This window comes from Pseudomonas marginalis (assembly GCF_900105325.1).
GTDB lineage: Bacteria > Pseudomonadota > Gammaproteobacteria > Pseudomonadales > Pseudomonadaceae > Aquipseudomonas > Aquipseudomonas marginalis.
The window spans coordinates 1,128,559-1,354,369 of the sequence record NZ_FNSU01000001.1; the positions used below are offsets into that span (position 1 = coordinate 1,128,559).

At 59.5% G+C, this 225,811-nt stretch carries 207 protein-coding genes, 4 tRNA genes and 12 pseudogenes (2 of these 223 running past the window's edge); 141 read left to right on the forward strand and 82 right to left on the reverse strand.

The window, feature by feature from the left end; translation table 11 throughout:
• The 5 genes in view from BLW22_RS05495 to BLW22_RS05515 are tightly spaced (each overlapping or abutting the next) and all read left to right on the forward strand, a layout consistent with a single transcriptional unit that may run on beyond the window.
• On the forward strand, nt 1-795 hold the 3' portion of the coding sequence (locus BLW22_RS05495; protein WP_027604190.1) for an ABC transporter permease. The gene continues 153 nt to the left of window position 1, outside the view; the window shows 795 of its 948 coding nt (coding positions 154-948); the start codon falls outside the window, past its left edge; its stop codon occupies nt 793-795.
• Nucleotides 792-1,649 (forward strand): ABC transporter permease, encoded by an 858-nt coding sequence (locus tag BLW22_RS05500; RefSeq protein WP_065928124.1) that lies wholly within the window; start codon nt 792-794, stop codon nt 1,647-1,649. Before BLW22_RS05495 ends, BLW22_RS05500 begins: the two co-directional genes overlap by 4 nt.
• Entirely contained in the window at nt 1,646-2,602 is a 957-nt protein-coding gene (locus BLW22_RS05505) for an ABC transporter ATP-binding protein (RefSeq protein WP_074844537.1), read from the forward strand. The genes BLW22_RS05500 and BLW22_RS05505 overlap by 4 nt, the downstream gene beginning before the upstream one ends.
• On the forward strand, nt 2,599-3,618 hold the full coding sequence (locus BLW22_RS05510) for an ABC transporter ATP-binding protein (protein ID WP_074844540.1): 1,020 nt from the start codon (nt 2,599-2,601) through the stop codon (nt 3,616-3,618). Before BLW22_RS05505 ends, BLW22_RS05510 begins: the two co-directional genes overlap by 4 nt.
• Nucleotides 3,600-5,114, forward strand: a complete 1,515-nt coding sequence (locus BLW22_RS05515) for an ABC transporter substrate-binding protein (RefSeq protein ID WP_074844543.1) — start codon at nt 3,600-3,602, stop codon at nt 5,112-5,114. Before BLW22_RS05510 ends, BLW22_RS05515 begins: the two co-directional genes overlap by 19 nt.
• A gap of 199 nt (nt 5,115-5,313) precedes the next feature.
• Here the strand turns inward: BLW22_RS05515 and BLW22_RS05520 are convergent, their stop codons facing one another.
• The 4 genes from BLW22_RS05520 to BLW22_RS05535 form a co-directional block, all read right to left on the reverse strand.
• Nucleotides 5,314-6,054 (reverse strand): YciK family oxidoreductase, encoded by a 741-nt coding sequence (locus BLW22_RS05520; protein ID WP_074844546.1) that lies wholly within the window; start codon nt 6,052-6,054, stop codon nt 5,314-5,316.
• Between the two features lie 156 nt (nt 6,055-6,210).
• A complete protein-coding gene (gene mupP, locus BLW22_RS05525) occupies nt 6,211-6,882 on the reverse strand; it encodes an N-acetylmuramic acid 6-phosphate phosphatase MupP (protein WP_065928119.1) in 672 nt (223 codons plus the stop codon).
• A 4-nt stretch (nt 6,883-6,886) separates the two neighbouring features.
• Nucleotides 6,887-7,585 (reverse strand): bifunctional 2-polyprenyl-6-hydroxyphenol methylase/3-demethylubiquinol 3-O-methyltransferase UbiG, encoded by a 699-nt coding sequence (gene ubiG, locus BLW22_RS05530; protein ID WP_003172645.1) that lies wholly within the window; start codon nt 7,583-7,585, stop codon nt 6,887-6,889.
• Nucleotides 7,586-7,649: 64 nt separating this feature from the next.
• Nucleotides 7,650-8,981, reverse strand: a complete 1,332-nt coding sequence (locus BLW22_RS05535; protein WP_074844549.1) for a TRZ/ATZ family hydrolase — start codon at nt 8,979-8,981, stop codon at nt 7,650-7,652.
• 109 nt (nt 8,982-9,090) lie between these two features.
• On the opposite strand from BLW22_RS05535, the gene mtnA reads away from it, so the two are divergent.
• The 25 genes from mtnA to BLW22_RS05665 all read left to right on the forward strand — a co-directional run bounded on the left by mtnA (nt 9,091) and on the right by BLW22_RS05665 (nt 41,059).
• Nucleotides 9,091-10,161 (forward strand): S-methyl-5-thioribose-1-phosphate isomerase, encoded by a 1,071-nt coding sequence (gene mtnA, locus BLW22_RS05540; RefSeq protein ID WP_074844551.1) that lies wholly within the window; start codon nt 9,091-9,093, stop codon nt 10,159-10,161.
• Nucleotides 10,162-10,354: 193 nt separating this feature from the next.
• Nucleotides 10,355-11,560, forward strand: a complete 1,206-nt coding sequence (locus BLW22_RS05550; RefSeq protein ID WP_065924368.1) for an ISL3 family transposase — start codon at nt 10,355-10,357, stop codon at nt 11,558-11,560.
• Between the two features lie 295 nt (nt 11,561-11,855).
• Nucleotides 11,856-14,510 carry a DNA gyrase subunit A gene (gene gyrA, locus BLW22_RS05555; protein WP_065928116.1) on the forward strand — a complete coding sequence of 885 codons (2,655 nt, stop codon included), beginning with the start codon at nt 11,856-11,858 and terminating at the stop codon, nt 14,508-14,510.
• A 212-nt stretch (nt 14,511-14,722) separates the two neighbouring features.
• A complete protein-coding gene (gene serC, locus BLW22_RS05560) occupies nt 14,723-15,808 on the forward strand; it encodes a 3-phosphoserine/phosphohydroxythreonine transaminase (RefSeq protein ID WP_065928115.1) in 1,086 nt (361 codons plus the stop codon).
• On the forward strand, nt 15,808-16,902 hold the full coding sequence (gene pheA, locus BLW22_RS05565; RefSeq protein ID WP_003172650.1) for a prephenate dehydratase: 1,095 nt from the start codon (nt 15,808-15,810) through the stop codon (nt 16,900-16,902). Before serC ends, pheA begins: the two co-directional genes overlap by 1 nt.
• Nucleotides 16,903-16,911: 9 nt before the next feature.
• Nucleotides 16,912-18,024, forward strand: coding sequence for a histidinol-phosphate transaminase (gene hisC, locus BLW22_RS05570; protein WP_074844553.1), 1,113 nt, complete (start codon nt 16,912-16,914; stop codon nt 18,022-18,024).
• Between the two features lie 28 nt (nt 18,025-18,052).
• Nucleotides 18,053-20,263 carry a bifunctional prephenate dehydrogenase/3-phosphoshikimate 1-carboxyvinyltransferase gene (locus tag BLW22_RS05575; protein WP_065928289.1) on the forward strand — a complete coding sequence of 737 codons (2,211 nt, stop codon included), beginning with the start codon at nt 18,053-18,055 and terminating at the stop codon, nt 20,261-20,263.
• A complete protein-coding gene (gene cmk, locus BLW22_RS05580) occupies nt 20,260-20,949 on the forward strand; it encodes a (d)CMP kinase (RefSeq protein ID WP_003172653.1) in 690 nt (229 codons plus the stop codon). The genes BLW22_RS05575 and cmk overlap by 4 nt, the downstream gene beginning before the upstream one ends.
• A gap of 120 nt (nt 20,950-21,069) precedes the next feature.
• Complete coding sequence (rpsA, locus tag BLW22_RS05585) at nt 21,070-22,755, forward strand: 30S ribosomal protein S1 (RefSeq protein ID WP_027604177.1); 1,686 nt, start codon at nt 21,070-21,072, stop codon at nt 22,753-22,755.
• A 151-nt stretch (nt 22,756-22,906) separates the two neighbouring features.
• Nucleotides 22,907-23,191 (forward strand): hypothetical protein, encoded by a 285-nt coding sequence (locus tag BLW22_RS05590; RefSeq protein WP_027604176.1) that lies wholly within the window; start codon nt 22,907-22,909, stop codon nt 23,189-23,191.
• A 130-nt stretch (nt 23,192-23,321) separates the two neighbouring features.
• Nucleotides 23,322-23,609, forward strand: coding sequence for an integration host factor subunit beta (gene ihfB / locus BLW22_RS05595; protein WP_034102647.1), 288 nt, complete (start codon nt 23,322-23,324; stop codon nt 23,607-23,609).
• Nucleotides 23,610-23,987: 378 nt separating this feature from the next.
• A complete protein-coding gene (gene tviB, locus BLW22_RS05600) occupies nt 23,988-25,265 on the forward strand; it encodes a Vi polysaccharide biosynthesis UDP-N-acetylglucosamine C-6 dehydrogenase TviB (RefSeq protein WP_074844559.1) in 1,278 nt (425 codons plus the stop codon).
• A 37-nt stretch (nt 25,266-25,302) separates the two neighbouring features.
• A complete protein-coding gene (locus BLW22_RS05605; RefSeq protein WP_074844562.1) occupies nt 25,303-26,340 on the forward strand; it encodes an NAD-dependent epimerase/dehydratase family protein in 1,038 nt (345 codons plus the stop codon).
• A complete protein-coding gene (locus BLW22_RS05610) occupies nt 26,337-26,753 on the forward strand; it encodes a sugar 3,4-ketoisomerase (RefSeq protein ID WP_074844563.1) in 417 nt (138 codons plus the stop codon). The genes BLW22_RS05605 and BLW22_RS05610 overlap by 4 nt, the downstream gene beginning before the upstream one ends.
• Before the next feature lie 70 nt (nt 26,754-26,823).
• Entirely contained in the window at nt 26,824-27,951 is a 1,128-nt protein-coding gene (locus tag BLW22_RS05615) for a DegT/DnrJ/EryC1/StrS family aminotransferase (RefSeq protein WP_074845162.1), read from the forward strand.
• On the forward strand, nt 27,921-29,237 hold the full coding sequence (locus tag BLW22_RS05620; RefSeq protein WP_235865556.1) for an O-antigen translocase: 1,317 nt from the start codon (nt 27,921-27,923) through the stop codon (nt 29,235-29,237). The genes BLW22_RS05615 and BLW22_RS05620 overlap by 31 nt, the downstream gene beginning before the upstream one ends.
• A complete protein-coding gene (locus BLW22_RS05625) occupies nt 29,231-30,112 on the forward strand; it encodes a glycosyltransferase family 2 protein (protein WP_074844569.1) in 882 nt (293 codons plus the stop codon). Before BLW22_RS05620 ends, BLW22_RS05625 begins: the two co-directional genes overlap by 7 nt.
• Nucleotides 30,109-31,011, forward strand: a complete 903-nt coding sequence (locus tag BLW22_RS05630; RefSeq protein ID WP_074844573.1) for a glycosyltransferase — start codon at nt 30,109-30,111, stop codon at nt 31,009-31,011. Before BLW22_RS05625 ends, BLW22_RS05630 begins: the two co-directional genes overlap by 4 nt.
• Nucleotides 31,012-31,083: 72 nt before the next feature.
• A complete protein-coding gene (locus tag BLW22_RS05635) occupies nt 31,084-33,351 on the forward strand; it encodes an O-antigen ligase family protein (protein WP_074844577.1) in 2,268 nt (755 codons plus the stop codon).
• A gap of 21 nt (nt 33,352-33,372) precedes the next feature.
• Nucleotides 33,373-35,334 carry an asparagine synthase (glutamine-hydrolyzing) gene (gene asnB, locus BLW22_RS05640; RefSeq protein WP_074844581.1) on the forward strand — a complete coding sequence of 654 codons (1,962 nt, stop codon included), beginning with the start codon at nt 33,373-33,375 and terminating at the stop codon, nt 35,332-35,334.
• Complete coding sequence (locus BLW22_RS05645; protein WP_074844585.1) at nt 35,331-36,458, forward strand: glycosyltransferase family 4 protein; 1,128 nt, start codon at nt 35,331-35,333, stop codon at nt 36,456-36,458. The genes asnB and BLW22_RS05645 overlap by 4 nt, the downstream gene beginning before the upstream one ends.
• A gap of 63 nt (nt 36,459-36,521) precedes the next feature.
• Nucleotides 36,522-37,118 (forward strand): sugar transferase, encoded by a 597-nt coding sequence (locus BLW22_RS05650; RefSeq protein ID WP_074844588.1) that lies wholly within the window; start codon nt 36,522-36,524, stop codon nt 37,116-37,118.
• Nucleotides 37,118-37,735, forward strand: coding sequence for an acetyltransferase (locus BLW22_RS05655; RefSeq protein ID WP_413038049.1), 618 nt, complete (start codon nt 37,118-37,120; stop codon nt 37,733-37,735). The genes BLW22_RS05650 and BLW22_RS05655 overlap by 1 nt, the downstream gene beginning before the upstream one ends.
• Nucleotides 37,736-37,812: 77 nt before the next feature.
• A complete protein-coding gene (locus tag BLW22_RS05660; protein ID WP_074844593.1) occupies nt 37,813-39,000 on the forward strand; it encodes a DegT/DnrJ/EryC1/StrS family aminotransferase in 1,188 nt (395 codons plus the stop codon).
• Between the two features lie 61 nt (nt 39,001-39,061).
• Nucleotides 39,062-41,059 carry a polysaccharide biosynthesis protein gene (locus BLW22_RS05665; RefSeq protein WP_074845165.1) on the forward strand — a complete coding sequence of 666 codons (1,998 nt, stop codon included), beginning with the start codon at nt 39,062-39,064 and terminating at the stop codon, nt 41,057-41,059.
• Nucleotides 41,060-41,966: 907 nt separating this feature from the next.
• Here BLW22_RS05665 and BLW22_RS05670 read toward each other — a convergent pair.
• From BLW22_RS05670 to BLW22_RS05680, 3 genes are read right to left on the reverse strand one after another with little or no spacing between them, the layout of a single operon-like run.
• A complete protein-coding gene (locus BLW22_RS05670; RefSeq protein WP_074844596.1) occupies nt 41,967-42,614 on the reverse strand; it encodes an HAD family hydrolase in 648 nt (215 codons plus the stop codon).
• Complete coding sequence (locus tag BLW22_RS05675; RefSeq protein WP_074844598.1) at nt 42,611-43,507, reverse strand: NAD-dependent epimerase/dehydratase family protein; 897 nt, start codon at nt 43,505-43,507, stop codon at nt 42,611-42,613. The genes BLW22_RS05670 and BLW22_RS05675 overlap by 4 nt, the downstream gene beginning before the upstream one ends.
• Entirely contained in the window at nt 43,504-44,571 is a 1,068-nt protein-coding gene (locus tag BLW22_RS05680; RefSeq protein WP_074844601.1) for an ATP-grasp domain-containing protein, read from the reverse strand. Before BLW22_RS05680 ends, BLW22_RS05675 begins: the two co-directional genes overlap by 4 nt.
• A gap of 292 nt (nt 44,572-44,863) precedes the next feature.
• Between BLW22_RS05680 and BLW22_RS05685 the strand changes: the two are divergent.
• Nucleotides 44,864-45,187, forward strand: a pseudogene (locus BLW22_RS05685) (ComEA family DNA-binding protein).
• Nucleotides 45,188-45,235: 48 nt separating this feature from the next.
• Here the strand turns inward: BLW22_RS05685 and BLW22_RS05690 are convergent.
• A pseudogene (locus BLW22_RS05690) lies at nt 45,236-45,861 on the reverse strand (IS5 family transposase); the annotation flags it as partial.
• On the opposite strand from BLW22_RS05690, the pseudogene BLW22_RS34275 reads away from it, so the two are divergent.
• From BLW22_RS34275 to BLW22_RS05710, 4 genes and pseudogenes are all read left to right on the forward strand, one after another.
• A pseudogene (locus BLW22_RS34275) lies at nt 45,860-46,147 on the forward strand (IS3 family transposase); the annotation flags it as partial. The pseudogenes BLW22_RS05690 and BLW22_RS34275 overlap by 2 nt on opposite strands.
• A gap of 99 nt (nt 46,148-46,246) precedes the next feature.
• Complete coding sequence (locus BLW22_RS05700; RefSeq protein ID WP_074844607.1) at nt 46,247-47,272, forward strand: MraY family glycosyltransferase; 1,026 nt, start codon at nt 46,247-46,249, stop codon at nt 47,270-47,272.
• 241 nt (nt 47,273-47,513) lie between these two features.
• Nucleotides 47,514-47,864 (forward strand): annotated as a pseudogene (locus BLW22_RS05705) (polysaccharide biosynthesis protein); the annotation flags it as partial.
• 152 nt (nt 47,865-48,016) lie between these two features.
• The gene (locus tag BLW22_RS05710) at nt 48,017-48,349 is read left to right on the forward strand and encodes a ComEA family DNA-binding protein (RefSeq protein WP_027604151.1); all 333 of its coding nucleotides are present in this window, start codon (nt 48,017-48,019) and stop codon (nt 48,347-48,349) included.
• A gap of 17 nt (nt 48,350-48,366) precedes the next feature.
• Here the strand turns inward: BLW22_RS05710 and BLW22_RS05715 are convergent, their stop codons facing one another.
• Nucleotides 48,367-48,945 carry a TetR/AcrR family transcriptional regulator gene (locus BLW22_RS05715; RefSeq protein WP_074844611.1) on the reverse strand — a complete coding sequence of 193 codons (579 nt, stop codon included), beginning with the start codon at nt 48,943-48,945 and terminating at the stop codon, nt 48,367-48,369.
• A 131-nt stretch (nt 48,946-49,076) separates the two neighbouring features.
• Here BLW22_RS05715 and BLW22_RS05720 point away from each other — a divergent pair, with 131 nt between their 5' ends.
• Complete coding sequence (locus BLW22_RS05720) at nt 49,077-49,721, forward strand: GntR family transcriptional regulator (RefSeq protein WP_065947449.1); 645 nt, start codon at nt 49,077-49,079, stop codon at nt 49,719-49,721.
• A 15-nt stretch (nt 49,722-49,736) separates the two neighbouring features.
• On the forward strand, nt 49,737-50,585 hold the full coding sequence (locus tag BLW22_RS05725; protein ID WP_027604148.1) for an urea carboxylase-associated family protein: 849 nt from the start codon (nt 49,737-49,739) through the stop codon (nt 50,583-50,585).
• A 6-nt stretch (nt 50,586-50,591) separates the two neighbouring features.
• Here BLW22_RS05725 and BLW22_RS05730 read toward each other — a convergent pair whose 3' ends face one another.
• Nucleotides 50,592-50,759, reverse strand: coding sequence for a DUF2897 family protein (locus BLW22_RS05730; protein WP_003172675.1), 168 nt, complete (start codon nt 50,757-50,759; stop codon nt 50,592-50,594).
• A gap of 110 nt (nt 50,760-50,869) precedes the next feature.
• Nucleotides 50,870-52,234, reverse strand: a complete 1,365-nt coding sequence (eat, locus tag BLW22_RS05735) for an ethanolamine permease (protein WP_027604147.1) — start codon at nt 52,232-52,234, stop codon at nt 50,870-50,872.
• Nucleotides 52,235-52,646: 412 nt separating this feature from the next.
• On the opposite strand from eat, the gene kdpF reads away from it, so the two are divergent.
• The 6 genes from kdpF to BLW22_RS05765 all read left to right on the forward strand — a co-directional run bounded on the left by kdpF (nt 52,647) and on the right by BLW22_RS05765 (nt 60,532).
• Entirely contained in the window at nt 52,647-52,736 is a 90-nt protein-coding gene (gene kdpF, locus BLW22_RS05740; protein WP_003218754.1) for a K(+)-transporting ATPase subunit F, read from the forward strand.
• 9 nt (nt 52,737-52,745) lie between these two features.
• Nucleotides 52,746-54,440: a potassium-transporting ATPase subunit KdpA gene (kdpA, locus tag BLW22_RS05745; protein WP_065928096.1), complete on the forward strand. Its 1,695-nt coding sequence runs from the start codon at nt 52,746-52,748 to the stop codon at nt 54,438-54,440.
• 15 nt (nt 54,441-54,455) lie between these two features.
• Complete coding sequence (gene kdpB, locus BLW22_RS05750) at nt 54,456-56,513, forward strand: potassium-transporting ATPase subunit KdpB (RefSeq protein ID WP_371921653.1); 2,058 nt, start codon at nt 54,456-54,458, stop codon at nt 56,511-56,513.
• Between the two features lie 64 nt (nt 56,514-56,577).
• Nucleotides 56,578-57,123, forward strand: a complete 546-nt coding sequence (kdpC, locus tag BLW22_RS05755) for a potassium-transporting ATPase subunit KdpC (protein WP_065928287.1) — start codon at nt 56,578-56,580, stop codon at nt 57,121-57,123.
• Between the two features lie 30 nt (nt 57,124-57,153).
• A complete protein-coding gene (locus tag BLW22_RS05760; RefSeq protein WP_074844616.1) occupies nt 57,154-59,805 on the forward strand; it encodes a sensor histidine kinase in 2,652 nt (883 codons plus the stop codon).
• Nucleotides 59,806-59,842: 37 nt separating this feature from the next.
• Nucleotides 59,843-60,532, forward strand: a complete 690-nt coding sequence (locus tag BLW22_RS05765) for a response regulator (protein ID WP_027604142.1) — start codon at nt 59,843-59,845, stop codon at nt 60,530-60,532.
• Between the two features lie 284 nt (nt 60,533-60,816).
• Here the strand turns inward: BLW22_RS05765 and BLW22_RS05770 are convergent, their stop codons facing one another.
• Complete coding sequence (locus BLW22_RS05770) at nt 60,817-61,854, reverse strand: patatin-like phospholipase family protein (RefSeq protein WP_065947440.1); 1,038 nt, start codon at nt 61,852-61,854, stop codon at nt 60,817-60,819.
• Nucleotides 61,855-62,070: 216 nt separating this feature from the next.
• Here BLW22_RS05770 and BLW22_RS05775 point away from each other — a divergent pair, with 216 nt between their 5' ends.
• The 3 genes from BLW22_RS05775 to BLW22_RS05785 all read left to right on the forward strand — a co-directional run bounded on the left by BLW22_RS05775 (nt 62,071) and on the right by BLW22_RS05785 (nt 64,043).
• Nucleotides 62,071-62,349, forward strand: a complete 279-nt coding sequence (locus BLW22_RS05775; RefSeq protein WP_003172685.1) for a hypothetical protein — start codon at nt 62,071-62,073, stop codon at nt 62,347-62,349.
• 44 nt (nt 62,350-62,393) lie between these two features.
• A complete protein-coding gene (locus BLW22_RS05780) occupies nt 62,394-63,155 on the forward strand; it encodes a CHAD domain-containing protein (RefSeq protein ID WP_065947441.1) in 762 nt (253 codons plus the stop codon).
• A gap of 90 nt (nt 63,156-63,245) precedes the next feature.
• Complete coding sequence (locus BLW22_RS05785) at nt 63,246-64,043, forward strand: acyl-CoA thioesterase (RefSeq protein ID WP_074844619.1); 798 nt, start codon at nt 63,246-63,248, stop codon at nt 64,041-64,043.
• A gap of 3 nt (nt 64,044-64,046) precedes the next feature.
• Here the strand turns inward: BLW22_RS05785 and BLW22_RS05790 are convergent, their stop codons facing one another.
• The 5 genes from BLW22_RS05790 to BLW22_RS05810 all read right to left on the reverse strand — a co-directional run bounded on the left by BLW22_RS05790 (nt 64,047) and on the right by BLW22_RS05810 (nt 72,187).
• On the reverse strand, nt 64,047-64,409 hold the full coding sequence (locus tag BLW22_RS05790; protein ID WP_027604139.1) for an Mpo1-like protein: 363 nt from the start codon (nt 64,407-64,409) through the stop codon (nt 64,047-64,049).
• Between the two features lie 117 nt (nt 64,410-64,526).
• Complete coding sequence (locus BLW22_RS05795; RefSeq protein WP_074844622.1) at nt 64,527-64,916, reverse strand: hypothetical protein; 390 nt, start codon at nt 64,914-64,916, stop codon at nt 64,527-64,529.
• Nucleotides 64,916-69,604 carry an RHS repeat-associated core domain-containing protein gene (locus BLW22_RS05800; RefSeq protein WP_083381320.1) on the reverse strand — a complete coding sequence of 1,563 codons (4,689 nt, stop codon included), beginning with the start codon at nt 69,602-69,604 and terminating at the stop codon, nt 64,916-64,918. The genes BLW22_RS05795 and BLW22_RS05800 overlap by 1 nt, the downstream gene beginning before the upstream one ends.
• A gap of 198 nt (nt 69,605-69,802) precedes the next feature.
• Nucleotides 69,803-71,284 (reverse strand): methyl-accepting chemotaxis protein, encoded by a 1,482-nt coding sequence (locus tag BLW22_RS05805; RefSeq protein ID WP_074844625.1) that lies wholly within the window; start codon nt 71,282-71,284, stop codon nt 69,803-69,805.
• A gap of 96 nt (nt 71,285-71,380) precedes the next feature.
• Nucleotides 71,381-72,187 carry a TatD family hydrolase gene (locus BLW22_RS05810; protein WP_074844628.1) on the reverse strand — a complete coding sequence of 269 codons (807 nt, stop codon included), beginning with the start codon at nt 72,185-72,187 and terminating at the stop codon, nt 71,381-71,383.
• Between the two features lie 236 nt (nt 72,188-72,423).
• On the opposite strand from BLW22_RS05810, the gene BLW22_RS05815 reads away from it, so the two are divergent.
• The 3 genes from BLW22_RS05815 to BLW22_RS05825 all read left to right on the forward strand — a co-directional run bounded on the left by BLW22_RS05815 (nt 72,424) and on the right by BLW22_RS05825 (nt 74,954).
• Entirely contained in the window at nt 72,424-73,842 is a 1,419-nt protein-coding gene (locus BLW22_RS05815) for an MltF family protein (protein ID WP_065924422.1), read from the forward strand.
• Nucleotides 73,843-73,946: 104 nt separating this feature from the next.
• Nucleotides 73,947-74,381, forward strand: coding sequence for a DoxX family protein (locus BLW22_RS05820; RefSeq protein WP_027606966.1), 435 nt, complete (start codon nt 73,947-73,949; stop codon nt 74,379-74,381).
• A gap of 264 nt (nt 74,382-74,645) precedes the next feature.
• The gene (locus tag BLW22_RS05825; RefSeq protein ID WP_065924423.1) at nt 74,646-74,954 is read left to right on the forward strand and encodes a hypothetical protein; all 309 of its coding nucleotides are present in this window, start codon (nt 74,646-74,648) and stop codon (nt 74,952-74,954) included.
• A gap of 2 nt (nt 74,955-74,956) precedes the next feature.
• Here BLW22_RS05825 and BLW22_RS05830 read toward each other — a convergent pair whose 3' ends face one another.
• The 3 genes from BLW22_RS05830 to BLW22_RS05840 are packed head-to-tail and all read right to left on the reverse strand — an operon-like array spanning nt 74,957 to nt 78,366.
• A complete protein-coding gene (locus BLW22_RS05830) occupies nt 74,957-76,702 on the reverse strand; it encodes a Gldg family protein (protein WP_074844633.1) in 1,746 nt (581 codons plus the stop codon).
• A gap of 15 nt (nt 76,703-76,717) precedes the next feature.
• Complete coding sequence (locus tag BLW22_RS05835) at nt 76,718-77,443, reverse strand: ABC-2 transporter permease (protein ID WP_074844636.1); 726 nt, start codon at nt 77,441-77,443, stop codon at nt 76,718-76,720.
• The gene (locus tag BLW22_RS05840) at nt 77,440-78,366 is read right to left on the reverse strand and encodes an ABC transporter ATP-binding protein (RefSeq protein ID WP_074844639.1); all 927 of its coding nucleotides are present in this window, start codon (nt 78,364-78,366) and stop codon (nt 77,440-77,442) included. The genes BLW22_RS05835 and BLW22_RS05840 overlap by 4 nt, the downstream gene beginning before the upstream one ends.
• Nucleotides 78,367-78,576: 210 nt before the next feature.
• On the opposite strand from BLW22_RS05840, the gene BLW22_RS05845 reads away from it, so the two are divergent.
• Both BLW22_RS05845 and greB read left to right on the forward strand, forming a co-directional pair.
• A complete protein-coding gene (locus BLW22_RS05845) occupies nt 78,577-79,560 on the forward strand; it encodes a hypothetical protein (protein WP_074844642.1) in 984 nt (327 codons plus the stop codon).
• A 113-nt stretch (nt 79,561-79,673) separates the two neighbouring features.
• On the forward strand, nt 79,674-80,147 hold the full coding sequence (greB, locus tag BLW22_RS05850; protein WP_027606972.1) for a transcription elongation factor GreB: 474 nt from the start codon (nt 79,674-79,676) through the stop codon (nt 80,145-80,147).
• Nucleotides 80,148-80,192: 45 nt separating this feature from the next.
• Here the strand turns inward: greB and BLW22_RS05855 are convergent, their stop codons facing one another.
• Together BLW22_RS05855 and BLW22_RS05860 are read right to left on the reverse strand one after the other, a co-directional pair.
• Nucleotides 80,193-82,703, reverse strand: a complete 2,511-nt coding sequence (locus BLW22_RS05855; RefSeq protein ID WP_065924427.1) for an ABC transporter permease — start codon at nt 82,701-82,703, stop codon at nt 80,193-80,195.
• Nucleotides 82,703-83,386, reverse strand: a complete 684-nt coding sequence (locus BLW22_RS05860) for an ABC transporter ATP-binding protein (RefSeq protein ID WP_005786391.1) — start codon at nt 83,384-83,386, stop codon at nt 82,703-82,705. The genes BLW22_RS05855 and BLW22_RS05860 overlap by 1 nt, the downstream gene beginning before the upstream one ends.
• Nucleotides 83,387-83,396: 10 nt before the next feature.
• Between BLW22_RS05860 and BLW22_RS05865 the strand changes: the two genes are divergently transcribed.
• From BLW22_RS05865 to BLW22_RS05875, 3 genes are all read left to right on the forward strand, one after another.
• A complete protein-coding gene (locus BLW22_RS05865) occupies nt 83,397-84,002 on the forward strand; it encodes an arylesterase (protein ID WP_027606974.1) in 606 nt (201 codons plus the stop codon).
• A 58-nt stretch (nt 84,003-84,060) separates the two neighbouring features.
• The gene (locus BLW22_RS05870; protein WP_003172705.1) at nt 84,061-84,354 is read left to right on the forward strand and encodes a hypothetical protein; all 294 of its coding nucleotides are present in this window, start codon (nt 84,061-84,063) and stop codon (nt 84,352-84,354) included.
• A gap of 73 nt (nt 84,355-84,427) precedes the next feature.
• Entirely contained in the window at nt 84,428-85,396 is a 969-nt protein-coding gene (locus BLW22_RS05875; protein WP_065924428.1) for a L,D-transpeptidase family protein, read from the forward strand.
• Nucleotides 85,397-85,533: 137 nt separating this feature from the next.
• Here the strand turns inward: BLW22_RS05875 and oprI are convergent, their stop codons facing one another.
• Entirely contained in the window at nt 85,534-85,785 is a 252-nt protein-coding gene (gene oprI, locus BLW22_RS05880; protein WP_003172710.1) for an outer membrane lipoprotei OprI, read from the reverse strand.
• A 611-nt stretch (nt 85,786-86,396) separates the two neighbouring features.
• On the opposite strand from oprI, the gene BLW22_RS05885 reads away from it, so the two are divergent.
• A complete protein-coding gene (locus tag BLW22_RS05885) occupies nt 86,397-86,678 on the forward strand; it encodes a GNAT family N-acetyltransferase (protein ID WP_027606976.1) in 282 nt (93 codons plus the stop codon).
• Between the two features lie 77 nt (nt 86,679-86,755).
• Here BLW22_RS05885 and BLW22_RS05890 read toward each other — a convergent pair whose 3' ends face one another.
• On the reverse strand, nt 86,756-87,832 hold the full coding sequence (locus tag BLW22_RS05890) for a 3-deoxy-7-phosphoheptulonate synthase (protein ID WP_065947244.1): 1,077 nt from the start codon (nt 87,830-87,832) through the stop codon (nt 86,756-86,758).
• Between the two features lie 130 nt (nt 87,833-87,962).
• Nucleotides 87,963-88,397: a PilZ domain-containing protein gene (locus tag BLW22_RS05895; protein WP_065924429.1), complete on the reverse strand. Its 435-nt coding sequence runs from the start codon at nt 88,395-88,397 to the stop codon at nt 87,963-87,965.
• On the opposite strand from BLW22_RS05895, the gene BLW22_RS05900 reads away from it, so the two are divergent.
• From BLW22_RS05900 to cysB, 5 genes are all read left to right on the forward strand, one after another.
• The gene (locus tag BLW22_RS05900; RefSeq protein WP_074844645.1) at nt 88,396-88,782 is read left to right on the forward strand and encodes a thioredoxin family protein; all 387 of its coding nucleotides are present in this window, start codon (nt 88,396-88,398) and stop codon (nt 88,780-88,782) included. The genes BLW22_RS05895 and BLW22_RS05900 overlap by 2 nt on opposite strands.
• Complete coding sequence (locus BLW22_RS05905) at nt 88,779-89,732, forward strand: putative 2-dehydropantoate 2-reductase (protein WP_074844648.1); 954 nt, start codon at nt 88,779-88,781, stop codon at nt 89,730-89,732. The genes BLW22_RS05900 and BLW22_RS05905 overlap by 4 nt, the downstream gene beginning before the upstream one ends.
• Nucleotides 89,733-89,747: 15 nt before the next feature.
• On the forward strand, nt 89,748-90,665 hold the full coding sequence (locus tag BLW22_RS05910; RefSeq protein ID WP_027606981.1) for a 5'-nucleotidase: 918 nt from the start codon (nt 89,748-89,750) through the stop codon (nt 90,663-90,665).
• Nucleotides 90,666-90,718: 53 nt separating this feature from the next.
• Nucleotides 90,719-91,219: a universal stress protein gene (locus BLW22_RS05915; RefSeq protein ID WP_065924431.1), complete on the forward strand. Its 501-nt coding sequence runs from the start codon at nt 90,719-90,721 to the stop codon at nt 91,217-91,219.
• Between the two features lie 104 nt (nt 91,220-91,323).
• The gene (gene cysB, locus BLW22_RS05920; protein ID WP_074844651.1) at nt 91,324-92,298 is read left to right on the forward strand and encodes an HTH-type transcriptional regulator CysB; all 975 of its coding nucleotides are present in this window, start codon (nt 91,324-91,326) and stop codon (nt 92,296-92,298) included.
• A 5-nt stretch (nt 92,299-92,303) separates the two neighbouring features.
• Here the strand turns inward: cysB and BLW22_RS05925 are convergent, their stop codons facing one another.
• Nucleotides 92,304-92,786: a GreA/GreB family elongation factor gene (locus BLW22_RS05925; RefSeq protein ID WP_065947295.1), complete on the reverse strand. Its 483-nt coding sequence runs from the start codon at nt 92,784-92,786 to the stop codon at nt 92,304-92,306.
• Between the two features lie 5 nt (nt 92,787-92,791).
• Entirely contained in the window at nt 92,792-93,163 is a 372-nt protein-coding gene (locus BLW22_RS05930; RefSeq protein ID WP_074844654.1) for a hypothetical protein, read from the reverse strand.
• A 168-nt stretch (nt 93,164-93,331) separates the two neighbouring features.
• Between BLW22_RS05930 and earP the strand changes: the two genes are divergently transcribed.
• Nucleotides 93,332-94,465, forward strand: coding sequence for an elongation factor P maturation arginine rhamnosyltransferase EarP (gene earP / locus BLW22_RS05935; protein WP_065924433.1), 1,134 nt, complete (start codon nt 93,332-93,334; stop codon nt 94,463-94,465).
• Nucleotides 94,466-94,513: 48 nt separating this feature from the next.
• The gene (locus BLW22_RS05940; RefSeq protein ID WP_003172723.1) at nt 94,514-95,086 is read left to right on the forward strand and encodes an elongation factor P; all 573 of its coding nucleotides are present in this window, start codon (nt 94,514-94,516) and stop codon (nt 95,084-95,086) included.
• A gap of 65 nt (nt 95,087-95,151) precedes the next feature.
• Here the strand turns inward: BLW22_RS05940 and BLW22_RS05945 are convergent, their stop codons facing one another.
• The 4 genes from BLW22_RS05945 to BLW22_RS05960 form a co-directional block, all read right to left on the reverse strand.
• The gene (locus BLW22_RS05945; protein ID WP_074844657.1) at nt 95,152-96,168 is read right to left on the reverse strand and encodes an alpha/beta hydrolase; all 1,017 of its coding nucleotides are present in this window, start codon (nt 96,166-96,168) and stop codon (nt 95,152-95,154) included.
• A 27-nt stretch (nt 96,169-96,195) separates the two neighbouring features.
• Nucleotides 96,196-96,615 (reverse strand): organic hydroperoxide resistance protein, encoded by a 420-nt coding sequence (locus BLW22_RS05950; RefSeq protein ID WP_027606987.1) that lies wholly within the window; start codon nt 96,613-96,615, stop codon nt 96,196-96,198.
• A gap of 231 nt (nt 96,616-96,846) precedes the next feature.
• Nucleotides 96,847-97,299 (reverse strand): MarR family winged helix-turn-helix transcriptional regulator, encoded by a 453-nt coding sequence (locus BLW22_RS05955; protein ID WP_074844660.1) that lies wholly within the window; start codon nt 97,297-97,299, stop codon nt 96,847-96,849.
• A 79-nt stretch (nt 97,300-97,378) separates the two neighbouring features.
• Nucleotides 97,379-98,329 (reverse strand): LysR family transcriptional regulator, encoded by a 951-nt coding sequence (locus BLW22_RS05960; protein WP_065924436.1) that lies wholly within the window; start codon nt 98,327-98,329, stop codon nt 97,379-97,381.
• A 108-nt stretch (nt 98,330-98,437) separates the two neighbouring features.
• Between BLW22_RS05960 and BLW22_RS05965 the strand changes: the two genes are divergently transcribed.
• Complete coding sequence (locus BLW22_RS05965; RefSeq protein ID WP_074844663.1) at nt 98,438-99,187, forward strand: sulfite exporter TauE/SafE family protein; 750 nt, start codon at nt 98,438-98,440, stop codon at nt 99,185-99,187.
• Here the strand turns inward: BLW22_RS05965 and BLW22_RS05970 are convergent.
• The gene (locus BLW22_RS05970; protein ID WP_065924438.1) at nt 99,177-100,058 is read right to left on the reverse strand and encodes a LysR family transcriptional regulator; all 882 of its coding nucleotides are present in this window, start codon (nt 100,056-100,058) and stop codon (nt 99,177-99,179) included. The genes BLW22_RS05965 and BLW22_RS05970 overlap by 11 nt on opposite strands.
• 70 nt (nt 100,059-100,128) lie before the next feature.
• Here BLW22_RS05970 and BLW22_RS05975 point away from each other — a divergent pair, with 70 nt between their 5' ends.
• Both BLW22_RS05975 and BLW22_RS05980 read left to right on the forward strand, forming a co-directional pair.
• The gene (locus tag BLW22_RS05975; RefSeq protein ID WP_065924439.1) at nt 100,129-100,335 is read left to right on the forward strand and encodes a DUF1127 domain-containing protein; all 207 of its coding nucleotides are present in this window, start codon (nt 100,129-100,131) and stop codon (nt 100,333-100,335) included.
• Between the two features lie 45 nt (nt 100,336-100,380).
• Entirely contained in the window at nt 100,381-101,601 is a 1,221-nt protein-coding gene (locus tag BLW22_RS05980) for a winged helix-turn-helix domain-containing protein (RefSeq protein ID WP_074844666.1), read from the forward strand.
• Here BLW22_RS05980 and BLW22_RS05985 read toward each other — a convergent pair.
• Nucleotides 101,591-102,937, reverse strand: a complete 1,347-nt coding sequence (locus BLW22_RS05985; RefSeq protein ID WP_065947249.1) for a class II 3-deoxy-7-phosphoheptulonate synthase — start codon at nt 102,935-102,937, stop codon at nt 101,591-101,593. The two genes, BLW22_RS05980 and BLW22_RS05985, sit on opposite strands and share 11 nt — an antisense overlap.
• Before the next feature lie 124 nt (nt 102,938-103,061).
• Here BLW22_RS05985 and BLW22_RS05990 point away from each other — a divergent pair, with 124 nt between their 5' ends.
• A complete protein-coding gene (locus BLW22_RS05990; RefSeq protein WP_065939972.1) occupies nt 103,062-103,817 on the forward strand; it encodes a spermidine synthase in 756 nt (251 codons plus the stop codon).
• Between the two features lies 1 nt (nt 103,818).
• On the opposite strand, the gene BLW22_RS05995 is transcribed toward BLW22_RS05990, so the two are convergent.
• Nucleotides 103,819-104,610: a crotonase/enoyl-CoA hydratase family protein gene (locus tag BLW22_RS05995; RefSeq protein ID WP_065924442.1), complete on the reverse strand. Its 792-nt coding sequence runs from the start codon at nt 104,608-104,610 to the stop codon at nt 103,819-103,821.
• A 422-nt stretch (nt 104,611-105,032) separates the two neighbouring features.
• On the opposite strand from BLW22_RS05995, the gene BLW22_RS06000 reads away from it, so the two are divergent.
• Entirely contained in the window at nt 105,033-106,706 is a 1,674-nt protein-coding gene (locus BLW22_RS06000; protein ID WP_027606997.1) for a DEAD/DEAH box helicase, read from the forward strand.
• 69 nt (nt 106,707-106,775) lie between these two features.
• On the opposite strand, the gene BLW22_RS06005 is transcribed toward BLW22_RS06000, so the two are convergent.
• Nucleotides 106,776-107,543: a DODA-type extradiol aromatic ring-opening family dioxygenase gene (locus BLW22_RS06005; protein ID WP_065924443.1), complete on the reverse strand. Its 768-nt coding sequence runs from the start codon at nt 107,541-107,543 to the stop codon at nt 106,776-106,778.
• 105 nt (nt 107,544-107,648) lie between these two features.
• Here BLW22_RS06005 and BLW22_RS06010 point away from each other — a divergent pair, with 105 nt between their 5' ends.
• Complete coding sequence (locus tag BLW22_RS06010) at nt 107,649-108,305, forward strand: thiopurine S-methyltransferase (RefSeq protein ID WP_074844669.1); 657 nt, start codon at nt 107,649-107,651, stop codon at nt 108,303-108,305.
• Between the two features lie 53 nt (nt 108,306-108,358).
• Here the strand turns inward: BLW22_RS06010 and htpX are convergent, their stop codons facing one another.
• Both htpX and BLW22_RS06020 read right to left on the reverse strand, forming a co-directional pair.
• Nucleotides 108,359-109,246 (reverse strand): protease HtpX, encoded by an 888-nt coding sequence (htpX, locus tag BLW22_RS06015; protein ID WP_027607000.1) that lies wholly within the window; start codon nt 109,244-109,246, stop codon nt 108,359-108,361.
• A 303-nt stretch (nt 109,247-109,549) separates the two neighbouring features.
• Complete coding sequence (locus BLW22_RS06020; protein WP_065924445.1) at nt 109,550-110,761, reverse strand: pyridoxal phosphate-dependent aminotransferase; 1,212 nt, start codon at nt 110,759-110,761, stop codon at nt 109,550-109,552.
• Nucleotides 110,762-110,963: 202 nt separating this feature from the next.
• Between BLW22_RS06020 and msrB the strand changes: the two genes are divergently transcribed.
• The 3 genes from msrB to BLW22_RS06035 all read left to right on the forward strand — a co-directional run bounded on the left by msrB (nt 110,964) and on the right by BLW22_RS06035 (nt 112,548).
• Complete coding sequence (gene msrB / locus BLW22_RS06025) at nt 110,964-111,356, forward strand: peptide-methionine (R)-S-oxide reductase MsrB (RefSeq protein ID WP_065947251.1); 393 nt, start codon at nt 110,964-110,966, stop codon at nt 111,354-111,356.
• Between the two features lie 218 nt (nt 111,357-111,574).
• Nucleotides 111,575-112,060 carry a glutathione peroxidase gene (locus BLW22_RS06030; RefSeq protein WP_027607003.1) on the forward strand — a complete coding sequence of 162 codons (486 nt, stop codon included), beginning with the start codon at nt 111,575-111,577 and terminating at the stop codon, nt 112,058-112,060.
• Nucleotides 112,057-112,548 carry a MarR family winged helix-turn-helix transcriptional regulator gene (locus tag BLW22_RS06035; protein ID WP_065947252.1) on the forward strand — a complete coding sequence of 164 codons (492 nt, stop codon included), beginning with the start codon at nt 112,057-112,059 and terminating at the stop codon, nt 112,546-112,548. Before BLW22_RS06030 ends, BLW22_RS06035 begins: the two co-directional genes overlap by 4 nt.
• On the opposite strand, the gene BLW22_RS06040 is transcribed toward BLW22_RS06035, so the two are convergent.
• Entirely contained in the window at nt 112,502-114,811 is a 2,310-nt protein-coding gene (locus tag BLW22_RS06040) for a hybrid sensor histidine kinase/response regulator (RefSeq protein ID WP_065924448.1), read from the reverse strand. The genes BLW22_RS06035 and BLW22_RS06040 overlap by 47 nt on opposite strands.
• Nucleotides 114,812-114,973: 162 nt before the next feature.
• On the opposite strand from BLW22_RS06040, the gene BLW22_RS06045 reads away from it, so the two are divergent.
• Nucleotides 114,974-115,864 carry an ATP-binding protein gene (locus tag BLW22_RS06045; protein ID WP_027607006.1) on the forward strand — a complete coding sequence of 297 codons (891 nt, stop codon included), beginning with the start codon at nt 114,974-114,976 and terminating at the stop codon, nt 115,862-115,864.
• On the forward strand, nt 115,861-116,343 hold the full coding sequence (locus BLW22_RS06050) for a GAF domain-containing protein (RefSeq protein WP_065924449.1): 483 nt from the start codon (nt 115,861-115,863) through the stop codon (nt 116,341-116,343). Before BLW22_RS06045 ends, BLW22_RS06050 begins: the two co-directional genes overlap by 4 nt.
• A gap of 26 nt (nt 116,344-116,369) precedes the next feature.
• Here the strand turns inward: BLW22_RS06050 and BLW22_RS06055 are convergent, their stop codons facing one another.
• From BLW22_RS06055 to BLW22_RS06090, 8 genes are all read right to left on the reverse strand, one after another.
• Entirely contained in the window at nt 116,370-120,005 is a 3,636-nt protein-coding gene (locus tag BLW22_RS06055; protein WP_074844672.1) for a transporter substrate-binding domain-containing protein, read from the reverse strand.
• A gap of 8 nt (nt 120,006-120,013) precedes the next feature.
• Nucleotides 120,014-120,634 carry a response regulator transcription factor gene (locus BLW22_RS06060; RefSeq protein ID WP_065924451.1) on the reverse strand — a complete coding sequence of 207 codons (621 nt, stop codon included), beginning with the start codon at nt 120,632-120,634 and terminating at the stop codon, nt 120,014-120,016.
• Nucleotides 120,635-120,890: 256 nt separating this feature from the next.
• On the reverse strand, nt 120,891-121,286 hold the full coding sequence (locus BLW22_RS06065; RefSeq protein WP_065924452.1) for a response regulator: 396 nt from the start codon (nt 121,284-121,286) through the stop codon (nt 120,891-120,893).
• 171 nt (nt 121,287-121,457) lie between these two features.
• A complete protein-coding gene (locus BLW22_RS06070) occupies nt 121,458-122,789 on the reverse strand; it encodes a deoxyguanosinetriphosphate triphosphohydrolase (protein ID WP_065924453.1) in 1,332 nt (443 codons plus the stop codon).
• Between the two features lie 71 nt (nt 122,790-122,860).
• On the reverse strand, nt 122,861-124,024 hold the full coding sequence (locus BLW22_RS06075) for an EAL domain-containing protein (RefSeq protein WP_027607012.1): 1,164 nt from the start codon (nt 124,022-124,024) through the stop codon (nt 122,861-122,863).
• An 89-nt stretch (nt 124,025-124,113) separates the two neighbouring features.
• The gene (locus BLW22_RS06080) at nt 124,114-124,452 is read right to left on the reverse strand and encodes a hypothetical protein (protein ID WP_027607013.1); all 339 of its coding nucleotides are present in this window, start codon (nt 124,450-124,452) and stop codon (nt 124,114-124,116) included.
• A complete protein-coding gene (locus BLW22_RS06085) occupies nt 124,449-124,832 on the reverse strand; it encodes a phage holin family protein (RefSeq protein WP_012723020.1) in 384 nt (127 codons plus the stop codon). Before BLW22_RS06085 ends, BLW22_RS06080 begins: the two co-directional genes overlap by 4 nt.
• A gap of 2 nt (nt 124,833-124,834) precedes the next feature.
• The gene (locus BLW22_RS06090; RefSeq protein WP_012723021.1) at nt 124,835-125,149 is read right to left on the reverse strand and encodes an ElaB/YgaM/YqjD family protein; all 315 of its coding nucleotides are present in this window, start codon (nt 125,147-125,149) and stop codon (nt 124,835-124,837) included.
• A 345-nt stretch (nt 125,150-125,494) separates the two neighbouring features.
• Here BLW22_RS06090 and BLW22_RS06095 point away from each other — a divergent pair, with 345 nt between their 5' ends.
• Entirely contained in the window at nt 125,495-126,703 is a 1,209-nt protein-coding gene (locus BLW22_RS06095) for an ammonium transporter (RefSeq protein WP_074844674.1), read from the forward strand.
• On the opposite strand, the gene BLW22_RS06100 is transcribed toward BLW22_RS06095, so the two are convergent.
• Nucleotides 126,690-128,426 carry a cation:proton antiporter gene (locus BLW22_RS06100; protein ID WP_137212966.1) on the reverse strand — a complete coding sequence of 579 codons (1,737 nt, stop codon included), beginning with the start codon at nt 128,424-128,426 and terminating at the stop codon, nt 126,690-126,692. The genes BLW22_RS06095 and BLW22_RS06100 overlap by 14 nt on opposite strands.
• Before the next feature lie 324 nt (nt 128,427-128,750).
• Here BLW22_RS06100 and BLW22_RS06105 point away from each other — a divergent pair, with 324 nt between their 5' ends.
• The 3 genes from BLW22_RS06105 to BLW22_RS06115 all read left to right on the forward strand — a co-directional run bounded on the left by BLW22_RS06105 (nt 128,751) and on the right by BLW22_RS06115 (nt 130,355).
• A complete protein-coding gene (locus BLW22_RS06105; RefSeq protein WP_027607016.1) occupies nt 128,751-128,987 on the forward strand; it encodes a glutaredoxin family protein in 237 nt (78 codons plus the stop codon).
• Nucleotides 128,988-129,061: 74 nt separating this feature from the next.
• Entirely contained in the window at nt 129,062-129,397 is a 336-nt protein-coding gene (locus BLW22_RS06110; RefSeq protein WP_010565034.1) for a hypothetical protein, read from the forward strand.
• Between the two features lie 67 nt (nt 129,398-129,464).
• Nucleotides 129,465-130,355, forward strand: a complete 891-nt coding sequence (locus BLW22_RS06115; RefSeq protein ID WP_074845168.1) for a pseudouridine synthase — start codon at nt 129,465-129,467, stop codon at nt 130,353-130,355.
• A gap of 55 nt (nt 130,356-130,410) precedes the next feature.
• On the opposite strand, the gene BLW22_RS06120 is transcribed toward BLW22_RS06115, so the two are convergent.
• A complete protein-coding gene (locus BLW22_RS06120; RefSeq protein ID WP_010211805.1) occupies nt 130,411-130,632 on the reverse strand; it encodes a YgdI/YgdR family lipoprotein in 222 nt (73 codons plus the stop codon).
• Nucleotides 130,633-130,713: 81 nt separating this feature from the next.
• The gene (mobA, locus tag BLW22_RS06125) at nt 130,714-131,316 is read right to left on the reverse strand and encodes a molybdenum cofactor guanylyltransferase MobA (protein ID WP_065924550.1); all 603 of its coding nucleotides are present in this window, start codon (nt 131,314-131,316) and stop codon (nt 130,714-130,716) included.
• Between the two features lie 76 nt (nt 131,317-131,392).
• Here mobA and moaB point away from each other — a divergent pair, with 76 nt between their 5' ends.
• Nucleotides 131,393-131,932 carry a molybdenum cofactor biosynthesis protein B gene (moaB, locus tag BLW22_RS06130; protein WP_027607019.1) on the forward strand — a complete coding sequence of 180 codons (540 nt, stop codon included), beginning with the start codon at nt 131,393-131,395 and terminating at the stop codon, nt 131,930-131,932.
• Complete coding sequence (locus BLW22_RS06135) at nt 131,916-133,142, forward strand: molybdopterin molybdotransferase MoeA (protein WP_074844677.1); 1,227 nt, start codon at nt 131,916-131,918, stop codon at nt 133,140-133,142. The genes moaB and BLW22_RS06135 overlap by 17 nt, the downstream gene beginning before the upstream one ends.
• 220 nt (nt 133,143-133,362) lie before the next feature.
• Here BLW22_RS06135 and BLW22_RS06145 read toward each other — a convergent pair whose 3' ends face one another.
• Both BLW22_RS06145 and fliK read right to left on the reverse strand, forming a co-directional pair.
• Nucleotides 133,363-133,692, reverse strand: coding sequence for an EscU/YscU/HrcU family type III secretion system export apparatus switch protein (locus BLW22_RS06145; RefSeq protein WP_027607021.1), 330 nt, complete (start codon nt 133,690-133,692; stop codon nt 133,363-133,365).
• Nucleotides 133,689-135,266: a flagellar hook-length control protein FliK gene (gene fliK / locus BLW22_RS06150; protein ID WP_074845171.1), complete on the reverse strand. Its 1,578-nt coding sequence runs from the start codon at nt 135,264-135,266 to the stop codon at nt 133,689-133,691. The genes BLW22_RS06145 and fliK overlap by 4 nt, the downstream gene beginning before the upstream one ends.
• A gap of 200 nt (nt 135,267-135,466) precedes the next feature.
• On the opposite strand from fliK, the gene ccmA reads away from it, so the two are divergent.
• The 15 genes and pseudogenes from ccmA to BLW22_RS06225 all read left to right on the forward strand — a co-directional run bounded on the left by ccmA (nt 135,467) and on the right by BLW22_RS06225 (nt 146,694).
• On the forward strand, nt 135,467-136,102 hold the full coding sequence (gene ccmA, locus BLW22_RS06155) for a cytochrome c biogenesis heme-transporting ATPase CcmA (protein ID WP_065947258.1): 636 nt from the start codon (nt 135,467-135,469) through the stop codon (nt 136,100-136,102).
• On the forward strand, nt 136,099-136,767 hold the full coding sequence (ccmB, locus tag BLW22_RS06160; RefSeq protein WP_065924458.1) for a heme exporter protein CcmB: 669 nt from the start codon (nt 136,099-136,101) through the stop codon (nt 136,765-136,767). Before ccmA ends, ccmB begins: the two co-directional genes overlap by 4 nt.
• An 86-nt stretch (nt 136,768-136,853) precedes the next feature.
• Nucleotides 136,854-137,609 (forward strand): heme ABC transporter permease, encoded by a 756-nt coding sequence (locus BLW22_RS06165; RefSeq protein WP_027607025.1) that lies wholly within the window; start codon nt 136,854-136,856, stop codon nt 137,607-137,609.
• Nucleotides 137,606-137,782 carry a heme exporter protein CcmD gene (gene ccmD / locus BLW22_RS06170; protein WP_065924460.1) on the forward strand — a complete coding sequence of 59 codons (177 nt, stop codon included), beginning with the start codon at nt 137,606-137,608 and terminating at the stop codon, nt 137,780-137,782. The genes BLW22_RS06165 and ccmD overlap by 4 nt, the downstream gene beginning before the upstream one ends.
• Nucleotides 137,779-138,234, forward strand: a complete 456-nt coding sequence (ccmE, locus tag BLW22_RS06175; protein WP_027607026.1) for a cytochrome c maturation protein CcmE — start codon at nt 137,779-137,781, stop codon at nt 138,232-138,234. The genes ccmD and ccmE overlap by 4 nt, the downstream gene beginning before the upstream one ends.
• 3 nt (nt 138,235-138,237) lie before the next feature.
• Nucleotides 138,238-140,226, forward strand: coding sequence for a heme lyase CcmF/NrfE family subunit (locus tag BLW22_RS06180; protein ID WP_074844683.1), 1,989 nt, complete (start codon nt 138,238-138,240; stop codon nt 140,224-140,226).
• On the forward strand, nt 140,223-140,759 hold the full coding sequence (locus BLW22_RS06185) for a DsbE family thiol:disulfide interchange protein (protein ID WP_010211784.1): 537 nt from the start codon (nt 140,223-140,225) through the stop codon (nt 140,757-140,759). Before BLW22_RS06180 ends, BLW22_RS06185 begins: the two co-directional genes overlap by 4 nt.
• Nucleotides 140,756-141,229 carry a cytochrome c-type biogenesis protein gene (locus BLW22_RS06190; RefSeq protein ID WP_065924463.1) on the forward strand — a complete coding sequence of 158 codons (474 nt, stop codon included), beginning with the start codon at nt 140,756-140,758 and terminating at the stop codon, nt 141,227-141,229. The genes BLW22_RS06185 and BLW22_RS06190 overlap by 4 nt, the downstream gene beginning before the upstream one ends.
• Complete coding sequence (gene ccmI / locus BLW22_RS06195; protein ID WP_074844684.1) at nt 141,222-142,412, forward strand: c-type cytochrome biogenesis protein CcmI; 1,191 nt, start codon at nt 141,222-141,224, stop codon at nt 142,410-142,412. The genes BLW22_RS06190 and ccmI overlap by 8 nt, the downstream gene beginning before the upstream one ends.
• A gap of 16 nt (nt 142,413-142,428) precedes the next feature.
• Nucleotides 142,429-142,824 carry a hypothetical protein gene (locus tag BLW22_RS06200; RefSeq protein WP_074844687.1) on the forward strand — a complete coding sequence of 132 codons (396 nt, stop codon included), beginning with the start codon at nt 142,429-142,431 and terminating at the stop codon, nt 142,822-142,824.
• 434 nt (nt 142,825-143,258) lie between these two features.
• Nucleotides 143,259-143,426: pseudogene (locus BLW22_RS35210) on the forward strand (alpha-D-ribose 1-methylphosphonate 5-triphosphate diphosphatase); the annotation flags it as partial.
• Entirely contained in the window at nt 143,426-143,998 is a 573-nt protein-coding gene (phnN, locus tag BLW22_RS06210; protein ID WP_065924466.1) for a phosphonate metabolism protein/1,5-bisphosphokinase (PRPP-forming) PhnN, read from the forward strand. The pseudogene BLW22_RS35210 and the gene phnN, both read left to right, overlap by 1 nt.
• 364 nt (nt 143,999-144,362) lie before the next feature.
• Complete coding sequence (locus BLW22_RS06215; RefSeq protein WP_074844690.1) at nt 144,363-145,847, forward strand: M10 family metallopeptidase C-terminal domain-containing protein; 1,485 nt, start codon at nt 144,363-144,365, stop codon at nt 145,845-145,847.
• A gap of 242 nt (nt 145,848-146,089) precedes the next feature.
• Complete coding sequence (locus BLW22_RS06220; protein ID WP_065947262.1) at nt 146,090-146,278, forward strand: type II toxin-antitoxin system HicA family toxin; 189 nt, start codon at nt 146,090-146,092, stop codon at nt 146,276-146,278.
• A gap of 11 nt (nt 146,279-146,289) precedes the next feature.
• Nucleotides 146,290-146,694 carry a type II toxin-antitoxin system HicB family antitoxin gene (locus tag BLW22_RS06225; RefSeq protein ID WP_065924469.1) on the forward strand — a complete coding sequence of 135 codons (405 nt, stop codon included), beginning with the start codon at nt 146,290-146,292 and terminating at the stop codon, nt 146,692-146,694.
• Here the strand turns inward: BLW22_RS06225 and BLW22_RS06230 are convergent.
• Nucleotides 146,691-147,887, reverse strand: coding sequence for an MFS transporter (locus BLW22_RS06230; RefSeq protein ID WP_074844692.1), 1,197 nt, complete (start codon nt 147,885-147,887; stop codon nt 146,691-146,693). The two genes, BLW22_RS06225 and BLW22_RS06230, sit on opposite strands and share 4 nt — an antisense overlap.
• A 141-nt stretch (nt 147,888-148,028) precedes the next feature.
• On the opposite strand from BLW22_RS06230, the pseudogene BLW22_RS06235 reads away from it, so the two are divergent.
• Nucleotides 148,029-148,643 (forward strand): annotated as a pseudogene (locus BLW22_RS06235) (DUF5666 domain-containing protein).
• Nucleotides 148,644-148,698: 55 nt separating this feature from the next.
• On the opposite strand, the gene BLW22_RS06240 reads toward BLW22_RS06235, so the two are convergent.
• The 8 genes and pseudogenes from BLW22_RS06240 to gcl form a co-directional block, all read right to left on the reverse strand.
• Nucleotides 148,699-149,703: a sulfate ABC transporter substrate-binding protein gene (locus BLW22_RS06240; protein WP_065947265.1), complete on the reverse strand. Its 1,005-nt coding sequence runs from the start codon at nt 149,701-149,703 to the stop codon at nt 148,699-148,701.
• A 96-nt stretch (nt 149,704-149,799) separates the two neighbouring features.
• A complete protein-coding gene (locus BLW22_RS06245) occupies nt 149,800-150,624 on the reverse strand; it encodes an ion transporter (protein ID WP_065924473.1) in 825 nt (274 codons plus the stop codon).
• 31 nt (nt 150,625-150,655) lie between these two features.
• Nucleotides 150,656-151,531 carry an urea transporter gene (locus tag BLW22_RS06250; RefSeq protein ID WP_065924474.1) on the reverse strand — a complete coding sequence of 292 codons (876 nt, stop codon included), beginning with the start codon at nt 151,529-151,531 and terminating at the stop codon, nt 150,656-150,658.
• Between the two features lie 239 nt (nt 151,532-151,770).
• A pseudogene (locus tag BLW22_RS06255) lies at nt 151,771-151,941 on the reverse strand (pyruvate kinase); the annotation flags it as partial.
• Nucleotides 151,931-153,211 (reverse strand): glycerate kinase type-2 family protein, encoded by a 1,281-nt coding sequence (locus BLW22_RS06260; RefSeq protein ID WP_065947267.1) that lies wholly within the window; start codon nt 153,209-153,211, stop codon nt 151,931-151,933. The pseudogene BLW22_RS06255 and the gene BLW22_RS06260, both read right to left, overlap by 11 nt.
• A 55-nt stretch (nt 153,212-153,266) precedes the next feature.
• Complete coding sequence (locus BLW22_RS06265) at nt 153,267-154,157, reverse strand: 2-hydroxy-3-oxopropionate reductase (RefSeq protein WP_074844696.1); 891 nt, start codon at nt 154,155-154,157, stop codon at nt 153,267-153,269.
• 166 nt (nt 154,158-154,323) lie between these two features.
• Nucleotides 154,324-155,106 (reverse strand): hydroxypyruvate isomerase, encoded by a 783-nt coding sequence (gene hyi / locus BLW22_RS06270; RefSeq protein WP_074844700.1) that lies wholly within the window; start codon nt 155,104-155,106, stop codon nt 154,324-154,326.
• 10 nt (nt 155,107-155,116) lie between these two features.
• Nucleotides 155,117-156,892 carry a glyoxylate carboligase gene (gene gcl, locus BLW22_RS06275; protein ID WP_074844706.1) on the reverse strand — a complete coding sequence of 592 codons (1,776 nt, stop codon included), beginning with the start codon at nt 156,890-156,892 and terminating at the stop codon, nt 155,117-155,119.
• 256 nt (nt 156,893-157,148) lie between these two features.
• Here gcl and BLW22_RS06280 point away from each other — a divergent pair, with 256 nt between their 5' ends.
• Complete coding sequence (locus tag BLW22_RS06280; RefSeq protein WP_074844709.1) at nt 157,149-157,589, forward strand: GlcG/HbpS family heme-binding protein; 441 nt, start codon at nt 157,149-157,151, stop codon at nt 157,587-157,589.
• A gap of 213 nt (nt 157,590-157,802) precedes the next feature.
• Here BLW22_RS06280 and BLW22_RS06285 read toward each other — a convergent pair whose 3' ends face one another.
• Nucleotides 157,803-158,408: a TetR/AcrR family transcriptional regulator gene (locus BLW22_RS06285; RefSeq protein WP_065924481.1), complete on the reverse strand. Its 606-nt coding sequence runs from the start codon at nt 158,406-158,408 to the stop codon at nt 157,803-157,805.
• A 291-nt stretch (nt 158,409-158,699) separates the two neighbouring features.
• Here BLW22_RS06285 and BLW22_RS35215 point away from each other — a divergent pair.
• The 3 genes and pseudogenes from BLW22_RS35215 to BLW22_RS06300 all read left to right on the forward strand — a co-directional run.
• Nucleotides 158,700-158,789 (forward strand): annotated as a pseudogene (locus BLW22_RS35215) (hypothetical protein); the annotation flags it as partial.
• Between the two features lie 97 nt (nt 158,790-158,886).
• On the forward strand, nt 158,887-160,092 hold the full coding sequence (locus tag BLW22_RS06295; RefSeq protein WP_065924368.1) for an ISL3 family transposase: 1,206 nt from the start codon (nt 158,887-158,889) through the stop codon (nt 160,090-160,092).
• Nucleotides 160,093-160,099: 7 nt separating this feature from the next.
• Nucleotides 160,100-160,930 (forward strand): annotated as a pseudogene (locus BLW22_RS06300) (DUF808 domain-containing protein); the annotation flags it as partial.
• Between the two features lie 55 nt (nt 160,931-160,985).
• Here BLW22_RS06300 and BLW22_RS06305 read toward each other — a convergent pair.
• Nucleotides 160,986-161,774 (reverse strand): MlaA family lipoprotein, encoded by a 789-nt coding sequence (locus BLW22_RS06305; protein ID WP_065924483.1) that lies wholly within the window; start codon nt 161,772-161,774, stop codon nt 160,986-160,988.
• Nucleotides 161,767-163,065, reverse strand: coding sequence for a serine/threonine protein kinase (locus tag BLW22_RS06310; protein WP_027607050.1), 1,299 nt, complete (start codon nt 163,063-163,065; stop codon nt 161,767-161,769). Before BLW22_RS06310 ends, BLW22_RS06305 begins: the two co-directional genes overlap by 8 nt.
• A 236-nt stretch (nt 163,066-163,301) precedes the next feature.
• On the opposite strand from BLW22_RS06310, the gene BLW22_RS06315 reads away from it, so the two are divergent.
• On the forward strand, nt 163,302-163,670 hold the full coding sequence (locus tag BLW22_RS06315; protein ID WP_065924484.1) for a hypothetical protein: 369 nt from the start codon (nt 163,302-163,304) through the stop codon (nt 163,668-163,670).
• Between the two features lie 35 nt (nt 163,671-163,705).
• Here the strand turns inward: BLW22_RS06315 and BLW22_RS06320 are convergent, their stop codons facing one another.
• Nucleotides 163,706-165,259 carry a glycoside hydrolase family 17 protein gene (locus tag BLW22_RS06320; protein WP_074844716.1) on the reverse strand — a complete coding sequence of 518 codons (1,554 nt, stop codon included), beginning with the start codon at nt 165,257-165,259 and terminating at the stop codon, nt 163,706-163,708.
• A 332-nt stretch (nt 165,260-165,591) separates the two neighbouring features.
• On the opposite strand from BLW22_RS06320, the gene BLW22_RS06330 reads away from it, so the two are divergent.
• The 3 genes from BLW22_RS06330 to BLW22_RS06340 all read left to right on the forward strand — a co-directional run bounded on the left by BLW22_RS06330 (nt 165,592) and on the right by BLW22_RS06340 (nt 168,672).
• Nucleotides 165,592-166,443, forward strand: coding sequence for a glycine betaine ABC transporter substrate-binding protein (locus BLW22_RS06330; RefSeq protein WP_027607053.1), 852 nt, complete (start codon nt 165,592-165,594; stop codon nt 166,441-166,443).
• Nucleotides 166,444-166,705: 262 nt separating this feature from the next.
• Entirely contained in the window at nt 166,706-167,017 is a 312-nt protein-coding gene (locus BLW22_RS06335) for a DUF485 domain-containing protein (RefSeq protein WP_027607054.1), read from the forward strand.
• Nucleotides 167,014-168,672, forward strand: coding sequence for a cation acetate symporter (locus BLW22_RS06340; protein ID WP_057014104.1), 1,659 nt, complete (start codon nt 167,014-167,016; stop codon nt 168,670-168,672). The genes BLW22_RS06335 and BLW22_RS06340 overlap by 4 nt, the downstream gene beginning before the upstream one ends.
• 179 nt (nt 168,673-168,851) lie before the next feature.
• Here the strand turns inward: BLW22_RS06340 and gltA are convergent, their stop codons facing one another.
• Nucleotides 168,852-170,141: a citrate synthase gene (gene gltA, locus BLW22_RS06345; protein WP_003222994.1), complete on the reverse strand. Its 1,290-nt coding sequence runs from the start codon at nt 170,139-170,141 to the stop codon at nt 168,852-168,854.
• 365 nt (nt 170,142-170,506) lie between these two features.
• Here gltA and sdhC point away from each other — a divergent pair, with 365 nt between their 5' ends.
• From sdhC to BLW22_RS06400, 11 genes are all read left to right on the forward strand, one after another.
• Nucleotides 170,507-170,881 carry a succinate dehydrogenase, cytochrome b556 subunit gene (gene sdhC, locus BLW22_RS06350; protein WP_003172804.1) on the forward strand — a complete coding sequence of 125 codons (375 nt, stop codon included), beginning with the start codon at nt 170,507-170,509 and terminating at the stop codon, nt 170,879-170,881.
• Nucleotides 170,875-171,243 (forward strand): succinate dehydrogenase, hydrophobic membrane anchor protein, encoded by a 369-nt coding sequence (sdhD, locus tag BLW22_RS06355; protein WP_003172805.1) that lies wholly within the window; start codon nt 170,875-170,877, stop codon nt 171,241-171,243. Before sdhC ends, sdhD begins: the two co-directional genes overlap by 7 nt.
• A gap of 3 nt (nt 171,244-171,246) precedes the next feature.
• Nucleotides 171,247-173,019: a succinate dehydrogenase flavoprotein subunit gene (gene sdhA, locus BLW22_RS06360; protein WP_065924487.1), complete on the forward strand. Its 1,773-nt coding sequence runs from the start codon at nt 171,247-171,249 to the stop codon at nt 173,017-173,019.
• An 11-nt stretch (nt 173,020-173,030) separates the two neighbouring features.
• Complete coding sequence (locus BLW22_RS06365) at nt 173,031-173,735, forward strand: succinate dehydrogenase iron-sulfur subunit (protein ID WP_003172807.1); 705 nt, start codon at nt 173,031-173,033, stop codon at nt 173,733-173,735.
• 261 nt (nt 173,736-173,996) lie between these two features.
• On the forward strand, nt 173,997-176,828 hold the full coding sequence (locus BLW22_RS06370; protein WP_074844719.1) for a 2-oxoglutarate dehydrogenase E1 component: 2,832 nt from the start codon (nt 173,997-173,999) through the stop codon (nt 176,826-176,828).
• 44 nt (nt 176,829-176,872) lie between these two features.
• Nucleotides 176,873-178,096 (forward strand): 2-oxoglutarate dehydrogenase complex dihydrolipoyllysine-residue succinyltransferase, encoded by a 1,224-nt coding sequence (odhB, locus tag BLW22_RS06375; RefSeq protein WP_074844721.1) that lies wholly within the window; start codon nt 176,873-176,875, stop codon nt 178,094-178,096.
• Nucleotides 178,097-178,197: 101 nt separating this feature from the next.
• The gene (gene lpdA, locus BLW22_RS06380; RefSeq protein WP_065924490.1) at nt 178,198-179,634 is read left to right on the forward strand and encodes a dihydrolipoyl dehydrogenase; all 1,437 of its coding nucleotides are present in this window, start codon (nt 178,198-178,200) and stop codon (nt 179,632-179,634) included.
• Between the two features lie 204 nt (nt 179,635-179,838).
• A complete protein-coding gene (gene sucC / locus BLW22_RS06385; RefSeq protein WP_003233235.1) occupies nt 179,839-181,005 on the forward strand; it encodes an ADP-forming succinate--CoA ligase subunit beta in 1,167 nt (388 codons plus the stop codon).
• The gene (sucD, locus tag BLW22_RS06390) at nt 181,005-181,886 is read left to right on the forward strand and encodes a succinate--CoA ligase subunit alpha (protein WP_003172813.1); all 882 of its coding nucleotides are present in this window, start codon (nt 181,005-181,007) and stop codon (nt 181,884-181,886) included. Before sucC ends, sucD begins: the two co-directional genes overlap by 1 nt.
• Before the next feature lie 417 nt (nt 181,887-182,303).
• A complete protein-coding gene (gene brnQ, locus BLW22_RS06395; RefSeq protein ID WP_065924491.1) occupies nt 182,304-183,617 on the forward strand; it encodes a branched-chain amino acid transport system II carrier protein in 1,314 nt (437 codons plus the stop codon).
• A gap of 143 nt (nt 183,618-183,760) precedes the next feature.
• Nucleotides 183,761-184,498 (forward strand): DUF599 domain-containing protein, encoded by a 738-nt coding sequence (locus BLW22_RS06400; RefSeq protein ID WP_027607062.1) that lies wholly within the window; start codon nt 183,761-183,763, stop codon nt 184,496-184,498.
• Nucleotides 184,499-184,594: 96 nt separating this feature from the next.
• Here BLW22_RS06400 and BLW22_RS06405 read toward each other — a convergent pair whose 3' ends face one another.
• A complete protein-coding gene (locus tag BLW22_RS06405) occupies nt 184,595-184,846 on the reverse strand; it encodes a hypothetical protein (protein ID WP_010211724.1) in 252 nt (83 codons plus the stop codon).
• 158 nt (nt 184,847-185,004) lie between these two features.
• On the opposite strand from BLW22_RS06405, the gene BLW22_RS06410 reads away from it, so the two are divergent.
• The 4 genes from BLW22_RS06410 to BLW22_RS06425 all read left to right on the forward strand — a co-directional run bounded on the left by BLW22_RS06410 (nt 185,005) and on the right by BLW22_RS06425 (nt 188,832).
• Nucleotides 185,005-185,481, forward strand: coding sequence for a PaaI family thioesterase (locus tag BLW22_RS06410; RefSeq protein WP_065924492.1), 477 nt, complete (start codon nt 185,005-185,007; stop codon nt 185,479-185,481).
• The gene (locus BLW22_RS06415) at nt 185,478-185,930 is read left to right on the forward strand and encodes a PaaI family thioesterase (RefSeq protein WP_065924493.1); all 453 of its coding nucleotides are present in this window, start codon (nt 185,478-185,480) and stop codon (nt 185,928-185,930) included. The genes BLW22_RS06410 and BLW22_RS06415 overlap by 4 nt, the downstream gene beginning before the upstream one ends.
• 89 nt (nt 185,931-186,019) lie before the next feature.
• Complete coding sequence (htpG, locus tag BLW22_RS06420; protein WP_065947272.1) at nt 186,020-187,924, forward strand: molecular chaperone HtpG; 1,905 nt, start codon at nt 186,020-186,022, stop codon at nt 187,922-187,924.
• A 179-nt stretch (nt 187,925-188,103) separates the two neighbouring features.
• Nucleotides 188,104-188,832: a dienelactone hydrolase family protein gene (locus BLW22_RS06425; protein ID WP_065924495.1), complete on the forward strand. Its 729-nt coding sequence runs from the start codon at nt 188,104-188,106 to the stop codon at nt 188,830-188,832.
• A 46-nt stretch (nt 188,833-188,878) separates the two neighbouring features.
• Here BLW22_RS06425 and BLW22_RS06430 read toward each other — a convergent pair whose 3' ends face one another.
• Together BLW22_RS06430 and BLW22_RS06435 are read right to left on the reverse strand one after the other, a co-directional pair.
• A complete protein-coding gene (locus BLW22_RS06430; protein ID WP_065947273.1) occupies nt 188,879-189,745 on the reverse strand; it encodes a pirin family protein in 867 nt (288 codons plus the stop codon).
• A 64-nt stretch (nt 189,746-189,809) separates the two neighbouring features.
• Nucleotides 189,810-190,226: an OsmC family protein gene (locus BLW22_RS06435; protein WP_065924497.1), complete on the reverse strand. Its 417-nt coding sequence runs from the start codon at nt 190,224-190,226 to the stop codon at nt 189,810-189,812.
• A gap of 141 nt (nt 190,227-190,367) precedes the next feature.
• On the opposite strand from BLW22_RS06435, the gene BLW22_RS06440 reads away from it, so the two are divergent.
• Both BLW22_RS06440 and BLW22_RS06450 read left to right on the forward strand, forming a co-directional pair.
• Entirely contained in the window at nt 190,368-191,390 is a 1,023-nt protein-coding gene (locus BLW22_RS06440) for an amidohydrolase family protein (RefSeq protein ID WP_065924498.1), read from the forward strand.
• 157 nt (nt 191,391-191,547) lie between these two features.
• Nucleotides 191,548-192,753, forward strand: a complete 1,206-nt coding sequence (locus BLW22_RS06450) for an ISL3 family transposase (RefSeq protein ID WP_065924368.1) — start codon at nt 191,548-191,550, stop codon at nt 192,751-192,753.
• Nucleotides 192,754-192,811: 58 nt separating this feature from the next.
• Here BLW22_RS06450 and fabB read toward each other — a convergent pair whose 3' ends face one another.
• From fabB to BLW22_RS06475, 5 genes are all read right to left on the reverse strand, one after another.
• Nucleotides 192,812-194,032, reverse strand: a complete 1,221-nt coding sequence (gene fabB, locus BLW22_RS06455) for a beta-ketoacyl-ACP synthase I (protein ID WP_074844724.1) — start codon at nt 194,030-194,032, stop codon at nt 192,812-192,814.
• Nucleotides 194,033-194,043: 11 nt separating this feature from the next.
• Nucleotides 194,044-194,559: a 3-hydroxyacyl-[acyl-carrier-protein] dehydratase FabA gene (fabA, locus tag BLW22_RS06460; protein WP_003210552.1), complete on the reverse strand. Its 516-nt coding sequence runs from the start codon at nt 194,557-194,559 to the stop codon at nt 194,044-194,046.
• 249 nt (nt 194,560-194,808) lie between these two features.
• Nucleotides 194,809-196,710, reverse strand: coding sequence for an ATP-binding protein (locus tag BLW22_RS06465; protein WP_074844726.1), 1,902 nt, complete (start codon nt 196,708-196,710; stop codon nt 194,809-194,811).
• Nucleotides 196,707-197,636: an ABC transporter substrate-binding protein gene (locus BLW22_RS06470; protein WP_074844729.1), complete on the reverse strand. Its 930-nt coding sequence runs from the start codon at nt 197,634-197,636 to the stop codon at nt 196,707-196,709. The genes BLW22_RS06465 and BLW22_RS06470 overlap by 4 nt, the downstream gene beginning before the upstream one ends.
• 1 nt (nt 197,637) lies before the next feature.
• Nucleotides 197,638-199,758 (reverse strand): TonB-dependent receptor plug domain-containing protein, encoded by a 2,121-nt coding sequence (locus BLW22_RS06475; RefSeq protein ID WP_323146955.1) that lies wholly within the window; start codon nt 199,756-199,758, stop codon nt 197,638-197,640.
• A gap of 195 nt (nt 199,759-199,953) precedes the next feature.
• On the opposite strand from BLW22_RS06475, the gene BLW22_RS06480 reads away from it, so the two are divergent.
• From BLW22_RS06480 to BLW22_RS06515, 8 genes are all read left to right on the forward strand, one after another.
• The gene (locus BLW22_RS06480) at nt 199,954-200,979 is read left to right on the forward strand and encodes an NAD(P)H-dependent glycerol-3-phosphate dehydrogenase (protein ID WP_065924502.1); all 1,026 of its coding nucleotides are present in this window, start codon (nt 199,954-199,956) and stop codon (nt 200,977-200,979) included.
• 10 nt (nt 200,980-200,989) lie between these two features.
• On the forward strand, nt 200,990-201,337 hold the full coding sequence (locus tag BLW22_RS06485) for a DUF4389 domain-containing protein (RefSeq protein ID WP_074844731.1): 348 nt from the start codon (nt 200,990-200,992) through the stop codon (nt 201,335-201,337).
• Nucleotides 201,334-201,783, forward strand: a complete 450-nt coding sequence (sixA, locus tag BLW22_RS06490) for a phosphohistidine phosphatase SixA (RefSeq protein WP_065924504.1) — start codon at nt 201,334-201,336, stop codon at nt 201,781-201,783. Before BLW22_RS06485 ends, sixA begins: the two co-directional genes overlap by 4 nt.
• Nucleotides 201,784-201,901: 118 nt before the next feature.
• Nucleotides 201,902-202,345, forward strand: a complete 444-nt coding sequence (locus BLW22_RS06495; RefSeq protein WP_065924505.1) for a hotdog fold thioesterase — start codon at nt 201,902-201,904, stop codon at nt 202,343-202,345.
• 97 nt (nt 202,346-202,442) lie between these two features.
• Nucleotides 202,443-203,246 (forward strand): alpha/beta fold hydrolase, encoded by an 804-nt coding sequence (locus BLW22_RS06500; protein WP_027607078.1) that lies wholly within the window; start codon nt 202,443-202,445, stop codon nt 203,244-203,246.
• Complete coding sequence (locus BLW22_RS06505; RefSeq protein ID WP_065924506.1) at nt 203,243-204,097, forward strand: alpha/beta hydrolase; 855 nt, start codon at nt 203,243-203,245, stop codon at nt 204,095-204,097. Before BLW22_RS06500 ends, BLW22_RS06505 begins: the two co-directional genes overlap by 4 nt.
• A 102-nt stretch (nt 204,098-204,199) precedes the next feature.
• Nucleotides 204,200-205,018, forward strand: coding sequence for a DUF4892 domain-containing protein (locus BLW22_RS06510; RefSeq protein WP_065924507.1), 819 nt, complete (start codon nt 204,200-204,202; stop codon nt 205,016-205,018).
• A 71-nt stretch (nt 205,019-205,089) separates the two neighbouring features.
• Complete coding sequence (locus BLW22_RS06515; protein WP_065947278.1) at nt 205,090-206,151, forward strand: AI-2E family transporter; 1,062 nt, start codon at nt 205,090-205,092, stop codon at nt 206,149-206,151.
• Here BLW22_RS06515 and BLW22_RS06520 read toward each other — a convergent pair.
• Both BLW22_RS06520 and BLW22_RS06525 read right to left on the reverse strand, forming a co-directional pair.
• A pseudogene (locus BLW22_RS06520) lies at nt 206,148-207,184 on the reverse strand (sensor histidine kinase). The gene BLW22_RS06515 and the pseudogene BLW22_RS06520 sit on opposite strands and share 4 nt — an antisense overlap.
• The gene (locus BLW22_RS06525; RefSeq protein WP_065924552.1) at nt 207,184-207,948 is read right to left on the reverse strand and encodes a response regulator; all 765 of its coding nucleotides are present in this window, start codon (nt 207,946-207,948) and stop codon (nt 207,184-207,186) included. Before BLW22_RS06525 ends, BLW22_RS06520 begins: the two are co-directional and overlap by 1 nt.
• 259 nt (nt 207,949-208,207) lie before the next feature.
• On the opposite strand from BLW22_RS06525, the gene pyrF reads away from it, so the two are divergent.
• Nucleotides 208,208-208,906 (forward strand): orotidine-5'-phosphate decarboxylase, encoded by a 699-nt coding sequence (gene pyrF, locus BLW22_RS06530; protein WP_065947279.1) that lies wholly within the window; start codon nt 208,208-208,210, stop codon nt 208,904-208,906.
• Between the two features lie 49 nt (nt 208,907-208,955).
• On the opposite strand, the gene BLW22_RS06535 is transcribed toward pyrF, so the two are convergent.
• A complete protein-coding gene (locus BLW22_RS06535; RefSeq protein WP_074844734.1) occupies nt 208,956-209,963 on the reverse strand; it encodes an NADP-dependent oxidoreductase in 1,008 nt (335 codons plus the stop codon).
• A gap of 228 nt (nt 209,964-210,191) precedes the next feature.
• Between BLW22_RS06535 and BLW22_RS06540 the strand changes: the two genes are divergently transcribed.
• From BLW22_RS06540 to BLW22_RS35815, 4 genes and pseudogenes are all read left to right on the forward strand, one after another.
• The gene (locus BLW22_RS06540) at nt 210,192-210,953 is read left to right on the forward strand and encodes an SDR family oxidoreductase (protein WP_065924512.1); all 762 of its coding nucleotides are present in this window, start codon (nt 210,192-210,194) and stop codon (nt 210,951-210,953) included.
• A 202-nt stretch (nt 210,954-211,155) separates the two neighbouring features.
• Complete coding sequence (locus tag BLW22_RS06545) at nt 211,156-212,568, forward strand: aminotransferase-like domain-containing protein (protein WP_074844737.1); 1,413 nt, start codon at nt 211,156-211,158, stop codon at nt 212,566-212,568.
• A gap of 1,024 nt (nt 212,569-213,592) precedes the next feature.
• Nucleotides 213,593-213,790: pseudogene (locus BLW22_RS35810) on the forward strand (HAMP domain-containing protein); the annotation flags it as partial.
• 18 nt (nt 213,791-213,808) lie between these two features.
• Nucleotides 213,809-214,651, forward strand: a complete 843-nt coding sequence (locus BLW22_RS35815; RefSeq protein WP_370671245.1) for a methyl-accepting chemotaxis protein — start codon at nt 213,809-213,811, stop codon at nt 214,649-214,651.
• A gap of 36 nt (nt 214,652-214,687) precedes the next feature.
• Here BLW22_RS35815 and BLW22_RS06555 read toward each other — a convergent pair whose 3' ends face one another.
• On the reverse strand, nt 214,688-215,500 hold the full coding sequence (locus BLW22_RS06555) for an alpha/beta fold hydrolase (protein WP_065924515.1): 813 nt from the start codon (nt 215,498-215,500) through the stop codon (nt 214,688-214,690).
• Nucleotides 215,501-215,626: 126 nt separating this feature from the next.
• Nucleotides 215,627-216,397 (reverse strand): hypothetical protein, encoded by a 771-nt coding sequence (locus BLW22_RS06560; RefSeq protein ID WP_027607090.1) that lies wholly within the window; start codon nt 216,395-216,397, stop codon nt 215,627-215,629.
• 359 nt (nt 216,398-216,756) lie between these two features.
• Here BLW22_RS06560 and BLW22_RS06565 point away from each other — a divergent pair.
• From BLW22_RS06565 to BLW22_RS06585, 5 genes are all read left to right on the forward strand, one after another.
• A tRNA-Glu gene (locus BLW22_RS06565) sits at nt 216,757-216,832 on the forward strand.
• A gap of 3 nt (nt 216,833-216,835) precedes the next feature.
• A tRNA-Gly gene (locus BLW22_RS06570) sits at nt 216,836-216,911 on the forward strand.
• Between the two features lie 105 nt (nt 216,912-217,016).
• Nucleotides 217,017-217,092: transfer RNA gene (locus BLW22_RS06575), tRNA-Glu, on the forward strand.
• 3 nt (nt 217,093-217,095) lie between these two features.
• Nucleotides 217,096-217,171: transfer RNA gene (locus tag BLW22_RS06580), tRNA-Gly, on the forward strand.
• Nucleotides 217,172-217,315: 144 nt separating this feature from the next.
• Nucleotides 217,316-218,053, forward strand: a complete 738-nt coding sequence (locus BLW22_RS06585; RefSeq protein ID WP_065924516.1) for a hypothetical protein — start codon at nt 217,316-217,318, stop codon at nt 218,051-218,053.
• Nucleotides 218,054-218,117: 64 nt separating this feature from the next.
• Here the strand turns inward: BLW22_RS06585 and BLW22_RS06590 are convergent.
• Both BLW22_RS06590 and BLW22_RS06595 read right to left on the reverse strand, forming a co-directional pair.
• A pseudogene (locus tag BLW22_RS06590) lies at nt 218,118-219,858 on the reverse strand (dipeptidase).
• A gap of 145 nt (nt 219,859-220,003) precedes the next feature.
• Entirely contained in the window at nt 220,004-220,630 is a 627-nt protein-coding gene (locus tag BLW22_RS06595) for an alanyl-tRNA editing protein (RefSeq protein WP_065924517.1), read from the reverse strand.
• An 89-nt stretch (nt 220,631-220,719) separates the two neighbouring features.
• Here BLW22_RS06595 and BLW22_RS06600 point away from each other — a divergent pair, with 89 nt between their 5' ends.
• Nucleotides 220,720-221,652, forward strand: a complete 933-nt coding sequence (locus BLW22_RS06600; protein ID WP_074844743.1) for a LysR family transcriptional regulator — start codon at nt 220,720-220,722, stop codon at nt 221,650-221,652.
• Between the two features lie 69 nt (nt 221,653-221,721).
• Here BLW22_RS06600 and BLW22_RS06605 read toward each other — a convergent pair whose 3' ends face one another.
• Together BLW22_RS06605 and BLW22_RS06610 are read right to left on the reverse strand one after the other, a co-directional pair.
• Nucleotides 221,722-222,129 carry a PA2817 family protein gene (locus tag BLW22_RS06605; RefSeq protein ID WP_010567536.1) on the reverse strand — a complete coding sequence of 136 codons (408 nt, stop codon included), beginning with the start codon at nt 222,127-222,129 and terminating at the stop codon, nt 221,722-221,724.
• Nucleotides 222,130-222,204: 75 nt separating this feature from the next.
• Entirely contained in the window at nt 222,205-224,652 is a 2,448-nt protein-coding gene (locus BLW22_RS06610) for an acyl-CoA dehydrogenase (protein ID WP_074844746.1), read from the reverse strand.
• Between the two features lie 191 nt (nt 224,653-224,843).
• Here BLW22_RS06610 and BLW22_RS06615 point away from each other — a divergent pair, with 191 nt between their 5' ends.
• Nucleotides 224,844-225,503, forward strand: coding sequence for a transglutaminase-like domain-containing protein (locus BLW22_RS06615; protein WP_065924519.1), 660 nt, complete (start codon nt 224,844-224,846; stop codon nt 225,501-225,503).
• 56 nt (nt 225,504-225,559) lie between these two features.
• On the forward strand, nt 225,560-225,811 hold the beginning of the coding sequence (locus BLW22_RS06620; protein ID WP_074845180.1) for a glutathione S-transferase family protein. The gene runs 366 nt beyond the window's last position; 252 of the gene's 618 nt are visible here — the first part of the coding sequence; its start codon is at nt 225,560-225,562; its stop codon lies off the right edge, out of view.

A 225,811-nucleotide genomic window follows, 5' to 3' on the forward strand; every position in this document is an offset into this window, starting at 1 on the left:
TTGCTGAAAATCCGCGCCCAGTACGGCCTCGACCAGCCTTTGTGGCAGCAGTATTTCTATTTCCTGAAGAACCTGCTCAAGGGCGATCTCGGCCAATCACTGCTGTACAAAGTCGACGCCTTGAAATTGATCGTCACCCGCATCGAACCCACCCTGGTGCTGGTGCTTGGCAGTGTGGTGCTGGCACTGCTGATTGCGGTGCCGCTGGCGACGTGGGCGGCGCGCAATAAAGGCGGGTGGGCGGACAACCTGATCCGCGTGTTCACCACCGTGGGCCTGGGCATGCCGGCGTTCTGGCTGGGCCTGATGCTGATCCTGCTGCTCAGTGTGCAATGGGGCCTGTTCCCGGTGTCCGGCTACGGCCGTACCTGGCTGGACAAGGCGCACCATATGGTCTTGCCGTGCCTGACCATCGCCCTGGCGCTGTCGGCGGTGCTGGTCCGCAACCTGCGGGCGAGCATGTTGATGGAGCTGCAGGCCGACCACGTCACTGCCGCGCGGGCCCGTGGGCTGTCGGAAGCTGCGGTGTTCCGTCGCCATGTGTTGCCCAATTCCCTGGTGCCGGCGGTCAACCTGCTGGCGGTGAATATTGGTTGGCTGATCAGCGGCACCGTCGTGATCGAAAGCCTGTTCGCCATTCCCGGCATCGGCCAGTTGCTGGTGCGCGGCATTTTTACCCGCGACTACATGGTGGTGCAGGGCGTGGCGATGGTGCTGGCGTGCGCGACGGTGGTGGTCAACTTTATCGCCGACGTGGTCACGGTGGCCCTCGACCCTCGGGTGAAAATGCAATGAGCAGCCGTCCACTGATTGCCCCATGGCGCCTGCGTCTGCGGTTTGGCTTTCGCAATGGCCGCCTGACGGCCGCGTGGGGGCTGTTGATCCTGCTGGTATGGTTGGTCCTGGCGCTATGTGCGCCGTGGATCGCGCCCTATGACCCGATCGCGCAGAACACCGACATCAGCTTGCTGGGGCCGAGCCTGGCCCATCCATTCGGTACGGATAACTACGGTCGAGACATCCTTTCGAGGGTGATCTGGGGCGCGCGCGTCGATCTGCAACTGGCCATTATCGGGGTGATTTTCCCGTTCATGATCGGCACGTTTGTCGGCGCGGTTTCCGGCTATATCGGCGGGCGCTTCGACAGTTTCTGCATGCGCGTGATCGATGTGATCCTGGCGTTCCCGTTCCTGGTGTTGATGCTGGCGATCATGGCTATCCTCGGTCCGGGCCTGAAGAGTTTTTATATCGCCATGGCGCTGGTGGGCTGGGTGTCGTATGCGCGGCTGATCCGCTCACAGATCCTGGTGCTCAAGGAAAGCGACTTCGCCCTGGCGGCCAAGAGCCTGGGCTTTGGCCATGGGCGCATTCTGTTCCGACATTTGCTGCCGAATGCGATGTTTGGCTCGATTGTGTTTTCCATGTCTGACGCGGTGCTGGTACTGCTCAACGGTGCCGCCGTGAGCTACCTGGGCCTGGGCGTGCAACCGCCGACGGCAGAGTGGGGGACGATGATTGCCGAAGGGCAGGCGTTTATCACCACGGCCTGGTGGATCTGCACCTTTCCGGGGCTGGCCATCGTGACCCTGGCCATGGGCTTCAGCCTGCTGGCCGATGGTGTGGCGCAAGTGCTGGGGGATCGCTCATGAGCCTGCTGCAGGTGCAAGATCTCAGCGTGATCGCCAACAACGCCGGGCGCGATGTGACCTTGGTCGACCGCGTGTCCTTTGACCTGGCCGAAGGCGAGATCCTCGGCCTGGTGGGTGAAAGCGGCTCGGGCAAGACCATGGCCTGCCGTGGCTTGATGCGCCTGTTGCCGTCGCCCAACCTGCGCGTGCAGGGCGGTGCGGTACGCCTGGCGGGCCAGGACCTGCTGCAACTGGATGACGCCGGCATGCGGGCGGTGCGTGGCGGGCAGTTGGGCATGATCTTCCAGAACCCCAGCAGCCACCTCGACCCCTTGATGCGCATCGGCGATCAGATCGCCGAAGGCATCCGCCTGCATCAGGGTGCGTCGAAAAAAGACGCGCGCCGACAAGCCATCGAAGTGTTGCGCCAGGTGGGCATTCCCGATCCCCAGGCACGGGTCGACAACTATCCCCATGAATTTTCCGGTGGCATGCGCCAGCGCGCGATGATCGCCGTGGCCCTGGGCTGCAACCCGAACGTATTGATCGCCGACGAGCCGACCACGGCGCTGGACGTGACCGTGCAGGCGCAGATCCTGCGCCTGCTGCTGGACCTGCGTGACCAGCGCGGCCTGTCGCTCATCATGATCACCCACGACCTCGGCGTGGTTGCGCAAACCTGTGATTCCATCGCCGTGATGTACGCCGGGCGCCTGTGCGAGCACGGCAGCAAGTACGACGTGCTCGCCCATCCGCAACACCCCTACACAGCCGGCCTGATTGATTGCCAACCGACCCACGGCAGTGGTCCTGGGTTGCTGCGTACCATCCCCGGCCAGCCGCCCTTGCTCGATGAGTTACCCGACGGCTGCCGCTTCAACCCGCGTTGCCCGCAGGTCGGCGCGTTGTGCACCGAACGGTTGCCCGAAGGCGCGCGCGTGGCCTGTCACTACCCGTTGGGAGCACGCCCATGAGCCTGTTGCAGATCAAGAACCTCGAGGTGCGGTTCGCCGCGTCCGGCACGGGGGTGTTCGGCCTGAACAAGCAGTGGGTGAAGGCGGTGAACGGTGTGTCGCTGGACCTTGCAGCCGGCGAAACCCTGGGGTTGGTGGGGGAGTCCGGCAGCGGCAAAAGCACCCTGGGCCGCGCGATCCTGCACCTCAACCCGATCAGTGCCGGGCAGGTGCTGTTCGATGGCATCGACATGGCCCATGGCAGCGCGATCGACATCGTGCGCCTGCGCCAGGAAACGGCGATGATCTTCCAGGATCCCTACGCCGCGTTGAACCCGCGCCACACCATCGGCGAAACCATCGCCGAGGTGCTGCGGGTGCAGCGCAAAGTCCCGGCAGAGCGTATCCCGGCTCGCGTCAACGAACTGCTTGACCTGGTCGGCCTGCGCCCCGAACTGGCCAGTCGCAAACCCGGCGCCCTCAGTGGTGGCCAATGCCAGCGTGTCGGTATTGCCCGGGCGCTGGCGGTGGAGCCGCGCTTGATCATCGCCGATGAATGCGTGGCGGCCCTGGATGTATCGATCCAGGGCCAGATCATCAACCTGCTGTTGGAACTGCAACAGCGCATGAACCTGGCGATCCTGTTTATCGCCCACGATTTGGCCATCGTGCGGCGCCTGTGCGACCGCGTGGCGGTGATGTACTTGGGCAAGATCGTCGAGGAAGGGCCGGTGGAAGCGGTCTTCACCTCGCCGCGCCATCCGTATACGGCGGCGTTGATCGAGGCGATTCCGGAGATCGATCCGCACCGGCCCTTGCCGACGCAGCCGTTGCCTGGCGAGCCGCCGAGCCCGCTGAATTTGCCTACGGGCTGTGCCTTCCACCCGCGTTGCCGGTACGCCCGGACGATGTGTTCCGTGGTATTGCCGCCTACCCATTCCCTGCACGAGCATCGATACAGTTGCGTGCTTGAAGAACCGTTGACCCTACCTGCCCATCATGAACAAGGAGTTATGACATGCAATCGCGCCACTTGAAGTTGCTCGCCGCTGCTACGTTGACCGCGTGGTCCCTCACTGCCGGATTGGCGCAAGCCGCCGGCGTCCTGACCATCGGCTGCCGTGAAGACAGCACCACGTTCGACCCGATCAAAAGCGCGCAAAACCGCGATACCTGGGTATTTGCCAACGTCTACGACACCCTGGTACGCGTGGACAACCTGGGCACCAAGATGGAACCGGGCCTGGCTGAAAGCTGGGATATTTCCAAGGACGGCCTGACCTACACCTTCAAGCTGCGCGATGCGAAGTTCTCCGATGGCTCGGCGATCACCGCCGAGGATGCAGCGTTCAGCCTGTTGCGCATCCGCGATAACAAGGCTTCGTTGTGGGCTGATCCCTTCAACCTGATCGACACCGCCAAGGCGACGGACTCGAAAACCCTGGTTGTCACACTGAAGACTCCGGCGGTCGCCTTCCTGTCGCAACTGGCTTCGCCGACGGTGTCGATCCTGTCGGAAAAAGCCATGACCAAAATGGGTGAAGACGCCTACTCGGAAAATCCGGTGACCTCCGGCGCGTTTACCGTGGACGAATGGCGCAAGGGCGACCGGGTCATCCTGAAGAAGAACCCGAACTTCTGGCAGGCCAAGAAGGTCAGCCTGGATGGCGTGGAGTGGGTCTCCGTGACCGACGACAATACGCGGATGCGCATGGTGCAGAACAACGAGCTGGACACGGCGATCTTCGTACCGTTTTCCCGGGTTGAAGAGCTGAAGAAAGACAAGAACGTGGTGATCCACTCCGACCCGTCCACCCGTGAAGATCACCTGCTGATCAATCACGCCCACGGTCTGCTGGCCAAGCAGGAAGTACGCGAGGCGCTGGACATGGCCATCGACAAGCAGTCGCTGGTGAAAACCGCGACATACGGTCAGGGCACTGTGGCCTATTCCTACATTCCGAAAGGCTCGTTGTTCCACTACGCCAACAACCTGCAACGCCCGTATGACCCGACCGCCGCCAAGAAACTGTTGGAAAAGGCTGGCGCGAAGGACTTGAAGCTCAACTATGTGGTCAACGCCGGCAACGAAGCCGACGAGCAGATCGCGGTGATCATCAAGGACCAGTTGGCCAAGGTCGGCGTGACCGCCAACCTGCAGAAGGTCGACCCGACCCAAAGCTGGCAGATGCTGGTGGACGGTGAGTACGATATTTCGGTGATGTACTGGACCAACGACATCCTCGACCCGGACCAGAAGACCACCTTCGTGCTCGGCCACGACACCAACCAGAACTACATGACCCGCTACAAGAACGACAAGGTCAAGGACTTGGTCGCGGCGGCGCGCATTGAAGCCGACCCGGTCAAGCGTGAGCAGATGTATGTCGAGTTGCAGAAACTGGCGAAACAGGATGTGAACTGGATCGACCTGTACTACAGCCCGTACATCAACATCTCACGCAAGAATGTGAGCAACTTCCTGCAAAATCCGTTGGGGCGCTTCACCCTTGAGGAAGTGGTGAAGAACTAAATAAGTAAACCCAATGTGGGAAGAGACCTGTGGTGAGCGGGCTTGCCCCGCGCTGGGCTGCGAAGCAGCCCCACAGTTCAGCCAGCGCGATCTGACAGAGAGATTACGTTGGCAGGTTTTGGGGCCGCTTCGCAGCCCGGCGCGGGGCAAGCCCGCTCACCACAAAAGCCAACTCCCACAGCGGGTAGGGTGTCAGGGATTACTGCGCGTCAAACGCCTGCCCATTGATGCCGGTACTGTCCGGGCCCATCAGGTACAGGTACACCGGCATGATCTCTTCCGGTGCCGGCCTTTCCATCGGGTTCTCCCCTGGATATGCCTGGGCCCGCATGCTGGTGCGCGTGCCGCCCGGGTTGATGCTGTTGGCTCTTACTGCAGCCACGTCTTCGAGCTCATCCGCCAGGGTCTGCATCAAGCCTTCAGTGGCGAATTTCGACACCCCATAAGCGCCCCAATATGCCCGGCCCTTGCGCCCGACGCTGCTGGAGGTGAACACCACCGACGCATCCTGGGACAGCTTGAGCAGTGGCAACAACGTGCTGGTGAGCATGAACATCGCATTGACGTTGATGTGCATCACCCGCATGAAGTTCTCGCCGGACAACTGCTCGATCGGCGTGCGTGGGCCGATGATCGAGGCGTTGTGCAGCAGGCCATCGAGGTGGCCGAATTCTTTTTCGATCATCGCTGCCAGCTCATCGTATTGATGGGGCAGGGCGGTCTCCAGATTGAAGGGGATCACCACCGGCTGCGGGTGGCCGGCCGCTTCGATCTCGTCATACACCTGGGCCAGGTTGGCTTCGGTCTTGCCCAGCAACAGCACGGTCGCGCCATGGGCGGCGTAGGTTTTCGCCGCCGCCGCGCCAATCCCGCGACCGGCACCGGTTACCAGGATCACCCGGCCTTTGAGCAGTTCTGGACGTGCGGAGTAATCAAACATAAACAACCTCGACAGAATTCACAGAAAATCCAAGCACCCCTTGTAGGAGCGAGCTCGCTCGCGAAAAACGTCAACGATAACGCGGGGTATCTGGATCAACGCGGCGATCTCGGGTTCTTCGCGAGCAAGCTCGCTCCTACAGAGGGGAGCGAACCATCAGCAACTGCACAGTGCGTTATCCAGCACCTTGCGCAGTTCCAGTGGATGATCCACCACCACATCCGCGCCCCAGTGGCGTGGGTTGTCATCCGGGTGGATATAGCCATAGGTGACCGCCGCCGTGCGGGTGCCGGCGTCGCGGCCGGACTCGATGTCGCGCAGGTCATCGCCCACGAACAGCACGCTGGCCGGGTCCAGGCCGAGCATCTTGCACGCCAGGATCATCGGCTCCGGGTCCGGCTTGCTGTTTTTCACGTGGTCCGGGCAGATCAGCAGCGCCGAACGCTCGGCCAGGCCCAGTTGCTGCATGATCGGCTCGGCAAAGCGCAGTGGCTTGTTGGTGACCACGCCCCAGATCAGCTTGGATTTCTCGATGTCCTCCAGAAGCTCGGCCATGCCGTCGAACAGTGTGCTGTGGACCGCACAACCCTTCAGGTAACGCTCGAGGAATTCCAGGCGCAACTCTTCAAAGCCGGGGGATTCCGGGTCCATCGAGAAGGTCACGGCCACCATCGCCCGCGCACCGCCGGAGATTTCATCGCGGATATGCTGTGGGTTGATCGGTGGCAGGTCGCGGTCGGCGCGCATCGCCTGGCAGATGGCGATAAAGTCCGGCGCAGTGTCCAGCAGGGTACCGTCCATGTCGAAGAGAACCGCTCGCAACTTCACAGGCTTACTCCTCGCGCAGGGTCTGGATCATGTAGTTGACGTCAACGTCGCTGGCCAGTTTGTAGTGCTTGGTCAGCGGGTTGTAGGTCAGGCCGATGATGTCCTTGACGGTCAGCCCGGCCTGGCGGCTCCACGCACCCAGTTCGGACGGGCGGATGAATTTCTTGAAATCGTGGGTGCCGCGCGGCAGCAGCTTCATGATGTATTCGGCGCCGATGATCGCGAACAGGTAGGCCTTGGGGTTGCGGTTGATGGTGGAGAAGAACACCTGGCCGCCCGGCTTGACCATGCGGAAGCAGGCGCGGATCACCGACGATGGGTCTGGCACGTGCTCCAGCATTTCCAGGCAGGTGACCACGTCGAACTGCTCAGGCATTTCCTCGGCCAGGGCTTCGGCGGTGATCTGGCGATATTCCACGCTCACGCCGGATTCCAGCTGGTGCAACTGGGCCACGGCCAGCGGCGCTTCGCCCATGTCGATCCCCATCACGGTGGCGCCGCGCTGGGCCATGGCTTCGCTGAGGATGCCGCCGCCGCAACCGACGTCCAGCACTTTCTTGCCGGCCAGGTTGACGCGTTCGTCAATCCAGTTGACCCGCAGCGGGTTGATGTCGTGCAGGGGTTTGAACTCGCTTTCGCGGTCCCACCAGCGGTGGGCCAGGGCTTCAAACTTGGCGATTTCGGCGTGGTCGACGTTGCTCATGGTGAATCCTCTAAATCTGATAAATCGGTTTGTCGGTCCTGAACACGCAGGTTCAGAGCCAGCGTTATTCGGTGTGCCCGCTGATGCGTTTTCCCCAGGCGATGGCCGTGGCGGTCAACTGTTGTTCATCCATGCGGGTGAGTTGCCGGTCGTCGAGCAACTGCTTGCCGGCGACCCAAAGGTGTTTCACGCAATCGCGTCCGGTGGCATATATAAGCTGTGAGACCGGATCGTAGATCGGTTGTTGCGCCAGCCCGGTCAGATCGAAGGCGACCATATCCGCCGCCTTGCCCACTTCCAGGGAGCCGATTTCACTTTCCAGGCCCATGGCACGCGCACCGTTGAGCGTAGCCATACGCAGCGCACGGTGGGCGTCCAGGGCGGTGGCCGAACCCGCGACGGCCTTGGCCAGCATCGCGGCGGTACGGGTTTCACCCAGCAGGTCCAGGTCGTTGTTACTGGCGGCGCCGTCGGTGCCGATGGCCACATTGACGCCCGCCTGCCATAGACGCTCCACCGGGCAGAAGCCACTGGCCAGTTTCAGGTTCGATTCCGGGCAATGGATCACGCTGGTGTTGCTTTCTACCAGCAAAGCCAGGTCGTCCTCGCTGATTTGGGTCATATGAACGGCCTGGAAGCGCGGGCCCAGCAAGCCGAGGCGTCCCAGGCGCGCCAACGGCCGCTCGCCGGTCTGTTCGACGGCCTGTTGTACCTCGAAAGCGGTTTCATGCACATGCATATGGATCGCGGCGTCCAGCTCTTCGGCGATGACCCGGATCTTTTCCAGGTTGGCATCGCACACCGTGTAGGGCGCGTGGGGGCCGAAGGTGATCTTGATGCGCGGATGGTGCTTGAGGTCGCCGAACAGCTCGATGCCCTGGCGGATCGCCTCATCGGCGGTGCCGGCGCCGGGAATCGGGAAGTCGAGGATCGGAATCGCGATCTGTGCACGCATGCCGCTGTTGTGCACGCAATCGCTGGCGACCTTGGGGTAGAAGTACATGTCCGAGAAGCAGGTGATGCCGCCCTTGAGCTGCTCGGCAATGGCCAGGTCGGTGCCGTCACGCACGAAGGCCTCGTCGACCCACTTGGCTTCGGCGGGCCAGATGTGTTTTTCCAGCCAGGTCATCAAGGGCAGGTCATCGGCCAGGCCGCGAAACAGGCTCATCGCCGCATGCCCGTGGGCGTTGATCAGGCCGGGACTGAGCAGCATGCCCGGCAGTTCGCGCACTTCAGTGGCCGACAGCTTCAACGCCGCAGCCCGTGGACCGATAAAGGCGATACGCCCATTGCGGATGCCCACGCCATGGTCCTTGAGCACCACGCCGGCGGGTTCGACAGGTACCAGCCAGGTTGGCAGTAGCAATAAGTCGAGCGGGGCGGCAGTGGAGGTCATCGCAGGCTTCTTCCCGGGCAGCTATAAAAGAAGCGCGAAGTATACCCGAGCGTCCTGGCTGGCGGATCGCTATAATCGGCGGCTTTTGTTGATGAGTACGGGGTGACGGATGCGCGATCGACTGTTGGCAGCGGAGAAAGTGAAGGCCATCGATTGGCGTGATGGCACGCTGCACCTGCTCGATCAACGCGCCCTGCCGTCCCAGGAGCGCTGGGTGGCCTGCTCCACGGTCGATGCAGTGGCTGCGGCCATTCGCGCCATGGTGGTGCGTGGCGCATCGGCGATCGGCATCAGCGCGGCCTATGGCCTGGTGCTCGCCGCTCGCGAGCGTATCGCCGAGGGCGGTGACTGGCAGGCCGCCTGGGAAGAGGACTACGCACTACTGGCCGATACCCGTCTGACCGCCTCGAACCTGTTCTGGGCGCTCAAGCGCATGCGCGATCGCCTGGATCGCGTCAAGAAGCACGCCGATCCGCTGGCGGTGCTGGAGGCCGAAGCGATCGCTATCCATGAAAGCGACCGGGAAGCCAACCTCGTCATGGCCCAGTTGGGCGTTGAGCGGATTCGCAAGCATCAGGGCAATGCCCAGGCGATCTTGACCCATGGCAACGCCGGCGCCTTGGCAACCGGCGGTGTCGGCACGGCCCTCGGGGTGATTCGCGCGGCGTTCCTGGAAGGCTTGGTCGAGCACGTCTACGCCAATGAAACCCGCCCATGGCTGCAAGGCTCGCGGCTGACCGCCTGGGAACTGGCGGGCGAGGGGATCCCGGTCACCGTGAATGCCGACTCCGCCGGCGCGCATCTCCTCAAGACCAAGGGCATCACCTGGGTGATCGTCGGCGCCGATTGCATTGCCGCCAATGGCGATGTGATCAGCAAGATCGGCACCTATCAATTGGCGGTGTGCGCCATGCACCACGGCGTGCGTTTCATGGTGGTGGCGCCGAGTTCGAGCCTGGACCTGATGATGGCCACGGGTGACGATGTGGCCCTGGAGGAGCGCGATCCCGGTGAACTGCTGGAGGTCATGGGGCAGCGCTTGGAGGTCAATGCGTTTAATCCGGTATTTGATGTGACCCCGGCCGACCTGATCGATGTGATCGTGACTGAGAGGGGCGTGGTTGAGCGGCCGGATACGGCGAAATTGGCCAAGCTGATGTGCCGTAAGCGGCTGCATTGAGGGCTGTGGTGTCTGTTCACAATTAAAGTGTAGGAGGGGCTTGCCCCCGATTGGCCCTGAAAGTCAATAAAACCCTCGGATCCGCCCTCAAAAAAAAGGTTCATCACGGAATCCCGGGAAACACAGAAACAAGAACGCCGATTTGATTGATGATGTTCGTGCGAGCAAACACATCTAAAAAACCGGCGTTCTTATGCGTGATATTAATACTTTCCTTCCTTTTTGGGAGGGCTTTTCTGTCGTCACGATCAAGCCCGATGGTGACGCTCTAAAGATCGATCTGATTCCCCACGCCACCCGATTCCCTTCCTGCGGCGGCTGCCAAAAACCTTGTTCAACCACTCATGAGTATTGTGAGCGAACCGTTCGTGATCTGCCCATTCTCGGTCGCGCGGTGCGCCTCAGCATTTTGCTCAGGCGTGTTGGCTGCCGCGACTGTGGAAAACGCATGGAGGCCGTCAGTTGGCTGGATCGCTATGCCCGCATGACGCGCCGCTTGGCCGAGGCGGTCATTCAGGCCTGCGAGCGCCTTCCCACCCTGCACGTGGCCCAGATGTTTGGACTGCATTGGGACACTGTTCGGTTGCTGGAGCGTCGAGCCTTGCAGGCGGTGTTGAGTGAGTTGCCGAAGGCGCAACCACGACGCCTGATCATGGACGAGTTCGCGTTATTCAAAGGTCATCGTTACGCCAGCGTTGTGCTGGATGCCGATACACGACGAGTGCTGTGGATCGGTGAAGGCCGTAGCCGAGCGGCAGTCAGGCCGTTCTTCGAGGAACTGGGGCCGGAGGGCTGCGCTCGAATCGAAGCGGTGGCGATGGACATGAATACTGCTTTTGATCTGGAGGTTCGCCAGCATTGCCCGAAAGCGCGAGTGGTCTACGACCTTTTCCATGTGGTGGCCAAATATGGCCGAGAGGTGATTGATCGGGTCCGCGTCGACGAAGCTAATCGGCTGCGTCATAACAAGCCGGCTCGCAAGGTCATCAAGCAGGCACGATGGCTGTTGCTGCGTAACCCACAGAACCTGAAAACGCCGGAACAACAGGTCCATTTGCAGGATTTATTGGAGGCCAACCAATCGCTGATGACAGTTTATTTGATGAAGGCTGAACTCAAAACGCTCTGGACACCGAGCACTGCCTGGACCTGGAGATCGGCCTGGAAGCAATGGCTGCGCCATGCATATGAAAGCGAAATACCGGCTCTGATCCAGTTTGCCAAACGGCTAAAGGGTTATTGGCGGGGCATCGTCAGTCGGGTTCGCTGGCCGATGCACACCGGTCAGTTGGAAGGAATAAACAATCGAATAAAGGTCATCAAACGGATGGCGTACGGTTACCGGGATAGCGAATTCTTCTTCATGAAGATCAAGAGCGTCTTTCCCGGTAATCCGTGATGAACCAAAAAAAAGCACCACCCCATCTCTGAGCCCCTCTGGTCCTCTTCAAGCCTGTCATCCGTCAAATTACTAGTCTCCATGCGCATCAGGGGGATAGGTGCGTGGCGGCGATTGTGATAACATCCGGCGGTTTCCAGGGCCGCCCCCAGGGGTTGCCCATAACGTGCAGATCCGTGTCATAACTCGTTGATTTGTCGTAAGTCGTTGTCAGGCAGTGTGCCGGCGACGGCGAGCTTCGTTCGTCCCATATGGATGCGACGAGGTTTCACCCGAAAAAGGAATCAGGCTTCTCATGGGCGAACTGGCCAAAGAAATCCTCCCGGTCAATATCGAAGACGAGCTGAAACAGTCCTACCTCGACTACGCGATGAGCGTAATTGTCGGTCGGGCACTGCCTGATGCGCGCGATGGCTTGAAGCCCGTGCACCGGCGTGTGCTGTTCGCAATGAGCGAGCTGGGTAACGACTGGAACAAGCCGTACAAGAAATCTGCCCGTGTTGTCGGTGACGTGATCGGTAAGTATCACCCTCACGGCGACACTGCGGTGTACGACACCATCGTTCGGATGGCCCAGCCGTTTTCCCTGCGCTACCTGCTGGTAGACGGCCAGGGCAACTTCGGTTCGGTCGACGGCGACAACGCCGCGGCCATGCGATACACCGAAGTGCGCATGACCAAGCTGGCGCACGAGCTGCTGGCCGACCTGCATAAAGAAACCGTGGACTGGGTGCCGAACTACGACGGCACCGAAATGATCCCGGCGGTCATGCCGACCCGGATCCCCAACCTGCTGGTCAACGGTTCCAGCGGTATCGCCGTGGGCATGGCCACCAACATCCCGCCGCACAACCTCGGTGAAGTCATCGACGGTTGCCTGGCCCTTATCGACAACCCTGAGCTGACCGTCGATGAGCTGATGCAATACATCCCGGGCCCGGACTTCCCGACCGCTGCGATCATCAACGGTCGCGCCGGCATCATCGAAGCCTACCGCACCGGTCGCGGCCGTATTTACATGCGCGCCCGCTCGATCATCGAGGACATCGACAAGGTCGGTGGCCGCCAGCAGATCGTCATCACCGAACTCCCGTACCAGTTGAACAAGGCGCGTCTGATCGAGAAGATCGCCGAGCTGGTTAAAGAGAAGAAACTCGAAGGCATTACCGAGCTGCGCGACGAATCCGACAAAGACGGTATGCGCGTGGTGATCGAGCTGCGTCGTGGCGAAGTGCCTGAGGTGATCCTCAACAACCTCTACGCCCAGACCCAGCTGCAAAGCGTGTTTGGTATCAACGTGGTCGCACTGATCGACGGCCGCCCACGCATCCTGAACCTCAAGGACCTGCTGGAAGCCTTCGTACGTCACCGTCGCGAAGTGGTGACCCGCCGTACCGTGTTCGAATTGCGCAAGGCCCGTGAACGCGGTCACATCCTGGAAGGCCAGGCTGTAGCGCTGTCGAACATCGACCCGGTCATCGCCCTGATCAAGGCCTCGCCGACGCCGTCGGAAGCCAAGGAAGCCCTGATCAAGATGCCATGGGAATCCAGCGCCGTGGTGGCGATGGTTGAACGTGCCGGTGCCGACTCGTGCCGCCCGGAGACCCTGGACCCGCAATACGGCCTGCGCGATGGCAAGTACTTCCTGTCGCCGGAACAGGCCCAGGCTATCCTGGAGCTGCGCCTGCACCGCCTGACCGGCCTGGAGCACGAGAAGCTGCTGGCCGAGTACCAGGAGATCCTCAACCAGATCGGCGAGCTGATCCGCATCCTCAACAGCGCCGTGCGCCTGATGGAAGTGATCCGCGAAGAACTGGAAGTGATCCGCGCCGAATACGGCGACGTGCGCCGCACCGAAATCCTCGATGCGCGCCTCGACCTGACCCTGGGTGACATGATCCCGGAAGAAGAGCGCGTGGTGACCATTTCCCATGGTGGCTATGCCAAGACCCAGCCATTGGCTGCGTACCAGGCCCAGCGTCGTGGCGGTAAAGGTAAATCGGCTACCGGCGTGAAGGATGAGGACTACATCGCCCACCTGCTGGTCGCCAACAGCCACACCACGCTGCTGCTGTTCTCCAGCAAGGGCAAGGTGTACTGGCTCAAGACCTACGAAATCCCGGAAGCCTCCCGCGCTGCCCGTGGTCGTCCGTTGGTCAACCTGCTGCCGCTGGACAGTGATGAATACATCACCACCATGCTGCCGGTCGAGGAATACACCGAAGGTCACTTCATCTTCATGGCCACCGCCAAAGGCACCGTGAAGAAGACCCCGCTGGAATCCTTCAGCCGCCAGCGCAGCGTGGGCCTGATCGCCCTGGAGCTGGACGAAGGCGACGTGCTGATCAGCGCGGCCATTACCGATGGCGAGCGTGAAGTCATGCTGTTCTCCGACGGCGGCAAGGTCACTCGCTTCAAGGAATCCGACGTTCGCGCCATGGGCCGTACCGCCCGCGGTGTGCGCGGCATGCGCCTGCCGGAAGGGCAGAAGCTGATTTCGATGCTGATCCCGGAAGAAGGCAGCCAGATCCTCACCGCTTCCGAGCGTGGTTATGGCAAACGCACCGCCATCAGCGAGTTCCCGGAGTACAAGCGTGGCGGCCAGGGCGTTATCGCCATGGTCAGCAACGACCGCAACGGCCGTCTGGTCGGCGCGGTCCAGGTGCTCGATGGCGAGGAAATCATGCTGATTTCCGACCAGGGCACCCTGGTGCGTACCCGTGTGGCCGAAGTGTCGAGCCTGGGCCGTAACACCCAGGGTGTGACCTTGATCAAGCTGGCCAAGGACGAAAAACTGGTCGGCCTGGAGCGTGTCCAGGAACCATCGGAAGTCGAAGGCGAAGAGCTGGAAGGTGAGGAGTTCGAAGGCGAGGTGATCGCAACCGGCGATGACAGCGTCGACGAGCCAACCCTCGATGCTGCCGCAGACGAAGAAGAACCGCAGGAATAAGCGGACACACAGGGGGCGGATGAAGATTCGCCCCCTTGTTGTTTGTCCCCTTTGAAAGAACAACGCCGCCCCCTGTAGGAGCGAGCTTGCTCGCGAAAATCGTCAACGATAACGCGAGCTGCCTGATGCGCCCTTGCGCTCTCGGGTTTTTCGCGAGCAAGCTCGCTCCTACCGTGTTTGATTTCAGTCCCACCAGATCAGAGAGATTGGATGTGAGCAAGAGAGCCTATAACTTCTGTGCCGGTCCCGCGGCGCTTCCTGAAGCAGTCCTGCAGCGTGCGCAGGGTGAACTCCTCGACTGGCATGGAAAAGGCCTCTCCGTGATGGAAATGAGCCATCGCAGCGATGAGTTCGTGTCCATTGCCACCAAGGCCGAGCAGGATCTGCGCGACTTGCTCGACATTCCATCCAACTACAAAGTGCTGTTCCTGCAAGGCGGCGCGAGCCAACAGTTCGCCCAGATCCCGCTGAACCTGCTGCCGGAAGGCGGCACTGCCGACTACATCGACACCGGTATCTGGGGGCAGAAGGCTATTGAAGAGGCTTCGCGCTACGGTCATGTCAATGTGGCCGGCACTGCCAAGCCCTACGACTACTTCGCCATTCCCGGTCAGAACGAATGGAAGCTGTCCAAGGACGCAGCCTACGTGCACTACGTCGCGAACGAAACCATTGGCGGCCTGGAGTTCGACTGGGTGCCGGAAGTCGGCGACGTTCCGCTGGTGTGCGACATGTCCTCGGACATCCTCTCGCGGCCTATCGATGTGTCGCGCTACGGCATGATCTACGCCGGCGCGCAGAAGAACATCGGCCCGAGCGGCATCCTGGTCAATATCGTGCGTGAGGACCTGCTGGGTCGCGCCCGTTCACTGTGCCCGACCATGCTCAACTACAAGGTCGCGGCCGACAACGGCTCGATGTACAACACCCCGCCGGCCTTCGCCTGGTACCTGTCGGGCCTGGTGTTCGAGTGGCTGAAGGAGCAGGGCGGCGTGGCGGCCATGGGCAAGCTCAACGAAGAGAAGAAGCGCACCCTGTACGACTTCATCGACGCCAGCGGCCTGTACAGCAACCCGATCAACCTCACCGACCGCTCGTGGATGAACGTGCCGTTCCGCCTGGCCGATGACCGCCTGGACAAGCCATTCCTGGCCGGTGCCGACGCCCGTGGCCTGCTGAACCTCAAGGGTCACCGTTCGGTAGGTGGCATGCGCGCCTCCATCTACAACGCTGTGGACATTCACGCGATCAATGCGCTGGTTGCCTACATGGCAGAGTTCGAAAAGGAACACGGCTAATGTCTGAACAAGAACTCAAGGCCCTGCGTGTACGCATTGACAGCCTGGACGAGAAAGTCCTGGAGCTGATCAGTGAGCGTGCGCGCTGCGCCCAGGAAGTGGCACGGGTGAAGATGGCGTCCCTGGCGGAGGGCGAAGTGCCGGTGTTCTACCGGCCGGAGCGTGAAGCCCAGGTGCTCAAGCGCGTCATGGAGCGTAACAAGGGCCCACTGGGCAACGAAGAGATGGCGCGGTTGTTCCGTGAAATCATGTCGTCGTGCCTGGCGCTCGAGCAGCCGCTGAAAGTGGCCTACCTCGGCCCGGAAGGCACCTTCACCCAGGCGGCGGCCATGAAGCACTTCGGCCACGCGGTGATCAGCAAGCCCATGGCGGCCATCGACGAGGTGTTCCGTGAAGTGGCGGCCGGCGCGGTGAACTTTGGCGTGGTACCGGTGGAAAACTCCACCGAAGGCGCGGTCAACCACACGCTGGACAGCTTCCTTGAGCACGACATGGTGATCTGCGGCGAAGTCGAGCTGCGCATCCACCATCACCTGCTGGTGGGTGAGAACACCAAGACCGACAGCATCAGCCGCATCTATTCCCACGCCCAGTCCCTGGCCCAGTGCCGCAAGTGGCTGGATGCGCATTACCCGAATGTGGAGCGCGTGGCGGTGTCCAGCAACGCCGAAGCGGCCAAGCGGGTCAAGGGTGAATGGAATTCGGCGGCGATCGCCGGTGATATGGCGGCAGGCCTGTATGGCCTGACGCGCCTGGCCGAGAAAATCGAGGATCGCCCGGACAACTCCACGCGTTTCCTGATGATCGGCAGCCAGGAAGTGCCGCCGACCGGCGACGACAAGACTTCGATCATCGTCTCCATGAGCAACAAGCCCGGCGCGCTGCATGAGCTGCTGGTGCCGTTCCACGACAACGGGATTGACCTGACGCGCATCGAGACGCGTCCTTCGCGCAGCGGTAAATGGACTTACGTGTTCTTTATCGACTTCATTGGCCACCACCGCGATCCGCTGGTCAAGGGCGTGCTGGAGAAGATCAGTCAGGAAGCCGTGGCACTCAAGGTGCTGGGCTCTTACCCGAAAGCGGTTTTGTGAGGCTTTAACATGAGTGGCAACTTCCTCGCCCTGGCCCAGCCGGGCGTGCAACAACTGTCGCCTTACGTTCCGGGCAAGCCTGTGGACGAGCTGGCGCGTGAGTTGAACCTGGACCCCTCCAAGATCGTCAAGCTGGCGAGTAACGAGAATCCACTGGGCCCAAGCCCCAGGGTATTGGCGGCGATTCGCGAAGAATTGGCCGAGTTGACGCGTTACCCGGACGGCAATGGCTTCGCCCTCAAGTCCCTGTTGGCAGAAACATGCCGGGTCGAGCTGAACCAGGTCACCCTGGGCAACGGTTCCAATGACATACTCGAGCTGGTCGGGCGTGCCTACCTGGCGCCGGGCCTGAACGCCGTGTTCAGCGAGCACGCGTTTGCGGTCTACCCGATCGTCACCCAGGCGGTCGGTGCCGACGCCCGCGTTATCCCTGCCAGGAACTGGGGCCATGACCTGCCGGCCATGCTGGCCGCCATCGACGCCCAGACCCGCGTCGTGTTTATCGCCAACCCGAACAACCCGACCGGCACCTGGTTCGATGCGCAGGCGCTCAACGACTTCCTGCAGGACGTGCCTGAGCATGTGCTGGTGGTGCTGGACGAGGCCTACATCGAGTACGCCGAAGGCAGCGACCTGCCGAACGGCCTGGATTTCCTGGCGGCCTACCCGAACCTGCTGGTGTCGCGCACCTTCTCCAAGGCCTATGGCCTGGCCTCGCTGCGGGTTGGCTATGGCTTGTCGACAGCGGTGGTGGCCGATGTGCTGAACCGCGTGCGCCAACCGTTCAACGTCAACAGCCTCGCCCTGGCGGCAGCCTGTGCGGCGGTGAAGGATGCCGAGTATCTGGAAGAAGGTCGCCGCATCAACGCAAGCGGCATGCTGCAGTTGCAGGATGGCTTCCGTGCGTTGGGCCTGGGCTGGATTCCCTCCAAGGGCAACTTCATCTGTGTCGACCTTGGTCAAGTGGCCGCCCCGGTATTCCAGGGGCTGCTGCGCGAAGGTGTGATCGTGCGGCCGGTGGCCAACTATGGCATGCCGAACCACCTGCGGATCACCATCGGCTTGCCGGCTGAAAACAGCCGCTTCCTGGAGGCGCTGGCCAAGGTCCTGGCTCGTGGTTGATGTCACTGCATTGCAACCTGCCGTGCCTATGATCGGTCGCCTGGTGGTGGTCGGCCTGGGCTTGATCGGTGGCTCCTTCGCCAAAGGCCTGCGCGAAAGCGGGCTGTGCGGCGAAGTAGTCGGTGTGGACCTGGACCCGCAATCGCGCAAGCTGGCGGTGGAGTTGGGTGTGGTGGATCGCTGCGAGGCGGACCTGGCGCTGGCGTGCCAGGGGGCTGACGTCATCCAGCTCGCTGTGCCGATCCTGGCCATGGAGAAACTGCTGGCGGTATTGGCCGGCATGGACCTGGGCCAGGCGATCCTGACCGACGTCGGCAGTGCCAAGGGCAATGTGGTGCGGGCCGCGCAGCAAGCCTTTGGCGGCATGCCGTCGCGTTTTGTGCCGGGCCATCCGATTGCCGGTTCCGAGCAGAGCGGGGTGGAAGCGTCCAATGCGCAGCTGTTCCGCCGCCATAAAGTGATCCTGACGCCGCTGGAGCAAACCGATCCGGCCGCGCTGGCGGTGGTGGATCGTCTCTGGCGTGAGCTGGGGGCGGATGTGGAACATATGCAGGTCGAGCGCCACGACGAAGTGCTGGCGGCGACCAGCCATTTGCCCCATCTGTTGGCATTCGGCCTGGTGGACTCCCTGGCCAAGCGCAACGAAAACCTCGAGATTTTCCGTTACGCCGCCGGTGGCTTCCGCGATTTCACGCGGATTGCCGGCAGCGATCCGGTGATGTGGCACGACATCTTTCTCGCCAATCGCGAAGCGGTGTTGCGCACCCTGGACACCTTCCGCAGTGACCTCGACGCCTTGCGCGACGCGGTCGATGCCGGGGATGGCCATCAATTATTGGGCGTGTTCACCCGTGCGCGTGTGGCGCGTGAGCATTTCAGCAAGATCCTGGCTCGCCGGGCCTATATGGAAACCGCTGTGAACGCCGATGACCTGACTTTCCTCGCCAACCCGGGCGGCCGCTTGAGCGGGCGTATCCGGGTGCCGGGTGACAAGTCGATCTCCCATCGCTCGATCATGCTCGGCTCGTTGGCCGAGGGCGTGACGGAGGTGGAAGGGTTCCTTGAGGGTGAAGACGCCCTGGCGACCCTGCAGGCGTTTCGCGACATGGGCGTGGTGATTGAAGGGCCGCACCATGGGCGCGTGACCATTCATGGTGTGGGCTTGCACGGCTTGAAGCCGGCGCCGGGGCCGATCTACCTGGGTAATTCCGGTACGTCCATGCGCCTGCTGTCCGGTTTGTTGGCGGCACAACGCTTTGACAGCGTGTTGACCGGCGATGCTTCCCTGTCCAAGCGCCCGATGAACCGCGTGGCCAAGCCATTGCGGGACATGGGTGCGGTGATCGAGACCGGGCCGGAAGGGCGTCCGCCGCTGACCATTCGTGGCGGCCAGGCGCTCAAAGGCATGAGCTATGCAATGCCGATGGCCAGTGCCCAGGTCAAATCCTGTCTGTTGCTGGCGGGGCTGTATGCCGAAGGTCAAACCGCAGTGACCGAGCCTGCGCCGACCCGTGACCATACCGAGCGTATGTTGCGCGGTTTTGGTTACCCGGTTGCGGTGGAAGGCGCTACCGCATCGGTGGAATCGGGTCATGTACTGACGGCTGCCCATATTGAAGTGCCGGGGGACATCTCCTCTTCGGCATTCTTCCTGGTGGCGGCTTCGATTGCCGCGGGCTCCGAGTTGTTGCTGGAGCATGTCGGCATCAACCCGACCCGCACCGGGGTGATCGATATCCTGCGGTTGATGGGGGCCGATATCACCTTGGAAAACCCGCGCGAAGTGGGTGGCGAGCCTGTCGCTGACCTGCGGGTGCGGGCAGCTGTATTGAAGGGTATCGAGATTCCAGAAGCGCTGGTGCCCCTGGCTATTGATGAATTCCCGGTGTTGTTCGTCGCGGCCGCCTGCGCTGAAGGCCGGACCATTTTGCGGGGCGCCGAAGAGTTGCGTGTTAAGGAGTCCGACCGTATCCAGGTCATGGCCGACGGTCTGCAGGTGCTGGGAGTGAAGTGTGAACCGACCGCCGATGGGATTATCATTGACGGTGGCCTGATGGGCGGTGGTGAAGTCCATGCCCATGGCGATCACCGGATTGCCATGGCCTTCAGCGTGGCTTCCCTGCGGGCGGCTGCGCCGATTCGTATCCATGACTGCGCCAATGTTGCTACGTCTTTTCCGAACTTTCTTACACTGTGTGCCCAAGTCGGCATCCGTGTTGCCCAAGAGGCTCAATTGTGAATATCAAAGCACCGGTGATTACCATCGACGGGCCAAGCGGCTCGGGCAAAGGCACGATCGCCGGCATCCTGGCCAAGCGCCTGGGCTGGTGCCTGCTGGATTCCGGCGCGTTGTACCGCCTGCTGGCGTTTGCCGCACGCAACCATGGCGTCGACCTGACCAACGAAGAATCCCTGAAGCTGCTGGCCGCGCACCTCGATGTGCAGTTCGTCGGCGCGACGGAAGGTCATCCCCAGCGCATCATCCTGGAAGGGGACGATGTGACCGATGACCTGCGTAACGAGCAGGTCGGCTCCTGGGCCTCCCAGGTTGCCGCGCTGCCGGCGGTGCGTGATGCGCTGTTGCAGCGTCAGCGGGCTTTCCAGGAGCCGCCGGGGCTGGTGGCCGATGGCCGCGACATGGGCACGGTGGTGTTTCCCGAGGCGCCGCTGAAGATTTTCCTGACCGCCAGCGCCGAGGAGCGGGCTCGCCGCCGCTACTTGCAGTTGAAGGGCAAAGTCGATGGTGTTAGTCTGTCGAGTCTGCTAGATGAGATCCGTGCACGCGATGAGCGTGATACCCAGCGCGCAGTAGCCCCGCTCAAGCCGGCGGCTGATGCCATACAGCTGGATTCCACGGAGTTGTCCATCGAGCAGGTGCTGGAACGCATCTTGAGTGAAATCGCCATTCGCGATATCGCCGGGTGATCAAGAAGGCCGCAGGGGACCAGTCATAGTCCTGCGGTGGCTTCTTTTAACTGAAACTGACCCACACCGTCTGGGGTGTGGAGATGGGCGTATTCTTCGCCCTTATCAACAGGAATTAAAATGAGCGAAAGCTTTGCGGAACTCTTTGAAGAAAGCCTAAAAACCCTGAACCTTCAGGCAGGCTCCATCATCACCGGTGTTATCGTTGATATCGATTACCAAGCTCGCTGGGTAACCGTTCACGCTGGTCTGAAGTCTGAAGCTCTGATCCCGCTGGAACAGTTCTACAACGATGCTGGTGATCTGACAATCAATGTCGGTGACGAAGTTCACGTTGCTCTGGACTCGGTTGAAGACGGTTTCGGTGAAACCAAGCTGTCCCGTGAAAAAGCCAAGCGCGCTGAATGCTGGATTGTTCTCGAAGCAGCCTTCGCAGCTGAAGAAGTGGTCAAGGGCGTTATCAACGGTAAGGTTAAAGGCGGCTTCACTGTCGACGTTAACGGCATCCGTGCGTTCCTGCCAGGTTCTTTGGTCGACGTTCGTCCTGTGCGCGACACCACGCACCTGGAAGGCAAGGAACTCGAATTCAAGGTCATCAAGCTCGACCAGAAGCGCAACAACGTTGTCGTTTCCCGTCGCAGCGTCCTGGAAGCAGAGAACTCCGCCGAGCGTGAAGCTCTGCTGGAATCCCTGCAGGAAGGCCAACAAGTCAAAGGTATCGTCAAGAACCTCACCGATTACGGCGCATTCGTCGATCTGGGTGGCGTCGATGGCCTGCTGCACATTACCGACATGGCTTGGAAGCGTATCAAGCATCCTTCCGAAATCGTCAATGTTGGCGACGAGATCGATGTCAAGGTTCTGAAATACGATCGCGAGCGCAACCGTGTTTCCCTGGGCCTGAAGCAACTGGGTGAAGATCCATGGGTCGCTATCAAAGCCCGTTACCCAGAAAGCACTCGCGTCACCGCACGTGTTACCAACCTGACCGACTACGGCTGCTTCGCTGAGCTGGAAGAAGGCGTTGAAGGCCTGGTACACGTTTCCGAAATGGACTGGACCAACAAGAACATCCACCCTTCGAAAGTCGTACAAGTCGGCGACGAAGTGGAAGTCATGGTTCTGGACATCGACGAAGAGCGTCGTCGTATCTCCCTGGGCATCAAGCAGTGCAAATCTAACCCATGGGAAGATTTCTCTGGCCAGTTCAACAAGGGCGATAAAATCTCCGGCACCATCAAGTCGATCACCGATTTCGGTATCTTCATTGGTCTGGACGGCGGCATCGACGGCCTGGTTCACCTGTCCGACATCTCCTGGAACGAAGTTGGCGAAGAAGCTGTTCGTCGTTTCAAGAAGGGCGACGAGCTGGACACCGTTATCCTGTCGGTTGACCCAGAGCGCGAGCGCATCTCCCTGGGTATCAAGCAACTGGAAAGCGATCCGTTCTCCGAGTACGTTCAAGAGAACGACAAAGGCGCAATCGTTAAAGGCACTGTGAAAGAAGTTGACGCCAAAGGCGCCATCATCGTTCTGGCCGACGATATCGAAGCGACTCTGAAAGCCTCCGAAATCAGCCGTGACCGCGTTGAAGACGCGCGCAACGTTCTGAAAGAAGGCCAGGAAGTAGAAGCCAAGATCATCAGCGTCGATCGCAAGAGCCGCGTGATCCAACTCTCCATCAAGTCGAAAGACGAAGTGGAAGAGAAAGAAGCCATCCAGAGCCTGAAATCGGCTCCGGAAGCTGCAACAGGCGAGACCACCATGGCCTCCCTGCTGCGCGAAGCAATGGCTAAACAGAACTAAGTTCTGTAAGGCTGTTAAAAAGGGCGACTTCGGTCGCCCTTTTTTGTGCCTGAAATTCGCTGAATCAACACGCAAGAACCAAGGCAGACGCCTTGGTGTCAGAGCTGAATAGAGTATTGATAAAGGCGCTCCCGTGTTTTTAAGGATTTCGATGAACAGGCTTATCGTGGTGTTCGCAGTGGTAATGCTTGCAGGCTGTTCCGTTACCAGCGCCAAAACTCACGCGAGGCGCGGTGTCAGCGGCATTGAGGTCGATTGCTCGGGGTTGGGCAACAACTGGGATAAGTGCGAGAAACGCGCCGCCCGCGAATGCAGGATGCAGGGCTATAAGGTCATCACCAGGTCCAGCGACGCTAAGGACGAAGAGGGTGATTACTTGTTCGGTTGGAACCCTGCAGGAGCGGTCACTCGTACCATGCTCGTGATCTGCAATTGAGAGTGTGGGTCGCTCATGGCGGCGTTATTCAAACGGCAGATAAGTTGGTAGATGGGCTGTTCAAATTCATCAAGTCATGCTAAAACCTTCGAAGCGCTTTTCCTAGCTGCTTGAAAAAGAAGGGAAAAATATGACCAAGTCGGAATTGATCGAACGCATCGTCACCCATCAGGGCCTGCTCTCGTCCAAGGACGTCGAGTTGGCCATCAAGACCATGCTTGAGCAGATGTCCCAATGCCTGGCCACCGGCGATCGCATCGAGATTCGCGGTTTTGGCAGCTTTTCTCTACACTACCGCGCCCCCCGCGTGGGGCGTAACCCCAAGACCGGTCAGTCCGTCAGCCTAGACGGCAAATTTGTCCCGCATTTCAAGCCGGGCAAGGAGTTGCGGGATCGGGTGAATGAAGAGGAAGAGTAGAGGGTAGCAATAAGATATCGGCCACCTTTAACGCTAGTTTCAAATGGCATCTTGGATCTTTTCCGGTCCGATGCAGTGAGTTAACGAGCGCCATCTGTTCGGCAAATTTAAGGGCCTTGAGCCCTGCAGTTTCAATCTTCCCTGCTTTCGAGTGCCGGGGCACTAAAGATAAAATTTCAATACTAGTATAATAAAGTGTTGTTATTTTCGCGGCTGGACTATTTTATTTTTCTGTGATAATGGCCTGCTAGGGCTTTTTGTTTTTAGTGAGAATGGTTTTCATCCTTTGTGCATCTGCGGGATGAAAGCATGAGGGTAAAATGGCTTTATAAAAATCGCAGAGGCGATTTTTACGACAACGGATTAATGGAAATACACATGCTAAAACTGGACGACATCAAACTGGCTGTAATAGGCCTTGGTTACGTGGGTTTGCCACTGGCTGTTGAGTTTGGCAAGCAGCGCCCGGCGATCGGATTTGACATCAACCAGGCAAGGATTGACGCGCTGAAGGCCGGGCACGACGCCACATTGGAAGTCTGTACTGCGGAGCTGAAAGAGGCTGGTTTTTTGTCGTTCAGTTCGAATCAAGAAGATCTAGTGGCTTGTAATACCTATATTGTCACAGTGCCGACGCCGATCGATAGTTACAAGCAGCCGGACCTGACGCCTCTGATCAAGGCTTCGGAAATGCTCGGTAAAGTGTTAAAGAAAGGCGATATTGTTATCTATGAGTCTACGGTTTATCCCGGTGCCACCGAAGAAGTCTGTGTTCCTGTGCTGGAGAAAGCTTCAGGCTTGAAATTTAACAGTGACTTTTATGCTGGCTATAGCCCGGAGCGGATTAATCCAGGTGATAAAGTTCACCGATTGACAACTATCAAGAAGGTGACTGCCGGTTCGACTGCAGACGTCGCCGAGTTGGTGGATAGGCTTTATAATCAAGTTGTGATAGCGGGCACGCACAAGGCTTCCAGTATCAAAGTGGCTGAAGCTGCCAAGGTGATTGAAAATACTCAGCGTGACTTGAATATTGCCTTGATCAACGAGTTGGCAATTATATTCAATAGGATGGGAATTGATACCGAAGCGGTCTTGGAGGCGGCGGGAACGAAGTGGAACTTCCTACCATTCAGGCCAGGGTTGGTTGGCGGGCACTGCATTGGTGTCGACCCTTACTATCTCACGCACAAGGCGCAATCGATCGGATATCACCCGGAAATTATATTGGCCGGACGCAGGTTGAATGACGGAATGGGGGCGTACGTTGTCTCGCAGATGGTCAAGGCCATGCTCAAGAAGCAGATTCAGGTAGACGGTGCGCGTATTCTTTTGATGGGTCTTGCGTTCAAGGAAAATTGCCCAGATCTGCGGAATACCCGCATAGTCGATATCGTTAACGAGTTGGCTGAATACAACATCGCTGTCGACGTTTATGACCCTTGGGTGAGCAAGGAAGAGGCTGAGGAAGAGTACGGCATTTGTCCTATAGCCGCTCCCGACGAGTCTGCGTACGATGGTGTGATATTGGCAGTAGCACATGAAGAGTTCCGTCAGGCGGGCGTAGCAAAAATACGCAGTTACGGCAAGACAAAGCACGTACTTTATGACCTGAAGTATCTATTGACGGCCGAAGAGTCTGATTTGCGTCTATAGAACGCTCGGTTGAGATAATTACTAGGGTAGGTGCAGCATGAATGGATATAGGAAGCTTCTTTCGGAAATTTCGACGTCACCAAAAAAATGGTTGGTGACTGGCGTTGCCGGTTTTATTGGCTCGAATCTTCTGGAAACACTACTGTTGGCCGAGCAGTGGGTGGTAGGAATAGACAATTTTTCTACGGGGCACAAGAAAAATCTTGAAGAAGTGCAAGGTCTTGTCAGCGCCGAACAATGGGCACGCTTTACCTTTGTCGAAGGTGATATAAGGTCTCTGGAGGACTGCAACTCAGTTTGTCAGGGGGTTGATTACGTCTTGCATCAAGCGGCCTTGGGCTCTGTTCCGCGCTCGATCGATGACCCGATTAATACTAATAACACCAACATTGATGGTTTTCTCAACATGTTGGTTGCTGCCAAAGGTGCAGGGGTGAAAAGCTTCACTTATGCAGCCAGTAGCTCCACTTACGGCGATCACCCTGGGTTGCCTAAGGTTGAGGCTATCATCGGCAAGCCTCTTTCTCCCTACGCTGTGACAAAGTATGTAAACGAACTCTATGCTGATGTATTTTCCCGCTGCTACGGTTTCAACACTGTAGGTCTGCGTTATTTTAATGTTTTCGGTAAGCGCCAAGATCCCAATGGTGCTTATGCAGCGGTTATCCCGAAGTGGATTTCCTCGATGATATCCGGTGAGGATATCTATGTTAACGGCGATGGTGAAACCAGTCGGGATTTCTGTTTCATCGAGAATACTGTCCAGGCCAACTTGCTCGCGGCGACCAGTACAAACGCTGAATCCTTGAACCAGGTCTATAATGTCGCTGTGGGTGACCGTACGACATTGAACCAATTGTTTGCGTTGCTGGCTGCAGAACTTTCCAATAATGCTGTTGTTTACCAGTGTAGTCCGGTATATCGAGACTTCAGGGCGGGCGATGTCAAGCACTCGCAAGCTGACATAGGGAAAGTCAAGGCGCTGTTGGGGTACGCCCCCGAGTATAGCGTGGAACAAGGTATTGCTGTGGCCATGCCTTGGTACGTTAACGCCTTGGCGCAAGGTGTGAAATGAATAGCTTAGAGTGGGTCAGCTTTCCACCCCTGGGCGATGATCGGGGGTCTCTGGTTGCGATAGAGGCGGAGAAGACCGTTCCCTTTGAGATTAAAAGGGTCTATTACATCTTCGGTACACAAAAGGGTGTGGCTCGAGGTTTTCATGCGCACCGCAATCTGAAGCAAGTAGCGGTTTGCGTGATAGGTCATTGTGAAATGATACTGGACAACGGCTCCGTCCGGAGTATGGCTAGGTTGGACTCGCCGACCAAAGGGTTGGTCATTGGGGATCTGGTTTGGCGAGAAATGCATAACTTCAGCGAAGATTGTGTATTGCTGGTCTTGGCCAGTGAGCATTATGACGAGGGTGATTACATAAGGGATTATGCCGAGTTTTTGGCCGTCGTAGCGGATAGCCAGCCATCGGTCTGATGTAAACACCTGAGTCAATTTATTAAATAAGATGTTTCCTAAGTATCAAGTGAATGCGAGTGACTTTATCATGGTTGAGTTTTTGAATCTTAAATCTGCCAACGCATCGATGCGTGACGAGCTGATTGGCGCGTGCACAAGGGTTGTAGACTCTGGTTGGTACGTAGCAGGTCAAGAACTGCACCAATTTGAGGCTTCGTTCGCCGAATACTGTGGCGCAAAGCATTGTGTTGGAGTGGCCAATGGCCTCGATGCGCTAGTTTTGACACTGCGTGCCTGGAAGTTGATGGGGAAACTGCAGGATGGTGATGAAGTCATTGTGCCAGCAAATACCTATATTGCCAGTATTCTCGCAATTACAGAAAACAACCTGGTGCCTGTACTGGTTGAGCCAGATGAGCAGACGTTCAATCTATCGCCTGAACGCACGCGTGCTGCTTTGACTTCTCGAACACGAGTTATCCTTGCCGTCCATTTGTACGGGCAGCTTGCGTGCATGCCTGAGTTGATGGACATCGCCAAATTCAACAAATTGCTTGTACTGGAGGACGCAGCGCAAGCACACGGCGCTAGCTCAAATGGGAAGAAGGCTGGTAGCTGGGGCGATGCAGCAGGGTTCAGCTTCTACCCAGGAAAAAATTTGGGCGCATTGGGCGATGCAGGCGCTGTTGTGACTAGCAGTGATGAGTTAGCGAATGCGCTCCAAGCACTTAGAAATTATGGCTCGCATCAGCGCTACCATAATATGTACCAAGGCGTTAATAGTCGGCTTGACGAAATTCAAGCGGCCATGCTGAGTGTCAAACTCAAGTATTTGGATGCGCAAACCGCGCACCGGCGGGAAATTGCCCAGTTCTACATGGACCATATCGAGAATCCGACTATTGCGTTGCCCTTGCGACCAGGTGTGGACGTGCGGAATATGAAGTCTCATGTCTGGCATCTTTTTGTGGCGCGCAGTGAACAGCGAGAGGCACTCCAGTCACATTTACTGAAGCACGACATACAGTCGTTGATTCACTATCCTATTCCACCGCATAAGCAAGCAGCCTATCAAAGCCTGAATGGACTATCCTTGGAGATAACAGAAAATATCCATCGAACAGTCCTGAGCCTGCCGATCGGGCCGACTCTGAGCATCGCGGAGGCAACGCAGGTTGTCGAGGCGTGCAACAGTTTCAACGGCGTCAGCGCATAATGACTTTTGTAAGAACCAGTCTGCTCAATGCTGTCGCGGTTGTAATTAAAATGCTTACCTTGCTAGGGATAAATAAAATATTGGCCGTGTATGTCGGTCCTGCAGGGTATGCGGCATTAGGGCAGTTTCAAAATTTGGTTCAGATGATCACCACCTTTGCCGGTGGTTCAATGAATACGGGGGTGACAAAGTACACAGCGGAATACGCAGGAGATACCGATCGGCAACACCGGATATGGGCCACAGCGGGCATTGTCTCTTTAATTGGAGCTTGCATTGCAGCCTTGCTGATCGCTCTATTTGCCAGACCTCTGGCGCGTTACTTCTTGAGCGCTGAAACCCATTACACGGTCTTTTATTGGCTTTCCTGCGGTTTGATTTTTTTTGTTCTAAACTCATTGTTGTTGGCGATACTGAATGGTAAGAAAGAAGTGGCGGCCTACGTGACTGCCAATATTATTGGTAGTCTATTGAGCTTTGTAATTGTCGTTGTTTTATCCGTTTATTTTGGGCTATACGGTGCGTTGGTGTCGCTCTCGGTCTACCAGTCTATCGCCTGTGTCGCAACGGCCTATATCTGCTCACGTAAATCCTGGTTCAGCTTTCGATTGCTGGTCGGTGCAATTGATCAACAGACGTTGTTTAATCTGTTGAAGTTTTCGCTTATGGTCGGAGTATCGGCTACGTGTGTACCCTTGTCGAGTATGCTGGTCCGTGATTATTTGATAGGCGCCTACGGGATTGATTTTGCCGGCTACTGGGAAGCGTTGACCAGACTTAGCGGCGCCTACCTGATGCTGGTCACTACGACCTTAAGTTTGTATTTTCTCCCTAGATACTCGGAAATTAAATCGGTCACTAAGCTTAGGCTTGAAGTTATAAAAGCGCTGTGCATGATCGTTCCAGTTGCACTGTTGGGAAGTGCCAGTGTTTATCTGTTAAGGGAGTGGTTGATAAGGCTGCTATTTTCCAGTGATTTTTTACCGATTGAAAGTATGGTCGCTTGGCAGGTAGTTGGCGATGCATTGAAGATAACTAGTTGGGTTTTGGGTTTTTTGTTATGGGCGAGAGCGTTGGTCATTCCTTTTATCGTTACTGAAGCTATATTTTCATTTGGTTTTTTCTTTGCGACAAAGTTTTTTTCGGCCCATTATGGCAGCGATGGAGTGGTCATAGCTTACGCGGTTAACTATTTTTTGTATTTGATAGCGCTTGCGCTGTTTTTCTTTTTGTGGTTTCGAAAACATAAAATTCTTGAAGCTGGTGAGGGGCATAAGGAATGTTGAAGGTAAGTATTATAGTACCCTCGTACAATCACTCGAGTTTCGTCTGTGCGACAATTGAGTCGATAATGAATCAAACGGCAGCGCGCAGCAGCTATGAGTTGATAGTTGTTGATGATTGTTCTCCGGATGACAGTGTTCAGAAAATTAGGTGTCTTCAAGAGAAATATGATTTTGTATTTATTGAGAGTGAAGTAAATACTGGTGTGAATGGTGCTATCGAACGCGCCTTGGAAGTGTGCAGTGGTGCATATATATCGCTGATTGGTTCGGACGACGTGTTGCTGCCTAATAAAGTAGCAGCTCAACTGAGCTTTCTACTTGAAAATGATGTTGATTGTGTTTATTCGTTGGGAGAAATAATCAACGAACAAGGTAATGTTTTTACCAGGCAAAACCTGTCTGAATTCGAGCGCGCTTTAAATTCCGGTCAAGGCTACACATTTTGTGCCATCGATGACACCTCTGCACCTTTGCTACAGTCTGCGATGATGAAAGCAGATTTGATGCGAGAGGTTTCGGGGTTGAGAAGAAAGTTTAAATCAGATGACTGGGTTGTGTTGTTGTATTTTTTAAGAGGCTATAAAGTTGGTTTTCAGAACTTGGCAACGTTTCAATATCGAATTCACCCTGGCAATACCCATTCGGACTGTTGGAAAACTCTTCCAATGAGACTTGAAGTTCCCTGCATGTTTTTTTCGGTAAAAGAGTCAGGTTTACGTAATAAGTCTATATCTAATATATTTTTTTCGCACTCTGCAAGCCTGTTTAGAGGGCATAGTTATTTGGCTGGTTTACGCTTTTTGCTGGCCGGCCTTTGTTTTGGTTTTTCCTTGAAAAAACTGGTTCGGTTTGTGAGTAAGAGGCTTTTAGGGTGAGTGTGCTATCAGTTTCTATTATTATTCTTACCTATAATCACGAGTCGTTTATTTTGGAGGCGTTGCAGTCGGTTGCACTCCAGGAATATCCTGGCGTTCAACTGGTTATCGGTGATGATGCGTCAAGCGATCGAACGTGTGATGTAATTGATAAGTTCGAAAAACATTCCGGAATGAATATTGATAAAGTTTATTTCGATGCAAATGTTGGTATTACCAGGAATTTTAATGCGTGTCTGGAACGTTGTCAGGGAGATGTGATTTTTGTACTGGGTGGAGATGATGTTTTCTGCCCTGGAAAGATCGCAGCGCAAGTGCAGCATCTTGAAGATAATCCAAGTATCACAATTTCGTATCATGATGTTGAGGTGTTTGACTCTGACTCAAATCGAGTCATGTATCTCTATAATGAAATGCATGGTAAGCACGAAGGTGGCGCGGCAGAGCTGGTCCGACGCGGGGCATTTAGTTGTGGTTGTTCGGTAGCGATCCGAAATAAAAATTTGCCAGCCTGCGATGAACGCATAAAGTTTGCGTCAGACTGGCTTTGGTATATTGAAGTTTTGATGCTTTCTGGTGGCGAGATTAAGTATCTTGAAGGTGTCTACGCGCGTTATCGCAGGCACGCCAATAACATCACAGGTGGTAGTCATTTGCAGCAGCAGTATGCAGAAGTTATGCAGACGCTGGATATCGTTGCTGGGAAGTATCCCTCGCTCAAGGCGGTCGCTAGTAAATCTGTTTCCGAGCGAAACATAGCATTCTCTATGAAATTTTTTATTGCTGGTGAGTATTGGCGAGGATTGTTGTTGTTCAAAATGGCCATGTCTAAGAACAGTCTTGCGCCCCTGTTTTTTTTGCGTATTAGGATTAGGCGTATATTGAAATTGTTTCGCTAGTCGGTAGTTGGGGTGTTTGTTTTTGATTTGTTTTGTAATTGATGCTGGTAATATAACCCGTCGGGGGCATAGATGGACGTCAAAAAAGTTAAGAAAATAGTTGGTGCCGTCGTTTCGTTGTTTTTACTGACAGGGCTTATGTTTTACTTGAGTCCTGCGGATATTCTGTCCCACGCACAACAGTTTCCTCCTACCTTGTTGGTGTTGGTATTTGCTCTTATGGTTGGGAACGTGGTCGTGGTGACCTTCAGGTTCTGGCGTATTTTATCTCATTTTGATCATCCTCTGTCCTGGCTATTAGTATTTAAAGCCAGTGCGGCTGCCAATATTGCCTCTTTATTAGTGATTCCTTTATTTGGACAAATGGCCGGCCGTCAGGCAGTTTTACAATCTGCGGGTGTATCGGCGGTTGAAAACGCAGTCATTGCAGCCTATGAGCGGACAGTCGTGGCGGCAATCAGCGCTGCTTTTGCCATGCTTGGCGCTTTGTATTTACTCGAAGGGGTTGTTAGCAAGTATCTAGATGAATTACCGGTTGTCGAGATTTTCTCAGTACTGCTGTTCGCGTTGGCTTTAAGCTTGGTGCTGGGCATCAGTAGGTTTGAAATTAAAATTGGCAATAGTTTACTGGCAAAAAGAAATGCCAAGCGACTGTTGGAGGTTGCGTTGATATCATCCACAAGCAATCTTTTGATGCTAACGTGTTTTGTTTGCCTTTTTTCTGTGGTGGCTCCAAATGTCAGCATGTTGCAGTTGTTTTCTGCTGCTGCCATTGTATCGTTTGCTGCAGGTTTACCTGTTAGCTTTGGTGGCTGGGGGCTGCGCGAAATCGTTTCGGTTTCTGTCTTGGGGACATTCGCTGTGAGTGCCGAACAAGCCCTTGCAGCTTCTATACTGTGTGGTCTCTTATCTGTGCTTTCGGTGATTAGCTTGGCGCCATTCGCCTTGCGTAAAGGTAAGCATACAATGGCCCAGCCAGTGGAAGGGGGCGAGGTGGAATCCACTTTAGCCCGGCGTAAGCTTGGGGGGGCTTACCTTGAGCGCTCTGCGGCGTGGGTGCTTTGTTTCTGTGTATCATTGTTTATTTTTTTCCAAATAATAATCAAATACGGTGAAAGTGCTATCAGTGTGAACTTGGCTGACCCATTTGCGATACTTGCGCTTTCGGTTGTTCTCTTGAATGCAGTCTTTAGTCGTTCAGCCCCACGCTGGCGATTTCTTCGGGTCAATTCTTTGTTGTTACTTGTTACGCTTGTTATGTTCCTAGGTTATGCCCATGGCTTCTATAGTATTGGAGCTAACGGTTGGGCAATGGGTAAGATGTTCGGCTGGTTTGTTTTGCTGGGTTTTGCATCCGCGGGTTACCTCGCTGCCGTATACTATGGTTTGCCTGGAGTAAGGCGAATAGTCGAAACCATGGTTGCAGTTATCTGTGTGATCATCATCTTGCAGATTGCACTTAGGATTCTGCATCTGTACGGAATAATTCATTGGTCCGGCTTTACCTACTCAATTGATGGTTACGTCGGTAATAGGAACGCACTGGCATTTCAGATCATCTGTGTTGCTGCGGCGTTTATTAGCTTGTCGCCGCTTTATCAGGGTGGGTGCTTGCGGGCGTTTCCGACCATTAAGTGCAGTGTTTTTGCCGTTGTGGCGCTGGCGATAATGATAACCGGAATTTTCTATACATCTTCGCGTTCAGGTATTGTTACTATCCTGGTGCTGCTGTTTTTCGCTGGAATCTTCAATATGATGAAGCGTTCTCATTTACTGGCATCGCTTATCGTTTCCTGTGTCTTCTATGCTGTCATAATTTACTTTCCAGTGGCGCTTGATTTTTTTGATGATCTGCTCTATTTCGTGCTTGGCGATAGTTTTTCATTCCCACATATACAAACTCAACCCGAATTTTCAATGTCTGAGAGTGACGCAGGTAGGATCTCTATCAATAGTGCGGCAATTACCGCCTGGCTACAGTCTCCCTGGTGGGGTAACGGCTTGGGCTACTTTTTTGACAAGAGCAGCCAGCTTGTCGGTTTTCCTGTGATTATTCACAACACTGCGCTGTGGGTGCTCACTGAATTTGGCGTTGCTGGATTGAGTTGTTTTGCCTTGATGTTTGTTTATCTGTGTGCCAGTGCATTCTTTAAAAAGAAGCGAAGTGTCAGAGATAATGCAATTATTTTGTTGCTGTTAGGTTTTGCTTTAATGAGTCTTTTTCATGAGGTTATGTATCAGCGAGTATTTTGGTTTTTGCTCGGTCTTGTGCTTGCGTCGCAGTTTGTTCGTGCGCCAATCAAGCTAAGTACAGCCGCTCTCGCGACTTCCCCAGCTTAAACGGATTAGTAGGTATTCTTCATGTGTGGCTTAGTAGGTTATCTGGCACAGAGCAGCGTCCCATTGGATGAGGCAGTGTTGCAACGAATGACATCAACCCTGACCCACCGCGGTCCGGACGCTGCCGGCTACTGGACGGCTAGCGAAGACGGTGTTGCCTTGGGGCATAGAAGGCTGTCAATTCTGGACCTGTCTCCCGCGGGCAGCCAACCTATGGTTTCTCCTTGCGGTCGCTACGTTATCGCTTTCAATGGCGAGATTTATAACCATCTTGATCTTAGAGCCACATTGCAGTCGATTGATCCAGGCCTGCAGTGGAGAGGGCATGCGGATACTGAGACCTTGCTCATCGGCTTTAGTCTATGGGGGGTGGAAAAGACGCTTCAGGCAGCTGTAGGTATGTTTGCAATCGCTTTGTGGGACAGGCAGGAAAAACTGCTCACCCTGGCCAGAGATCGCAGTGGTGAAAAGCCACTCTATTACGGATGGCAATGCGGTATTTTCCTCTTCGGCTCCGAATTGAAAGCCCTCAAGGCACACCCTGCTTTTTGCGGGGATGTTGATCGAAACGCCTTGGTGCTGTTGTTGAGGCATAATTGTGTGCCCGCTCCCCATTGTATTTATGAGGGAATGTTCAAACTGATGCCGGGCACTTACATGCAGCTTCGGCTTGATCTTCAGGGAAGAGCTGAGACCTTAAGGACCCATACATACTGGAGCCTCAACACTGTAGTTGCGCAAGGCTTGTCGGCACCCTTTGTCGGTACTGATAGCCAAGCGGTTGATTTGCTAGAATCTCGGCTTTTGCAGAGCATTGAAGGACAAATGCTGTCTGATGTTCCGTTAGGGGCCTTTCTCAGTGGGGGAGTCGACAGCAGTACTATCGTTTCTCTGATGCAGGCACAATCCGCCAGGCCCATACGCACGTTTACCATAGGTTTTGAAGAGGGCGGGTATGACGAGGCCGTGCATGCCAAAGACATTGCTCGTCACCTTGGCACGGAGCACATAGAACTCTATGTGCGTCCGGAAGATGCGTTAGATGTTATCCCTCAGCTGCCATCCATATACTGTGAACCATTCAGTGACAGTTCACAGATTCCCACTTATTTGCTCAGCAAAATGGCGCGTGAGCATGTGAAGGTCTCCCTTAGCGGTGATGGCGGTGATGAGCTGTTTGGTGGCTATAACCGCTATTTGAGTGCGCGCAAGGTATGGGGGGCCATGCAGCGTTTGCCACGGCCTATGCGGGCAGCGGCTTCGTCGATGTTGAAAGCAGTGCCGCCCGTCACTTGGGACAAGCTGTTCAAGTTAGGCAAACCACTGATACCCAAGCGGCTGCATATCACGACCCCCGGCGACAAAGCGCATAAGCTGGCTGATGTTCTGGGGTTGAGTACCGGGGAGGAGTTCTTCTATCGCTTGGCAAGTCACTGGGACGATCCTGCAGGCATAGTGTTGGGGGCATCCGAGCCAGAGACGCTTTTTACTCGATCATCTGACTGGCCTGTTACTGATAGTTTTGAGCATTGGATGATGGCTATGGATGCCCAGACGTATATGGCTGACGATATCCTGGTCAAGGTGGATCGTGCGGCGATGGCCGCCAGTCTTGAAACGCGTTCCCCATTGCTCGACCATCGTGTGGTGGAGCTGGCTTGGGCCATGCCATTGCACTATAAGATTCGTGCGGGCGAAGGTAAGTGGCTGCTCAAGCAGGTTCTATATCGTCATGTGCCTAAAAACATGATCGAGCGCCCAAAGCAGGGCTTTGGTATTCCCCTTGATAGTTGGCTGCGAGGACCGCTTAGAGAATGGGCTGCTTCCTTGCTCGACTCCTCCAGACTTGAGTCGGAGGGGTATTTCAGATCTGCTCCGATTCGAAAAATGTGGGAGGAGCATTTACTGGGCGTGCGTAATTGGCAGCATCAGCTATGGACTATCCTGATGTTTCAGGCTTGGCTGGAGGAGCAGCGAGCATGAGCATTCTGGTCATCGCCAGCTATCCTGACTCACTGGTCAATTTTCGTGGGCCATTACTGGATGCTTTGCTTAGCAAGGGGTTGGCTGTGCATGTTGCTGCCCCCGACCTGACTTCAAGTCACCCCGTGCGTTCTTTATTGGAACGCAAAGGCATCACCGTTCATTCAATCTCATTGAATCGCACCGGGATGAACCCCGTCTCTGATTTTTTCACTTTAATTCAACTGTGGAAGTTGCTCAGGGTCTTACGTCCTGATTACGTATTGGCCTATACCGTTAAGCCAGTTGTCTACGGTTTGATTGCAGCCCGTTTCGCCAGTAAAAAAATAATACGAATAGCGCTGATTACCGGCCTGGGTTATGCGTTCCAGAAACAGCACACTGGCGGGTGCTTGAGCCTGATAGTCAAAACGCTTGTGCAGCGTCTCTATAGGTATTCTTTGTCTGGAGCACAGGCTGTTTTTTTCCAGAACCCGGATGACCGGGCATTGTTCCAGAGCATGGGTATTCTCAGTGCAGAATCGAGATCTACGGTAGTCAACGGTTCTGGCGTTTGTCTGGATGATTTTACGGTTGCTCCTTTTCCTGAGCAGACACGGTTCCTGTTGATCGCCAGGTTGTTAGGTGACAAGGGGGTGCGGGAGTACGCGATGGCTGCACGGAAAATACGCATGCTTCACCCAGACGTGGCTTTTGATCTGGTGGGTTGGATCGACGATAACCCTGATGCCATCAGTGAGCAGGAGCTTCAAGGCTGGATTGCTGAAGGAACGCTGGAGTATCACGGCAAGTTGAGCGATGTCAGGCCTGTTATTGCAGCTAGTAGTGTTTATGTTCTGCCTTCCTACCGGGAGGGAACGCCGCGTACCGTGCTTGAGGCCATGTCCATGGGGCGGGCTATCATTACAACAGATGCTCCTGGTTGTCGTGAAACAGTAATCGAGGGTCTCAACGGTTTTATGGTCACGGTCCAGTCGGTTGATGAGCTGGTGAACGCAATGTCTAAATTTGTTCAATGCCCACAACGGATTGTCAGTATGGGCGCAGCCTCGAGAAAACTTGCCGAAGACAAGTATGACGTTAATAAAGTCAATAACGTTATGCTCGCCGTGATTGGCCTGTAATTTTCATGGCTACGACCCATTGTTCATTCGGCTGATTAAAGTACAGGGTGTTAGAGTGCAATCATGTTAAAACGTATATTTGATGTTATCAGTGCTGGGCTGGCAATTATCTTGCTGTCACCTGTTATCCTGGTTGTGGCCCTGCTCATACGCAGGAAGCTCGGTTCGCCGATCATCTTCCGGCAAATGCGCCCGGGGTTGGCGGGTAAGCCTTTCGAAATGATCAAATTCCGCACCATGAAAGACTCGGTCGATCGCTCCGGCGCCCCTTTGCCCGACGCTGAACGGCTTGGCCCCTTTGGTCGACTTTTGCGCTCTTCAAGTCTGGATGAGTTGCCGGAGTTGTGGAACGTACTCAAAGGTGAGATGAGCCTGGTAGGGCCACGACCTTTGTTGATGGAATACCTCCCGCTGTATTCCGCTAATGAATTTCGGCGACATGAAGTTCGCCCCGGTATCACTGGCTGGGCGCAAGTAAATGGCAGGAACTCCCTCGGATGGAAGGAAAAGTTTGAACTGGATGTTTGGTATGTTGAAAATAAAAACTTCTGGCTTGATCTGAAAATTTTGTTCCTGACTGTGAAGAAGGTTATTAAGCGAGATTGTGTAAGTGCAGAGGGTGAAGCGACAATGTCCAAATTCAAGGGAGGGCAGCAGTGATGCGCCTTGCCATCCTCGGTGCCGGTGGCCATGGTAAAGTGGTTGCGGACACTGCTGAGGCTTGCGGTTGGAAGGAAGTAGTGTTTTTTGACGACTCATGGCCGCAATTGACCCGTTGCGGTGTCTGGCCTGTACTGAGTGACTCCGCATGTCTGCGCAATACACTTTCTCAGTTCGACGGTGTTGTGGTGGCCATTGGTGACAACAAAACCAGGTTGAGAATTACGCTGGAGCTACAAGCGTCCGGTGCAAAAATTGCGACTGTTGTACACCCGCGGGCGAACATTAGCCGCTACGCAGAAATTGCTGCTGGCAGCGTGATATTTGCCGGTGTTTCGGTCAACGCTGGTGCGGTGGTTGGGCGAGCCGCGATACTCAATACGGGGTGCAACGTGGACCATGACTGTCGATTGGGACAGGGTTGTCATGTCAGTCCGGGTGCGAGCCTTGCGGGAGCAGTAGTGCTGGGCGACCTCTGCTGGGTTGGAATCGGGGCTTCTATCCGGCAGTGTATACATGTCGGTTCGGCGGTTGTGATTGGTGCTGGAGCAGCAGTAGTTGCTAATGTGATGGATGATGTCACCGTTGTCGGCGTGCCAGCCCGACGGCTCAAGTAACACAATTTATGCTCTAACCTTTGTATACTCAATGAGCTATATTTCATATTCGCTATTTTATCTACAGGGTCTTGACAGTGCTGAATTCTCCATTTTCTCCTTGGCCGTCCTTTTCGGAGGAAGAAGCCAATGCCGTTAAAGAAGTGATTTTGTCAAACAAAGTCAATTATTGGACTGGTCAGGAATGTCGAGAGTTTGAAAAAGAGTTCGCTGCTTGGGCAGGTACTTCATATGCGGTCGCACTTGCCAATGGTACTGTTGCACTGGACCTAGCACTGCGCGCACTAGAGATCGGCCCTGGTGATGAAGTCGTGGTTACTTCCCGGACTTTTCTTGCCTCTGTCTCCAGCATTATTAATGCCGGTGCCACGCCCATATTTGCTGATGTAGATCCTAACTCGCAAAATGTTACTGCGCAGACAATACAGGCGGTTCTTACGGCGCGTACACGTGCAGTTATCTGTGTGCACCTTGCAGGTTGGCCCTGCGACATGGATCCCATTATGCAGTTGGCACAAGCGTATCAACTCAAGATCATTGAGGATTGTGCCCAAGCTCATGGTGCTACCTATAAAGGGCGCCCGGTTGGTTCGATCGGTCATGTCGGAGCTTGGTCCTTCTGCCAAGACAAGATCATGACCACGGGCGGTGAAGGTGGCATGGTAACGACAAACGACCAGCATTTATGGTCGTTGATGTGGTCTTTCAAAGATCATGGTAAAAGTTGGAGGGCTGTTTATGAAGATTCCCACGCTCCCGGCTTCCGCTGGGTTCACGAGAGCTTTGGCACCAATTGGCGCATGCTTGAAGCTCAAGGTGCTATCGGCCGGATCCAGCTCAAGCGTATGCCTGAATGGCAGCGCCAGCGTCTGGCTTTCGCAGAGAAAATTTGGGCTTGTGCTCGAGATGTAAAAGCTTTACGTGTACCTGCGCTACCAACAGAAATTACTCACGCCGCTTATAAATGTTACGTGTTTGTTGAGCCTGCGGCTTTGGCGGATGGCTGGAGTCGTGATCGTATAATTCAAGAAATCAATGCGCTCGGCGTTCCGTGTTTCTCCGGTTCTTGCTCCGAAGTCTACCTTGAGAAGGCCTTTGAAAGAACTTCATTTCGCCCGCAACAGCGTTTGTCAGTAGCCAAGGAGTTAGGTGAAACGAGTTTGATGTTTTTGGTCCATCCAACGCTCAAAGAATTCGAAGTGGCCAAGACCTGTCAGGTATTGACAGAGGTAATGGCTTTGGCTGGTCATAGGGGGCTGGCGTAAAGCTGGTATTCAATAATTATAGGTTGGATTTCAGGAGCGGTGTTTAGTGTTTCAGGGCTTAATGGATAGACTGCGCCTTCAATTGCTGAGTCTCACTCGCCGTCAAAAGCGGGCGTTTCAGGTTTCTGCTGACATTTTGATTGTCTGGCTGGCGTTGTGGATGTCCTTCGTCGTTCGTTTGGGTATGGACGATTTTGCTTACCCTCTGGTATCTCACGGCTGGTTGTTCGTGATCGCTCCAGTCGTGTCCATTCCATTTTTTGTAAAGTTCGGCATGTATCGCGCTGTTATGCGGTACTTTGGTAACGATGCCCTGATTGCTATTTTCAAGGCTGTTACCCTCTCTTCATTGTCACTGACCGTTGTTATTTATTTATTTGGCAGTCAGCAAGCAGTTGTTCCCAGATCAATTGTTTTCAACTATTGGTGGTTGAGCCTGGTTGCCATCGGTGGGCTGCGCTTTGCCATGCGCCAGTATTTTATGGGCGATTGGTTCTCGTCATCCCAAGGTAATACGCTTTCCGGTGCTGACTCACGGATGACCAAGGTGGCCGTCTATGGGGCGGGTGCTGCAGGTAACCAACTAGTGGCGGCCTTGCGTGTTGGCAAGGCTATGCGTCCAGTAGCGTTTATTGACGATGATCCTGGTATTTGCGATCGCATTATTTCAGGTTTGCAGGTGTATAAACCTGATCATATTCAGAGGATGCTCGACGCTACTGGTGCTGAAGAAATACTCTTGGCCATTCCCTCTTCTACTCGCGCACGACGGAAGCAGATTTTAGGTTTTCTCGAGTCATTCCCGCTTCATGTACGAAGTGTTCCTGGATTCATGGATCTCGCCAGTGGCCGCGTCAAGGTTGACGACATTCAAGAAGTCGATATTGCTGATCTACTCGGTCGTGACGCGGTGCCAGAGAATCCAGATTTACTGGCTCGTTGTGTCACCGGCAAGACCGTATTGGTGAGCGGTGCTGGTGGCTCGATAGGTTCTGAACTGTGCAGGCAGATACTTTTACTCGGCCCTGTTTCGATCATTTTGTTTGATCACAGTGAGTTCAATCTATACAGTATTTTAACCGAGTTGGAAGGCCGCGTTTCCAGAGAAGCATTGGCTGTCAAGCTGGTGCCTATATTGGGGTCGGTAAGGAATCAGGCAAAGCTACATGAGATAATGTTGGCTTGGAAGGTTAGCACGGTCTATCACGCTGCCGCTTACAAGCACGTGCCGATGGTTGAGCATAATATCGCCGAAGGCATCTTGAATAATGTGGTTGGGACTTTGCACACAGCCCAGGCCGCACTGCAAGCCCAGGTAGAGAATTTTGTCCTCATATCAACGGATAAAGCGGTACGACCTACCAATGTGATGGGTAGCACCAAACGATTGGCAGAGCTCATTTTACAGGCGCTTAGTCGTGAAGCTGAACCTCTCTTGTTTTGCGGGCAGGCGTCCTGTCTCAATAAAACCCGGTTCACTATGGTTCGTTTTGGAAATGTCTTGGGCTCTTCGGGCTCTGTCATTCCTCTTTTTCATAAACAGATCAAGATGGGTGGGCCATTAACGGTCACCCATCCAAATATCACGCGCTATTTTATGACGATTCCTGAAGCTGCACAGTTGGTTATTCAGGCGGGGTCAATGGGGCAGGGCGGCGATGTCTTTGTTTTGGATATGGGGGAACCTGTCAGGATAATAGAGCTTGCAGAAAAAATGATTAATCTGTCGGGTTTCTCTGTTCGCTCCGAGAAGAACCCGAGCGGCGACATCTCTATTGAATGCACGGGGCTGCGCCCCGGTGAAAAGCTTTATGAAGAGTTGTTGATCGGTGACAATGTCATTTCCACTCAGCACCCAATGATCATGTGTGCCAGCGAGGATCATCTGTCTTGGGACGTTCTAAAAGGCAGACTTGACGAACTGTTGGCTGCCGTTGAACGTGGAGATTACTCGCTAGTTCGTCAATTGCTGCGACTTACCGTTACAGGCTACGTTCCGGAAAGTAATATTGTTGATTGGCTTTACCTGCAGGCATCGGGACCCAAACAAGTGGAATGACCTATATTAAATTTATTGGAGATCTTCGCGTTCGCCAGATATAGCCGGTGGGGCGTTGGAGTATTGAGTGGCGATTAATGCTCCAAGCATGAACCAAAAAAATCGTTGGTATAAAACTTCGTGCAACGGGCTCGTGATGATAAGTGTCATCAGTAGCAGAGTAACGGCTTTGTTTCTATAACCGATATTAATATTCTTCTTTAGTTGCCAGCCGATACCGATCAGGGTCACCAAGAGAGTGCTGGCTCCGACAATTCAAAAACCACAGTAGTGTATTGTGGATGGTGGCCTTGAAGCCCATTAGTTCATTGCTTTTTTCGAAATAGTATCCGAGTTCCTGCCCCCAAATAGGTTGTTTTAACCATTCCCTAATGACGCTGTTGATCAGTACCACGCGGGCTGTGTCACTTGATGTGCCCGTATGAGTCAAGGTCGATGTTTAAGGCGTTCTTTTTTTGGTAAAACCCCTGACGTCAGATTGTCTGTGCAAGAGTATATACAACGTCACCATCTCATCCCTCAAGCTCGACATGGTGCAGCTGCGCGGTGTGAGTTAAGATGGTAGATCCTTTACCATTTTTTTTTGCGAAAAAAATGGTGTAGTGGTGCTCACTAGGGGGCGATTTGCCTATTTGTTATGATGATCACTGCGTAAGTATGGAGGGTCATACTTGTACCTATGTTTTCAATATCTCTTGTGCACTCTGAAGCCGCTCCCCGTCAAAAAAATAGGCATTTGTCCAGACGATCGTAGTTATCCTTATCGGGTAGGTCAGTGCTCTCGGATCTACTCTGGTACCTGACTCTCTCTTTGTGCTATCCCCAAAAAAAGCCCCTTAGTCGTGGGGCTTTGTCACAACATCAATATTAGAATATTTGAGGTTGTCTTGGACGCTGGCTGACCACCTTAACTTAGTATCAGCCTCTCGTTGGTGCAGCTAGGATTAGGAAACGTAAACTCCGACGCGAAATTCAGAATCGTTGTGGGTGAATATTGCTCTAGTGCTTGTCTGGACATAAATCCACTCAGAACTGCGCAGGTATTGATGCCGAGCGAGTGTCCTGTATTTACGTCTTTTCCGGTGTCGCCAATCATCCAGTCGGATACTGATATATTTGATACTTGCTTGCTGATCAGAGATTCTTTCGAGTCATACTGCCCGGTGACTATAGCTTTTTTAAAATACTGCAGCAGCTTCAGCTCCTCCAGTTGAATCAACGCTTCTCTCTCAAACTGACGTGCGGTACAGATATAGAGGTCTGCTTGCGTTGAAAGTGTTTTTAGTGTGCGTTCTATGTTGGGGAATGGTTTGTCTAGTGCAAGATAATCTGGTGTCTCTATAAGGTTCATCCATTTGTCTGTAAAAATATCTATATTTGTATGTGTATACATCAGCTTTTTTGCAAGGATGTCTTGGTTGCTAAAACGTGCGTGCTTCAAACTCCAGTACTCATCAAAGGTTAGCTGAGATGAGCTGGCTAGCGCTTGGAATAGATTGTAGAGCCGATATTTTGAGTCTATTAGGGTCCCGTCAAGATCAAAAAAAATGTTCATTTGATCGCCTCGAAGTACTCGATTTCTGACTTTAATCCTAGTTCAAAATCTGTTTCTGTTGCCAGTAGGTATTTTTTTATGAGCGTTGTATCGAAAATAAAATCTCTTGTGGCGGCGCTGGATGATTTTTGCTTCACTTGTACGTCTCGGCCGCTTATCGATATCAGTTGATATAGCAGGTTTTTTATTGAGACGGTATGCCCCCCCACAATGTTTATTATATCAACGCGCTCGGCCAGCTCGACGCTGGCTAGTATTGCTGATACAACATCATCTATGTAAATGAAGCTTCGTAGCTCTGATCCGTCACCATAGAGTTCTACTTCTTCGCCAGCTAAGATTCTGCCAATAGTCTTGGGCAAGAATTTTTGATACTGCTCCTCTCCGGGGCCGTACACATGACCGATTCTGAGTGTGTGACTGTTTATGGACTTTTGCTGAGCATAGTTTGCTATGATCTGTTCACAATAAAGTTTTGACCAACCATAAAGCGTACTTGGGCCGGTTACCGAGCTTTCTGATATTGGCGTTGTATTTTTGTATACGTCCAGTGTGCTGGTAAAAATTATTTTGCTTAGTTTTTTGAAATCAATTGATAGCAGGTTGTTGGTGAACGCTACGTTGCTGTTGCATTCATTAATAGCATTTGCAGTCGCTGCGGACTTGGGTGTGTAGGCGCCTGCGTGAATGATGACGTCAACGTCTTGGATGCGTTCAATTTCTGCGTTGGTTAGGCCAAGGTCCTGCTGATGATTTTTAAATGTAATGCTTGTCTCATTGAGATTGGGTGTTGCAGTCAGCGCAATAACGTTGCCGACGCCCCATTTTTTTATAGCTGCTTTCATTAGGTTCTTGCCGATGAACCCTGATGCTCCAGTAATCAGCAGTTTCATGGGAATATAATCCCATTGTCAATTTCACTGGCCGTTGTCAGTTTCGGCGGGGTGTCCATGCCTCTCAACCACATCAATTCATTTGGCAGAGGGTTGATGGTTTTATTGAGTGTCGGGAATTCATTATATAGTGCAATGTCCTTGAATATTTTCGGCATGTTCAGTCCGGCTTCTGTGAAAAACTGCACTGTCGTAAAAAATCTGGAAATATTTATTTCCGTAGGGTTTGGCGTGCCCGATTTGTCGTAGGCCATATCTACGCCGAATATTCCATGGGGCTTTTTCGATACGGCTTTAACTGACTGTATAGCGATTTCTGTGGCTTCGTTGTTTTCACAGGTTACACCGACTTTCGTCACGCCAGTCACCCCGGAGATACTTCTGTTTCCGTGTGTCCAGGCTCTGCGCTCACGCGACTGAGCTACTACAAGCTCTCCTTCGTGCCAGATGGACAGCCAAGTGATTGTGCTGGGTGTTAGCATTTGCGCAGCAATGAAATCGCCCCAGCCGTTATAGTGGTCTATCCACGATTTGGCGAGCATGAAGTCATTTGTTGGAATTGCGCCTTTTCCGCCACCGCCGATGGATGAGGCGCGTAACCATATTTTTCCATCGTCTCCAGCCAATGTGCTGAATGCTTCCTCTAAGTCAGAGACGTTATTGATCATCTTGTTGCTTGGTACTGGAACTCCTGCGGCTTTGAACGCAAGATAAGACTTGTATTTATGGACGCACGTATCAATAACCTCGTGGTCCGGCATAAACAAGCGTGTGCCTGTGGCCAGAATTTCATCTCTCATCAGGGATGCATGATAGATTTCCAGGTCATTCTGGAAATGTACCAAGTCGGGTTTTTCCTGGTTTAAAATGTTAAGCAGCGCATTTTTGTATTCAGGTGTATTGGCGTATGGGATATATAGTTTTTTACTGGCGTTGGATAACACAAGATCTGAGGGTTCTGATCCCATTCCAATAATTGTTTCTTTTTTATCATCCTGTTGCAGTGATTTGATCACACCTTCCGAGGGGGCCCCGCCAGCACCTGCTATCAATATTTTTGACATTGTGAACTCCTTTGTCCTCTAGGGCCTGTCGTCTTTATGCCCTGGTTTGAATTTAGTGTGTATTCTTCAGTTGAAAATCTTAAGTCGACTGCGTTTTTTTAAAAAAGGCAGGCTATCGGCTATCGCGTGCTTTTGAGTATTGACGTTTAGCTGGGTATGTTTCTGTGGGCAGTGTAGGCAACATTAAAATACCTTGTAACCTAATTGATTTTGACACGTTGATCTTATCATCTACGGGTAAAGAGCAGCTCAGGAGTAGCTGTTTCATTTCTGTACACCAAGGAGTTTTGCCATGATTCAACGTTTCATTCTGCCGTTTGCGACGTTTTGTGTGTTGGGCATGAGCGGGGTTGCTGTAGCGGCCGCTGAGGTTCAACCCTCCAAGTCCGAGCGGGCGGCGACTAGCTCAGGCACATTAACCAAGCTTAATCTAAACACCGCCGAAGCCCCAACCTTAACCACCCAACTCACCGGTATCGGCGAAGCCAATGCCTAGGCCAATGTCGCTTACCGTGAGGCCAATGGCCCCTTTAACTCGGTGGATGAAATACTGGAGGTGAAGGATATCGGCAAGTCGTTGCTGGATAAAAATCGCGACAAGTTTACCGTCAATTAACCCGCAGCAGGAGACTGCAAAGTCCGGGTTACGGCCCTTGCATGAGGTCTAGGCTCTGTACGAAAAATACCGTCTCAAACACCGCATGGCGCAAGCCAGTGAGGCCATCGCCTCATAACTTTTCGCGAGCTTGTCGACGCGCGTGACGATGCGGCGGTTCTCCTTTAGCCAGCCGAACATGCGCTCAATAATGTTGCTCTGTCGGTATTTGGGGCGATCAAACAGTCTCGGCAAGCCCGGCTTGGGTTTGCGCTTCATGCTGCGCAGTGGGATTACCGGCTGCATCCGATATCGGTCGCAGTAGCGACGCAGAGCTTCGGCGTCATAGCCCTTGTCGGCCAGCAGCCATCGGCAGCGTTTACGGGGACGACCGCGCAAGCTTGGGATGTAAGCCTCATCCAACAGCGGCTGGGCATAAGCGATGTCGCTGGCTTGCCCGCCCGACAGTAGAAAGCGCAGCGGCACACCATTGGCATCGCACAGCATGTGAATCTTCGTCGTCAGGCCGCCCCGGCTTCGTCCGAGGGCATGGTCTTGCGGTTCTTCAGGCCCCCTTTTTTCCCAGCACCAGAAGAGGCCCCGGTTGCACTTACCGCTGTGGAGTCGATCATCCAAGTCTCCAGATCGATTAACCCTTGCTCGTTCAATCTGATGTGAAGCCGTTTGAGCATCTGGCCTAAAGCAGGTTTCGCCAGCCTGGACGCCGTTAGGGGCTGGATGAGGGATTTTAAGCACTGGTATAACCACGAGCACCGGAATAGCCGAATCCGGTTCGTCACGCCAGCAGAGCGTCAGCGCGGGGTGGATCATCAGATCCTCGCTCGACGGCATGAACTGTAAGAGCAAGCCCGGGAGAAAAGCCCGGAACGTTAGTCTGGAGAGACACGAAACTGGTTGCCTATGGGCACGGTGCTGTTGAACCCGGATCGGGATGAGCAGGTCGAGAAAAGAGCGGCATAGTAAGGCGGTGACGCGACGACTACCTTGAAAAACGCCGCGGTGTCAGTATGAGACGGACTAAAGTAAGCAGCAACGCAGTACCTTAGAGATAAAAAAACAATGACTTATTGGTGGCTGGGCGTCGTTATTGCTCTTTTGTCGCATCTGTTGACCGCGTTGCTGCGGCGGTACGCTGTTGCTAACAGCATCATTGATATTCCCATTGCCCGTAGTTCCCACTCCGTACCCACACCCAGGGGGGGAGGGGTAGCTATTGCGGTCTCCTTCCTTTTAGCGTTGTCTTTGCTCGGATGGACTCAGGCGGTTTCATTTCAGACCTTGATTGCAACTGGAGGAGCGGGGGCGTTGATCGCGATAATTGGCTTCATGGACGACCTTAGGCATATCGCCGCCCGGTGGCGTCTATTGGGTCACTTTACGGCCTCGGGGTGGGCGCTATACTGGCTGGGTGGTCTGCCAGAGCTAGTGCTCTTTGGAGTAACGGTAAACTTAGGTTGGGCTGGGAAGGGGGTTGCTGTTTTCTATTTGGTCTGGATGCTGAATTTATACAATTTCATGGACGGAATTGACGGAATTGCCAGCGTGGAAGCCATTTGCGCCTGCTTGGGTATGTGCCTGCTATACGCGTTGAGCGGTAAGCCGGGCTTAGTCTTACTGCCGCTAATACTGGCAATGGCAGTAACAGGCTTTCTATGTTGGAACCTGCTACCTGCTCGTATATTCATGGGAGACTCCGGCAGTGGATTCATCGGAATCGTCCTGGGTATTTTTTCAATCCAGGCTGCTTGGACATCCTCTCAGTTGCTATGGGCGTGGTTGATTCTGTTGGGTGTATTCATCGTAGATGCAACCTTTACGTTGATCCGCCGTCTCGTGCGGGGCGACAAGGTATACCAGGCTCATCGTAGTCACGCATATCAATTTGCCTCTCGGCGCTACGGCAGCCATTTACCAGTAACGCTTGCTGTTGCAGGTCTAAACCTGTTCTGGTTGTTGCCGGTTGCAATGTGCGTGGTCATGCTAGGATTGGATGGCGCTGTGGGTGTGGTGATTGCTTATGTGCCATTGGTTGCGCTGGCGCTCAAGTTTCATGCGGGCGAACTGGAAAAGGCTGACACCAAGTAAGGCAGTATCTGATCGTGCAATCATAAAATACAGGAATGGTTACGGTTTTTTTGCGGCGCCTTTGTTGGGACGCTACAGGTACGCAAGAAATCCTGCTGGAGATTACTCCCTTCAACCGACGTCTCCGCCGGGAAACTCTCACCTTTTTGGAGGGGACGCCTCTGCACGTGCAGAGTGTCCCCAGATTCCTGGAGCTGGGCGGTAGGCGGGTGAAAAAATAGACGATAGGTTCAACATCTCCCGCGTTAACAAAAAGCGCTTCACCACCATGGTTCGCGTCGGTAGTGTATTGGGCTCCTCCGGTTCGGTCATTCCGCTATTCCACAAGCAGATCAAATTCGGAGGGCCGTTGACGGTCACTCACCCCAAAATCACCCGCTACTTCATGACCATTCCCGAAGCCGCACAGTTGGTTGTCCAAGCCGTTTCGATGGGGCAGGGCGGTGATGTGTTCGTGCTTGATATAGGCGAGCGTGTGGAAATCATTGAGCTCGCCGAAAAAATGACCCACCTCTCCGGCCTAAGCGTTCACTCCGACAAAAATCCCCACGGCGAAATCGCCATCGAATTCACCGGCCTGCGTCCCGGCGAAATTGTCGACTGGATCTACCAGCAACGACGCTTGGAACCGTGATTTAACACTCTGTTACTCAAGCATTTTTGACGAATCTCCAACATCACCTAAGTTTGAAAAGCAGCTTCGGAAAGCTGTTTTTCTCTCAACGATGTCATGGAGCGTCACCAATGCAAAACACCTACCTCACCTCCCTAATCTTCGCCTTCCTCACGACCCTCTCAGTCACCACCACCGCAGCCCCGTCCATCAAACCCGAAGCTCCAACCCCTATCACCGCCCAGATGACCAAGGTCGAGCAGTCCACCAAGGTCAACCTGAACACCGCCGATGCCGAGACCCTGCGTCGTGACCTCTTCGGTATCGGTGCCGCTAAAGCCCAGGCGATCATCGCCTATCGCGAAAGCAATGGTCCGTTCACGGCGGTGGATGAGTTGTTGGAAGTGAAGGGGATTGGCAAGGCGCTGCTGGAGAAGAATCGCGATAGGCTGGCCATCAACTGATTCATCCAGGAGGCCGGTCATTGATCGGCCTTTTTGCCCTCCGGGTTCTGCGTTTTCAGGCGTTCGCGCACCACGGCCATGATCTGTCTTGCCAATTGAGGGTCTTCAACACTCCTGGCCAGTACCAATGCGCCCACCAGTGTCGACATCATCACCAGGCTCTTTGCATCGCAACGCTCCTCTCCCAATGCCGTTTCTATTTGCTTGAGCCTTGCGTTGAGTACCTGGTCTGTAGTCGCACTGGGCTGGCCTCGGAGCCCCAGTTCTGAACACATCGTTGGCAGCGGGCAGCCTTGGTCCGGGGAGGCCAGGTGCCATTCCGACAGGTAACTGTCGATAAACGCGCCCAGCGGCTGCTCCTGGCTGAACAGCATGTCGCAATGGGCGTCCAGGTCTGCGGCGGCCGCCTGCAGGGCTGTTTCCACCAGTTCGTCCTTGGATTTGAAATGCGCGTAAAAGCCGCCATGGGTCAGGTTCAACGCTTTCATCAGTGGCTGTAGGCCGGTGGCGTCGATGCCATCGCGGCGAAAGCGCGCAGAGGCTTCCGTGATGATGCGTTGGTGGGTCTGGGCTTTGTGGTTTTGTGAATAACGCATGGGGCAGCCTCGGTTACAGGCGGGCATTTTAACCAACTTGATCTTTTTTACACACTCGTCGGCAATCAGGGCGTTGGCATGAAATGTGATTACATCTAGACGGAAGATTGTTCAACAATCGTGAGGTGGTCATGACGCTCAGTTTGTCTTTAGCCGACCAGATTGCCCTGGAGCTGCGTGCCGACATCATTGCGGGGCGGTTATTGCCAGGCATGGCATTGGTCGAGGTGGATCTGGTCAAGGCCTACAGTGCGTCGCGCAATACGATTCGCGAAGCCTTGCACCGTCTGGGGCAGGAGGGGTTGACCCGTTATGTGCGTAACAAGGGCGTCATGGTGCGGCGGTTGGAGCGGGAGGAAGTCCGCGATCTGTTTGTAGTCCGCCGTACCCTGGAGTTGCAGGCCATCGCCGGAAGCGATGCCTTGACGCACGAGCAATCCGAACGCCTGCAAAACGCCATTGACGCCACCACCCTGGCCCGTGAGCGCGAGGATTGGCGTGCGGTGGCCACCCACAGTTTGCTGTTCCATCAGCACATCGTCGGGTTGATGGGCAGCCCGTTGTTCGATGAGTTTTTTGCCCAGGTCATCGCCCAGTTGCGCCTGGTGTTTTGCGCCGCGCCTGATGAGCAACGTTTCCAGTCGCCCTGGCTGGAGCGTGACCGTGAGATTTATCAATGGCTGGTCGAGCAGGACAAACCGGCGGCAGGGGAGGCGATGAGCCTGTACCTGGATGATTCGGAACGCCTGTCCTTGGCCCTGTTTACCCACCCCTGATCGAGGATCTGCATCATGTACAAAGACTATCCGGCCGCTTATCAGGTCAGCAAGGGTTCGGCGTTGCAGGTCGACGCGGCATTTTACGAGCGCATTCGTGACCGAAAAGATCAGCGCAGCTTGATCGAGCAGTTCGAGGTACCGATTCGCACGGGCAGGGCGTGGAAGGTGCCCGCCGGGCATGTGTTTCGTGTTACCACGCCCGTGGGCCCGCAGGTGGGGGACTTCAATGTGTGGAACGCCAATGACCCCCGCGAACGTCTTTGGGCTGCACGTACCCGTCAGTTGCAGGGGGCGCATGTGAGCACTCATGACCGGCTATGGTCGAATCTGCCATTTCTAAGGCCACTGGTTACCATCACCGATGACAGCCTGGCCAGTTACGGCATCGATGAGCACGGCGGGCGTCTGCATGACTTGCTGGGGACGCGGTGCGATCCCTATGTGAACCGCATGCTCACCGGCGAGGACTTCCATCACCATTGCCACTCCAACCTGACTCGCGCGGTATTACCCCACGGGCTGACGGAATTCGACGTGCATGACGTGCTGAATATTTTCCAGTGTACGGGCCTCAATCACGACGACATGTATTTCATGAAAGCCTGCCCGGCGCAGAAGGGCGATTACCTGGAGTTCTTTGCCGAGATTGATTTGCTCTGCGCGCTGTCGACGTGCCCGGGCGGGGATTTGTCGCTGCCGATGTGGGGGCCGGATGCGCAGGATCCGCTGACGGTGTGCCGTCCGTTGGGGGTTGAGATCTATCGGCTGGAGGACGAGTTGCTGGACGGCTGGAGCCAGCCGGAGCGTGCTGCCTATAAAGGGCAGCACGGGTTGCAGATTGCCAAGGCGGATTGGGAGTAAGCGGTCCTAGCGGTCCTGCGCGTCCTTGGCGTCCGCCTGGGCATTGCGCTCGGCCACGCGTTTGCGTTGTTCGTCGGTGAGTTCCACCTTGTTGGCGCTGTCACGCAGCATCATCAGCCCTCCGACGATCGACCCAATCGCAACCACCATAATCAACCACGCATACCACGGCATAAGGCTCTCCTTGAGGCAGATTACCGTCGGAGAATTTTCCCACGGCAATAACTACTTTGAGTGACGGGCTTTCTGAGTAGTTCAGTGTAGGCCCGTTCTGCGTCGAAACCTTAGAGCCCGGTCAACATTGCATCTGCCGGTGCATCGGCACGGTCCTGTGCGGTCATCTGGAAGTAGATGAAACCCACGGCCATAAAGCCGAGGAAGATCAGCCCGATCAGCGTGTTGAACCACGCCATGGCCACCAGGCACACCACGGCCAGCGCAAGCGCAATGCCCGGCACGATCGGATAACCCGGCGCGCGGAAGGTACGTTCCAGCAGCGGCTCGGTCTTACGCAGTTTGAACAGGCTGAGCATGCTCATGATGTACATCACGATGGCACCGAACACCGCCATGGTGATCATCGCCGCGGTCAATGTCATGCCACCCAGGTTGATCAGGCCATCGCTGTAGATGGCGGCGATGCCGACCACGCCACCGGCGATGATTGCCCGGTGTGGTGTCTGAAAGCGCGATAATTTGGCGAGGAAGGAGGGCAGGTAACCGGCGCGGGCCAGGGCAAAGAACTGGCGCGAGTAGCCCAGGATAATGCCGTGGAAGCTCGCCACCAGGCCGAACAGGCCGATCCAGACCAGCATGTGCAGCCAGCCGGAGTTGTCGCCCACCACGGTTTTCATCGCCTGCGGCAGTGGATCGTTGATGTTCGACAGGGTGCGCCAGTCGCCCACGCCGCCGGCGAAGAACATCACGCCCATGGCCAGGATCACCAGGGTCAGGATGCCGCTGATGTAGGCCTTTGGAATGGTGCGCTTCGGATCTTTCGCTTCCTCGGCCGCCATGGCTGCGCCTTCGATGGCCAGGAAGAACCAGATGGCAAACGGAATTGCCGCAAACATCCCGGCAATCGCCGGGGCGCCGAAGGTATCGGAACCGGCCCAGCCGTTCAGGGCAAAGTTGCTGAAGCTGAATGCGGGCGCGACCACGCCCATGAACACCAGCAGCTCGGCGACGGCGAGCACGCACACCACCAGCTCGAAGGTCGCGGCGAGTTTTACGCCGAGAATATTCAGCCCCATGAACACGATGTAGGCACCGACGGCCGCATGCTTGGGGTCCAGGGCCGGGAACTGCACATTCAGATACGCGCCGATCGCCAGGGCGATGGCAGGCGGGGCGAAGACAAATTCGATCAGAGTGGCGAGGCCTGCGATCAAGCCGCCTTTCTCCCCAAAGGCGCGACGACTGTAGGCAAACGGCCCGCCTGCGTGAGGAATGGCGGTAGTCAGCTCGGTGAAACTGAAGATAAAGCAGGTGTACATCGCGGCGACCATCAGCGAGGTCACCAGGAAGCCCAAGGTCCCGGCCACGCCCCAGCCGTAGCTCCAGCCGAAGTATTCCCCGGAAATCACCAGCCCGACGGCAATGCCCCATAAATGCAGGGTGCCCAAGGTGGGTTTGAGTTGTGTGTTCATTGTGCTGCGCTCCCTGAACGGTTTGGAATGATTCAAGGTGTTGCAGCGGCCATGCCAGCCTGAGAATCATTGTCGTAAAGCGGCGCAACTGTCGTGTGGGGGATGGTTTGGCGTTTGAAATTTGCCGGCGTCGCACCAGATAGGTGCGGCGGTCACGGTGCCGGCGCTATCGGGAGCAAGCCCCCTCCCACAGGTTGACTGGCGCTCGGCATGACAACGCGGTCAAGTGTGGGAGGGGGCTTGCTCCCGATAGCGCCCGCCCAGACGCCGAATACCCCAGTGTAAACCCCGCATAAACCCACTCTTTACGCCATCTTTACGCCCCGCCCACCCCGTCGCTCTCGTTCCTTTACGCCACTCCTGCGGACAATTGCCCCACACGCGGCACTCGCCGCTAAACGGAGAGACTTCCATGAGCGTTCTGGACGGGGTGTCACTGCTATTGGCCGTGGCGCTGTTCATTTATCTGCTGGTTGCGCTGTTACGCGCGGATCGGAACTAGGAGCTGGCCATGCACAGTTATGACTATTGGCTGATCATTGCCTTCTTTGCCGTGGTACTGGTGCCGGCGCCGTTCCTGGGGCGGTTCTACTACAAGGTGATGGAAGGCCAGCGCACGTGGCTGAGCCCGGTGCTGGGGCCTGTCGAAAAAGCCTGTTATCGCCTGTCGGGGGTGGATGAACATCAGGAACAAAGCTGGCAGAAATACATGCTGGCCTTGCTCGCGTTCAACCTCGCGGGCTTTTTGCTGTTGTTCGCGATCCTGCTGTTCCAGGACTATCTCCCACTGAACCCGCAGAAATTGCCGGGCCAGGAATGGACCCTGGCCTTCAATACCGCGGTCAGTTTCATGACCAACACCAACTGGCAGTCCTACAGCGGTGAGGCGTCCCTGAGCTACCTCAGCCAGATGGCTGGCCTGACCGTGCAGAACTTCGTCAGTGCGGCCACCGGCCTGGCCGTCCTGGTCGCGCTGTGCCGTGGGATCGGGCGCAAATCCGCCAGGACCCTGGGTAACTTCTGGGTCGACATGACCCGCGCCACGCTCTACGGCCTGCTGCCGTTGTGCCTGGTGCTGGCGCTGTTCCTGGTGTGGCAGGGCGTACCGCAAACCTTCGCGCACTATGTGGATGCCGTGACCCTGCAAGGCGTGGATCAAGTGATCCCCTTGGGCCCGGCAGCCAGCCAGATTGCGATCAAGCAACTGGGCACCAACGGCGGCGGCTTCTTCGGCGTCAACTCGGCGCACCCGTTTGAAGACCCGACCGCCTGGGCCAACCTGTTCGAAGTGGCTTCGATCATCCTGATCCCGGTGGCGTTGGTATTCACCTTCGGCCACTACGTGAAAGACCTGCGCCAGAGCCGCGCGATCCTTGGCTGCATGCTGGCGCTGTTCCTGATCGGCGGCGCCACTTCCCTGTGGTCCGAATACCAGCCCAACCCGACCTTGAACAACCCGGCCGTCGAGCAGACCGCACCGCTGGAAGGCAAGGAAGCGCGCTTCGGCACCACCGGCACGGTGTTGTGGTCGGTGACCACCACCGCGGCGTCCAACGGTTCGGTCAACGGCATGCAAGACAGCCTCAACCCCCTCAGTGGGATGGTGGCGCTGGTCAACATGATGGTCGGCGAAGTGATCTTCGGCGGCGTCGGCGCCGGTATGTACGGCATGTTGCTCAACGTGTTGATCGCGGTGTTCCTGGCCGGCCTGATGATCGGGCGCACCCCGGAATACCTGGGCAAGAAACTCCAGGCCAAGGAAGTGCAGCTGCTGGTCGTGACCCTGTTGGTGATGCCGGTGGGCGTGCTGGTACTGGGTGCCATCGCCGCGAGCCTGCCCGGCCCAGCCGGCGCGATCAGTAACCCTGGCCCTCATGGTTTCAGCCAGTTGCTGTACGCCTACACCTCGGCCAGCGCCAACAACGGCTCGGCGTTCGGCGGTTTCAGTGCCAACACGCCGTTCCACAACCTGATGCTGGGCCTGGGCATGTTGATCGGCCGCTTCGGCTACATCCTCCCGGTACTGGCCCTGGCCGGCAGCCTGGCGATGAAGAAGACCGCACCGATTGGCCAGAACAGCTTCCCGACCCATGGTCCGCTGTTCGTGACCCTGTTGACCGTGACTATTTTGCTGGTGGGCGGCCTGACTTTCCTGCCGACGCTGGCGCTGGGGCCCATCGCTGAACACTTGAGCATGGGCTTCTAAAAAGGGGATATGAACATGAATATGCCTGCAAAAAACGCGGCCCCGGTCAACACCCAGGAACCCGCCAAAACCGCCGTCTCTGCCCTGTGGCGCCCGGCGCTGGTCCAGGCGTTCGTCAAGCTGGACCCGCGCCAGCTGCAACGCTCGCCGGTGATGCTGGTGGTCGAGCTGACCGCCATCCTCACCACCGTGCTGTGCTTTGTGCCCGACACCGCCGTACCGACGTATGTGGCCGTGCAAATCGCCGTGTGGCTGTGGTTCACCGTGCTGTTCGCCAACTTCGCCGAAGCCTTGGCCGAAGGACGCGGCAAGGCCCGTGCCGACAGCCTCAAGGCCGGCAGCGAAGGCCTGAGTGCGCGGCGTAAGGAAGCCGATGGCAGCTTCAAGGTCGTGCCGGCCACCAGTCTGCGTAAAGGTGATGTGGTGCGTGTGGCCGCCGGGGAAATGATCCCCGGCGATGGCGAGGTCGTCGAAGGCATCGCAGCGGTCAACGAAGCGGCGATCACCGGTGAATCCGCACCGGTGATCCGCGAGTCCGGCGGCGATCGCTCGGCCGTCACCGGCAACACGCGGCTGGTGTCGGACTGGCTGCTGATCCGCATCACCGCCAATCCCGGCGAGTCCACCCTGGACCGCATGATCGCCCTGGTCGAAGGCGCCAAGCGTCAGAAAACTCCCAACGAAGTCGCGCTGGATATCCTGCTGATTGGCCTGACCCTGATCTTCCTGCTGGTGGTCGTGACCTTGCAGCCCTTCGCCCACTTCGCCAACGGCAGCTTGCCGCTGGTGTTTTTGGTCGCACTGCTGGTGACGCTGATTCCTACCACCATCGGCGGCTTGTTGTCGGCCATCGGTATTGCCGGCATGGACCGCCTGGTGCGCCTCAATGTGATCGCGAAGTCCGGTCGTGCCGTGGAGGCGGCCGGTGACGTGCATGTGTTGCTGCTGGACAAGACCGGCACCATCACTTTTGGTAACCGTCGGTGTGCGGCGGTGGTTGCGGCGCCTGGCGTCAGCGGCAAGGAAGTGGCCGAAGGTGCGTTGTTTGCTTCTTTGGCCGATGACACGGCAGAAGGCAAATCCATCGTCGAATACCTGCGGGCTCTGCACCCGCAGGCCGAGCCATCCCTGGATGAACTGACCGCGGTACCGTTCAGCGCCGAGACCCGCTTGTCCGGTGTCGACTACCAGGGCCGCGTGTTCCGCAAAGGCGCAGTGGATTCGTTGCTGGCGTTTATCGGCCAGCCACGCGGCGACCTGCAACCGGCATTGGCGCGGGAAATCGACAAGATCGCCCAGAGCGGCGGCACGCCCTTGCTGGTGTGTGCCGACGGCAAATTGCTCGGTGCGATCCACCTCAAGGACGTGGTCAAGCCCGGTATCCGCGAACGTTTCGCCGAGCTGCGCAAGCTGGGGATTCGCACGGTGATGGTCACCGGTGACAACCCGCTGACGGCCGCTGCGATTGCTGCCGAAGCCGGTGTGGATGACGTGCTGGCCGAAGCGACCCCGGAGAAAAAACTCGCGCGCATCCGTCACGAGCAAAACGACGGCCGCCTGGTGGCGATGTGCGGTGACGGTGCCAACGACGCCCCGGCACTGGCCCAGGCGGACGTCGGCATGGCGATGAACGACGGCACCCAGGCCGCCCGCGAGGCCGCCAACATGGTCGACCTCGACAGCGACCCCACCAAGCTGCTGGACGTGGTGCAGATCGGCAAGGAGTTGCTGGTGACCCGTGGCGCGTTGACCACCTTTTCCATCGCCAACGACGTGGCCAAGTACTTCGCGATCCTGCCGGCGTTGTTCGCCTCGATCTACCCGCAGTTGGGCGTGCTCAACGTGATGCACTTGCAGAGCCCCCAGAGCGCGATTCTCTCGGCCATCGTGTTCAACGCGCTGATCATCGTGGTGCTGATTCCCCTGGCGCTGCGCGGTGTGCGTGTGCAGGCCGCGAGTGCGGCGGCGTTGCTGCGGCGCAACCTGCTGATCTATGGCCTGGGCGGGTTGCTGGTTCCGTTCGTGGGCATCAAGGCGATCGACATGCTGCTGACCGCGCTGCACCTGGTGTGACCCGATGCCTGTGGGCACCACCCCGGTGCCCACAGGTTGCAAAGACCGAATTGAGGAATTTGAAATGTCCAACATAATCCGCCCGGCCCTGAGCCTGCTGGTGCTCATGACCCTGATCACCGGCGTGGCCTACCCACTGGTGGTGACCGGTGTCGCCCAAGTCGCCTTCCCGGACCAGGCCAACGGCAGCCTGGTGCGCGATGCCGGCGGCAAAGTGCGTGGCTCCAGCCTGATCGCCCAGGACTTTACCGGTGACAGCTGGTTCCATCCGCGCCCTTCGGCGGGTGCCTTTGCGACGGTTTCCAGCAGCGCCAGTAACCTCGGCCCCAGCAACCCGGCCTTGGCCACCCGCGTGTTCGATGACGCGAACAAACAGTTGGTGCCCGGCCAGGGCCCGGTGCCTTTGGTGTCGCTGACTACCTCCGGCAGCGGTCTTGATCCACACTTGCCACCCCAGGCGATTGCCTATCAACTCGCACGGGTGGCTGCCGCGCGAAATGTGCCGGTATCGACCCTGCAACGGTTGATGGATGAACATATCGAAAGCCCGCTGGTGGGGCCGCCAGTGGTGAATGTGCTGGCGCTGAACATGGCGTTGGAAAAGCTGTAACCCGATCAATATCTGAAGGACACTGCCCGCATGAGCGACTCCGGCCGCGCCGATGCCCTGCTAGCCGATCTACCCCGGGACGGCCGTGGCCGGCTCAAAGTTTTCCTCGGCGCTGCGCCGGGTGTGGGCAAGACCTACGCCATGCTCCAGGCTGCCCACACCCAATTGCGCCAGGGCGTCAAACTGATCGCCGGCGTGGTTGAAACCCACGGCCGAGCCGAGACCGAAGCCTTGCTCAGCGGCCTGCCGCAACAACCGCTGTTGCGCAGCGAATACCGTGGCGTGATGCTCGAAGAAATGGACCTCGACGGCCTGCTCGCCGCCAAGCCCAAGCTGGTGCTGGTGGACGAACTGGCCCACAGCAACGCCCCCGGCAGCCGCCATGAAAAGCGTTGGCAAGACATTCAGGAACTGCTCGCCGCCGGCATCGACGTGTTTACCACGGTCAACGTCCAGCACCTGGAAAGCCTGAATGACCAGGTCCGCGGCATCACCGGTGTGCAGGTTCGCGAAACCTTGCCGGATTGGGTGTTGCAGGAGGCCGACGAACTGCTGTTGATCGACCTGCCGTCCCGCGAACTGCTCGAGCGTCTGCGCGACGGCAAGGTGTATGTGCCGGAGCAGGCCCGCGCCGCCATCGATGCGTTCTTTACCCAGACCAACCTGATGGCCCTGCGCGAGCTGGCGATGCAGACCGCCGCCGCCCATGTCGACGACGATTTGGCCCAGGGTTATCGCCAGCTCGGCCAGGCGGCGCCGGCGGTGCGTGGGCGTTTGTTGGTGGGCGTGGATGGCGATGCGCAGGCCGAACGCCTGGTGCGCCATGCCAGTCGCGTCGCCCAGCGCCGGCATTTGCCGTGGAGCCTGGTGCATATCGACAACGGCCGTGCGCGGGATGAGCAGGCCCGCCTGCGCCTGCAAAACGCCCAGCAACTGGCCGAGCGTCTTGGTGGCGAAGTGGTGCTGCTGCGGGCGGGGGAGGTGGCCAAGACCTTGATCCAGCATGCCGCCGAACGCCGTGCCAGCCTGCTGTTGGTGGGGCAGTCGCGAATGCGTTGGCGGCGTCGCCTGTTCGGTGGCGGTTTGGCGGCGCGCCTGTTGCGTAATGCCCGGGGCTTGGAAATCAACGTCCTCGACAGTGACGATGTGCCCGCAGCCCCACGCCTGCCGGATGTGCGCGGCCTGGTGTGGTTCGATTACGCCTTGGCCGTGGTTGCGACCATCGTCGCCGCCGCTGTGGCCTGGGCAGTGGCAAGCGCGCTGCCGTTGCCCAATATCTCGCTGGTGTTTCTTGCCGCCGTGTTGCTGGTGGCGGTGCGCAGCAGCCTGGGGCCGTCCCTGGTGTGTGCGGCGTTGTCGTTCCTGACCTATGACTTCCTGTTTATCCCGCCGAATTTCTCCTTCGCCATCCAGCGCGAAGAGGACGTGCTGACGCTGTTGTTCTTCCTGCTGATGGCGGCGCTCACCGGCAATCTTGCCGCGCGCCAGCGCCGTCAGTTGCAGGCATTGCGCGACACCCAGGAAGAAACCGGCGAACTGCTCGACCTGTCGCGCAAACTCACCGCCGCCACCGACCGCCAGGCGGTGATCAGTGCCGCCGCCCACCATCTGGAAGGTTGGATCGACCTGGATCTGTGCCTGGTCAATCGCGACGGTCAGGGTGGCTGGAAGGTCGAGACCGGCGGCCCGCTGACCTTCACCGAAGCCGAGCGTGCTGCGGCCGATTGGGCCTGGCAGCATGACCAGCCGGCAGGCATGGGCACCGGCACCTTGCCGTTCGGGCGCTGGTGGTGGTGGCCGTTGTCGGGCGAAGAAGGCCCGCTCGGGTTGCTCGGCGTCAGTGCCAAGCCGGGCCTGGAATTGAGCGGCCAACGCCGTCGCTTGCTGACCGCCTTGAGCCAGCCTCTGGCCCAGGCCCTGGCGCGGGCACAGTTGGCCCAGGAGCTGGAGTCCGCCCGTTTGCATGGCGAAACCGAGCAACTGCGCAGCGCCTTGCTGGCGTCGGTGTCCCACGATTTGCGCACACCGTTGACCTCCATGCGCGGCAGTATCGACAGCCTGCTGGCGCTCGGCGAAGCCATCCCCCTGGAGGATCGTCGCGAGCTGCTCGAAGGCACCCGCGATGAGGCCGAGCGCCTGGACCGCTATATCCAGAACCTGCTGGACATGACGCGACTGGGCCATGGCGCGCTGAAGCTGGCGCGGGACTGGGTGTCGCCCGGCGATATTGTCGGCAGTGCGCTCGGGCGTTTGCGCGCGGTGTTGGCACCTCTGCAGGTGAGCACCAATGTGCCGGCGGAGTTGCCGTTGCTCTATGTCCATGCTGCGTTGATCGAACAGGCACTGGTCAATGTGCTGGAAAATGCCGCGCGCTTTTCACCGCCCCACGGTCGATTGCAACTGAGCGCCGGCGTCTCGGATAACCGATTGTTTTTCGCCGTGGCGGATGAGGGGCCCGGTATTCCTGAGGATGAGCGGGCGAAGATCTTCGACATGTTCTACACCGCCGCACGCGGTGATCGAGGCGGGCAGGGAACCGGCCTCGGCCTGGCGATCTGCCAGGGCATGGTCGGCGCCCATGGTGGGCATATCAGCGTGGCCGATGGCATTGAGGGGCGCGGTACCTGTATCACGCTGTTCCTGCCATTGCCGACACAGCCTGGCCTGGAAGGCGAGGCGTGAGCTACCCTGTTTTCTCTACGGATGTTGATTGGACGCCATGAGCCAGACCGCGACGATTTTAGTCATTGATGACGAACCGCAGATCCGCAAATTCCTGCGCATCAGCCTGGCCTCCCAGGGCTACAAAGTGATCGAGGCCGGTACCGGCAACGAAGGCCTGGCCCAGGCTGCGTTGAGCAAACCCGACTTGCTGGTGCTCGACCTGGGCCTGCCGGACATGGACGGCCAGCAGGTGTTGCGCGAGTTTCGTGAGTGGTCGACGGTGCCGGTACTGGTGCTGTCGGTGCGGGCCAGCGAAGGGCAGAAGGTTGAAGCCCTTGACGGTGGCGCCAATGATTATGTCACCAAGCCCTTCGGCATCCAGGAGTTTCTGGCCCGCGTGCGCGCCTTGTTGCGCCAGGCGCCGGTGGGCGAGACCCAGGAAGCGGCGTTGCAGTTTGGCCCGTTGACGGTGGACCTGGCCTATCGCCGCGTGCTGCTGGACGGCGCCGAGGTGGCACTGACCCGCAAGGAATACGCGGTGCTGGCACAACTGGCGCGGCATCCGGGACGGGTGATTACCCAACAGCAACTGCTCAAGGACATCTGGGGGCCGACCCACACCGACGACAGTCACTACCTGCGGATTGTGGTGGGGCATCTGCGCCAGAAGCTGGCGGATGATCCGACCCAGCCGAGGTTTATCGTGACCGAGGCGGGAGTGGGGTATCGGTTGTTGAGCGCCTGAGGCGATCTGTCAGCCTCTCTGTGGTTCTGTGGTTCTGTGGTTCTGTGGTTCTGTGGGTTCTGTGGGTTCTGTGGTTCTGTGGGTTCTGTGGTTCTGTGGTTATGTGGATTCTGTGGTTATGTGGATTCTGTGGTGAGCGGGCTTGCCCCGCGCTGGGCTGCGTAGCAGCCCCAAAACCAGGCCCAAAGGAGTACCTGACACTGCGCGTTCCTCATTGAGTGGGGCCGCTGCGCAGCCCAACGCGGGGCAAGCCCGCTCACCACGGCTCTAGCGACACGGCTGTCTCAGCGCTGCTCACTCTCATAGCGATCCAGGGTATCACTGGCAATTTCCCGCCCAAGTGCGATCAACTCCGGCGCCTTGTAGAACTCGAAAAACCGGCACACCCGCTTCGGCACGTTGATCAGTACATCCGGCGGGTAGCCAGCGATCTTGTATTGCGCCAGCGAAGTCTGCATCACCTCGAAACTCTGGTTGATCAGATCCAGCAATGACGCCGGCCCGACGTTATCGATGATGAATGAACCGGTGGCCGACTTTGGCGCCCCCGGCTTTTCCGGTGCGGCGGCAGGTTGCTGGGATTCGGGTTCGGCCGACTCCAGCCACGGATTGATCTCGGCCGCCTGGGCCTGCAAGGCTTCCTGCTCAAGTTTCATCAACTGCTCGGCCTGCTTGCGGCGAAACGGCAGGTGCGAACCCAGTGATTTCGCCAGGCTGTTGAAGCGGCTCTTGAACGCCGGCGGGCGCTGGATCACAGGCAACTGGTAGTGTTTCTGGTTGGTGGCGTTGAGGTTGACCGCGATGATCAAGTCACAATGGCTCGACACCACCGGCACGATCGGCAGCGGGTTGAGCAGGCCGCCGTCCACCAGCATGCGGTTGCCTTGCATCACCGGGGTGAACAGGCTGGGAATCGCTGCCGAGGCGCGCATGGCCTGGTGCAGGCAGCCTTCCTGGAACCAGATTTCCTGTTGGTTGGTCAGGTCGGTGGCAACGGCGGTGTAGGGGATGCGCAGCTCTTCGATATTGATCTCGCCGACGATCTTGCGGATCTGCCCGAAGACCTTTTCGCCACGAATCGCCCCAAGGCGGAAACTCACGTCCACCAGGCGCAGCACGTCGAGGTAGTCGAGGCTTTCAATCCAGTTTCGATACTCGTCCAGTTTGCCGGCGGCGTAGATCCCGCCCACCACGGCACCCATGGAGCAACCGGCGATACAGGCGATGTCGTAGCCGCGCCGTTCGATTTCCTCGATCACCCCGATATGGGCGTAGCCCCGGGCCCCGCCGGAACCCAACACCAAGGCAACACGTTTCTTCATGGTCGATGTCCTTCATAAACGGGGGCCCACAATGCGCCTATTTTGGGGGCCGCTTCAATCTTCGTTGCGCCTGGCAATATTTTTCAAGAATAGCGCCCAGGCTCGGGTATGCTCTGGCAATAGGTACTACCGATTTCAGGCTAAGGACAAGGCACTTTTTCTTGTAGGCAACGTCTACAGCGTACGACTGTTTTTCTTTATTTTGAGGTGTCATCGATGAAAGCCTGGATGTGTGTGCCTGTGATCATGTTGGCCCTGGCGGGTTGTGCCGGGAAAACCGCATACCGCGACAGCTGTGGCTCGCAATTGGATGCCGCCTGGAAAGAACTCGACCTGGCCAAGGCCGAAGGTTTTGCCGGCACCGTCAGCTACTCCAAGGCTTTGTCGTTACTGACGGGCGCCAAGACCCAGCAGCAATTCGAGGCGTTTGAAGGCTGCTCCAACAAGGCCGAAAAAGCTCGGTTCTATATTCGTGAGTCGCGCGCCGGGCGTTAACGTGCAGCGCAGAGTGGGATTTTTCATCTGAGAGTGAGGGCAGGATGTCAGCTTTGGTCGATCAGTTAGTCGCTCAGGTCATTGGCCTGGAAGTAGGGTTACTGAGCTGCCAGGCTCGCCTCGCTGCCGTTACCGATGATGAAGCCCTGCATGATCTGCGCACCACCGTGCGCCGCCTGCGCAGTCTGTTGCGTCCTTTGCGCGGGCTGCCGGGTGTGGAACAGCTTGAATTGGCCGCCGGCACGGTCGGCCAGTTGACGACGCCGCTGCGCGACCGAGAGGTGCTGGCGGCGTATTTGCATCAGCATGGTTATCACGAGGCCGCAGATCGACGCCTGCGCCTGCAACCCGACGCCTATCGCCAGGTGGCGCAAGGCCCGGAAGTTGCGCATCTGCTGCTGATCCTTGATGCATTCCCGCGCTTTATCCGCGCCTCGGAGCACCAGAAATTGCTCAAGGGTTTGCGACCGCGCATTGAGAAGCGCCTGGCCAAGCAATGGCAGAAACTCGATCAAGCGCTGAAAGATCCAGACCATGATCGCCACCGTTTGCGCTTGTTGATCAAGCGTGTGCGCTATGCCGCCGAGGCTTACCCCCAGCTGGATAAGTTGCCCGCCAATGCCCTGCCACGCCTGAAGAAAGCCCAAGCGGCACTGGGTGATTGGCATGACTGCTGGCAATGGTTGGCCCAGGCCGAACATCAAGCCGATCTGCAGCCCTGTGTTGCGATATGGCATCGCACCATGGCCAAGGCCGAAGGGCAGGCGGATCGCGTGCTGGACAAACTCAGCGCGGATTGTTTCTAAATCGGTCCGGCTTTTGGCCGGAATAAGCGCTGTACCTTGGCTGCTCGCTGGTTAAGATCGCACATCCGTTTTTTTTGATGTGAGGTCGCCATGCGCTTTAGTGATTTGCTCGACGCCGCCCGAAGCAACCCGCTGGATGTCACCATTCCCGCCGAGTGGGCCCAGGGCCGTGCGTCCTTTGGTGGCTTGGTTGCTGCGTTGCAATACGAAGCCTTGCGCGCCCAGGTGCCGACGGACCGCCCATTGCGCTCGCTCGCGATCACCTTCGTTGGCCCAGTTGCGCCCGATGTATCCGCCAGCTATCAAGTCGAAGTGTTGCGTGAAGGCAAGGCGGTCAGCCAGTTGCTCGGCCGTGTCGTGCAGAACGGTGAGGTCGCGACCCTGGTACAGGCCAGTTTTGGCGCATCCCGCGAGTCGGAAATCGATGTGGCCAGCGAGCCGCCGCCGACGTTCAAGCACTGGGATGAGTGCCAGGAACTGCCCTATATCAAAGGCGTCACGCCTGAATTCATGCGCCACCTGGCGATGCGTTGGAGTGTTGGCGGTTTGCCGTTTACCGGTAATAAATCCCGCGAGATGGGCGGTTGGGTTCGCTTGCGCGGGGATGTGAAGGAGGAACCGCTGACCGAAGCGCATATCCTCGCCCTGGTCGACGCCTGGCCCCCGGCGTTGCTGCCGCACCTGAAAAAGCCCGCTCCGGGCAGCACACTGACCTGGACCATCGAATTCATCCAACCGTTGCAGGAGTTGACGACCCTGGACTGGTGCCAGTACCACGTCAGCATCGAACATGCGCGCGACGGCTACGGTCACGCCGCCGCCGCGCTGTGGAGCCCAACCGGCGCGTTGATCGCCCTTAGCCGCCAGACCGTGGTGGTCTTCGCCTGATCGTCAGTGGCGGTGGCGCAGCCGCCAGGCACGCCACCAGCCACCGCTCAACACAAAGCGCGGGAACGTCAGGAACTGCTCGACCACCAGGCGCTGTACTGCGTCTTTACGATCACTGAACGGCTCACCGGCCTCGGCTTCCAGGCTATGGCCATGACGCTGCAACGCCAGGCCAGCGAGGATGCCGACTACGCCAATGGCGAAACTGGCCAGGCTCAGGCTGAACACTCCGGACACAATCAACAGAAACCCGATGATAAACAGCGGCACGGCAATCAGGTGCAACGCCAGGTTGGTCGGGTGCTGATGGTTTTGCGGGTAGTTACGCCATTGCCAGGCGGGGAGATTGGGATGACGTTTGCCCATGATGGTGAACCCTCTGTCCGTTGAAATAATATGGGGAGAGTTTAGGTGGGGGGGGGCGGGTGGGCGAATTGGGGTTGGCTATGACAGTGATAGAAGGCCAGTTGTGGCAAACCATCTTCAAGCCCAAATAACGCAGTCATGATCATCCATGTGCACCAGAAACGTGAGTTTGCTATCCGTCACCCAGAACGGATATCCGGTCGTTTCACCTAAGATAGAGGCTATATCCTGCGCATTGTCGATTTCCCAGCCCGAGTATGTTGAATCAAGTACCAACAAAATCAGGTCTTTTTGGTTAATGCGGTACTGTATTTCCTTCCAGAAATTGGGGTTGTGCTCTGAATTTTTCTCGTTCAGTTCGACGGGGTCGAGGAAGCTGCTCTCGAACTTGAAGAACTTTTTTGTCAGGTTATTTATTAATGCTGTGGTTTCGTATGTCTGAAGTTTTCTAAAGCTTATTTCTAAGCTCCTGAAAGCATCATCTATTTCTTCTTCCAGGTAACTCATTAGTGAATCCCAATTCTTGATCGGCTAACGGGAACCAGTTTGAGAAGTATATGACCTCTTTTTGCCCCTCCGCCCGCTCTCTTTCCGGGGGTTTGATAGCCAATATGAGGTGATTTCGGCCCTTCTTTGCTTGGGACAAGTATTGGGTCATCAATATTCACCTCGGCCCCCCTATTTGGGCCGCTTTGGACACGCCATTCAGTTGGAAATGACTTTCCATATTGGTCTTTACCCCATTTGGATACGCTGTATTCATCCCTTGATATGCCTGTTCTGCGAAAGGCTTCATCTAAACCCGTGTGCATTTGCTCGTAGCTGTTGCGGTCTTGTTTGCGCCAGTCCAGATCTACATCGGAGTTAAACTCCCATGTGTTTCCGGTGTGTGGCGGAGGGCAGCTCCCAGAAGTGCAAGCTAACCCTAACGGATCTAACCATCCGGTCGGGTTAGGCACGTACTGGTACGCGTTGAGCCCACCCGCCAACTTCACCGGATCAGGCGTCAGGTAACACCCAATATCCGGATTGTAGTAGCGATGGCGGTTGTAGTGCAGTCCGCTTTCCTGATCGAAGTACTGACCCTGGAAACGCAGCGGGTTGTCGATTGTGCCTTTGTCGAGTCGGCTGATCTGGCCGTAGGCGCGGTAGTGCGCGGACCAGACGATGGCGCCGTCTGGAGAGGTGAGTTCTTGCGGCGTGCCGAGGTGGTCGAGTTGGTAGTGATAGGGCTTGGTATCTATTGGGCCGAAGCCTTCCAACAGAACCAGCGGGCGAAAGCTGTCGGGTTCATAGAGATAGCTGCGATGGCGATCCGCATGGTGTTCGGCAATCAGCCTGTCGCCTTGCCAGAAAAACTCCGTCGTTAGGCCGTCCACGGTTTTGCTGATGCGCCGCCCAAACGGGTCGTAGCGGTAGCTGGCGGTTTGGCCGTTGGGTTGGGTGATGCCGATCAGCCGATGCTGGCAGTCGTAACGGTATTCGGTAACGAGTTGATGGCCTTTGCCACGCCGCTCGCGGATGAGGTTGCCGAAGGCGTCATAGTCGTAGTGGCGGTCGCCCTGGATCATCAGGCGGTTGCCGGCGACGATGTCGGGGCCGGGGCGGTCTTGCATCAGCAGGTTGCCGGCGCGGGTGTGGCCGAAGCGTTCCTGCAGGTCTTGGGAGTGGTCGGCGCGGGTGAGGCGGCCTAGTGGGTCGTAGTGGTAGTGGTGTTCGCCTTTGCGCGTGTCGAGCAGGCGGGTGAGGTTGCCGGTTTTGTCATAGTCGTATTGGCGTTGGTAGAGGTGGTCCTGTTGCTGGGTGATCGCGTGGGCGTGCAGGCGGTGCTGGTCGTCGTGGTGGTAGTGGCTGAGGAGTTGGCCTTGTTGGCGCTGGTGTTCCTGGCCGGCTTTGAACAGATGAGACGTCAGCAGCGCGCCGTTTAATTCGATGGTGGCGAGGTGGCCGCCTTTCGCATGGTTAAAAACCAGTCGGTTGTTATCGGGTAGGCGCAGGTGTTGAAGCTGGCCGCAGGCGTCGTAGCCGTAGCGCAAGGTGCCCCAGCCCTGGTGTTCGGCGGTGAGGCGGCTTTGTTGGTCGTATTCGTAGGCCAGCGCCCAGTGGCCGTCATCGACGCTGAGGAGGTTGCCCTGGCGGTCGTAGGCATATTCAACAAGGCTACCGTCGGGCAGGGTTTTTCTGACGAGGCGTCCGGCGTGGTCTCGCTCGTAACGGGTAACGAGCTGACTACCATCGTCACCGTGTTCGGTCTTTTCCTGCAGGTTGCCGTTGAGGTCGTAGACGTAGGCCGTACGCTGCCCGTCAAACCCGGTTTCCTGCTGGATCAGTCCGTTGGGATGATAAGCAAGTCGGTAGGTCTCGCCGACCTCGTTTTCGATCTCGGTCAGCAATAACCGCACGTTGTCGTAGCGGTATTTGACCTGAGTGCCATCAGCGTTGATGCGCCGACTGATCAGGTGCAACCCGTCGGCGTATTCGTAGCGGGTGACATGCCCCAGCTCATCGCGTTCGGCGCTGATTTTGCCGTAGGGGTTGTAGCTGTATTCCCGACATGCACCGCCTGGTAATACGACGCGAACCAAGCGACCCACGCTGTCCCACTGATACTGGGTCAGCGCGCCATGCTCATCCTCGCGCGCCACCTGACGGCCAAGATCGTCATAGCGATACCGCTTGATCCCGCCATTGGGCAGCTGCTCCTCAATCAGTTGCCCCCGCTCATTCCACACCAGCCGCTGACAACTGTGATCCGGGTACCAAACCCCAACCAGTTGCCCGTATTTGTCGTAGCTGTAATCCGTAACATGTCCGTCGGGATCGATCTTACGAATGACATCGCCCTGGTCGTTACGCTCGTACTTCCAGACCGCCAGACCCCGTCTTACAACCCGTACGAAGCCATTGTCATGCTCGTAGGACGTCGGCTCATCATCCCCGGGAAACAACGCCACCAAGTGTCCGGCGTCGTCGTACTGATACGCCGTCACCGCCCCCAGCGGATCCTGCTCAACCGTCAGCCGGCCTTTGGCGTCGTAGGATTTGAAATGCTGGGCACCGTCCGGATCAATCCGCTGCACCAGCCGCGCCCGGTCGTCATGGACATACACTTCCTGACTGCCATCGGCGTTGTGCAGCGTGACACGGCCGTCGTCCCCCCAGGCATACCGCGTATCCATCTGGGAAAAACTGGCCCAATGCCGAACACATCGCGCAGCCTTGCCCGCCCGTTCCCATTCCCAAAAGAAACTCGCCCCACCGGCCAGTCCACGCTCAAGAATCACGTGCTGATCGTCGTAGCGATAAACCTCGCTTTCACCTACCGCATTGGTCGCCGAGACCAGTCGGCCAGCATCGTCATAGGCGTAGGAAACAATGCTCTGCTCAGTAATCCAGACATACGGACCACGGTCTTCGGCCCGCTGCACCTGGTAGTCCACCGCGACGATGCGGCCCGACGCATAGCGCAGGAACAGCGCACACCTCGCACCGTTATCCAGCCGCTCAATCCGCCCCAGAAAATCCCGAGCAATCCGCAACCGGTTGTCGTAGGCATCACTGATCGAGACCAGCACACCGTCGCGAAAGTGATAAAACCGCGACGCCTGGGACAACACCAGTTCGTCCGGCGATGCGCCCAAATAGATTGCGGCTTCGGCCAGGCTATTGGTGATGGCGGGTCGAGCAACGGTCGGCATCGGAAATGAAGTACTGCGATTCTCATGGTCCGTCCACACCACCGAATCGCCCGACACCGCAAGCCGATGCGCCAGCGAATGACTCCAGCCAAACCCCAACCCGACATCCACTTCCACCGCACTGGTGCGATATAACCGTGTCCACTCGAACGGCAAGATTCCATCCAACGTGCCGTCGGTGAGGGTGAGCAATTCCTCCCCGGTAACCATCGACACCGGGCAGCCGTTGGTGACGGTCTTATCCGAAGGGGCCGCCGCATCCCCGTTCGGGTTCTTCCCTGAAACGGGCACATCATCGACAGGCTCCTGCCTGACCAACACCGTCTGCTGAGTCTTCCTGCGAACCGCCGGCACCGGGTTCGAAACCACATGCTCCCCAACCTTCAACGGCGCAACCGGTACAGTCTTGATCGCTGTCGCGGGGCCACTGAGCAGCAAAGGCTTCACCGCCTCGACATGCGCGTCCAACGTCGGCCCCACCAACTGATCAGCCAGCCTCTCCAGCCACTTGTGCGCTCGTCCGGATTTGATATGTCCCAGCACCTGAGCGCCCAGGCGAATCTGCACGCCCATGCCACGGGTCGCCCAGATCAGAAATAGATTGATCAGTACCTCACCGGTGATCTCGCCCAGCACTTCATACATCTCGGGCGGCGGTAGCAGGCGTAGCCAACTGACCATGGCTGACATGTAGATAAACAGCAGCGGCTCATCGCTGAGCACCAACAGCCCCTTTGCGATGGCGTCGTTGCCCAGCCTCAGCAGTTCATCGAGTTCAGTCTGGGAGATGTAGGCCAACAACTTCTGGCTGTTGGCCTTGAGGTCCGCCAGCAAGTCATACAGCTGCGTAACGTTGTCCCACAGGTTGTAGAGCGCCTTGGCCATCCCGCTTGAAAACGCCAAACCTTGCATCGCGCTACGTTCGGGCGGCGTGGCGTTGGCGAAGTCGTCCCATTGGGGCTGGAAGGTCTTGGTCCATTCGTCACGCAGGCGACTTTCCAACCCCGCGATCACCGATTGATAAGACCCATACAGCGCCTTGACGTGATCCCTGGAAACGTTGGGGTAGAAACTGATTCGGTACGGCTGGTTGCGATCACACTCGGTGATTTCGAGGATGCCGCTGGGACCGATGGTCCGATGGAGTGGTGCGCCGAGCGGGCTGCCGTCCTGGGCAATGGCTTGCAGCATCACCGGCGTATTGCCGATCGGTACAAACCGAGTGCTTTCGAACATATGCACCAGGGTCAGCGATCCCTGGGCATCGCAGCTGGCGACGGTGTTACTGGGGGTTTTGGAGGAAGCCGGCGCCACCAGCGCCACCTCTTCCCCAACTTTGAACACCTGATCCACTTCCAGTGCCGAAGCGCTCAAGAACCCCTCGGCCCACTCATCAAAGGTATTCAGGCAACCGCGAAAGTCACGAAAGACGCGCTCAACGTCCGGCGCCTTGGCATCCATGGGGGCCAGGACAAAGCTGGCAATGACGGGAATCAAGAGGCAGCCCCGACAACCAGGGCATTAACGGGTAGGTGCATCGGCGGTCCCTCGCACTGAATGATCAGGCGAGAGACTTTGGAGAGGTTCGTCAGGTAAAGAAGTCGGCGCTATTCGCCAGGACGGCTAGGAGGGTTCGCCAAGACTTCGGGTAAACGCAGAGTCGATCGTAGGAGTCGGATTACAGGTGGAGAAGCCCTACAGCTTCAGTTGCCCAATCGCCTTGCTCAACTCACCAGCCAACGTTGCCAGCTCATTGCTGGTGGTCGCCGAATCCACAGTCTGTTGCACGGTGTTCTCGGTCACATCACGAATGCTCACCACTGCGCGGTTCATCTCTTCGGCCACGTGGCTTTGCTGTTCGGCGGCGACGGCGATCTGGGTGTTGCTTTCACGCATTTGCGCCACGGCGCTGGTGATTTCGGCGAGCGCTGTGCCGGCTTCCAGGGCTTGTTGTACGCAGTCGTCGGCCTTGAACGAGCTTTCCTGCATGAAGTCCACCGCGTCGCGGGTGCCGGCCTGCAGAGCCGAGACCATGCGGGTGATTTCGTCGGTGGAGCTTTGCACGCGCTTGGCCAGGTTGCGCACTTCGTCGGCGACCACGGCAAACCCACGGCCCATTTCCCCGGCGCGAGCCGCTTCGATGGCGGCGTTGAGGGCGAGCAGGTTGGTCTGTTCGGCGATGCTGTGGATCACACTGACCACGCTGTTGATTTTCTGGCTGTCCTCGGCCAGTTTCTGGATCATTTCGGCGGTCTGTTGCACGCCGGAAGACAGGCCGGCGATTGAGTGCTGTACGCGGGTGACCACGTCCTGACCGCTGCCAGCGAGGGTGTCGGCGGCCTGGGACAAGTCGCGGGTGGCACCGGCATGTTGAGCGATATGGTAGACGGTGGCGGTCATTTCGTTGATGGCGGTGGCGGCCTGGTCGGTCTCGCTTTGCTGGCCAAGCATGCCGTGTTGTACCTCGTTCATGCTGCTGGCCAATCGAGCGGCACCCTCGTCCAGAAGCTTGGCGGTGCGCGCCACGGTGCTGACCACGCGCTGATAAACGGCTTGCATGGCATTGAAGGCGCTGGCCATCTGGCCGACTTCATCCTTGCAGGCCAACGGCACGCGGGCCGACAGGTCGCCGGTTTTCTCCACGTGCAGCATCACGTCCTTGAGGGTGTTGAGTTGGCTGAGCAGGAAGCGGATCAGCAATTGGGAGGCGCAGAGCATCGCCAGCATCAGGATCAGCACCGCCACGGCATAGTTGGCGAAGCGTTCACTGAATACCTGGCTCAGGCTGGGGGCGTGGGCGAGCACGGCGATGTATTGCCCATCAGGGCGGGCGATCACTTCAGCGCCCATCAGCGTGTTTTCGCCGAACAGCGGCATGGGGTTGAGTTCGACCCAACCCGTGTTGCTGCTCAGGGCTGACAGATCCTGATCGGCCAGCTGTGGGACTTGGCCGCGGGCAAACGTCAGCCAGTGCTCGCTATTGGGCAGGGCCTTGTCGGCCGGCCAGGCACCGAGCAATTGCGCCTGGGCCTGTGCCGAAGCCTGGGACGCATGGCTGCGCGATTGCTGTTCGAGATGCACGGCGTACAGCACCAGGAGCAGGGTCGTGATAAAGGCGACCGCGTTGACGGCCCAGAATTTGTATTTCAGCGAGATATTGCTAAGCCAGGCACCCATGGAAGGTTTTCTCTGATAGCGGAAACAGCATTGGCAAGGTGCCATTATTGTGCCGCTACTCAGCAAAGCGGTTTTGACATGGGTCAATGCACCGCATCAATCCACGGCAGGCAGCCCAAAAAACGCGCGGGCACAGGCGGTGCTGTGCTGAGCCAGGTCCTCGGCCGTTTCGTTGCGATGCAGGGCGACTTCGCGCAGCACTTCCGGTAGGTAGGCGGGTTCGTTACGGCCGTTTTTCGGCTTTGGACGCAGGGTGCGCGGCAGCAGGTAGGGCGCATCGCTCTCCAGCATCAGACGACCACGGGGAATTTCCCTGACCAACGGATGCAGGTGCGTCCCACGGCGTTCATCACAGATCCAGCCGGTAATGCCAATGTGCAAATCGAGATCGAGGTAGCTGAACAGCGCCGGTTGTTCGCCGGTGAAGCAATGCACCACGGCGGCGCTCAGGTGGTCGCGGTAGTCCTTGAGGATCTCCAGCAGACGCTGGTTGGCGTCGCGCTCATGGAGAAACACCGGCAGTTTGAGCTCAACCGCCAGAGCGAAGTGCTCTTCGAGGACTTTTTCCTGTTGCGGGCGCGGAGAGAAATCCCGATTGAAATCCAGCCCGCATTCGCCCACCGCACGTACGCGGCTTTCGCTGAGTAAACCGCGCAGGCGCCTGGCGCTATCGCCGTTCCAATCGCTGGCGGAGTGGGGGTGGATGCCGGCCGTGCTGAACAGGCGTTGGCCGCTGTCATCGAGGTTGACGCACAGTTCCAAGGCCTGTTCGCTGCCGTCGACGCTGGTGCCGGTGAGCACCAATTGTTGCACCCCGGCGGCATAGGCGCGATCGAGAACGGCCTGGTGCTTCTCGTCGAAACTGGGGTTGGTCAGGTTGACGCCGATATCAATGAGTTGCATGGTGCTATCTCCGCCTGCGGCCGGAAAGCATATCAGAGCTGTAGATTTATAAGAAAAACGAAGAACTACAACGAGTTATAGCTGTCTTTGAACGTCGCAAGTGACATCGTGGTTGGCTGCACGCCTTGCACTGTGCCACCGTTGCGCGTCTTGCCAGCGCTTAAAGCGCTCTGTATCTGACCCCCAACGCCTCGTTTTTCGCGAGGGTGTTGGCCAGTATTCTTTCCGGAGAGCGGATGATCCGACCCTCGGCGTTGCTTATGTTGTGCCTGACGCTGCTGCTGCCCGCGGCGGCGCTCGCGCGTCTGGACGGGCCGCTGGAAGTGACCAGGCCCGGCAAGGTGCGTGACCTGGCGGAGATTCGCTCGAGTCGCACCCTGCGTGTATTGGTCAACCAGAGCCGTAACAGTTCCGGCGAGGTCCAGGGCCAGGCCATCGGTGTCGAATACCATCGTCTGCGTGCGTTCGAGCAATACCTCAATGGCCACGCCCGTGATGGCCAGGAAATCAACCTCAAGATCATTCCCAAGGCCAAGGACCAACTGCTCGGCGCACTCGCCCGTGGCGAAGGCGACCTGGTGGCCCCCGGTGAATTGCTGGATGTGAAGGCCGCACACAAGATCAGCACCAGCGATCCGATCGCCAGCGGTGTGCCGTTATGGCTGGTGGGGGTGAAGGGTGAGCGGCGGTTTACCAAGCTGGAGCAGCTATCCGGGCGCACCCTGGCGCTGACCACCGGCAGCGCGGCGGCGGATGCCATCAGCCAGGTCAACCAGAAACTGGCCTTGCACAAACAGCCGCCGGTCAAGGTGGAATGGGTGGACCCGACCCTGGCGGTGGAGGATGTGCTGGAGATGGTCCAGGCGGGTATTTTTCACCTGACTATTGTCGAGAAGCCGATTGCTGAGCGCTGGTCGAAGATCCTGCCCAAGTTGCGCTTCGACAAGCAGGTGGCAATCAGCGAACCGGGCGATGAGTACTGGTTTGTGCGCCAGGACGCCTCGATGCTGCGGGCCAGTATTGATCGATTTCTCAAGACCTATCGCACGCCGTCCGACCAGGATGTGGCATTCCAACGCATCTATCGGCGCCTCTACCAGGTGCGCAACCCACTGGCCCGTGTCGACCGCCAGCGCTTGGAAAAACTGCGCCCGGTATTGCAAAAGCACGCCCGTGAGCAAGGCATGGACTGGCTGAACCTCGCGGCGCTGGCGTTCAAGGAGTCGGCTTTTGACCCGGGTGCGCGCAACAGCGGCGGCCCTACGGGCCTGATGCAGATCACCCCTTCGGCAGCGCAGCGGGTGGGCGTCAACAACATCGAAAGTCTCGACAGCAATGTGCAGGCCGGCGCGCGTTACCTGGCGTTGATCCGTCGTAAATTCTTCGCCAGCCCCAAGCTCAACGAGCGCGAGCGCATGGCCTTCGTATTGGCTGCATACAACATGGGGCCGGAGCGGGTGCAGGGCATGCGCACCGAGGCCAGGCGCCGGGGCCTGAATCCAAACCAATGGTTCTTCCAGGTGGAACGCATCGCCATGGAGCAGGTGGGGATGGGGGGCGTCAGCTATGTTAATAGCGTCAACAAGTACTACTTGGCGTTTGATCGGGAGCGAGAGTCCCTGGAACCGCCGGCGCCGAAAATCGCCTCGAAATAATCTATTTTTTCGATGTTAATCAGGCATTTTTTCGGCTTTTATCATTACTTAAACTGATTAATATAGCGGCCAACCAACCCCTACTTCGAAAAGGATCCACCCCCATGAGCCCAATGATCAAAAGCGTACTGTCCACTCGTGCCGGCTACGGCCTGACCATCCTGCGCATCGTCGTCGGCATCATCTTTGCCGCCCATGGTTCGCAAAAACTCTTCGGTTGGTTTGGCGGCTATGGCCTGGCGGGCACCGCCCAGTGGATGGAAAGCATTGGCCTGGCGCCGGGTACCCTGATGGCGCTGCTGTCGGGCGGAACCGAGTTCTTTGCCGGCCTGGCACTGATCATCGGTTTGCTGGTACGCCCGGCGGCATTGGGCCTGACCATTCTGTCGCTGGTGGCGATCTTCTCGGTGCATATCCATAACGGCTTGTTCATGGCCAACAACGGTTATGAGTTCGCACTGGCCCTGCTGGGCGGCTCCCTGGCGGTGCTGCTGGAAGGTGCTGGCAAACTGTCTGCCGACCGCGCCATCGCCAACTGACACCGGCACAAAACTCTGAAAAGGCCCACCACTGTGTGGGCCTTTTCGTTGCTCGGGATTCTTGACACCGCCCCACCGGCTTCTCTAGGATGCTGCCCATGCGCCGATTTAAACAGCTAATTGCGGGGCGCCACTGGGTCTCATCAATAGGGCCCGACAGAAGCCTGTTCTCCCCTGGGGAGGCAACTTCGAAATACCGCTAAAGCGCTGGTTCGGTGTTGCCTCTCACCTGCCCGCAGACTTTTGAGGCAGAGACACGACACGATGAATGCACTACGCCCCCTGATACGCCTGGCCCCGATCACCGCGGACCTCACCCAACGCAATCCAAAAATCCTCCTGGGCGGCAAGCATCAGCCTACGCTCTTACGTTATCTGGACGGGTGGCCACGTCGCAGCGGGCGGCCATCGGCATTCTTGATTCAGTTTGTGGAAGATGGCGATTCTCTTGCCCGGTTTGCGAATAACAGCTTCGATCTTGCGGTTATCCAGGCCCCCAGCGCGAGCGACGCGCAGGAAGTCATCCGACAATTGACCCGCATTGCCCGGCAGGGGCTGATTGCCAGGCGTTGAACTCAGTAGAGCGCGACGCCCGCCTGTAGTCGACGCCGTCGATTGCACAGAAAAACCACCCAGGCAACCAGGCATAGCATCAGGGGTATCGCCAGTGCCACGAGCATTTTTATGGCGAACTCCAGGCGATGTACCTGCGCGTATGCCTCGGCTTTCAAGGCATGTAATTCCATTGGCAAGCGCAGTCGCTCCTTGTTGAGTGCAACCAATTGGGTGGTGGTGTCCACGGTCTGGGAGCCGAGCTGCACCTCCGTTGGGCGCAGCATTTGCCATTCATGTTCTGTCCGTAGCAGGCGTTGTTCCAATTCAGTCGCCTTCTGCGTGTAGGCGTGTACGGCGCTGTCGCGCATCCGTTCCAGCCTGTTTGGCGATCTTTGCGCCGACGCGTGCGGGCGAATATTGGTCAGTACATCACCGGCGGACAAGTTATCCAGCGTATTCAAGATAAACAATGTGTTGCTGTCGGGCGCTGGGCTATTGACTTGATCCGTGAGCAAATCAGTGTCGGCGACTACCACCACATGGATCTGCGCCGCTTTTTGCACAGCTGCCGGCTGTCCTTCCACGCCATCGAGGAATGCTGAATAGGCAGGCCCCTCTATACGGGCTGCAATCACATGGCGTTGTGTTTGGCTGGAGGCCTCATCGGCCGTTGAATCAAGCTCGGTTGCTGAGGCAAGCCGGTCGGTTTCCTGCAACTCGGATTGCAGGGAGCTTTGCAGGAGAGGGGTCAGGGTCGTGCGGCCTTTCTGGCGGCGAAACAGCACGCCGCTGCTTGATACCGTCACGTTATTCAATTTCCAGGTGCTCGGATCGCCTGTGTTCATTGCCTGCCGGGGCAGGATCAACCTGCCCGGATGCTGCACTGTGAACTTCCCTTTCACTGGTGTGTGCGACGCCGCGTAGCGGTGATCGAGCAGAAACTTGTTCGCCGGCATCTGTATTCCCCAAGCGGCAAGCAAATCAGTCAGTCGGGTATTGGCGGATGGGGGGGGCGAGCTTTGCTCGCTAAACGGGTCGATAAATGCCATCAATTTACCGCCCTTTAAGACAAATTGTTCAACCGCATATAACGACTGCTCAGGCAGCGCCTGTGGATGCACGACCATGAGCGTCTTGACCTGTTCCGGCACGCGCTCGGTGGTTGCTCCCAGATTGACCAGATTGAAATGTCGCTGCAGTTCCTTCAACAATCGGTCCGCGGATTCTCCCATCGCCAGCCCTGACAGCAGTCCGATAGCGGGGCGCTCCGGATGCTGCAACTTGTAGATCAAATGACTGATTTCATATTCGAGCAATGGCTCACGATCCAGGCTGAATGATTCGATGCGTTGCGCTCCATAGCCGGCTCGGGTGCCGATCAGGCCCATGAATCCCGCATTGTCGTCGAGGCCAAACAATCTGGCTTTGTAGGCGTCCTCTGAAAAAGGTATGGGATCAATAAGGTGCAGGTTGATCATGCCTTTTGCTGCTTTTTCGTACTCCATCAACCGGTCTTCGATGCGCTTGCCATAGCGTTTCAAGGTGTAGCTTCGTCCAGGGCTGTCATGGGCATTGAAATAATACAAATCCACAGGGTTTTCCAATGACGCGAGTAACTGTCGTACTTGAGGCGATAGGGTATGCGTTTTTCCTTGTGAGAAGTCCCATCGGATATTTGGAATTTTTCCTACCCAAACTAAGTTAAACGCCAGGAATAGTAACAGGATAACAGTGAGTGTCATGCCGGTGCGCAGAGTAGGTCGCATGGAGGGCTTTCCTTCTCAGCTGTGTCTATAGTTGAGAGTGACGGTCGTCGCTGCGAGAAAGGCCAAGATCATGCTGATGAAGTAAAGCATGTCACGAAGCGTGAACTTTCCATTGTCGATAGCGCTGTACCTCGAAAAAGGGCTGAGGGAGACCAGACTGTCCACCGCCCAGGTGGGGGCTTGATGTTCAAGTGCATCGAGTAAATAAGAGAATGCGCTGACGATAAGCATAAAGCCCACAGTCAGTATGAAAAGGGCAGTGCGTTGCCGCACCAGTGTGAAAATAAAACAGCCGACGGCTAGATAACTGCCCGCCAGCAGCCAGCTCGATATAAATTGCGAGGCAATAACGCTGTTGTCCGCCACTCCCAGGTAGTTGGCAATGATCACGAGAGGGAAGGTCAATATCAGGGCTGTGGCCGCCACGACCCAGGCTGCTAGAAATTTGCCGATAACCCATTCAAACGTGGTGATGGGTAATGTTTTCATCAGGTCGAGAAAACCGGCATTGGACTCGTCCGACCAGAGTTGTGCCGCCAGTACTGGAATCAGCAATAAATAGAGCCAGGGGTGTAGCTGGAAGAAAACCTGCAAGTGACTGCTGTCCTGTTCTGGCCAGGCGCTCATGTGCAACCCCAATGCCACGGACAGTACTGAAAAAATGGCAATGCTCAGATAGGTGCCGGGTGTACCGGCATAGTGGACGAGTTGACGCTTGAATATGACGGGCAGCAGTTTCAAAGGGGGGTCTCTCGGCTCAGATAATGAACTACGTCGCTGAGGCGACCAGGCTCCAGGCTCAGTGAGTTGATTTTCCAGCGACGATTGGCAATGAGCGTATTGATATGGGGGTAGATGGTGTGCCCCGGCATGGCCAGGACGGTCACCGTGCCGGGTGCATGCCGATGTTCTTCGATGCCTGCCACCCCCGGCAGTACGGCGAGAGCCAGCAGGTCCAAGGGGGCATCTGCGGCGAGGGTGACCGCCTGGAAATGGCGAGAGTCGCGTTGCAGATCTGGCATGGGGGTATCGGCCACCAGGCGATCACCTGCGATAACCAGGGCGCGCGTACAGAGTTCGGATAATTCATCGCAGTGTCGGGAAGCGACGATCACGGTCATTTCTTGCGTCAATGACTGGATGAGGCTCCTGAATTTGTATTTCTGATCAGGTGCCAGCCCCTCGGTCGGTTCATCCAGTAATAGCAAGGCAGGGGTGTGCAGGATGGCCTGGGCAATGGTGACTTTGCGCTTCAAACCGATGGAGAGAGCCTCGAGGGGAGCGTTGAGCACCGGCAACAACTCCAGTTGCGTAGCGGCATAGTCCACCTGTGCGCGTTTTTCGGTGCCGCGCAGTCCGCGAATGGCCGCGATGTAGTCAAGGAATTCTTTAACCGACATCGTAGGATGACTGACGCATCTGTGAAGTTGGTAGCCGATAAGTTTTTTTGCTCTTAATGGATGGGCTTTAGTATTGAAGCCTTGGATGTTTATATGCCCGCTGGAAGGCGTGGTCGAGCCCGATATTACGTCGAGAAGGGCCGTTTTAACTGTAGGATTTTCTCCGAATAGTCCCAGGCATTCCTGTTTGTTTGCGCTGAATGAAAAATCGCTGATTATTTTCTTATTGTTTAAATGTTTTGTCAGGTTGATGATTTCGATCATTTAGCGTGGTGTGGTCGTGGAGGGAGAGTTTGAAAAGGGTACGAGCAATATCTGTTTTTGGGAACGCCGCTCAGCATTAATAGGAAAAGTCCTACGTGCGCGCTAGGCACGTCGCTGAAACAATTGTTTTGTGTTTTTAACCTTTAATTATTGAGTGATGGTCTGAAGGTTATAGAGACTTTTCGAATTTTGTAATGAGGCCCGATCACCATGATGCTTCTACGTACCCTTGTTCTTGAACGCGATGGTCAAGATGCTCCGGTTAACGGTGCATTGCTCTGTGGGTTTGCTGTAGGCCAGATTGCCTCCAACTTTCTTGTTTATAGCTTGGATGAAGAGGTTGAGCCGGCGAGTTCCAGGGTGTATGTCGCAGCCTTGCGCAAAAAACTTGATCGGTATTTTCTGGGGGGAGTGGAGTCCAAGGAGGACCTGCATGTGGCAATGCATGTTTTCAAGCAAATTCTCACCTCGGCGGCGGCAGGCACTAAAGCGGGTGTTACCGAAACTCAGGTGCCTTATCATTTTATCGATTTAAAAGGCTGCAAGCTGCCGCCTGCGAGGCCCGAAGAGCATCATTCGGTGATCATCAAGAAGGCCCTGGTGATGAAAGTGATCTCCCTGGGAATGTCTGCGCCGGTGCTGCCGGCAATCGAAAGTGCTTCATTAATTGTGCCTTCCATTCGTTTCTCATCGAAAATGAGTTCATCTGTCAGGGGGGCGAATCCACCCGAGCCTACTCCGCTTCCCGTACCTGAACCTGTCGTAGAAGAGCCCCGGCAGATGTTGGTCGACGCGCCTGTGGCCATTGTCCAGGATGTACCTGTTGTCCTGAATGAGCCAAGCGCCCCGGCGCAGCCGAAGCTTTCGGCGCCCGCGGACGACGACCACTTGTTTGAAGTAGGCAGTACGCTGACCAACCTGGCTCGTGTTGCTCAGGAGCTGGCCCAACAGAAACTCGCTGCGTCGGAGAGGGAAACCGCGCTTGATCAATGGCAGGCCCGCTTGCAGCAGGAGCAAACCCAGTTGGATGAAAGGGGCCGGGATCTGGAGCAGCGCACCGCTCAACTGCATGACCAGTCCCTGGCAGTCAGTCAGCGGACCGAAGCCCTGAAGGTGATGACCTCGCAAGTCTCGAGTTTACGCCAGAGCTTGCGGGGCGTGCTGCTTGAACTGGATCAGACGTTGGATAGCTAGACAGGCCTGGCTACTTTCCTGGGTTCATTTATCATCAGCGCCAGCGAACCGACGCCTGGATGTGATTTCCTGCCTTATCGGTACCTATGGACATTGCCTGGGGATGCATGCGTTTGAGTACCAAGCTGATAACCAAAGAAGGTCATGAAGCGCTGAAGAAAGAGTTGGATTACCTGTGGCGCGAAAAGCGCCCGGATACCACGCGCAAGGTGACATGGGCTGCTTCCCTGGGGGATCGCAGCGAGAACGCCGACTACCAGTACAACAAGAAGCTGCTGCGCGAAATCGACCGGCGGGTGCGTTACTTGCGCAAGCGCCTGGAAGACATGCGTGTGGTGGAGTACATGCCCGAGCAGGAGGGGAAGGTGTTTTTCGGCGCCTGGGTCGAGATTGAAAACGAACAGGGCGAGACCAAGCGTTTTCGTATCGTCGGCTATGACGAGATTTATGATCGGATGGACTATATTTCCATCGATTCACCAATGGCCCGTGCGCTGCTGCGCAAGGAAGTCGACGATGAGGCCATTGTGCAGACCCCGGGAGGTGAGGTGTGCTGGTGGATCACCGCTATCGAGTACGTGAAGTAAGCGACATTGACCCGCCCCCCGTGAGGCAGGCGGGTCATGGACCGCTCAGCCCTCGCGCAAAACCGTCAGCGGGCTGGCATTCAGCGCACGGCGCGTGCCGAACACCCCGGCACCGCCGATCAATGCGGCGCCGATCACAGGCAGCAGCAACAGCCAGGGGTGCGGTTGCCAGGCCAGGTCGAAGGCATAGCGGTACAGCACCCACGTCACCAACTCGGTACCCAGTGCCGCCAGCAAGCCGCTGACTGCGCCCAGCAAGCCAAACTCGATGCGCCGCGCCTTGACCAGCAGCTTGCGCTCCGCGCCCAGTGCCCGGAGCAGTGCACCTTGGCGAATACGCTCATCCAAGGTGGCTTGCAGGCCGGAGAACAGCACCGCCATCCCAGCGGCCAGCACAAACAACAACACGTACTCCACCGCCAGTGTCACTTGGGCGAGGATGCTGCGCAGTTGCTCCAGCAGCGCCTCGACCTGCAGGATGGTCACCGCCGGGAAGGCGCGGGACAGATCAACGATCTGCTGATCATGCCCTGGCGCGAGGTAGAAGCTGGTCAGGTAGGTGGCCGGCAGGTCCGTCAAGGTTCCCGGTTGGAAAATCATGAAGAAGTTCGGCTGGAAGTTATCCCAGTTGATGGTTCGCAGGCTGGCAACCCGCGCCTCACGGTTTTCCCCGGCGATGGTGAACACCAGGTGATCGTTCAACTTGAGCTTGAGGCTCTGCGCGACCTTGGCTTCTACCGAGACTCCGGGCATTCCATCGGGGGGTTGTTGCGACCACCATGAGCCTTCGGTCAGGGTATTGCCCGGCGGCAGGTCGGCGGCCCAGGTCAGGCTCAAGTCGCGTTGTACGGCGCGGTCACCGCTGGAGTCCTTGCTGACTATTTCCTGTACCGGCTCGCCATTGATACTGATCAACCGACCTGGCACGACCGGGTACAGCGGCGCGGATTGCGCCTGCACTTCCAGCAGGCGGGCACCAAAGGCGTCCTTATCGGCCGGCAGGATATTCAGGGCGAAATAGTTGGGGGCGTCCTTGGGCAGCTGGTTTTGCCAGGTGTCCAGCAATTCGCCACGCAGCAGGGCGATCAAGCCCATGGACAACAGGATCAGGCCGAACGCCAGGGACTGGCCCGCCGCCGCCAGCGGGTGGCGCAGCAATTGGCCCAGGCCCAGGCGCCACGGCAGGGACGCCCGGGCCAACAGGCGTCGCAGGCTCTGCAACAGCAGCAGAAGCAAGCCCCCCAGAACCAGCGCGGCGACCACGCCGCCGCCCAGCAGGGCGAAGGTCAGCACCAGGTCGAGGCTCAGGCGCCACATGATCAGGCCCAGGGCGAACAACGCGGCGCCGTAGACCATCCAGGTGCTGGACGGGATAGGCAGCAGGTCGCGCCTCAGCACTCGCAGCGGCGGTACGCGACCGAGGGCGGCCAACGGTGGCAGCGCGAATCCCGCGAGAGCAACCAGCCCGGTGCCGATCCCGGCAATGGCCGGCAACAGTCCACCAGGCGGAACATCCGCCGGCAACAGGTCGTGCAGGAAATAGAACAGGCCAAACTGTGCCAGCCAACCGAGCAGGGCGCCGGCCAGGCTCGCCAGCAACCCCAGTACGCTCAATTGCAGGCTGAACAGCAACATGGCCTCGAGTCGCGATAACCCAAGGCAACGTAGCAACGCACTGGCGTCGAAACGGCGGGTGGCAAAGCGGTTGGCCGACAGGGCCACGGCGACGCCGGCCAACAGCACGGCCACCAGGCTGGCCATGTTCAGGTAGCGCTCGGCTTTGCCCAGGGCGCCGCCGATCTGCTGGTTGCCGTCCCGTGAATCCTGAAGACGCTGGTTGGCAGCGAGCCCCGGCTTGATCAGGTCACGATAGGTTTGCAGCGCGGTGCTGGCCTGCGGGCCACGCCACAACTCGCGGTAGCTGACGCGACTGCCTGGCTGGACTACGCCGGTGGCGTCGAGGTCCGCCAGGTTGATCATCACCCTGGGCGTCAGGCTATAGAAGTTGCCGGCGCGATCCGGCTCGTAGGTCAGTACGCGTGCCAGGCGCAAGGTCTTCATACCCACATCGATAGTGTCGCCGACGTTCAGGTCCAGTGCCGTCAGCAGCCGCGACTCGACCCAGGCTTCACCGGGTTTCGGCCCGCCGCCCGGGGTTTCGTCCCCAAAGGGGGCTGCTGCGCTCTTGAGTTGACCGCGTAGCGGATACTGCTCGTTGACCGCCTTGATGCTGGAGAGCTGGATACCATTATCGGTGGCAATGACGCTGGAAAACTCAACCACACGGGCGTGATCCAGGCCCAGTTCGGTCCCGGATCTGATTTGTTCGGGGCGGGCCGGTGAGCTGCCTTCGAGTACCAGGTCGGCGCCGAGGAACTCCGTGGCGCGCAACAGCATGGCGCCGTTGAGGCGGGCGCCGAAATAACCGATGGCGGTGCTGGCGGCCACGGCCACCAACAGGGCGAAGAACAACACACGCAATTCGCCGGCGCGGGCATCACGCAGTAATTGGCGCAGGGCAAGGCTGAACAGGCGCAACAGCGGCAAACGTGCCATCAAGGCTCCAGGGGGGCGACCATCAGGCCGGCTTCAAGGCGGATCAGGCGTCGGCAACGATGAGCCAGGCGCTCGTCATGGGTAACCAGCACCAGGGTCGTGCCGCTTTCTTTATTGAGCTCGAACAGCAGGTCGCTGATGCGCTCGCCGGTGTGGCTGTCGAGGTTGCCGGTGGGCTCATCGGCAAACAGCACGTCCGGTTCGGCGGCAAAGGCGCGGGCAATCGCTACCCGTTGCTGTTCGCCCCCGGAAAGCTGGCGTGGGGAGTGGGTCAGGCGCTGGCCGAGGCCCACGCGCTCCAGCAGGTGTCTGGCGCGTTCGCGGGCGTCCTTGCGGCCATCCAGCTCCAGCGGCAGCATGACGTTCTCCAGCGCATTGAGGCTGTCGAGCAGTTGGAACGACTGGAACACAAAGCCCACGTGTTCGGCACGGATGCGCGCGCGCTGGTCTTCGTCGAGGGTGCTGAGCGCCTGGCCGGCGAGGGTGACTTCACCGCTGCTGGGCAGGTCGAGGCCGGCGAGCAGACCGAGGAGGGTGGATTTACCGGAACCGGAGCTGCCGACGATAGCCAGGCTATCGCCCTTGTTCAGTTCCAGGCTCAGTTCGTGCAGGATAGTCAGTTCACCTTCCGCGCTGGGAACCACTTTGCTGAGGTTCCGCGCGGTGAGAATGCTTGCGCCCATGGAGAATCCGATGCGAATGTGGTTTTTGAGTGCTGGCCTGGCCTTGATGTGCATGGCCCAGAACGCAGCGGCGGGTACAGTCCTGATCGTTGGCGATAGTATCAGTGCCGGTTTCGGCCTGGATACCAGCAAAGGGTGGGTCGCATTGCTGCAGCAACGGCTCAAGAAGGAAGGTTTCGACGATAAAGTGGTCAATGCCTCCATCAGCGGCGACACCAGTGCCGGAGGCCTCGCGCGCCTGCCGGCGGCGCTCGCAGCGCATAAGCCGGACGTGGTGGTGATCGAATTGGGTGGTAACGACGGCTTGCGCGGGCAGCCGCCGGCGCAATTGCAACAAAATCTTGCGTCGATGATCGAGCAGTCCCAGGCCAGCGGTGCGAAGGTACTGTTGCTGGGCATGCAGATTCCGCCCAATTACGGGAAGCGCTATGTCGATGCATTCGCCAAGGTATTCAATGACGTCGCAACGGCTAAAAAGGTGCCGTTGGTGCCATTTTTCCTGGAGGGTATCGGTGGCAACCCGGCGTTGATGCAGGCTGATGGACTGCACCCGGCTGTCGGCGCCCAGGGCAAATTGCTGGAAAATGTCTGGCCGACGCTAAAACCGCTGCTATGACGCTTTTCTACCGGCAGGCTTTCGGCTAAGGTGGCGCCCCCCTGATCTGGAGCCCCCGATGTCGCGTCCTGCCTGGTCCCTGTTTAACTACCAACTGATCGAGCCGGACGAGCAGCTGGATCTGTTCGCCTGCCAGGAAGTGCGGGTGCATCTGGTGACGCGTCAATTGGAACTGGGCGGCTCCATCGATCGCACCCTGTGCGGTACGTTATTGCCGGCGCAGCCGCGTTGGTCCCTGGTCGACCGTTCGATTTTCCAGGACCAGCGCCTGTGCCCTTTGTGCCGGGCGATCCTGGAGTCGCAGAAGCGTGGCACGCCGCCAATCTGGCCCGAGTTGCGTTTCGAGTTGTAGGGGGCAGCTAGAAGTCCGCTTCACGTATACAATCGATTTTTACCTACCCGTCGTTCTGCGAAGGATTTTCCGGATGTTGTCGCGCCTTTCCGTCGTCACCTGCTGCCTGTCTCTTGCTGCCTTGTGTGCGGCCGGTCCTGCCGCCGCCTTGCAGTTGCCCCTGCCGCCACCCGGCGAAGACATCGTCGGGCAGGTCCAGGTGATCAAGGCCAAGTACGAAGACACCTTTGCCGACCTGGGTACCACCTACGACCTGGGCTATTCGGAAATGGTCGCGGCCAATCCGGGCGTCGATGCCTGGTTGCCGGGGGCGGGGACCGAGATCGTCCTGCCGACACGCTTCATCCTGCCGCCGGGCCCCCGTGAGGGCATCGTGATCAACCTGGCGGAATACCGGCTCTACTACTTCCCCAAGGGGCAGGATGTGGTCTACACCTTCCCGCTTGGGATTGGCCGTGAAGGCTGGGGCTCGCCCATTGCGCACACCAGCATCATCGCCAAGACGCCGAACCCGACCTGGACGCCGCCGGCCTCGATCAAGGCCGAGCACGCCGCCAACGGCGACCCGTTGCCCAATGTGGTGCCGGCCGGCCCGGACAATCCCCTGGGGCCGTTCAAGTTCACCCTGGGGACGCCGGGTTACCTCATCCACGGTTCCAACATGAAGTTCGGCATCGGTACCCGTACCAGCCACGGTTGCTTCCGCATGTTCAACAACAACGTACTGGAAATGGCCGGCATGGTCCCGGTGGGGACGTCGGTGCGCATCATCAACGATGCCTACAAGTTCGGCAGCAGCGGCGGCAAGGTCTATCTCGAGGCGCATACGCCCTTGAACGACGATGGCACGCCGTCGGTGGTCGATAAGCACACAGCGGTGATCAATGCCTTGCTCAAGCGTGAAGACCTGGCCAATAACCTGCGGGTGAACTGGGATCAGGTGCGTGATGTCGTCGCGGCCGAAGATGGCCTGCCCACCGAGATCGGTGTGCCAGGTGGTGCACCGATAGCTTCCAGCGCGCCGATCGACCTGCAGCAATAAGCGTCCGGTCCGCTGCTGAGCCCGCCACGGCCTTGCGCTGTGGCGGGCTTTTTATTGCGCGGGGTTCTGGGCCGAATCGCAGGCAATAAAAAGCCGATCCAAGAATGGATCGGCTTGATAACAATCCCGAGGGATTATTACTTGCGGCTAGCTTTCTCAAGCATACGCAGAGCGCGCTCGTTAGCTTCGTCAGCAGTCTGTTGTGCTTTTTGGGCAGCAGCCAGAGCTTCATCAGCTTTACGGTAGGCTTCGTCTGCACGGGCCTGGGAGCGAGCTGCTGCGTCTTCAGTTGCAGTCAGACGAGCTTCGGTTTCTTTGGAGACGCTGCTGCAACCGGTAGCCAGAACTGCGGCCAGAGCCAGAGCAGAGAATTTCAGAACGTTGTTCATCGTGTTCCCCTTCAAGGACTTTCTATTAAATGGCTACTTTCTCAGAGTGAGCTAATAGCCGGCGTACATACTACCCATTACTTGTAGTAAGTAAACTGACGTAGCGCAAGAAGCAAAAAAAATTCTTGTGCCGAATCTATTTTGGCTAATCTTTTGGACATTCGTATAAAAACCGTACAGTTTTTTGCAGTCTGATGGAGATTGGATCCAGGCTGAGAAGGCCGGCCCGCATGTGTTAAGCCTTGTAAATAGATGAAATTTTATATATCGAGGCTGACACTTTCGTTTGGCTGGCCTTTACCACGCCCCGCATCTTTTGTGCATGTAGAGGTGACTTTAAGAGCGTCTGTTCGTCTCAAGGTTCAACTGCCGGCAATGTTCAGGCCTTCGATCACCGGTTGATCGAGGCCCTTTCTATATCCGCCAGCGGCAGGGATGACGGGCGCGCCTTGAGCAATTACAGGATTGGTGCCTACTATTCCCTACGTGCTGGTTGTGAGCGCTCAAGGTTTTCTCGTTGTCGAAACCGGCACGGGGTGGCGTAGATGTTCCTTCGCCGGAAAAACATCGGTAAGGTAGGGGTCAGAATCCAAGACCCGCGAGGAGTAGTGATGAGCGAGGCGTTGTCCATCCACCATGACCAGGCTGGTCATCAGTTCGAGACCAATGTGGACGGTCATCGTGCCTATCTGACCTATATGGACCTCGGGAAGCAGACCCTGGACATCTATCGGACCTTCGTGCCCAACGCACTGCGCGGCCGTGGCATTGCAGCTGCGTTGACCGAGGAAGCGTTGAAGTTTGCCGAAGAGCAAGGCTACACGGTGATCCCGTCATGCTCCTATGTCGAACGCTACATGGAGCGCCACCAGCGCCATGCCGCGAAGCTATAACGCACAACATAAAACGCAGCATGAAAAACGCCGGGCTCAGCCCGGCGTTTTTGTGTGCGCATCTTTCAAATACAGGTTCAGCTGCGTTTGCGTTTCGGCAATACGTCCTTGAGCTTGGCGTGCATGCTGCGCAGGGTGTTCTCGGTGGCGGGCCAGTCGATGCAGGCATCGGTGATCGACACGCCGTACTGCAAGTCGGCCAGGTCCTTTGGAATCGCCTGGCAGCCCCAGTTCAGGTGGCTCTCGACCATCAGGCCGATAATCGACTGGTTGCCTTCGAGGATCTGGTTGGCGACGTTTTCCATCACCAGCGGCTGCAGCGCCGGGTCCTTGTTGGAGTTGGCGTGGCTGCAGTCGACCATGATGTTCGGCTTGATCCTGGCCTTGTTCAGCGCCTGCTCGCAGAGCGCAACGCTGACCGAGTCATAGTTGGGCTTGCCATTGCCGCCGCGCAACACCACGTGACCGTAGGCATTGCCCTTGGTGGTGACGATGGAGACGCCGCCTTCCTGGTTGATACCCAGGAAACGGTGAGGACTGGAGACCGATTGCAGCGCGTTGATCGCCACGGTCAGGCCGCCGTCGGTGCCGTTCTTGAAGCCTACGGCCGAAGACAGGCCGGATGCCATTTCGCGGTGGGTCTGCGACTCGGTGGTGCGCGCGCCGATGGCCGACCAGCTGATCAGGTCCTGCAGGTACTGCGGGGAGATCGGGTCGAGGGCTTCGGTGGCGGTGGGCAGGCCCATTTCGGCCAGGTCCAGCAGCAATTTACGACCGATGTGCAAACCGTCCTGGATCTTGAACGAGTCGTCCAGGTACGGGTCGTTGATCAAGCCTTTCCAGCCCACGGTGGTACGCGGCTTCTCGAAATACACGCGCATCACCAGGTACAAGGTGTCGGACACTTCTGCCGCCAGCACTTTGAGGCGCTCGGCGTATTCGTGGGCAGCCTTGAGGTCGTGGATCGAGCAAGGCCCGATCACGACGAAGAGGCGGTGGTCGGTGCCATCGAGAATGTCACGGATGACTTCGCGGCCTTTGGTGACGGTCTGCAGGGCAGCGTCGCTCAGAGGGATTTCGCGCTTGAGCTGATCGGGTGTGATCAGGGTCTCGTTGGATTCGACGTTTAGGTCATTGATCGGTAAATCAGCCATCGTGTTACTCGCCAGGGTCACGGGTGCCGGCCGCCAGCCATCCCCGTGCGGCGGGCACAGCATGATTTGAATGCAGGGGGGAGGAACCTTAGCGCGTAACACGGGCCCGCGACAATGGGCAAAGCCCGCTTTAATCCAGCGCTGGCCGCACAAACGTCTCATGGGCGAACTCGCCGGCATGGCGCGCCACCCACTCACGGGCCAGGGCTTCGAGTTGCTGCGGGGTCGGCTCGGCATCTTCGTGCTGGCGGCAGTAGCGCTCTATCCGGCATGCTTGCTCACCCATTCGCGCACCGAACAACGCATGTTCATCGGTAAACGAAATGCCCACGCGGTAGCCGTTTTCCACCTTGCGACACCACGCCACATACCCCGGATATCGGGCCGTGGCGCCCAGGGAGGGAATGTGCAGGTCAACGGCCGTGCCCTGGCGCCATGCGCGGGGCCAATTGCAGGCAACGCCGCCCAGGCCGATAGTGTGCAGGCGTTGGCGGGGGATGGCGGGAGAGGGGCGTTGGATTAACTCGACAGCGACATCATCAGGGTGAGGTAAAAAACGACCCATGTACACGGACTCCGAGCACCGTCCAGTTGACGGCGGTGGCAGCAGTATAGTGAAGGAACTGGAATTGACCGACCTGGATATTGACCAGCAATTGTTGGGATTGCCAGGTATTTCGCTGGTGGTGTTCACCAGCGTGGGGTGTTCCAGTTGCCGTTGGGCACGCCAGCAGTTGCCGGGCTGGCGTTTGCCGGTGGACCGCGTGTGCTGGGTGGATGCCGGGCACAATGGCGGTGCGGTCGAACGCTACCAGATCTTTCATTTGCCGGCGTTGTTCGTGGTGTGCGAGGGTCAGTTCCTCGGGCAAATACAGACACGTATTACGCTTTCTGACCTGACCGAAACCATTGACCAAGCACTTAGCCGCACTCCGGAGGAACTGCCATGACAGTACAGTCGCCACGTATCGGCATTATCGGCACCGGCGCCATCGGTGGCTTCTATGGCGTGATGCTGGCACGCGCGGGCTTCGACGTGCACTTCCTGCTGCGCAGCGAATACGCGGCGGTCAGCGAGCACGGCCTGCGCGTCAATAGCAGTGTGCATGGCAACCTGCAACTGCGCCCGGTGCAGGCCTACGCCCATGCCGCGGACATGCCGCCGTGCGATTGGTTGCTGGTGGGCACCAAGTCCACCGGCAATGTCGAGCTGGCCCCGACCCTCGCCCAGGTCGCGGCGCCGGACGCCAAGGTGGTGTTGCTGCAAAACGGCCTGGATGTCGAAGACAGTCTGCGTGAACACCTGCCGCCATCCCTGCATCTACTGGGCGGGCTGTGCTACATCGGCGTACACCGCTCCGCGCCTGGCGTCGTCGAGCATCAGGCGTTGGGCCGGGTCAACCTGGGCTACCACAGCGGCACGGCCGCCAACGATGAGGCCCGCCAGAAGGCTATTGTCGAAGCCGGTGCCGCGTTGTTTCATAAGGCCGGCATCGAGTCCCAGGCCATGGCCAATGTGCATCAGGCCCGCTGGCACAAGCTGGTGTGGAACGTGCCTTACAATGGCCTCTCCGTACTGTTGGGAACGGGTACCACGGCAATGATGGCGGACGAATCCAGCCGCGAGCTGATCCAGGCGCTGATGGCCGAAGTGGTGCAGGGCGCCCATGCCTGCGGCCATGAAATCCCCGCCAGTTACGCCGAGCAGATGTTCGCCATGACGGAAACCATGGACGATTACCTGCCCAGCATGTACCACGACCATATACACAAACGCCCGCTGGAACTGGCGGCGATCTATGGGCGACCGCTTGCTGCCGCCAAGGCCGCGGGTTGCGAATTGCCACGAATGCAGGCGCTGTACCAGGCCTTGAGCTTTATTGATCGGCATAACCGCTGATTCGGGGGACGTACCATGGCAAAGGGATTGGGCGACAAACTGGTGCTGGCGATTTCCTCGCGGGCACTGTTCGACCTGAGCGACAGCCACAAGGTCTACCTGGCCCAAGGGGTGGAGGCCTACCGTAAATACCAGATCGAACACGAGGAAGAGATCCTCGAGCCCGGTGACGCCTTTCCGCTGGTCAAGAAGCTGCTGAGCCTCAATGCCAGCCTGGGCCGTGCTCGGGTCGAGGTGGTACTGGTATCGCGCAACAGTGCCGACACCGGCTTGCGCGTGTTCAATTCCATCCAGCATTACGGCCTGGATATTTCCCGCGCAGCCTTTGTCGGTGGGCGTAGTCCTTATCCCTATTTGGCGGCGTTTGGCTGTCACCTGTTTCTTTCCACCCATGCTGAAGATGTACGCAGTGCCCTCGATGCCGGCTTTGCCGCGGCGACGATTCTGTCGGGCGGTCCGCGCCGGGCGTCCAGCGAAGAGCTGCGGATTGCCTTTGACGGTGACGCGGTGCTGTTCTCCGATGAATCGGAGCGCGTGTACCAGGCCGGCGGGCTGGAGGCGTTCCAGGCCAGCGAGCGCGAGTCGGCACGCCAGCCTTTGCACGGTGGCCCCTTCAAGGGTTTCCTGGCGGCACTCAACTTGTTGCAGCGCGAGTTTCCAGACGAGGCCTGTCCGATCCGCACAGCCTTGGTCACCGCCCGTTCGGCGCCTTCCCACGAGCGGGTGATCCGGACCTTGCGTGAGTGGGACATCCGCCTGGATGAGTCACTGTTTCTCGGCGGCCTGGAGAAGTCCGCATTCCTGGAGGCGTTTGCCGCGGATGTGTTTTTCGATGACCAGGCCGGTCACTGCGAGAAAGCCAGGGAGGTGGTGGCCACCGGGCATGTGCCCCATGGCATCAGTAACGAGGTGAGGATTCAGGCCGAGACTTAGGGGCGCTGCTAAGCTCATTCAATCTCCTCCATCCTGGCCGTCCGGGAGGTTTTATGATTCGTTCGATGCTGTACGCCACGGACCTTGGTCTGTACGCGCCGTATGTGATGCAACATGCGCTGGCGCTGGCGCGGACGTTCAAGGCTGACCTGGATGTGATTCATGTGGTCGAGCCCATCGGGTTGTTCGCCGAATCGGTGTTGCAGAGCTACCTTGATGAGAAGGCCTTGAGTGAATGGCAGAGCCAGGGGCTGAGCACTGTCATGGCGACCATCGAGCAGCGGGTGCTGGACAGTTTTCGCGAAGAGTTGGGGGACGGGGGGCAAGACCTGGAACTGATTCGATCGGTACGGGTGATCCAGGGCGACCCGTGCGAAGTGATACTCGAGCAGTTGCGCAAACTGTCCGTAGACCTGTTGGTCGTCGGCAGCCACAGCCATGCCACGGCGGCCGCCACACCGCTTGGGCGTACCGCCGCACGGGTGCTGCAGTTGTCTAGCGTGCCGGTTTACCTGGTGCCTGCGTTACAGCGTCGACGCAGTGATGACGTGTGATGGGTAAAAAACGATAAAAAGTTCTAGATTTATCCGTCAAACCTTTAATATAGTTATATACCGTCGCTGATACCCGTGGCGTCTATCTGCTTTGAGGGACACATATGAAGCTTCAACAACTGCGCTACATCTGGGAAGTGGCGCACCACGACCTCAACGTTTCCGCTACCGCTCAAAGCCTTTACACCTCCCAACCCGGTATCAGCAAGCAGATCCGCCTGCTCGAAGACGAGCTGGGCGTCGAAGTGTTCGCGCGCAGCGGCAAGCACCTCACCCGTGTCACCCAGGCCGGTGAACGCATCATCACTACCGCCGGCGAGATCCTGCGCAAAGTCGAGAGCATCAAGCAGATCGCCCAGGAATTCTCCAACGAGAAGAAAGGCACCTTGTCGATTGCCACGACCCACACCCAGGCGCGTTACGCATTGCCGCCGGTGATCCGCGATTTCATCAAGCAATACCCGGACGTGGCGCTGCACATGCATCAAGGCTCGCCGATGCAGATCGCCGAGATGGCCGCCGATGGCACCGTCGACTTTGCCATCGCCACCGAAGCCCTGGAGCTGTTCGGTGACCTGGTGATGATGCCGTGCTACCGCTGGAACCGTTGCGTCGTCGTGCCCCAGGGCCACCCATTGGCCAAGTTGCCGAAGCTGACCCTGGAAGCCCTGGCCGAATACCCGATCGTCACCTACGTCTTCGGTTTCACCGGCCGCTCCAAGCTCGACGAAGCCTTCAGCCATCGTGGCCTCACGCCGAAAGTGGTGTTCACCGCCGCCGACGCCGACGTCATCAAGACCTATGTGCGCCTGGGCCTGGGCGTGGGCATCGTCGCCAAGATGGCCGTCGATACCAACCTCGATAAAGACCTGGTGGTGCTGGATGCCAGCGAGCTGTTTGAGTCCAGTGTGACCAAGATCGGCTTCCGCCGTGGCACCTTCCTGCGGGGCTTCATGTGCGACTTTATCGAGAAGTTCGCCCCGCACCTGACCCGCGAAGTCATGGCCAAGGCGATCCAGTGCCACAACAAGCAGGAACTGGAAGAGCTGTTCGACGGCGTGGAATTGCCCGTCCATTAAGGGGGTTATTTGGCCTCGGTAACCGTAAAGTGTTGCCGGGCGCCTGCCACCAGAATCTCCACCTCATCACCTTCGTACTTGCCCAGCAGGCTTTTGCCCAAGGGTGAACGCGGGGTGATGACGGTCACCGGTTGCCCGACCACGTCCACCTTCAAACCCGCCGCATCCGGTGCCAGGAACAGCCACTGCTGGCGGCCGTTCTCGTCTTCCAGGCCCAGCAATGTGCCGACTTCTATGCCACGTTGATCATCGTACGCACGCAGTGGCAGGTTCTGGCACAGCGCCAGCGCCTGCTTGATTTCCTCGACGCGCCTGGCTTGCCCGGCTGCCAGGTAAGACGCCTCCAGCCCGAGGGTGTCGTATTTGTTTTCGGCGATATTTTCTTCGTGGGTCGCGGTTTCGTAGGCGGTCTGCGCGGCGCGCTGGGCGATGTCGAGGTCGACCGTGAGTTTTTCCAGGATCAGCTGGTGAACGGCGTATTTATTCATGGTCATCAATCGCAGAATTGCAGGACATTGGCCCGGGTCTTTTCATTCGGTGCGTTCTGGTCCTGCTGCAGCCAGAACTGGCATTTTGGGTTGGACAGGTTGCGTGCGTTATTGCGGGCCTGGTCCAGGGCCTGCTGTTGTTCCTGCTTCTGCAGGTTCTGTTGGTACTGCTCGAACATACGGTTCGGCGGCTCCGGCGCAACCGCTGCAGGTTTGCCCAGTTGCTGAACGGCCTGGGCTACAGGCGCCAGGCTCTGCGGGAACAGATAGCGCGACGCCAGCCAACTGGTCAGCGCAATGGCGATAAATCCCAGCCACAGCCCCAGGGCAATGGCGAGCGTGAGCTTGGGCAGCGACATAGGCGCGCTAGAGGACATGATGAGCTCCTTGAAGGACAACGTAGGTACCGTCTTATCCACCCCCACGCAAATCCGGGGGTGTTGATGGCGATTGTCGCACAGCCACTGTGCAGAATAATCGCGATCAAGCCTTCTGCATTGGCGCATTTATGCGGACAATCGAGCCTTTGAGCGTTGGAGCGCGGAATGAAAGCCCGCTGGGATATTTTTTGCAGCGTCGTCGATAACTATGGCGACATCGGCGTGACCTGGCGCCTGGCCCGGCAATTGGTGGCGGAGCAGGGCTGCGAGGTGCGCTTGTGGGTCGACGACCTGCGCGCCTTCGAGCGTATGTGTCCGGAGATTGATGTGCGCCTGGACCAGCAATGGCAAGAGGGTGTCGATGTGCGCCATTGGCCGGCCGTGTGGTCGAGCGCACCGGCAGCCGATGTGGTGATCGCCGCCTTCGCCTGCCAGTTGCCGCCTGACTACATGGAAGCCATGGCCGCGCGTGAACGCACGCCGTTGTGGATGAACCTGGATTACCTCAGTGCCGAAGACTGGGTAGTGGGGTGCCATCGGTTGCCGTCGGTGAAGTTCAAGGGTGTGCAGAAGTACTTCTTTTTTCCGGGTTTCCGACCCGGCACCGGGGGGCTGTTACGCGAGGCAGGGTTGCTGGAGCAGCGTCAGGCGTTTCAGCAGGATGCCGCTGCGCAGCGGCAATTCCTGCAAGCCTTGGGTGTGTTTCCGGCAGCTGGTGCGCGGCTGATCTCGTTGTTCGCCTACGAAAACGCCGGGCTGGCCAGTTGGCTGGATGCACTTTCGACCGACGGGCACACCACTCATCTCTTGGTGCCGGAAGGGCGCATCCTCGGTGATGTACAGCATTGGCTCGGTGTCGAAGGCCTGGCGGTGGGGGACGTCCATCAACGCAACGCCCTGACCGTGCAGGTGCTGCCGTTTGTGCGCCAGGAGCAATATGACCGCCTGCTGTGGTGTTGCGACTTCAACGCCGTGCGCGGCGAAGACTCGTTCGTGCGCGCCCAATGGGCCGGGCGGCCGCTGCTGTGGCACATCTATCGCCAGGACGAAGACATCCACCTGGACAAGCTCGACGCCTTCCTGGACCTGTACACCGCCGCGCTGTCACCGGCCGCAAAGGCTGCCCTGGTCGAGCTCTGGCAAGCCTGGAACACTGATGGCGATATGGCACAAGCGTGGAAAATGCTGCTGGCGCACTGGCCTGAGTTAAGCCAGCACGCGCAGACGTGGTGTCTGGAACAAGGCTTGCAGGCCGATCTTGCGACGGCGCTGGTACAGTTTTATGAAAGTTGGATATGATACGCGACCTTGATTTTTGTAATCCCATCCAAATTTCGGATATACGCAATGAAAACTGGTAAAGAACTGAAACCCGGTACAGTGATCCGTCTCGAAAACGACCCTTGGCTGGTTCAGAAAGCTGAGTTCACCAAGTCTGGTCGTAACAGCGCAATCATGAAGACCAAGCTGAAGAACCTGCTGACCGGTTACAAGACCGAGATCGTCTACAGCGCCGATGACAAACTGGACGACGTGATCCTCGACCGCAAGGAAGCGACCCTGTCCTTCATCAGCGGCGACACCTACACGTTCATGGACACCACCGACTACACCATGTACGAGCTGAACGCTGAAGATATCGAAGCTGTTCTGCCGTTCATCGAAGAAGGCATGGAAGACGTCTGCGAAGCTATTTTCTTCGAAGAGCGCCTGGTTTCCGTAGAGCTGCCGACCACTATCGTGCGTAAGGTTGCCTACACCGAAGGTTCCGCTCGCGGTGACACTTCGGGCAAAGTAATGAAGCCTGCCAAGCTGAGCAACGGTACCGAACTGCAAGTAGCCGATTTCATCGAAATCGACGACCTGATCGAGATCGACACCCGCGAAGGTGGTTCGTACAAAGGTCGCGCCAAGAAGTAATTCTGGCCCCGCCGATACGAAAAAAGCCCGACCTAGCGTCGGGCTTTTTCGTGGGCGCTGCTTTTTTACTTCAGGTGTTGCTTGAGCTCGTCGGATGCCTGCAGCAAGGCCGAACGCACCGCTGGTACCTGGCTGACCACATTGAGCAAGCCGTAGTCGTGGATCATGCCGTTGTAGCGCACGGCCGTCACTGGAACCCCGGCCTGGTCCAGCTTGCGCGCATAGGCTTCGCCTTCGTCACGCAACACGTCGGCACCGGCGGTCTGAATCAGCGCGGGCGGCAAGCCCTTGAGCTGATCCGCGGTCGCCCGCAGCGGCGAGGCGTAGATCTCGGCGCGCTGATTGGCGTCGGTGGTGTAGTTGTCCCAGAACCACTTCATCATGTTCCTGGTGAGGAAGTGCCCTTCGGCGTACTGGTTGTAGGACGCCGTCTCGAAATTGGCATCGGTCACCGGCCATAACAGCAGTTGGAACTTGATCGCAGGTGTGCCCTTGTCCTTGGCCATCAGGCTGACGACGGCTGCCATATTGCCGCCGACACTATTACCCGCGACCGCCAGGCGTTTGCCGTCGACGTTGATGTCCTTGCCATGCTCGGCGACCCACTTGGTTGCGCCGTAGGCTTGGTTGATCGCCACCGGATAGCGGGCTTCCGGTGAAGGCGTGTAGTTGACGAAGACCGCCACGGCCCCCGAACCCACCACCAGATCGCGCACCAGGCGCTCGTGAGTCGGGTAGTCCCCCAGCACCCAGCCGCCGCCGTGGAAGAACATGAACACCGGCAATGTGCCCTTGACCCCGGCTGGCCGCACGATGGTCAGGTCCAGCGGCTGGCCATCGACCTGAATGGTCTTCTGGCTCACGTCCGCCTTGGGCAGGGTCAACTTCACACCGGCCTGGGCACCCGTCAGTACGGCACGGGCTTGTGTGGGTGTCAGTTGTTCCATCGGTTTGCCAGTGCCGGCGTTCAACACATCCAGGAAGGCCTGGGTACTGTGTTCAACGTCGCCATTGGCGGCAAACGCGTGAGTGACGGACAGGGCGAGCAGGCTGCCGGTCAGCACGTTGGCAAATGTGTTCATGTTCTTCTCCAGTGACAGCGGCAGTGGTTAGACGGTTACGTGCAGGCGCACATCGACGTTGCCACGGGTGGCGTTGGAGTACGGGCAGACTTGGTGCGCAGCGTCGACCAGGCTTTGCGCATCGTCCTCGGCCAGGCCTGGCAGGCTGACGTGCAGGTCGATATCCAGGCCGAAACCGCCAGGGATCTGGCCGATGCCGACGTGGGCAGTGATCGAGGCATCATCCGGGATTTTGCGTTTGGTCTGGCTGGCGACGAATTTCAGGGCGCCGATAAAGCAGGCCGAGTAACCGGCGGCAAACAGTTGTTCCGGGTTGGTGGCCTGGCCGCCGGCGCCGCCCAATTCCTTGGGGGTGGAGAGTTTGACGTCGAGGATATTGTCGCTGGAAACAGCGCGACCATCACGGCCGCCGGTGGCGGTGGCTACTGCGGTATAGAGCGTTTGCATGGTGTCGTCCTCTTGGTTTTTAGCGCTAAAATTTTGCGCGCTAAGTAGTTGGTGAGTTAAATGTATAGCGCTAATGTTTAGTGCGCAAGATAAATGTATAAATATTTTTCAGTCGCTGCAAACCAATGTGGGGCTTGCTCCCGATAGCGGTGTTTCAGTCAAAAGATTCGTCGACTGATAAACCGTCATCGGGAGCAAGTCTCCTCCCACAGGTTGAGTGTTTTGCCGTGTTCAGATCGCGTTCTGCAGGTTGCCCCGCAACGCAAGCAAGTCAGCCTGCAGCTTGCGCAATTGGTCCAGCTCCAAACCGCTGGCGCCGAGAATGCACTGTGGAATACCCATGGCCTTTTCCTGCAAGGCGCGCCCGGCGCCGGTCAGTTCCACCACCACCACGCGCTCATCTTCACGGCTGCGGGTGCGGCTGAGCAGGCCTTCGGCTTCCAGGCGCTTGAGCAGTGGTGTCAGGGAGCCCGGGTCGGTCAGCAGGCGGCTGCTGATTTCTCCGACGGTCAAACCATCTTCTTCCCACAGCACCATCATGGCCAGATACTGCGGGTAGGTCAGGTCGAGGGCTTGCAGCAGCGGTTTGTAGACCTTGGTCATCAGCAGCGACGTGGAGTGCAGGGCGAAACACAGTTGGTTGTCCAGCAACAGGGATTCGCACGGGGCGGGATTTTTGCTCATGGTGGTGCCTCAAAAAAGCGTGTCTGCCTGGAATCTAGCGGGCAAATCTTTAATGCGCCAGATAATTTTGTGCGGGTGGTCAGACCAGTCCGCTTTGCAGGGCCAGATCCCAAGGCGGCACGGGGCTGAATCGGGACTTGAGGTATTCCAGCAGCAACCGGCTGCGCGCATTGGGCTGCTGTTCCAGGCGCAGTGCATAGATCCCGGTGGTCTCCGGGTTGGGCAGGCCGTCTTGGCAAAACAGCGGCAGTAACTCGCCGCGCACCAGGTACTCACTGGCCAGCCAGGTGGGGAGGTGGGCGATCCCCAGCCCGGCGAGGGCGCCCGATAACAACGCTTCAGCGTTGTTGGCGCTCATGCGGATGCGCCGCGGGCGATGCGTTGCACGTCGCCCGTCCAACTCGAAGCGCCACGCGAACATCGGCGCCAGGCCGTCCCAGTCCAGGCCGTCATGCTCGCTCAATTCGCGAGGGTGGGCCGGGGTGCCACGGCTTTTCAGGTAGGCCGGACTGGCGCAGGCGATGCGCACGATACTGGCCAGGGGCGTGGCGATCAGCCGTGTATCGACGATATGCCCGGCGCGCAGCACCAGGTCGACCTTGCCCAGATGCGCGCCCTGCATATCGACAAAGCTGTCGATCAGATGCAGGTGCACATCCAGCCCCGGGTACACATTCAGAAAGTCGGCGATCACGGGTGCCAGATGCCGTCGACCAAACGCTGCCGGTGCGTCCACGCGGATCAAGCCTTCGGGGGCATGGCTCAAGGAGACCGCTTCCGCCCGCGCCAGTTGCAGCTCGCTGACAATCCGTCGTGCCCGCTCGGCGAAGGCCAGGCCCGCCGGGGTCGGCACCACCGCGTGAGTGCTGCGCTGGAACAGGCGGCTGCCCACGGAGCTTTCCAGGCTGTCGATGCGCCGCGCCACCGCCGAAGGGGTCAGCGGATGGCGACGGGCTGCGGCAGAAAAGCTGCCGGTTTCCAGTACATCGAGAAACAGGCTCAGTTGATCGGTCAGCGTGTTGGGATTCATCGATGCGCGCTTATGCGAGATTGGCACAGCCATTGTGCGTTGCTGTGCGTTTCCGCGCCAGGGTCGACTGCGTAGCATGCAGGGCCTGGGAATGTGGAGTAGCGAGCGGTGTTGGATTTAGCGGTTTACCTGGTATTGGGCGTGGCCCTCGGCACGGTCGGTGGCCTGTTTGGTATTGGCGGTGGGCTGATTGCGATCCCGGTCCTCGGCGTATGGTTCGGCCTGGACCAACAACTTGCCCAAGGCACGGCGCTGGTGATGGTGGTGCCCAACGTGATGCTCGCCCTGTGGCGTTACCACCAGCGCAATCGCATCGAACTGCGCCACGCCCTGCCGTTGGGCATCATGGGCTTCAGCTTTGCCTGGCTCGGCTCGATCTGGGCCGTGGGGCTGGACGCAGGCGCCATGCGCATCGGCTTTATCGTGTTCCTGCTGACGCTTTCGGCTTACAACCTGCTGCGCATGTTCACGCGAAATGCACCGCCGACGGCACACATGCGTTATGCCTGGCCCTGGCTTGGCGTGTTGGGCGCGGCGTCCGGTTCCATGGGCGGTTTGTTTGGGGTGGGCGGCGCGGTGGTGGCCACGCCGGTACTGACCAGTGTGTTCGGCACCACCCAGGTGGTCGCCCAGGGCTTGTCCCTGGCCTTGGCCCTGCCCAGTACCGGGGTGACCCTGGTCACCTATGCCTGGCACCACGAAGTGGACTGGCTGATCGGCATCCCCCTGGCCGTCGGTGGCCTGCTCAGTATCAGTTGGGGCGTGAAAGTCGCCCACGCCCTGCCGGAAAGGCTGTTGCGCGGCCTGTTCTGCGGCTTCCTGGTGCTGTGTGCGGTAATGCTGACCTTTAAAGTCTGAAGCCTTCGAGGATGTACTCGGCCAGGCAATCGGTGATCGGTGAGGCCATCAGGGGGTTACGCAGCAAACGCAGGTTCATTGACGGCAAGGGCGGTAACCCTTCCTCGCTGCCGAGTATGCGCAGGTCTGCAGTCACCAGGCTTTCCATGCTGACCATGGCCGCCAAGCCCGCGCTGACGACTGCCTGGATCGCCGCCCCATTGGTGCTGTGATAGGCAAGGCGATAACTGCGCTCGACCGAATCCAGTGCCCCAAGGGCCCACTGGGTATAAAGGCAGTCAGCACCGGAAATCGCCAGGGGCAGGGCGTCGTGCTCGTCTACGCAAAAGCACGGTGCTGCGGCCCATACCATGCGTTCGGAACGCAACAGCTCCCCGACATCATTCCCGGGCTCTCGGCTGATCACGGTCAGGGCCAGGTCCCGGCGCTGCATCAGCACCGTGGACGCCTCGCAGTGCATCTCAATCTGGATCAGCGGGTATGCCTTGGAAAACCGCTGGAGAATCCCCGGCAGGAAGCGCATCACGTAGTCATCCGGTGTACCGATGCGTACCAGCCCCACCATATGCGGCTCGCGCAGGGTGTTGAAGACTTCGCTGTGCAATTTCAAGATACGCCGCGCATAGCCCAGCAGCACTTGGCCCTCGGGGGTAAGCCGCACTTGCCGGCCATCGCGCTCGAACAGTTTGCGCTGCAGCACGTCTTCTTCCAGGCGCTTCATCTGCATGCTCACCGCCGATTGGGTGCGGTTGACCCGTTCACCGGCGCGGGTGAAACCGCCTTGGTCGGCGATGGCGACGAAAGTGCGCAGTACCTCAGTGTCGATGCTCGGGTAGCCGGACAATTGATCAATCTCCGAGATGTATTGCATAAGAAACATTCGTTGGATTGATCTTAAGGCCAGGCACACACTCGCGTCATCCCCATTGGAGGGCGAGAAGATGAAAGGTCAAAGAGGCTTTGTGTTGATGGCAAAACGTCCGTTTTCCGGGCTGTTTCACAGGATTGCCCGTTGGCAGGCGCTGCATGGGGAGCGTCAGGTCCTGGCCAGCTTGAGCGATGATGCGCTCAAGGACATCGGGCTCAATCGCGGCGACGTTGAGCAGGATCGCCATCTGCATTTCTGGCAAGACCCGCTGCGAAAATGACGCCGGATGCAGTAGGGTGGTTGGCGAGCCCACATGGAGAACCTCATGGCCGCCGACCTGTCTTTTTCCCTCAAGCAAGCTCGGCGCATGGCGCTGGCGGCCCAGGGATTTTCCGGGCGCCAGGCGCCCGTACTGATAAAAGCTGCTCACATCAACCGCGTGATCGAGCGCTTGGGCGTGTTGCAGATTGACTCGGTCAATGCGCTGGTGCGCTCTCATTACTTGCCGCTGTTTTCCCGCCTGGGCGGTTACTCGCCGTTGATGCTTGAACAGGCGGCCTGGAGCCAGGGCCGGCGGCGTTCGCTGTTTGAGTACTGGGGGCACGAGGCCTCGTTGCTGCCGATGGCGCTATATCCCTTGATGCGTTGGCGTATGGAGCGAGCGCAGCAGGGGCGGGGCATCTATTCGCAGATGGCGCGCTTCGGTCGTGAGCAACAGGCCACGATCCAGCGCGTTTTGCAGACTGTCGAACAGCAGGGCGCGCTGGGCGCGGGCAGTTTGTCGACCCGCGAAGAGCGAGCCGGTCCCTGGTGGGACTGGAGCGATGAAAAGCATGCGCTTGAATGGCTGTTCGCCGCCGGCCTGGTTACCGTTGCCGGCAGGCGTGGCTTCGAGCGGCTCTATGACTTGCCCGAGCGCGTCATCCCTGGCGATATCCTCCAGCAGGCGCCGTTGACCGAGGCCGAGGCCCAGCGTGGCCTGTTGCTGCACAGCGCCACCGCCTTAGGTGTAGGCACCGAAAAAGACCTGCGCGACTACTTCCGTCTTGACCCCGCCGACAGTCGCAGTCGCCTGGCGGAATTGGTCGAGGACGGGCAATTGCAGGTGTGCCAGGTGCAAGGCTGGAAGCAGGCAGCCTACTGCCTGCCCGAGCCCAAAATGCCACGCAAGGTGTCGGCCAGCGCACTGCTGTCGCCCTTCGACTCGCTGGTCTGGGAGCGCAGCCGCACCGAGCGCCTGTTCGATTTCCGCTACCGCCTGGAGATCTACACCCCGCAACACAAGCGGGTGTACGGCTACTACGTGCTGCCGTTTTTGCACAACGAGCGGATCGCTGCACGTATCGACCTGCGGGCCGAACGCGCCAACGGGCGCCTGGCCGTGCATGGGGTGCACGAAGAGGAGTCGGGGCTGGATGATGAGGGGATGCAGGCGCTGGCCCTGAACCTGCGGCAAATGGCCGACTGGCTGGGGCTGGAACATATCCAGCTCAATTGCCAGCGGCCGAGTGCCGACCGGTTGCGGGCTGCGATGATCAGCGTTTGACCTGCTTCAATGTCTCGGCAATCAGGAATGCCAACTCCAGCGACTGATCAGCGTTCATCCGCGGGTCGCAATGGGTGTGATAGCGGTCCGACAAGCCATCTTCGGTGATCGGCCGTGCGCCGCCGATGCACTCGGTGACGTTCTGCCCGGTCATTTCGATATGAATCCCGCCGGCATAGGTGCCCTCGGCCTGGTGCACCTGGAAGAACTCCTTGACCTCGCCGAGGATCTGCGCAAAGTCGCGGGTCTTGTAGCCGCTGCTGGCCTTGATGGTGTTGCCGTGCATCGGGTCGGAGCTCCACAGCACCTGCTTGCCTTCGCGCTGCACCGCGCGAATCAGCTTGGGCAGGTGGTCGCCGACTTTGCCTGCACCCATGCGCGCGATCAGGTTGAGGCGGCCGGGGTCGTTGTCGGGGTTGAGGAGGTCGATCAGGCGGATCAGGTCGTCCGGGTTCATGCTCGGGCCGACCTTCACGCCGATCGGGTTGTTCACCCCGCGCAGGAATTCGACATGGGCGCCATCCAACTGACGGGTGCGGTCGCCGATCCACAGCATGTGGGCCGAGCAGTCGTAGTAGTCGTTGGTCAGGCTGTCGCGGCGCACGAAGGCTTGTTCGTAGTTGAGCAGCAGCGCTTCATGGGCGGTGAAGAAGCTGGTTTCGCGCAACTGCGGCGAGCTGTCCATGCCGCAGGCGCGCATGAAGGCCAGGGTTTCGTCGATGCGGTCGGCCAACTGGCTGTATTTTTCCGCCAGGGCGGAGTTGGCGATAAAGTCCAGGTTCCACTTGTGCACCTGGTGCAGGTCGGCAAAACCGCCCTGGGCAAAGGCGCGCAGCAGGTTGAGGGTGGCGGTGGACTGGTGGTAGGACTGCAGCAGGCGGTCCGGGTCCGGCACGCGGCTTTTTTCGTCGAAACCAATGCCGTTGACGATGTCGCCACGGTAGGCGGGCAGGGTGATGCCGTCGAGGGTCTCATCGTTGGCCGAGCGCGGTTTGGCGAACTGGCCGGCCATGCGCCCGACTTTCACCACCGGGCAGCCGGCGGCGAAGGTCATCACGATGGCCATCTGCAGCAGCACCTTGAAGGTGTCGCGGATTTTTGCGGCGGAGAACTCGGCAAAGCTCTCGGCGCAGTCGCCACCTTGCAGCAGGAACGCGCGACCCTGGGTCACCTCGGCAAACTGACGGCGCAACTCGCGGGCTTCCCCGGCAAACACCAGCGGCGGATAGCTGGCCAGGCTCTGCTCCACTTGCAACAAGTGCGCAGCGTCCGGGTACTGGGGTTGTTGCTGGATTGGCAGGGCGCGCCAGCTGTCGGGGCTCCAGGGTTGGCTCATCATGAACTCGATTGGGTGGTTGACGGTCGGGCGCCAATGTTATCAGCAATTAGTGCGTGACCTGTTGCCGCCGGTTGGCCGACAATCGCGCCTTTGCCGTGGGGTAGACCCTTTAGGAGTAGTGATGAGCGAGGAGCGTGTCGAGCGCCTGCTGGCCGAAGTCCATGATGATTTCGGCATGATTCGTGTACTCGAGGTGGCCGATTACCGGTTTCTCGAGTTTGGCGACGCCATCGAGCAAAGCTGCGTGTTCACCGCTGACCCGAGCTGGCTGGAGTACGACTACACCCGCGCGATGCTGATCGGCGCGTTGTGCCATGAGCAGCCGGAGAGCGCACTGTTCCTCGGCCTGGGAGCTGGCACCTTGACCCAGGCGTGCCTCAAGTTCCTGCCGCTGGAGGATGTCGAAGCCATCGAGCTGCGCCCCGATGTGCCGCGCCTGGCCATCGAATACCTGGGGCTGGATGATGATCCGCGCCTGTATATCCGCATCGGCGACGCCTTGGAATTGTTGGAGAGCGCTGAATCGGCGGACCTGATTTTCGTCGACCTCTACACGGATGTCGGTCCCGGCGTCGGACACCTGGCCTGGACCTTCCTGGAAAACTGCCAGAAGAAACTCAACCCCGGCGGTTGGCTGGTGATCAACCAGTGGGCGACCGATGATGGCAAACCTTTGGGCGCGGCGTTGCTGCGTGGTTTGTACCACCGGCATTATTGGGAACTGCCGGTGAAGGAGGGCAATGTGATCCTGTTGGTGCCTTCGGAGCTGGACCAGGCGCTGGATCTGGATGCGCTTTCTACTCGGGCTGAGTTGTTGGCGCCGCGTCTGGGTTATTCGTTGCAGCCGTTGATCAAGGCGATTCGTCCTGCTACATAAGCTAGATGCCCTTGAACACCCCCGGCCGCTTCTCGACCATCGCCCGCACGCCTTCCTTGGCATCCTCGCTGTTCAGCAATTTATCCACCATCGGCGGCAGCGCGGCGGCGGCAACGGTTTCGCCTTCCATGTGTGCCAGGCGGGCCGACATCAAGGTGGCCTGGACGCCAAGCGGGGCCTGGCGCGCGATGCGGCTGGCGAGTTCGATGGCTCGGGGCAGCAGGTCTTCACTGGCCATGACTTCCTGCACCAGGCCCAGGCGCAGGGCTTCATGGGCGTCGAATTCATCGCCGGTGAGCAGCCAGCGCATGGCGTTGCCCCAGCCGGCGATCTGATGAAAGCGCAATGTCGCGCCTCCAAACGGAAAAATCCCACGTTGCACTTCCATCTGCGCAAAGCGGGTATTGCTCGCGCACAGGTTGATATCCGCCGCGAGCATCAACTCGATACCGATGGTCAGGCAATAGCCCTGGGCCGCGACGATCACCGGCTTGCTGACCCTGGGGCCGGCGAAAACGCCCCAGGGATCGCAACCGCCCAGGGGCGGTTGCCAGCCTCCAGCCATCACAGCGCTGACATTGGCCAGGTCCAGGCCCGCGGTGAAGTGGTCGCCGTGGGCAAATACTACGGCCACCCGTGCTTCGTCATTTCGATCAAATTCGCCATAAGCCAGGCTCAGTTCATTGAGCAAGTCCAGGTCAAAGGCGTTGCGCTTGGCGACCCGATCCAGGCCCAACAGCAGGACATGGCCCTGGAGTTCACGGCTGACGCGGCTGCTGCTGGCTTGATTCATCGGGTGTTCCCTCGGGCGCAATGAAGGGTTTCAGACCAAAGGGTCTCGATGCAAGGTGAACCGTTTAAGCGTTATGACCAGCAGGGCCGGGCCTTTGAAAAATAGACCCTGCCGCGCTTATCTGCAAAGACTGTGATGCAGCGCGGTTTATCGGCGCCTGGCGATAAAAAAAGCTCCCTTTTTCAGGTATTTCCGGTATAGTGCGCGCCGGCCTTTAACCGGGCCGCGTTTAGGTAGCGCAATTCCCCGAAGTCAGCTTCGGCTGCACGTCCGCACAGCGGACTCTCCCTTGACGAATCTTTTTCATTCATTCGTTTTCGCAAATCCCCGCCGACAAAGCAGCCAGGGCGACTCTTGAGTCTCAACACGGCATGCGCAGCTTTGGAGCATGGGTCTTTGCGGATGCACTTAGAGGCAGACCCATGACCCAGGAAACCGGCGGCTTCGCCGCTTTTAATCTTAACCCGAACATTCTCGCTGCCGTCATCGCGACCGGCTACGAAGAACCTTCGGCGATTCAGCAGCAATCGATCCCGATCATCATGGCCGGCCAGGACATGATTGGCCAGGCGCAAACCGGTACCGGTAAAACCGCCGCGTTCGCCCTGCCTATCCTACACTGCATCGATCCTGCCAAGCGCGAACCGCAAGCCCTGATCCTGGCGCCAACGCGTGAGTTGGCGCTGCAAGTAGCAACCGCTTTCGAAACCTACGCCAAGCAAATGCCAGGCGTTACCGTTGTTGCCGTCTATGGCGGCGCGCCGATGGGCCCGCAACTGAAAGCCATCCGTAATGGCGCTCAGATTGTTGTTGCCACCCCGGGCCGTCTGTGCGACCACCTGCGTCGCGACGAGAAAGTCCTGTCGACCGTGAACCACCTGGTTCTGGACGAAGCTGACGAAATGTTGAAGCTGGGCTTCATGGATGACCTGGAAGTCATCTTCAAGGCACTGCCTCCGACCCGTCAGACCGTCCTGTTCTCGGCTACCCTGCCACAGTCGATCCGTGCCATTGCCGAACGCCATCTGCGCGATCCGCAACACGTGAAGATCCAGACCAAGACTCAGACCGTTACCGCGATCGAACAGGCTCACCTGTTGGTTCACGCTGACCAGAAGACCTCGGCTGTATTGAGCCTGCTGGAAGTCGAAGACTTCGACGCCCTGATCATGTTTGTGCGTACCAAGCAAGCGACCCTGGACCTGGCCAGTGCCCTGGAAGCCAAAGGCTACAAAGCCGCTGCGCTGAACGGTGACATCGCCCAGAACCAACGTGAGCGCGTGATCGACTCCCTCAAGGATGGCCGCCTGGACATCGTTGTGGCGACCGACGTAGCGGCTCGTGGTCTCGACGTGCCGCGTATCACCCACGTGTTCAACGTTGACATGCCTTACGATCCGGAATCCTACGTTCACCGTATCGGCCGTACCGGCCGTGCCGGTCGCGAAGGTCGTGCACTGCTGCTGGTGACGCCACGTGAGCGCCGCATGCTGCAAGTGATCGAGCGTGTAACCGGTCAGAAAGTCGCCGAAGTCCGCCTGCCGGATGCCCAGGCTGTTCTCGATGCCCGCATCAAGAAACTGACCAACAGCCTGTCGCCGCTGGTGGCTGACGCTGAATCGACCCACGGCGACCTGCTGGACCGCCTGACCGCCGATATCGGTTGCACCCCGCGTGCCCTGGCTGCAGCCCTGCTGCGCAAGGCTACCAACGGTCAGGCCCTGACCCTGGCGGCCATCGAGAAAGAGCGCCCACTGGTGCCGAACAACGCGCCACGCGGTGATCGTCCAGAGCGTACCGGCGACCGTCCGGACCGTGGTGATCGTGAGCGTCGCGCTCCGGTTCCATTGGCTGAAGGCCGTGCTCGTTGCCGTACCGCGCTGGGCGCACGTGATGGTATCGCTGCCAAGAACCTGCTGGGCGCTATCCTCAACGAGGGTGGCCTGGCACGTGAAGCCATCGGTCGCATCCAGGTCCGTGACAGCTTCTCCCTGGTGGAGCTGCCGGAAGACGGTCTGGAAAAACTGCTGACCAAGCTGAAAGACACCCGCGTTGCCGGCAAGCAATTGAAGCTGCGTCGCTACCGCGAAGATTGATCCGCCCTTGGGCTGATTGATCGCACATAAAAAATCCCCGACTGGTTCGGGGATTTTTTTTGTCCGCTGTTAACCGAAGCGGTAGATGTCCATACCCAGCGCGCCCATGGTGAACCCCTGGTGTGCAACGCTGAAGTCACCCCCGGCGCCGCGCGCAAAGTACAGCGGCAACAAATGTTCATCGCTGGGATGATTGCGCACGGCGTGGGGCGCCTGGCGACGGTAATCATGCAAGGCCGCCTCGTCGTTGGCGGCGAGTGTCTCCACCATCCAGTCACGGAAGTCGCGTGCCCAAGGCTCGATACTCTCAGGTCCGGCCTGCCAGTTCAGCTCGCCCAGGTTATGGGTGATGCTGCCGGAGCCGATCAACAGGACGCCCTGTTCGCGCAAGCTGGCCAAGGCATGCCCGACGCGGGTTTGCAGGGCAGGGCCCATGTGACTGGGCAAGGAGACTTGCACCACTGGAATATCCGCTGCCGGGTACATCAGCGAGAGCGGCACCCAGGTGCCATGGTCAAAAGGGCGGCGCTCATCGATCCGCGCATTCAAGCCGTCGGCATGAAGCAGTTCGACAATTTCGTTGGCCAATTGCAAGTCGCCCGGTGCCGGGTACTGCACGGCGAACAGCTCCCGGGGGAAACCGCCGAAGTCGTGCCAGGTCTCGGGCGCAGCACTGCCGCTGACCAGCAGTTCCTGACTTTCCCAATGTGCCGACACCACCACAATTGCCTTCGGCCGCGGCAGTTCAGCGGCCAGGCGCTGCAGGGCGGGGCCGCTGGCGCCGGGTTGCAGGGCAAGCATGGGCGATCCGTGGGAGATAAACAGGCTGGGCAACATAAGGAAGGTCCTGAGGTTTAACATGGGCCCATCTTCAATCAGATCATTGATCTAAATCTAATATAAGTTTTAGCGCTTTTTGATCGAATTTTCGGAGGTGATTCCATGGAGCCCAAATTCTGGCAGGAGCGCTGGGCGCGCAATCAGATTGGCTTTCACCTGCCCGAGGTCAATCCTTACCTGCTGCGGTATTGGCCTGCGCTGGGCTTTGCCCAGGGCGCCAAGGTGCTGGTGCCGCTGTGTGGTAAAAGCCTGGACCTGATGTGGCTGGCCAGCAACGGCTATCACGTATTCGGCGTTGAACTGTCGGAGCAGGCGGTAGAAGCCTTTTTCAGCGAGCAGAACCTGACGCCGCGCATCACTCGGCACGGCGTGTTCAAGGTGTACCAGGCTGATTTGATCGAAATATGGTGCGGCGATTTCTTTGCCTTGGACGCCGGGGCACTGGCTGACTGCACTGCGCTCTACGACCGTGCCGCACTGATCGCCCTGCCGCCGCTGATGCGCGCGCAGTACGCCGAGCAGTTGAACAGCCTGTTGCGGCCAGGCTGCCAGGGAATACTGATCACCCTGGACTACGACCAGACGCAAAAAGCCGGGCCGCCCTTTGCGGTGCCGGATGATGAGGTGAAGGTGCTGCTGGGTTTGCAGTGGAGCCTGGAGGTGCTCGAAGCCCAGGATATCCTGGGTGAGAGCTGGAAGTTCGTGCAGGACGGTGTCACGTGTCTTGAAGAGCGCGTTTATCGGCTCACCAAGGGGTAAAACCCGCGCGCAAAAAAGGGGCGATCCAATCGCCCCTTTTGCATTACCGGGTATCAGCCCCGACGACGCAGCGCGTCGATACGCTCTTCCAGCGGCGGGTGGCTCATGAACATGCGAGCCAGGCCCTGCTTGACACCACCGTTGATGCCAAAGGCGGTCAGGCTGTCGGGCATATGCACCGGCAGGCCCTGTTCGGAGCGCAGGCGCTGCAGCGCACTGATCATTGCACTGGTGCCAGCCAGGCGCGCGCCGGCTTCGTCTGCACGGAACTCTCGTTTGCGCGAGAACCACATCACAATCGCGCTGGCCAGGAAGCCCAGTACCACTTCGGCAAAGATGGTCGCTACGAAGTAGGCGATTCCGCGGCCGCCTTCGTTCTTGAAGATCACCTTGTCGACAAAGTTGCCGATGATCCGCGCAAAGAACATCACGAAGGTGTTCACCACGCCCTGCACCAGCGCAAGGGTAATCATGTCGCCGTTGGCTACGTGGCCGATCTCGTGCGCGAGGACCGCCTTCACCTCATCGGGTGAAAAGCGCTCGAGCAGCCCTTGGCTGACCGCCACGAGGGCGTCGTTCTTGTTCCAGCCCGTCGCAAAGGCGTTGGCCTCGTAAGCAGGGAAAATCCCGACCTCGGGCATTTTTATACCTGCTTCTTGAGACAACTGCTCCACGGTCTGCATCAGCCATTGTTCATGGCGGGTGCGTGGTTGAGTGATGATCTGGGTGCTGGTGCTCATCTTCGCCATCCACTTGGAGATGAACAGCGAGAACAGCGAACCGGCAAAACCAAAGACCGCACAGAAAATCAGCAGCTGATTGAGGTTCAGATCAACCCCGTTGGCCGCCATGAACCCGTTGAAGCCGAAAAGGCTCAGGGTGATGCTGGCAATCAGCACGACCGCCAGGTTGGTGGCCAAGAACAGCAGGATGCGCATCATGGTTGTAGAGTTCTCCTCATGCTTAATATGTCGCGTACTGCGGGGTATATAAGGTGCGGCTTGGGGTGATTCAACCGAGCGACTATTTCAAACTGTGTCCTACAGCCTGAATGTAGAGCCTTGAAGGGATTTTCCGATGACGGATGTTATCCGTGAAAAGCTATTTTTTGCCTTGCGGCCCCGTAACCACAGGGGCTTGTGGATGTAGAAACGCAAATGCAGTACGGGGAAAGTGCACAGCCAGAGAAGTGTTGCCAGATAATCGCTGTACGACCGAATGCCGGTCGTACAGCGCCACGTCGGTTACTGGCGATAGGACTTGAGGAAATTGCCGATACGGCCAATGGCCATGTCCAGGTCATCCACGCGGGGCAGGGTCACCACTCGGAAGTGATCCGGCCACGGCCAGTTGAACGCCGTGCCCTGGACCACCAGCAGCTTTTCCGAGAGCAGCAGGTCGAGCACGAATTTCTCGTCGTTGAGGATCGGGCAGACCTTCGGGTCGATCCTCGGGAAGGCGTACAGCGCGCCCATGGGCTTGACGCAGCTCACGCCCGGGATTGCATTGAGCAGCTCCCAGGTACGGTTGCGCTGTTCCAGCAGGCGGCCCTGGGGCAGGATCAGGTCATTGATGCTCTGGTAGCCGCCGAGGGCGGTCTGGATTGCGTGCTGGCTCGGCACGTTGGCGCACAGGCGCATGTTGGCCAGCATGTCGATGCCTTCGATGTAGCTCTGGGCATTGTGCTTGGGCCCGGAAATCGCGATCCAGCCGGAGCGGAAGCCCGCCACGCGGTAGGACTTGGAGAGGCCGTTGAAGGTCAGGCACAGCAGGTCCGGCGCCAGGGAACCGGTGCAGATATGCACCGCATCGTCGTAGAGGATCTTGTCGTAGATCTCGTCGGAGAACACCACCAGGTTGTGCTGGCGTGCCAGCTCGAGCATGCCCAGCAGCACTTCCCTGGAGTACACCGCACCGGTGGGGTTGTTCGGGTTGATGATCACCAGGGCCTTGGTGTTCGGCGTGATCTTGGCCTTGATGTCGGCCAGGTCCGGGAACCAGTCGGCGCCCTCGTCGCACAGGTAATGCACCGGGTGGCCGCCGGCCAGGGTCACGGCGGCGGTCCACAGTGGGTAGTCCGGTGCTGGCACCAGCACTTCGTCGCCGTTGTTGAGCAGGGCCTGCATGGACATCACGATCAGCTCGGACACACCATTACCCAGGTAGATGTCTTCGATGCCGACGCCTTCGACCTGCTTCTGCTGGTAGTACTGCATCACGGCCTTGCGCGCGCTGAACAGGCCCTTGGAGTCGCTGTAGCCCTGGGCGGTGGGCAGGTTGCGGATCACATCCTGGAGGATTTCATCCGGCGCTTCGAAACCAAAGGGCGCCGGGTTGCCGATGTTCAGCTTGAGGATGCGATGGCCTTCCTCTTCCAGGCGCTTGGCGTGCTTGAGCACCGGGCCGCGAATGTCGTAGCAGACGTTGGCGAGCTTGTTCGATTTGCTGACCTGCATGGCGATGTGATCCTGAAAATGAACGATCCAGACGGTGTGGGCACTACCGTACTGTGAATGCTGCAAGGCCCGCACCCATAAATACGTTTGAATGCCGGTAGCGCGGGTGCCAGACTGGCGTTTTGAAGAGGCGCAATCATACGTGCCGCCTGATCCGTGGAAAAGATACAGATCAGGCTTTTTCAGTTGCCGAGGTGTACCGATGGAAAAGTTGCAGAAAACCGTTGAAGAATGGAAGGCAATGCTCGATCCGGAGCAGTACAACGTGTGCCGTCTCAAGGGCACCGAGCGTCCTTTCAGCGGCAAGTACAATGAGACCCGGACCGATGGCGTGTATCACTGTATCTGCTGCAATGAGCCGCTGTTCGATTCGACCACCAAGTTTGACTCCGGCTGCGGCTGGCCGAGTTTCTACGCGCCGATCGCCGACAGTGCAATGATCGAGATCCGTGACGTCAGCCACGGCATGATCCGCACCGAAGTCACCTGCGCCAAATGCGATGCGCATCTGGGCCATGTGTTCCCGGACGGTCCGCCGCCGACGGGGCTGCGGTATTGCATCAACTCGGTGTGCCTGGAGCTTGTACCCCGTTAACTCGACTGACGGCGGGCGCCTGTAGGAGCGAGCTTGCTCGCGAAAGTCGTCAACGATTACACGGGCATTCTGGTTCAGCCCGGTGTCCTTGAGTTTTTCGCGAGCAAGCTCGCTCCTACAGAGTGTTGATGAGGTGTCATCAGTGTGGTCAATTAAATTGCACGCAATTGAATTGCCTACTATGTTTCATCCTCTTTCTTCCTTATCGAGGCACTGCCATGAGCAACAACCTGCTGAGCATCCCTTGCACCACCATCAAGGGTGAGCAAAAGACCTTGGCCGATTTCGCCGGCAAGGCCGTCCTCGTGGTCAACACTGCCAGCAAATGCGGCTTCACCCCGCAGTACAAGGGCCTGGAGCAACTCTGGCAGCAGTACAAGGACCAGGGCCTGGTGGTATTGGGCTTTCCTTGCAACCAGTTCGGCAAGCAGGAGCCCGGTGACGAAGGTGCGATTTCCGAATTCTGCGAGCTGAACTTCGGTGTCAGCTTCCCGTTGTTCAAGAAGATCGACGTCAATGGCAGCGATGCCCATCCACTGTTCGTGCAACTGAAAAAACAGGCGCCGGGGCTGCTGGGGTCCAAGGGCATCAAGTGGAACTTCACCAAGTTCCTCATCGGCCGCGACGGCCAGGTGGTCAAGCGCTTCGGTCCTGCCACCAAGCCGCAGGACTTGACCCAAGAGATCGAAGCCTTGCTCAAATGACCGACTTGCCCAGTGTGTCCCTGGCCCTGGACAACCAGCTGTGTTTCAAGCTCTACGCTGCGTCACGTGCTGTCACCCGCGCTTATAAGCCGATGCTCGACCAGTTGGGTCTGACCTACCCGCAATATGTGGTGATGCTGGTGTTGTGGGAGTGGCACGCCACGCCTGCGCTGCAGCCGACGGTCAAGGCCCTGGGGGAGCGCCTGATGCTCGACTCAGGCACGCTGACGCCGCTGCTCAAGCGCCTTGAACAGCTTGAGTTAGTGACGCGTCGGCGCAGTGCCAGGGATGAGCGTGAAGTGCACTTGAGCCTGACCGAGGCCGGTGTGCAACTGCGGGACCAGGCCCATGGCCTGAAGACCCGCCTGTTGTGTGATCGCGGCATCGACCTGAATCAAGCCGATGCCTTGCGCGATGGTCTCGACCAGTTGCTTGTGCAACTTAAAGACTTGTCGTCCCAGGCACCCACAAGTCCAGCAGGGCATTGAGTTCTTCGCGGCGGAACGGCTTGGCCAGGTAATCATTCATCCCCGCCGCACGGCAGCGCTCGCGCTCTTCGGACAGGGCATTGGCGGTCAACGCGACAATCGGCAGGTCCGGCCAGCGTCCGCTGCGCCGAATCTGCCGGCTGGCCTCATAGCCATCCATCACCGGCATGTTGCAGTCCATCAGCACCATATCGAAGCGCTGTTCTTCAAGAAACTTGAGCGCTTCGCCACCGTGGGCGGCCACGATCACTTCGCAGCCCAGTTTGCTGAGCATGCCCTTGGCCACCAGTTGGTTGACCGGGTTGTCCTCCACCAGCAGGATGCGCGCCCGATGTGCGAGCGGTGCGGCATCCACTTGGACGGGGTCAAGCACCAGGTGCGCGTCGGTGCGTAAGTTGCGTTGCAGGATCTGGTACAGCGCGTTGCGGCTCAAGGGGCGTGCCTGTTGGTGCAACGGCGCCAGTGCCGCCACTTCTTCGCTGGGCATGAAGTTGCCATAGGCGGTCACCAGCAGGATGGGCGCGGTAATGCCCGGCCGTATGCGGAACAGGCATTCCGGGCAGTCGGTAATCAGCAGGTCGGGGGTTTGCCCGCTCAAATCGTCATCCATGGTGAAACAACGCAGGGACAGTCCCCAGCAGGGCAGCAGGGTCGTGAGCAACTCTGTCAGGCCGCTGCCGGCGTTGGTGATGGCGATGACCTCGCCTTTGAGAGGCGCTGGCTGCACTGCGGGCAAATGGGCGGGCAGTGGCAGGTCTGCGCAGAACTGGCTGCCAAAGCCCACTTCCGAGCTGATACTCAAGCGCCCCTTCATCGCTTCGCACAGGTTGTGCGTCAGTGCCAGGCCCAGGCCCGTCCCGCCATACTGGCGAGTGATGCCGGCGCCGGCCTGGGTGAACGGTTGGAAGATTTTCACCTGCGCTTCCTGAGCAATACCGATGCCGGTATCGCAGACTTCAATGCGTACGCCGCCGTCGTGGGTACCCAGGCGCACATCAACCCGACCAAAGCGGGTGAACTTCAAGGCGTTGGAGAGCAAGTTGCTGACAATCTGCCGCACACGGGTCGGGTCACCGAGCACCTGGGCCGGGAACTGCGGGTCGATCAGGCAGCTCAGCTCCACGCTCGGTGCGGCGTTCTGCGATAACAGGTTGGCGGTGTCTTCCACCAGCGCGCCGAGGTCGAAGGGGATACGCTCCAGCTCCAACTGGCCGGCGTCGAACTTGGACAGGTCGAGAATATCGTTGAGCAGTTCCACCAGCACTTTGCCGGAGTCATGGGCGATAGACAGTTGCTGGCGTTGTTCGGCGTTCAACGGGCTGTCCAGCGACAGTGCGATCATGCCCAGCAGGCCGTTGAGCGGGGTGCGGATTTCGTGGCTCATGTTCGCCAGGAAGGCCGCCCGGGCCTGTGCCATGCCCAATGCATGCATCTTGGCGGCTTCCAGCTCATCGTTGGACTGGGTCAGCCGCTGGTTGCTGGCCTTGAGTTCAAGGGTGCGCGCGGACACGATATGTTCCAGTTGCCCCAGGTATTCGGTCAGCCGATCCTCGGCGTGGCGGCGCTGCTGGATTTCGGTTTCCATGTTTTCGAATTGCTGGTTGGCGACGTCCACCAGCACGCCGATTTCATCGTGCTCATGCCCTGGCGGGCAGTCCAGGCGTGCCTGCTTGCGGGTACTCAGCTCACGAATAATGCGCACCAGCGGTTGGGTCAGCATGACGTAGAACAGGCCCAGCAGAATCCCGGTCAGCAGCAGGCTACGCGCGAACCCGTTGAGCAGGGTGATCTCGGCGCGGCGCAGGAACCGGCTGCCAAAGGCGTAGGTGTCGACGTCCAGGCGCAGTACGCCAAGTGACTCGTTGGGCATGTGGCTCAGGAACAGTTGGTCTTCGAACTGGCGGTTGGCGCCAAACATGAAGTCACTGATAGGCCGGTAGGTGCTTTCCTTGCGTGGCCGGTCGACATCGGCCAGCACCACGCCGTTGTTGTCGATCAACTGCGCGCGAATGATGGCGGGGGAGTGCAGCAGGCCCAGGGTCAGTTCCTGGGCCAGTTCGGCATCGATGTTGTAGGCGATACGTGACGCGGGGTTATGGCTGATTTCGATCAGCGAACGTATTTCGCGGTTGATGGATGCGTCTTCGCTGGCATAATCAATGCCGATTTGGATCAGGCTGAGCAAGGTTCCCAAGACGAAACCGACCAGCACCGTCAATCTGGCTTGTTTATAAGACAAGCGGTGGGCGAACTTGATATCCATTGAGTGTTGAACCACTTCACGTTTCCCTTCGCCCGGCAAGCATAGCTGAACATCCACACGCCCAGGCCTGCCCGGCATGAAACGTTTTTACGCAGCCCCAAGCGGTCTGTCGCAGGGTTGCCAATACGCCATCTTTTGCAAGAACTTGCCAGAGGAATAATCGTGGATTCTCGATTGAGTGCCTTTCTGGAGCGAGCCGATGCCGTGCTCGCCCGCCTGGAACCCTTGTTGCCCGCGCCGCGCCAAACCATCGACTGGAACCAGTGCCTGGCCGCCCGCTGGCAGCGTGAGGGCCGCAGTGGCTTCCTGTTGCCGCTGGACGTGAGCCTGGACATGCGCTTGTCCGACCTGATCGGCGTGGACAAGCAACGTGAAACCCTGGCGCGCAACACCCAGCAGTTCCTGGATGGCCTGCCTGCCAACCATGCGTTGCTGTGGGGGTCGCGGGGCACCGGTAAATCGTCCATGGTGCGCGCTTTGCTCGCTCAACACGCCAAGGCCGGTCTGCGCCTGATCGAAATCGAGCGTGACCACTTGGCCGACCTGCCGCGGGTGGTCGAGCAACTGCTCAAGTTGCCGCAACGTTTCATCCTGTTCTGCGACGACTTGTCGTTCGAAGCCGGCGAAGGCGACTATCGGGTGCTCAAGAGCGTGCTGGATGGCTCCCTGGAACAGGCCCCTGAAAACGTGCTGCTGTATGCCACGTCCAACCGCCGCCACCTGGTGCCGGAAAACCAGAGCGACAACGATAACTGGAAGCGCGTGGACGGTGAGTTGCACCCGAGCGAGGCGGTGGAAGACAAGATTGCCTTGTCCGACCGCTTTGGCTTGTGGCTGTCGTTCTACCCGTTCACCCAGGAACATTTCCTGGACGTGGTCGAGCACTGGATCGGCGAGCTGGCGAACAAGGCGGGTTTGCAGTGGCAGCGTGATGAGGACCTCGACATTCTCGCCGTGCGCTGGGCCACCGGGCGCGGCAACCGCAACGGTCGTTGCGCGTATCAATTCGCCCGTTACTGGGTGGGTCTCAAATTGCTGGAGCGTCAACCATGATCGATTTACAACAGGCCGGCACCGGCCTCGGTGGCTATGCCTTGCTGAGTGCCCAGCTGGAGTCGCTGCTGGCCGATGAGCGTGATTTCATCGCCAACAGCGCCCAGTTTTCGGCTTTCCTGTTCAGCCAGCTGGATGACCTGAACTGGGCGGGCTTTTACCTCAACCGCAATGAAGAGCTGGTGCTTGGCCCGTTCCAGGGGCAGATCGCCTGTGTGCGTATTCCGTTCGGCCGTGGGGTGTGCGGCGCGGCCGCGGCCTCGCGGCAAACCCAGCGAGTAGACGATGTGCACGCGTTCCCCGGGCATATCGCCTGTGACAGCGCGTCCAACAGCGAACTGGTGGTGCCATTGGTCAAGGACGGCACATTGATTGGTGTCCTTGACCTCGATAGCCCGTCGTTGGCCCGCTTTACCCCCCAGGATCAGGCCGGTATCGAACAGCTGGCGGCGATTTTCCTGCGTTTGACCGACTGCTGATCGAAATAGGGGCGCAGCCCCGCCCCTTATCGGCCATCCAGTTCGTCAAGCCGCACTTGCAGCATCCTCTCCAACTCCAGCATCAGCTTCTCCAGGGATTTCACCCCCGCTTCGATCAGGGGCCGATCATCGCCCCGGGCACAGGCCTGTTCGACGGCTTCGCATTGCGAGGCCAGCGCAGAGGCTTGAACGATGCGCGCGGCCCCCTTGATCTTGTGAGCCTGTTCGATGATCTCTTCGGGCAAGGCCTGCGCAGCGATCAGTGCAACCAACTCCTGGCGATCCTGGCGACTGCTGCTCAGCAACTCCTCCAGCAAGAGACGGCTCATGTGCGGATCGCCACCGGTGAGGGCCTCGAAGTTGCCGATGTCCAGGGTCATGCCGCTGGGTTGAGGACTGATTTTCGCCAGTTGCAGCTCCAGCGCCGTAAGGTTGATGGGTTTGAACAGGCAGTCATTCATGCCCGCCTGCGCACAGCGTTGTTTCTCTTCGGGCTGGGCATTGGCGGTAAAACCCAGTACCACGCAAGGCGTCAGTTGTTCGCGCTCCTCGTATTCGCGGATCGAACGACTCAGTTCGTAGCCATTCATGATCGGCATGTTGCAATCGGCGATCACCAGGTCAAAGTGCTCCTGGCGCCAGGCCTGGAAGCCGGAGGCGCCGTTCCGGGCGGCGGTGTACTGATGGCCCAGGTAGCCGAGCTGCTGGCACATCAACAGGCGATTCGCCGGATGATCGTCCACCACCAGCACATTGAGCACCGGCACGTTCGAGGTCTCGGCGGGCTTGGGTTCTTCGGCCACCTGCAGCGCCTGCAGGCGATTCATCTTCAGGCTCACATGCACCTGGGTGCCTACCATGGGCACGCTGCTCAGACTCAGTTGCCCGCCCATCATCGCGCACAGGCTGCGACAGATCACCAGCCCGAGACCCGCACCGCTCCTGGCCAGCTGTCCTGAGTTGTCCGCCTGGGCAAAGGGTTCGAACAGGCGCATCTGGTCGTCCCGGCTGATACCGATGCCGGTGTCTTCCACCACCAGTTTCATCTCGACCTGCTGCGGCAGTTCGGTGGCCGATACTTCCACCTTGATCTTTACCTGGCCACGTTCGGTGAACTTGATGGCGTTGCTGATCAGGTTGGACAGCACCTGCTTGAAGCGCAGCGGGTCGATCAGCACTTCGGTGTGTTCCAGATCTGGCGTGAACTCCAGCAACAGGCTAAGGGTCTTCTGGCGTGCCAGGCCGTCGAAGACACGCACCACCGACTCGATCACCTCCCTCAGGTTGACGCGTTCCGGTGCCAGGCTGAGGCGACCGGATTCAATCCGCGCGATGTCCAGGATGTCGCCGATAAGCTCCAGCAGATCCTTGGCCGAGTTGTAGGCGACTTCGATGGCCGGGCGGTCGAGGTGGCCCTGGTCCGCCCGCTTGAGGGTCAGCTCGAGCATGCCGATCACCGCGTTCATCGGTGTGCGGATTTCGTGGCTCATGGTGGCGAGGAACGTGCTCTTGGCCCGATTGGCTTCGTCGGCTCGCTCCTTGGCGGTGCGGAGTTCGTCGAACAACTGGCGTCGCTCACTGATATCGATCCAGCCACCGATGATGCCCTGGACTTCACCGACGGAGTCGCGGTACGGCAGGATCCAGTGGTAGATCGTCAGTTTTTTTCCGCGAATATGCAGGGTGCGGTCCAGGATCAACGGGTTGCCCTCGGCCACCACGCGCTGATAGTCGGCATGGTATTGCGCCGCCTCGACTGCGAGGGCTGTGCTGATCTGGACCGCGCTTTTACCTATCACGTCCTCGCGCTTGACGTCGAACGCCTGTAGGTAACTGTCGTTGCAGGTCTGCAGCAGCCCCTTGTTGTCACGCACGTAGATCGGGTGTGGGGTTTCATTGACCAGGGCGCGCATGAACTCGAACTGATCATTGAGGGCGCGCTCGGCCATTTTGCGGTGCTTGATCTGGCGGCGCATGTACGCGTTCCAGCTCAGGGAAATCAGCAGCAGCAGGCCGGTCCCGATGACGATGCGCGCAATCAGTTGGTGATAGTCGCGCCAGTAACTGTCCGAGGCCGCGGTATAACCGCGCCAACGACTGTTGATCACGCCCAGTTCGTCCGGGGCGATGCTGAGCAACGCCTTGTCGAGAATCGAGCTGAGTTCGGTGGCGCTGCGGGATGTCGCCAGCCCGAAGGTGGCCGGCATCGTGCCAATGCTGAAGCTGATTTGGATCTTGTCCTGGAGTATCTGCGAGGACAGGAAGTAATTGGCGACCACCAGGGTATTCACCGCGCCCTCTACATGGCCTTGTACCAGCAGTTCGGCTGACTTGAACGTGTCGCCGGTATCTACCAGCTGAATCTTTGGGAAGTGCTCACGCAGGAATTTTTTCAGCGGACTGCCCTGCGTGATTGCCAGGCGCTTGCCCTCCATTTCCTCAAGGCCTGTAGGGGCCTGGCCGTCCTTGCGTGTCAGCATCACGTAGGAGTTTTCCAGGTAGGGACGACTGAAGTTCAGTTGGGCTTCTCGCTCGACGCTGGGGATGATTGCGCCGACGATGTCCGCTTTGCCGCTCTCTACATGCTCGATCATGGTGTTCACATCACGCCCGCGCTGGATCTCGAAGCGCAGCCCGGTGCGCAGGCGAATCAGTTCCAGCAGGTCGGCGGTAATGCCGCGAAAATTGCCATCGGCGTCGAAGAAGGTCAGCGGCGCAAAGGTAGGGTTCACGATCACTTTGACGACCGGGTTCTCCCTCAGCCAACGTTCTTCGCGAAGGGTCAGTTGCAGCTTTTGGTCGGTCAGGAGGATGTCGCTGCCGGCACTCCAGCGTTTGGCAATGGTTTCCCGTTCGGCAGCGGGCACGGCCCTCAGGACGGCGTCGACGATGCTCAACAGCGTCTGCTGTTCCTGGGGCATGGCAAAGCTGAATCCATAGGCTTCATGTTTGCCGAAGTTCGCCATGCGAATGTTTTTCAGGTAACCCTTGTTGATCATGTAGTGGGTGGAAATGGTATCGCCGAGAAAGACGTCTGCCTGGTCGAAGGCCACTGCATTCAAGGCGTTTTGATAAGAAGGGTAGGCACGGATGATTGCCTTGGGGTAGAGCCTTTCCACTTCGTGCAGTGGCAGATAGTGATAGACCAGTGCCAGGCGCATGCCGGCCAGCCCATCAGCCAGGCTGCGGGTTTCGCCTTCGCGGGTCACCAGCACTGGCCGGTCCACGGCGTACGGCTCCGACAGGGTCAGGTTGGGATTTGCCGCTTCAAAGCTGTTGGAGGAACCCAGTAAATCGATTTCACCCGCTTCGAGGGCATGAATGGCGGCCTCTCGGGAGGGGTAGCGCAACACTTTTACCGGCACGTCCAGCGCCATTGCCAGCAAGCCGGCGTAGTCGGCGGTGAGTCCCTCATAGTCACGCCCGCTGGAGGTGAGGTCAAAAGGCGGGTAGTCAGGAAACGCCGCGCCCAGTACCAGTTCGCGTTTGTTCTGGAGCCATTGGCGCTGGGCCTTGTTCAGGTAGGGTTCCAGCTGCACGGAGCTCGCACGACTCAAAAGGTTGAAATGCTCCGGGCTCGCTGGAGGGGTGGCAGGCACGGCGGTGCTGAAGCACAAACCGGCACTCAATATAATCAAATAGTCCTTTATACGCCTGGGCATCCTGTTTCTCACACTAGCGCGTTCCGTTTTGCCATCTCGATAAGTTCTACCAAGGACTTGGCTTGAAGTTTCTGCATCAGCCTCTTTTTATAAGTGCTTACTGTTTTGTTGCTCAAGAACATACCTTTGGCTATTTCCTTGTTGGTGCGGCCTTGTGCGAAAAGTTGCAATACCATCAACTCCCGATCGTTAACCGCCTTGAACAGTTCAAGTTCCTTGCAGGCCTCATCGTTGGTGTTCAAGGCTTGGCTGGGGAAGTAGTTATAACCGGACAGTACAGCGCGGATGGCGCTCATCAGCTCGCTCAGGTCACCTTCCTTGCACACGTAGCCATCGGCTCCCGAACGCATGCAACGCGTGGCAAACAGGGTGGGGGATTGAGCCGTCAGCACCAGGGTTTTCATCGACGCGTTCATGGCGTTGAATCGGCAAAGCACTTCCAGCCCGTCGAGTTTTGGAATGCTGATGTCGAGGATGATCAGGTCCGGCATGCATTCGCGGACCATTTGGATGGCGTCGCATCCGTTATCCGTTTCGCCGACTACTTTGAAATTTTCTTCGTGTTCCAACAACATTCGTATGGCAAGTCTTATAACCGGATGGTCGTCAATAATAAAAACTGTATTCATGATCATATTCCATGCAAGTACAAATAAAGCGGGCACATTAGCTCAGAAGCCGATGGATAAGCATGAACTTGGGGGGTGGCAGGTATAAAACAGGAAAGTTCCTACATTAAAAAAGGTAAAAGCCTACCTGTCTCTAAGGAGCTGTAACGCAAGAGGCCAAGGTTCCGCAGGGGCATGGGCCGAAGGAACATGGCAAGGACTTTACGGTGGTTATGCGCGATTTTTCCGACCAGTCGATCTGTTTAAAGTCCTACATTTATAACGTGAGTAATGTATGGGTCAAACGTGCAAGCTCATCTTTATTCAACGGCTTTGGCAAGTAACCGAGCAATGGCAGGCCACGTTTGAGGGCTTGGGTTTGCAACGCTGAAAGTTCTGCCTCGGGAAGTCCGCTGAGCAAGATGGCGGCCTTGATAAAGCATTGGCGACTGGCGATTTCAATCAACTCAAGACCGGGCAGGTCGGGCAGGCACTGGTCACAGAGGATGATGTCGAAGGGAGCCTCGGCCTGGGTCATCAAACGGATTGCCTGCTCGGCGTTTTCGGCCGGGGCCAGGTGCTCGAAGCCGAAGCTTCTCAGCAGGCATTGGGTGGCGAGGAGCTGAAAGGGATGGTCCTCCACCAACAGGATCCGAAAGGGGTAGTGGGGCATAGAAGGCACACGGTGAGTCAAGCGTCGATAGGGGGCACGTAGGAACTGTTCGCCAGACCTGCCCGGAGCGTGCGCGATTATTCTTCGGGCGCTTGTGCGAATTCGATCAGGCCGCTCTGTTCCCATCGTAGGCAGATTCTGTTCAGTGAACAGGCGGCGTGATCAGCCAGGTTATTGAGGGCTGGAGCGCCCGGTCATCTCCCGTGCCATCTCGGTGGCGTAGCTGTCGGTCATGCCGGCGATGAAGTCGATCATCCGCAGGAACGACCTGTGCAGCGGCCATGCAGGGTCCGGCGCGTTGTTGCCCAACAGGTCGAGAATGCGCCGGTTCTTGAACGACGGCGTGCGTCCGCCGTGCTGCTCCAGGGCCGCGCCGCAGAAGGCGTTCAACAGGATTTCCAGGGTGGTGTAGGCGCCGATCTCGTGGAGGGTCTTGCGCTTGTCCTGGAAGATTTTCTTGCGCGCCATGTCCTTGGCATCCAGCACGCAGCGTTTGGCGGGGCCGTGCATGTGCTCCACCAGGTCGCCGGGCAGGGTGCCGGCAAGCAAGGCCTCCTGTTGTTCGACGAAGGCGCGCGCCGCGGCGTTGGTCAAGTGCTCGATGGCCTTGCCGCGCAGGATCGCCAGCTTGCGTCGGCGTGAGTCCTGGGCGCCCAGTTGCCGGTAGGTCTGCGGCAGGTCGTCGCCCACCAGGTCGAGCAGCAGTGACTCGACTTCGGTGTACTCCAGCAGGTCCATTTCCAGGCCGTCCTCCAGGTCGATCAAGGCGTAGCAGATGTCGTCTGCCGCCTCCATCAGATAGACCAGTGGGTGGCGAGCCCAGCGTTGTTCCTCGAGTTGCGGCAGGCCGAGCTTGCTGGCGATCTGTTCGAGGATCGGCAGTTCGCTCTGGTAGCAGCCGAACTTGTGTTTCTTGTAACCCAGGGAATCGGCGTGGCGGGCGGTCCAGGGGTACTTGAGGTACGTGCCCAAGGTCGCGTAGGTCAGGCGCGTGCCGCCGTCGAACTGGTGGTATTCCAGTTGGGTCAGTACCCGGAAGCCTTGGGCATTGCCTTCGAAGTTGAGGAAGTCATTGCGCTCGGCGCTGCTCATGTCGTCCAGCCAGCCGCGCCCCGCTGCCTGTTGGAACCAGTGGCGGATGGCGTCTTCGCCTGAATGCCCGAACGGCGGGTTGCCGATGTCATGGGCCAGGCAGGCCGATTGCACCACCATGCCCAGGTCGCTCGGGTCACACCAGTCGGGCAGGGCGCTGCGCAGGGTTTCGCCCACGCGCATGCCGAGGGAGCGGCCTACGCAACTGACTTCCAGGGAGTGGGTCAGGCGTGTGTGGATATGGTCGTTGCTGGACACCGGGTGCACTTGGGTCTTGCGGCCCAGGCGGCGAAACGCGCCGGAGAAGATAATGCGGTCATGGTCTTTGTGAAACGGGCTGCGGCCTAGTTCTTCCGGGCTGTGCAGGGGTTTTCCAAGGCGTTCGCGGGTAAGCAGGGTGGGCCAATCCAAGGCGGGTACTCTCCGTACGGTGAATGACCCGCCCAGCTTCCCGGTTCCGCCTTGGCGGGGCAAGCGAAAATCTACAGGCCGGCCGCGTCGATATCGATTAACAGCAAGCGCTGACCGTTATCGAAGAATTGTCCGGCGGTGAGGCAGTACTGGTTGGTGGTGGCATCGCGGTAGGTCGAGGACAGCGTCAGGCGACGTTCCTCCCAACCTTCGGCCAGCAGGTGATAGAAGTACGGGCGCCATGACCAGTTGTGGCCCAGGTAGCGGCTGTCGGCCTGCCAGGCGTCCTGGCGCCATTCGAAGTTGGGGGTCAACTGGGTGCCATGCCGGTCGCATTGGTAAAAACGCAGCAGCCAGGGGAAGGCCGGCAGTTGGGGCAAGTGATCCAGCGGGGCTTGGGCCTGTGCCCAGGATTGCAGGATCTTCATCAGTTCGGTCAATTGCTGGCGCAGTTGCATGATGCGCCCGCGTTCGGCCAGCTTCTGCTGGACATACGCCGCGCGCAGTTGGTCAAAGCGCGGCACGAAGGCGTCGGTGGCGAACCAGTCCAATTGCGCCTGGGCAAACAGATAGCCCTGCACGTAGCGCGAACCGCATTCCAGGGCGAAGCTCAGCTGCGCCTCGGTTTCCACGCCTTCGGCAATGATCCAGCAGCCGGTCTTTTCCGCCATCTGCGCCAGCGCCCGCACGACGTCACTGCTCGGTCCGCCCCTGGCGGCTTGCTGGAACAGGCGCATGTCCAGCTTGAGGATGTCCGGCTGCAGCGCCAATACCCGGTCAAGCTGGGAATAGCCGGCGCCGAAATCATCGATGGCGATGCGCGCACCGGCCTCGCGATAACGTGCCACCACCTCGGCCAGGCGCTGGATGTCGCCGCCCAGTTCGGTGATCTCGAACACGATGCGCTGCGGGTCGACGCCATGGCTGTGGATCTGTTTGAGGCTCGGCAGCGCCTGGCCCGGACGCAATTGGTTGATCCAGCGCGGCGAGATATTCAGGCTGAGGAACCAGTCTTCGGGGGCTTCATGCAGGCGGCTTAACGCGTTGTCGCGAATCTGCCGGTCGAGACGGCGCAAGCTCGCGCCTGGCGTGCGTGGGTCGGCGAACAGCGGGCCAACGGACTGCAGGCGGCCATCAGCCTGGCGTAGACGCCCCAAGGCCTCGACGCCGGCAATGCGCCCGGTGGCGGTATCGATAAACGGTTGGAAGCAGGCGAGCGGTTGCCCGTCGATCACGGGGCCTCCTTAAAAACACTGGCGAAAAAAGACCCGGCCCTCGAAACGAGGACCGGGCCATTCTGTTAGCAAGAATGCAGCCAGCAGGCTCAACCTTTGCGTGAATTGCCCTGCATGGCCAGTTTGATCAGCGGGATCAGGCCGGCACCGAGGCGCACCAGGCGCGTCACACTGCTGATACCGCCGCCCTTGGCGCCCTTGCCGGTGAAGAAACCGATCAGGGTTACAGCGGCCACGCCCCACAGCGGCGCGTGCTTGATGCCCAGGCCGCCCTGAAAGTTTTGGCCCAGGTTGCGCACCTTGTTCAGCGGCGCCATCAATTGCTGGGATTCGTGGCGTATCTCCTGGCGGTGCATCTCCATGCGCAGGCGGATCAAGGCCTTGCGCATTTCCCGGCGGGAGGTTTGCTGGATTTCATTCGAGCTCATGGCAGCAGGCGCTCCCGATCATTGGCCAGCTCTTCGAGGGTGGCGTGGAACGGCGTGGACTCATCGAACACCGCCGCTTTCAAGCGCACCCCGCAGAAGGCAGCGGCCAGGCTGTAGAACACGCAGAGGCAGATGATCCCGGTCAGGCGGTAGCCGGTGTCCCATACCAGGATCATCACCAGTGTCGACAACCCCACCAGCAACAACAGGGCAAATACCAGCGCCAGGCCGGCAAACAGCAGCAGGCTGACGGTACGGGCCTTCTGCTCCTGCAATTCGATGCCAAACAGTTCGACGTGGCTGTGCAGCAAGCCAAGAACGGCCGCGCCCAGGCGTCGTGAGGTGGTACCCGTGGACGAGCCAGTTTCGCCGATAGACATGATTAGCGCCTTGTGGCCAGCAGGCCGATCAGAAAGCCCACGCCGGCGGCAATGCCTACCGACTGCCAAGGGTTGGCCTGCACGTAATCTTCGGTCGCGGTGACCGCCGCCTGGCCGCGTTCGCGCAGGGAGTCTTCGGTTTGCTTGAGGGTTTCGCGGGCCTGCAACAGCGTGTCATGAATCTTGGCGCGCAGCTCATCGGCCTGGTCGCCCGCAAGCACCTTGGTGTCGTCCAGCAACCTTTCGGTGTCAGTCACCAGGGTTTGAAAATCCGCCATCAGTATTTCTTGAGCAGTCTTTGCAGTTCTTCTGGCCATGGTTATCTCCGTGATTGGCTGATCGGTACGTGTGGTTTCGAGTCACCGGTATCGGTGAAGGTTCAGTGCAATTGTCTGGTACAGCTTTTGCTTTGCCTTGGTGCGCACGCCCCGTGGCTTGCGCTGAATCCGGGCGGTCGGGGCTCAGGTCTCGAAAAACCTTACCCTAAATAACTCAAACTCGCGGAAAAACCCTGTCGGCAACGGCCGGTTGTGTTGAACGCTGCGCTAAAGCGGTTCACGCCCTCTGAAGAGGGGCGGTGCCGGAGGTGCCAATTTAGTGCGCGCAACCCCTGGCTTGAACCGCTTTGGTGCTTTTTGCCTTACACAGGCCTGCCAACTTCAATGGAAAATCTGCAAAGTGCGGTGGACACTCTGGTCCACAGCTCCAATACCCTGTTTATCCTGATCGGTGCGGTCATGGTCCTGGCCATGCACGCCGGCTTCGCGTTTCTGGAAGTCGGGACGGTGCGCCAGAAAAACCAGGTCAACGCCCTGTCGAAGATCCTCAGCGACTTCGCCATCTCCACCCTGGCCTATTTCTTTATAGGCTATTGGATCTCCTACGGGGTGAGCTTCATGCAACCGGCGGCCGTGATCAGCGCCGACCATGGTTATGGCCTGGTGAAGTTCTTCTTCCTGCTGACGTTTGCGGCAGCGATCCCGGCGATCATCTCCGGCGGTATTGCGGAGCGTGCAAAGTTCGCTCCGCAGTTGTGCGCCACCGCGTTGATCGTGGCGTTTATCTATCCGTTTTTCGAAGGCATGGTGTGGAACGGCAATTTCGGTTTGCAGGCCTGGTTGCTCAAGACGTTCGGCGCCAGCTTCCATGACTTTGCCGGCTCGGTGGTGGTGCATGCCATGGGCGGCTGGCTGGCGCTGGCGGCGGTGCTGCTGCTGGGCCCGCGCAATGGGCGCTACCGGGAAGGGCGCCTGGTGGCGTTTGCGCCGTCGAGCATTCCGTTCCTGGCGTTGGGCTCGTGGATCCTGATTGTCGGCTGGTTCGGCTTTAACGTGATGAGCGCGCAGACCCTGGACGGCGTCAGCGGCCTGGTGGCGGTGAACTCGCTGATGGCCATGGTCGGCGGCACCGTCGCCGCCCTGGTGATCGGCCGCAACGACCCAGGCTTCCTGCATAACGGTCCGTTGGCCGGGCTGGTGGCGATCTGCGCGGGTTCCGACCTGATGCATCCGGTGGGCGCGCTGGTCACCGGTGTGGTTGCGGGCGGGCTGTTTGTGTGGTGCTTTATCGCCGCCCAGGACCGCTGGAAGATCGACGATGTGCTGGGGGTGTGGCCACTGCATGGCCTGTGCGGTGTATGGGGCGGGATTGCCTGCGGCATCTTTGGGCAAAAGGCGCTGGGGGGATTGGGCGGCGTGAGTCTGATCAGCCAATTGATCGGTACGGGGCTCGGTGTGGTCGTCGCGTTCGGCGGCGGCCTGCTGGTGTATGGCGTGATCAAGCGCGTACAGGGGCTGCGCCTGAGCCAGGAGGAGGAGTATTACGGCGCAGATCTGTCGATCCACAAGATCGGTGCGGTCAGTCAGGATTGATAGGCGCCTCTTCGTCGGTGCTCGGGTGCGTGTAGAAACCGTGCAGCAGGCGATAGCGGTTATGCCGGACTTCATCGACCCGCGCCTGCACCTGTTGGTCCGGCAGGCCCAGCAGGATCAAGGCGTGGGAGGCGAGCATCAGGCTTGACTCCAGCAGCTCGGGCACCACTTCGCTGGCGCCCGCGGCTTTCAATTCAGCCCACTGGCTGTCATCGCGGGTGCGCACCAGGATCGGCACGTCGGGGTTGATATGGCGGGCTTCCTTGAGCACCGCCAGGGCCACATCACTGTTGTCCACGGCAATCACCACCAGGCGCGCCCGTTCCAGGCCCACGGCACTGAGCAAGGCGCCACGGCGACAGTCGCCGTAATGCACGCTGCTGTCTTCGGTGGCGGCTTCCTGGACCCGTTCCGGGTCGTCATCCAGGGCGATAAACGCCTGTTGCTCATTGCGCAGAAAGCGCCCGATGGATTGCCCGACCCGGCCATAGCCGCAGATGACCGCATGCCCGTGTAATTGGGCGTTGAGGGCGGCAATTTCTTCAAGTTGTACCTGTTGGTTGGGCTTACGATGCAGGCGCAGGGCAATCGCCGGCGCGGCGCGCAACAGCAGTGGCGTCAACAGCATCGAACAGAACGTGGCGGCGAGCAGCAGACCGTTGAATTCATCGGGTATCAGCCGGCTCTGTTGCATCTGCGCCATCAGCGCAAAACAGAACTCACCGCCCTGGGCCAGGGCCAGGCCGCTGCGCCAGGCGGTTTCACTGTCGCTGCCGCGCAGCTTGACCAGCGCAGCCACCACACTGCCTTTGATCAGCATCAGCGCGAGGGTCATGCCGAGGATCAACAGACTGTGGCTGACGAACAACTGCAGGTCGATAAGCATGCCGATGCTGACGAAAAACAGCCCCAGCAGGATGTCGCGGAAGGGCCGGATATCCGCTTCGATCTGATGGCGGTAATGGCTTTCGCCCAGCAGCATGCCGGCCAGGAAGGCACCGAGGGCAGGGGAGAGGCCCAGCAGATGCGTGAGCCAGGCGGTCAGCAAGACGATCACCAGCGCCAGCAGCACAAACAGCTCCGCCGAATGGGAAGCGGCGACCTCATGAAACAAGCGCGGCAATAACCAGCGGCTGGCGAGCAACAGGCCCACGAACAACACCACGGTTTTGCCCAGCGTCAGCGGCAACGCCCAGTACCAGGCCTGTTCGCTGCTGCCGGCGAACACCGGCACCAGCGTCAGCAGCAACACCGCCACCACATCCTGGAACAGCAACACGCCGATCGCGTTCTGGCCATGGCTGCTGAAGATTTCGCCGAGGCTGGTCAGTTCCTTGCTGACGATCGCCGTGGACGACAGCGCCAGCCCCGCACCCAGCAACAAGGCGATGCCCGGTGCCACACCGAAGGCCATCAACAGGCCCCCCAGCAGCACGCTGCACCCCAGCACCTGCAAGCTGCCGAGGCCAAACACCACGCGGCGCAGGGCGAGCATCCTGGTCAGGGAAAACTCCAGGCCCAGGGAAAACAGCAGGAACACCACGCCCAGTTCGGCAAGGTCGGGCAGCTCTTCGCTGTCATTCACCCAGTCCAGGGCAGTCGGCCCTACGGCCAGGCCCACGCACAGGTAGCCCAGCACGGGTGGCAGTTGCAGCCGGCGAAACAGCGCAATCACCACCAGGGATGAGGCCAGAATGATCAGCAGGTTGGCGAACACAAGCATCTCCGTTGCAGGGTGAGCGGGCAAAAAGCCGCGAGAATCGCTGAATCAGTTATAGGCCATGGTGATCTGGGTCAGGGTTTATTGTGGCCGGCAGGTTTCCGGGGAGCGAACGCTGTACCTGTGGCGAGCGGGCTTGCCCCGCGTTGGGCTGCGAAGCGGCCCCAAAACAAGCACCGTATTTCTGTCTGAAGGAGCGCGGTGGCACTACCGGGGCCGCTTCGCGCCCCAACGCGGGGCAAGCCCGCTCGCCACAACAAGCCCGCTCGCCACAGGTTTTTGTCAGGCTTAGAATGCTTGTCTACTTACTGATCAGGGCCATTCGTCATGCTTCCTGAATGCCAGTTGTTCGGCACCCTGGGTTGCCATCTTTGTGAAATTGCCGAAGCCGAAATCATGCCGCTCGTCGAACGCGGGTTGCTGGTCGAGTTGGTTGATATCACCGACCCCGACGACCTGACCGACGCCTATGGCCTAAGGATTCCGGTGCTTCGGCGGGTGGACACGGGGGCTGAACTGGATTGGCCCTTCGATGCGGATCAGGTTGTCGCCTTCCTGCGCTGACGTTTATGCGATGGCGGGTTTCCGAATATTACGTTACTGTATGTTTGTACAGCGATTGAATAGAGGGAACGCCCGTGGTGAATGTTGAACAACTGAAAAGCAGCGTCAATCGCATGTCTGCCGATGTCGTGCGCGACGCGGTGAACGAGCTGCGCCTCGACGGCCTGGTCACGGAAGGCAAGACGCCGTTTAACAAAGTGCATTTCAATACCTGCTTTGCCGAGATCGAGGCGTTGTTCCAGCGCGCCGGTTATCACAAGCAGCTCGATGTGGTGGGTTACCAGGGCCTGTTGTACGCGCTTTACGATCCCGGCCGCTGGGAAGCGGTGGACGTGCTGCGCTGGCTCAAGGAGTTCACCGAGGCGGCGAGTGCTTCGCCGATCCTGCGCGCGGAATTGGCCAAGGCCTGAGATCCGCCCTAGGTTTCATCCCGCTTGATGCGGGATAATGCCCGCCTGTTTTTTCAAGGCTTCGAGCATGTCCACATCCGCTTTTTCCGCGTCCCAGCACCAAGCCAGCACCCTGTACCTGCCACCTGGCCCCTGGGCGACGGTGCTGGAGTGCCTGTGCGAGCACTTTGCGGCGATCAGTCGCGAACAGTGGCTGGACCGCATCGCCCGTGGGCGGGTGCTGGATGTCACTGGCACCCCGATCCCCCTGGACCTGGCCTACAGGGAAGGCCTGTGCATCTATTACTTCCGTGAAGTCCCCAACGAAAAAGTCATCCCGGTGCAGGAAAGCATCCTCTACGCCGATGAGCACCTGGTGGTGGCGGACAAACCGCACTTCCTGCCCGTGACCCCGGCCGGCGAGTACGTCGAGCAAACCCTGCTGCGCCGCCTGATTCGCCGCCTGGACAACCCGGCGCTGGTGCCCCTGCACCGCATCGACCGACACACCGCCGGGCTGGTGCTGTTCTCGGCCAACCCGGCCAGCCGTTCGGCCTATCAGCAGCTGTTTCCCACGCGCCGGATCGATAAATTCTACGAAGCCATCGCCCCGGCTTTGCCTGGCCTGACGTTCCCGTTGGTACACAAAAGCCGCCTGGTGGATGGCGAACCTTTCTTCCGCATGCAGGAAGGCCCCGGTGCCAGCAACACCGAAACAGCGGTGGAGGTGCGGGAAAAGAACGGCGACTTATGGCGCTACGGCCTGTTTCCCGTGACCGGTAAGAAACACCAGCTGCGTGTGCACATGACCGCGCTGGGGGCGAGCATCTGCAACGATCCGTTCTATCCGGACGTGATCAAGGATGCGGTCGATGATTACGCCAATCCCCTCAAACTGCTGGCCCAGAGCGTGCGGTTTATCGACCCGGTCACCGCTGAAGAACGCCGGTTTCAAAGCCTCATCACCCTCGACTGGTAACCCCCGGAAACGACAAGGCCCGCGCGAGGCGGGCCTTGTGTGCAAGCGCTGAGGCTTACAGGTCTTTAACGGTGCGAACCTGATCTTTGTTGATGCGGGTTCGCTTGCCATCAAGCTGTTCGAATTCGTAGAAACCCGAATCTTCGTTGTATTTCGGGGTGTCGACGGCCTGGATTTCGCGACCGTCATTCAGGGTGATCACTGTCGGCGAGGCGCAACCGGCGAGGGTAGCCAGGCCCAGTGCAAGCATGAGAGCGGCGATGGTCCGTTGAGTCATGGGTGTTGTCTCCAAGAGAATACTTTTTGATTGCTGACCTTGAGACGTGTGAGACGTCGCCAAAGTTCCTTGTGCGAAGGTTCATTCTGACACGTCAGACCTTGGGCGCAACAGCTCTGGTGTATTCAGGTTGGCCAGGCGCGGGTCATCGGTTGGGCATTCCACGCCCACGCCGCCCAATTGCAGGAGGATCTTTCGCGGGCTGCGTTCACCGGCATGCCAGGCCTGTTCTACCTCGGTTCGCAGGCCGATGGGGATGATGCAGATCAAGGGTTCCCAGAATTCACCGTGGCGCACCATCACCGGCAACAAGGGATGGCGTTGTGCGGTTTCACGCAGGTCGGCGAGGAGTCGAGCGTCGATATGGGGCACATCGCACGGCAGGATCAGCAGGTGCCCATGGCGTGCGGCGGCCAGTCCTGCGCGGATACCCGCCAGCGGCCCGGGAAAATCCGGGCTGTCGTCGCTTACCAACTGGTCGGCATAGGCGGCGTACTGCGCCTGGTTGCGGTTGCACGAGATGATCAGGTCATCGGTCAGTGGCCGTACCAGGCGCTGCACGTGTGCGATCAAGGGCAGGCCGTGCCAGTCCAGCAGGCCTTTGTCCTGGCCGCCCATGCGCTGGCCGCGGCCACCGGCCAACAGCAGGATCGAACAGGGCAGGGGGATTGAGTCGAGTGGCATGTGGGTTCCGCGCAGGCAGCTGAACAGGGGCCTGTGATATAACATCGGGCCGTTCCTTCGACAACCGGACCGTGCCATGAAAGCCAAGGCCGATGCACCCTTCGTACCCCTGAATATCGCGGTATTGACCGTCAGCGACACCCGCACCCTGGACACCGACACCTCGGGCCAGGTCTTCGTCGACCGCCTCACCGCCGCCGGCCACCACCTGGCCGAGCGCGTGCTGCTCAAGGACGACCTCTACAAGATCCGCGCCCAGGTGGCCCACTGGATTGCCGAAGACGTGGTGCAAGTGGTGTTGATCACCGGCGGCACCGGCTTCACCGGCCGCGACAGCACCCCCGAAGCGGTCGGCTGCCTGCTCGACAAACAGGTCGACGGCTTTGGCGAACTGTTCCGCCAGATCTCCGTGGCCGACATCGGCACCTCCACCGTGCAATCCCGCGCCCTGGCCGGCCTGGCCAACGGCACCCTGGTGTGCTGCCTGCCGGGCTCCACCAATGCCGTGCGCACCGGTTGGGATGGCATCCTCGCCGAACAACTGGATAACCGTCATCGCCCCTGCAACTTCGTGCCGCACCTGAAGCTGGCCGAACCCTGTGAATCCCGTGGGTAAGCCCGGCAAGACCGGCGCCCTGATGCCGGTAGAACACGCCCTGCAACAGCTGCTGGCGATGGCCGAAGCCGCGCCGATCCGCGAGCAGCACGTGCTGCCCCTGGCCGAGTGCGACGGCCGTGTATTGGCCCAGGATCTGGTCTCCACCCTCGACCTGCCGCCCTGGCCCAACAGCGCCATGGACGGTTACGCCGTGCGCCTGGCGGATTGGACCGGTGAACCCTTGCCCGTCAGCCAGCGTATTTTCGCTGGCCAGGCGCCGCAGCCGCTGGCGGCCGGCACCTGTGCGCGCATCTTCACCGGGGCGCCGGTACCGGAAGGCGCGGACTGCGTGGAAATGCAGGAAAACGCCGTGGTCCACGCCGATGAGCGCGTGAGCTTCAGCGAACCGTTGCAGCCCAACCAGAACATCCGCCCCCAAGGCCAGGAAACCACCGTCGGCGAGCGGGTGCTCACGGCCGGTACGCGCCTGGGCCCGATCGAGCTGGGCCTGGCGGCTTCCCTCGGTCGTGACCGTCTGGACGTAGTGCGGCGCCCGCGTGTCGCGGTGTTGTCCACCGGCGATGAGCTGATCGAGCCCGGTTTGCCCCTCGGTCCGGGCCAGATCTACAACAGCAATCGCCGCGTGTTGTGTTCCTGGCTTGAGCGCATGGGTTGCGAAGTCATCGACGCAGGCATCCTGCCGGACGACCTGGAGCAGACCCGTTCGCGACTGGCAGGCTTGAGGGCGGTTGATCTGATTTTGTCCACGGGCGGTGTGTCGGTGGGCGAGGCGGATTTCCTTGGTATTGCCCTGCGCGAAGAGGGTGAGCTGGCGTTATGGAAGCTGGCGATCAAGCCGGGCAAACCCCTGACTTTTGGTCATTTCCGTGGCGTGCCGGTGATCGGCCTGCCGGGCAATCCGGCCTCGACCCTGGTGACCTTTGCGCTGTTGGCGCGCCCCTACTTGCTGCGCCGCCAGGGTGTGGCGGACGTGGAACCGCTGCGTTTCGACGTGCCGGTGGGGTTCACCTGGCCCAAGCCGGGCAACCGCCGCGAGTATCTGCGCGGGCGCATCGAACAGGGCAAGGCGATCATCTACCGCAACCAGAGCTCCGGCGTGCTGCGCAGCGCGGCGTGGGCGGAGGGGTTTGTGGAGGTGTTGGAAGGGACGACGCTGGACATCGGCGATCGAGTCAATTTCATCCCTCTGAGTGAAGTCTTGAATTGACCCCCAATCCAAATGTGGAAGGGGGCTTGCCCTGATGCCAGTCAGTTAAGCGTACATCGCCTCCTGTAGGAGCGAGCTTGCTCGCGAAAAACGTCAACGATAACGCGTTCTTCCTGAATGAACGCGGCGCCTGTGAGTTTTTCGCGAGCAAGCTCGCTCCTACAAAAAGCCTTAGGGCAAGCCCCCTCCCACATTTGAACCTGTATATGCCTGTGGCTATTCAGTAATCGTCGCCACGCTCCGTGACATCCCGCTCCACCGGGCGCGCATCCGGGTCATAGCCCACCGGGAACTTGCCCTTCAACGTCCAGGCAAATGCAATGATCTCGGCGATGGTGCGGTACAACTCCTCCGGAATACTGTCGCCCAGTTCCATGCGTGCCAGCAGTTTCACCAGCTCGGCATTTTCATAGATCGGCACTTCATTTTCCCGCGCCAACTTGAGGATGGCTTCGGCCAGGGCATCGTCGCCCTTGGCGGTCAGGGTCGGCGCTTGCTGGCCGTCGTACTTGAGGGCAATCGCCTGGCGCGGCGGGTTGGCGTTGTTCATGCGGTTTCATCCACCCAGCGTTGTTCCAGTCCGGTTTTCGGCCCGCGTGGCGGGGTGCCGAGGTGGCAGTCCAGGTCGCCGACATTCAGCCCTGACGACACCAGGCGCTCGCGCAGGCTGCCCAAATGGCTTTCGATCAGGCTGGCAGTGAAAGGTCGGGTTGCCCACAGTTGGCTGGACAGCTTGCCCTGAGTCAGCTGCGCCTGGACCTGCAACGGCCCCAGGGGCTCCATGTCGAAGGCCAGTTCGACGCGCCAGAGCATCTGTTTGGGCTCCTTGGAATCCTTGCGTTCGGGCTGGTCCTTGTCCGGCGCCGGCTCTTCGCGCTGGAACTTGACCTGCAACGGCACGATGTCCTGCAGGGTGCGCATGGGGATCTCCAACTGCCAGGTGGTTTGCAGGCGGCCATCGGCGGTAGTGCCGGTTTGCTCCAGGCTCGACAGCTGGTGGCTCTGCAAGCGGGAAATGGCCCCGGCGGCCAGGCGCAGCAGGTTTTCCAGGTCGCCTTCGCCCTCCAGTTTTGCCATCAGCCGCTCCGGCAGTGGGAAGCTGACCGGTGCTTGCCGCGCGCCGACCTGCCCGAGGGTGCCCAACGGGCTGCGCACGAAGTTGGGCAGCACCTGGGCCAGGGTGTTGGCGGCAAGAATGGCATTCAGGTTGGTGCTGGCGGGCAAGGCAGGCAGCAGGTCGGCGACCAGGCGCAGCAGCGCGCCCTTCATATCCAGCGGTGGCACCTGCGGGTTTTGCCCGGCGAGTAACTTGGCTTCAAGAAAGGCGCCGCTGTTCTGGATCACCTGGGCCAGCACCTTGGGGTTGCTCACCTGTGCCAGGTCGGGCAAGGCCGCCAGCAAACGGTCGGCGGCGGCGCGCAGGTCGGCGGAGGTGCTGTCGCCGCGGGGCAGATTTTGCAACGCCTTGAACACCGCATCCAGGGAGCCCTGGCGACTTTGCTGGGTCGACAATTGCTGGGTGACGGCCAGTTGATCCTTGAGCCCGCTCAACGGCACAAAATTCAGGGTTTGCGCGTTCTGCACCACGGCGCTGAGCAAGCTGCCCACGCGCAACGGTTGCGGGCTTTCCAGTGTCAGGGTCGCGCCGGCCAGGGCGCTATTGAGTACGGTCACCAACGAACGGTAGATCGCCGGCTGCGCGGTGCCTTGGGGCAGGGCCTGGGTGGTCAGCACCTTGGCCTGCAGCAGGGTGCCTTCCGGCATCCTGGCCGTATCGATACGGGTGAGGGCGGCAACGTTGGCGCTCAGGGCTTGTTGCAGGCTGATGGCCAGGTTGCCTGCGGGCGTCTGGCTCACAGCCACATTGCTGCCCAACGGCAAGGGTTGTGGGCTGCTGGCTTGCACCAGCGTCTGGCGGCCGCCTTCAAGGGTCAGCTTGAGCAACAGCTGAAACGCCTCGCCGCCTTGTTTCAGGGCGAGCACCTCGGCATTCACGGTTTTGCCCGGGTCGATCAGCCCGATCTGCGGCTCCAGCAGTTTCAGCAGCGCCCCGGGCGCAGGCGCAGGGCTTTGCCCGGTTGCCGGGGTGGGAGGAAGCGTAGGAAGGTTGATCTCGCCGGTCATCGTGCGCATCGTCTCTGGGGAAATAGCCCTCTTTAGCGTAGGGCATCGCATGTATAATGCCGCGCGTCTGCAAAGAGAGCGGTAAAAACCTCACAACTATTTGATCCAGCTCTCTAAAATCGGTCGCCAAAGCCGTTATTGTGCTTCTTTCTATAACGGCCGCTGCACCGCCGACTTGAACCGTAAAGGCCCGCGATCTCTTGACCAGCCCTCTTCTTGAAGCCGTAGCGCTCTCCTGTGAACGCGACCTGCGCCTGCTGTTCGAGCACCTCGACCTGCGGGTGGCGGGCGGCGACATGGTGCAGATCAGCGGCCCCAACGGCAGCGGCAAGACCAGTTTGCTGCGCCTGCTGGCCGGCTTGATGCAGCCCACGGCCGGTGAAGTCCGACTGAACGGCAGGCCGCTCAACGAACAACGCACCGAACTGGCACGCAACCTGATCTGGATCGGCCACGCCGCCGGCATCAAGGACGTGCTCACCGCCGAAGAAAACCTCAGCTGGCTCAGCGCCCTGCATCATCCCGCGACCCGCGACGCCATCTGGCAGGCCCTGGCCGCCGTCGGCCTCAAGGGGTTCGAAGACGTGCCCTGCCACACCCTGTCCGCCGGCCAACAGCGCCGCGTGGCCCTGGCGCGCCTGTACCTGCCTGGCCCGCCGCTGTGGATTCTCGACGAACCCTTCACCGCCCTCGACAAACAAGGCGTCACCCAATTGGAACAGCACCTGGCGCAGCACTGCGAGCAGGGCGGCCAGGTGGTGCTCACCACCCACCACACCCTGGCGCGCATGCCCGTCGGTTACCGCGACCTCGACCTGGGGCGGTGGTCGGTATGAGTGTGTTTGCCCTGTTGGTCGCCCGCGAAGCGCGGTTGCTGTGCCGTCGCCCGGCCGAACTGGCCAACCCGCTGGTGTTCTTTGCCATCGTGATCGCATTGTTCCCGTTGGCGGTCGGCCCAGAGACTAAACTGTTGCAAACCTTGTCGCCGGGACTGGTGTGGGTCGCGGCGCTTTTGTCCGTCCTGCTCTCGCTGGACGGGCTGTTTCGCAGTGATTTCGAAGACGGTTCCCTCGAGCAGTGGGTCCTTTCGTCGCACCCCCTGCCACTTCTGGTCCTGGCCAAGGTACTGGCACACTGGGCTTTTTCCGGCCTGGCGCTAGTCTTGCTCTCGCCACTGCTGGCGATGATGCTCGGATTGCCCGGCGAATGCCTGCCGATCCTGCTGCTGAGCCTGCTGCTCGGCACCCCGGTACTCAGCCTGTTGGGGGCGGTGGGTGCCGCGTTGACCGTCGGCTTGAAACGGGGTGGCCTGTTACTGGCCCTGTTGATTCTGCCTTTGTACATCCCGGTACTGATCCTGGGCAGCGGCGCGTTGCAAGCCGCGCTCATGGGCATGCCGGCGACCGGTTACCTCCTGTGGCTTGGCAGCCTGACCGCCCTGGCGGTAACCCTGACACCCTTTGCTATAGCCGCCGGCCTGAAGATCAGCGTCGGTGAATAATGAGGTCTGACTGGGCGGTATACGCATAGTCAGTAAAGACCCTACGCTTCTTGCCAAGACAAGAAGCAACCGTGATGGAAACAGCAATGAACTGGACCTGGTTTCACAAGCTCGGCTCGCCCAAATGGTTCTACGGCATCAGTGGCAGACTGCTGCCCTGGTTCAGCCTCGCCGCCGTGTTGCTGATCGGCATCGGCCTGGTCTGGGGCCTGGCCTTTGCACCGCCGGACTACCAGCAAGGCAACAGCTTTCGCATCATCTACATCCACGTGCCTGCCGCGATGCTGGCCCAGTCCTGCTACGTGATGCTGGCGGTGTGCGGCGTCGTCGGCCTGGTGTGGAAGATGAAACTCGCGGACGTCGCCCTGCAATGCGCCGCGCCCATCGGGGCGTGGATGACCGCCGTGGCGCTGGTCACCGGTGCGATCTGGGGCAAACCCACCTGGGGCTCGTGGTGGGTGTGGGATGCGCGACTAACGTCGATGCTGATCCTGCTGTTCCTGTACTTCGGTCTTATTGCCCTGGGCAACGCGATCAGCAATCGTGACAGCGCCGCCAAGGCCTGCGCGGTGCTGGCGATTGTCGGCGTGATCAACATCCCGATCATCAAGTACTCGGTGGAGTGGTGGAACACCCTGCACCAGGGCGCCACCTTCACCCTCACCGAAAAACCGGCAATGCCCGTGGAAATGTGGGCACCGTTGCTGCTGATGGTGCTGGGGTTCTACTGCTTCTTCGGCGCCGTGCTGCTGATGCGCATGCGCCTCGAAGTGCTCAAGCGTGAAGCCCGCGCCAGCTGGGTCAAGGCCGAAGTGCAAAGCTGCCTGGGAGCGCGCGGATGAGTTTTGCTTCTTTCAGTGATTTTCTCGCCATGGGCCACCACGGCCTGTATGTCTGGACGGCCTATGGCATCTGCCTGGCCGTGCTGGCCCTCAACGTCGTCGCGCCGATCCTGGCCCGCAAGCGTTACCTGCAACAAGAGGCGCGTCGTCTGCGCCGGGAGACCGAAAAGTGAATCCGCTGCGTAGAAAGCGTCTGTTGATCATCCTTGCCATCCTGGCCGGCGTCAGTATTGCCGTGGGCCTTGCGATGAGCGCCCTGCGGGAGAACATCAACCTGTTCTACACCCCGACCCAGATCGCCAACGGCGAAGCGCCGCTGGACACGCGCATCCGTGCCGGCGGCATGGTGGAGAAGGGCTCGCTGAAGCGTTCCGGCGATTCCCTCGACGTCACCTTCGTGGTTACCGATTTCAACAAGGCCGTGACCATCACCTACCGCGGCATCCTCCCGGACCTGTTCCGCGAAGGCCAGGGCATCGTCGCCCTGGGCAAGCTCAACGCCGACGGCGTGGTGGTGGCCGATGAAGTGCTGGCCAAGCACGATGAGAAATACATGCCGCCGGAAGTCACCAAGGCCTTGAAAGACAGCGGCCAGTCCGCACCCACCCCCGCCAAGGAGGGCTAAGTGATGACGTCTGCATTGTTTATTCCGGAACTGGGCCAGTTGGCGATGATCCTCGCCCTGTGCTTTGCCATCGTCCAGGCGGTGGTGCCGTTGCTCGGTGCCTGGCGCGGTGACCGCCTGTGGATGAGCCTGGCGCAGCCGGCGGCCTGGGGCCAGTGTGCGTTCCTGGTGTTCGCGTTCGGCTGCCTGACCTACGCCTTTATGACCGACGACTTTTCCGTCGCCTATGTAGCCAATAACTCCAACAGCGCCTTGCCCTGGTACTACAAGTTCAGCGCGGTGTGGGGCGCCCACGAAGGCTCGCTGCTGCTGTGGGCGTTGATCCTCGGCGGCTGGACCTTCGCGGTGTCGGTGTTCTCGCGCCAGTTGCCGCAAGTCATGCTCGCACGGGTGTTGGCGGTGATGGGCATGATCAGCATCGGCTTCCTGCTGTTCCTGATCATGACCTCCAACCCGTTCACCCGCATCCTGCCGCAGATCCCTGCGGACGGTCACGACCTCAACCCGCTGCTGCAGGACATCGGCCTGATCGTGCACCCGCCGATGCTCTACATGGGCTACGTGGGTTTCTCCGTGGCCTTTGCCTTCGCCATTGCCGCCCTGCTTGGCGGGCGTCTCGATGCGGCCTGGGCGCGCTGGTCGCGGCCGTGGACCATCGTCGCCTGGGCGTTCCTCGGCATCGGCATCACCCTCGGTTCGTGGTGGGCCTACTACGAACTCGGCTGGGGCGGCTGGTGGTTCTGGGACCCGGTGGAAAACGCGTCCTTCATGCCATGGCTGGTCGGCACTGCACTGATTCACTCGTTGGCCGTCACCGAAAAACGCGGCGTGTTCAAGAGCTGGACCGTGTTGCTGGCCATCGCGGCATTTTCCCTCAGCCTGCTCGGCACCTTCCTCGTGCGTTCGGGCGTGTTGACCTCGGTGCATGCGTTTGCCTCCGACCCGGAGCGCGGTGTGTTCATCCTGATCTTCCTGCTGTTTGTGGTCGGCGGCTCCCTCACCCTGTTCGCCCTGCGCGCACCGGTGGTCAAGAGCCAGGTCGGCTTCAACCTGTGGTCGCGGGAAACCCTGCTGCTGGGCAATAACCTGGTGCTGGTGGTGGCCGCGTCGATGATCCTGCTCGGCACCTTGTACCCCTTGGTGCTGGATGCCCTGAGCGGCGCCAAGCTGTCCGTCGGCCCGCCGTACTTCAACGCGTTGTTTATTCCGTTGATGGGCCTGTTGATGGGGGTGATGGCGGTCGGTGTGCTGGTGCGCTGGAAGGACACCCCGGTCAAATGGCTGGCCGGCATGTTGATGCCGGTGCTGCTCGGCAGCGTGGCCCTGGCCGTGGTCGCCGGTATCGCCTATGGCGACTTCAACTGGGCGGTGCTCGCCACCTTCCTGCTCGCCGCCTGGGTACTGCTGGCCGGTGTGCGTGACATCGTCGACAAGACCCGCCACAAAGGCCTGGTCAAAGGCCTGCCGACCCTCACCCGCAGCTACTGGGGCATGCAGATCGCCCACATCGGCATCGCCGTGTGCGCCCTCGGCGTGGTGCTCTCCAGCCAGAACAGCGCCGAGCGCGACCTGCGTCTGGCGCCGGGCGAGTCCATGGACCTGGCCGGTTACCAGTTCATCTTCGAAGGCGCCAAGCACTTCGAAGGGCCGAACTTCACGTCAGACAAAGGCACCGTGCGCGTAGTGCGTAACGGTAAAGAGATCGCCGTGCTGCACCCGGAAAAACGCCTGTACACCGTGCAGAGTTCGATGATGACCGAAGCCGGTATCGACGCCGGTTTCACCCGTGACCTCTACGTGGCCCTGGGTGAACCCCTGGGCGAGGGCGCCTGGGCCGTGCGCGTGCATGTGAAACCGTTCGTGCGCTGGATCTGGTTCGGTGGTTTGCTCACCGGCTTTGGTGGTTTGCTCGCGGCACTGGATCGCCGGTATCGGGTCAAGGTCAAGAGCCGGGTGCGTGAAGCGCTGGGCCTGCAAGGAGCGGCGGTATGAAGCGTTGGTTGATGGTCGTGCCGCTGGCCCTGTTTCTGGTAGTGGCGGTATTCCTGTATCGCGGCTTGTACCTGGACCCGGCCGAGCTGCCCTCGGCGATGATCGGCAAGCCGTTCCCCGCGTTCAGCCTGCCGACCGTGCAGGGTGACAAGACCCTGACCCAGGCCGACCTGCTCGGCAAACCGGCGCTGGTCAACGTGTGGGGCACCTGGTGCATCTCCTGCCGCGTCGAGCACCCGGTGCTGAACAAGCTGGCCGAGAAGGGCGTCGTGATCTACGGCATAAACTACAAGGACGACAACGCGGCGGCCTTGAAGTGGCTGGCGGAATTCCACAATCCCTACCAGCTGGATATCCGTGATGAGGACGGCAACCTCGGTTTGAACCTCGGCGTGTATGGCGCCCCGGAAACCTTCTTTATCGATGCCAAGGGTGTGATCCGCGACAAATACGTCGGCGTGATCGACGAAGTGGTGTGGCGCGAGCAACTGGCCGCCAAGTATCAGGCGCTGGTCGACGAGGCCAAGCCATGAAGCGCCTGTTAGCCGCTGCCGTGCTGGCGCTGGGCTTGGCCGGGGTGGCCCACGCTGCCATCGACACTTACGAATTCGCCAAGGACAGTGACCGCGAGCGTTTCCGCGAACTGACCAAGGAGCTGCGCTGCCCCAAGTGCCAGAACCAGGACATCGCCGACTCCAACGCGCCCATCGCCGCCGACCTGCGCAAGGAAATCTTCCGCATGCTGGGGGAGGGCAAGGACAACCAGCAGATCATCGACTTCATGGTCGACCGCTACGGTGATTTCGTGCGCTACAAACCGGCCCTCACCGGCAAGACCGCGTTGCTCTGGTTCGGCCCCGCCGGGCTGCTGCTGGCCGGCGTGGTGGTGATGGCCGTGATCGTCCGCCGTCGCCGCGCCGCGCCTACCGATGGTTCCGACGCGCTATCCCCCGAAGAGCGTAAACGCCTCGACCAATTGCTGGACACCAAGACTGATGATTGATTTCTGGCTCGCAGCCGGCTTGCTGCTTCTGATTGCCCTGAGTTTCCTGTTGATCCCTGTGTTGCGTGGCCGCCGCGCCCAGCGTGAAGAGGATCGCACCGCGCTGAACGTGGCGCTTTACCAAGAACGTGTGGCCGAGCTGCAAGTGCAGCAGGACGAAGGTGTGCTCGACGCCGCGCAGCTCGACAGCGGCCGCGCCGAAGCCGCCCGCGAGCTGCTGGCCGACACCGAAGGCGTGGAAAAGCCCCGCGAATCGCGCCTGGGCAAGCCGCTGCCGTTGCTCGCCGCCATCCTTGTGCCGGTGCTCGGCCTTGGCCTGTATATGCATTTCGGTGCCAGCGACAAGGTTGAACTGACCCGCGAGTTTTCCCAACCGCCGGTGTCCATGGAAGACATGACCCAGCGCCTGGAACGCGCCGCCGCCGCCCAACCGGACTCGGCGGAAGGCCTGTACTTCCTCGGTCGCGCCTATATGGCCCAGGATCGTTCCGCCGATGCCGCCAAGGTCTTCGAGCGTACCGTGGCGCTGGCCGGGCGCCAGCCGGAACTGCTCGGCCAGTGGGCCCAGGCGCAGTACTTTGCCGACAACAAACAGTGGTCGCCCAAGGTCCAGGCGCTGACCGACGAAGCCTTGAAGCTTGACCCGAAGGAAGTCACCAGCCTCGGCCTGCTCGGTATCGCCGCGTTCGAAGGCCAGCGTTATCAAGAGGCAATCGACTACTGGAAGCGTCTGCTGGCCCAACTGCCGGCGCAAGACAATTCTCGTGTCGCGCTGCAAGGTGGCATCGACCGCGCAGCCGAGAAGTTGAAAGAGAGCGGCGGCACCGTCGCCCCGGCGCCTGGGGCGGTTCTTAAAGTGCGCGTGGATTTGTCCGCGGATGTTAAGGCCAAATCCCTGCCTACCGACAGCGTATTTATCTTCGCCCGCGCCGTCAGCGGCCCGCCGGCACCCTTGGCGGCCAAGCGCGTCACCGTTGCCGAGTTGCCTGTCACCGTCGAACTCGGCGATGCCGACGCGATGATGCCGCAGTTGAAACTGTCCAACTTCCCCGAAGTCCAACTGGTTGCGCGCATATCCCGGGCCGGTCAACCGACCACCGGCGAGTGGATCGGCCGCAGCCAACCCCTGGCCAGCACCACCACTGCGCTGCAGCAGCTGACCATCGACAGTCCGGACAAGTAATTTCGAGGAAACGCCCATGACCGCATTTGCACGCATCACCCTGCTCAGCCTGGTACTGGGCCTGAGCGCCTGTGCGGTCCACCGCCCACCGCCTGCGCCGACCGGCCCGACCATCCCGCCGTCAGGCCCTTCGACCCAGCCGAGCACCAAGCCCTCTGGCCCGGTGACCCCGCCGCCGAAGCCACTGCCGACCAAATCACCCACCTTCGCCCCACCACCGGGCGCCGCCAGCCACTGGGACGGCAAGATGCAGGTGTACGTGCTGGACGACCAGCCCGACACCTTCTACCGCCAGCGCACCTACTACCGCTGGAGCAACGGCTGGAGCCGCTCCATCAGCCCCAACGGCCCATGGGAAGACACCGACGTGCAAGGCGTGCCGCCGGGATTGAGCAAGCAGTACGCGCAATGACAAAAGGCGATCTTCGAGTCGCCTTCTTCATGCCTGTGAAACCCATTCTTCCAGACACTGGAGGGCAAATGTAGGAGGGGGGCTTGCCCCCGATAGCGGTCTTTAAGTTGATTAATGCCTGACTGACCTCCCGCTATCGGGAGCAAGCCCCCTCCCACAGGAGATCTCCTCGGCCATCAAGCCACAGTACACTCCCGCTCCAGTGCCGCACCCCCTAACAACTGCGCAATCTCAACCATCCGTACCACCGCTAGCACCTGCTTGCGGCTTGAATCATCTTCAAATGGGGCGATGTTGGCTCTGGAAGATTTTGAATTGAAGATACTTCCGGCTGTCTCGCCCTTTGAAACGGACTGAATCACCGCCACAGGCGACTTTCAAAAAACTCACCAACCCATCAGGGTTGAGCAAGCACTACGCCCAGCAAATATTGAGGCGGCGCGCACTTCAGTAACGTGGTCGCTGCCGAGGGATTGCTGGATATACTTTCCAGTGCGGGGAAAATCGCCATTGGCCTGCGCGCCGACCTGGTCCAAGCCAGGAGTCGCGCAGGGCTACCCGTGGTGCAACCAATCTGGCAACAAGCGAAGAGGATGTTTTGATGGCGGGCAGGTTGATCTATCTCATCGGGCCATCGGGTTCGGGCAAGGACAGCCTGCTGGAGGCTGCACGCCCGCGGTTGGCCGAGCGCGGTTGCCGGATTGTGCGCCGCGTGATCACGCGCTCGGCGGAAGCGGTGGGCGAGGCGGCCCAGGGCGTCAGCCCGGAGCAATTCGCCGTGATGCAGGCCGAGGGTGCGTTTGCCCTCAGCTGGCACGCCAACGGGTTGTCCTACGGCATCCCCAAGGTCATCGACGAATGGCTGGCAGCGGGGGAGGACGTGCTGGTCAATGGTTCTCGCGCGCACCTGGCGCAGACCCGCGAGCGCTACCCGGATGTGTGGGTGCTGTTGCTGGCGGTGGATCAAGCCGTATTGCGCCAGCGCCTGGTGGCGCGGGGGCGTGAGGCCCAGGCGGATATCGAGGAGCGTCTGGCGCGCAATGCACGGTTCACCGCCGAACTGATCGCCGGCAATGGCTCGGGGTTGTTTGTGCTGGATAACTCCGGGCCACTGGAACACACGGTCGAGCGCCTGCTGTGTTGCCTGAACCAGGGGCATTGCGTATGGGCCTGACCCTGCCTGCACCGGTGACGTGCGGGGCATGTCAAGCGGCGAGATCCTGACATGCAGCGAATTCGGCGGAAAACCTTAAGTGCATGTATCTGGGTGAGGCCGGATTTGGTGTAGTCAAATCAGCACGGTTTTGTAGGATTATGTTTTTTTCCTGAAAATCCAATAAGTTTTTTTGCGCGAAAGTGTGTGTTCAGTTGTTTAAATTGCAAGTGGTTTAGTGCCTGTCTTAGCGCATGTTGCGCCGCCTTAGTGTGTTTCAGTACGAACTAAATCAGCGCTGTCCTGAGCGTTTTCTGCATGGGAGTTTATTGCGTCGATTCTGATTGACTCGACTCATTAACTTACTATAGGGAGCGCACTGCCCATGATTTGCTCTGAACGTTCTCGGCTCAACTTCTCACTTGAAAACCTGCCGCCTTCCGATCCTGGCCCCTATGGTGTGGGCGCCGGTCGCAAACCAACCTTCACGACGGAACAGGCCGGAAAGTACATCACCCGCAATAATCTGCATTTCCACGACCGTAATGGCGACAAGCGGATCGACCTCTCCTATACGGTAGACCCGACGTTCAGCGTCGCGCAGCAACGCCGAGTGCGCCAGGCGGTGCAATATTGGGAGGACGTGGCCAACATCAGTTTCAAGGAACGGGCAGCCGGCGCCGACGGCACGGTCCACATCAAAAACAACCCGCGCGGTGACCGTGGCGTCGCCAGCTCACCCTCCCGCGGCATTACCACCACCACGGCCACGGTCGGCACACTGCGAGAAAGTAGTTCGCCGGCGCAGGGCAGTCACTTTTCAGTCACTACCGTGCATGAAATCGGCCACGCCATCGGCCTGCAGCATCCGGGTGACTACAATGGCGGCGGTGCTGATTACAACAATGGTGCCAGGTATGCCGGCGATACAAAGGCACGCAGTGTGATGAGCTACTGGTCGGAGACGAACCAGGCCGGCCATGATTTTCGGTATTCGAATCCCTCTGCCCCGATGATGGATGACATCGCAGCCGTTCAGCGGCTCTATGGGGCCAATCACAAAACCCGCAACACCGACACCACCTACGGTTTCAATTCCAATACCGGCCGCGACGCCATGACCCTCACCAGTGCCAGGGATAAAGCTATCTTTTGCATATGGGATGGGGGCGGTAACGACACCCTGGATTGTTCCGGGTTTTCCCAGAACCAGAACATCAATTTGAACGCCGAGTCGTTTTCCGATGTGGGCGGCTTGAAGGGCAATGTTTCCATCGCCAAGGGCTGCGTGGTTGAAAACGCCATCGGTGGGGCCGGACGTGATGTCTTGACGGGGAATGAGGCGGACAATCGGCTCAAGGGCGGCTTGGGTGCAGACAGGCTGCGGGGCGGCGGCGGGGCGGATATTTTTGACTACGACAAGGCCAGCGACTCCACACCGCAGCATCCTGATCTGATCGAGGACTTTACCAGCGGGACGGACAAGATTGACGTCTCGGGTGCATTGAAAGAGGCGCGCGTCGGTGCCCTGACGTTCACTGATCGATTCTCTGGTCGCGCCGGCGAGGCATTGCTCAGGCACGACGCGGCCACCGGGCGTTCAAGCCTGGAGATAGATCTGAAGGGGAGCGGCAGCGCCGACCTGGTGGTCAAGAGCATTGGCCAGATCAAACCCGGCGATGTGCAGTGGCAGGGGCAAAAGCCGGAGGTTAAACCCGCACCGAAGGTTGTCCCCACACCGGCCCCTGCGCCGCCGCCGGATAGCAGCACGGACCCGCTTGCAGCGTTACGCGAGGTGATGATCAAGGCGTTCTCAGCCTTGTTGCAGTGGATACAAAACACTGTCCAGCCGTCGGATGCCCGCAGATAACACTGCCATGACGAGGCGCTGACAGGCTCAAGCCTTGATCAGCGCCTGCCATGGTCGGCAAACGCCAGGGCCTTGGCCCTTGCAACGCACAGACAAGCCTGTGGGGAATGCCCATGGCATGTCACTCGGTTGGCGGTTTTCAACATCGCGCAAAACAACCATCAGTCAGCCTGACCTATTTTGTGCTTGAGTAAAGATAACTCTAGGGTTACTTTTATTTAGGCCGAGCCAAGGAGGCTGGTGTGCAAAGCAGGCTATTGATCAAGGAGCTGCAAGAGGCGGGTTGGGTGCTGGATCGGGTCACGGGCAGTCATCATATTTTTACCCACCGCTATAACCCGTACACGATCCCGGTGCCGCATCCGAAGAAGGATCTGCCGCTGGGCACCATCAGAAGCATCAGGAAACGTGCCGGGCTGTTTCAGTTTTAAGGAGAGCATTCATGCAATACCCAATCTGTATCGAATGGGGCGATGACTTCACCGCCACCGGAATCCAGATCCCCGATATTCCAGGCGCAGTCACCGCCGGGGACAGTTTCGAAGAGGCCTACAACGCCGCTGTGGAAGTCGCGCACATCCTGCTGCAGGAGATCGCCGCAGAGGGCGGGGTGATTCCGATGCCAACGTCGGTGGCCGATCATCACACCCACGAAGACTACGCCGGGATGGGCTGGGGCATGCTGGAGCTGGACATCTCGCCGTATCTGGGCAAGACCGAGAAGGTCAATGTGACCTTGCCCGGCTATGTCATCCAGCGAATCGACCGGTATGTGCGCGAGCACAAGGTCAAAAGCCGCTCGTCATTTCTGGCGGATGCGGCTTTGGAGAAGTTGGTGCGTTCCTAGGCGGTGGCGACAGCCGTTTGCCGCGACGCACTGAGGAACCGCAACAACGCCACCAGCGGGAACGCACTGCCCACCAGCATCACACCCAGCCAGCCAGCGTGTTCGTACACGCTGCTGGCAATCGCCGAGCCGAAGGCGCCGCCGATGAAGATGCTGGTCATGTACAGCGCGTTCAAACGGCTGCGGCTGTTGGCGTCGAGGGCGTAGATGGCGCGTTGGCCGAGGACCATGTTCATCTGCACGCAGAAGTCCAGGACCACGCCGGTCACCGCCAGGCCGATGACGCTGTACAGCGGGTGCACGAAGGCCGGCAGGAAGCTCAACACCGCAAAGACCATGGCCAGCAGCGACGCGCGGTGGGTGTGGCCGGCATCGGCCAGGCGCCCGGCGATGGGTGCGGCAATGGCGCCGATGGCACCGACCAGGGCGAAGATCGCGATCTGGGTCTGGCTCAGGCCGTGGTTGCGCACCAGCTCCAGCGGGGCGGCGGTCCAGAACAGGCTGAACGTGGCGAACATGCAGCCTTGGTAAAACGCACGTTGGCGCAGCAGCGGTTGTTCTCGCAACAGGGTGCCCAGGGAGCGCAGTAATTGGCCATAGCTGGCGCTGTGGTCCGGCTGGCGCTTGGGGATGGTCAGCATCAGCACCACGCTGATAAACGCCATTAACGCGGCGGCGGCCATGAACATCGCGCGCCAGCCAAAATGGTCAGCCACGACGCTGGACACTGGCCGCGCCAGCAGGATGCCCAGCAGCAGGCCACCCATGATGCTGCCGACCACCCGGCCCCGAGACTCGGCAGGCGCCAGGTGTGCGGCCAGGGGGATCAGGATCTGTACCGACACCGAACTGAAGCCGATCAGCAACGACACCAGCAGGAACAGGTTCGGTTGTTCGGTAAAGGCCGCGCCCAACAGGCTGGCAATCGCCACCACGGTCGTGATGATCATCAGCTTGCGGTTTTCCAGCAGGTCGCCCAGGGGGACCAGGAAAAACAGGCCGAGGGCATAGCCGATCTGCGTCAGGGACACAATCAGGCTGGCCATCGCGGGGGTGAGGCCGATGTCGGGGGCGATCAGTTCGATGATCGGCTGGGCGTAGTAGATGTTGGCGACGATGGCGCCGCAGCAAAACGCAAACAGCATCACCATTGCGCGGGTCATGGTGCTCGTAGCGTGGGGGGTAGCATTCATGGTGTTCTCATAAAAGCGAAGGTAGATGGCGAGCGAGAGTAAAGACAAGGCTCAACGGCGAGTAGGCCGTTTGTGGTGATATCACTTATGCCGGGTGATGATACATTCAGAAACAACTGCTGAAACAGGAAATCCAGCGCCATGAAAATCACGTTCAACAAGATACTCCTGGTTTCAAGCCTCGCTGCTGCAATGGCCCTGGGCCTGGCCAATGCCGCCGATGCCCCGCGCGTAGGCGTACGCGGGGCAATCACCGCGATGGACGGGGATGCGATGCAGGTCAAGGTCAACAGCGGTGAAGACGTCACCGTGCACCTGACCAAGGATACCCAGGTGCGCGCCGTTACCCTGGCCAGGATCGACGAAATAAAACCCGGCAGCTACATCGGCTCGGCCGCCATGCCCAACGCCGACGGTACTCTCACGGCGCTGGAAGTGCATGTGTTCCCGCCAGCCATGGCTGGCACGGGGGACGGGCATCGGGCGTTTGACCTGAAGGAAGGCAGCAGCATGACCAACGGCACCGTCGGCGACCTGGTGGTCAGCAAAGGGCGGACGTTGATCGTGAAATACAAAGGCGGCGAATAGAAGATCGTGGTGCCGGAGGATGTGCCGATCGTCAACCTGGAACCGGGGGACCGCAGCTTGCTCAAGCCGGGGGTGAAGGTGGTGTTGTTTGCCGCGCAGGGGGCGGATGGGAAAATCACGGCCCAAGCCATCTCAGCCGGCAAGGATGGCGTGACACCGCCGATGTAGCTGCAAAACCCAGATCTAAATGTGGGAGGGGCGAGCCTCCTCCCACATTTGTCAGTTACTGACCGGAGTAGATCTGGTCGAAAACCCCACCATCATTGAAGTGGGTTTTCTGCACGGTGCGCCAGTCACCAAAGGTCTTCTCCACCGACAGGAAGTCGACTTTCGGGAAGCGGTCGGTGTACTTGGCCAGCACCTTCGGGTCACGCGGGCGCAGGTAGTTGTTGGCGGCGATTTCCTGGCCTTGCGGCGACCACAGGTACTTCAGGTAGTCTTCAGCCGCCACGCGGGTGCCTTTCTTCTCGACCACTTTATCCACCACCGACACCGGCGGCTCGGCTTCGGCGGAGACGCTTGGGTAGATCACTTCGAACTGGTCACGGCCGAATTCACGCGCGATCATTTCCGCTTCGTTCTCGAAGGTCACCAGCACGTCGCCGATCTGGTTGGTCATGAACGTGGTGGTGGCGGCGCGGCCACCGGTGTCCAGCACGGGCGCCTGTTTGAACAGCTTGCCGACAAAGGCCTTGGCCTTGTCTTCATCGCCGCCGTTCTTGAGCACATAACCCCAGGCCGACAGGTAGGTGTAGCGGCCGTTACCCGAGGTTTTCGGGTTGGGCACGATCACCTGCACGCCATCTTTCAACAGGTCAGGCCAGTCTTTCAGGGCTTTCGGGTTGCCCTTGCGCACGATGAACACGGTGGCCGAGGTAAACGGCGCGCTGTTGTTCGGCAGGCGGGTGACCCAGTCGTCCGGCACCAGTTTGCCGTTGTCGACCAGAGCGTTGATGTCGGTGGCCATGTTCATGGTAATCACGTCAGCCGGCAGGCCGTCGATCACCGAGCGCGCTTGTTTGCTGGAACCGCCGAAGGACATCTGCAGGGTCAGCTTGTCGTTCGGGTGCTCGGCCTCCCAGTGCTTCTGGAAGGCGGCGTTGTAGTCCTTGTAGAAATCGCGCATCACGTCGTAGGAGACGTTGAGCAGAGTGACCGGGGCGGCCTGGACGGCGCCCGCCAGGGCAAGGCCGGCGGCCAGGAGAGAGGCGCTTACGAGTTTTTTCACTGCTCATTCCTTGTTGTTCGGGAGAAGAGGGGAGGCACATTGCCAGCGACTATAGCCGGGGGCACTTAGTCGCTTAAAGATTAAAAAGAACTTTGCTTATTCCACTTTCTTAAAAAGATTGCTGCCGCAGCGCGAACAGAACGCCGCGTTGGGCTCGTGGCTGTTTTTCCTGCAGACCGGGCAGTCGTGTTGCAGTTGCTCACCGCGCATGGCACTGGCCAGCTCGGCAGTAAAAATCCCCGTGGGCACGGCGATGATCGAGTAACCGGTGATCATCACCAGCGACGAAATCACCTGGCCCAACGGCGTCTTGGGCACGATATCGCCAAAGCCCACGGTGGTCAGCGTCACGATCGCCCAATAGATGCCCTTGGGGATACTGGTGAAGCCGTGCTCCGGGCCTTCGATCACATACATCAAGGTACCGAACACCGTGACCAGGGTGCACACGCTCACCAGGAACACCACGATCTTCTGCTTGCTGCCGCGCAGCGCCGCCATCAGGTAGTTGGCCTGCTTGAGGTACGGGCTGAGCTTGAGCACGCGGAAAATCCGCAGCATCCGGATGATGCGGATGATCAGCAGGTACTGCGCGTCGCTGTAGTACAGCGCAAGGATGCCGGGCACGATGGCGAGCAGATCCACCAGCCCGTAAAAGCTGAAGGCGTAGCGCAACGGCTTGGGCGAGCAGTACAGGCGCAACCCGTACTCGATCAGGAAGATCAGGGTGAAGCCCCATTCAATGTAGGCCAGCACATCGGCGTAGTTCTGGTGGACCTGGTCGATGCTGTCGAGCATCACGATCACCAGGCTGGCGAGGATGATCAACAGCAGGATGCCGTCAAAGCGCCGCCCGGCGACGGTGTCGCTTTGAAAAACCATGACGTAGAGCCGCTGACGCCAGTCGTTGTTGCTGTCCATAAAGCCCGCCTGAATCGAATATCGAGCAAGCCTAGGGGGATTCGAAGGGGCTGTCCATGCGGGGTTTCCTGAGTATTCGGGCGCCGGCGAGTACCAGCCAGCAGGCAAGGACAAACGGCGCGGTGAGTGCCGGCAGATGCAGGGCAGCAAAGCCCGGTGTGAGAAGGATCGCCAGCAGGATGCCGAGCAGCGGCAGCCAGGGTTGGCGCCGTGCCTGGCTCAGCGCCAGGGCCGCGAGAGCCGGGTTGTAGCTGTGCAGGCCGAGGAGGGCGGCGCTGGTGTCGTCCAGCAACAAGGCGATCATTACGCCGCTGCTGGCGCCGATCACGGCCCAGACCGCGGCACGTCGGTTCGCCAGCCACAGGCCGAGGGCAATCAGCGCGCCCGCCAGCGGCTGGTCCAGCAGCATGATTTGCGCGAGGCCGGTGAACGGCGCGCCGAGCACCGCCAGGGTATCGGGCTCGCCGAGGGCGAAGGCACTGTGTGGGACGCTGCCCAGCAGCAGCCAGCCCAGGCCGACAAAGGGCGCGGTGTAGGCGGGCAGGTCGTGCGGCCGACTGGCGTGTTTCAGCCACTGCCGCGTGAGGATCGCGCTCAAGCCGCCGCACGCGAGGATCAGCGGTGGCAACAAGGCCGACCAGGCGAAATGCTGGCTGATCAGCAAACCAAGCAGCACGCCGTTGTAGCTATAGAGTCCAGCCTGGCGCTCGGCCTTGGGATAGTCGCGACGCTGGGCCGTGAGCAACCCGGCGACCCCACCCAGCAGCGCACCGCCGAGCAAGGCCGGGGCGCCGATCAGGATCGCCAACAGGCACAGCAGGCCGCACAACGGATGGCGTTGCAGGAAGATCTGGCTGAAGCCGTTGAGCAGGGCTTCGGCCCAGTCGGGGCAGGTTGGGGTGTGCATTTTTAGTGAGTCAGTGGGACCGAGTTGGGCCCATCGGGGGGCAAGCCCTCTTCCACACTTGATTGGGTTCACATAGTTAAATGTGTGAATGCTGTCCAATGTGGTAGGGGGCTTGCCCCGATGGGGCCTCTACAGGCGCTAGATCAGCGTCTCTATACGCAAGGAGTTGGTCGACCCCGTCTGCCCGCGCTGCGCCATGCCCTGGGCCTGGGCAATCTCCAGCGCCGTGGAACCACTTCATCCACCTGGCGAATCCAGTGGTAACGCCGGGCGTGATCGGCATGCTCACCGTGGCTGAAGTTGAGGCGAAAGATATTCACCCCGGCTTGCACCAGCTCGCGGATGTCGTCGATACCGTCGGTGGCCGGGCCCAGGGTGGCGAGGATCTTGACCTTCTTGTCAGGCGTCATGGCGGGCAGTCTCAAGGATCAGGATGGCGCGCACGTCATTGACATTGGTGCGGGTCGGCTCGGTAACGATCAAGCCGTCGAGGGCGGCGAAGTAGCCATAACCGTTGTTGTTATCCAGCTCGTCGCTGGCCGACAGGCCCAGAGCTTCGGCGCGCGCATAGCTGCACGGGGTCATGATTGCGCCGGCGTTGTCTTCCGAGCCGTCGATGCCGTCGGTGTCGCCGGCCAGGGCGTACACGCCCGGCAGGCCTTTGAGGCTGTCGGTAAGGCTCAACAGGAATTCGGCGTTGCGCCCGCCACGGCCGTTGCCGCGCACGGTGACGGTGGTTTCACCGCCGGAAAGGATCACGCACGGCGCCGCCAGCGGCTGGCCGTGCTGCACGATTTGCCGCGCGATGCCGGCGTGCACTTTGGCCACGTCCCGCGCTTCGCCTTCCAGGTCGCCGAGGATCAGTGGGCTGAAACCGGCCTGGCGCGCTTTCACCGCCACCGCTTCCAGGGATTGTTGCGGGCGCGCGATCAGTTGGAAGTGGCTGCGGACGAGTACCGGGTCGCCGGGCTTGACGGTTTCCGAGGCTGGATTCTGCAACCAGCTGCGCACGGCGGCCGGTGCGTCGATGCCATAGCGCTTGAGGATCGCCAGGGCCTGTTGCGAGGTGCTGGGGTCGCCGACCGTGGGGCCGGAGGCGATGACCGTGGCCTGGTCGCCCGGCACATCGGAAATCGCGTAGGTGTAGACCGTGGCCGGCCAGGCCGCCTTTGCCAGCCGACCGCCCTTGATTGCCGAGAGGTGCTTGCGTACGCAATTCATCTCGCCAATGGTGGCGCCGGATTTGAGCAGGGCTTTGTTGATGGCCTGCTTGTCGGCCAGGCTGATGCCTTCGGCAGGCAGTGCCAGGAGTGCCGAGCCGCCGCCGGAGAGCAGGAAGATCACCCGGTCGTCTTCGCCCAGGTTGCTGATCAATTCCAGCACGCGCTTGGCCACCGCCAGGCCGGCGGCATCGGGCACCGGGTGGGCGGCTTCGACCACTTCGATTTTCTGGCAAGGGGCGCCGTGGCCGTAGCGGGTCACCACCAGGCCCGAGACTTCGCCTTGCCAGCAATTCTCGACGACCAGCGCCATGGCGGCCGCCGCCTTGCCGGCGCCGATCACGATCACGCGGCCGCTGCGGTCGGCGGGCAGGCAGGGTTCGAGGACGTGCCGGGGGTGGGCGGCGTCGATGGCTGTGGCAAACAGCTCGCGAAGCAGGTGTTGCGGATCGACCGACATAAGCGGGCTCCCGGGGGATTTTTGTTATTAGAGGTGCAGCCCTTTCAAAGGGGGGTTACTTATCGCGAATCGAGAAGTTCGCCATATGCTCCAATCCCTTGATCAGCGCCGAGTGGTCCCAATTCCCGCCACCAAGCGCCGCGCAGGTGCTGAACACCTGCTGGGTGCCGGCGGTGTTCGGCAGGTTGATCCCCAGTTCCCTGGCACCGGCCAGGGCCAGGTTCAGGTCCTTCTGGTGCAGGTTGATGCGGAAACCCGGATCGAAGGTGCCCTTGATCATGCGTTCGCCATGCACTTCGAGGATCTTCGACGAGGCAAAGCCGCCCATCAGCGCTTCACGCACCTTGGCCGGGTCGGCGCCGTTCCTGGAGGCGAACAGCAGCGCTTCGGCCACCGCCTGGATATTCAGCGCGACGATGATCTGGTTGGCCACTTTGGCGGTCTGGCCATCGCCATTGCCGCCCACCAGGGTGATGTTCTTGCCCATGCTCTGGAACAGCGGCAGGGCGCGTTCGAAGGCCTGTGGTTCGCCACCGACCATGATGCTCAAGGTCCCGGCCTTGGCGCCGACTTCACCGCCGGACACCGGGGCGTCGAGGTACTGCGCGCCGTGCTCGTTGATCTTCGCCGCAAACGCCTTGGTGGCCGTGGGAGAGATCGAACTCATGTCGATCACCACCTTGTTCGGCGACAGGCCCGCCGCCACACCGTCGGCACGGAACAGCACGTCGTCGACCTGCGGCGTGTCGGGGACCATGACGATAATGAACTCGGCTTCCTGGGCCACTTGCTGCGGGGTGGCCAGGGCCACGGCGCCGGCGCTGATCAGCTCGGCCGGCGCCTTGCCGTGGTGTTCGGAAAGAAACAGTTGATGACCGGCTTTCTGCAGGTTCGCGGCCATGGGCTGGCCCATGATGCCGGTGCCGATAAATCCGATTTTAGCCATGATGAAGTCCTCTTTTTATTCTCTGTGGGCGCTGGGCTTGTTGTGGTGAGCGGGCTTGTCCCGCGCTGGCTGCGTAGCAGCCCCATGGGGTCAGTGGTGAACCCGTCGGGGGACAAGCCCCCTCACTACAGCAAACCCCCTCCCACAAGGTTTTGTGTGGTGTCGGTTAGATGGTGTTGTGGGCTTTAAGCCAGCCCAAACCCGCTTCGGTGGTGGTCAGCGGCTTGTATTCACAGCCGACCCAACCCGCGTACCCGATGCGGTCCAGATGTTCGAACAGGAAGCGGTAGTTGATCTCCCCGGTTCCCGGCTCATTGCGCCCAGGGTTGTCCGCGAGCTGGATGTGATTGATCTCCTCCAGGTGCGCCGCCATGGTCCGGGCCAGGTCGCCTTCCATGATTTGCATGTGGTAGATGTCGTACTGCAGGAACAGGTTGTCACTGCCCACCTGTTCGCGAATCGACAGGGCCTGTGCAGTGTTGTTGAGGTAGAAACCCGGAATGTCGCGGGTGTTGATCGCTTCCATCACCAGCTTGATGCCCGCCGCCTGCAGCTTGTCGGCGGCGTACTTGAGGTTGGCGACAAAGGTCTTTTCCACGGTTTCATCATCCACACCCTGGGGCCGAATCCCCGCCAGGCAGTTGATCTGGGTATTGCCCAGCACCTGGGCGTAGGCGATGGCCAGCGTGACCCCAGCACGGAATTCCTCGACCCGGTCCGGGTGGCACGCCAGGCCGCGTTCGCCCTTGGCCCAGTCACCGGCCGGCAGGTTGAACAGCACCTGGGTCAGACCGTGGGCGTCGAGCTGGGCCTTGATGTCAGCCGAGCTGAATTCGTAGGGGAACAGGTACTCGACACCCTGGAAACCGGCATCGGCAGCGGCTTTGAAGCGAGCGAGAAAGTCCTGCTCGGTAAACAGCATGGACAGGTTGGCGGCAAAGCGCGGCATAGGGTTCTCCTTAATCGAGCAGGGAAATGGCAGTCGGTGCATCGTTGCCGACCAGGGCCAGGTCTTCGAATTCGTTGACGGCGTTGATTTCGGTGCCCATGGAAATATTGGTCACGCGCTCCAGAATGATCTCGACGATCACCGGTACCTTGAACTCCTCGATCATTTGTTCGGCCTTGCGCAACGCCGGCGCGATCTGTCCCGGTTCGAACACGCGCAGGGCCTTGCAACCCAGGCCTTCGGCAACTGCGACGTGGTCGACGCCATAGCCGTTCAGCTCGGGAGCGTTGAGGTTGTCGAAAGACAACTGCACGCAGTAGTCCATTTCAAACCCGCGCTGGGCCTGGCGGATCAGCCCCAGGTAGGAGTTGTTCACCACTACATGGATGTACGGCAGCTTGAACTGTGCGCCCACCGCCAGCTCTTCGATCATGAACTGGAAGTCATAGTCGCCGGACAGCGCCACCACCTTGCGGCTCGGGTCGGCCTTGACCACGCCCAGCGCCGCCGGAATGGTCCAGCCCAACGGGCCGGCCTGGCCGCAGTTGATCCAGTGGCGGGGCTTGTACACATGCAGGAACTGCGCGCCGGCAATCTGCGACAGGCCGATGGTGCTGACGTAGCAGGTGTCTTTGCCGAACACCAGGTTCATCTCTTCGTACACCCGTTGCGGCTTGACCGGCACGTTGTCGAAGTGGGTCTTGCGCTGCAGGGTCGCCTTGCGCTGCTGGCAGTCATGCAGCCAGGCACTGCGGTCCTTGAGCTTGCCGGCGGCTTTCCACTCGCGGGCCACTTCAATGAACATCGTCAGCGCGGAGCCGGCGTCGGACACGATGCCCAGGTCCGGGGTGAATACGCGACCAATCTGGGTTGGTTCGATGTCGACGTGAATGAATTTACGCCCTTCGGTGTATACCTCCACTGAACCGGTGTGGCGGTTGGCCCAACGGTTACCGATCCCCAGCACCACGTCGGACTTGAGCAGCGTTGCGTTGCCGTAGCGGTGGGACGTCTGCAGGCCGACCATGCCGACCATCTGGGGGTGATCGTCGGGAATGGTGCCCCAGCCCATCAGCGTCGGGATCACCGGGATGCCGGTCAGTTCGGCGAACTCCACCAGCAGCTCGCTGGCATCGGCGTTGATCACGCCACCGCCGCTCACCAGCAACGGGCGTTCCGCCTGATCCAGCAGGGCCAGGGCCTTTTCGACCTGGATGCGCGTGGCCAGTGGCTTGGCCAGTGGCAGCGGCTGGTAGGCGTCGATGTCGAATTCGATCTCGGCCATCTGCACATCGAACGGCAGGTCGATCAGCACCGGGCCAGGGCGGCCGGAGCGCATTTCATAGAAAGCTTTCTGGAACGCGTACGGCACTTGGCCCGGCTCGAGGACGGTGGTCGCCCACTTGGTCACCGGCTTGACGATGCTGGTGATGTCCACGGCCTGGAAGTCTTCCTTGTGCATGCGGGCCCGTGGCGCCTGGCCGGTGATGCACAGGATCGGGATCGAGTCGGCCGAGGCGCTGTAGAGGCCGGTGACCATGTCGGTGCCCGCCGGGCCCGAGGTGCCGATGCACACGCCGATATTGCCGGCCTTGGTGCGGGTGTAACCTTCGGCCATGTGCGAGGCGCCTTCAACGTGGCGAGCAAGGACGTGATCGATGCCACCCACCTTCTGCAAGGCTGAGTACAGCGGGTTGATCGCAGCGCCTGGGATACCGAAGGCGGTGTCCACGCCTTCACGGCGCATGACGAGGACGGCGGCTTCGATTGCTCTCATTTTGCTCATAATTTTGGTGCCTCTTGCGTTTTGTAATTGTATACAAGTGGTGTCTGTCCAAAGTGTATTCACGGCGGGCTGCGCAGGTCAATCCATTTTATTGATTGGTCTTTGCGTTCGTCGGAACGGCTTTTTTCGACGTATGGAGTCTTTGTTTGAAAATATTGTATACAAAAATAAATGTCATTGTGTTCTATTTGTTTGGTCGAGCATCTGATCAAACAGACTTCCACCGCTTTCCCAATAACAAAAGAAGGACGGCACCATGAGCGCTTTAACCTTGAAGATTGCCACCCAACTGGCCGGCCAGGCCCTCAGCGCAGGGCGCACGATCTCAGCCGCACCGCTGACCGTTGCGGTCCTCGACAGCGGCGGCCACTTGATCACTCTGCAGCGCGAAGACGGCGCCAGCCTGCTGCGCCCGCAGATCGCCATCGGCAAGGCCTGGGGTGCGATTGCGCTGGGCAAGGGCTCGCGCTTGCTGGCGCTGGACGCACAGCAACGGCCGGCGTTTATCGCAGCGTTGAACAGCCTGGGGCAGGGCAGCGTGGTGCCGGCGCCGGGTGGGGTGTTGATTCGGGATCAGGCGGGGGCGGTACTGGGGGCGATCGGGATCAGCGGGGATACGTCGGATATTGATGAGCAGTGTGCGATCACGGCGATCGAGGGGCTGGGGTTGAGGGCGGATGCGGGGGTGTCAGCTTAAGCATTGAGTGACTATCAGGGCCTCATCGGGGCATAGGTATCTACACATCTTGAGCCGAGCCCCCTGCGTAGCAGCTGTCGAGCCTTGGCGAGGCTGCGTCGGCGGTGTGTCAGACGCGCCGCAAACGCAGCCTCGCCAAGGCTCGACAGCTGCTACGCGTTATCCTACTGAAGTTGTGTAGATACTTATGCTCATCGGGGGCACCTCAGTGTGTCAGTCGGGTTCACAGCCCTTGAGCACCAACCGGATAATCGTCTGCGCCGCCGCTTCATAATCGGCCTCATCCAGCTTGGCTTTGCCGGTCACCGCGGAAATCTGCCAGTCGAAATCCGCATAGGTCTGCGTCGCCGCCCAGATGCTGAACATCAGGTGATGAGGGTCGATAGCTGCAATCAACCCGCGATCCACCCAGCTCTGGATGCAGTCGATATTGTGCTTGGCCTGGGCATTGAGTTGTTGGACCTGCTCGGCACTCAGGTGCGGTGCGCCATGCATGATTTCGCTGGCGAACACCTTGGAGGCGAAGGGCAGGTCGCGGGAGATGCGGATTTTCGAGCGGATGTAGTTGCTCAGCACCGCTGAAGGCTCGCCCTCGGGGTTGAACGGCGTGGACGCCGCCAGGATCGGCTCGATAATGCTTTCGAGCACCTCGCGGTAGAGGTTGTCCTTGGACTTGAAGTAGTAATAGACGTTGGGCTTGGGCAGCCCGGCCTTGGCGGCGATGTCGCTGGTTTTGGTCGCGGCGAAGCCCTTGTCGGCAAACTCCTCGCTCGCCGCCCGCAGGATCTTTTCTTTGTTGCGCTCGCGAATGGTGCTCATAAAGTGCTCAGTCTCACAGATACTGTTTCTTTTTGACGGCGTCTGTTGCCGCCATTCTGCGTCGCCGCTCCTCCCCATAGCGAGCTATGAGTCGTCGCGGCTCCTTGCCTGACGACAACAGCCACTCGCCAAAAGAGAAACGTATCTATGAAACTGAGCACGGGGAGTTTCCTTGCCAGGACAGGCGGTTGCGCATGGTAGCACCGGCTATCCGCGGGCCTCAACAATGTGCCCGCAAAGCCCTGCGCCGCGTTATGCTCCGCCCATCCCTCTCTTAAGGAAGCCCGATTCATGGCAGGAAGCAGCTTGTTGGTGTTGATCGACGACATCGCCGCAGTACTCGATGACGTTGCCCTGATGACAAAAGTAGCGGCAAAAAAAAGGTTCATCACGGAATCCCGGGAAACACAGAAACAAGAACGCCGATTTGATTGATGATGTTCGTGCGAGCAAACACATCTAAAAAACCGGCGTTCTTATGCGTGATATTAATACTTTCCTTCCTTTTTGGGAGGGCTTTTCTGTCGTCACGATCAAGCCCGATGGTGACGCTCTAAAGATCGATCTGATTCCCCACGCCACCCGATTCCCTTCCTGCGGCGGCTGCCAAAAACCTTGTTCAACCACTCATGAGTATTGTGAGCGAACCGTTCGTGATCTGCCCATTCTCGGTCGCGCGGTGCGCCTCAGCATTTTGCTCAGGCGTGTTGGCTGCCGCGACTGTGGAAAACGCATGGAGGCCGTCAGTTGGCTGGATCGCTATGCCCGCATGACGCGCCGCTTGGCCGAGGCGGTCATTCAGGCCTGCGAGCGCCTTCCCACCCTGCACGTGGCCCAGATGTTTGGACTGCATTGGGACACTGTTCGGTTGCTGGAGCGTCGAGCCTTGCAGGCGGTGTTGAGTGAGTTGCCGAAGGCGCAACCACGACGCCTGATCATGGACGAGTTCGCGTTATTCAAAGGTCATCGTTACGCCAGCGTTGTGCTGGATGCCGATACACGACGAGTGCTGTGGATCGGTGAAGGCCGTAGCCGAGCGGCAGTCAGGCCGTTCTTCGAGGAACTGGGGCCGGAGGGCTGCGCTCGAATCGAAGCGGTGGCGATGGACATGAATACTGCTTTTGATCTGGAGGTTCGCCAGCATTGCCCGAAAGCGCGAGTGGTCTACGACCTTTTCCATGTGGTGGCCAAATATGGCCGAGAGGTGATTGATCGGGTCCGCGTCGACGAAGCTAATCGGCTGCGTCATAACAAGCCGGCTCGCAAGGTCATCAAGCAGGCACGATGGCTGTTGCTGCGTAACCCACAGAACCTGAAAACGCCGGAACAACAGGTCCATTTGCAGGATTTATTGGAGGCCAACCAATCGCTGATGACAGTTTATTTGATGAAGGCTGAACTCAAAACGCTCTGGACACCGAGCACTGCCTGGACCTGGAGATCGGCCTGGAAGCAATGGCTGCGCCATGCATATGAAAGCGAAATACCGGCTCTGATCCAGTTTGCCAAACGGCTAAAGGGTTATTGGCGGGGCATCGTCAGTCGGGTTCGCTGGCCGATGCACACCGGTCAGTTGGAAGGAATAAACAATCGAATAAAGGTCATCAAACGGATGGCGTACGGTTACCGGGATAGCGAATTCTTCTTCATGAAGATCAAGAGCGTCTTTCCCGGTAATCCGTGATGAACCAAAAAAAACCGCCGGAGTGCTCGGCGATGACCTGGCGCTCAACGCCCAGCAGGTTTCCGGCGTGCGTGCCGAGCGGGAAATCCCGGTGGTATGGGCCGTTGCCAAGGGGTCCTTCATCAACAAGTTGATCCTGGTGCCCACTGCGCTGTTGATCAGCGCCTTTGCCCCTTGGGCCGTCACACCGTTGTTGATGCTCGGCGGCGCCTACCTGTGTTTCGAAGGCTTCGAGAAGCTCGCGCATAAATTCCTGCACAGCAAGGCTGAAGTCCAGGCCGACCATGCGCAGCTGGTTGAAGCGGTGGCTAACCCGGCTACTGATCTGGTGGCCTTTGAAAAGGACAAGATCAAAGGCGCTATTCGTACCGACTTCATCCTCTCTGCGGAAATCATCGCCATCACCCTCGGCACCGTGGCCGATGCGCCGTTGATGCAGCAAGTGATTGTCCTGTCGGGCATCGCCATCGTCATGACCATCGGCGTCTACGGGCTGGTGGCCGGTATCGTCAAGCTGGATGACCTGGGCCTGTGGCTTACCCAGAAGCCTGGCCAGATGGCTCGCAGTATCGGTGGCGGCATCCTGCGCGCGGCGCCGTACATGATGAAGAGCCTGTCGGTGATCGGCACGGCGGCGATGTTCATGGTCGGCGGTGGCATCCTTACCCATGGCGTGCCGGTGGTGCATCACTGGATCGAGGGTGTGAGCCAGGGCACAGGTGCATTGGCGTGGTTGATGCCGACGTTACTGAATGCGGTGGCGGGGATTATTGCCGGGGCGGTGGTATTGGCAGTGGTCAGCGTGGTGGGCAAGAGCTGGAAAGCGCTCAGGGCATAAATCGCCGCCACAAAAAAAGGCCATTCAATCGAATGGCCTTTTTTACGGGCGTTATTTACTCGGCAATCTGCAACTTGCGTGATTCCGTATAGATATACCGCACCTTCTCATACTCGAACGGCGAGTTCATCTGACCGTAGCGGAAGCTGGTCTGGTAGCGCTTGTCCACCGCACGCAGGGCCCAGATTTCCGGGTGGTTGGAGCTGACTTCGGAGACGTTGAGGAAGTTGATCTGGGACTCGGCGGTGTAGTCCACCAGCAGGCCGCCGGTGTCGCGCAGGTTCGACGGACCGAAGATCGGCAGCACCAGGTAGGCACCGCCGGGCACGCCGTAGAAGCCCAGGGTCTGGCCGAAGTCTTCGCTCTGGCGCGGCAGGCCCATGGCGGTCGCCGGGTCCCACAGGCCGGCTACGCCGACGGTGGTGTTGAGCAGCAGGCGCCCGGTGGTTTCCAGGGAGCGGTGGCCCTTGAGTTGCAAGAGGCTGTTCAACAGGTTGGGCACGTCGCCCAGGTTGTTGAAGAAGTTGCTCACGCCGGTGCGCAGGAAGCTTGGCGTGACGTAGCGGTAACCGTCGACCACCGGCAGGAACACCCATTGGTCAAAGCGATAGTTGAAGTGGTACACGCGGCGGTTCCACGATTCGAGCGGGTCATACACGTTGAGGGCGTTGACCGACGAGCGTTCGAATTCACGCTGGTCCAGGCCCGGGTTGAACTTGAGTTTGCTCAACGGCTCCTTGAAACCGTCGGAGTCCATCACCACAGGCGCGTGAGCCTTGCTGTTGTCGGCATTGGCAACGCCTGCGCACATCAGGGCGGCAAGCAGCAGAAGATATTTAGCCACGGAAGAACTCCAGCATGGCGTCGGCGTTGACGCGGTAATTGAGGTTGCCGCAGTGGCCGCCCAAGGGGTAGACGGTCAAGCGATCGCCGAAGGTCTTGCGCAGGAAGCCGAGGTCGCCCGGGCCGAGGATCACGTCGTCGGCGTTGTGCATGACGGCGATTTTCGGGCTGGCGTGCAGGTAGTCCTTGAGGGCGTACAGGCTGACCTGGTCAACCAGTTGCAACAGGCTGCCGCCGTCGGAGCGGGCGCGCCACATCGGGATTACCTGTTCGGTGAGGTAGCAATCGAAGTCGCATTGCAGTGCACGCTTGAGAAACGGCGTGAGGCTGGTGCCTTCGCTGATCGGGTACTTCGGCGGGATGATCAGGCCGCGGCGGTTGATCAGGTCCGAAGTAAAGGCGATGTCGGCCGCCGAGAAGCGGAACGAGGTGCCGATCAGCATGGCCATCTGTTCGTTGGTCAGGTGCTGCTTGGATTGCTGGAAGTCGTAGAGCAGGGCGTCGTTGAGGTCGATGTAGCCCTTTTGCTGGAAGTAACGGGTCAGCTTGTTCAACACCAGTTCATAGAAGGTGGTGGTGTTGTTGATGCCCTTGACCTCGGTCTGTACCAGCTTGTCGAGGTTGGTGATCGAGGTGTAGAGGTTGACCGGCGGGTTGAGCAGCAGCACTTTCTTGAAGTTGAAGCTGCGGCGGGTCTCGTCGAGCTTGCTGACAAACGCCGCATCCAGCGCGCCGAGGCTGTAGCCGGTGAGGTAGAAGTCGGTCACCGGCAGCGAGGCATTCTGGGCACGCACGGCCTGCATCACGCGGTACATGTCTTCGGCATCTTCCTGGCTGATGCCGGGGGTGGCGAAGCGCGAAGCCGAGGCGATGAAGTCGAAGCTGGTGGGCGACGACAGTTGCACCACGTGGTAGCCGGCCTGGTAATACAGTTTTTTCAGGTATTCGTTGATGCTGCTGTCAAACCGCGCACCGGTGCCCGCGATCAGGAAGATCAGCGGCGCGGCGCGATCCTGCTTGGCGATGCGGTAAGTGAGCTTCTTCACTGCCCAGAAGTTGTCCGGCAGGCTGAACTCGCGCTCGGGGCGCATATTCAGGGTGTAGTCGGACTGGTTGATCTCGTCATCGGTCGGCAATGTAGGCCGAAGGTCAGGCGGTGTGGTGGCGATGGTCGCTTCGAACGGATTGGTCAAAGGGTAGCCATAGCTGGCTTGGTCGATATCGACGGCCAGTGCTGACGCACTCAAAAAAAGGCTGCCCAGTAAGGCAGCACAGCGCAAGGAACGGAGCATGACTTAATCCCTAAGAGGAAACGTGCTTAATGAAGTTCGCAGGCTATGACCACCGCGTTGCCACCGAAGTGCCAGCTCTCGGCACGAAAAGTCGGAAAATAACGTCGGAATCGGGGTAATAGTAGCGAGACGATACACTTTGCCATGCATTAGTGAACACTAATTGTGTGTACGCACCTTGCTAACGGCCGCCGGCGCATTAAGCTGAGCGCCGTTTTTGCCTATCGGAGTGCTCCATGTCCCGCCGCTTGCCGTTGATTTTGCTGCTTATTGCCCTGCCGTTATGGCTGGCTGCCAGTTATGGCGCGCGTTACGGCTTTATGGAAGATGGCCAGTGGGTCGGCATCTGTGCCGACGAGGCCAGCCGCTGGGAATGCCAGGTACGTTCGAACCTGGGTTTGATGATTCACTTCAAAGTGCTGGGCTGGGCCGCGCTGGTGACCTCGGTGCTGGCGTTTTTCGTGCCGGGCCGTGCGGGATGGGGCTTGGCGGTACTTGGGCTGGTGTTCGGGCTGCCGGCCCTGGCGTTGTACAACACCTCGTTTGCGGTGTTTGCGGTGGTGATTGCGGGGTTGCGGTTGGTCAGGCAGTCGCGGCGCGCCTGATAAGGCCAATCGGGGGCTTGCCCCCGATGGCGCTTTTAAGCCTTGCGCATCCGCAAGCACCGCCACAAAGCCGCAACCATTAACCCGCTTACCAATGCCCAACCCCATGCCTGCTGGTTCAGCAGACCTTCACGGTAAAGCTGTGGCGCGATGCCGGCCCCGATGATAAAGGTCAGCAAGGCAATCTCCCGGCGTGGCCCGGTCACCGGACGAACCAGGTACACCAACGCCGGCAGCAGCAGCGCCGCACTCGGGAAGCTGCGGTAGCGTGGGTCAAACACCAGTGCCAGCATCATCACGGCGCCCGCGAACCCGGCGATTGCCACCAGCCAGCCGGCACGGTGTTCCAGCCAGTTGAACAGGCGTTCGCGCCAGCCTTCACGGGCACTCAAGGCCAGTGCAGCGTGGGCCAGCACCAGCACGTTCAGCGCCACGAGCAAACCGGCCCATGCCCATTCATCGTTGAAGCGCGCAGTCACGCGGGTCAGTTCAGCCCAGGTGCCGATGGAACAGGCCGCCACTGCACCCAGCAGCGGCAGGGCCATCGCGGCACGAGTGCTGCGAACGCGGCCACCGAGCACCAGCGTGCCCAGCAGGATAATCCCGCCCACCCCGAGCCAGAGCGGCCAGTGCGGCACGTTGGTCACCGGTCCGGCGAGGACGCCCTTGTCCTGGCGGTCGGCATCGAACAGGCCCCAGTAGCCGCCCACGGCACCTTCACTGGCGCGCTTCCACGGCTGGTCAAACGCTTCGATCAGGTTGTAGTGCCAGCCATTGGCTTCGGCCATGGCCACGAAACCGCGCATGAACCTGGCTTCATTGACCCGGCTTGGCACTGCGGTTTCGCGCTGGCGACCTTCGCTGGGCCAGCCGGTCTCGCCGATCAATATGTCCTTGGGCGCGAATTTGTTGCCAAAGGTCTGGCGTACATCGCCCACATGCTTGAGGGCCTGGTCGATGCCGGAGGGGTCATCTTCCCAGTAGGGCAGCAGGTGGATGGTCAGGAAGTCCACCGCCGGAGCGATTTCCGGGTGCTGCAGCCAAAACTCCCAGACGTCGGCGTAGGTGACCGGCTGCTTGATCTGGCTTTTGACTTTATGGATCAGCGTCACCAGCTGTTTGGCGGTGACTTCCTTGCGCAGCAGCGCTTCGTTGCCGACGATCACCGAGGTGACCACATCGGGGTTGGCGTTAGCCGAGGCGATCAGTTGGTCGACTTCTTTTTCGGTCGCGACCGGGTCGCTGCTGACCCAGGCGCCCGCCATCACCTTTAACCCATGCTTGCGCGCCAGGTCCGGCAAGGCTTCCAGGCCGGTCATGGAGTAGGTGCGGATGCATTCGAAGCGGGTGGCCAGCAGGGCCAGGTCGGCGTCCATGCGCGCGGGGCGCAGTGTGAACGGTTGGTCGAAGGGCGATTGGTCCTTGTCGAACGGTGTGTACGACGCGCATTGCAGCTTGTGACTGGCACTGGCCACATCCGGCAGCACCACCGGCCGGCCGAGGCCATACCAGTAGCCGACAAGGGCCAGCAGGCCGAGGATCAAAGCGAAGCAATAGGGCAGGGCAGGGAAGCGGGCAGTGGCGGGCATGGTCGGCTTATCTGGGGGAGCAAAGGCGCGCATCTTACCCGGATTTGCGCTATCCCAGTGGGGCTGCATAATTTTGACATGCAAAGTTCAGGCGGGATCGTGGGGTTAAGTCCTACAAAAAGTCCTACTGGCGATGTGATGTCGTTTCTTGCTTGCATGAGGTCGCTGACAGAGCAGGTCGAAGGCTGCGGCAGGTTGATGATCGACGTGTCAGCACTCCACTGATGTCGCAGCAGCCGGATCGATGCGCGTGAAGGGGGCGCGGCGCACCACATAACAACAGGTTGACGTCGCTCGACATCCGTCGGGCGCAGCACTTTCGGGGAAGTACGATGAAGATGCGACGACTCTTGGGCGCAGCTGCCACTCTGGTAGTTGCGATGAGCTCCACACTGGCCAGCGCCGACAGCAAAACCCTGAGCATCGGTTATGTAGATGGTTGGTCCGACAGCGTTGCCACCACGCATGTGGCGGCAGAGGTGATCAGGGAAAAGCTCGGTTATGACGTCAAACTGCAAGCGGTCGCCACCGGGATCATGTGGCAGGGCGTGGCCACCGGCAAGCTCGATGCCATGCTCTCCGCCTGGCTGCCGGTAACCCATGGCGAGTATTGGACCAAGAACAAGGACAAGGTGGTCGACTACGGCCCCAACTTCAAGGATGCGAAGATCGGCTTGATCGTGCCGGAGTACGTCAAGGCCAAGTCCATCGAAGACCTCAAGACCGACACCACCTTCAAGAACAAGATCGTCGGCATCGACGCCGGTTCAGGCGTGATGCTCAAGACCGACGAAGCCATCAAGCAGTACGGCCTCGACTACAAACTGCAAGCCAGTTCGGGTGCGGCGATGATCGCCGAGCTGACCCGTGCCGAAGACAAACAGGAATCCATTGCGGTCACCGGCTGGGTGCCACACTGGATGTTCGCCAAGTGGAAACTGCGTTTCCTGGACGATCCAAAAGGGATTTATGGTGCTGCTGAAACCGTCAACAGCATCGGCAGCAAGGGCCTGGAGAAGAAAGCGCCGGAAGTCGCGGCGTTCCTGAAGAAATTCCAGTGGGCCTCCAAGGATGAGATCGGCGAAGTCATGCTCGCTATCCAGGAAGGCGCCAAGCCTGATGCAGCGGCCAAGGACTGGGTGGCCAAGCACCCTGAGCGCGTAGCCGAGTGGACCGGTAAATAACCCCCCAATGCCTTGATACAACCCCTGTGGGAGGGGGCTTGCTCGCGATTGCGGTGTGTCAGTCGTCAATGATCTGACTGGTTCACCGCTATCGAGAGCAAGCCCCCTCCCACATTATTTTCGTCACCCGCAAATGTTTCTGCGCCCTCTCAATCCCTCGCTACACTCCGTCTAATACTAAGGTCGTCTGGAACCTGTTCCGTAGCCGCATACAGTGGATACGTACCAATAATAAAAAAGCTGTGCTGCGAGGATAAAAACAATGAACGACAGCATTTACCTCTCGATTCAAAACAGCCCGCGTTTCAAGGAGCTGGTAAGAAAAAGGGAAAGGTTCGCCTGGATTCTCTCGGCGATCATGCTAGGGCTGTACTCCGGCTTCATCCTGTTGATCGCCTACGGGCCACAAGTACTGGGGGCCAAGCTCAGTCCCGGTTCGTCCATCACCTGGGGCATCCCCATCGGTGTCGGGCTGATTGTCTCGGCCTTTGTCCTCACCGGCATCTATGTGCGACGCGCCAACGGCGAATTCGACGACCTGAACAATGCGATTCTCAAGGAGGCTGCGCAATGATCCGTCGTCTATTGGCTGTATTCGGCGCTTCGGTCTTTGCACCCGCTGTTTGGGCGGCGGATGCATTGACCGGTGAAGTGCACAAACAACCGCTGAATATCGCAGCGATCCTGATGTTCGTGGCCTTTGTCGGCGCGACGTTGTGCATTACCTACTGGGCGTCCAAGCGCAACAAGTCGGCGGCCGACTACTATGCGGCCGGCGGCAAGATCACCGGTTTCCAGAACGGCCTGGCGATTGCCGGCGACTACATGTCGGCCGCGTCGTTCCTGGGTATTTCCGCACTGGTGTTCACCTCCGGCTACGACGGCCTGATCTACTCGATCGGCTTCCTGGTGGGCTGGCCGATCATTCTGTTCCTGATCGCCGAGCGCCTGCGTAACCTGGGCAAGTACACCTTTGCCGACGTGGCGTCCTATCGCCTCGGGCAAACCCAGATCCGCAGCCTGTCGGCCTGTGGTTCCCTGGTCGTGGTGGCGTTCTACCTGATCGCGCAAATGGTGGGGGCGGGCAAGCTGATCCAGCTGCTGTTCGGCCTCGACTACCACGTGGCGGTGATCCTGGTCGGGATCCTGATGTGCCTGTACGTGCTGTTCGGCGGCATGCTGGCGACCACTTGGGTGCAGATCATCAAGGCGGTGCTGTTGCTGTCCGGTGCCTCATTCATGGCGCTGATGGTGATGAAGCACGTCAACTTCGACTTCAACATGCTGTTCTCCGAGGCGATCAAGGTTCACCCTAAAGGTGAAGCGATCATGAGCCCCGGCGGCCTGGTGAAAGACCCGATCTCCGCGTTCTCCCTGGGCCTGGCACTGATGTTCGGTACCGCCGGCCTGCCGCACATCCTGATGCGCTTCTTCACTGTAAGTGACGCCAAGGAAGCGCGTAAGAGCGTGCTGTATGCCACGGGCTTCATCGGCTACTTCTACATCCTGACCTTTATCATCGGCTTCGGCGCGATCCTGCTGGTCAGCACCAACCCGGCGTTCAAGGATGCTGCAGGCGCCTTGCTGGGCGGTAACAACATGGCGGCGGTGCACCTGGCCAACGCGGTGGGCGGCAGCATCTTCCTGGGCTTCATCTCGGCTGTGGCCTTCGCCACCATCCTGGCAGTGGTTGCCGGCTTGACCCTGGCCGGTGCTTCGGCGGTGTCCCATGACCTGTACGCCAGCGTGATCAAGAAAGGCAAGGCCAACGAAAAGGATGAGATTCGCGTATCGAAGATCACCACTATCGCCCTGGCAGTGCTGGCGATTGGCCTGGGCATCCTGTTCGAAAGCCAGAACATCGCGTTCATGGTTGGCCTGGCGTTCTCGATTGCCGCCAGCTGTAACTTCCCGGTACTGCTGCTTTCCATGTACTGGAAAAACCTCACCACTCGTGGCGCGATGATTGGCGGCTGGCTGGGCCTGATCAGTGCTGTTGGCCTGATGATCCTGGGTCCGACCATCTGGGTCTCGATCCTGCATCATGAAAAAGCCATCTTCCCGTACGAATACCCGGCGCTGTTCTCGATGATCATTGCGTTCATCGGTATCTGGTTCTTCTCCATCACCGACAAGTCGGCGGCGGCAGAGAAAGAGCGTGCGCTGTACTTCCCGCAGTTTGTGCGTTCGCAGACTGGCCTGGGGGCGAGTGGGGCGGTTAATCACTAAGGTTGTAGCTGGATAAAGAAATGCCCCGGTCGAAAGGCCGGGGTATTTTTTTGCCTGGGGTTTATGGGGGGCTGCTACTGGCCTCATCGGGGGCAAGCCGCCGATGGTGGTAGATCAGTCGACACAAATAAAAACGGCCTCCACTGAGGGAGGCCGTTTTCGGTGCTGCTGAAAGGTGCTTACTTGCGATCTTCCAGCTTGGTGATGTCACGCGACTCGTAGCCGGTGTACAGCTGGCGCGGGCGGCCAATCTTGTACGGGCTGGAGAGCATTTCTTTCCAGTGGGAGATCCAGCCCACGGTCCGTGCCAGGGCGAAGATCACGGTGAACATGCTGGTTGGAATGCCGATCGCCTTGAGGATGATCCCCGAGTAGAAGTCGACGTTCGGGTACAGCGAGCGTTCGATGAAGTACGGGTCGGTCAGGGCGATCTCTTCCAGGCGCATGGCCAGTTCGAGTTGCGGATCGTTGTTGATGCCCAGTTCCTTCAGCACTTCGTCGCAGGTCTGCTTCATGACGGTGGCGCGTGGGTCGCGGTTCTTGTAGACCCGGTGACCGAAGCCCATCAACTTGAACGGATCGTTCTTGTCCTTGGCCTTGGCAATGAACTTGTCGATGTTGGACACATCGCCGATTTCATCGAGCATGGTCAATACGGCTTCGTTCGCACCGCCGTGGGCAGGGCCCCACAGCGCGGCGATGCCGGCGGCGATACAGGCGAACGGGTTGGCACCCGAAGAGCCTGCCAGGCGCACGGTGGAGGTGGAGGCGTTTTGCTCGTGGTCGGCGTGGAGGATGAAGATCCGGTCCATTGCCTTGGCCAGCACCGGGCTGATCGGTTTGATCTCGCACGGGGTGTTGAACATCATGTGCAGGAAGTTTTCCGCGTACGTCAGGTCGTTGCGCGGGTACATCATGGGTTGGCCCATGGAGTACTTGTAAACCATTGCGGCCAGGGTCGGCATCTTGGCAACCAGGCGGATCGCGGAAATTTCGCGATGCTGCGGGTTATTGATGTCGAGGGAGTCGTGATAGAAGGCCGACAGGGCGCCGACCACGCCGCACATGACGGCCATCGGGTGGGCGTCGCGACGGAAGCCGTTGAAGAAGGTCTTCAACTGCTCGTGAACCATGGTGTGGTTCTTCACGGTGCTGACGAACTGGGCTTTTTGCTCGGCTGTTGGCAATTCGCCATTTAGCAGCAGGTAGCAGGTTTCCAGGTAGTCCGATTTTTCCGCCAGTTGCTCGATCGGGTAGCCCCGGTGCAGCAGGATGCCATTGTCGCCGTCGATATAGGTGATCTTCGACTCGCAAGAGGCGGTCGACATGAAGCCTGGGTCGAAAGTGAAACGGCCCGTGGCCGTCAGGCCCCGTACGTCGATAACATCGGGACCAACGGTGCCGGTTAAAATGGGCAGCTCGACGGGGGCTGCGCCCTCGATGATCAACTGCGCTTTTTTGTCAGCCATGTGGCCTCCTATTTATGCTTCAAATCATCAGACAGACCCCCCACGCAGGGCCCGCACCACTATAGTGAGATAAATTCAGATGTCAATTTGCCTAAAGTCTTGCCCCAGAAGGCTTTAACCGTACTTTTTCCTCGAAATTGCCCGCCATTTACGCCTTTTATCCCGCCAGCGCAATCCGCTATTGGGGTGAGGTGCGCGCGTTGTCATTAGTAACCTAACTGTCTATACTCGGCCACCGACCGCCAAGGGCTTTTGGGCTTGCTTTCATTGGGGGTCGCACTCCCTGGGTGGTGCTTACCTGACCAGTCGCACTCCCCAACAACTTTGCCCTGATTGTTAGGGGCTCTTCAGTGTGAAAAAAAGCCGTGAATAGCCAACGACCTGTAAACCTAGACCTAAGGACCATCAAACTCCCCATCACCGGCGTTACGTCGTTCCTGCACCGTGTTTCCGGCATCATCCTGTTCCTGGGCTTGGGCATCATGCTTTATGCATTGAGCAAATCCCTGGGTTCCGAGGAAGGATACGCCGAGGTGAAGGCATGCTTGACCAGCCCGCTGGCCAAGTTCGTAGCATGGGGCCTCCTGTCCGCTCTGCTGTATCACCTGGTAGCCGGTGTGCGCCACTTGATCATGGACATGGGCATCGGTGAGACGCTGGAAGGCGGCCGCCTGGGCTCGAAAATCATCATCGCCATTTCCGTGGTGCTGATCGTTCTGGCAGGAGTTTGGATATGGTAACCAGCGTTACGAACCTATCGCGTTCGGGCCTCTATGACTGGATGGCGCAGCGTGTGTCTGCGGTCGTTCTCGCGGCTTATTTCATTTTCCTGATCGGATACCTCGTCGCAAACCCGGGCATCGGCTACGAGCAATGGCACGGGCTGTTTTCCCACAATGCGATGCGAATCTTCAGCCTGCTGGCCCTTGTAGCCCTGGGCGCTCACGCCTGGGTCGGCATGTGGACCATCGCGACCGACTACCTGACGCCGATGGCGCTGGGCAAGTCCGCGACCGCAGTCCGTTTCCTCTTCCAGGCAGTATGCGGCGTCGCGATGTTCGCTTACTTCGTCTGGGGTGTGCAGATTCTTTGGGGTATCTGATTCATGGCTAACATTCCAACTATTTCCTTCGACGCCATCATCATTGGTGGCGGCGGTGCCGGCATGCGCGCAGCGCTGCAGCTGGCTCAGGGCGGTCACAAGACTGCCGTGATCACCAAGGTATTCCCGACGCGCTCCCACACCGTGTCGGCCCAGGGTGGCATCACCTGCGCCATCGCTTCCGCCGACCCGAACGATGACTGGCGCTGGCACATGTACGATACCGTCAAGGGTTCCGACTACATCGGTGACCAGGACGCTATCGAATACATGTGTCAGGAAGGCCCGGCCGCGGTGTTCGAGCTGGACCACATGGGCCTGCCGTTCTCCCGTACCGAACAAGGTCGTATCTACCAGCGTCCATTCGGCGGCCAGTCGAAGGACTACGGTAAAGGCGGCCAGGCTGCCCGTACCTGCGCTGCGTCCGACCGTACCGGTCACGCGCTGCTGCACACCCTTTATCAGGGCAACCTGAAAGCCGGCACCACGTTCCTGAACGAATACTACGCAGTGGATCTGGTGAAGAACGCCGACGGTGCATTCGTTGGCGTGATCGCCATCTGCATCGAAACCGGTGAAACTACCTACATCCGCGCCAAGGCTACCGTTCTGGCGACCGGCGGTGCAGGTCGTATCTACGCTTCCACCACCAATGCCCTGATCAACACCGGTGACGGCGTCGGCATGGCACTGCGTGCCGGCGTGCCGGTGCAGGACATCGAAATGTGGCAGTTCCACCCGACCGGCATCGCCGGCGCCGGTGTACTGGTCACCGAAGGTTGCCGTGGTGAAGGTGGTTACCTGATCAACAAGCACGGCGAGCGTTTCATGGAGCGTTATGCTCCGAACGCGAAAGACCTGGCGGGTCGTGACGTCGTTGCCCGTTCGATGGTCAAGGAAATCATCGCCGGTAACGGCTGTGGCCCGAATGGCGACCACGTACTGCTGAAGCTCGATCACCTGGGCGAAGAAGTGCTGCACAGCCGCCTGCCGGGTATCTGTGAGCTGTCCAAGACCTTTGCCCACGTTGACCCGGTTGTTGCTCCGGTTCCGGTTGTCCCAACCTGCCACTACATGATGGGCGGTGTTCCGACCAACATTCATGGCCAGGCGATCACCCAGAACGCCGAAGGCGTGGACGAGATCATCCACGGTCTGTTCGCGGTAGGCGAAGTGGCCTGCGTATCGGTACACGGTGCCAACCGTCTGGGCGGCAACTCGCTGCTCGACCTGGTGGTATTCGGCCGCGCGGCTGGCCTGCACCTGGAAAAAGCCCTGACCGACGGCATCGAATACGATGACGCCACCGACGCCAACATCGAGGCCGCCCTGTCGCGCCTGAACGCTCTGAACGAGCGCACTGATGGCGAAGACGTGGCAACCCTGCGTCGCGAGCTGCAAAGCTGCATGCAGAACTACTTCGGTGTATTCCGTACCGGCGAATACATGCAGAAGGGTATTGCCCAGCTGGCCGATCTGCGCAAGCGCATCGCCAACGTCAAGATCAACGATAAGAGCCAGGCGTTCAACACCGCTCGTATCGAAGCCCTTGAACTGCAAAACCTGCTGGAAGTGGCTGAAGCGACTGCGATCGCCGCCGAGGTTCGTAAGGAATCCCGTGGTGCCCACGCTCGTGAAGACTTTGAAGATCGCGATGACGAAAACTGGTTGTGCCACACCCTGTACTTCCCGGGTGACAAGCGCGTAACCAAGCGTGCCGTGAACTTCTCGCCGAAGACGGTTCCGACGTTTGAACCGAAGATTCGGACTTACTAAGGGTGGCTGCCATGTTGAAAGTCAGTGTTTATCGCTACAACCCTGATCAGGACGCTGCGCCGTTCATGCAGGAGTTCCAGGTCGATACCGGTGGTAAAGACCTGATGGTGCTGGATGTATTGGCACTGATCAAAGAGCAGGACGAGGGTTTCTCCTATCGTCGCTCTTGCCGTGAAGGTGTTTGCGGTTCCGACGGCATGAACATCAACGGCAAAAACGGCCTGGCGTGCATCACGCCGCTGTCCGCTGTTGTCAAAGGCAACAAGCTGATCGTTCGTCCTCTGCCAGGTTTGCCGGTTATCCGTGACCTGGTCGTCGATATGAGCATCTTCTACAAGCAATACGAGAAAGTTAAGCCGTTCCTGCAGAACGACACGCCGGCTCCGGCCATCGAGCGTCTGCAGTCCCCAGAAGAGCGTGAAAAGCTCGACGGTCTGTACGAGTGCATCCTGTGCGCCTGCTGCTCGACCTCGTGCCCGTCCTTCTGGTGGAACCCGGACAAGTTCCTGGGTCCAGCTGCCCTGCTGCAAGCGTATCGCTTCCTGGCAGACAGCCGTGACACCAAGACGTCCGAGCGCCTGGCTTCGCTGGATGACCCGTTCAGCGTATTCCGCTGCCGCGGGATCATGAACTGCGTCAACGTATGTCCCAAAGGCCTGAACCCGACTAAGGCCATTGGTCACATCCGTAACATGCTGCTGCAAAGCGGCGTGTAACTGACGTTGTAACAAGGCAGGACCGTTGTGCCCGTAAATGCTACGGCGCAGGCTTCAACCGGCGCCGTAGTTTTAACTTGAGCAGCGACTTACAAAGCCGCGGCTCTTATTTTGAAGAAATGAGACAAGCAGGGGCATTCGGGTTGGTACCCGAACTATCAGCGTGATCCTAAGTGGCTTGTTTTGGTCGCTGCACTTGGCCTTTTGCAAGCAAACTCGGTGTTTTCGCCGGTGGTGTCCCCAAATCGAGGGTGACCAAGCATGCAAGAAAGCGTGATGCAGCGCATGTGGAACAGCGGCTATCTTTCAGGTGGTAACGCTGCCTATGTGGAAGAGCTTTATGAGCTCTACCTGCACGACCCTAACGCTGTGCCAGAAGAATGGCGCACCAAATTTCAGACGTTGTCTTCAGACGGCAACGCTGCCACCGATGTATCGCACGCAACAATTCGCGATCAGTTCGTGCTGCTGGCAAAGAACCAGCGCCGCGCCCAGCCGGTTTCCGCCGGCAGCGTGAGCAGTGAGCACGAGAAGAAGCAAGTTGAAGTACTGCGACTGATCCAGGCCTACCGGATGCGTGGCCACCAGGCGGCCCAGCTTGACCCGCTGGGGCTCTGGCAGCGTCCTGCACCTGCAGACCTGTCGATCAATCATTACGGCTTGACCAATGCCGATCTTGATACGACCTTCCGTGCCGGCGACCTGTTCATCGGCAAAGAGGAAGCGAGCCTACGCGAAATTCACGAAGCGTTGCAGCAGACATATTGCCGCACCATCGGCGCCGAGTTCACGCACATCACCGATTCCGAGCAACGCCACTGGTTCCAGCATCGCCTGGAAGGCGTGCGTGGCCGTCCGGTATTGTCCGCCGACGTGCGCAGCCACCTGCTTGAGCGCGTGACCGCAGCCGAGGGCCTGGAAAAATACCTGGGTACCAAATACCCGGGCACCAAGCGTTTCGGCCTGGAAGGCGGCGAGAGCCTGATTCCGATGCTCGACGAGCTGATCCAGCGTTCCGGTTCCTACGGCACCAAGGAAATCGTGATCGGCATGGCCCACCGTGGTCGCCTGAACGTGTTGGTCAACACCTTCGGCAAGAACCCGCGTGAGCTGTTCGACGAGTTCGAAGGCAAGAAGAAGGTCGAGCTGGGTTCCGGTGACGTTAAATACCACCAGGGCTTCTCGTCCAACGTGATGACCACCGGCGGTGAAGTTCACCTGGCCATGGCGTTCAACCCATCCCACCTGGAAATCGTTTCTCCAGTGGTCGAGGGTTCGGTCCGTGCTCGCCAGGATCGTCGTAACGACACTACCGGTGAAAAGGTCCTGCCGATTTCCATCCACGGTGACGCGGCATTCGCCGGTCAAGGCGTGGTCCTGGAAACGTTCCAGATGTCGCAGACCCGCGGCTTCAAGACCGGCGGTACCGTTCACATCGTCATCAACAACCAGGTTGGCTTCACCATCAGCAACCCGTTGGATGCGCGTTCCACCGAGTACGCCACCGACGTTGCCAAGATGATCCAGGCGCCGATCCTCCATGTGAATGGCGATGATCCGGAAGCCGTGCTGTTCGTGACCCAACTGGCTGTCGACTACCGCATGCAGTTCAAGCGTGACGTGGTGATCGACCTGGTTTGCTACCGCCGTCGCGGTCACAACGAAGCCGACGAGCCAAGCGGCACCCAGCCGTTGATGTACCAGCAGATCACCAAGCAGCGCACCACCCGTGAGCTGTATGCCGAAAGCCTGACCAAGGCCGGTATCGTTGACGATGAACGGGTTCAGGCGAAGATCGATGAATACCGCAACGCGCTGGACAATGGTCTGCATGTCGTAAAAAGCCTGGTCAAGGAGCCGAACAAAGAGCTGTTCGTTGACTGGCGTCCGTACCTGGGTCACACCTGGACGGCGCGTCACGACACCTCGTTCGATCTGAAGACCCTGCAGGAACTGTCCGCCAAGCTGCTGGAAATCCCGGATGGCTTCGTGGTGCAGCGCCAGGTTGCGAAGATCTACGAAGACCATCAGAAGATGCAAGCCGGCGGCCTGCCGATCAACTGGGGTTATGCCGAAACCATGGCGTACGCGACCCTGGCGTTCGAAGGTCACCCGATCCGCATGACCGGCCAGGACATCGGCCGTGGTACGTTCTCGCACCGTCACGCGGTACTGCACAACCAGAAAGACGCGGGCACCTACATCCCGCTGCAGAACCTGTACGAAGGCCAGCCGCGTTTCGACCTGTACGATTCGTTCCTGTCCGAAGAAGCCGTACTGGCGTTCGAATACGGTTACTCGACCACCACGCCGCAGGCGCTGGTGATCTGGGAAGCCCAGTTCGGCGACTTCGCCAACGGTGCCCAGGTGGTTATCGACCAGTTCATCACCAGCGGCGAGCACAAGTGGGGCCGTCTGTGCGGTCTGACCATGCTGCTGCCACACGGTTATGAAGGTCAGGGGCCGGAGCACTCCTCGGCCCGTCTGGAGCGTTACCTGCAGCTGTGCGCCGAGCACAACATCCAGGTGTGCGTGCCGACCACCCCGGCGCAGATCTACCACTTGCTGCGTCGCCAGGTGATCCGCCCGCTGCGCAAGCCGCTGGTAGTGCTGACCCCGAAATCGCTGCTGCGTCACAAATTGGCCATCTCGACCCTGGAAGATCTGGCGGATGGTTCGTTCCAGACCGTGATTCCAGAGATCGATACGCTGGACGCGGCCAAGGTCACTCGCCTGATCCTGTGCAGCGGCAAGGTCTACTACGACCTGCTGGAAAAACGCCGTGCCGAAGGCCGCGAAGACATCGCCATCGTGCGTATCGAGCAGCTTTACCCGTTCCCGGAAGATGACCTCATGGAGATCATCGCGCCTTACACCAACCTCACCAATGTGGTGTGGTGTCAGGAAGAACCGATGAACCAGGGCGCTTGGTACAGCAGCCAGCATCACCTGCGCCGCAGCATCGGTAACCACAACAAGGCCCTGGGCCTGGAATACGCCGGCCGTGATGCTTCCGCTGCACCTGCGTGTGGTTATGCGTCGATGCACGCCGAGCAGCAGGAAAAACTGCTGCAAGATGCTTTCACTGTTTAACGCCTTCGCGCTGACTGAAACCGAATTTTAAGGACCCACAGATAATGGCTATCGAAATCAAAGCCCCGTCATTCCCGGAATCGGTTGCCGATGGCACCGTTGCCACCTGGCACAAGAAACCAGGTGAGGCCGTCAAGCGTGACGACCTGATCGTCGACATCGAGACCGACAAAGTCGTGCTGGAAGTGTTGGCCGAAGCTGACGGCGTGCTGGGCGCAATCGTTGCCGAAGAGGGCGCTACCGTTCTGTCGAACCAGGTACTCGGCTCGATCGAAGAGGGCAGCGCTGCCGCTGCTCCTGCTGCCGCTGCTGCACCGGCCGCTGCCTCGGCACCTGCTGCCGCTCCGGCTGCGGGTGGCGAAGATCCAATCGCTGCACCGGCTGCTCGCCAGTTGGCCGAAGAAAACGGCATCAACCTGGCTTCCATCAAAGGCACCGGCAAAGACGGCCGTGTGACCAAGGAAGATGTGGTCGCTGCTGTTGAAGTCAAGAAAAACGCTCCGGCTGCCGCGCCTGCCAAGGCTGCTGCCCCGGCTGCCGCTGCGCCTGTGTTCGCTGCCGGCGACCGCACCGAGAAGCGTGTACCGATGACTCGCGTGCGTGCCACCGTGGCCAAGCGCCTGGTTGAAGCACAGTCGAACATGGCGATGCTGACCACTTTCAACGAAGTCGACATGACCGAAGTCATGGCCCTGCGTTCGAAGTACAAGGATCTGTTCGAGAAGTCCCACAACGGCGTGCGCCTGGGCTTCATGTCGTTCTTCGTGAAAGCGGCCACCGAAGCGCTGAAACGCTTCCCGGCAGTCAACGCTTCCATCGACGGCGGCGACATCGTTTACCACGGTTATGCAGACGTCGGCGTTGCCGTGTCCAGCGACCGTGGCCTGGTGGTTCCGGTCCTGCGTAACGCCGAACTGATGAGCCTGGCCGAAATCGAAGGCGGCATCGCCGGCTTCGGCAAGAAAGCCCGTGACGGCAAGCTGACCATCGACGAGATGACCGGTGGTACCTTCACCATCACCAACGGTGGTACCTTCGGTTCGATGATGTCGACGCCGATCGTTAACCCGCCACAAGCCGCGATCCTGGGCATGCACAACATCATCCAGCGTCCGATGGCCATCAACGGCCAAGTCGTGATCCGCCCAATGATGTACCTGGCGCTGTCTTACGATCACCGCCTGATCGATGGTAAAGAAGCCGTGACTTTCCTGGTGACCATCAAGAACCTGCTGGAAGACCCGGCTCGTCTGCTGCTGGATATCTGATAGAAGCAGCTGCAGGTCTCAAGTGACAGATTGCCGGATAAGGCAGTTGGGCTTGGGGCTTGCGGCTTGAAAGCTTGCTGCTAAATAGAGGAACTATTTTCATGTCGCAGAAATTTGACGTTGTAGTGATTGGTGCGGGTCCTGGCGGCTACGTTGCCGCCATCAAGGCCGCACAACTGGGCCTCTCGACTGCTTGCATCGAAAAATACACCGACAAGGAAGGCAAACTGGCACTGGGCGGTACTTGCCTGAACGTCGGTTGCATTCCTTCCAAGGCGCTGCTGGACAGCTCCTGGAAATTCCACGAAGCCCAGGACGGCTTCGCGATCCACGGCATCAACCATGCCGGCGTGACCATGGACGTGCCAGCAATGGTCGGCCGTAAAGCCAACATCGTTAAAGGCCTGACTTCCGGCGTTGCGACCTTGTTCAAGGCCAACGGCGTGACTTCCCTGCAAGGCCACGGCAAACTGCTGGCCGGCAAGAAAGTTGAAATCACCAAGCCGGACGGCTCGGTAGAAATCATCGAAGCCGAGAACGTGATCCTGGCCCCAGGTTCGCGTCCAATCGACATTCCACCGGCTCCGGTTGACCAGAACGTGATCGTTGATTCGACCGGCGCCCTGGAATTCCAGGCCGTGCCTAAGCGCCTGGGCGTGATCGGCGCTGGCGTCATCGGCCTGGAACTGGGTTCGGTCTGGTCCCGCCTGGGTTCCGAAGTGACCGTGCTGGAAGCCCTGGACACGTTCCTGCTGGCTGCCGACACCGCGGTGTCCAAAGAAGCGCTGAAAACCCTGACCAAACAAGGTCTGGACATCAAGCTGGGCGCTCGCGTGACCGGCTCTAAGGTCAATGGCGAAGAAGTCGTCGTGACCTACACCGACAAGGATGGCGAACAGACCATCACTTTCGACAAGCTGATCGTGGCCGTTGGTCGCCGTCCAGTGACCACCGACCTGCTGGCTTCCGACAGCGGCGTGAACATCGACGAGCGTGGCTTCATCCACGTTGACGATCACTGCGCTACCACCGTTCCGGGCGTCTACGCCATTGGCGACGTGGTTCGCGGCATGATGCTCGCGCACAAGGCTTCCGAAGAAGGCATCATGGTTGTCGAGCGCATCAAGGGTCACAAGACCCAGATGAACTACGACCTGATCCCATCGGTTATCTACACCCACCCGGAAATTGCATGGGTCGGCAAGAACGAACAGCAGTTGAAAGCTGAAGGCGTTGAAGTTAACGTCGGCACCTTCCCGTTCGCCGCTTCTGGCCGTGCCATGGCAGCCAACGACACCGGTGGTTTTGTCAAAGTCATCGCTGATGCCAAGACTGACCGCGTATTGGGCGTCCACGTGATTGGCCCAGGCGCAGCAGAACTGGTTCAGCAGGGCGCGATCGGTATGGAATTCGGCACCAGTGCCGAGGACATCGGCATGATGGTCTTCTCCCATCCGACCCTGTCCGAAGCGCTGCACGAAGCCGCGTTGGCAGTGAATGGCCATGCCATCCACATCGCCAACAAGAAGAAGCGCTAAGCGAGATAATAAGAAACCACGGCGGAGTTGCCCGTCGTGAGCCTTGCGCGCAAGACTCACCGCGGAATATCCGCTGGACGCAGTCTTGCGCAGCTTTACGGGCCTTGAGCCCCGCAAGTTGCGCAAGCAGCAGTCACAGGTGGCGCGGCACTCATAATGAGCGCAGCGCCGAATGCGCAGTACCTAACGAAGACGGTAAAAAGCATGAATCTTCACGAGTATCAGGGTAAGCAGCTGTTCGCTGAATACGGCCTGCCAGTTTCCAAGGGCTACGCAGTAGACACCCCGGAAGCAGCAGCAGAAGCTTGCGACAAAATCGGCGGCACCGAGTGGGTTGTCAAAGCCCAGGTCCACGCTGGTGGTCGCGGTAAAGCGGGCGGCGTTAAGCTGGTTCGCAGCAAAGAAGACGCCAAGGCCTTCGCACAGCAGTGGCTGGGCAAGCGTCTGGTGACTTACCAGACTGATGCCAATGGCCAGCCAGTCACCAAGATCCTGGTTGAATCGTGCACTGATATCGCTAAAGAGCTGTACCTGGGCGCTGTCGTTGACCGTTCGAGCCGTCGCATCGTGTTCATGGCTTCCACCGAAGGTGGCGTGGACATCGAGAAGATCGCTCACGAAACCCCAGAAAAAATTCTGAAAGCCACTATCGACCCACTGGTTGGCGCCCAGCCATTCCAGGGTCGCGAGCTGGCTTTCCAGCTGGGCCTGGAAGGCAAGCAAGTTGCCCAGTTCGCCAAGATCTTCGTAGGTCTGGCCAAACTGTTCCAGGATCACGATCTGGCCCTGCTGGAAGTGAACCCGCTGGTGATCAAGGCTGACGGCGATCTGCACTGCCTCGACGCCAAGATCAACATCGACGCCAACGCCATGTACCGTCAGCCTAAGCTGAAGACTTTCCACGATCCGTCGCAAGACGATCCGCGCGAAGCGCACGCTGCCAAGTTCGAACTGAACTACGTAGCCCTGGAAGGTAACATCGGTTGCATGGTCAACGGTGCCGGCCTGGCCATGGGTACCATGGACATCGTCAACCTGCATGGCGGCAAACCAGCCAACTTCCTCGACGTGGGCGGTGGTGCTACCAAGGAACGCGTAACCGAAGCCTTCAAGATCATCCTGTCCGACTCCAACGTCGCTGCAGTACTGGTCAACATCTTCGGCGGCATCGTTCGTTGCGACATGATTGCCGAAGGCATCATCGGCGCAGTGAAAGAAGTCGGCGTTAAAATCCCGGTTGTTGTTCGCCTTGAAGGCAACAACGCTGAACTGGGCGCTAAAGTACTGGCAGAAAGCGGTTTGAACATCATCGCGGCTACCAGCCTGACCGACGCTGCTCAACAAGTTGTCAAAGCTGCGGAGGGCAAATAATGAGCGTCCTGATCAATAAAGACACCAAAGTTATCTGCCAGGGTATTACCGGTTCGCAAGGTAGTTTCCACACCCAGCAAGCCATCGAATACGGCACCAAGATGGTTGGCGGCGTAACCCCGGGCAAAGGCGGCACCGAGCACCTGGGCCTGCCAGTGTTCAACACCGTGAAAGACGCTGTAGCTGCCACTGGCGCCACCGCCAGCGTGATCTACGTTCCAGCTCCTTTCTGCAAGGACTCGATCCTGGAAGCGGCATTCGGCGGCATCAAGCTGATCGTGTGCATCACCGAAGGCATTCCTACCCTGGACATGCTGGACGCTAAAGTTAAGTGCGACGAGCTGGGCGTAGTCCTGATCGGCCCTAACTGCCCAGGCGTGATCACTCCAGGCGAATGCAAGATCGGCATCATGCCAGGTCACATTCACTTGCCAGGTAAAGTCGGTATCGTTTCCCGTTCCGGCACCCTGACCTACGAAGCTGTGAAGCAAACTACTGACGCCGGTTTCGGTCAGTCGACTTGCGTCGGCATCGGCGGTGACCCGATCCCGGGCTCCAACTTCATCGATATCCTGAAGCTGTTCCAGGAAGACCCGAAGACCGAAGCGATCGTGATGATCGGTGAGATCGGCGGTTCGGCTGAAGAAGAAGCGGCTGCCTACATCAAGGCACACGTGACCAAGCCGGTTGTTTCCTACATCGCTGGTGTGACTGCCCCTGCGGGCAAGCGCATGGGCCATGCTGGCGCAATCATCTCTGGCGGCAAAGGCACTGCAGACGAGAAATTCGCTGCACTGCAAGACGCAGGCGTTAAAACCGTGCGTTCGCTGGCAGACATCGGCAAGGCCTTGGCCGAGCTGACCGGTTGGGCTGTCAAGTAAGCCTCGCGCTTAGCTGACGCTTTACCAGCAAAGGCCACCTTCGGGTGGCCTTTGTGCATTCTGCAGATTGTTGACGATTCAAATGTGGGAGGGGGCTTGAACCCGATTGCAGGGCATCAGCCAGCTGATGTGGGACTGACGCACCGCTATCGGGAGCAAGCCCCCTCCCACAATTTTGTTTGTATTGCCAAATTAAGTATGAAAACGCGACATCGAGATGTCGCTTATCGGACAGTACGCCCCGCAACAGTGCGTTTGTCAGGCTAATTCTGTACCCTAGCCGCCTCTTTATGCGTCCGCCTCCCAAAAGGAAGCTGCGCGCTAGATCGGTCGGTGCCCATAAGGGCCGGCAGCATTTCCCTCATCCATAGGGAATCCCTCTCTAAATTCCGATTCAGTAGTGTGGTATTTCCTCAAATGAAAGTGTTGAAAAGCCAGGACATCCTGGCGTTGGGCTTCATGACCTTCGCCCTGTTCGTGGGCGCCGGCAACATCATCTTCCCGCCTATCGTTGGTTTGCAGTCCGGGCCTCATGTCTGGATGGCGGCGCTGGGCTTCCTGATCACCGCCGTTGGCCTGCCGGTGGTCACCGTGATCGCCCTGGCCAAGGTCGGTGGCGGCATGGACGCGCTGAGCAGCCCGATCGGCAAGATCGCCGGTGGCCTGCTCGCGGCGGCGGCGTATCTGGCGGTAGGGCCGCTGTTCGCCACCCCGCGTACCGCGACCGTGTCGTTTGAAGTGGGCCTGGCGCCGCTGACCGGCGAAAGCCCGCTGGCACTGTTCCTCTACAGCTCGGTGTATTTCCTGGTGGTGTTCTTTGTCTCCCTGTACCCAGGCCGACTGCTGGACACCGTGGGTCGCTTCCTGGCGCCGCTGAAGATCATCGCCCTGGCCATCCTCGGCATTGCCGCGTTTGCCCTGCCGGCAGGTGAGGTGGGTGTCGCCACCCCGGAATACGTCGCCGCACCGTTTTCCCAGGGCTTTATCAATGGCTACCTGACCATGGATACCCTGGGGGCGCTGGTGTTTGGCATTGTGATCGTCAATGCGATCCGTTCCCGTGGTGTCGAATCGCCCAAGCTGATCACCCGCTACGCGATCATTGCCGGGTTGATTGCCGGCGTCGGTTTGGCGCTGGTGTATGTCAGCCTGTTCCGCCTCGGGTCGGGCAGCCATGAAGTCGCTGCCGGCGCTGCCAATGGCGCCGCAGTGCTGCACGCTTATGTTCAGCACACCTTCGGTTCCCTGGGCAGTGGGTTCCTGGCTGTATTGATCTCCCTGGCATGCCTGGTCACTGCCGTCGGCCTGACCTGCGCATGTGCCGAGTACTTCAGCAAAATCCTGCCGCTGTCCTACAAGACCCTGGTAGTGATCCTGGCGCTGTTCTCGCTGTTCGTGTCGAACCTGGGCCTGACCAAGCTGATTGCGTTCTCGATCCCGGTACTCACCGCGATCTACCCGCCGTGCATCGTGCTGGTGGCCTTGAGCTTCTGCAAAGACTTCTGGCAGGAACAGGGCCGTATCGTCGGGCCGGTGATGCTGGTGTCGTTCATCTTTGGTTGCATCGACGCGCTCAAGGGCGCAGGCCTGGCAGGCTGGATGCCTTCGCAGCTGGCGAACCTGCCGCTGAGCGAGCAAGGCCTGGCGTGGCTGGTGCCGTCGGTGATGACGCTGGTTGTGGCGGTCGTCATTGATCGCATGCTGGGTAAGCGCAGCGAAGCCATCGCATAACAAGCGGGTTTCATGCAGTACGGAAATGCCTCGTATCAATCGATACGGGGCATTTTTTTTGAGCGCAAGGCAGTGTCTTTTTCTTTGCGCTAACGTCGAACAGACGCAAAAAGTTTCTCAATCTTCTTTCTGCAAGGACCCGCATGTCGTTCGTCGAAGCCAATCAGATCCACCTGCTTGCCGCCCTCTGGTTCATCCTGTGCTGGGGCGGCTACACCCGTTATGCCACCTGGAAAGCCCGAGACACCGCGTGCCTGGCCAGCGTGCTGCATTTGTATCGCGAGGACTGGATGCGCCGCATGCTGCTGCGTGACAACCGCATCGCCGATGCCAGCGTGATCGGCAACCTGGAGCGTAATGCCTCATTCTTCGCCTCCAGCACCTTGATCATCCTCGCCGGCATTCTCACGGTGCTGGGGGCTTCCGAGCGGGCGGTGTCATTGCTGGCGGACATACCCATGGTGCAGCAGGCCTCCCAGGGCATGTCGGAGATCAAGCTGCTCTGCCTGGCGCTGGTCTTCGTGTATGCCTTCTTCACCTTCAGTTGGTGCATGCGCCAGTACAACTTTGCCGCGGTGCTGGTCGGGTCGGCACCGATGATCGGTGAACGGCATGTGTCGGAGCAGGAGCGCAAGGCGTTTGCCCTGCGTGCGGCGCGGGTGATCTCCATGGCCGCCAACCAGTTCAACTTTGGCCTGCGTTCTTATTACTTCGGCATGACCATGCTGGCGTGGTTCGTCAGCCCCTGGTTGTTCATGTTGATGAGTGCCGGGGTGGTGTTTGTGTTGTATCGCCGGGAGTTTCATTCCGACGTACTGCAAGTGATGGTGTATACGCAGACGGATACACCGATGCCTGAGCCCGCCAAAGAGGAGATTTAATGCGTGACGCGCTGAGTTAAAACAACAGGCAAAGTAAAGCCCGCTCTATAAGCGGGCTTTCTTTTTATTGCAGCGAAGCTATTTCATGCAGCGGTATCAGGAACCGGTGGCAGGGGTAGCTGGTGCTGCTTCTTTTGCGGCGGCTTCGTTCGATTCAGCCTGAGCTTTGGCAGCATCGGCGTTTTCTTTCGCAGCGTCGTTCACTTTATCCTGAGCTTTCGCCATGTCTTTTTGAGCTTGCTCAGAATGCGCTGCGGCATCTTGGGCTTTGTCTTCGGATTTCTTGTCGCAAGCAGCGAGACCGAGGGCAGCGGCCAACATCATGGAAATAGCTAAAGTCTTACGCATGGGGTGTTTCTCCTTAGTGAAGATATCTACTGGCCTTTCGAGCATGGCCGTTCAGCATTAGTTCCTTTTATTCCACAGATATATAAACAACGACCTCAAAGGAACTTTCGCCCGCACCGTCTATTTCGCCCATCAACACTAATAAGAGTCTGCAACGAATGACCGAAAATCCCTTGTTAGAGCGCGCGACGCGCTTTGTCTCGGCCTTGCGCCATTGTCAGGTGCTGGGTATCAGCGTTCATCATGCCAGCGAGGAGGGCATCACGTTGGCCATGCCTTACGCCCCGCAGTTGGTGGGTGACCCCCAGACCGGCGTGATCCACGGTGGCGCTTTGACATCCTTGATGGACACTGCCTGCGGCATGGCCACCCTGTGTGTCCTGCCGGAGTTCGAGGTGTGCCCGACCCTGGACCTGCGTGTCGACTATATGCATCCCGCCGAGCCGCATAAGCCGGTATATGGTTTCGCCCAATGCTACCGGGTGACCACCGACGTGATCTTCACCCGTGGTTTTGCCTACCAGGACGATCCGCAACAACCCATCGCCCATGTGGTGGGCACTTTCATGCGCATGGGCAAGCGTCTCAAGGGCACCCACGGGTTGGGGCGCGCGATCAAGGGAGAGCAGGCATGACCCATCGATTCAAGACCCGCCTGGAACAGGCTCATCAGCGCGGCAACTACGAGGCGCTGCTGGACCTGATCCCCTACGCCAAACTGATCGGTATCGAATGCACCCGGCTGGGGGATGAATTGCTGTTTCGCCTGCCGGCCCACAAGGACAATATTGGTAACCCCATATTGCCGGCGCTTCACGGCGGGGTGATTGCCGGCTTCATGGAACTGGCAGCGGCGTTGCACCTGCTGGTGTTTACCGGAGCGCCGGGCCTCCCGAAAATCATCGATTTCTCCCTCGATTACCTGCGCGCCGGCCAGTTTCGCGACACTTACGCCAAATGCCAGGTGTGGCGCCAGGGCCGACGGGTGGCGAATGTGGCGATCACCGCCTGGCAAACCACCGCCGCCGAGCCCATCGCCACCGCCCGTGCGCATTTCAAGATCGAGGACGTGGTGCGCCCTTGAAATCCTGCTCTTAGCCCCCAACTTTGATGACAACCCGCCGCCAACCCTTCAGGGCGCGGCCACTGCCATCCAATTGGAGTTTGATGACCATGAGTGTGGAAACTCAAAAGGAAACCCTGGGCTTCCAGACCGAGGTGAAGCAACTGCTGCACCTCATGATCCATTCGCTGTATTCCAACAAGGAAATCTTCCTTCGCGAATTGATCTCGAACGCCTCTGACGCTGTCGACAAATTACGTTTCGAAGCCCTGTCCAAGCCTGAACTGCTGGAAGGCGGCGCGGAACTGAAAATCCGTGTGAGCTTCGACAAAGACGCCAATACCGTCACCCTCGAAGACAACGGTATCGGCATGAGCCGTGAAGATGCGATCACCCACCTGGGGACCATCGCCAAATCCGGTACCGCCGACTTCATGAAAAACCTGTCCGGCGACCAGAAGAAAGATTCGCACCTGATCGGCCAGTTCGGTGTGGGCTTCTACTCGGCCTTCATCGTGGCCGACAAGGTTGAAGTGTTCAGCCGTCGTGCCGGCCTTGACGCCAGCGAAGGCGTGCACTGGGCTTCCAAGGGCGAGGGCGAATTTGAAATCGCCACCATCGACAAGGCTGACCGTGGTACCCGCATCGTCCTGCACCTCAAATCCGGTGAAGACGAGTTCGCCGACGGCTGGCGCCTGCGCAATATCATCAAGAAGTACTCCGACCATATTGCCTTGCCGATCGAGCTGCCGAAAGAACAAGCGGCTGCCGAAGGTGAAGAGAAGCCTGCCCAGGAATGGGAAACCGTCAACCGCGCCAGTGCCCTGTGGACCCGTCCGCGTACCGAGATCAAGGACGAGGAATACCAGGAGTTCTACAAGCATATCGGCCACGACTACGAAAACCCGCTGAGCTGGAGCCATAACAAGGTCGAAGGCAAGCTGGAATACAGCTCGCTGCTCTACGTGCCGGCCCGTGCGCCGTTCGACCTGTACCAGCGTGAAGCGCCAAAAGGCCTGAAGCTCTACGTGCAGCGCGTGTTCGTGATGGACCAGGCGGAGTCGTTCCTGCCGCTGTACCTGCGCTTTATCAAGGGTGTGGTCGACTCCAATGACCTGTCGCTGAACGTGTCGCGGGAAATCCTGCAAAAAGACCCGATCATCGATTCCATGAAGTCGGCGCTGACCAAGCGCGTACTCGACATGCTGGAAAAACTGGCGAAGAACGAGCCAGAGCAATACAAGGGTTTCTGGAAAAACTTCGGCCAGGTCATGAAAGAAGGCCCGGCGGAAGATTTTGCCAACAAGGAAAAAATCGCCGGTCTGCTGCGCTTTGCTTCCACCCAGGGTGAAGAGGGCGAGCAGGTGGTGTCCCTGGCCGAGTACCTGGCACGTGCCAAGGAAGGCCAGGACAAGATTTACTACCTCACCGGCGAAACCTACGCACAGGTCAAGAACAGCCCGCACCTGGAAGTCTTCCGTAAGAAAGGCATCGAAGTGCTGCTGCTGACCGACCGTATCGATGAGTGGCTGATGAGCTACCTCAACGAGTTCGACGGCAAATCCTTTGTCGACGTGGCCCGTGGCGACCTGGACCTGGGTAACCTGGACTCCGAGGAAGAGAAGAAAGAAGCCGAGGAGGTCGCCAAGGCCAAAGAAGGCCTGGTTGAGCGGATCAAGGCGTCCCTGGGCGATGCCGTCAGCGAAGTGCGGGTTTCCCACCGTCTGACCGATTCCCCGGCGATCCTGGCCATCGGCGAGCAGGACCTGGGCATGCAGATGCGCCAGATCCTCGAAGCCAGCGGCCAGAAGGTCCCGGACTCCAAGCCGATCTTCGAATTCAACCCGGCTCACCCGTTGATCGAGAAACTCGACGGCGAGCAGAGCGAAGAGCGCTTTGGCGACCTGTCCCACATCCTTTTCGACCAGGCGGCCCTGGCCGCTGGCGACAGCCTCAAGGACCCGGCCGCCTACGTGCGCCGACTGAACAAGCTGTTGGTTGAACTGTCGGTTTGATACCGTTGTAGAAAAACCCGCTTCGGCGGGTTTTTTCGTTTGTAGGAGCGAGCTTGCTCGCGAAAAAACTGCGGGCGGCGCTGGGTGTCAGGTTGCCCGCGTGATCGTTGAGGTTCTTCGCGAGCAAGCTCGCACCTACAGCCTATTTCCGTTCTAGTGATCTTCAACTGGAGAAAATGATGAGCCAAGTCACTGTGCGTTCCGTGGTCTATCAGATTGATGGCCAGTCTTATGAAAGCCGCCTGGCGTTCGATGCCAGCCAAAAGAACCCGCTGCCCGGCCTGCTGATGGCGCCGAACTGGATGGGGGTGAGTGCGGGTGCCGAGGAGATCGCCAAGAGCGTTGCCGCCAAGGGCTACGTGGTGCTGATCGCCGACCTCTACGGGCAAACCGTGCGCCCGTCGAATGGCGATGAAGCCGGCGCCGCAATGATGCCGTTGAAGAATGATCGCCCGTTGCTGAACAAACGCATGCAGGCTGCCCTTGAGCAGCTGCAGGGCCAGACCGAAGCGGCAGTGGACACCTCGAAGCTGGCCACCTTTGGTTTCTGCTTCGGCGGTTGCTGCTCCCTGGAGCTGGCACGTACCGGTGCGCCATTGAAGGCTGCCGTATCGTTCCACGGCACCCTCGACACGCCGAACCCGGCAGACGCGAAAAACATCAAGGGTCCAGTGCTGGTACTGCACGGTGCTTCCGACCCGTTGGTGCCGAAAGAGCAACTGCCGGCGTTCGAAGATGAAATGAACGCGGCCGGCGTGGATTGGCAATTGCTGAGTTACGGCGGTGCGGTGCATTCCTTCACTGACCCGGATGCCAATGTGCCGGGCAAGATGATGTATGACGCCAAGACCGCTGCACGGGCGTTCCGGTCGATGCATAACTTGCTGGATGAAGTGTTCAAGGGCTGAATCTTCAGCGCCTGTTCCGGCGTCATCGGGGGCTTGCCCCCGATAGCTATCTCACCGGCAACTCAATTCTTTCAGTTTCACCCGGCACCGTCGGCCAATCCCCAGCGGCCCAGCGTTGCCTGGCCTGCTCGATCTTCAACGGATCGCTCGCGACAAAATTCCAATTGATCCGCCGTGGCCCATCCAGCGGTGCTCCGCCAAACACCACCAACTGGCAATCGCTCTCGGCGAACAGGGTCATTGCCTGCCCGGCCGGCAATACCACCAGGCTGTGCACCTCAAGCCGCTCACCCTCCAACTGGGCTTCACCCTCCAGCACATACACCGCGCGTTCCTCGTGCTCGTCAGGAATCAGCAGGGTCGTGGCCGTTTGCATGTGTACATCTGCATACAACGTAGGCGACAGCACCGGCACCGGTGATTTGAGGCAGAAGCCACTGCCGGCGATCAGGCGAATCCGCACGCCCAGGTTGTCACTCACCGGCAGGCTCGCTGCAGGGTGATGGCTGTAGTGTCCCGGCCCCGCTTCGTGGTCCTTGGGCGACGCCAGCCACACTTGCAGGCCATGCATGCTGAAACCGTGGGCCTTGAGTGCCTCGGGTGTGCGCTCGACATGGGCGATTGCACCGCCTGCAGTCATCCAGCTGACATCACCGGCCTCTACCACTTGATCCGACCCCAGGCTGTCCTTGTGCTGCAGTGCGCCTTCGAACAGATAGGTGAGGGTGGACAGGCCGATATGCGGGTGCTGGCGGATGTTCATGCCGCTGCCCGGTGCATAGCGGGTAGGCAGCATATGGTCGAAAAACACAAAGGGCCCGACGCTGCGACATTCCCGCGAGGGCAGCGGGCGCAGGATCGGCTGGCCTTCGACATCTTCGGGGCGTGGGCGGATCACGGTGAGGGTGGTCATGGTGCGTCCCAGTCTGAGCGGGTTGTAGGGTAATGAGCATAACCCGCTCGACGGGAGGTTGCCGCTATTGGCTGAACGCGCCTTCAGAGAGGCGGGTTTCGATGGTGACCTCGGCGGTGGTCATCAGCTTGTGTACCGGGCAGCGATCGGCCACACGGTGCAGCTCGTCGCGCTGTTCGTCGGTGAGTACGCCCTTGAGCGTCAGCTTGACGTTGAGCCTGTATTTGCCCTTTTGCTCTTCGCTGGCGTCGTGGGTGACTTCCACGGTCACGCCGGTCAGGGGGATGTCTTTTTTCTGGGCATAGAGCTTGACGGTCAGCGCCTTGCACGATGCCAGCGCGGCGTCGAAGTAATCGTGGGGGGAGGGCGCCGAGTCGTCACCACCCAGGCTCTTGGGCAGGTCGGTAAACAGCTCGTGGTTATTGATATTGACGCTGTGGCGGAAGTTGTCGGCGTTCAGCGTATTGACGGTAACAGGCATGGCAAACCTCACGGGTTGGCAGAAGGAAGGTCATGCAGTTATAGAGCATGCTGGCACGGGGGTGTTCCACATTTTTTTGCCGGCTGAACCCCGGTACGACACGCAAGGTCTACCGGTATTCGCCCTTATCGAGGTTATACCGTGCCCTGGACCCGCTTGAGTCTCGCCCTGTTGCTCGCCGCCAACAGTCTTGCCGCGCAGGCTCGCGACTATGCCTACAGCGATGCCCACCTGCATTACGTGGATTTCTTCCAGGAAACGGCGGGGATGGACACGTTGCTCAAGGCGATGGCAGAAAATCGCATCGAGCATGTCATGATTTCCGGCATTCCCGTCGCAAAGAAATGGCACGAAGACGAGCCCAAGCGCCCGCGCTACTACACCGGTGATGACGCGGATGCCTATTGGTACAGCGCCACGGACGTGATTGTTGCCGCAGCGGTAAATAAACTGACACCTGAACAGCGCCAGCACTTTCATCCATTTCTGTCCGGCTTCAACCCCAATGACAAGAATTCGGATGCCCATATCCAGCGCATGCTCGACCTCAACCCGGGGCTGTGGCAGGGCATCGGTGAAGTGTTTACCCGTCACGACGACCTTACCGCTCTCACATCGGGGGATACCCCGCGCGCCAACAACGAGGCCATGACGCGTATCTATCACCTGGCGGCGGAAAACGACTTGCCGGTGATGCTGCACTCCAATATCACCTCCAAGCGCGAGCGTAACCCGCTGTACCTCGCCGAAGTGGAAGAGCCGCTGCGCAACCACCCGCACACCCGCTTTATCTGGGCTCACGCCGGCACCAGCAAGGAAATTCACCGCCACCAGGTGCAAATGGACTTTTTGCTACCCACCTTGAACCGTATGCTCGAGGCTTACCCCAACCTGTATATCGACCTGTCCTGGAGCATGCTCACGCCGTACTTGCTGGATGATGGGGGCAAGCCTCGGCCGGAGTGGGTAACGCTGGTGGAGCGCTTCCCGGAGCGCTTTATGCTGGGTTCGGATGTCGTCGGGCGTTTCAACAAGCTGGGTGAGGAAATGCACCGCTTTGATGTCTTCCTGGATGCATTGCCTGAAGACGTTGCCCGCAAAGTGGCGAGGGACAACTTCCTGGCCATCCTGCCTAAACCTCGCGGCGATGAGGGTGCGCGTTGATATTGCGTTTTCGTCTCACGCAAATGCGGTTGCGGTCTCAAATCCCGTCGCCCATAAAAAAGGTTCATCACGGAATCCCGGGAAACACAGAAACAAGAACGCCGATTTGATTGATGATGTTCGTGCGAGCAAACACATCTAAAAAACCGGCGTTCTTATGCGTGATATTAATACTTTCCTTCCTTTTTGGGAGGGCTTTTCTGTCGTCACGATCAAGCCCGATGGTGACGCTCTAAAGATCGATCTGATTCCCCACGCCACCCGATTCCCTTCCTGCGGCGGCTGCCAAAAACCTTGTTCAACCACTCATGAGTATTGTGAGCGAACCGTTCGTGATCTGCCCATTCTCGGTCGCGCGGTGCGCCTCAGCATTTTGCTCAGGCGTGTTGGCTGCCGCGACTGTGGAAAACGCATGGAGGCCGTCAGTTGGCTGGATCGCTATGCCCGCATGACGCGCCGCTTGGCCGAGGCGGTCATTCAGGCCTGCGAGCGCCTTCCCACCCTGCACGTGGCCCAGATGTTTGGACTGCATTGGGACACTGTTCGGTTGCTGGAGCGTCGAGCCTTGCAGGCGGTGTTGAGTGAGTTGCCGAAGGCGCAACCACGACGCCTGATCATGGACGAGTTCGCGTTATTCAAAGGTCATCGTTACGCCAGCGTTGTGCTGGATGCCGATACACGACGAGTGCTGTGGATCGGTGAAGGCCGTAGCCGAGCGGCAGTCAGGCCGTTCTTCGAGGAACTGGGGCCGGAGGGCTGCGCTCGAATCGAAGCGGTGGCGATGGACATGAATACTGCTTTTGATCTGGAGGTTCGCCAGCATTGCCCGAAAGCGCGAGTGGTCTACGACCTTTTCCATGTGGTGGCCAAATATGGCCGAGAGGTGATTGATCGGGTCCGCGTCGACGAAGCTAATCGGCTGCGTCATAACAAGCCGGCTCGCAAGGTCATCAAGCAGGCACGATGGCTGTTGCTGCGTAACCCACAGAACCTGAAAACGCCGGAACAACAGGTCCATTTGCAGGATTTATTGGAGGCCAACCAATCGCTGATGACAGTTTATTTGATGAAGGCTGAACTCAAAACGCTCTGGACACCGAGCACTGCCTGGACCTGGAGATCGGCCTGGAAGCAATGGCTGCGCCATGCATATGAAAGCGAAATACCGGCTCTGATCCAGTTTGCCAAACGGCTAAAGGGTTATTGGCGGGGCATCGTCAGTCGGGTTCGCTGGCCGATGCACACCGGTCAGTTGGAAGGAATAAACAATCGAATAAAGGTCATCAAACGGATGGCGTACGGTTACCGGGATAGCGAATTCTTCTTCATGAAGATCAAGAGCGTCTTTCCCGGTAATCCGTGATGAACCATAAAAAAGCCCCGAACCAGTCGGGGCTTTTCATGTGATCAACCTGCGGGGCTCACTTACCCTGCCAGCGTTTCAGCACCAGGGTGGCGTTAGTGCCACCGAAGCCGAAGCTGTTGCTCATCACGGTGTCGACTTTGACGTTTTCAACCGTCTTGGTCAGGATCGGCATATCGGCGACGACTGGGTCGATCTCGTCGATGTTGGCCGAACCGGCCATGAAGTTGCCTTCCATCATCAGCAGGCAGTAGATCGCTTCGTGAACGCCGGCGGCGCCCAGGGAGTGACCCGACAGGCTCTTGGTGGAGCTGATTTTCGGAGCCTTGTCGCCGAATACCGCGCGTACACCTTCCATTTCCTTGGCGTCGCCGACCGGAGTCGAGGTGCCGTGGGTGTTCAGGTAGTCGATCGGGGTATCCACGGTGGACATGGCCATCTGCATGCAACGGATGGCGCCTTCACCGCTTGGCGCAACCATGTCGTAGCCATCGGAAGTGGCGCCGTAGCCGACGATTTCCGCGTAGATCTTGGCGCCACGGGCCAGGGCGTGCTCCAGCTCCTCGACCACCACCATGCCGCCACCGCCGGCGATGACGAAACCGTCACGCTTGGCATCGTAGGCGCGGGAGGCCTTTTCCGGGGTTTCGTTGTACTGGGTGGACAGGGCGCCCATGGCGTCGAACAGGAACGACTGGCTCCAATGTTCTTCTTCGCCGCCGCCGGCGAACACGATGTCCTGCTTGCCCAGTTGGATCTGCTCGACGGCGGTACCGATGCAGTGTGCACTGGTGGCGCATGCGGAGGAGATCGAGTAGTTCACGCCCTTGATCTGGAACGGCGTGGCCAGGCAGGCCGAAACGGTGCTGCCCATGGTCCGCGTGACACGGTACGGGCCAACGCGCTTCACGCCTTTTTCGCGCAGGATGTCCAGCGCTTCCATCTGGTTGAGGGTCGATGCGCCGCCGGAGCCGGCGATCAGGCCGGTGCGTACGTTCGATACCTGGTCTTCGCTCAGGCCGGAGTCGGCGATGGCGTCTTTCATGGCCAGGTAGGCATAGGCGGCAGCGTGGCCCACGAAGCGATAGATCTTGCGATCGATCAGTTCTTCGAGGGGCAGGTCGATGGAGCCGGAAACCTGGCTACGCAGACCCATTTCGGCATATTCCGGGTTGAAGCGGATGCCAGGGCGACTTGCACGCAGGTTAGCGGTGACGGTCTCTTTGTCATTGCCCAGGCAAGAAACGATGCCCAGACCAGTGATAACGACGCGGCGCATGCGGATAACCCTTAAAAGTTGTCAGTGGAAGTAAATACGCCGACCCGAAGGCCTTCGGCAGTATAGATCTCGCGACCGTCGACAGTCACCGAACCGTCGGCGATGGCCAGGTTCAGCTTGCCCTTGAGGACGCGCTTGATTTGAATGTTGTAGGTGACTTTCTTGGCGGTCGGCAGGACCTGGCCGAAGAACTTCACTTCGCCCGAACCCAGGGCGCGGCCACGGCCTGGCAGGCCTTGCCAGCCCAGGTAGAAGCCGACCAGTTGCCACATGGCGTCGAGGCCCAGGCAGCCAGGCATGACAGGGTCACCTTCGAAGTGACAGGCGAAGAACCACAGGTCCGGGGTGATATCCAGCTCGGCGACCAATTCACCTTTGCCGTACTTGCCACCCTCTTCGCTGATATGGGTGATGCGATCCACCATCAGCATGTTCGGGGCGGGCAGTTGCGCGTTACCTGGGCCGAACAGCTCACCGCGACTGCAGCGCAGCAGGTCTTCCCGAGTAAAGGCGTTTTGTTTGGTCATGCGAGCTCCTCAATAATCCCATGCGGCAGGGTAGGGCAAATCTTCCCGAACCGAATGAAGCGTTCATGCCTCATGTCGGCAGCCTACACATAGACTATTGCGTTGTAGTGAAAGTCACAGCGGCAAGGTGCTGAATGTACACTTGTTCACTGAAATTTTAAACCGAGCCTGTTTATGGGCCCGTTCGGGTGCCTAAGACTGCCGCACTTTCGTCTTTCACGCCAGTCGGAGTTGGCTAGTGGCGCGCCGCTATTGCACCCAGCGCTGCAGGATTTGCTGCAGATCCGTGCGTTTGAACGGCTTGGCCAGGTAATCGTTCATTCCAGCCGCAAGGCAGGCTTCCCGGTCGCCCTGCAAGGCGTTGGCCGTCAGGGCGATGATCGGCAGGTCGGCGCAGCCGGGCAGTTGGCGAATCTGCCGGGTGGCTTCATAACCGTCGATCAAGGGCAGGCGACAATCCATCAGGATCGCGGTGAATATCAGGCTCTCGGCACTGCGGATCGCCTCGGCGCCATCGGTGGCCAGGCTGACTTCAAAGCCCAGGCTGCGCAGCATGGCTTCGACCACGGCGCGGTTGACCGGATTGTCCTCCACCAGCAACACATGGCGACCCTCGCCGGCGCTGTGCTTGCCCTCGGCATCCAGGGCGATCGACGGCTGGCTGTGGGGGTCGATGGCCAGCGGGATTTCCAGGGTAAACACCGAGCCACGGCCTTCTTCGCTCTGCGCGCGCAGCGTGCCACCCATGCGTTCGGCCAGGGTACGGGCGATGGGCAGCCCGAGACCGGTACCGCCGTAACGTCTTGAAATGGAACTGTCGGCCTGCTGGAACGCATCGAACATCAATTCCAGGCGCTCGGCGGAAATCCCGATGCCGCTGTCACGCACGGTGCAGGTGAACCACACCAACTCATGGTCGAGCACCTGCCAATGGGGCTCGACGCTGACGGTGCCGTATTCGGTGAACTTCAAGGCATTGCCGATCAGGTTCACCAGGATCTGGCGGATCCGCGTCGGATCGCCCTGTACCCGCAGTGCGTCCATGCCGGGCGGGATCGGCAGCTTGAGCGCCAGCCCGCGCTGCTGGGCGCTGTGCTGGAAGGCCTGGGCGCAACTGTTGATCAGGTCGGCCAGGTTGAAGGGGATATGTTCCAGCTCCAGGGCCGCGCGTTCGATGCGCGAGAAGTCGAGAATGTCGTTGATCACCTTGAGCAAATGCTCGGTGGATTCGGAGGCCAGCGCCGCGTATTCGGTCTGTTCCTCGGTCATGTCGGTGGTTTCCAGCAGTTGTAGCATGCCCAGTACACCGTTCATCGGCGTGCGCAGTTCGTGGCTCATCATGGCCAGGAAGTCTGACTTGGCGTTGTTGGCCCGCTCGGCCTCTTCGCGGGTCTGGATCAACTGGGCCATGGCCTGCTGTTGTTCGCGGCTGGCCTGGTTGAGGCCTTCGGCGAGGTTGTTGATATGCCGCGACAGGTCGCCCAGCTCCGAGTCATCCACAATCGGCAGCGGCGTCTTGTAGTCGCCCTGCTGGATGGCCTTGACCGCATTGCCCATGGCGCTGATCGGTTGCGACAGGCTCGCCGCCAGGCGCCGGGCGAGCAGGAACGTAAACAGCAGGGCGAACAGCGCGAGGATACCGGCCTTGAACAGGATCTCCTGCTGGCGCTGGCTGAAGGCGTCATTGGACATGCCGACGATCACCCGGCCCAGATAGTCCGCGCGGGGGGCCTTGGGTTCGTTAAGGTTGTCCTGGAAAAAGTCGTTGCCCAACTGGATATGCTGCAGGCGGATCGGCGCCTGGAACACTTTGACCGACAGCGCGCGGTCGTGTTTCTCCGCGGGTTGCTCGACGTACACCAGGATATTTTCGCTGCTGTCCTGAATCTCCAGGAAGCGCACATGGGGCGTGGCCAGCGTGGCGCGCAGCAGGCTGTCGAGCACATCGTTGTTGCCCGAGATCACCCCATATTCGGTGGCGGGTGCCAGTTGGTTGGCGATCAATTGGCCGGTGTGGTCCAGTTCCTGGCGCGGGTCCTGGATACGCACGAAGGTGAAGAAGCTGATCAACAGCAACGTCAGCAACAGCGCCGGGCCCAGGGTTATGAGCTGGGTGCGGGTATTGATGTCCCAACGACGACGCAAGGTCATGGGCGTTTTTCTCCTTCGGCCATTCGGGCGGCGACGCTGGCTTCGTCCACCTGTTCGATGCCCAGTGAGCGTGCGACCTGCGCGTTGCCCACGACTTTGAAGTGGTCGGGGTACAGCGCGCGTGGCCAAGCGGCCGGCGGCTGGTCGAGCAAACGATCGAGTACCGCCAGCCAATCGTCCTGGTCGCTGTAGGTGCTGGCGAGGCTGCCGGCGCGCACAAACCCTGCATTGGGCCCGAACAGCGGCAATTGCTGGGCGTAGCTGCTCAGCAGCAGGTTTTTAGCGGTCTTCGGGTTGTACAGCTGCGGGTCATCGAGGCCGAGCAGCACGTCGCTGTTCCTGAACAGGGTTTGCAGCGGGCGACTGTCGTTAGTGTTGTCCCAGCGCTGCGGCACGATCTCCAACTCCAGGGACGCCGCGTGCTGGCGCAATTCGGGCAGCAGGAATTCACTGTCGGTGCCGTAGAGCACACCGATGCGCCGTGCCTGGGGCAGGACGCTGCTGATCAGGCGCAGCTGCCGCTCCAGCGGCGGGTCGCTCCACAACAGGCTGACCCGCGCGTGCCGTGAGGCCTCCGGGCGCTGATGGGCTTGTAGCCGACTGATGCGCAGTACCAGCGTCGGCGGCCCTTGGGTATCCCGCAGGCGCCAGTCGAGGCCGGGCAGGTCGAGCAGGATCAGGCGCGTGCCGGCGGGCAGGTGGCTGGGTGCCGGCAAGGCCGCAAGGGACGTGAAGGTGACGCGGTCTTCGGGGCGTTGCCGGGCCAGCGCCTGGGTAAAGGCCTGCACCCCGGCGCCGTCTTCGGCGGCGGTCAGCAGGATCTCGGCGCTCCACGCCGGTGCGCACAGCAACAGGCCGGCCAGCAGCCCGGCAAGTCGCCGCAACTTATAGATAAAGAAGGAGGTCATCCGTGACGAGTCGCCCATCTCAGAACTCCAGCTCCGCGCTGAAGTAGAGTACGTGACGATGGTCGTAAGTGTTGTCGGCCCAGGTGGTGGGCTGGTTATCGAGGCGTTGTTGCAACATGCCGGCCAGCTCCACGTTGGCTTTGCCCAGGGCAATGCGCTTGGCCACCCGCAGGTCGACCCGTTCGAAACGATATTGGTTGAGTGCGTCGTCGCCATAGTAGAACAGCGCGCTGGACCAACCTTGGCCCCATTCGCGCAACCAGCCGGCCGAGCCACTGTTACGCGCGGTCTGTGCTTTGTCCAGTGGGTTGCTGGTGGTGGCGTCGACATACGCGTAAGTCAGCCGCAGGCGGTCGGCGTTGCTCACGCGCCAGTCGAACTGGGACTCGGCGCCGGTGAAGCGTGAGCTGTTGGCGTTGCTGGCAATGTACTGGTTATTGCGCAGCGGCGAGCTGATCATGTCGGTGATTTCGTCGTAGAACACCTTCACGTCCATGTTCAGCCCGATGTCGGCAAAGAAGCCGTTGTAGCCCAGTTCCCGCGAGCGCATCAGTTCTTTGTCGAGGTTGCCCGGGCCCCGCGTCTTCACGAAGTACTGTCCGGAACTCTGCCCATAGGTCGGTGAGCTGAGGTTGGTGACGCGGTAGCTCCAGTTGACATTGTTCTCGAACATGTCCGGCGAACGGATGGCTTCCGAGTACACCGCGCGCAAGCCGTGGCGCGGGTTGATCAAATAGTTGACCGCCACCCTTGGCGTCAGCGAATGGCCGCTCAGGTGCGTGTCTTCGAACATGGCGCCGCCTTGCAGCAGCCAATGTTCACTGGCGCGCCATTCCAACTGGCCGAACAGGCGCCAGGTGGTATCGTCCAGGGTGCCGTTGAAGTAGGTATCGGAGTCGGCGCGGTCGTAGCGGTAATTCATGCCGCTGACCAGGCGCAGGCTGTCGGACAGGCTGAGGGTGTCCTGGATTTCCACATCGTAGCGGCTTTCGCGGGTGCTCTGGTCGATGTCGCCGCATACGCTCTGGTTGGCGCCGTTGCGCCACTGGTCCAGTACCTGGTTGGCCAAGGCTTGTTCGGCGGCGCTGCCCGGTGGTGCGGTGCCCTGGCTGTAGGTGTCCATATGCCGGGCCAGCCGTTCGGCATAGTTGGGGTTGAGCTGCCACAACTGGGTCAGCTCGGGGCTGAACGAGACCTTGGCGTCACAGGCCTTCCAGATTTGCCGGCGGTCCCACTGCTGGGCCGAGCCTTGGATATACAGGCTGTGCTCTGGGTTGAAATCAAAGTTCCAGCGCAGGGAACCGGCGTAGTCCTTGGCCGTGACATCGGAATTGTCGCCGCCCTCGGTAATCCCGGCGAATACGGGGGTGTAGGTGTAAGGGCGCTGGTTGGTGCCTTCCTTGGCATTCAGTTGCCAGTCGATACTCTGTTGCGCGTTCAAGGTCTGGCTCACTGCCAGGCTGAAGCGGTTGAGGCGACGGCCGTCTCGGCGGTCGGCGCCAACGGCATCGCTGTCAAAGCCATCGTCCTGTTGCCCGGACAGCGACAGGCGCAGATCGCCGGTTTCCCAGCCCACGCCCTGGCTGGCATAAAAGTCATTGATACCGCGCTCACCGCGAATCACCTTCACCCGTGAGCCATGGCTGTTGGCCGGTGAGCGCGTGAGGATATTGACCACCGCCATCAAGGCATTCGCCCCGTAGCTGACGGTGTTGGGGCCGCGGAAGACCTCGATGCGCTCGATGTCTTCCATCGCCACCGGAATGTCGCTCCAGTCCACCGTGGCCAGGCCGGCGCGGTACACCGAACGCCCGTCGATCAACACCTGCATGCGTCGCGCATCGCTGGCGCTGGTGCCGTGGTAGTTCACCGCCGCCTGGTTGCCGGTGGTGTAGCCGACCATCATCCCCGGCACCAGGCGCAGCAGCTCGCTGATATCCCTTGCGCCGCTGGCCTTGATCAACTCGCTGTCGATCACGGTCATGCTGCCCGGCACGGCGGCGGCCGATTGCTTGAGGCGCGTGGCGGTCAAGACCTGCGGCAGCGGCTGGCTGTCGAGGAACAGGTCGTCAGCCAGCGCAGGTGCACTGCACAACAGCATAAGCAGTAGAGATGAACGGGAAGGAGGGCCCAAATACACGACATGGCCTTGATAGTGACGGATAGCCGTCCATGTTAACCGAGGCGAGGCTATTTGCCAGTCGCCGCCCTTGCAATTCCGTCCCACAGGCGTGGCATTTCCCGACAGGCCCACGATTTGATACGGGGGCTGGCCGCAAGCGGGTCGCCCCGTATAATGCCGCCATCGCCACTGGTATGGATTAACGGATTGCATATGACTGAACAGCGCCCTATTGCGGTCCTGGGAGGCGGAAGTTTTGGTACCGCCGTGGCTAACCTGCTGGCCGAGAACGGTCATGCGGTGCGCCAGTGGATGCGCGATCCCGAGCAGGCCGAGGCCATTCGCGTACACCGCGAAAACCCGCGTTACCTTAAAGGCATCAAGATTCATCCGGCGGTCGAGCCGGTCACCGACCTGTTGGCCACCCTGGCGGACTGCGACCTGTGCTTTGTTGCGCTGCCTTCCAGCGCCTTGCGCGCGGTGCTGGCGCCCCATGCCGAGCGCCTGGCGGGCAAGCTGCTGGTCAGCCTGACCAAGGGCATCGAGGCGCAGACCTTCAAGTTGATGAGCGAAATCCTCGCCGAGATCGCCCCCCAGGCGCGCATTGGCGTGCTGTCCGGGCCGAACCTGGCGCGGGAAGTCGCCGAGCACGCGCTGACCGCCACGGTGATCGCCAGCGAGGATGAGGCGTTGTGCGAGCGCGTCCAGGCGGTGCTGCATGGCCGGACCTTCCGCGTGTACGCCAGTGGCGACCGCTTTGGCGTGGAACTGGGCGGGGCGCTGAAAAACGTCTACGCGATCATCGCCGGCATGGCGGTGGCGCTGGGCATGGGCGAAAACACCAAGAGCATGCTGATTACCCGTGCCCTGGCGGAAATGACCCGCTTCGCGGTGAACCAGGGCGCCAACCCCATGACCTTCCTGGGCCTGGCCGGCGTGGGCGACTTGATCGTCACCTGCTCGTCGCCGAAAAGCCGCAACTACCAGGTGGGTTTCGCCCTGGGCCAGGGCCTGAGCCTGGAAGACGCGGTGACGCGCCTGGGTGAAGTGGCCGAAGGGGTCAACACCCTCAAGGTGCTCAAGGCCAAGGCCCAGGAAGTCGGCGTGTACATGCCGCTGGTCGCCGGGCTGCACGCGATCCTGTTTGAAGGGCGCACCTTGAACCAGGTCATCGAGTTGCTGATGCGGGCCGAGCCCAAAACCGACGTCGACTTTATTTCCACCAGTGGTTTCAACTGAGGAACGCGCCATGAACGATCCAAAAGCAGCCCCCAAGTACGAGTCCATTGTCCTGCGCATCCTGTGGATGCTGGTGTTTGCCCTGGTGTGGCAGGTGGCGCAGTTCCTGCTCGGCGCATTGGTGGTGGTGCAGTTGATCTACCGCCTGGTCTACAGCGCGCCGAACCTGGGCCTGATGAACTTCGGCGACAGCTTCAGCCAGTTTCTTGCCCAGATCGGCCGCTTTGGCAGCTTCCACACCGAGCAGAAGCCCTGGCCGTTCGCCGACTGGCCAACCCCGCGCGCTCCCGAGGGCGAAGCCGCCCACAGCGTGCCGCCGGCGCCGCACCCGGTGCGGGATGAGGAGCCGAAGCTATGAAGGTGTGGGTCTTGCGTCACGGTGAGGCCGAGGCGCATGCCCGCACGGATGCCGAGCGCAACCTCACCGAACATGGCCGCGCCGAGGTGTTGCGCAGTGCGGCGCACCTGATCGGCCAGCCGCTCAGCGCGATCATTGCCAGCCCGTACGTGCGCGCGCAGCAGACTGCACAGCTGGTGCGGGACGCGTTGGGTTTTGCGCCGGACATCCGCACGGTGCCTTGGCTCACGCCGGAGGGCAATCCGCTGGAGGTCCTGAGCAAGCTCGACAGTGATGACAACGTGCTGCTGGTCAGTCATCAGCCCCTGGTCGGCAGCTTGATCAGTTTTCTGCAGCATGGCCATCAGCGCCAGCCGCAGCCGATGTCCACCGCCAGCCTGGCAGAGCTTGAGGGCGACTTCCCGCTGGCGGGGTTGATGAGCCTGGTCAGCGTGAAGAATCCGTAGGCTACCGCCAGGCCACAGAGGATCGGGTCTTATGTCCGTCGCTTTTCGTTGGAGCGAGCGCAGCGAGGCAGTTGTGTGGCAGGATTAGGGCCGTAATAAAACCAATAAGGACAATTCCATGAGCTTGTGGCGCACCCAACCGAATATCGAGCAACTCAATGCCGGCCAGAAAAACACCATCGGTGAACTGCTGGACATCCGTTTTGAAAGCTTCGACGAGGAATCCCTCACCGCCAGCATGGTGGTCGACCACCGCACTCACCAGCCCTACGGCCTGCTGCATGGCGGTGCGTCGGTGGTTCTGGCCGAGAGCGTCGGCTCCGTGGCGGCCTATTTGTGCATCGACCCGAGCAAGTTCTATTGCGTGGGCCTGGAGGTCAACGCCAATCACCTGCGCGGTGTGCGCAGCGGGCGGGTGACGGCGGTGGCCAAGGCGATCCATATCGGCCGCACCACCCAGGTCTGGGACATTCGCCTGACCACCGATGACGGCAAGTGCAACTGTGTCTCACGGCTGACCATGGCCGTGGTGCCTTTGGGCGAAACCCCTCCGGCGCGATAGGTGTGGCGTGAGTGTCATCATTCCTGGCAGTTACAGTCATTGCTGTGGGGCTTGGGCCTGGTGACAATCAATCTCGGTTTTTGCAGATGGATCCGCTATGTCGCAGCACGTGTTTTTTGCCCACGCCAATGGCTTCCCCTCGGCCACCTACGGCAAGCTGTTTGCCGCCCTGGCCCCGGAGTATGCGGTGGCTCACTTGCCGCAACACGGTCACGACCCCAGGTTTCCAGTGGACGATAACTGGCAGAACCTGGTGGACGAGTTGATCCATCATCTGGAGCAGCAACCGCAGCCCGTCTGGGGCGTGGGCCACTCCCTGGGTGGCGTGCTGCATTTGCACGCGGCCCTGCGCTGCCCGCAGCTGTATCGCGGGGTAGTGATGCTCGATTCGCCGGTATTGACCCGCGCCGACCGTTGGGTGATCCGCGCCGCCAAGCGCTTCGGTTTTATCGACCGCCTCACGCCGGCCGGCCGTACCCTGGGCCGTCGTGAGGAATTCAGCGACCTGGACGCCGCGCGCAGCTACTTCGCCGGCAAGACCCTGTTCCGAGGCTTCGACCCGGAATGCTTCGACGCCTACCTGCAACACGGCCTGTACCAGGCGGGTGATCGCCTGCGCCTGCGTTTCGACCCGGCCACCGAAATCAGCATCTACCGGGGCGTGCCCCACACCAGTCCCGGCCAGGTGCGCCAATTGAAAGTGCCGCTGGCGGTGGTGCGCGGTCGCCAGAGCCGCGTGGTGATGCGTCACCACGCCAGCGGCGTCGACCGTCTGCCCATGGGCGAAATGCTCACCATGCCCGGCGGCCATATGTTTCCCCTCGAACGCCCCCAGGACACCGCGACCTTGATCAAGACCCTGTTCGCCCGCTGGGAAGCCCGGGAGCGCAGCTGCGCATGAGCACACCCGTCGAAGAGGTTCGCCTGAGCCTGCCGCACATTGAGTTGGCGGCCCATCTGTTTGGCCCCGAGGACGGTTTGCCGGTGATCGCCCTGCATGGCTGGCTGGACAATGCCAACAGCTTTGCACGCCTGGCGCCGAAGCTTGCGGGTTTGCGTATCGTGGCGCTGGACATGGCCGGCCATGGGCATTCGGCGCATCGTCCTACAGGTGCCGGTTATGCCTTGTGGGATTACGTCCACGACGTGCTGCACGTTGCCGAGCAACTGGGCTGGAAACGTTTTGCATTACTCGGCCACTCCCTCGGCGCCATCGTGTCCCTGGTGCTGGCCGGTGCCTTGCCGGAACGGGTGACGCACCTGGGTTTGATTGACGGCGTGATCCCGCCCACTGCCAGCGGTGAGAACGCCGCCGAGCGCCTGGGCATGGCCTTGCAGGCGCAATTGAATCTGCAGGATAAGCGCAAGCCGGTCTACACCACCCTCGACCGGGCGGTTGAGGCACGTATGAAAGGTTTGGTCGCTGTGAGCCGTGAAGCCGCAGAACTGCTGGCCCAGCGCGGTTTGATGCCGGTGCCGGGTGGTTATACCTGGCGCTCGGACAGTCGCCTGACCCTGGCATCGCCGATGCGCCTGACCGATGAGCAGGCGATGGCTTTCGTGCGCCGCGTGGGTTGCCCTACGCAGTTGGTGGTCGCCGCCGATGGCATGTTGGCGAAACATCCCGAATTGCTTTCCCAGCTACCCTTTACGGTAACCACGTTGCCGGGTGGCCATCATTTACACCTGAATGATGAGCCTGGTGCGGTCCTTGTTGCAGACTGTTTCAATCGGTTCTTCTCCGCGCCTTGACTTGGGGCGGTCAACTGCCGAGGCTGGGCGGATTGAAAGGGAGTCAACCATGAACCAACTCAACACTGCTGCGACCTCCGATGGCCAGGGCTCACCGATCCGATGAGCCTGCGTAAAGGATGTATACGTGCCCTCGGACTGTGCTGTTTCAGCCCCTTGGTGTTCGCCGCCGATGTGCCGGGAAGCCAGGACCTGCCTGCCGTGGCCCGTCAGGTCGACGCACAGATCGTCGATTACCGTCCCGCTGAAGAAAAGGAACGCATCTACCCCATGGGGGCGATCCGCAAGATCAGTGGCCAGTTGCGTTATGAGGGCCAGGCCACCGCCCGTGGGCAAGCCACAGCGATTACCTACGAGCTGCCTGCCGAACACACCTCCAGTGCTGCGTTCACGTCGACGCGCGAAGCGTTGCAGGCCAACGGCGCGCAGTTGTTGTTCTGGTGCCAGGCCCGCGATTGCGGTGAAAGCAGCCTGTGGGCCAACGAAGTGTTCGGTAATGCCAAGCTGGTAGGTGCCGACGGCCAGCAGGAATACCTGCTGCTGCGTCTCGCCGCCCCGCAGGAAAACTCCCTGGTGGCCATCTACGGCATCACCCGAGGCAACCGTCGTGCCTACCTGCATGTGGAGCAGTTGGATGCCGGCGCACCGCTGGGCGACCTGCTGCCCACCTCGGCCACCTTGTTGCGCGAGCTCAAAAGCACCGGTGAGCTGGATTTCCCCGCGCTTGGCGGCGACCCCGACGACACCTGGCTGACCCTGATTTCCCGGGGCTTGAACCTCGATACGACCTTGCGCGTCAGCCTGACCGGCCCGAAAGCCGAAGCCTGGCGCCAGGCTTTGGTCGACAAAGGCGTGCGCGCCGCGCGCCTGGAAACCGGCAGCACTGAAACCAAAGGCCTGCACCTGCATCTGATACGCTGACCGCAACAGGGCGAACGGACCCGTGCCGTTCGCCTAAGCTCTCTTCCTACAGCCTTTTCTAGAGATACCCCATGCTCAATAACGATCGCCTGCTGGTGCAAATCCTGCTGCTGGTGCTGTTTGGTGCCAGCTTCTGGGTGATGGCGCCGTTCTGGTCGGCGCTGTTCTGGGGGGCGGTGCTGGCGTTTGCCAGTTGGCCGCTGATGGTGCTGCTGACCCGCGCGCTGGGTGGCCGTGAATCCCTGGCCGCCGGCATCCTGACCCTGGGCTGGATGTTGCTGGTGGCGGTGCCGCTGGTATGGCTGGGGTTCAATCTCGCGGACCATGTGCGCGATGCCGTGGCGTTGATCAAGGATATTCAGGTCGATGGGCTGCCCGAGGCGCCAGCCTGGTTGGGGGCGATTCCCTTTGTGGGGGAACGCCTGGTCGGCATGTGGAACAGCATCGACGAGCAGGGCGCGGCGCTGATGGTCAGCCTCAAGCCGTACCTGGGGCAGGTGGGCAATTGGCTGTTGGCGCGCAGTGCGCAGATCGGCGGCGGCATCCTCGAACTGACCCTGAGCCTGGTGTTCGTGTTCTTTTTTTATCGTGATGGGCCGCGTCTGGCGATGTTCGTGCATCGCTTGCTGGAACGACTGATCGGTGACCGTGCCGGTTACTACATCGAACTGGTGGCCGGTACGGTGCAGCGGGTGGTCAACGGTGTGATCGGCACTGCCGCCGCCCAGGCCCTGCTGGCACTGATCGGCTTCCTGATCGCCGGCGTGCCGGGTGCGTTGGTGCTGGGGATCGTGACGTTCCTGCTCAGCCTGATCCCGATGGGCCCGCCGCTGGTATGGATCCCGGCCACGGCCTGGCTGGCGTGGAAAGGCGACTACACCTATGCGGTGTTCCTTGGCGTGTGGGGGACGTTCATCATCAGCGGCGTGGACAACGTGCTCAAGCCCTACCTGATCAGCCGTGGCGGCAACCTGCCGCTGGTGATCGTGTTGCTCGGGGTCTTCGGCGGCTTGATTGCCTTTGGCTTTATCGGCCTGTTTATCGGCCCGACCCTGCTGGCCGTGGCCTACAGCCTGCTGATGGATTGGAGCGCAACCCAGGCCCAGGTTCGGCGTGAAGACAAGCCCCTTTAAGCCCTGGGCAACCACATCACGGCGGTCAAGCCGCCGCCTGGGGTCTCTTCCAGGCTCAGGCGGCCGCCCAGGCGCTCCGCGGCTTCCTTGGAAATGGTCATGCCCAGGCCAACGCCGCCGGAATTGCGGTTACGCGAGCCTTCCAGCCGATAGAACGGCTCGAACACCGCCTCACGCTTATCGGGCGCAATCCCCGGCCCGTGGTCGATCACACGGATGACCAGCGCTTCGCGGCTGTCCTCCAGCTCCACGCGGGCGGTGCCGGCATAACGCAAGGCGTTGTCGATCAGGTTGTTGAGGCATGAGCGCAGGGCCATCGGTTGCACCTGCAAGGGCAGGCAGCTGCCCGCACATTGCACATCGGAGCCTTGGTCCTGGGCGTTTTCACTCATGGACTCCACCAGCGCCTGCACATCCAGCCAATGCCGGGTTTCACTGGTGCGCTGTTCGTGCAGGTAGCTCAGGGTGGCGTCGAGCATGTCGATCATGTCGTTCAGGTCCTGGCGCATCTGGCCCTGCAGCCGGGTGTCCTCGATCTGCTCCAGGCGCAGCTTGAGGCGGGACAGCGGGGTGCGCAGGTCATGGGAGACGGCGCCGAGCATGCGCGCGCGTTGGCTGACCTGCTCGCGAATACGCCTTTGCATCAGGTTGAAGGTCGAGGCGGCCTGCCGTGCTTCCCTCGGGCCGGATTCATCGAGGGGTGGGCTGTCGAGGTCCAGGCTCAAGCGTTCCGCCGCTTCACTCAGGCGCTGTATCGGCCGGCTCAGCAGTTTGGCACCGTACCAGGCCGCGATAATCAACGAGACGAATTGAAAGGTTAGGGGCACCACCGGGCCGCCAAACCAGGGGCGTGGGTGCTTGTCGCGCATCGGCGCCAGGGTCCCGTCCGGCTGCTCGATAAATCGCTCAGGAGGGGCGGCGGCGGTTGGCCGTAGTGGTGAAACCAGAAGAACGCCAGCCCATGGGCCAGCACAATCGCCACCAGTAACACGCCGAACAGCCGACCGAACAGCGTGTTGAAGGGCGCGCGCATCAGCCAATATCCCGGGCGTCGAACAGGTAGCCTTCGCCGCGCACGGTCTTGATCAACTGCGGTGCCTTGGGGTCATCCCCGAGTTTTTGCCGCAGGCGTGACACCAGCAAGTCGATACTGCGATCAAAGGCCTCTATCGAGCGGCCACGGGCGGCATCAAGCAGCTGCTCCCGGCTCAGCACCCGGCGCGGGCGTTCGATAAACACCCACAACAGGCGGAATTCCGCGTTGGACAGCGGCACCACCAGGCCATCGTCGGCCACCAATTGACGCAACACGCTGTTGAGGCGCCAGTTGTCGAAGCGGATATTCGCGCGCTGTTCGGTGCGGTCATCGCGCACGCGGCGCAGGATGGTCTGGATCCGCGCTACCAGTTCACGCGGTTCGAAGGGCTTGGACATGTAGTCGTCGGCCCCCAGTTCCAGGCCGATGATGCGGTCGGTGGGCTCGCAGCGGGCGGTGAGCATCAGGATCGGGATATCCGATTCGGCGCGCAGCCAGCGGCACAGGGTCAGGCCGTCTTCCCCCGGCAGCATCAGGTCGAGTACCACCACATCATAGGTTTCGGCTTGCATGGCCAGGCGCATCGCGGCGCCGTCGGTTACGCCGGTGGCGAGGATATTGAAGCGTGCCAGGTAGTCGATCAGCAATTCGCGGATCGGCACATCGTCGTCGACGATCAGCGCACGGGTGTTCCAGCGCTTGTCATCGGCGACCACCGCGCCTTTTTGCTCGTCGTTCACGGGGACGGAAGGGGTATGCATAGTGCGATCATCTGCCTGGTTGTTACGGTCAGCATAGGCGCCCAGCCCCATGGCTGGTAGTGCTGGTCGGTGGGTCGTGCGGGCGAGGCTAGCGGCAGGGCGTGTTGTGGGCATGTCATGAATGTATCAGCTTTGAAATAATCATCTGGAATGCCTGGCTGATGGCGGTTGGTCAGTATTTACCGATCATCGGATCCCGCAACGGCGCTGCTTGCGCTACAATCCGCGCCGATTTCGACTTGCCTGAGAGCCCATTCCAATGTCCGCCTGCCAGACTCCTATCATCGTCGCCCTGGATTACCCCACCCGTGACGCCGCACTGAAGCTGGCTGACCAGTTGGACCCCAGGCTTTGCCGGGTCAAGGTCGGCAAGGAACTGTTCACCAGCTGCGCCGCGGAAATCGTCGGCACCCTGCGTGACAAAGGCTTCGAGGTGTTCCTCGACCTGAAATTCCACGACATCCCCAACACCACCGCCATGGCGGTCAAGGCTGCGGCCGAGATGGGCGTGTGGATGGTCAACGTACACTGCTCCGGCGGCCTGCGCATGATGACCGCCTGCCGCGAAGTGCTGGAACAGCGCAGCGGCCCCAAGCCGTTGCTGATCGGCGTGACCGTGCTGACCAGCATGGAGCGCGAGGACCTGGCGGGCATTGGCCTGGATATCGAGCCTCAGGAGCAGGTGCTGCGCCTGGCCGCCCTGGCGCAGAAAGCCGGCCTTGATGGCCTGGTGTGCTCGGCGCTGGAAGCCCAGGCCTTGAAAACTGCCCATCCGTCGTTGCAATTGGTGACCCCGGGGATTCGCCCTGCGGGCAGTGCCCAGGACGACCAGCGCCGCATCCTGACCCCGCGCCAGGCACTGGACGCGGGTTCCGACTACCTGGTGATCGGTCGTCCGATCAGCCAGGCGGCGGATCCGGCCAAGGCGTTGGCGGCGGTAGTCGCCGAGATCGCCTGATCGATGCGCGTTCCCACGTTCGCGTGGGAACGCGCGGATCTGCCGTGTATCAGCTGACCTTGAGCACCAATTTGCCAAAGTTTTCGCCGTTGAACAGCTTCATCAGCGTCTCCGGGAACGTCTCCAGCCCCTCGACGATATCCTCCTTGCTCTTGAGCTTGCCCTGGGCCATCCAGCCGGCCATTTCCTGCCCGGCGGCGGTAAAGTTCGCCGCGTGATCCATCACCACAAAGCCTTCCATCCTTGCGCGGTTGACCAGCAGTGAGAGGTAGTTGGCCGGGCCTTTCACCGCTTCCTTGTTGTTGTACTGGCTGATGGCCCCGCAAATCACCACGCGGGCTTTCAACGCCAGCCGACTGAGCACCGCGTCAAGAATGTCGCCGCCGACGTTATCGAAATACACATCCACGCCTTTAGGGCACTCGCGCTTCAGGGCGGCGGGCACGTCTTCGTTCTTGTAGTCGATGGCGGCGTCGAAGCCCAGCTCATCCACCAGGAACTTGCACTTGTCGGCGCCGCCGGCAATGCCGACCACGCGGCAGCCTTTGAGCTTGGCGATCTGCCCGGCAATGCTGCCCACGGCACCGGCCGCGCCGGAGATCACCACGGTTTCACCGGCCTTGGGCGCGCCGGTGTCCAGCAGTGCGAAGTAGGCGGTCATGCCGGTCATGCCCAGCGCAGACAGGTAGCGGGGCAGGGGCGCCAGATTGGGGTCGACCTTGTAGAAGCCGCGCGGTTCGCCCAGGAAGTAATCCTGCACGCCCAGGGCGCCATTCACGTAGTCCCCGACGGCGAATTTCGGGTTATTCGAGGCAATCACCTTGCCTACACCCAGCGCGCGCATGACCTCGCCGAGGCCTACGGGCGGAATGTAGGACTTGCCTTCATTCATCCAGCCACGCATGGCCGGGTCGAGGGACAGGTATTCGTTGTGCACCAGCACCTGCCCGTCCCCGGGCGTGCCCACCGGCACGACCTGGTAAGTGAAGGTTTCCCGCGTGGCCGCGCCGACCGGGCGTTTGGCGAGCAGGAATTGGCGGTTGGTCTGGGCGGTCATGGCAAGGACTCTTTAGAAGTTAAGCATGATTGATAGACCTTGGACGGCCCGGGGGCAAGGTCAGCCTAGGGTGCGAATGCTCATCGATAGGTGCCATTGATAGTGAGCCCGGTTGCCTTATCACTATGACTCATGCAGCACTAACCGGACTTCTGATAGTGCTGACGTGTGCGTCTCGGCGTTGGCTAGACTCGTGCCACTGCCATTAATCCCAATAGGACATCCTCCATGAGCATGACGTTTTCCGGCCAGGTCGCCCTGGTGACTGGCGCCGCCGCCGGTATTGGTCGCGCCACTGCGCTGGCGTTCGCCGCCGAAGGCTTGAAGGTCGTGGTCGCCGACCTGGACGTAGCTGGCGGCGAGGGTACGGTCGCGCTGATCCACCAGGCCGGGGGCGAGGCGCTGTTCGTGCGCTGCAACGTCACCCAGGAGGCGGATGTGCAGCAGTTGATGGCACAGACCATCGGCGCCTATGGTCGCCTGGACTATGCGTTCAATAACGCCGGCATCGAGATCGAGAAGGGCAGGCTGGCGGACGGCAGCCTGGATGAGTTCGACGCGATCATGGGCGTCAACGTCAAGGGTGTGTGGTTGTGCATGAAGTACCAGTTGCCGCTGCTGCTGGCCCAGGGCGGTGGGGCCATCGTCAACACCGCGTCGGTGGCGGGGTTGGGCGCGGCGCCGAAGATGAGTATCTACGCGGCCTCAAAGCACGCGGTGATCGGCCTGACCAAGTCCGCAGCTATCGAATACGCGAAGAAGAAAATCCGCGTCAATGCCGTCTGCCCGGCGGTGATCGATACCGATATGTTCCGGCGCGCCTATGAAGCCGACCCCCGCAAGGCCGAATTCGCCGCCGCCATGCACCCGGTCGGGCGTATCGGCAAGGTGGAGGAAATCGCCAGCGCAGTGCTGTACCTGTGCAGCGACGGAGCGGCGTTCACCACCGGCCACGCCTTGGCCGTGGACGGTGGCGCGACGGCTATCTAGGACCTGGCGCCGGCCCCTTGTTCGAAAACGTCTGGGCGCGCGTGGGGCTTTTCCAAAGCTGGCAAAACGCTGTGACCGAATATGTGTCAGTAGGTAAATAAGTCAATAAAATCAATAATTTAATAAATTTATGCGGCCGGCAACCTGCTGCTTCTGTGCTTAACTCTCCGGGTTGATAACAGACAGTTGAAGTGAGTGGCTCATGGATTTAGGGATCGATCGACAGGCCCTTGTACCGGTAGTGCAGCAAATCGTCAGTGCAGTGGTGCAATGGATTCGCAAGGACGGCGTGAGCCCCGGAACGCGCTTGCCGTCCGTCCGCCAGTTGGCCCTGGATAACCTGCTCAGCCAATCCAGCGTGATCGAAGCATTCGAACGGATGGTCGCCCAAGGGGTGCTGGCGCCCCGGCAGGGCTCGGGATTTGTGGTGGCCCAGCCGGCTGCCTGCCACGAAGGCAATTGGTATGAGGGGGCGGAGCGCGAGTGGGGCGCCTTTGCCGACAATCCGTTGGGCGAGTTGAAGCTGGGCTGTGGCTGGTTGCCCGATGCCTGGCGCGAAAGCGATGACATCAGTTACGCGATTCGTGAAGTCACCCGCACCGACACGGCCGGCCTGTTCAACTACAGCACCCCTCTGGGTCTGCCTGCGCTGCGCGAGCAACTGCTCAAGCGCCTGACCCAGATTCACATCGCCACCAGCCTGGAGCGCATCCTGACCACCGCAGGTGCCAGCCATGCCCAGGACCTGCTGATACGTACGCTGCTCAAGGCCGGCGACAGCGTGGTGGTCGAAACCCCCGGGTATGCCAACCTCTATCGGCAGCTGGCGTTCCAGGGCGTGCAACTGCTGGAAGTACCGCGTACCCGAGGCGGCCCCGACCTCCCGGCGCTTGAAGCGCTGCTGCAGCACCATCATCCCAAGTGCCTGTTCATCCACAGCCTCTATCACAATCCCACGGGCACCAGCCTGTGCCAGCTGGTGGCCGAGCGCTTGCTGGAACTGGCACACCGCAAGAACTTCCTGATCATCGAGGAAGATGTCTACGGCGATCTGCAACAGGCCAGTTGCACGCGGCTTTCTGCATTGCCCCATGATGATCGGGTGATCTACGTCGCGAGTTTTTCCAAGACCCTGAGCAGCGCCTTGCGCGTGGGCTACCTCTGCGCCAGCAGCGCAATCATCACGCAACTGGCCAGCCTCAAGACCTTGAACGGCTTCGGCACCTCCCGGTTTGCTGAAGCGGTGGTCGCCACGTTGCTGGCCAATGGCACGTATCGCAAGTGGGTGCAGCGCCTGCGCAAGCGGTTGAGCAGTGAAATGGCCGTGACCCTGCAAGTGCTGGAGGACGAAGAGTGGGAGGTGTTCGCCGTACCCACCGGCGGTATGTTCCTGTGGGCACGCCCGGGGACGGCGCAGCCTTCGCGGTTGCAGGCGTGCGCCCGGCAGTTGGGGGTGTTGTTGTCGCCCGGGGCGTTGTTCAGTCCCACCGGCGGGCACAGTGAGTGGCTACGCCTTAATGTCGCCTATGCTACTGATCAACGTGCCTTGGCGTTGTTCCGTGCGATGGGGCCCGCCAGATCGACCTCGACCATTCTGAAAACGACGAGTGTGTAGCTTTTTGCCATTATTGTGGCGCCAGTGCCTTGTGCTCAGTGCCTTTTGGTTGCGAATCTCGTTGCTTGTCCATCGGACTTGATGGCGTCCGCCATTGCAAGAGGATTCAAGTGCAATGATTTCAGGCGTGCAACGACGTTTCGCCAACCTGGGTATGGCGAAAAAACTGGGCTTGGGCTTCACCCTGGTGCTGCTGCTGACGGCGTTGGTCGCGGCTATCGGCGTGTGGTCCCTGCAAACCGTTGGCCAGCGTTTTGAAGGCCTCAAGGCCATGTCGTCGCTCAACAGCGGCTTGCTCAAGGTGCGCCTGATCGAACAGGACTACGCGCTGCACACCGACCCCAAGGCCGTCGACGCCTTGCATGAAAGTCTCGATGCCCTGGCGGCCCAGGCGGCCGGCCTCAAGGCCCAGTCTGCGGCGAATGTGCCGGTGATGGCCGAGGTTGAGCAGGCTCTGGCAGCCTACCGGAAGGCGTTCGATGAGTTCGTCGAGCTGACGCAGACCAAGGATCTGGCGCTGGAAATGGCCAGTTGGTCGGTGTCCAGCGTGGCGAATAACCTGGATGTATTGCAGGCCGGGCTGGCGGACGACGGCGCCTATGGCCTCAAGGAAAGCCAAGGTAAGGAGGGGGCCGAGTTTATCGAGCAGGCAGGCCAGATCAGTCAGGTTTCCCGCTTGATGTTGCAGGCCATGAACGAAGCCCATGTGCGCCTGGACCAGAGCCGCAAGGCGGATGCTGACGACGCCGAGCAAGGCAAGATCGAGCAGGCCGACCAGGCCCTGGCCCAGGTCGAGCAATTGAAAACGTCGGTCAAGGACCCTGGTTATCAGACGGTGCTCAACGAAGTTTCCGGGCATATCGCCGCCTTCAGCGAAAAGCTGGGGGAATACACCGGCCTGCTGGCCCAGGAAAAAGTCGTCTACAAACAACTGCATGATCGAGCTGACCAAGTCGTCAGCCGGGTCAACCAGGCCTATGACGCTGAAGACCTGTCGATGCAGGCGCAACTGAAGAAAAGCGCGATGTTGATCATTGGCTCGTCGGCCCTGGCCTTGCTGGTGGGGTTGATTGCGGCCTGGGTGATTACCCGCTTGATTGTCGCGCCGCTGCGCAGTGTGATCGCGGTAGCCCGACAGATTGCCGCCGGGGATCTGAGCGGGCGCATGGAGGTCAGCCGCCGTGATGAAATCGGCCAGTTGATGCAGGCGATGCAACAGATGGGCGGCGGCCTTAGCCAGATGGTCAGCGGCCTGCAGGCCGGTATCGAACAATTGGCCAGCTCGGCGCAGTCGCTGTCCAGCGTGACCGAGCAGACCAATGTCGAGGTCAGCAGCCAGAAGGAAGAAACCGAGCAGGTCGCTACCGCGATGAACCAGATGACCGCCACCGTGCACGATGTGGCACGCAACGCCGAGCAGGCCGCACAAGCCGCGCAGACGGCGGATGAAAAAGTCGACAGCGGCCAGCAGGTGGTGCGCCAGAGTTTGCAGCGTATCGAATTGTTGGCCACGTCCAGTACACGCGCGAGCACCAGCATCGAGAGCCTCAGTGCCGAAATCCAGAATATCGGCACCGTGCTGAGCGTGATCAAAAGCGTCGCCGAACAGACCAACCTGCTGGCCCTGAACGCAGCCATCGAAGCCGCCCGCGCAGGCGAACAGGGCCGGGGTTTTGCGGTGGTGGCCGATGAAGTACGGGCACTGGCCAAGCGCACCCAGCAGTCGACCGAAGAAATCGAGCGGCTGGTCAGTACCTTGCGCAGCGCGGCGCAATCATCGGTGCAGCAGATCCAGCAAAGTGGCGAACTGGTCAAGCTGGCGGTCAGCGATGCGCTGGAAACCGAAAGTGCCCTGGGCAGCATTGCGGTAGCGGTGTCGTTGATCCAGCAGATGAACCAGCAGATTGCCGCTGCGGCTGAGGAGCAGAGCTCGGTGGCCGAAGAGATCAACCGTAGTGTCACCAGTATTCGTGCGAGTGCCGATCAATCGGCGTTGAGCATGCAGGGCAATGCGGCGTCGAGCATCCAGCTGGCGCAGTTGGGGGCGGAGCTCAAGGGGATGGTGGGGCACTTCCGCCTTTGATCGTCGCCCCGAGGCGGCGATCAAAAGGGAGGGCGATCAGGCGTGGTTGGCGAGGAAGGTCAGCAGCGCTTCGTTGACGAAATCCGGGTTCTCCCGGCTGGAGATATGCCCGGCGTCTGGAATCAGGATCAGGGCACAGCCAATCAGTTCGGCCATTTCCTCGGATTCGGCGGGTGGCCGAGGCTTGTCCTGTTCGCCACACATCACCAAGGTGGTATCGGCGTCCAGCCGCGGTAGTTGCTCCAGTACATCTTCGCGGCTGAAGATCAATCGACCCAGGGGGACGATGCTGTGCAGCAGGCGTTCCCGGGGAAAGTCCTGCAGTGACTTGCGAAAATCCTGGTAGAGCGCCGATTCGCGGTCGATGTCGGGGCGAAAGAAGATCGGCGCGATCACATCCAGCAACGGCTCAGGAATGGCGCCGGCATCTTCAATCATCTTGAACAACGAGAAGTAATACTGGCGCGTGGCCTCTGGCTCGGCACCGAGGTAGGTGTCCATCAGCACCAGGCTGTTGATCCGCTCGGGGGCCTGCAATGCCAGGCGTGCGCCCCACATGCCGCCCACCGACAGGCCTGCCAGGTTGATCTGTGCGATCTCCAAATGGTCAAGCAGGGCCAGGACCTGGCGCGCAAGGTCGTCGAGGGTGTGGGTGGGGGCGGGGAGTTGGCCCGATTCGCCGTGGCCCCACAGTTCGGGCACGATGACCCGGTACTGTTGTGACAGGGCTTCGATCTGCGGGGCCCACATGTCGCGGTCCCACAGGTAGCTTGAGCCGAGCAGGACGACAGGGCCGGTGCCCTGGTCGACGTAATGCAGCGGTTGTCCATCAATGACGGCGATAGGCATAGCGGGCCTCTGACTTCACGGAGTGAGGGGCACTTTTTTACGCTAGTCGGGGGCGGGGCGATAGATGCAAATTGATGGCATGTTGGGGCGAGCGGGCAGCCCGCTCACCCCAGGGGAGTGGGCAGATCAGTCGTAGATGACTTTCTTTTTCCACTCGGCATCGGCGTCGACTTCTTTCATGCCTTCGGTCAATTCGTTGACTTCCTCCGCCGCCTGTTTGCTGTTAGCCAGCACGGTCGAGTTGGCGCGGGCCAGTTGACCTTCCAGCAATTGCAGCTGTGCACTGTAGAGCACCGGTTCAGGCTGCTTGCGCAGGTACTGCACGCCACGCTCGAAGGCCAGGCGCGCCTGGCCAGGCTGGCCCTGCTGCAAGGCGTGCTGGCCGAGGTTGTTGAAGAACTCTATGTGCAACAGCACCAGGATATGACGGATTTCCTTGATCCAGTGCTTGGCTTCGTTGGTCGGCAGGAACCCGTCCTGGGCGGCGCGGGTGACCTGGCCATGCAGGGCTTCCAGCAGGAAGCGCACGTCCTTGGCCTTGGCTTCGGTCTGGATCGGCGCCGGCGGGTTGTTCACCGGGATGGACTCGCCCTGGGCCACCAGCGTGTTCAGCTCGGTGATACGGGCCTTGAGCGGTGCACTGGTCTTGTTGAGGTTCAACAGGCGCTGATTGACGTTGAGCTCCAGGCGGGCCAATAACAGCTTGAGCGCCGGGGTCATCAGTTGGCCAGGGAAGGTCTCGGTGATCTCACCGCAACGGCGCAGGCGATCATTAAGCTCGATCTCGGTGCGCTTCTTTTCCAGCTTGTTGTTTTCCACCACGTGGTTCATGTAGCCAATGGCGATCAGTATTACGATCCCGGCAATTACCAGCAGGGTGATCATGAGTGGTGTCACCGGTGTGACCTCTTTGATAGGGTTTACAGTGGAGTGTAGTGACTGGGCTTGTCGACGGATAGGACTGATCGACCAGTTACCCAGGTAGTTCTTCTATATAAGTAGCCGCTCCCTGCGTAGATGCACATTGCCATCACTTGCTGGAACGAACTATAGCGCCTTGTCGGACGCCAGAATATAGGCGTCAAGGCCTGGACGGGCAGAATGCCCCGCGCGGGCCGGTAAACACGGGCGAAGTCATTGATTTAAATAAATTTATCCTTGGGGGTTGACGACCTTTCAATCCATCCATAGAATGCGCGCCACTTACAGCGTAAAGCACACAGCGAAACGCGGTAGGGAGTGAATGTTGTACGTGTGTCCCCTTCGTCTAGTGGCCTAGGACACCGCCCTTTCACGGCGGTAACAGGGGTTCGAGTCCCCTAGGGGACGCCATATGCGGGAATAGCTCAGTTGGTAGAGCACGACCTTGCCAAGGTCGGGGTCGCGAGTTCGAGTCTCGTTTCCCGCTCCAATTTACAAGCAGTGTGGCTTTCGGGCGGCACTGAGTGAAACCAGGACCAAGTCTTCGGACGAGGCCTCTGGGCACTGAAATACACACCATGTGTTTCAGTAGCGTGTCCCCTTCGTCTAGTGGCCTAGGACACCGCCCTTTCACGGCGGTAACAGGGGTTCGAGTCCCCTAGGGGACGCCATTTGCGGGAATAGCTCAGTTGGTAGAGCACGACCTTGCCAAGGTCGGGGTCGCGAGTTCGAGTCTCGTTTCCCGCTCCATATTCAACAAAAACGCCGATCAGTGATGATCGGCGTTTTTGTTTGTGCGTTATTTGTTCATCTGCCTGAACCTGTCATCTTCCTGACTCAGTTCCTGGCGTGTTCGAGATATAGTCTGGCGTTTGAGTTCAAGGAGCACGCGTGATGGCAGAAACTTCTCAATCGTCCGGTGAAACCAAGGTCGCCCCATTGGGTATCAGCGCCTTGGAAAAAGCATGGGATTTCCATTGGGCAATGCGCTTTGTCAGCGTTGTGCTGTTTCTCGATATCGCTTTGCTAATCCGTACCCGGACGCCCTTGGTGGAGTGGACGACCAGCAGCGATGCATTGCTCGCTGACTTGGGGTTCCTGGCGGTCACCGCGGCCTCTTTTGCGCTGGTGGTGTCTTTCGTTCTGCCGCTGTTGACGGAAATCGTTCGTGGGATCGGCACAAGGTTGCGAATGGCCTTTCCAAAGCTCTTGGGTGATGCCTATACACCTCCTTCAAGGGGGATCGGTTATGTGTGGGCCAACGACCTTCTGGACCTGGCACTGAAGGAAAACAGTGATTTCCTGCTTAGCTGGTATCAGCGGCATGTGCAGTTGCGAGAACAGCACCGGTTGATGATGAACAAAGTCGCGCACTTGGTGTTTGGTTGTTTGGTGCTGTCCGTCGTGGATTGGGCGGTGCCATATTTTGGATTCGGCACTGGTTCGCTGATTTTCTCGGCCATGCATGTACTGGGTGATACGGGGCTGTTTCTGGCCAGCATGGTCGTGGTAGCGGGCGGGGTAATGTTGGCGTCGGCATGGTTTGCCATCGAGTCTTCCCTGTATATCTACTACCCACCCCTGGACATGTTGCAGCGGGAGCAGGAGCGCAAGCGATACCAGGGCGCATGAAGAACCTGAGTAAAAATGCCGATCATCACTGATCGGCGTTTTTTTGCGCACACTTCAATCGCTGTCAGAGCTTCGGCAACTGTCCGATACGCCCCATCATTTCGGTGACGATCTGCAGATCCAGCAAGAACTGGTCGACCGTCTTGAACTCATTGTCGGTGTGCCCGGTGTATTTCACTTCCGGCCGCGCCAGGCCGAATTGCACGCCATTGGGCAGTTCATGCACGGACGTCGCGCCGGCCGAGGTGCCGAATTTGTGCTCCATACCGAGGTTTTCGCTGGCCACGGCCAACAAGGCCTTCACCCACTCACCTTCCGGGTTGCGGTACATCGGTTCGGCGACCGAGTAGGTGAAGTCCACGTTGACCTTGGTTTGCTTGTCCCAGGCGCTCAACTTGTCGGAAATCTCGGCTTTCAGTTTCTCCGGCGATTTGCCCTTTGGTACACGCAGGTTCACCGCCAGCTTGAAGGCTTTGTCATCCAGGCCGACAAAGGTCAGCGAGGTGGTCAGCGGCCCCATGAAATCATCGGAGAAACCCACGCCCAATTTGCCGCCCAGATAATCCAGACCCCAGTTGTCCGAGGCATAACGGGCCGCGTCGGTGATGTGGTTGTGCTTGAGGGCGATCTTGCCGTCGATGCTGTGGATCAGCTCCAGCATGCGCGACACCGGGTTGATACCGGATTCGGGCTCGGAGGAGTGCGCGGAAACCCCGGTCACTGTCAGCTTGACCTCTTTGCCAACCACCTTGGCTGTTACTTCGAAGTCACCGCCGTTGCGTTTGGCATACTCCGTACCGGCTTTTTGCAGGCTGGCGGCCAGTTCGGCAGGCGTGTCGCTGATCAACGTGGCAACCGAGGCCGAGGGAATCTGGTTGGTGGCCATGCCGCCGGTCATCGCGATGATTTCCGCGCCTTGGCCTTCCCCTTTGCGGCGCGGGAAGGTGGCCATGACAGTGCCATAACCTTTTTCGGCAATCACCACCGGGTAGCCGCCATCCAGCGCCAGGTTGTACTGCGGCGTCGGGTTGCGTTCGAAGTAATAGGGGATCGCGTCGCCGGAAGTTTCTTCGGTGGTGTCCACCAGCAGCTTGAAATTGCGCGCCAGCGGCAACTTCTCTTCCTTGATCACCTTCATGGCGTACATCGCCACCACGATGCCGTTTTTTGTCATCCTCGGTGCCACGGCCATACATGCGGTCGCCGATCAGCGTGACCTTGAACGGGTCGAGCCTGGTGCCGTCTTTCAACACCCAGTTCTCCGGCGTCACCGGCACCACGTCGGCGTGGGCGTGGATACCCACCACTTCGTCGCCGTTGCCTTCCAGGGAAATCTCGTACACGCGGTTGTCGACGTTGCGGAAGTTCAGGTTGAAGGTCTTGGCCAGGGCCTGGATCTTGGCGGCAATCCGGATGAATTCCGGATTTTTGTACTGCGGCATGCCGTCCACGTTGAAGGTCGGAATTTCCACCAGTTCGCGCAAGGTATCGAGGGCGGCTTTGCCGTATTTCACTCGGGTGTAAATACCCAAAAGGCGATGGATTTCGTTCTGCTGGTCGGCGGTCAGGGTTTTGTTATCGAGGAAGGCACCGATCGCCGGGCCTACGTCGTTGGCCTTGCCCAGGTCGCCTTTGGCCAGGGTGCCGAGGAAACCACGGAAATCCGTGACCGACGTTTCGCTGAAGCTCGTCAGGATCGCCGTGCTTTGCTCTGGGGTGATGTTGGCAAAGGCAGGTGTGGTCATCACCGAAAGGCCGGCCGCGAACAGGGTGGCAGCCGCTAATTGCTTGAGTCGAAAGTGCATGGTCAGGGGCATTCCTTTGCAAAGGGAAATGGGGGATTCCTGATCAATATGTCAGAAATATTTCGACACACTACCACTGCCAAGGTGTGCCCGGGAGACCACTGGGAGGCTTATCTAAAAACTCGATAGCACCCGACTCTGCTCTCTAGTCCAGGCTGTAACGCACCGACAACGCACCCTTTTTCTCCGAAAGCGCCAGGATCGTTACCTGACCCAACTCGCCCAGCGTTTGCACATGGGTACCGCCGCAAGCGTAGGTGGGCAGATCACCGAAGCCCACTTCGCGGGTGCCGTCGTCCAGGGCCATATGGCGCGGGTAGTCGGCGGCGATCCATTGGTTGATCTGCTGTTGAATGATCTCGGCGTCCATGGCTTGCGCGGTTTCGCCACGGATAAAAGTGATCTTGCCTTCACCTGGCCAGTGGTGCGCCTTGATCGGCATCCAACCCAGGGTTTCGCCAGCGTTGCCGATCAAATGCCCGGCGGAGTGCAGGCGGGTGTGCAGGGCGCGGCGTGGTTCGTCGACCCGCGCGGTGATGGGGCCCGGTTCCACCGGTTGGTTGACATAGTGCACCACGCGATCGGTTTCCTGGGTGACTCGCAGCACCTGGCTGTCGCCCAGCCAGCCGGTATCGAACGGCTGGCCACCGCCTTGGGGATGGAAAATCGTCGACTGCAAAACGACCGCAAACTGGCCCTCGCAGGGGGTGCAACTGAGTACTTCAAGCTCGGCGGTCAGGTGGTCATGGGTGAAAAACAGGCGCTCGGTCATTTTCTACATCCGCATCAGGGTTCTGCGGGCAGTATAAATAGTGCCTGGATAGGTGATAATCCGCTCAAATATCAATGGACCTGTGCGTCATGAGCATCAATCTTCCTTTGCCGCTGCTGGGCGAAATGGCGATTTTCGTCAAGGTAGTAGAGACCGGCAGCTTCTCCGAAGCCGCGCGGCAGTTGAGCCTTTCGCCGTCGGCGGTAAGCCGCAGTATTTCGCGCCTGGAAAAGGCCCTGTCCACCCGTTTGCTGCAACGCACCACGCGCAAATTGCGCCTGAGTGAAGCCGGTGAGGAGGTTTTCAAGCGCTGCCAGGAAATGGTCAGCGCGGCGCGCTCAGTGATGGAAATCAGCGGCCAGTTCACCCACGAGGCCGAGGGCCTGGTGCGGGTCAGTGTGCCGAAGGCGGTGGGGCGATTTGTGGTGCACCCGCATATGCCGGAGTTCCTGCGGCGTTATCCCAGGGTGGATGTGCAATTGATCCTCGAGGACCGGCATGTGGACCTGATCGATGACAATGTCGACCTCAGCATCCGCATCACCGACAGCCCGCCGCCGGGCCTGGTGGGGCGGCAGTTATTGCCGATTGAGCATTTACTCTGTGCCACGCCGCAGTATCTAGCCGAGCATGGTGCGCCGGAGCATCCCCATGATTTGCTGGCGCACAGTTGCATCTATCTCGGTGAAACCCCGGGGGATTCACGCTGGAAATTCCGCCAGGGCGGCAAGGCGGTGACGGTCGGCGTGCGTGGACGTTATGCGGCGAACCACACCGGCGTTCGGCTGGATGCGGTGTTGCAGCACGTGGGAATTGGCAGCTTGCCGTATTTCACCGCGCGGCATGCGTTGGAGGAGGGGCGGTTGGTACAGGTGCTGCCCGGGTGGGACTTTATTGCGTCCTACCATGGCGAAGCGTGGTTGTTGCATTCGCCCACGCGTTACCTGCCGCCGAAGCTTCGGGTGTTTATCGATTATCTGGTGGAGTGCATGGCGAGGGAGCCGACATTGCGCCGGCGATAGGCGCACGGTCGAAAATGTGGGAGGAGGGCTTGCTCCCTCCCGCATTCAGTTATGCAGTGTCTTGAACAATCAGTGTTTGCTTTGGTCCTGCGGCATGGCCAGCAGTTGCTTTTCCTGGTTCCAGTCGAAGGGTTCGTCGTTTTGTTCGGCTTCAAAGCGACGCTCTTCCAGGGCCTGGTACAGGTCCAGTTCTTCGTCGGGCATGAAGTGCAGGCAATCGCCGCCGAAGAACCACAGCAGGTCGCGCGGGACCAGGTGGGCGATCTGCGGGTAGCGCAGGATGACCTGGCTCATCAGGTCCTGGCCCAGGTACTGGCTTTCGATCGGGTCGATCGGCAGCAGGGCGCGCAGTTCGTCGAAGCGCTCCAGGAACAGGGTGTGGCTTTCCTCGGGCACCTGTTCGGCTTCGCCGACGGCAACCAGGATGCTGCGCAGGTGGTCGAGCAAGACGAGATGATCGGCAACGACGTTGGACACGAGATAAGTCCTCTAAAGCAAAAACGGGCGCGAGAGTATATGCCTCTCGCGCCCGTTTTTATATGACCGCCGGACTCAGCGGACTTTACCTTCAGCGTGTACCAGCTCTTCCTTGCTGAAATCATCCACGTCGATCACCTTGCGCCGTGCCGCTTCGGCGTCGCGCAAGCTCTGCGCTTCCGCCGGTTGCAGCACACCGGCGTGCAGGGCGGCATCGATCGCATGTTCGCCGGCAGCGGGTTTGACCTGGCCACTTTTGAGCGCGGTGTGCAGTTTTTTCTGCAATGGATGGCTGGCACCCAATAGATCGTAGGCGTGTTGCAGAGCGCCCACTGGATCTTCTGCCGATTGTGGGCGGTAGCAGCCGGCCAGCAATTCTTCCAGGGTCGGGTCGCCTTTGGCGCGGCCAATCACCGCGGCCACTTCGGCATCCAGCGCATCGGACGGACCGGCATGGCGACGCCCGAACGGGAATACAATCACCCGCAGCAGGCAGCCCAGCACTTTATTCGGGAAGTTGCTCAGCAGCTCATCCAACGCACGCTCGGACTCGCCGAGGCTTTCTTCCATGGCCCAGGCGAACAGCGGTTCCAAGTGATCCGGCGAATCCAGGTCGTGGTAACGCTTGAGTGCCGCCGACGCCAGGTACATATGGCTTAGCACGTCACCGAGGCGTGCCGACAGGCGTTCGCGGCGTTTCAACTCGCCACCCAGCAGCATCATGCTCAGGTCCGCCAGCAGCGCGAACGCGGCAGCCTGGCGGTTCAATGCGCGGAAATAACCCTGGCTCAAACGGTTGCCCGGGGCTTTCTCGAAGTGCCCCACGCCGAGGTTCAGCACCAGGGTGCTGGCGGCATTGCTCACGGCAAAACCAATGTGTTGCATCAGCAGCCCGTCGAACTCCTTCAGCGCCTGATCGTGGTCCTCACGCCCGGCCAGCGCCATTTCCTTGAGCACGAACGGATGGCAGCGGATGGCACCCTGGCCGAAGATCATCAGGTTGCGCGAGAGGATGTTCGCGCCTTCCACGGTGATGAAGATCGGCGCGCCCTGCCAGCTGCGGCCCAGGTAGTTGTTCGGGCCCATGATGATGCCCTTGCCGCCGTGTACGTCCATGGCGTGGCTGATGCACTCACGGCCGCGTTCGGTCAGGTGGTACTTGAGGATCGCCGACAGCACCGAGGGTTTTTCCCCAAGGTCCACGGCATTGGCGGTGAGCATGCGTGCGCTGTCCATCAGCCAGGCGTTGCCGCCGATGCGCGCCAGGGCTTCCTGGATACCTTCGAAGGCTGACAGCGGTACGTTGAACTGCTCGCGCACCTGGGCGTACTGGCCGGTGACCAGGCTGGTGAACTTGGCGGCGCCGGTACCCACGGCGGGCAGGGAGATCGAACGGCCGACCGACAGGCAGTTCATCAGCATCATCCAGCCTTTGCCGAGCATTTCCTGGCCGCCGATGAGGTATTCCAAGGGGATGAACACGTCCTTGCCGGAGTTCGGACCGTTCATGAACGCGGCGCCGAGGGGCAGGTGGCGACGGCCGATTTCCACACCGGGGGTGTCGGTAGGGATCAGTGCGAGGCTGATGCCCAGGTCTTCTTCTTCACCCAGCAGGTGGTCTGGATCGTGGGCCTTGAAGGCCAGGCCCAGCAGGGTCGCGACCGGGCCAAGGGTGATGTAGCGTTTTTCCCAGTTCAGGCGCAGGCCGAGGGTTTCCTTGCCTTCCCATTCGCCTTTGCAGATCACCCCCGTGTCAGGCATGGCGCCGGCATCGGAGCCCGCCAGCGGGCCGGTGAGGGCGAAGCAGGGGATGTCATCGCCACGCGCCAGGCGTGGCAGGTAGTGGTTGCGTTGTTCGTCGGTGCCGTAATGCAACAGCAATTCGGCCGGGCCGAGGGAGTTGGGCACCATCACTGTGGAGGCCAGGTCGCCGCTGCGGGTGGCGAGTTTCATCGCGACCTGGGAGTGGGCATAAGCGGAGAAGCCCTTGCCGCCATATTCCTTGGGAATGATCAGGGCGAAGAAACCGTGGGTCTTGATGTGCTCCCACGCGGCCGGCGGCAGGTCCATGGCCTGGCCGATTTCCCAGTCGCTGACCATGGCGCAGAGTTCTTCGGTGGGGCCGTCGATAAAGGCCTGTTCTTCCTCGGTCAGTTGCACCTTGGGGTAGGCCAGCAGCTTGTCCCAGTCGGGACGACCGCTGAACAGTTCGCCGTCCCACCACACGGTGCCGGCGTCGATGGCGTCGCGCTCGGTCTCGGACATCGGCGGCAAGACTTTCTGGAACCAGCTGAACAGCGGCTTGGTGAAGTATTGGCGGCGCAGGTCCGGCAGCAGCAAGGGCGCGGCCACCACAGCGATCAATACCCAGAAAATCAGCAGCAGCCAACCCGGTGCATGGCTCCAGGTGCCCATCGCCAGCAGGTAAACGGCGACCACGCCCAGGGCGGGCAGAGGGGCGACGCGGCGATGTGCCAGGTAGGCAATGCCGACCACCAGAACCAGTATCCACAACAACAGCATATTCAATCCTCCGTGAAACCAGGGGCGAAACCACCAGGGAGCTTAGTCGGCATCCGAACAAGCGGGGTGATCAGGGTGTTACAAGTTGTACTGGGAACACCTGGCATCAGGCGCCGACATTTGGCCGAATCGTCGTTATCTCCGTGGCGGACCTGTCGTTAAACTCCAGGCTTCCTTCGGAGATCAAGCTCATGGATACGTATCTGAGTCCCAGCCGCTTCATCGATAGTGACCACCCTGCGGTGGTGGAGTTCGCCGAAAAACACCGCGGCTCCAGCGCGAATTTACGTGACCAGGCGGTCAGTCTCTATTACGCCGTGCGTGAGGCGATTCGCTATAACCCCTACACCTTCAGCCGCGATCCCGCCACCTTGAATGCCAGCTTCGCCCTGGCCGCCGGCGAAAGCTATTGCGTGCCCAAGGCCACCTTGCTCGCCGCCTGCGCCCGTCACTGCGGCATCCCGGCGCGCATCGGTCTTGCGGATGTGCGCAATCACCTGTCGACACCGCGCCTGATCGCGTTGCTCAAAAGCGATGTGTTTGCCATGCATGGCTACACCGAGCTTTACCTGGACGGCCGCTGGGTCAAGGCGACGCCGGCGTTCAACCGCCAACTCTGTGAGGTGTTCGACGTACCACCACTGGACTTCGACGGGATCAGCGACAGCGTATTCCATGCATTCAACCGCCAGGGGCAGCGCTCGATGGAGTACGTGGTGGACCATGGGCAGTTTCCCGATGTGCCCGAGGATTTCTTCTTCGCCCATTTGGAGAAATGTTACCCACACCTGTTTGCTGAACAGATGCCGATCTTGTCGGGCGACTTGCCGAGCGATTTGAGCCGCGGGTGAACCGGCGTATGCTGCTGCGTTCATCCAGCCATGTTCATCAACAAAAAGGCGCGGTCATGCTGAAGATCTGGGGTCGTAAAAATTCATCAAACGTCAGGAAAACACTGTGGTGCGCCGAGGAACTCGGCCTGGACTATGAGGCAATTGATGCGGGCGGGGCTTTTGGCGTGGTAGACACGCCGCAATACCGGGCATTGAACCCGAATGGCCGCGTGCCGATGATCGAGGATGGCGACTTTGTGTTGTGGGAGTCCAACACCATCGTGCGCTACCTCTGCGCCAAGCACGCGTCGGCGTTCTACCCGAGC

What these genes read in the sequence shown, in the direction of transcription:
- BLW22_RS05775 (WP_003172685.1), top strand. Translation starts at nt 62,071, where the DNA reads ATGAAAGCCTGGATGTGTGTGCCTGTGATCATGTTGGCCCTGGCGGGT.
- BLW22_RS05790 (WP_027604139.1), bottom strand. Translation starts at nt 64,409, where the DNA reads ATGGGCAAACGTCATCCCAATCTCCCCGCCTGGCAATGGCGTAACTAC.
- earP (WP_065924433.1), top strand. Translation starts at nt 93,332, where the DNA reads ATGAAAGCCCGCTGGGATATTTTTTGCAGCGTCGTCGATAACTATGGC.
- BLW22_RS05575 (WP_065928289.1), top strand. Translation starts at nt 18,053, where the DNA reads ATGATCGGTCGCCTGGTGGTGGTCGGCCTGGGCTTGATCGGTGGCTCC.
- BLW22_RS05505 (WP_074844537.1), top strand. Translation starts at nt 1,646, where the DNA reads ATGAGCCTGCTGCAGGTGCAAGATCTCAGCGTGATCGCCAACAACGCC.
- kdpB (WP_371921653.1), top strand. Translation starts at nt 54,456, where the DNA reads ATGAATATGCCTGCAAAAAACGCGGCCCCGGTCAACACCCAGGAACCC.
- lpdA (WP_065924490.1), top strand. Translation starts at nt 178,198, where the DNA reads ATGTCGCAGAAATTTGACGTTGTAGTGATTGGTGCGGGTCCTGGCGGC.
- hyi (WP_074844700.1), bottom strand. Translation starts at nt 155,106, where the DNA reads ATGCCGCGCTTTGCCGCCAACCTGTCCATGCTGTTTACCGAGCAGGAC.
- BLW22_RS06040 (WP_065924448.1), bottom strand. Translation starts at nt 114,811, where the DNA reads ATGGATATCAAGTTCGCCCACCGCTTGTCTTATAAACAAGCCAGATTG.
- BLW22_RS06515 (WP_065947278.1), top strand. Translation starts at nt 205,090, where the DNA reads ATGCTCAATAACGATCGCCTGCTGGTGCAAATCCTGCTGCTGGTGCTG.
- BLW22_RS06295 (WP_065924368.1), top strand. Translation starts at nt 158,887, where the DNA reads ATGCGTGATATTAATACTTTCCTTCCTTTTTGGGAGGGCTTTTCTGTC.
- BLW22_RS06465 (WP_074844726.1), bottom strand. Translation starts at nt 196,710, where the DNA reads ATGACCTTGCGTCGTCGTTGGGACATCAATACCCGCACCCAGCTCATA.
- BLW22_RS06145 (WP_027607021.1), bottom strand. Translation starts at nt 133,692, where the DNA reads ATGAACAACGCCAACCCGCCGCGCCAGGCGATTGCCCTCAAGTACGAC.
- BLW22_RS06480 (WP_065924502.1), top strand. Translation starts at nt 199,954, where the DNA reads ATGACTGAACAGCGCCCTATTGCGGTCCTGGGAGGCGGAAGTTTTGGT.
- BLW22_RS06090 (WP_012723021.1), bottom strand. Translation starts at nt 125,149, where the DNA reads ATGGCCAGAAGAACTGCAAAGACTGCTCAAGAAATACTGATGGCGGAT.
- BLW22_RS06065 (WP_065924452.1), bottom strand. Translation starts at nt 121,286, where the DNA reads ATGCCCCACTACCCCTTTCGGATCCTGTTGGTGGAGGACCATCCCTTT.
- BLW22_RS05915 (WP_065924431.1), top strand. Translation starts at nt 90,719, where the DNA reads ATGATTCGTTCGATGCTGTACGCCACGGACCTTGGTCTGTACGCGCCG.
- BLW22_RS05845 (WP_074844642.1), top strand. Translation starts at nt 78,577, where the DNA reads ATGATGCTTCTACGTACCCTTGTTCTTGAACGCGATGGTCAAGATGCT.
- BLW22_RS06310 (WP_027607050.1), bottom strand. Translation starts at nt 163,065, where the DNA reads ATGCTCCGTTCCTTGCGCTGTGCTGCCTTACTGGGCAGCCTTTTTTTG.
- BLW22_RS05825 (WP_065924423.1), top strand. Translation starts at nt 74,646, where the DNA reads ATGAATGCACTACGCCCCCTGATACGCCTGGCCCCGATCACCGCGGAC.
- BLW22_RS05715 (WP_074844611.1), bottom strand. Translation starts at nt 48,945, where the DNA reads ATGCGTTATTCACAAAACCACAAAGCCCAGACCCACCAACGCATCATC.
- ubiG (WP_003172645.1), bottom strand. Translation starts at nt 7,585, where the DNA reads ATGAGCAACGTCGACCACGCCGAAATCGCCAAGTTTGAAGCCCTGGCC.
- BLW22_RS06585 (WP_065924516.1), top strand. Translation starts at nt 217,316, where the DNA reads ATGGCAGAAACTTCTCAATCGTCCGGTGAAACCAAGGTCGCCCCATTG.
- BLW22_RS06225 (WP_065924469.1), top strand. Translation starts at nt 146,290, where the DNA reads ATGCAATACCCAATCTGTATCGAATGGGGCGATGACTTCACCGCCACC.
- tviB (WP_074844559.1), top strand. Translation starts at nt 23,988, where the DNA reads ATGCTAAAACTGGACGACATCAAACTGGCTGTAATAGGCCTTGGTTAC.
- BLW22_RS05910 (WP_027606981.1), top strand. Translation starts at nt 89,748, where the DNA reads ATGGCAAAGGGATTGGGCGACAAACTGGTGCTGGCGATTTCCTCGCGG.
- BLW22_RS05700 (WP_074844607.1), top strand. Translation starts at nt 46,247, where the DNA reads ATGACTTATTGGTGGCTGGGCGTCGTTATTGCTCTTTTGTCGCATCTG.
- BLW22_RS05765 (WP_027604142.1), top strand. Translation starts at nt 59,843, where the DNA reads ATGAGCCAGACCGCGACGATTTTAGTCATTGATGACGAACCGCAGATC.
- BLW22_RS06525 (WP_065924552.1), bottom strand. Translation starts at nt 207,948, where the DNA reads ATGCATACCCCTTCCGTCCCCGTGAACGACGAGCAAAAAGGCGCGGTG.
- BLW22_RS06430 (WP_065947273.1), bottom strand. Translation starts at nt 189,745, where the DNA reads ATGACCACCCTCACCGTGATCCGCCCACGCCCCGAAGATGTCGAAGGC.
- BLW22_RS05610 (WP_074844563.1), top strand. Translation starts at nt 26,337, where the DNA reads ATGAATAGCTTAGAGTGGGTCAGCTTTCCACCCCTGGGCGATGATCGG.
- BLW22_RS05780 (WP_065947441.1), top strand. Translation starts at nt 62,394, where the DNA reads ATGTCAGCTTTGGTCGATCAGTTAGTCGCTCAGGTCATTGGCCTGGAA.
- kdpF (WP_003218754.1), top strand. Translation starts at nt 52,647, where the DNA reads ATGAGCGTTCTGGACGGGGTGTCACTGCTATTGGCCGTGGCGCTGTTC.
- BLW22_RS06030 (WP_027607003.1), top strand. Translation starts at nt 111,575, where the DNA reads ATGAGCAACAACCTGCTGAGCATCCCTTGCACCACCATCAAGGGTGAG.
- ihfB (WP_034102647.1), top strand. Translation starts at nt 23,322, where the DNA reads ATGACCAAGTCGGAATTGATCGAACGCATCGTCACCCATCAGGGCCTG.
- BLW22_RS06500 (WP_027607078.1), top strand. Translation starts at nt 202,443, where the DNA reads ATGTCGCAGCACGTGTTTTTTGCCCACGCCAATGGCTTCCCCTCGGCC.
- moaB (WP_027607019.1), top strand. Translation starts at nt 131,393, where the DNA reads ATGAAAGCCAAGGCCGATGCACCCTTCGTACCCCTGAATATCGCGGTA.
- BLW22_RS05625 (WP_074844569.1), top strand. Translation starts at nt 29,231, where the DNA reads ATGTTGAAGGTAAGTATTATAGTACCCTCGTACAATCACTCGAGTTTC.
- BLW22_RS06555 (WP_065924515.1), bottom strand. Translation starts at nt 215,500, where the DNA reads ATGCCTATCGCCGTCATTGATGGACAACCGCTGCATTACGTCGACCAG.
- hisC (WP_074844553.1), top strand. Translation starts at nt 16,912, where the DNA reads ATGAGTGGCAACTTCCTCGCCCTGGCCCAGCCGGGCGTGCAACAACTG.
- BLW22_RS05650 (WP_074844588.1), top strand. Translation starts at nt 36,522, where the DNA reads ATGTTAAAACGTATATTTGATGTTATCAGTGCTGGGCTGGCAATTATC.
- BLW22_RS05995 (WP_065924442.1), bottom strand. Translation starts at nt 104,610, where the DNA reads ATGAATCAAGCCAGCAGCAGCCGCGTCAGCCGTGAACTCCAGGGCCAT.
- BLW22_RS06245 (WP_065924473.1), bottom strand. Translation starts at nt 150,624, where the DNA reads ATGGACAGCAACAACGACTGGCGTCAGCGGCTCTACGTCATGGTTTTT.
- BLW22_RS06180 (WP_074844683.1), top strand. Translation starts at nt 138,238, where the DNA reads ATGACGTCTGCATTGTTTATTCCGGAACTGGGCCAGTTGGCGATGATC.
- kdpA (WP_065928096.1), top strand. Translation starts at nt 52,746, where the DNA reads ATGCACAGTTATGACTATTGGCTGATCATTGCCTTCTTTGCCGTGGTA.
- BLW22_RS05955 (WP_074844660.1), bottom strand. Translation starts at nt 97,299, where the DNA reads ATGAGCAAAAATCCCGCCCCGTGCGAATCCCTGTTGCTGGACAACCAA.
- BLW22_RS06510 (WP_065924507.1), top strand. Translation starts at nt 204,200, where the DNA reads ATGAGCCTGCGTAAAGGATGTATACGTGCCCTCGGACTGTGCTGTTTC.
- BLW22_RS05875 (WP_065924428.1), top strand. Translation starts at nt 84,428, where the DNA reads ATGTTGTCGCGCCTTTCCGTCGTCACCTGCTGCCTGTCTCTTGCTGCC.
- BLW22_RS05720 (WP_065947449.1), top strand. Translation starts at nt 49,077, where the DNA reads ATGACGCTCAGTTTGTCTTTAGCCGACCAGATTGCCCTGGAGCTGCGT.
- fabA (WP_003210552.1), bottom strand. Translation starts at nt 194,559, where the DNA reads ATGACCAAACAAAACGCCTTTACTCGGGAAGACCTGCTGCGCTGCAGT.
- BLW22_RS06340 (WP_057014104.1), top strand. Translation starts at nt 167,014, where the DNA reads ATGATCCGTCGTCTATTGGCTGTATTCGGCGCTTCGGTCTTTGCACCC.
- BLW22_RS06085 (WP_012723020.1), bottom strand. Translation starts at nt 124,832, where the DNA reads ATGTCTATCGGCGAAACTGGCTCGTCCACGGGTACCACCTCACGACGC.
- BLW22_RS05615 (WP_074845162.1), top strand. Translation starts at nt 26,824, where the DNA reads ATGGTTGAGTTTTTGAATCTTAAATCTGCCAACGCATCGATGCGTGAC.
- BLW22_RS06595 (WP_065924517.1), bottom strand. Translation starts at nt 220,630, where the DNA reads ATGACCGAGCGCCTGTTTTTCACCCATGACCACCTGACCGCCGAGCTT.
- BLW22_RS05900 (WP_074844645.1), top strand. Translation starts at nt 88,396, where the DNA reads ATGTACACGGACTCCGAGCACCGTCCAGTTGACGGCGGTGGCAGCAGT.
- BLW22_RS06415 (WP_065924493.1), top strand. Translation starts at nt 185,478, where the DNA reads ATGACCCATCGATTCAAGACCCGCCTGGAACAGGCTCATCAGCGCGGC.
- BLW22_RS05605 (WP_074844562.1), top strand. Translation starts at nt 25,303, where the DNA reads ATGAATGGATATAGGAAGCTTCTTTCGGAAATTTCGACGTCACCAAAA.
- gcl (WP_074844706.1), bottom strand. Translation starts at nt 156,892, where the DNA reads ATGAGCAAAATGAGAGCAATCGAAGCCGCCGTCCTCGTCATGCGCCGT.
- BLW22_RS05655 (WP_413038049.1), top strand. Translation starts at nt 37,118, where the DNA reads ATGCGCCTTGCCATCCTCGGTGCCGGTGGCCATGGTAAAGTGGTTGCG.
- BLW22_RS06185 (WP_010211784.1), top strand. Translation starts at nt 140,223, where the DNA reads ATGAAGCGTTGGTTGATGGTCGTGCCGCTGGCCCTGTTTCTGGTAGTG.
- BLW22_RS05885 (WP_027606976.1), top strand. Translation starts at nt 86,397, where the DNA reads ATGAGCGAGGCGTTGTCCATCCACCATGACCAGGCTGGTCATCAGTTC.
- BLW22_RS06450 (WP_065924368.1), top strand. Translation starts at nt 191,548, where the DNA reads ATGCGTGATATTAATACTTTCCTTCCTTTTTGGGAGGGCTTTTCTGTC.
- BLW22_RS06095 (WP_074844674.1), top strand. Translation starts at nt 125,495, where the DNA reads ATGGAAAATCTGCAAAGTGCGGTGGACACTCTGGTCCACAGCTCCAAT.
- BLW22_RS06190 (WP_065924463.1), top strand. Translation starts at nt 140,756, where the DNA reads ATGAAGCGCCTGTTAGCCGCTGCCGTGCTGGCGCTGGGCTTGGCCGGG.
- eat (WP_027604147.1), bottom strand. Translation starts at nt 52,234, where the DNA reads ATGAACACACAACTCAAACCCACCTTGGGCACCCTGCATTTATGGGGC.
- BLW22_RS05670 (WP_074844596.1), bottom strand. Translation starts at nt 42,614, where the DNA reads ATGAACATTTTTTTTGATCTTGACGGGACCCTAATAGACTCAAAATAT.
- BLW22_RS06425 (WP_065924495.1), top strand. Translation starts at nt 188,104, where the DNA reads ATGAGCCAAGTCACTGTGCGTTCCGTGGTCTATCAGATTGATGGCCAG.
- BLW22_RS05945 (WP_074844657.1), bottom strand. Translation starts at nt 96,168, where the DNA reads ATGAACACATTTGCCAACGTGCTGACCGGCAGCCTGCTCGCCCTGTCC.
- ccmI (WP_074844684.1), top strand. Translation starts at nt 141,222, where the DNA reads ATGATTGATTTCTGGCTCGCAGCCGGCTTGCTGCTTCTGATTGCCCTG.
- BLW22_RS06035 (WP_065947252.1), top strand. Translation starts at nt 112,057, where the DNA reads ATGACCGACTTGCCCAGTGTGTCCCTGGCCCTGGACAACCAGCTGTGT.
- gltA (WP_003222994.1), bottom strand. Translation starts at nt 170,141, where the DNA reads ATGGCTGACAAAAAAGCGCAGTTGATCATCGAGGGCGCAGCCCCCGTC.
- kdpC (WP_065928287.1), top strand. Translation starts at nt 56,578, where the DNA reads ATGTCCAACATAATCCGCCCGGCCCTGAGCCTGCTGGTGCTCATGACC.
- BLW22_RS06540 (WP_065924512.1), top strand. Translation starts at nt 210,192, where the DNA reads ATGAGCATGACGTTTTCCGGCCAGGTCGCCCTGGTGACTGGCGCCGCC.
- BLW22_RS05905 (WP_074844648.1), top strand. Translation starts at nt 88,779, where the DNA reads ATGACAGTACAGTCGCCACGTATCGGCATTATCGGCACCGGCGCCATC.
- BLW22_RS06370 (WP_074844719.1), top strand. Translation starts at nt 173,997, where the DNA reads ATGCAAGAAAGCGTGATGCAGCGCATGTGGAACAGCGGCTATCTTTCA.
- BLW22_RS06335 (WP_027607054.1), top strand. Translation starts at nt 166,706, where the DNA reads ATGAACGACAGCATTTACCTCTCGATTCAAAACAGCCCGCGTTTCAAG.
- BLW22_RS06105 (WP_027607016.1), top strand. Translation starts at nt 128,751, where the DNA reads ATGCTTCCTGAATGCCAGTTGTTCGGCACCCTGGGTTGCCATCTTTGT.
- fabB (WP_074844724.1), bottom strand. Translation starts at nt 194,032, where the DNA reads ATGCGCCGCGTCGTTATCACTGGTCTGGGCATCGTTTCTTGCCTGGGC.
- oprI (WP_003172710.1), bottom strand. Translation starts at nt 85,785, where the DNA reads ATGAACAACGTTCTGAAATTCTCTGCTCTGGCTCTGGCCGCAGTTCTG.
- BLW22_RS06505 (WP_065924506.1), top strand. Translation starts at nt 203,243, where the DNA reads ATGAGCACACCCGTCGAAGAGGTTCGCCTGAGCCTGCCGCACATTGAG.
- BLW22_RS05645 (WP_074844585.1), top strand. Translation starts at nt 35,331, where the DNA reads ATGAGCATTCTGGTCATCGCCAGCTATCCTGACTCACTGGTCAATTTT.
- BLW22_RS05710 (WP_027604151.1), top strand. Translation starts at nt 48,017, where the DNA reads ATGCAAAACACCTACCTCACCTCCCTAATCTTCGCCTTCCTCACGACC.
- BLW22_RS05830 (WP_074844633.1), bottom strand. Translation starts at nt 76,702, where the DNA reads ATGCGACCTACTCTGCGCACCGGCATGACACTCACTGTTATCCTGTTA.
- msrB (WP_065947251.1), top strand. Translation starts at nt 110,964, where the DNA reads ATGGAAAAGTTGCAGAAAACCGTTGAAGAATGGAAGGCAATGCTCGAT.
- BLW22_RS05810 (WP_074844628.1), bottom strand. Translation starts at nt 72,187, where the DNA reads ATGCAACTCATTGATATCGGCGTCAACCTGACCAACCCCAGTTTCGAC.
- pyrF (WP_065947279.1), top strand. Translation starts at nt 208,208, where the DNA reads ATGTCCGCCTGCCAGACTCCTATCATCGTCGCCCTGGATTACCCCACC.
- BLW22_RS06080 (WP_027607013.1), bottom strand. Translation starts at nt 124,452, where the DNA reads ATGAGCTCGAATGAAATCCAGCAAACCTCCCGCCGGGAAATGCGCAAG.
- BLW22_RS06120 (WP_010211805.1), bottom strand. Translation starts at nt 130,632, where the DNA reads ATGACTCAACGGACCATCGCCGCTCTCATGCTTGCACTGGGCCTGGCT.
- BLW22_RS05520 (WP_074844546.1), bottom strand. Translation starts at nt 6,054, where the DNA reads ATGTTTGATTACTCCGCACGTCCAGAACTGCTCAAAGGCCGGGTGATC.
- BLW22_RS05795 (WP_074844622.1), bottom strand. Translation starts at nt 64,916, where the DNA reads ATGAGTTACCTGGAAGAAGAAATAGATGATGCTTTCAGGAGCTTAGAA.
- BLW22_RS06315 (WP_065924484.1), top strand. Translation starts at nt 163,302, where the DNA reads ATGTCCCGCCGCTTGCCGTTGATTTTGCTGCTTATTGCCCTGCCGTTA.
- sucC (WP_003233235.1), top strand. Translation starts at nt 179,839, where the DNA reads ATGAATCTTCACGAGTATCAGGGTAAGCAGCTGTTCGCTGAATACGGC.
- BLW22_RS06115 (WP_074845168.1), top strand. Translation starts at nt 129,465, where the DNA reads ATGTCCACATCCGCTTTTTCCGCGTCCCAGCACCAAGCCAGCACCCTG.
- BLW22_RS05895 (WP_065924429.1), bottom strand. Translation starts at nt 88,397, where the DNA reads ATGGGTCGTTTTTTACCTCACCCTGATGATGTCGCTGTCGAGTTAATC.
- BLW22_RS06020 (WP_065924445.1), bottom strand. Translation starts at nt 110,761, where the DNA reads ATGCAGGTCAGCAAATCGAACAAGCTCGCCAACGTCTGCTACGACATT.
- BLW22_RS06600 (WP_074844743.1), top strand. Translation starts at nt 220,720, where the DNA reads ATGAGCATCAATCTTCCTTTGCCGCTGCTGGGCGAAATGGCGATTTTC.
- BLW22_RS05975 (WP_065924439.1), top strand. Translation starts at nt 100,129, where the DNA reads ATGAAAGGTCAAAGAGGCTTTGTGTTGATGGCAAAACGTCCGTTTTCC.
- BLW22_RS06535 (WP_074844734.1), bottom strand. Translation starts at nt 209,963, where the DNA reads ATGACCGCCCAGACCAACCGCCAATTCCTGCTCGCCAAACGCCCGGTC.
- cysB (WP_074844651.1), top strand. Translation starts at nt 91,324, where the DNA reads ATGAAGCTTCAACAACTGCGCTACATCTGGGAAGTGGCGCACCACGAC.
- BLW22_RS05515 (WP_074844543.1), top strand. Translation starts at nt 3,600, where the DNA reads ATGCAATCGCGCCACTTGAAGTTGCTCGCCGCTGCTACGTTGACCGCG.
- BLW22_RS05840 (WP_074844639.1), bottom strand. Translation starts at nt 78,366, where the DNA reads ATGATCGAAATCATCAACCTGACAAAACATTTAAACAATAAGAAAATA.
- BLW22_RS05500 (WP_065928124.1), top strand. Translation starts at nt 792, where the DNA reads ATGAGCAGCCGTCCACTGATTGCCCCATGGCGCCTGCGTCTGCGGTTT.
- odhB (WP_074844721.1), top strand. Translation starts at nt 176,873, where the DNA reads ATGGCTATCGAAATCAAAGCCCCGTCATTCCCGGAATCGGTTGCCGAT.
- BLW22_RS05960 (WP_065924436.1), bottom strand. Translation starts at nt 98,329, where the DNA reads ATGAATCCCAACACGCTGACCGATCAACTGAGCCTGTTTCTCGATGTA.
- BLW22_RS06410 (WP_065924492.1), top strand. Translation starts at nt 185,005, where the DNA reads ATGACCGAAAATCCCTTGTTAGAGCGCGCGACGCGCTTTGTCTCGGCC.
- phnN (WP_065924466.1), top strand. Translation starts at nt 143,426, where the DNA reads ATGGCGGGCAGGTTGATCTATCTCATCGGGCCATCGGGTTCGGGCAAG.
- BLW22_RS05930 (WP_074844654.1), bottom strand. Translation starts at nt 93,163, where the DNA reads ATGTCCTCTAGCGCGCCTATGTCGCTGCCCAAGCTCACGCTCGCCATT.
- BLW22_RS35815 (WP_370671245.1), top strand. Translation starts at nt 213,809, where the DNA reads ATGGTCAGCGGCCTGCAGGCCGGTATCGAACAATTGGCCAGCTCGGCG.
- mtnA (WP_074844551.1), top strand. Translation starts at nt 9,091, where the DNA reads ATGCGCGATCGACTGTTGGCAGCGGAGAAAGTGAAGGCCATCGATTGG.
- BLW22_RS05855 (WP_065924427.1), bottom strand. Translation starts at nt 82,703, where the DNA reads ATGGCACGTTTGCCGCTGTTGCGCCTGTTCAGCCTTGCCCTGCGCCAA.
- BLW22_RS06250 (WP_065924474.1), bottom strand. Translation starts at nt 151,531, where the DNA reads ATGCACACCCCAACCTGCCCCGACTGGGCCGAAGCCCTGCTCAACGGC.
- BLW22_RS06280 (WP_074844709.1), top strand. Translation starts at nt 157,149, where the DNA reads ATGAGCGCTTTAACCTTGAAGATTGCCACCCAACTGGCCGGCCAGGCC.
- BLW22_RS06495 (WP_065924505.1), top strand. Translation starts at nt 201,902, where the DNA reads ATGAGCTTGTGGCGCACCCAACCGAATATCGAGCAACTCAATGCCGGC.
- BLW22_RS06285 (WP_065924481.1), bottom strand. Translation starts at nt 158,408, where the DNA reads ATGAGCACCATTCGCGAGCGCAACAAAGAAAAGATCCTGCGGGCGGCG.
- BLW22_RS06010 (WP_074844669.1), top strand. Translation starts at nt 107,649, where the DNA reads ATGGAGCCCAAATTCTGGCAGGAGCGCTGGGCGCGCAATCAGATTGGC.
- pheA (WP_003172650.1), top strand. Translation starts at nt 15,808, where the DNA reads ATGTCTGAACAAGAACTCAAGGCCCTGCGTGTACGCATTGACAGCCTG.
- BLW22_RS06320 (WP_074844716.1), bottom strand. Translation starts at nt 165,259, where the DNA reads ATGCCCGCCACTGCCCGCTTCCCTGCCCTGCCCTATTGCTTCGCTTTG.
- sdhD (WP_003172805.1), top strand. Translation starts at nt 170,875, where the DNA reads ATGGTAACCAGCGTTACGAACCTATCGCGTTCGGGCCTCTATGACTGG.
- sdhA (WP_065924487.1), top strand. Translation starts at nt 171,247, where the DNA reads ATGGCTAACATTCCAACTATTTCCTTCGACGCCATCATCATTGGTGGC.
- BLW22_RS05760 (WP_074844616.1), top strand. Translation starts at nt 57,154, where the DNA reads ATGAGCGACTCCGGCCGCGCCGATGCCCTGCTAGCCGATCTACCCCGG.
- asnB (WP_074844581.1), top strand. Translation starts at nt 33,373, where the DNA reads ATGTGTGGCTTAGTAGGTTATCTGGCACAGAGCAGCGTCCCATTGGAT.
- BLW22_RS06060 (WP_065924451.1), bottom strand. Translation starts at nt 120,634, where the DNA reads ATGAATACAGTTTTTATTATTGACGACCATCCGGTTATAAGACTTGCC.
- BLW22_RS06100 (WP_137212966.1), bottom strand. Translation starts at nt 128,426, where the DNA reads ATGCTTGTGTTCGCCAACCTGCTGATCATTCTGGCCTCATCCCTGGTG.
- BLW22_RS05730 (WP_003172675.1), bottom strand. Translation starts at nt 50,759, where the DNA reads ATGCCGTGGTATGCGTGGTTGATTATGGTGGTTGCGATTGGGTCGATC.
- BLW22_RS05925 (WP_065947295.1), bottom strand. Translation starts at nt 92,786, where the DNA reads ATGAATAAATACGCCGTTCACCAGCTGATCCTGGAAAAACTCACGGTC.
- BLW22_RS05785 (WP_074844619.1), top strand. Translation starts at nt 63,246, where the DNA reads ATGCGCTTTAGTGATTTGCTCGACGCCGCCCGAAGCAACCCGCTGGAT.
- BLW22_RS06215 (WP_074844690.1), top strand. Translation starts at nt 144,363, where the DNA reads ATGATTTGCTCTGAACGTTCTCGGCTCAACTTCTCACTTGAAAACCTG.
- BLW22_RS06330 (WP_027607053.1), top strand. Translation starts at nt 165,592, where the DNA reads ATGAAGATGCGACGACTCTTGGGCGCAGCTGCCACTCTGGTAGTTGCG.
- BLW22_RS06200 (WP_074844687.1), top strand. Translation starts at nt 142,429, where the DNA reads ATGACCGCATTTGCACGCATCACCCTGCTCAGCCTGGTACTGGGCCTG.
- BLW22_RS05985 (WP_065947249.1), bottom strand. Translation starts at nt 102,937, where the DNA reads ATGAGCCAACCCTGGAGCCCCGACAGCTGGCGCGCCCTGCCAATCCAG.
- BLW22_RS06615 (WP_065924519.1), top strand. Translation starts at nt 224,844, where the DNA reads ATGGATACGTATCTGAGTCCCAGCCGCTTCATCGATAGTGACCACCCT.
- BLW22_RS05865 (WP_027606974.1), top strand. Translation starts at nt 83,397, where the DNA reads ATGCGAATGTGGTTTTTGAGTGCTGGCCTGGCCTTGATGTGCATGGCC.
- BLW22_RS05770 (WP_065947440.1), bottom strand. Translation starts at nt 61,854, where the DNA reads ATGAAGAAACGTGTTGCCTTGGTGTTGGGTTCCGGCGGGGCCCGGGGC.
- BLW22_RS06000 (WP_027606997.1), top strand. Translation starts at nt 105,033, where the DNA reads ATGACCCAGGAAACCGGCGGCTTCGCCGCTTTTAATCTTAACCCGAAC.
- BLW22_RS05950 (WP_027606987.1), bottom strand. Translation starts at nt 96,615, where the DNA reads ATGCAAACGCTCTATACCGCAGTAGCCACCGCCACCGGCGGCCGTGAT.
- BLW22_RS05725 (WP_027604148.1), top strand. Translation starts at nt 49,737, where the DNA reads ATGTACAAAGACTATCCGGCCGCTTATCAGGTCAGCAAGGGTTCGGCG.
- BLW22_RS05805 (WP_074844625.1), bottom strand. Translation starts at nt 71,284, where the DNA reads ATGGGTGCCTGGCTTAGCAATATCTCGCTGAAATACAAATTCTGGGCC.
- BLW22_RS06435 (WP_065924497.1), bottom strand. Translation starts at nt 190,226, where the DNA reads ATGCCTGTTACCGTCAATACGCTGAACGCCGACAACTTCCGCCACAGC.
- BLW22_RS05590 (WP_027604176.1), top strand. Translation starts at nt 22,907, where the DNA reads ATGAACAGGCTTATCGTGGTGTTCGCAGTGGTAATGCTTGCAGGCTGT.
- brnQ (WP_065924491.1), top strand. Translation starts at nt 182,304, where the DNA reads ATGAAAGTGTTGAAAAGCCAGGACATCCTGGCGTTGGGCTTCATGACC.
- BLW22_RS06050 (WP_065924449.1), top strand. Translation starts at nt 115,861, where the DNA reads ATGATCGATTTACAACAGGCCGGCACCGGCCTCGGTGGCTATGCCTTG.
- BLW22_RS06005 (WP_065924443.1), bottom strand. Translation starts at nt 107,543, where the DNA reads ATGTTGCCCAGCCTGTTTATCTCCCACGGATCGCCCATGCTTGCCCTG.
- ccmB (WP_065924458.1), top strand. Translation starts at nt 136,099, where the DNA reads ATGAGTGTGTTTGCCCTGTTGGTCGCCCGCGAAGCGCGGTTGCTGTGC.
- BLW22_RS05635 (WP_074844577.1), top strand. Translation starts at nt 31,084, where the DNA reads ATGGACGTCAAAAAAGTTAAGAAAATAGTTGGTGCCGTCGTTTCGTTG.
- htpG (WP_065947272.1), top strand. Translation starts at nt 186,020, where the DNA reads ATGAGTGTGGAAACTCAAAAGGAAACCCTGGGCTTCCAGACCGAGGTG.
- sucD (WP_003172813.1), top strand. Translation starts at nt 181,005, where the DNA reads ATGAGCGTCCTGATCAATAAAGACACCAAAGTTATCTGCCAGGGTATT.
- BLW22_RS06260 (WP_065947267.1), bottom strand. Translation starts at nt 153,211, where the DNA reads ATGTCGGTCGATCCGCAACACCTGCTTCGCGAGCTGTTTGCCACAGCC.
- htpX (WP_027607000.1), bottom strand. Translation starts at nt 109,246, where the DNA reads ATGATGCGCATCCTGCTGTTCTTGGCCACCAACCTGGCGGTCGTGCTG.
- BLW22_RS05820 (WP_027606966.1), top strand. Translation starts at nt 73,947, where the DNA reads ATGAGCCCAATGATCAAAAGCGTACTGTCCACTCGTGCCGGCTACGGC.
- BLW22_RS05680 (WP_074844601.1), bottom strand. Translation starts at nt 44,571, where the DNA reads ATGTCAAAAATATTGATAGCAGGTGCTGGCGGGGCCCCCTCGGAAGGT.
- rpsA (WP_027604177.1), top strand. Translation starts at nt 21,070, where the DNA reads ATGAGCGAAAGCTTTGCGGAACTCTTTGAAGAAAGCCTAAAAACCCTG.
- BLW22_RS05870 (WP_003172705.1), top strand. Translation starts at nt 84,061, where the DNA reads ATGTCGCGTCCTGCCTGGTCCCTGTTTAACTACCAACTGATCGAGCCG.
- BLW22_RS06055 (WP_074844672.1), bottom strand. Translation starts at nt 120,005, where the DNA reads ATGCCCAGGCGTATAAAGGACTATTTGATTATATTGAGTGCCGGTTTG.
- BLW22_RS05675 (WP_074844598.1), bottom strand. Translation starts at nt 43,507, where the DNA reads ATGAAACTGCTGATTACTGGAGCATCAGGGTTCATCGGCAAGAACCTA.
- BLW22_RS06485 (WP_074844731.1), top strand. Translation starts at nt 200,990, where the DNA reads ATGAACGATCCAAAAGCAGCCCCCAAGTACGAGTCCATTGTCCTGCGC.
- BLW22_RS05980 (WP_074844666.1), top strand. Translation starts at nt 100,381, where the DNA reads ATGGCCGCCGACCTGTCTTTTTCCCTCAAGCAAGCTCGGCGCATGGCG.
- BLW22_RS06365 (WP_003172807.1), top strand. Translation starts at nt 173,031, where the DNA reads ATGTTGAAAGTCAGTGTTTATCGCTACAACCCTGATCAGGACGCTGCG.
- BLW22_RS06400 (WP_027607062.1), top strand. Translation starts at nt 183,761, where the DNA reads ATGTCGTTCGTCGAAGCCAATCAGATCCACCTGCTTGCCGCCCTCTGG.
- fliK (WP_074845171.1), bottom strand. Translation starts at nt 135,266, where the DNA reads ATGACCGGCGAGATCAACCTTCCTACGCTTCCTCCCACCCCGGCAACC.
- BLW22_RS05550 (WP_065924368.1), top strand. Translation starts at nt 10,355, where the DNA reads ATGCGTGATATTAATACTTTCCTTCCTTTTTGGGAGGGCTTTTCTGTC.
- BLW22_RS05990 (WP_065939972.1), top strand. Translation starts at nt 103,062, where the DNA reads ATGAGCGAGGAGCGTGTCGAGCGCCTGCTGGCCGAAGTCCATGATGAT.
- BLW22_RS05940 (WP_003172723.1), top strand. Translation starts at nt 94,514, where the DNA reads ATGAAAACTGGTAAAGAACTGAAACCCGGTACAGTGATCCGTCTCGAA.
- BLW22_RS06405 (WP_010211724.1), bottom strand. Translation starts at nt 184,846, where the DNA reads ATGCGTAAGACTTTAGCTATTTCCATGATGTTGGCCGCTGCCCTCGGT.
- BLW22_RS06545 (WP_074844737.1), top strand. Translation starts at nt 211,156, where the DNA reads ATGGATTTAGGGATCGATCGACAGGCCCTTGTACCGGTAGTGCAGCAA.
- BLW22_RS05970 (WP_065924438.1), bottom strand. Translation starts at nt 100,058, where the DNA reads ATGCAATACATCTCGGAGATTGATCAATTGTCCGGCTACCCGAGCATC.
- BLW22_RS05890 (WP_065947244.1), bottom strand. Translation starts at nt 87,832, where the DNA reads ATGGCTGATTTACCGATCAATGACCTAAACGTCGAATCCAACGAGACC.
- BLW22_RS05860 (WP_005786391.1), bottom strand. Translation starts at nt 83,386, where the DNA reads ATGGGCGCAAGCATTCTCACCGCGCGGAACCTCAGCAAAGTGGTTCCC.
- gyrA (WP_065928116.1), top strand. Translation starts at nt 11,856, where the DNA reads ATGGGCGAACTGGCCAAAGAAATCCTCCCGGTCAATATCGAAGACGAG.
- BLW22_RS05665 (WP_074845165.1), top strand. Translation starts at nt 39,062, where the DNA reads ATGGATAGACTGCGCCTTCAATTGCTGAGTCTCACTCGCCGTCAAAAG.
- mobA (WP_065924550.1), bottom strand. Translation starts at nt 131,316, where the DNA reads ATGCCACTCGACTCAATCCCCCTGCCCTGTTCGATCCTGCTGTTGGCC.
- ccmD (WP_065924460.1), top strand. Translation starts at nt 137,606, where the DNA reads ATGAGTTTTGCTTCTTTCAGTGATTTTCTCGCCATGGGCCACCACGGC.
- BLW22_RS06230 (WP_074844692.1), bottom strand. Translation starts at nt 147,887, where the DNA reads ATGAATGCTACCCCCCACGCTACGAGCACCATGACCCGCGCAATGGTG.
- BLW22_RS05535 (WP_074844549.1), bottom strand. Translation starts at nt 8,981, where the DNA reads ATGACCTCCACTGCCGCCCCGCTCGACTTATTGCTACTGCCAACCTGG.
- BLW22_RS06610 (WP_074844746.1), bottom strand. Translation starts at nt 224,652, where the DNA reads ATGCTGTTGTTGTGGATACTGGTTCTGGTGGTCGGCATTGCCTACCTG.
- BLW22_RS06265 (WP_074844696.1), bottom strand. Translation starts at nt 154,157, where the DNA reads ATGGCTAAAATCGGATTTATCGGCACCGGCATCATGGGCCAGCCCATG.
- sixA (WP_065924504.1), top strand. Translation starts at nt 201,334, where the DNA reads ATGAAGGTGTGGGTCTTGCGTCACGGTGAGGCCGAGGCGCATGCCCGC.
- BLW22_RS06165 (WP_027607025.1), top strand. Translation starts at nt 136,854, where the DNA reads ATGAACTGGACCTGGTTTCACAAGCTCGGCTCGCCCAAATGGTTCTAC.
- BLW22_RS05815 (WP_065924422.1), top strand. Translation starts at nt 72,424, where the DNA reads ATGATCCGACCCTCGGCGTTGCTTATGTTGTGCCTGACGCTGCTGCTG.
- BLW22_RS05510 (WP_074844540.1), top strand. Translation starts at nt 2,599, where the DNA reads ATGAGCCTGTTGCAGATCAAGAACCTCGAGGTGCGGTTCGCCGCGTCC.
- BLW22_RS06470 (WP_074844729.1), bottom strand. Translation starts at nt 197,636, where the DNA reads ATGGGCGACTCGTCACGGATGACCTCCTTCTTTATCTATAAGTTGCGG.